At 62.5% G+C, this 230,686-nt stretch carries 185 protein-coding genes and 5 pseudogenes (1 of these 190 only partly in view); 80 read left to right on the plus strand and 110 right to left on the minus strand.

Annotated elements, in window-relative coordinates; genetic code table 11:
* Positions 1-186 precede the first annotated feature (186 nt).
* Positions 187-1,200 carry a universal stress protein gene (locus CIT37_RS30765; protein ID WP_063711751.1) on the plus strand — a complete coding sequence of 338 codons (1,014 nt, stop codon included), beginning with the start codon at positions 187-189 and terminating at the stop codon, positions 1,198-1,200.
* A gap of 269 nt (positions 1,201-1,469) precedes the next feature.
* On the opposite strand, the gene CIT37_RS30770 is transcribed toward CIT37_RS30765, so the two are convergent.
* Genes CIT37_RS30770 through CIT37_RS30790 form a run of 5 tightly spaced genes read right to left on the minus strand, consistent with a single transcriptional unit; the run spans position 1,470 to position 5,055 of the window.
* A complete protein-coding gene (locus tag CIT37_RS30770) occupies positions 1,470-2,240 on the minus strand; it encodes a sulfite exporter TauE/SafE family protein (protein WP_028141713.1) in 771 nt (256 codons plus the stop codon).
* Positions 2,237-3,505: a CCA tRNA nucleotidyltransferase gene (locus tag CIT37_RS30775; RefSeq protein WP_038948318.1), complete on the minus strand. Its 1,269-nt coding sequence runs from the start codon at positions 3,503-3,505 to the stop codon at positions 2,237-2,239. The genes CIT37_RS30770 and CIT37_RS30775 overlap by 4 nt, the downstream gene beginning before the upstream one ends.
* A 10-nt stretch (positions 3,506-3,515) precedes the next feature.
* Positions 3,516-3,779: a DUF6111 family protein gene (locus CIT37_RS30780; protein WP_028141715.1), complete on the minus strand. Its 264-nt coding sequence runs from the start codon at positions 3,777-3,779 to the stop codon at positions 3,516-3,518.
* A complete protein-coding gene (locus CIT37_RS30785) occupies positions 3,776-4,447 on the minus strand; it encodes a CoA pyrophosphatase (RefSeq protein ID WP_028141716.1) in 672 nt (223 codons plus the stop codon). Before CIT37_RS30785 ends, CIT37_RS30780 begins: the two co-directional genes overlap by 4 nt.
* Positions 4,444-5,055: a DUF1285 domain-containing protein gene (locus CIT37_RS30790; RefSeq protein WP_095426906.1), complete on the minus strand. Its 612-nt coding sequence runs from the start codon at positions 5,053-5,055 to the stop codon at positions 4,444-4,446. The genes CIT37_RS30785 and CIT37_RS30790 overlap by 4 nt, the downstream gene beginning before the upstream one ends.
* Positions 5,056-5,352: 297 nt before the next feature.
* On the opposite strand from CIT37_RS30790, the gene CIT37_RS30795 reads away from it, so the two are divergent.
* The 6 genes from CIT37_RS30795 (at position 5,353) to CIT37_RS30820 (ending at position 15,323) form a co-directional block, all read left to right on the plus strand.
* Positions 5,353-6,351 carry an AAA family ATPase gene (locus CIT37_RS30795; protein ID WP_018323293.1) on the plus strand — a complete coding sequence of 333 codons (999 nt, stop codon included), beginning with the start codon at positions 5,353-5,355 and terminating at the stop codon, positions 6,349-6,351.
* On the plus strand, positions 6,351-7,295 hold the full coding sequence (locus CIT37_RS30800) for a DUF58 domain-containing protein (RefSeq protein ID WP_028141718.1): 945 nt from the start codon (positions 6,351-6,353) through the stop codon (positions 7,293-7,295). The genes CIT37_RS30795 and CIT37_RS30800 overlap by 1 nt, the downstream gene beginning before the upstream one ends.
* Positions 7,292-10,096 carry a DUF4159 domain-containing protein gene (locus tag CIT37_RS30805; RefSeq protein WP_038948322.1) on the plus strand — a complete coding sequence of 935 codons (2,805 nt, stop codon included), beginning with the start codon at positions 7,292-7,294 and terminating at the stop codon, positions 10,094-10,096. The genes CIT37_RS30800 and CIT37_RS30805 overlap by 4 nt, the downstream gene beginning before the upstream one ends.
* Positions 10,097-10,103: 7 nt before the next feature.
* Positions 10,104-12,167 carry a membrane protein gene (locus CIT37_RS30810; protein WP_028141720.1) on the plus strand — a complete coding sequence of 688 codons (2,064 nt, stop codon included), beginning with the start codon at positions 10,104-10,106 and terminating at the stop codon, positions 12,165-12,167.
* Positions 12,168-12,400: 233 nt separating this feature from the next.
* Positions 12,401-12,805, plus strand: a complete 405-nt coding sequence (locus tag CIT37_RS30815) for a DUF2946 family protein (protein ID WP_095426905.1) — start codon at positions 12,401-12,403, stop codon at positions 12,803-12,805.
* A 148-nt stretch (positions 12,806-12,953) separates the two neighbouring features.
* On the plus strand, positions 12,954-15,323 hold the full coding sequence (locus tag CIT37_RS30820; protein ID WP_038948325.1) for a TonB-dependent receptor: 2,370 nt from the start codon (positions 12,954-12,956) through the stop codon (positions 15,321-15,323).
* A 101-nt stretch (positions 15,324-15,424) separates the two neighbouring features.
* Here the strand turns inward: CIT37_RS30820 and CIT37_RS30825 are convergent, their stop codons facing one another.
* Both CIT37_RS30825 and CIT37_RS30830 read right to left on the minus strand, forming a co-directional pair.
* Positions 15,425-15,940, minus strand: coding sequence for a GNAT family N-acetyltransferase (locus CIT37_RS30825; protein WP_095426926.1), 516 nt, complete (start codon positions 15,938-15,940; stop codon positions 15,425-15,427).
* 149 nt (positions 15,941-16,089) lie between these two features.
* Entirely contained in the window at positions 16,090-16,581 is a 492-nt protein-coding gene (locus CIT37_RS30830) for an NUDIX domain-containing protein (protein ID WP_028141724.1), read from the minus strand.
* 107 nt (positions 16,582-16,688) lie between these two features.
* Here CIT37_RS30830 and CIT37_RS30835 point away from each other — a divergent pair, with 107 nt between their 5' ends.
* Both CIT37_RS30835 and CIT37_RS30840 read left to right on the plus strand, forming a co-directional pair.
* Complete coding sequence (locus tag CIT37_RS30835; RefSeq protein ID WP_095426925.1) at positions 16,689-17,570, plus strand: metallophosphoesterase family protein; 882 nt, start codon at positions 16,689-16,691, stop codon at positions 17,568-17,570.
* A gap of 62 nt (positions 17,571-17,632) precedes the next feature.
* A protein-coding gene (locus tag CIT37_RS30840; RefSeq protein ID WP_110115998.1) for an IS5 family transposase occupies positions 17,633-18,393 on the plus strand; the annotation gives its coding sequence in 2 pieces (ribosomal slippage) (positions 17,633-17,972 and positions 17,972-18,393; 762 coding nt in all).
* Positions 18,394-18,528: 135 nt separating this feature from the next.
* Here CIT37_RS30840 and CIT37_RS30845 read toward each other — a convergent pair.
* From CIT37_RS30845 to CIT37_RS30855, 3 genes are all read right to left on the minus strand, one after another.
* On the minus strand, positions 18,529-19,083 hold the full coding sequence (locus tag CIT37_RS30845; RefSeq protein ID WP_095424587.1) for a hypothetical protein: 555 nt from the start codon (positions 19,081-19,083) through the stop codon (positions 18,529-18,531).
* A gap of 196 nt (positions 19,084-19,279) precedes the next feature.
* Positions 19,280-19,489, minus strand: coding sequence for a DUF4170 domain-containing protein (locus CIT37_RS30850; protein ID WP_018323282.1), 210 nt, complete (start codon positions 19,487-19,489; stop codon positions 19,280-19,282).
* Between the two features lie 30 nt (positions 19,490-19,519).
* A complete protein-coding gene (locus CIT37_RS30855) occupies positions 19,520-21,154 on the minus strand; it encodes an isocitrate lyase (protein WP_095424586.1) in 1,635 nt (544 codons plus the stop codon).
* Positions 21,155-21,385: 231 nt separating this feature from the next.
* Here CIT37_RS30855 and CIT37_RS30860 point away from each other — a divergent pair, with 231 nt between their 5' ends.
* Entirely contained in the window at positions 21,386-22,831 is a 1,446-nt protein-coding gene (locus tag CIT37_RS30860; protein WP_028141728.1) for a helix-turn-helix domain-containing protein, read from the plus strand.
* Positions 22,832-22,976: 145 nt separating this feature from the next.
* Here the strand turns inward: CIT37_RS30860 and CIT37_RS30865 are convergent, their stop codons facing one another.
* Complete coding sequence (locus CIT37_RS30865) at positions 22,977-23,270, minus strand: antibiotic biosynthesis monooxygenase (protein WP_014497428.1); 294 nt, start codon at positions 23,268-23,270, stop codon at positions 22,977-22,979.
* 228 nt (positions 23,271-23,498) lie between these two features.
* Between CIT37_RS30865 and CIT37_RS30870 the strand changes: the two genes are divergently transcribed.
* Both CIT37_RS30870 and CIT37_RS30875 read left to right on the plus strand, forming a co-directional pair.
* The gene (locus tag CIT37_RS30870; protein WP_161966237.1) at positions 23,499-24,299 is read left to right on the plus strand and encodes a hypothetical protein; all 801 of its coding nucleotides are present in this window, start codon (positions 23,499-23,501) and stop codon (positions 24,297-24,299) included.
* Positions 24,300-24,475: 176 nt separating this feature from the next.
* Complete coding sequence (locus CIT37_RS30875; protein ID WP_095424584.1) at positions 24,476-24,832, plus strand: hypothetical protein; 357 nt, start codon at positions 24,476-24,478, stop codon at positions 24,830-24,832.
* Positions 24,833-24,987: 155 nt separating this feature from the next.
* On the opposite strand, the gene CIT37_RS30880 is transcribed toward CIT37_RS30875, so the two are convergent.
* Together CIT37_RS30880 and htpX are read right to left on the minus strand one after the other, a co-directional pair.
* Positions 24,988-25,629 (minus strand): tetratricopeptide repeat protein, encoded by a 642-nt coding sequence (locus CIT37_RS30880; protein WP_028141730.1) that lies wholly within the window; start codon positions 25,627-25,629, stop codon positions 24,988-24,990.
* A gap of 137 nt (positions 25,630-25,766) precedes the next feature.
* Positions 25,767-26,714 (minus strand): zinc metalloprotease HtpX, encoded by a 948-nt coding sequence (gene htpX / locus CIT37_RS30885; RefSeq protein WP_028141731.1) that lies wholly within the window; start codon positions 26,712-26,714, stop codon positions 25,767-25,769.
* A 282-nt stretch (positions 26,715-26,996) separates the two neighbouring features.
* Here htpX and CIT37_RS30890 point away from each other — a divergent pair, with 282 nt between their 5' ends.
* The 5 genes from CIT37_RS30890 (at position 26,997) to CIT37_RS30910 (ending at position 33,627) form a co-directional block, all read left to right on the plus strand.
* Positions 26,997-28,379 (plus strand): HlyD family secretion protein, encoded by a 1,383-nt coding sequence (locus CIT37_RS30890; protein WP_038972172.1) that lies wholly within the window; start codon positions 26,997-26,999, stop codon positions 28,377-28,379.
* On the plus strand, positions 28,376-30,316 hold the full coding sequence (locus CIT37_RS30895; RefSeq protein WP_028141733.1) for a glycosyltransferase: 1,941 nt from the start codon (positions 28,376-28,378) through the stop codon (positions 30,314-30,316). The genes CIT37_RS30890 and CIT37_RS30895 overlap by 4 nt, the downstream gene beginning before the upstream one ends.
* A gap of 116 nt (positions 30,317-30,432) precedes the next feature.
* The gene (locus CIT37_RS30900; protein ID WP_028141734.1) at positions 30,433-31,734 is read left to right on the plus strand and encodes a lytic murein transglycosylase; all 1,302 of its coding nucleotides are present in this window, start codon (positions 30,433-30,435) and stop codon (positions 31,732-31,734) included.
* Positions 31,735-31,843: 109 nt separating this feature from the next.
* Positions 31,844-32,347 (plus strand): DUF1993 domain-containing protein, encoded by a 504-nt coding sequence (locus tag CIT37_RS30905; RefSeq protein WP_028141735.1) that lies wholly within the window; start codon positions 31,844-31,846, stop codon positions 32,345-32,347.
* 179 nt (positions 32,348-32,526) lie between these two features.
* Positions 32,527-33,627 carry an alkene reductase gene (locus CIT37_RS30910; RefSeq protein WP_028141736.1) on the plus strand — a complete coding sequence of 367 codons (1,101 nt, stop codon included), beginning with the start codon at positions 32,527-32,529 and terminating at the stop codon, positions 33,625-33,627.
* A gap of 235 nt (positions 33,628-33,862) precedes the next feature.
* On the opposite strand, the gene CIT37_RS30915 is transcribed toward CIT37_RS30910, so the two are convergent.
* The 7 genes from CIT37_RS30915 to glpD all read right to left on the minus strand — a co-directional run bounded on the left by CIT37_RS30915 (position 33,863) and on the right by glpD (position 41,578).
* On the minus strand, positions 33,863-35,605 hold the full coding sequence (locus CIT37_RS30915; RefSeq protein ID WP_026202903.1) for an ABC transporter substrate-binding protein: 1,743 nt from the start codon (positions 35,603-35,605) through the stop codon (positions 33,863-33,865).
* 130 nt (positions 35,606-35,735) lie between these two features.
* Entirely contained in the window at positions 35,736-36,065 is a 330-nt protein-coding gene (locus tag CIT37_RS30920; RefSeq protein ID WP_018323269.1) for a DUF2160 domain-containing protein, read from the minus strand.
* Between the two features lie 10 nt (positions 36,066-36,075).
* Complete coding sequence (locus CIT37_RS30925; protein WP_018323268.1) at positions 36,076-36,882, minus strand: carbohydrate ABC transporter permease; 807 nt, start codon at positions 36,880-36,882, stop codon at positions 36,076-36,078.
* On the minus strand, positions 36,882-37,856 hold the full coding sequence (locus tag CIT37_RS30930; protein WP_028141737.1) for a carbohydrate ABC transporter permease: 975 nt from the start codon (positions 37,854-37,856) through the stop codon (positions 36,882-36,884). Before CIT37_RS30930 ends, CIT37_RS30925 begins: the two co-directional genes overlap by 1 nt.
* A complete protein-coding gene (locus CIT37_RS30935; protein WP_095424583.1) occupies positions 37,856-38,941 on the minus strand; it encodes an ABC transporter ATP-binding protein in 1,086 nt (361 codons plus the stop codon). The genes CIT37_RS30930 and CIT37_RS30935 overlap by 1 nt, the downstream gene beginning before the upstream one ends.
* 13 nt (positions 38,942-38,954) lie before the next feature.
* Positions 38,955-40,031, minus strand: coding sequence for an ABC transporter ATP-binding protein (locus tag CIT37_RS30940; protein ID WP_028141739.1), 1,077 nt, complete (start codon positions 40,029-40,031; stop codon positions 38,955-38,957).
* The gene (gene glpD / locus CIT37_RS30945) at positions 40,028-41,578 is read right to left on the minus strand and encodes a glycerol-3-phosphate dehydrogenase (RefSeq protein ID WP_028141740.1); all 1,551 of its coding nucleotides are present in this window, start codon (positions 41,576-41,578) and stop codon (positions 40,028-40,030) included. Before glpD ends, CIT37_RS30940 begins: the two co-directional genes overlap by 4 nt.
* A gap of 262 nt (positions 41,579-41,840) precedes the next feature.
* On the opposite strand from glpD, the gene CIT37_RS30950 reads away from it, so the two are divergent.
* Positions 41,841-42,092, plus strand: a complete 252-nt coding sequence (locus CIT37_RS30950) for a type II toxin-antitoxin system Phd/YefM family antitoxin (protein WP_028141741.1) — start codon at positions 41,841-41,843, stop codon at positions 42,090-42,092.
* Positions 42,092-42,508, plus strand: a complete 417-nt coding sequence (locus CIT37_RS30955; RefSeq protein ID WP_028141742.1) for a type II toxin-antitoxin system VapC family toxin — start codon at positions 42,092-42,094, stop codon at positions 42,506-42,508. Before CIT37_RS30950 ends, CIT37_RS30955 begins: the two co-directional genes overlap by 1 nt.
* A 3-nt stretch (positions 42,509-42,511) precedes the next feature.
* Here CIT37_RS30955 and CIT37_RS30960 read toward each other — a convergent pair whose 3' ends face one another.
* Positions 42,512-43,357: a DeoR/GlpR family DNA-binding transcription regulator gene (locus CIT37_RS30960; RefSeq protein WP_028141743.1), complete on the minus strand. Its 846-nt coding sequence runs from the start codon at positions 43,355-43,357 to the stop codon at positions 42,512-42,514.
* Positions 43,358-43,463: 106 nt separating this feature from the next.
* The gene (locus tag CIT37_RS30965) at positions 43,464-44,150 is read right to left on the minus strand and encodes an HAD family hydrolase (RefSeq protein ID WP_028141744.1); all 687 of its coding nucleotides are present in this window, start codon (positions 44,148-44,150) and stop codon (positions 43,464-43,466) included.
* Between the two features lie 154 nt (positions 44,151-44,304).
* Here CIT37_RS30965 and CIT37_RS30970 point away from each other — a divergent pair, with 154 nt between their 5' ends.
* Complete coding sequence (locus tag CIT37_RS30970) at positions 44,305-44,772, plus strand: nuclear transport factor 2 family protein (RefSeq protein WP_028141745.1); 468 nt, start codon at positions 44,305-44,307, stop codon at positions 44,770-44,772.
* A 249-nt stretch (positions 44,773-45,021) separates the two neighbouring features.
* On the opposite strand, the gene CIT37_RS30975 is transcribed toward CIT37_RS30970, so the two are convergent.
* The 11 genes and pseudogenes from CIT37_RS30975 to CIT37_RS31025 all read right to left on the minus strand — a co-directional run bounded on the left by CIT37_RS30975 (position 45,022) and on the right by CIT37_RS31025 (position 60,248).
* Positions 45,022-45,213, minus strand: coding sequence for a hypothetical protein (locus tag CIT37_RS30975; RefSeq protein WP_018645288.1), 192 nt, complete (start codon positions 45,211-45,213; stop codon positions 45,022-45,024).
* A 234-nt stretch (positions 45,214-45,447) separates the two neighbouring features.
* Entirely contained in the window at positions 45,448-45,879 is a 432-nt protein-coding gene (locus CIT37_RS30980; RefSeq protein ID WP_028141746.1) for an acyl-CoA thioesterase, read from the minus strand.
* A gap of 209 nt (positions 45,880-46,088) precedes the next feature.
* Positions 46,089-46,877, minus strand: a pseudogene (locus CIT37_RS30985) (fatty acid desaturase CarF family protein); the annotation flags it as partial.
* Positions 46,771-48,867 carry a 3-hydroxyacyl-CoA dehydrogenase NAD-binding domain-containing protein gene (locus CIT37_RS30990; RefSeq protein ID WP_161966238.1) on the minus strand — a complete coding sequence of 699 codons (2,097 nt, stop codon included), beginning with the start codon at positions 48,865-48,867 and terminating at the stop codon, positions 46,771-46,773. The pseudogene CIT37_RS30985 and the gene CIT37_RS30990, both read right to left, overlap by 107 nt.
* A 2-nt stretch (positions 48,868-48,869) precedes the next feature.
* A complete protein-coding gene (locus CIT37_RS30995; RefSeq protein WP_095424581.1) occupies positions 48,870-50,153 on the minus strand; it encodes an acetyl-CoA C-acetyltransferase in 1,284 nt (427 codons plus the stop codon).
* A complete protein-coding gene (locus tag CIT37_RS31000) occupies positions 50,153-52,420 on the minus strand; it encodes an acyl-CoA dehydrogenase (protein WP_161966239.1) in 2,268 nt (755 codons plus the stop codon). Before CIT37_RS31000 ends, CIT37_RS30995 begins: the two co-directional genes overlap by 1 nt.
* Positions 52,421-52,693: 273 nt before the next feature.
* A complete protein-coding gene (locus CIT37_RS31005; protein ID WP_095424579.1) occupies positions 52,694-53,317 on the minus strand; it encodes a flavin reductase family protein in 624 nt (207 codons plus the stop codon).
* A 136-nt stretch (positions 53,318-53,453) separates the two neighbouring features.
* Positions 53,454-54,053, minus strand: coding sequence for a TetR/AcrR family transcriptional regulator (locus CIT37_RS31010; RefSeq protein WP_028141752.1), 600 nt, complete (start codon positions 54,051-54,053; stop codon positions 53,454-53,456).
* Between the two features lie 34 nt (positions 54,054-54,087).
* Positions 54,088-57,225, minus strand: coding sequence for an efflux RND transporter permease subunit (locus CIT37_RS31015; protein ID WP_095424578.1), 3,138 nt, complete (start codon positions 57,223-57,225; stop codon positions 54,088-54,090).
* Between the two features lie 280 nt (positions 57,226-57,505).
* On the minus strand, positions 57,506-58,612 hold the full coding sequence (locus CIT37_RS31020) for an efflux RND transporter periplasmic adaptor subunit (RefSeq protein WP_095424577.1): 1,107 nt from the start codon (positions 58,610-58,612) through the stop codon (positions 57,506-57,508).
* A 292-nt stretch (positions 58,613-58,904) separates the two neighbouring features.
* Positions 58,905-60,248, minus strand: a complete 1,344-nt coding sequence (locus tag CIT37_RS31025) for an MFS transporter (protein ID WP_095424576.1) — start codon at positions 60,246-60,248, stop codon at positions 58,905-58,907.
* Positions 60,249-60,326: 78 nt separating this feature from the next.
* Between CIT37_RS31025 and CIT37_RS31030 the strand changes: the two genes are divergently transcribed.
* The gene (locus CIT37_RS31030) at positions 60,327-60,755 is read left to right on the plus strand and encodes a ribosomal maturation YjgA family protein (protein WP_161966240.1); all 429 of its coding nucleotides are present in this window, start codon (positions 60,327-60,329) and stop codon (positions 60,753-60,755) included.
* Positions 60,756-60,827: 72 nt separating this feature from the next.
* Here the strand turns inward: CIT37_RS31030 and CIT37_RS31035 are convergent, their stop codons facing one another.
* The 4 genes from CIT37_RS31035 to CIT37_RS31050 form a co-directional block, all read right to left on the minus strand.
* Positions 60,828-62,174 carry an IS5-like element ISBj5_B family transposase gene (locus CIT37_RS31035; protein ID WP_011084757.1) on the minus strand — a complete coding sequence of 449 codons (1,347 nt, stop codon included), beginning with the start codon at positions 62,172-62,174 and terminating at the stop codon, positions 60,828-60,830.
* 212 nt (positions 62,175-62,386) lie between these two features.
* Positions 62,387-63,553 carry a winged helix-turn-helix domain-containing protein gene (locus CIT37_RS31040; protein WP_095424458.1) on the minus strand — a complete coding sequence of 389 codons (1,167 nt, stop codon included), beginning with the start codon at positions 63,551-63,553 and terminating at the stop codon, positions 62,387-62,389.
* 128 nt (positions 63,554-63,681) lie between these two features.
* Positions 63,682-63,936 carry a hypothetical protein gene (locus tag CIT37_RS31045; RefSeq protein ID WP_028141758.1) on the minus strand — a complete coding sequence of 85 codons (255 nt, stop codon included), beginning with the start codon at positions 63,934-63,936 and terminating at the stop codon, positions 63,682-63,684.
* Positions 63,937-64,056: 120 nt separating this feature from the next.
* Positions 64,057-64,302, minus strand: a complete 246-nt coding sequence (locus CIT37_RS31050) for a hypothetical protein (protein WP_095424457.1) — start codon at positions 64,300-64,302, stop codon at positions 64,057-64,059.
* A 553-nt stretch (positions 64,303-64,855) separates the two neighbouring features.
* On the opposite strand from CIT37_RS31050, the gene CIT37_RS31055 reads away from it, so the two are divergent.
* Positions 64,856-65,497 (plus strand): OmpA family protein, encoded by a 642-nt coding sequence (locus tag CIT37_RS31055; RefSeq protein ID WP_095424456.1) that lies wholly within the window; start codon positions 64,856-64,858, stop codon positions 65,495-65,497.
* 56 nt (positions 65,498-65,553) lie between these two features.
* Here CIT37_RS31055 and CIT37_RS31060 read toward each other — a convergent pair whose 3' ends face one another.
* Positions 65,554-66,984, minus strand: coding sequence for a phospholipid carrier-dependent glycosyltransferase (locus CIT37_RS31060; RefSeq protein ID WP_095424455.1), 1,431 nt, complete (start codon positions 66,982-66,984; stop codon positions 65,554-65,556).
* A 51-nt stretch (positions 66,985-67,035) separates the two neighbouring features.
* Here CIT37_RS31060 and CIT37_RS31065 point away from each other — a divergent pair, with 51 nt between their 5' ends.
* Both CIT37_RS31065 and CIT37_RS31070 read left to right on the plus strand, forming a co-directional pair.
* Complete coding sequence (locus CIT37_RS31065; protein ID WP_161966241.1) at positions 67,036-67,737, plus strand: FecR family protein; 702 nt, start codon at positions 67,036-67,038, stop codon at positions 67,735-67,737.
* Positions 67,738-67,739: 2 nt separating this feature from the next.
* Positions 67,740-68,894, plus strand: coding sequence for a hypothetical protein (locus CIT37_RS31070; protein ID WP_161966242.1), 1,155 nt, complete (start codon positions 67,740-67,742; stop codon positions 68,892-68,894).
* A 114-nt stretch (positions 68,895-69,008) separates the two neighbouring features.
* Here the strand turns inward: CIT37_RS31070 and CIT37_RS31075 are convergent, their stop codons facing one another.
* From CIT37_RS31075 to CIT37_RS31085, 3 genes are all read right to left on the minus strand, one after another.
* Positions 69,009-69,497, minus strand: a complete 489-nt coding sequence (locus CIT37_RS31075; RefSeq protein ID WP_095424452.1) for a VOC family protein — start codon at positions 69,495-69,497, stop codon at positions 69,009-69,011.
* Positions 69,498-69,538: 41 nt separating this feature from the next.
* A complete protein-coding gene (locus CIT37_RS31080) occupies positions 69,539-69,967 on the minus strand; it encodes a VOC family protein (protein ID WP_091956138.1) in 429 nt (142 codons plus the stop codon).
* Between the two features lie 116 nt (positions 69,968-70,083).
* On the minus strand, positions 70,084-70,596 hold the full coding sequence (locus tag CIT37_RS31085) for a cupin domain-containing protein (protein WP_007606929.1): 513 nt from the start codon (positions 70,594-70,596) through the stop codon (positions 70,084-70,086).
* A gap of 127 nt (positions 70,597-70,723) precedes the next feature.
* Between CIT37_RS31085 and CIT37_RS31090 the strand changes: the two genes are divergently transcribed.
* Positions 70,724-70,942, plus strand: a complete 219-nt coding sequence (locus tag CIT37_RS31090; RefSeq protein ID WP_026202894.1) for a CsbD family protein — start codon at positions 70,724-70,726, stop codon at positions 70,940-70,942.
* 143 nt (positions 70,943-71,085) lie between these two features.
* Here the strand turns inward: CIT37_RS31090 and CIT37_RS31095 are convergent, their stop codons facing one another.
* The 5 genes from CIT37_RS31095 to ggt all read right to left on the minus strand — a co-directional run bounded on the left by CIT37_RS31095 (position 71,086) and on the right by ggt (position 77,299).
* Positions 71,086-71,550, minus strand: a complete 465-nt coding sequence (locus CIT37_RS31095) for an FKBP-type peptidyl-prolyl cis-trans isomerase (RefSeq protein WP_028141767.1) — start codon at positions 71,548-71,550, stop codon at positions 71,086-71,088.
* Positions 71,551-71,610: 60 nt separating this feature from the next.
* Positions 71,611-73,902, minus strand: coding sequence for a xanthine dehydrogenase family protein molybdopterin-binding subunit (locus tag CIT37_RS31100; RefSeq protein ID WP_095424451.1), 2,292 nt, complete (start codon positions 73,900-73,902; stop codon positions 71,611-71,613).
* 2 nt (positions 73,903-73,904) lie between these two features.
* On the minus strand, positions 73,905-74,924 hold the full coding sequence (locus tag CIT37_RS31105; RefSeq protein ID WP_038972588.1) for an FAD binding domain-containing protein: 1,020 nt from the start codon (positions 74,922-74,924) through the stop codon (positions 73,905-73,907).
* A 4-nt stretch (positions 74,925-74,928) separates the two neighbouring features.
* The gene (locus CIT37_RS31110) at positions 74,929-75,543 is read right to left on the minus strand and encodes a (2Fe-2S)-binding protein (protein WP_028141770.1); all 615 of its coding nucleotides are present in this window, start codon (positions 75,541-75,543) and stop codon (positions 74,929-74,931) included.
* A gap of 169 nt (positions 75,544-75,712) precedes the next feature.
* Positions 75,713-77,299 (minus strand): gamma-glutamyltransferase, encoded by a 1,587-nt coding sequence (ggt, locus tag CIT37_RS31115; RefSeq protein ID WP_028141771.1) that lies wholly within the window; start codon positions 77,297-77,299, stop codon positions 75,713-75,715.
* A gap of 199 nt (positions 77,300-77,498) precedes the next feature.
* Here ggt and trhO point away from each other — a divergent pair, with 199 nt between their 5' ends.
* The gene (gene trhO / locus CIT37_RS31120; protein WP_095424450.1) at positions 77,499-78,293 is read left to right on the plus strand and encodes an oxygen-dependent tRNA uridine(34) hydroxylase TrhO; all 795 of its coding nucleotides are present in this window, start codon (positions 77,499-77,501) and stop codon (positions 78,291-78,293) included.
* Positions 78,283-78,501 carry a SlyX family protein gene (locus CIT37_RS31125; RefSeq protein ID WP_028141773.1) on the plus strand — a complete coding sequence of 73 codons (219 nt, stop codon included), beginning with the start codon at positions 78,283-78,285 and terminating at the stop codon, positions 78,499-78,501. The genes trhO and CIT37_RS31125 overlap by 11 nt, the downstream gene beginning before the upstream one ends.
* Before the next feature lie 6 nt (positions 78,502-78,507).
* Here the strand turns inward: CIT37_RS31125 and CIT37_RS31130 are convergent, their stop codons facing one another.
* Both CIT37_RS31130 and CIT37_RS31135 read right to left on the minus strand, forming a co-directional pair.
* Positions 78,508-80,412 (minus strand): sensor domain-containing diguanylate cyclase, encoded by a 1,905-nt coding sequence (locus CIT37_RS31130; RefSeq protein WP_095424449.1) that lies wholly within the window; start codon positions 80,410-80,412, stop codon positions 78,508-78,510.
* 167 nt (positions 80,413-80,579) lie between these two features.
* Complete coding sequence (locus CIT37_RS31135) at positions 80,580-80,795, minus strand: hypothetical protein (protein WP_028141775.1); 216 nt, start codon at positions 80,793-80,795, stop codon at positions 80,580-80,582.
* A 107-nt stretch (positions 80,796-80,902) separates the two neighbouring features.
* On the opposite strand from CIT37_RS31135, the gene hemE reads away from it, so the two are divergent.
* The gene (gene hemE / locus CIT37_RS31140; protein ID WP_095424448.1) at positions 80,903-81,937 is read left to right on the plus strand and encodes a uroporphyrinogen decarboxylase; all 1,035 of its coding nucleotides are present in this window, start codon (positions 80,903-80,905) and stop codon (positions 81,935-81,937) included.
* Positions 81,938-82,106: 169 nt separating this feature from the next.
* On the opposite strand, the gene hemC is transcribed toward hemE, so the two are convergent.
* The 3 genes from hemC to CIT37_RS31155 are packed head-to-tail and all read right to left on the minus strand — an operon-like array spanning position 82,107 to position 85,379.
* Entirely contained in the window at positions 82,107-83,087 is a 981-nt protein-coding gene (gene hemC / locus CIT37_RS31145; protein ID WP_095424447.1) for a hydroxymethylbilane synthase, read from the minus strand.
* Between the two features lie 26 nt (positions 83,088-83,113).
* Positions 83,114-84,739, minus strand: a complete 1,626-nt coding sequence (locus tag CIT37_RS31150) for a GMC family oxidoreductase (RefSeq protein ID WP_095424446.1) — start codon at positions 84,737-84,739, stop codon at positions 83,114-83,116.
* A 49-nt stretch (positions 84,740-84,788) separates the two neighbouring features.
* Positions 84,789-85,379, minus strand: a complete 591-nt coding sequence (locus tag CIT37_RS31155) for a TetR/AcrR family transcriptional regulator (protein WP_095424445.1) — start codon at positions 85,377-85,379, stop codon at positions 84,789-84,791.
* 100 nt (positions 85,380-85,479) lie between these two features.
* Here CIT37_RS31155 and CIT37_RS31160 point away from each other — a divergent pair, with 100 nt between their 5' ends.
* Complete coding sequence (locus CIT37_RS31160; RefSeq protein WP_028141780.1) at positions 85,480-85,845, plus strand: nuclear transport factor 2 family protein; 366 nt, start codon at positions 85,480-85,482, stop codon at positions 85,843-85,845.
* 24 nt (positions 85,846-85,869) lie between these two features.
* Here the strand turns inward: CIT37_RS31160 and CIT37_RS31165 are convergent, their stop codons facing one another.
* Positions 85,870-86,349, minus strand: coding sequence for a MarR family winged helix-turn-helix transcriptional regulator (locus CIT37_RS31165; RefSeq protein ID WP_095424444.1), 480 nt, complete (start codon positions 86,347-86,349; stop codon positions 85,870-85,872).
* 61 nt (positions 86,350-86,410) lie between these two features.
* Here CIT37_RS31165 and CIT37_RS31170 point away from each other — a divergent pair, with 61 nt between their 5' ends.
* Both CIT37_RS31170 and CIT37_RS31175 read left to right on the plus strand, forming a co-directional pair.
* Positions 86,411-87,901, plus strand: coding sequence for an FAD-dependent oxidoreductase (locus CIT37_RS31170; RefSeq protein WP_095424443.1), 1,491 nt, complete (start codon positions 86,411-86,413; stop codon positions 87,899-87,901).
* Positions 87,902-88,068: 167 nt separating this feature from the next.
* Positions 88,069-90,030 (plus strand): putative bifunctional diguanylate cyclase/phosphodiesterase, encoded by a 1,962-nt coding sequence (locus CIT37_RS31175; RefSeq protein WP_095424442.1) that lies wholly within the window; start codon positions 88,069-88,071, stop codon positions 90,028-90,030.
* A 219-nt stretch (positions 90,031-90,249) separates the two neighbouring features.
* Here CIT37_RS31175 and CIT37_RS31180 read toward each other — a convergent pair whose 3' ends face one another.
* The 4 genes from CIT37_RS31180 to pgm form a co-directional block, all read right to left on the minus strand.
* Positions 90,250-91,230, minus strand: a complete 981-nt coding sequence (locus CIT37_RS31180; RefSeq protein WP_038948369.1) for a PDR/VanB family oxidoreductase — start codon at positions 91,228-91,230, stop codon at positions 90,250-90,252.
* A gap of 10 nt (positions 91,231-91,240) precedes the next feature.
* Positions 91,241-92,005, minus strand: a complete 765-nt coding sequence (locus CIT37_RS31185) for a GntR family transcriptional regulator (RefSeq protein WP_038948370.1) — start codon at positions 92,003-92,005, stop codon at positions 91,241-91,243.
* A gap of 5 nt (positions 92,006-92,010) precedes the next feature.
* Positions 92,011-93,060 carry an aromatic ring-hydroxylating dioxygenase subunit alpha gene (locus CIT37_RS31190; RefSeq protein WP_038948371.1) on the minus strand — a complete coding sequence of 350 codons (1,050 nt, stop codon included), beginning with the start codon at positions 93,058-93,060 and terminating at the stop codon, positions 92,011-92,013.
* 297 nt (positions 93,061-93,357) lie between these two features.
* The gene (gene pgm / locus CIT37_RS31195; protein WP_095424441.1) at positions 93,358-95,052 is read right to left on the minus strand and encodes a phosphoglucomutase (alpha-D-glucose-1,6-bisphosphate-dependent); all 1,695 of its coding nucleotides are present in this window, start codon (positions 95,050-95,052) and stop codon (positions 93,358-93,360) included.
* A 950-nt stretch (positions 95,053-96,002) separates the two neighbouring features.
* On the opposite strand from pgm, the gene CIT37_RS31200 reads away from it, so the two are divergent.
* Positions 96,003-97,139, plus strand: coding sequence for an alpha/beta hydrolase family protein (locus tag CIT37_RS31200; protein ID WP_095424440.1), 1,137 nt, complete (start codon positions 96,003-96,005; stop codon positions 97,137-97,139).
* Positions 97,140-97,237: 98 nt separating this feature from the next.
* Positions 97,238-97,990 carry a transglycosylase SLT domain-containing protein gene (locus CIT37_RS31205; protein WP_095424439.1) on the plus strand — a complete coding sequence of 251 codons (753 nt, stop codon included), beginning with the start codon at positions 97,238-97,240 and terminating at the stop codon, positions 97,988-97,990.
* A 10-nt stretch (positions 97,991-98,000) separates the two neighbouring features.
* On the opposite strand, the gene CIT37_RS31210 is transcribed toward CIT37_RS31205, so the two are convergent.
* A complete protein-coding gene (locus tag CIT37_RS31210; RefSeq protein ID WP_038972568.1) occupies positions 98,001-98,816 on the minus strand; it encodes a response regulator transcription factor in 816 nt (271 codons plus the stop codon).
* Between the two features lie 294 nt (positions 98,817-99,110).
* Here CIT37_RS31210 and CIT37_RS31215 point away from each other — a divergent pair, with 294 nt between their 5' ends.
* Both CIT37_RS31215 and CIT37_RS31220 read left to right on the plus strand, forming a co-directional pair.
* Positions 99,111-100,268, plus strand: coding sequence for an acyltransferase family protein (locus CIT37_RS31215; protein WP_038972567.1), 1,158 nt, complete (start codon positions 99,111-99,113; stop codon positions 100,266-100,268).
* Positions 100,269-100,361: 93 nt separating this feature from the next.
* The gene (locus tag CIT37_RS31220) at positions 100,362-101,210 is read left to right on the plus strand and encodes an MBL fold metallo-hydrolase (RefSeq protein ID WP_095424438.1); all 849 of its coding nucleotides are present in this window, start codon (positions 100,362-100,364) and stop codon (positions 101,208-101,210) included.
* Positions 101,211-101,238: 28 nt separating this feature from the next.
* On the opposite strand, the gene CIT37_RS31225 is transcribed toward CIT37_RS31220, so the two are convergent.
* Complete coding sequence (locus tag CIT37_RS31225) at positions 101,239-102,114, minus strand: aldose 1-epimerase family protein (protein WP_095424459.1); 876 nt, start codon at positions 102,112-102,114, stop codon at positions 101,239-101,241.
* Positions 102,115-102,297: 183 nt separating this feature from the next.
* On the opposite strand from CIT37_RS31225, the gene CIT37_RS31230 reads away from it, so the two are divergent.
* The 5 genes from CIT37_RS31230 to CIT37_RS31250 all read left to right on the plus strand — a co-directional run bounded on the left by CIT37_RS31230 (position 102,298) and on the right by CIT37_RS31250 (position 108,936).
* Positions 102,298-103,401 carry a glycosyltransferase family 4 protein gene (locus tag CIT37_RS31230; protein WP_038951063.1) on the plus strand — a complete coding sequence of 368 codons (1,104 nt, stop codon included), beginning with the start codon at positions 102,298-102,300 and terminating at the stop codon, positions 103,399-103,401.
* Between the two features lie 258 nt (positions 103,402-103,659).
* Positions 103,660-104,799, plus strand: a complete 1,140-nt coding sequence (locus tag CIT37_RS31235) for a glycosyltransferase (RefSeq protein ID WP_095424437.1) — start codon at positions 103,660-103,662, stop codon at positions 104,797-104,799.
* Positions 104,800-104,959: 160 nt separating this feature from the next.
* Complete coding sequence (locus tag CIT37_RS31240) at positions 104,960-106,240, plus strand: hypothetical protein (RefSeq protein WP_244611295.1); 1,281 nt, start codon at positions 104,960-104,962, stop codon at positions 106,238-106,240.
* Between the two features lie 30 nt (positions 106,241-106,270).
* Positions 106,271-107,548, plus strand: a complete 1,278-nt coding sequence (locus CIT37_RS31245) for a glycosyltransferase family 4 protein (protein ID WP_028141796.1) — start codon at positions 106,271-106,273, stop codon at positions 107,546-107,548.
* A complete protein-coding gene (locus tag CIT37_RS31250; protein ID WP_028141797.1) occupies positions 107,545-108,936 on the plus strand; it encodes a hypothetical protein in 1,392 nt (463 codons plus the stop codon). Before CIT37_RS31245 ends, CIT37_RS31250 begins: the two co-directional genes overlap by 4 nt.
* A gap of 98 nt (positions 108,937-109,034) precedes the next feature.
* Here the strand turns inward: CIT37_RS31250 and CIT37_RS31255 are convergent, their stop codons facing one another.
* Positions 109,035-109,370, minus strand: coding sequence for a hypothetical protein (locus CIT37_RS31255; protein WP_152036281.1), 336 nt, complete (start codon positions 109,368-109,370; stop codon positions 109,035-109,037).
* A gap of 121 nt (positions 109,371-109,491) precedes the next feature.
* On the opposite strand from CIT37_RS31255, the gene CIT37_RS31260 reads away from it, so the two are divergent.
* Entirely contained in the window at positions 109,492-113,400 is a 3,909-nt protein-coding gene (locus tag CIT37_RS31260) for an RHS repeat domain-containing protein (RefSeq protein WP_095424435.1), read from the plus strand.
* Positions 113,401-113,660: 260 nt separating this feature from the next.
* Positions 113,661-114,782, plus strand: coding sequence for an acyltransferase family protein (locus CIT37_RS31265; protein WP_028141799.1), 1,122 nt, complete (start codon positions 113,661-113,663; stop codon positions 114,780-114,782).
* Between the two features lie 24 nt (positions 114,783-114,806).
* Here CIT37_RS31265 and CIT37_RS31270 read toward each other — a convergent pair whose 3' ends face one another.
* Both CIT37_RS31270 and CIT37_RS31275 read right to left on the minus strand, forming a co-directional pair.
* Complete coding sequence (locus CIT37_RS31270) at positions 114,807-116,168, minus strand: polysaccharide pyruvyl transferase family protein (protein ID WP_244611296.1); 1,362 nt, start codon at positions 116,166-116,168, stop codon at positions 114,807-114,809.
* A gap of 19 nt (positions 116,169-116,187) precedes the next feature.
* Complete coding sequence (locus CIT37_RS31275; RefSeq protein WP_038972558.1) at positions 116,188-117,645, minus strand: lipopolysaccharide biosynthesis protein; 1,458 nt, start codon at positions 117,643-117,645, stop codon at positions 116,188-116,190.
* 268 nt (positions 117,646-117,913) lie between these two features.
* Here CIT37_RS31275 and CIT37_RS31280 point away from each other — a divergent pair, with 268 nt between their 5' ends.
* Complete coding sequence (locus tag CIT37_RS31280) at positions 117,914-119,011, plus strand: glycosyltransferase family 4 protein (RefSeq protein ID WP_244611298.1); 1,098 nt, start codon at positions 117,914-117,916, stop codon at positions 119,009-119,011.
* Between the two features lie 21 nt (positions 119,012-119,032).
* On the opposite strand, the gene CIT37_RS31285 is transcribed toward CIT37_RS31280, so the two are convergent.
* The 4 genes from CIT37_RS31285 to CIT37_RS31300 are packed head-to-tail and all read right to left on the minus strand — an operon-like array spanning position 119,033 to position 123,784.
* Complete coding sequence (locus CIT37_RS31285; RefSeq protein ID WP_095424432.1) at positions 119,033-120,124, minus strand: acyltransferase family protein; 1,092 nt, start codon at positions 120,122-120,124, stop codon at positions 119,033-119,035.
* Positions 120,121-121,227 carry an acyltransferase family protein gene (locus CIT37_RS31290; protein WP_095424431.1) on the minus strand — a complete coding sequence of 369 codons (1,107 nt, stop codon included), beginning with the start codon at positions 121,225-121,227 and terminating at the stop codon, positions 120,121-120,123. Before CIT37_RS31290 ends, CIT37_RS31285 begins: the two co-directional genes overlap by 4 nt.
* Before the next feature lie 9 nt (positions 121,228-121,236).
* Positions 121,237-122,574: a hypothetical protein gene (locus CIT37_RS31295; protein WP_028141805.1), complete on the minus strand. Its 1,338-nt coding sequence runs from the start codon at positions 122,572-122,574 to the stop codon at positions 121,237-121,239.
* Positions 122,575-122,581: 7 nt separating this feature from the next.
* On the minus strand, positions 122,582-123,784 hold the full coding sequence (locus CIT37_RS31300; RefSeq protein WP_028141806.1) for an acyltransferase family protein: 1,203 nt from the start codon (positions 123,782-123,784) through the stop codon (positions 122,582-122,584).
* Positions 123,785-124,483: 699 nt separating this feature from the next.
* Here CIT37_RS31300 and CIT37_RS31305 point away from each other — a divergent pair.
* The 3 genes from CIT37_RS31305 (at position 124,484) to CIT37_RS31315 (ending at position 127,932) form a co-directional block, all read left to right on the plus strand.
* Complete coding sequence (locus CIT37_RS31305) at positions 124,484-124,978, plus strand: hypothetical protein (RefSeq protein ID WP_038951073.1); 495 nt, start codon at positions 124,484-124,486, stop codon at positions 124,976-124,978.
* Positions 124,979-125,010: 32 nt separating this feature from the next.
* On the plus strand, positions 125,011-127,242 hold the full coding sequence (locus CIT37_RS31310) for a succinoglycan biosynthesis protein ExoP (RefSeq protein ID WP_028141808.1): 2,232 nt from the start codon (positions 125,011-125,013) through the stop codon (positions 127,240-127,242).
* Positions 127,243-127,644: 402 nt separating this feature from the next.
* On the plus strand, positions 127,645-127,932 hold the full coding sequence (locus CIT37_RS31315) for a hypothetical protein (RefSeq protein WP_028141809.1): 288 nt from the start codon (positions 127,645-127,647) through the stop codon (positions 127,930-127,932).
* A gap of 43 nt (positions 127,933-127,975) precedes the next feature.
* Here CIT37_RS31315 and CIT37_RS31320 read toward each other — a convergent pair whose 3' ends face one another.
* A complete protein-coding gene (locus tag CIT37_RS31320) occupies positions 127,976-129,406 on the minus strand; it encodes an undecaprenyl-phosphate glucose phosphotransferase (protein ID WP_038951074.1) in 1,431 nt (476 codons plus the stop codon).
* A 613-nt stretch (positions 129,407-130,019) separates the two neighbouring features.
* Between CIT37_RS31320 and CIT37_RS31325 the strand changes: the two genes are divergently transcribed.
* Entirely contained in the window at positions 130,020-130,757 is a 738-nt protein-coding gene (locus tag CIT37_RS31325; protein ID WP_050995698.1) for a metallophosphoesterase family protein, read from the plus strand.
* A 61-nt stretch (positions 130,758-130,818) separates the two neighbouring features.
* Here the strand turns inward: CIT37_RS31325 and CIT37_RS31330 are convergent, their stop codons facing one another.
* Entirely contained in the window at positions 130,819-131,097 is a 279-nt protein-coding gene (locus CIT37_RS31330) for a hypothetical protein (RefSeq protein ID WP_038972575.1), read from the minus strand.
* A gap of 574 nt (positions 131,098-131,671) precedes the next feature.
* Here CIT37_RS31330 and CIT37_RS31335 point away from each other — a divergent pair.
* A complete protein-coding gene (locus CIT37_RS31335) occupies positions 131,672-131,938 on the plus strand; it encodes a hypothetical protein (RefSeq protein WP_028141813.1) in 267 nt (88 codons plus the stop codon).
* Between the two features lie 244 nt (positions 131,939-132,182).
* Here the strand turns inward: CIT37_RS31335 and CIT37_RS31340 are convergent, their stop codons facing one another.
* Positions 132,183-145,601, minus strand: a complete 13,419-nt coding sequence (locus tag CIT37_RS31340) for a beta strand repeat-containing protein (RefSeq protein WP_161966244.1) — start codon at positions 145,599-145,601, stop codon at positions 132,183-132,185.
* Between the two features lie 881 nt (positions 145,602-146,482).
* Here CIT37_RS31340 and CIT37_RS31345 point away from each other — a divergent pair.
* Positions 146,483-147,817 (plus strand): helix-turn-helix transcriptional regulator, encoded by a 1,335-nt coding sequence (locus tag CIT37_RS31345; protein ID WP_095425244.1) that lies wholly within the window; start codon positions 146,483-146,485, stop codon positions 147,815-147,817.
* Between the two features lie 278 nt (positions 147,818-148,095).
* On the opposite strand, the gene CIT37_RS31350 is transcribed toward CIT37_RS31345, so the two are convergent.
* Positions 148,096-149,523 (minus strand): OpgC domain-containing protein, encoded by a 1,428-nt coding sequence (locus CIT37_RS31350; RefSeq protein WP_095425246.1) that lies wholly within the window; start codon positions 149,521-149,523, stop codon positions 148,096-148,098.
* A 500-nt stretch (positions 149,524-150,023) separates the two neighbouring features.
* On the opposite strand from CIT37_RS31350, the gene CIT37_RS31355 reads away from it, so the two are divergent.
* The gene (locus CIT37_RS31355) at positions 150,024-150,683 is read left to right on the plus strand and encodes a response regulator (protein WP_028144290.1); all 660 of its coding nucleotides are present in this window, start codon (positions 150,024-150,026) and stop codon (positions 150,681-150,683) included.
* On the opposite strand, the gene CIT37_RS31360 is transcribed toward CIT37_RS31355, so the two are convergent.
* The gene (locus CIT37_RS31360; RefSeq protein ID WP_162832245.1) at positions 150,678-152,798 is read right to left on the minus strand and encodes an MASE1 domain-containing protein; all 2,121 of its coding nucleotides are present in this window, start codon (positions 152,796-152,798) and stop codon (positions 150,678-150,680) included. The genes CIT37_RS31355 and CIT37_RS31360 overlap by 6 nt on opposite strands.
* A 1,205-nt stretch (positions 152,799-154,003) precedes the next feature.
* Positions 154,004-154,399, minus strand: a complete 396-nt coding sequence (locus CIT37_RS31365; protein WP_038972552.1) for a DNA ligase-like domain-containing protein — start codon at positions 154,397-154,399, stop codon at positions 154,004-154,006.
* 82 nt (positions 154,400-154,481) lie between these two features.
* Here CIT37_RS31365 and terL point away from each other — a divergent pair, with 82 nt between their 5' ends.
* A complete protein-coding gene (gene terL / locus CIT37_RS31370) occupies positions 154,482-155,216 on the plus strand; it encodes a phage terminase large subunit (RefSeq protein ID WP_049806749.1) in 735 nt (244 codons plus the stop codon).
* Positions 155,217-155,557: 341 nt separating this feature from the next.
* Here terL and CIT37_RS31375 read toward each other — a convergent pair whose 3' ends face one another.
* The gene (locus CIT37_RS31375; protein ID WP_240536459.1) at positions 155,558-156,037 is read right to left on the minus strand and encodes a hypothetical protein; all 480 of its coding nucleotides are present in this window, start codon (positions 156,035-156,037) and stop codon (positions 155,558-155,560) included.
* A 164-nt stretch (positions 156,038-156,201) separates the two neighbouring features.
* Between CIT37_RS31375 and CIT37_RS31380 the strand changes: the two genes are divergently transcribed.
* Genes CIT37_RS31380 through CIT37_RS31390 form a run of 3 tightly spaced genes read left to right on the plus strand, consistent with a single transcriptional unit; the run spans position 156,202 to position 158,745 of the window.
* The gene (locus tag CIT37_RS31380) at positions 156,202-157,053 is read left to right on the plus strand and encodes a YqaJ viral recombinase family protein (RefSeq protein ID WP_404517142.1); all 852 of its coding nucleotides are present in this window, start codon (positions 156,202-156,204) and stop codon (positions 157,051-157,053) included.
* On the plus strand, positions 157,037-158,173 hold the full coding sequence (locus CIT37_RS31385; protein ID WP_095425242.1) for an ERF family protein: 1,137 nt from the start codon (positions 157,037-157,039) through the stop codon (positions 158,171-158,173). Before CIT37_RS31380 ends, CIT37_RS31385 begins: the two co-directional genes overlap by 17 nt.
* Entirely contained in the window at positions 158,170-158,745 is a 576-nt protein-coding gene (locus CIT37_RS31390; protein WP_095425241.1) for a hypothetical protein, read from the plus strand. The genes CIT37_RS31385 and CIT37_RS31390 overlap by 4 nt, the downstream gene beginning before the upstream one ends.
* Positions 158,746-158,955: 210 nt before the next feature.
* Here CIT37_RS31390 and CIT37_RS31395 read toward each other — a convergent pair whose 3' ends face one another.
* From CIT37_RS31395 to CIT37_RS31420, 6 genes are all read right to left on the minus strand, one after another.
* A complete protein-coding gene (locus CIT37_RS31395) occupies positions 158,956-159,156 on the minus strand; it encodes a hypothetical protein (protein ID WP_095425240.1) in 201 nt (66 codons plus the stop codon).
* Positions 159,157-160,163: 1,007 nt separating this feature from the next.
* Positions 160,164-160,547, minus strand: a complete 384-nt coding sequence (locus CIT37_RS31400) for a hypothetical protein (RefSeq protein ID WP_095425239.1) — start codon at positions 160,545-160,547, stop codon at positions 160,164-160,166.
* A 414-nt stretch (positions 160,548-160,961) separates the two neighbouring features.
* Positions 160,962-162,551: a hypothetical protein gene (locus CIT37_RS31405; RefSeq protein WP_152036283.1), complete on the minus strand. Its 1,590-nt coding sequence runs from the start codon at positions 162,549-162,551 to the stop codon at positions 160,962-160,964.
* A 416-nt stretch (positions 162,552-162,967) separates the two neighbouring features.
* The gene (locus CIT37_RS31410) at positions 162,968-163,870 is read right to left on the minus strand and encodes an SMP-30/gluconolactonase/LRE family protein (RefSeq protein ID WP_095425237.1); all 903 of its coding nucleotides are present in this window, start codon (positions 163,868-163,870) and stop codon (positions 162,968-162,970) included.
* The gene (locus tag CIT37_RS31415; protein ID WP_028142368.1) at positions 163,867-165,039 is read right to left on the minus strand and encodes a M24 family metallopeptidase; all 1,173 of its coding nucleotides are present in this window, start codon (positions 165,037-165,039) and stop codon (positions 163,867-163,869) included. Before CIT37_RS31415 ends, CIT37_RS31410 begins: the two co-directional genes overlap by 4 nt.
* Before the next feature lie 48 nt (positions 165,040-165,087).
* Entirely contained in the window at positions 165,088-165,747 is a 660-nt protein-coding gene (locus tag CIT37_RS31420) for a GntR family transcriptional regulator (RefSeq protein ID WP_028142367.1), read from the minus strand.
* A 227-nt stretch (positions 165,748-165,974) separates the two neighbouring features.
* Between CIT37_RS31420 and CIT37_RS31425 the strand changes: the two genes are divergently transcribed.
* From CIT37_RS31425 to CIT37_RS31455, 7 genes are all read left to right on the plus strand, one after another.
* Positions 165,975-166,994, plus strand: coding sequence for a TRAP transporter substrate-binding protein (locus CIT37_RS31425; protein WP_095425236.1), 1,020 nt, complete (start codon positions 165,975-165,977; stop codon positions 166,992-166,994).
* 71 nt (positions 166,995-167,065) lie between these two features.
* On the plus strand, positions 167,066-167,575 hold the full coding sequence (locus tag CIT37_RS31430) for a TRAP transporter small permease (protein ID WP_028142365.1): 510 nt from the start codon (positions 167,066-167,068) through the stop codon (positions 167,573-167,575).
* 58 nt (positions 167,576-167,633) lie between these two features.
* Positions 167,634-168,914, plus strand: coding sequence for a TRAP transporter large permease (locus tag CIT37_RS31435; protein ID WP_028142364.1), 1,281 nt, complete (start codon positions 167,634-167,636; stop codon positions 168,912-168,914).
* Positions 168,915-168,945: 31 nt separating this feature from the next.
* Complete coding sequence (locus CIT37_RS31440) at positions 168,946-169,440, plus strand: type II 3-dehydroquinate dehydratase (protein WP_038973344.1); 495 nt, start codon at positions 168,946-168,948, stop codon at positions 169,438-169,440.
* Positions 169,441-169,442: 2 nt separating this feature from the next.
* Positions 169,443-170,111, plus strand: coding sequence for a hypothetical protein (locus tag CIT37_RS31445; protein WP_240536517.1), 669 nt, complete (start codon positions 169,443-169,445; stop codon positions 170,109-170,111).
* Positions 170,111-170,926 carry a sugar phosphate isomerase/epimerase family protein gene (locus tag CIT37_RS31450; protein ID WP_038973319.1) on the plus strand — a complete coding sequence of 272 codons (816 nt, stop codon included), beginning with the start codon at positions 170,111-170,113 and terminating at the stop codon, positions 170,924-170,926. The genes CIT37_RS31445 and CIT37_RS31450 overlap by 1 nt, the downstream gene beginning before the upstream one ends.
* 16 nt (positions 170,927-170,942) lie before the next feature.
* Positions 170,943-172,652, plus strand: coding sequence for an FAD-dependent oxidoreductase (locus CIT37_RS31455; protein WP_095425235.1), 1,710 nt, complete (start codon positions 170,943-170,945; stop codon positions 172,650-172,652).
* Positions 172,653-172,934: 282 nt separating this feature from the next.
* Here CIT37_RS31455 and CIT37_RS31460 read toward each other — a convergent pair.
* The 12 genes and pseudogenes from CIT37_RS31460 to CIT37_RS31515 all read right to left on the minus strand — a co-directional run.
* Positions 172,935-173,952: pseudogene (locus CIT37_RS31460) on the minus strand (Gfo/Idh/MocA family protein); the annotation flags it as partial.
* Positions 173,953-173,958: 6 nt separating this feature from the next.
* Positions 173,959-174,408 carry a type II 3-dehydroquinate dehydratase gene (aroQ, locus tag CIT37_RS31465; protein ID WP_038973321.1) on the minus strand — a complete coding sequence of 150 codons (450 nt, stop codon included), beginning with the start codon at positions 174,406-174,408 and terminating at the stop codon, positions 173,959-173,961.
* 13 nt (positions 174,409-174,421) lie between these two features.
* Positions 174,422-175,293, minus strand: a pseudogene (locus CIT37_RS31470) (amino acid ABC transporter ATP-binding protein).
* Positions 175,227-176,054, minus strand: a complete 828-nt coding sequence (locus CIT37_RS31475) for a transporter substrate-binding domain-containing protein (RefSeq protein ID WP_095425234.1) — start codon at positions 176,052-176,054, stop codon at positions 175,227-175,229. The pseudogene CIT37_RS31470 and the gene CIT37_RS31475 overlap by 67 nt, the downstream one beginning before the upstream one ends.
* 51 nt (positions 176,055-176,105) lie before the next feature.
* On the minus strand, positions 176,106-176,762 hold the full coding sequence (locus CIT37_RS31480) for an amino acid ABC transporter permease (protein ID WP_028142356.1): 657 nt from the start codon (positions 176,760-176,762) through the stop codon (positions 176,106-176,108).
* Between the two features lie 12 nt (positions 176,763-176,774).
* Positions 176,775-177,443, minus strand: a complete 669-nt coding sequence (locus tag CIT37_RS31485) for an amino acid ABC transporter permease (RefSeq protein ID WP_038973324.1) — start codon at positions 177,441-177,443, stop codon at positions 176,775-176,777.
* Between the two features lie 51 nt (positions 177,444-177,494).
* Positions 177,495-178,358, minus strand: coding sequence for a shikimate dehydrogenase (locus CIT37_RS31490; protein WP_174719439.1), 864 nt, complete (start codon positions 178,356-178,358; stop codon positions 177,495-177,497).
* 6 nt (positions 178,359-178,364) lie between these two features.
* Positions 178,365-179,192, minus strand: coding sequence for a shikimate dehydrogenase (gene aroE / locus CIT37_RS31495; RefSeq protein WP_095425233.1), 828 nt, complete (start codon positions 179,190-179,192; stop codon positions 178,365-178,367).
* A 3-nt stretch (positions 179,193-179,195) separates the two neighbouring features.
* Positions 179,196-180,422: a CaiB/BaiF CoA transferase family protein gene (locus CIT37_RS31500; RefSeq protein WP_038949614.1), complete on the minus strand. Its 1,227-nt coding sequence runs from the start codon at positions 180,420-180,422 to the stop codon at positions 179,196-179,198.
* Positions 180,419-180,889 carry a MaoC family dehydratase gene (locus CIT37_RS31505; RefSeq protein WP_028142351.1) on the minus strand — a complete coding sequence of 157 codons (471 nt, stop codon included), beginning with the start codon at positions 180,887-180,889 and terminating at the stop codon, positions 180,419-180,421. The genes CIT37_RS31500 and CIT37_RS31505 overlap by 4 nt, the downstream gene beginning before the upstream one ends.
* Positions 180,890-180,901: 12 nt before the next feature.
* A complete protein-coding gene (locus CIT37_RS31510; protein WP_095425232.1) occupies positions 180,902-181,288 on the minus strand; it encodes a VOC family protein in 387 nt (128 codons plus the stop codon).
* Between the two features lie 4 nt (positions 181,289-181,292).
* On the minus strand, positions 181,293-182,237 hold the full coding sequence (locus CIT37_RS31515; RefSeq protein ID WP_028142349.1) for a ketopantoate reductase family protein: 945 nt from the start codon (positions 182,235-182,237) through the stop codon (positions 181,293-181,295).
* Positions 182,238-182,339: 102 nt separating this feature from the next.
* Between CIT37_RS31515 and CIT37_RS31520 the strand changes: the two genes are divergently transcribed.
* From CIT37_RS31520 to CIT37_RS31530, 3 genes and pseudogenes are all read left to right on the plus strand, one after another.
* Complete coding sequence (locus CIT37_RS31520) at positions 182,340-183,320, plus strand: LysR family transcriptional regulator (protein WP_095425231.1); 981 nt, start codon at positions 182,340-182,342, stop codon at positions 183,318-183,320.
* 185 nt (positions 183,321-183,505) lie between these two features.
* Positions 183,506-183,813 (plus strand): annotated as a pseudogene (locus tag CIT37_RS31525) (DUF968 domain-containing protein); the annotation flags it as partial.
* A complete protein-coding gene (locus CIT37_RS31530; protein ID WP_244611300.1) occupies positions 183,810-184,358 on the plus strand; it encodes a hypothetical protein in 549 nt (182 codons plus the stop codon). The pseudogene CIT37_RS31525 and the gene CIT37_RS31530, both read left to right, overlap by 4 nt.
* 1,387 nt (positions 184,359-185,745) lie before the next feature.
* Here CIT37_RS31530 and CIT37_RS31535 read toward each other — a convergent pair.
* A complete protein-coding gene (locus tag CIT37_RS31535; RefSeq protein ID WP_011084703.1) occupies positions 185,746-187,257 on the minus strand; it encodes an ISNCY-like element ISBj12 family transposase in 1,512 nt (503 codons plus the stop codon).
* Between the two features lie 263 nt (positions 187,258-187,520).
* On the opposite strand from CIT37_RS31535, the gene istA reads away from it, so the two are divergent.
* Together istA and istB are read left to right on the plus strand one after the other, a co-directional pair.
* On the plus strand, positions 187,521-189,035 hold the full coding sequence (gene istA / locus CIT37_RS31540; protein ID WP_039228609.1) for an IS21-like element ISBj11 family transposase: 1,515 nt from the start codon (positions 187,521-187,523) through the stop codon (positions 189,033-189,035).
* Entirely contained in the window at positions 189,032-189,841 is an 810-nt protein-coding gene (gene istB / locus CIT37_RS31545) for an IS21-like element ISBj11 family helper ATPase IstB (RefSeq protein WP_018270204.1), read from the plus strand. Before istA ends, istB begins: the two co-directional genes overlap by 4 nt.
* Positions 189,842-190,777: 936 nt before the next feature.
* Here istB and CIT37_RS31550 read toward each other — a convergent pair.
* Both CIT37_RS31550 and CIT37_RS31555 read right to left on the minus strand, forming a co-directional pair.
* Positions 190,778-191,017, minus strand: coding sequence for a PilZ domain-containing protein (locus CIT37_RS31550; protein WP_095424354.1), 240 nt, complete (start codon positions 191,015-191,017; stop codon positions 190,778-190,780).
* A gap of 22 nt (positions 191,018-191,039) precedes the next feature.
* Complete coding sequence (locus CIT37_RS31555; RefSeq protein ID WP_095424355.1) at positions 191,040-191,261, minus strand: hypothetical protein; 222 nt, start codon at positions 191,259-191,261, stop codon at positions 191,040-191,042.
* 560 nt (positions 191,262-191,821) lie between these two features.
* Between CIT37_RS31555 and CIT37_RS31560 the strand changes: the two genes are divergently transcribed.
* Entirely contained in the window at positions 191,822-192,043 is a 222-nt protein-coding gene (locus CIT37_RS31560) for a hypothetical protein (protein ID WP_152036285.1), read from the plus strand.
* Positions 192,044-193,150: 1,107 nt separating this feature from the next.
* On the opposite strand, the gene CIT37_RS31565 is transcribed toward CIT37_RS31560, so the two are convergent.
* Positions 193,151-193,393 (minus strand): PilZ domain-containing protein, encoded by a 243-nt coding sequence (locus CIT37_RS31565; RefSeq protein ID WP_167456580.1) that lies wholly within the window; start codon positions 193,391-193,393, stop codon positions 193,151-193,153.
* Between the two features lie 1,580 nt (positions 193,394-194,973).
* Between CIT37_RS31565 and CIT37_RS31570 the strand changes: the two are divergent.
* Positions 194,974-195,114, plus strand: a pseudogene (locus CIT37_RS31570) (GDP-mannose 4,6-dehydratase); the annotation flags it as partial.
* A 1,088-nt stretch (positions 195,115-196,202) separates the two neighbouring features.
* Here the strand turns inward: CIT37_RS31570 and CIT37_RS31575 are convergent.
* Positions 196,203-200,411 carry a cadherin-like domain-containing protein gene (locus CIT37_RS31575; protein WP_095424359.1) on the minus strand — a complete coding sequence of 1,403 codons (4,209 nt, stop codon included), beginning with the start codon at positions 200,409-200,411 and terminating at the stop codon, positions 196,203-196,205.
* A 527-nt stretch (positions 200,412-200,938) separates the two neighbouring features.
* Here CIT37_RS31575 and gmd point away from each other — a divergent pair.
* Positions 200,939-202,030 carry a GDP-mannose 4,6-dehydratase gene (gmd, locus tag CIT37_RS31580; protein ID WP_095424360.1) on the plus strand — a complete coding sequence of 364 codons (1,092 nt, stop codon included), beginning with the start codon at positions 200,939-200,941 and terminating at the stop codon, positions 202,028-202,030.
* An 89-nt stretch (positions 202,031-202,119) separates the two neighbouring features.
* On the opposite strand, the gene CIT37_RS31585 is transcribed toward gmd, so the two are convergent.
* The 3 genes from CIT37_RS31585 to CIT37_RS31595 form a co-directional block, all read right to left on the minus strand.
* Positions 202,120-203,424, minus strand: a complete 1,305-nt coding sequence (locus CIT37_RS31585; protein ID WP_095424361.1) for a WcaI family glycosyltransferase — start codon at positions 203,422-203,424, stop codon at positions 202,120-202,122.
* Positions 203,425-203,481: 57 nt separating this feature from the next.
* Complete coding sequence (locus tag CIT37_RS31590; RefSeq protein WP_095424362.1) at positions 203,482-204,456, minus strand: GDP-L-fucose synthase family protein; 975 nt, start codon at positions 204,454-204,456, stop codon at positions 203,482-203,484.
* Positions 204,457-205,220: 764 nt separating this feature from the next.
* Positions 205,221-206,150, minus strand: coding sequence for an ABC transporter substrate-binding protein (locus CIT37_RS31595; protein ID WP_244611301.1), 930 nt, complete (start codon positions 206,148-206,150; stop codon positions 205,221-205,223).
* A 460-nt stretch (positions 206,151-206,610) separates the two neighbouring features.
* On the opposite strand from CIT37_RS31595, the gene CIT37_RS31600 reads away from it, so the two are divergent.
* From CIT37_RS31600 to CIT37_RS31610, 3 genes are all read left to right on the plus strand, one after another.
* Positions 206,611-207,975: an undecaprenyl-phosphate glucose phosphotransferase gene (locus CIT37_RS31600; protein WP_095424364.1), complete on the plus strand. Its 1,365-nt coding sequence runs from the start codon at positions 206,611-206,613 to the stop codon at positions 207,973-207,975.
* A 123-nt stretch (positions 207,976-208,098) separates the two neighbouring features.
* On the plus strand, positions 208,099-209,574 hold the full coding sequence (locus CIT37_RS31605) for a lipopolysaccharide biosynthesis protein (RefSeq protein ID WP_095424365.1): 1,476 nt from the start codon (positions 208,099-208,101) through the stop codon (positions 209,572-209,574).
* Between the two features lie 12 nt (positions 209,575-209,586).
* The gene (locus CIT37_RS31610; protein WP_095424366.1) at positions 209,587-210,666 is read left to right on the plus strand and encodes a glycosyltransferase family A protein; all 1,080 of its coding nucleotides are present in this window, start codon (positions 209,587-209,589) and stop codon (positions 210,664-210,666) included.
* Positions 210,667-210,683: 17 nt separating this feature from the next.
* Here CIT37_RS31610 and CIT37_RS31615 read toward each other — a convergent pair whose 3' ends face one another.
* From CIT37_RS31615 to CIT37_RS31625, 3 genes are all read right to left on the minus strand, one after another.
* Positions 210,684-211,976, minus strand: coding sequence for a hypothetical protein (locus CIT37_RS31615; RefSeq protein WP_152036286.1), 1,293 nt, complete (start codon positions 211,974-211,976; stop codon positions 210,684-210,686).
* 67 nt (positions 211,977-212,043) lie between these two features.
* Positions 212,044-212,742: a glycosyltransferase gene (locus tag CIT37_RS31620; RefSeq protein WP_152036287.1), complete on the minus strand. Its 699-nt coding sequence runs from the start codon at positions 212,740-212,742 to the stop codon at positions 212,044-212,046.
* Positions 212,743-213,299: 557 nt separating this feature from the next.
* Positions 213,300-214,355, minus strand: coding sequence for a glycosyltransferase family 2 protein (locus tag CIT37_RS31625; protein WP_095424369.1), 1,056 nt, complete (start codon positions 214,353-214,355; stop codon positions 213,300-213,302).
* 45 nt (positions 214,356-214,400) lie between these two features.
* Here CIT37_RS31625 and CIT37_RS31630 point away from each other — a divergent pair, with 45 nt between their 5' ends.
* On the plus strand, positions 214,401-215,747 hold the full coding sequence (locus CIT37_RS31630) for a glycoside hydrolase family 16 protein (protein ID WP_095424370.1): 1,347 nt from the start codon (positions 214,401-214,403) through the stop codon (positions 215,745-215,747).
* 395 nt (positions 215,748-216,142) lie between these two features.
* Here the strand turns inward: CIT37_RS31630 and CIT37_RS31635 are convergent, their stop codons facing one another.
* The 6 genes from CIT37_RS31635 to CIT37_RS31660 all read right to left on the minus strand — a co-directional run bounded on the left by CIT37_RS31635 (position 216,143) and on the right by CIT37_RS31660 (position 223,719).
* Positions 216,143-216,868, minus strand: coding sequence for a hypothetical protein (locus CIT37_RS31635; RefSeq protein ID WP_152036288.1), 726 nt, complete (start codon positions 216,866-216,868; stop codon positions 216,143-216,145).
* Positions 216,869-216,964: 96 nt separating this feature from the next.
* Positions 216,965-219,220 (minus strand): succinoglycan biosynthesis protein ExoP, encoded by a 2,256-nt coding sequence (locus tag CIT37_RS31640; protein WP_095424372.1) that lies wholly within the window; start codon positions 219,218-219,220, stop codon positions 216,965-216,967.
* A 262-nt stretch (positions 219,221-219,482) separates the two neighbouring features.
* Entirely contained in the window at positions 219,483-220,097 is a 615-nt protein-coding gene (locus CIT37_RS31645) for a hypothetical protein (RefSeq protein ID WP_095424373.1), read from the minus strand.
* A 100-nt stretch (positions 220,098-220,197) separates the two neighbouring features.
* The gene (locus CIT37_RS31650) at positions 220,198-221,739 is read right to left on the minus strand and encodes an O-antigen ligase family protein (protein ID WP_095424374.1); all 1,542 of its coding nucleotides are present in this window, start codon (positions 221,737-221,739) and stop codon (positions 220,198-220,200) included.
* A gap of 31 nt (positions 221,740-221,770) precedes the next feature.
* Entirely contained in the window at positions 221,771-222,202 is a 432-nt protein-coding gene (locus CIT37_RS31655) for a hypothetical protein (protein WP_244611302.1), read from the minus strand.
* A gap of 314 nt (positions 222,203-222,516) precedes the next feature.
* Positions 222,517-223,719 carry a polysaccharide biosynthesis/export family protein gene (locus CIT37_RS31660; protein WP_095424375.1) on the minus strand — a complete coding sequence of 401 codons (1,203 nt, stop codon included), beginning with the start codon at positions 223,717-223,719 and terminating at the stop codon, positions 222,517-222,519.
* 405 nt (positions 223,720-224,124) lie between these two features.
* Here CIT37_RS31660 and CIT37_RS31665 point away from each other — a divergent pair, with 405 nt between their 5' ends.
* The 3 genes from CIT37_RS31665 to CIT37_RS31675 all read left to right on the plus strand — a co-directional run bounded on the left by CIT37_RS31665 (position 224,125) and on the right by CIT37_RS31675 (position 226,348).
* On the plus strand, positions 224,125-224,568 hold the full coding sequence (locus CIT37_RS31665) for a hypothetical protein (RefSeq protein WP_244611303.1): 444 nt from the start codon (positions 224,125-224,127) through the stop codon (positions 224,566-224,568).
* Between the two features lie 76 nt (positions 224,569-224,644).
* Positions 224,645-224,920, plus strand: coding sequence for a hypothetical protein (locus CIT37_RS31670; protein WP_038949593.1), 276 nt, complete (start codon positions 224,645-224,647; stop codon positions 224,918-224,920).
* 156 nt (positions 224,921-225,076) lie between these two features.
* Positions 225,077-226,348, plus strand: a complete 1,272-nt coding sequence (locus tag CIT37_RS31675; protein WP_038949592.1) for a hypothetical protein — start codon at positions 225,077-225,079, stop codon at positions 226,346-226,348.
* A gap of 11 nt (positions 226,349-226,359) precedes the next feature.
* Here CIT37_RS31675 and CIT37_RS31680 read toward each other — a convergent pair whose 3' ends face one another.
* Positions 226,360-226,986 carry a transglutaminase-like cysteine peptidase gene (locus CIT37_RS31680; RefSeq protein ID WP_038949591.1) on the minus strand — a complete coding sequence of 209 codons (627 nt, stop codon included), beginning with the start codon at positions 226,984-226,986 and terminating at the stop codon, positions 226,360-226,362.
* A gap of 193 nt (positions 226,987-227,179) precedes the next feature.
* On the opposite strand from CIT37_RS31680, the gene CIT37_RS31685 reads away from it, so the two are divergent.
* Positions 227,180-227,917, plus strand: a complete 738-nt coding sequence (locus CIT37_RS31685; RefSeq protein WP_095424377.1) for a metallophosphoesterase family protein — start codon at positions 227,180-227,182, stop codon at positions 227,915-227,917.
* Between the two features lie 62 nt (positions 227,918-227,979).
* A complete protein-coding gene (locus CIT37_RS31690) occupies positions 227,980-228,642 on the plus strand; it encodes a hypothetical protein (RefSeq protein WP_038949587.1) in 663 nt (220 codons plus the stop codon).
* Between the two features lie 3 nt (positions 228,643-228,645).
* Here the strand turns inward: CIT37_RS31690 and CIT37_RS31695 are convergent, their stop codons facing one another.
* Positions 228,646-229,092, minus strand: a complete 447-nt coding sequence (locus CIT37_RS31695) for a hypothetical protein (protein WP_244429162.1) — start codon at positions 229,090-229,092, stop codon at positions 228,646-228,648.
* A gap of 405 nt (positions 229,093-229,497) precedes the next feature.
* Between CIT37_RS31695 and CIT37_RS31700 the strand changes: the two genes are divergently transcribed.
* The gene (locus CIT37_RS31700; protein WP_244625840.1) at positions 229,498-229,824 is read left to right on the plus strand and encodes an Ig-like domain-containing protein; all 327 of its coding nucleotides are present in this window, start codon (positions 229,498-229,500) and stop codon (positions 229,822-229,824) included.
* 342 nt (positions 229,825-230,166) lie between these two features.
* Here the strand turns inward: CIT37_RS31700 and CIT37_RS31705 are convergent, their stop codons facing one another.
* Entirely contained in the window at positions 230,167-230,412 is a 246-nt protein-coding gene (locus CIT37_RS31705) for a hypothetical protein (protein WP_028142317.1), read from the minus strand.
* Between the two features lie 186 nt (positions 230,413-230,598).
* On the opposite strand from CIT37_RS31705, the gene CIT37_RS31710 reads away from it, so the two are divergent.
* Positions 230,599-230,686, plus strand: partial view of a hypothetical protein gene (locus CIT37_RS31710; protein ID WP_028142316.1) — the 5' portion only. The gene runs 1,112 nt beyond the window's last position; 88 of the gene's 1,200 nt are visible here — the first part of the coding sequence; the start codon lies at positions 230,599-230,601; its stop codon lies beyond the right edge, outside the window.

A 230,686-nucleotide genomic window follows, 5' to 3' on the forward strand; every position in this document is an offset into this window, starting at 1 on the left:
TTGGAGGGTGCTTTGTCACCCCCTGCCGCCGTGTACACCATTTGCTTTTGACCGCGACGCGTTACCGCGCTCCGCCTCTCGCGGCGCGTCGCGCGTTCGCGGGCATGAGCCGCTTCCAAGCCAATCGAATTTCCACCGCTGGCACGAAATCGACTTGCCATCGTTGGCCAATATGAGGGTCCTGACATGATCATCGTCGCTGCGACGGATTTCTCTACGCGCTCCCATCGCGCGCTCCGGCAAGCTGGCCTTCTGGCTCGCTCCCGCCGTGCCGAGCTGCACCTTGTTCACGTCGTTGATGAAGACCAGCCGGCCGATCTGGTCCGCATGGAAGAACGGGAGGCACAGCGGGTGCTGGTGGAGCAGATCGGGTCCATGCCCGAGCTGCATGACGCTCGCTGCTATCCGACCGTCGTCAAGGGCCATCCCTTCGACGGGATATTGCGCGCGGCCGCAGCAGTCGGCGCAGATCTCATCGTGATGGGCGGCCATCGCAAGCAATTTTTGCGCGATATTTTTACAGGGACCACCATCGAACGTGTCATTCGCGGTGGAAAATATCCCGTGCTGATGGTGAACAACGAGGCCCAGCGGCGCTATGAACGGGTTCTGGTGCCGGTCGACATGTCAGAAACATCGGCTGAAGCAATCCGCATCGGCCTGTCCACCGGACTTCTGGAAGAAGACGGAGCGACGCTTCTTCACGCCTTCTCGCCGATGGCCAAGACGCGATTGATCAGCTCTGGGGCTAGCTCGGCCGTCATCACCGGATATGTCGAGAGCGAACGTCACAGGGCAATGGAGGAACTGACCAGTTTTCTGGTGACCAACGAGTTTGGCACGCGACGATGGTCTCTTCGCGTCGGCGAAGGCGGACCCATGCAGATCATCACCCGTGCCGTCGAGGAGAAGCGGCCCGACATGCTCGTGATGGGTACGCACGGCCGATCCGGATTGCTTCGGGCCTTGATCGGGAGCGTAACGGAGGAAGTCCTGCGCTCGCTGAACGTGGACGTCCTGGTCGTCCCCCCCCGCCAGCCCCAAGCTCGGGATGGCGAAGGAGGCAGTCGCGCCCGAACCGAAGGCGTGAGGCGTGCCGTGGCTCTTCCCCGCGCCGTTTACAGGGCCGAGAGGGGCGCCGAACCTAGCGGCGTCGTCGTTCGGCGTCGCGGGCAGCCAACCTTGGTGCGGTTCGTCTGATCGGACTCCGCGTGATTTTCGGCGGATCACTGGCTGGAAACGTCTGCTGCAATTGTCGATCGAGTTCCTCGTCGAGTTCACGCTTCTCCCGCTGCTCCGGCGTCTCGTACTGCTTGGGCATAGCCTGATCTCCACGTCTGGCACTTGGCACCAACCGGTCTGCCACCAGGATTGTGACGCCAAAGTCCAGAGTCAACGCAATGAAGCGAAAGGTGTTGCGTTCAAGCTTCAACGATATTCAGACGAGTCCTCGGCAATGAAGGAAGCAGCTACCCGATCAGTTGCCTCGCCGCCGCCGAGATCATCACCAGCCCGCCGGTGATCACGGCGACATCGAGGATCACGGTGTGGATGTGCACCGGCATCCGCTCCACGAAGGCCTTTGCCAGGAACGCGCCGGGGATCGCGATCGCTCCGATCAGCAGTGCGAAGGCGAGCACCTGCGCGGTCACGGCACCGGCGAGGCCGAACACCGAGATCTTGATGAGGCCGGTGCCGAGCGAGATCATCGCGTCTGTTGCGATCACGGCGGCGCCTTCGAGGCCTGCGGCCATCAGCAGCGACAGCAGGATCACGCCTGAGCCCGAGGTGCCGCCGACCAGCACGCCGTAGCCGACCGACCCGGCGGCAAGGCCGCTGTCGCCGATCTTGACCTTTCGGCGGCGGAGGACGCGGCGCAGCGGCACGCTCAGGATCAGCATGGTGCCGATCACGAGCGCCGCGCCGGCATTGGTGAGACGCGTATAGCCGTAGGCGCCGAGTGCGGTCGTCAGCGCGGCGCAGGCGAGCACGATCAGCGCGCGGCGGCGGTCGGCGTAGCGCAAGTAAGCAACGGCTCGGCTGGAATTGGTGAAGATGGCGGAGATCGCGATGATCGGCACCACCGGCTCGGCGCCGACCAGCGGCACCAGCACCAGCGGCATCAGGGCGCCGGTGCCGTAGCCGGCGAGACCACCGATGATCGAAGCAAACAACGCCATCAACGCCACCAGCAGGAGCTGAAAGATCGAGATGTCGGCGAAGCCTGAGACGATGGTCACGTTCTCTCGTCGCGGCTGATGCGTGCCGCAGCTTGATCGGCGATGGAAGCAAGTGCGGCTTCCTCTAAGGGAAAATCCGCCGCAAGCCAAGCGTCCTCGGCGAGCGTCAACACATGTCCGAGCGCTGGTCCTTCGGCCAGACCGCGCGCGATGAAGTCGGCGGCCTTCAGCGGAAATTTCGGCGCAGTCCAGCGCTGCGGCAGCTCGGCGAGAGCGCGCCAGCGCATCGAGGTGACGTCGCCACCGGCGCGCGCCCAGCCGAGCAACACACGATCGTGATAGCGCTCGGGGCCGAGCCGATAGAGCAGCCGCCGTGCATTGGCCTCATCCTTGGCGGCGAAGCGCCACCAGCGGTGGCCCATCGAATCCAGTGCCTTGGTCTCGGCATTGGAGAGCCGCAGACGCGCGGCGACGCGCTTGGCATCCTCGGTCACGGCGACGGTCAGCGCGGCGAGGCGCCGCGTGCTGCTGGCGATGAGGCCGAGTTCGCGCTCGATCGCGATCATCGCCGACAGCGGCCCGGTATAGGCAACGCCGCCGATCAGCGCTTGCAGCAATCCGCCCTCGGCCATGGCCAGCACGGCCGCGGATGCGCCGCCGGCCACCAGCAGCTTCAGCATCTCCATGCGCACCCGCTCGGCCGAGAGGCTGGCAAGACCCGCACGCCCCCGAATGCAGGCGAGATAGCCGTCGCGGTCGGGATCGCCGGCACCAAAGGCGGCGTGGATGCGGAAGAAGCGCAGGATGCGCAAATAATCTTCAGTGATGCGCTGGTCGGGATCGCCGATGAAGCGCACGCGGCGCGCTTTGGCATCCGCGATGCCGCCGACATGGTCGTAGACGACGCCGCGCGCATCGACCGACAGGCCGTTCATGGTGAAGTCGCGCCGCTCGGCGTCCTTGACCCAGTCGCGGCCGAACGCGACCTTGGCCTTGCGGCCGAAGGTTTCGGTGTCCTCGCGCAGGGTCGTGACTTCATAGGGGTGGCTGTCGATCACCAGCGTGACGGTGCCGTGGTCGATGCCGGTCGGCACGCTCTTGATGCCGGCGGCCTTGGCGCGCCGGATCACCTCCTCCGGCCGCGCGGTGGTCGCGATGTCGATGTCGCCGGGCTGAAGACCGAGCAGCGCGTTGCGTACGGCGCCGCCGACCACGCGCGCTTCCTCGCCGTCGACGTTGAGCAATTGCAGGACGCGCGCGGTCCCGCCTGCGGTCAGCCAGGGCGCATCGGCAAGAATCGGGGCAAGGATCGGCTCCGCGCTCATCGTGCGGCCCCTATTTTTCCACGCCCGGCACCAGCCGGCCGTTCTCGATATGGGCGGGAACGTAAGTCGAATCCGGAGCGGCGCCGGAGAAGTGCGCAAGTCCGATCAGGCCCGCAATGACCAGCACGATCGCCGCCAGCGCAAGACGCGCGACGACCGCGACCGGCCAGGAGGAACGCGCGAACAGGCCGGACCGCGTCGCGGCCAGGAACAACGCGTAGACGGCAAAGGGAATGAGGAAGATTCCGATCTCGGTCAGAACCGGCCGGATCATGATGAATAGATCCGCTCATACAGCACACGCAGCATGCCGGCCGTCGCACCCCAGATGTAGCGTTCCGCGAACGGCATCGCGTAGTAGAACCGCTCCATGCCGCGGAATTCCTTGCTGTGCACCTGGTGGTTCACCGGGTTCATCAGGAAGGATAGCGGCACCTCGAACGCATCATCAACCTCGGAATGGTTGATGGTGAGCTCGAAGCCGGGCCTGACCCTGGCGACCGTCGGCAGGATGCGGAAGCCGAAGGCGGTGCCGTAGAGATCGAGATAACCGATCGGCTCGACGAAGTCTCTGGACAGCCCGACCTCCTCCTCGGCCTCGCGCAGCGCCGCATCCAGCGGCGAGGCGTCGGTGGCGTCGATCTTGCCGCCGGGGAAAGCGATCTGGCCGGCATGGTCGTTGAGATGCGCCGAGCGCTGCGTCAGCAAGATGGTCGGCTCGGGATGATCGACCACCGCGATCAGGACCGCCGCGGGGCGCACCGGCTGCTCGCGCGCGACGATCTCGAGCATCTTGTCGGTGCCGGGATCGCCCGAGGCGGGAATGATGTTCGGATCGTAGAGGCCGAGCGGAACGTCGAAGCCGAGCTTCGCCCTGGAGCGGGCGAAGAAATCCGCCGCGCCGGCGGCGACAGGATCGCTCTTCAAGATAGGCTTGTTCAAAGCGCGGCCCTCACCTGCTCCGCATCGGCCATGGCGAAGAATTCGCCAGCCGATTCGACGCCGAACATCGGCTGGCCATCGACCATCCGCTCCTCGCCCATGTCAACCAGATCGTAATAGAGCGCCCTTGTGACCTTGGCCCAGAGCTCGGCGCGAACGTGCAGATACGGCGTCAGCCCGCCGTCCCTGGCCTGCTCGAAACGCAACCGGTGCGCGGCATCGCAGGTGACCCAGTCGTCGACATTGGTGCGGAAGCGCAGCACGCGATGGTTGCCCTCGCCGTCCTTCTGCATCTCGACCGCCATGAAGGGCGCGTCGTCGACGCGGATGCCGACCTTCTCCACCGGCGTGACCAGGAAATGCCTGTCGCCCTCGCGCTTGAGGATGGTCGAGAACAGCCGCACCAGAGCGGGGCGCCCGATTGGCGTCCCCAAGTAGAACCAAGTACCATCGGAGGCGATTCGGATGTCGAGATCGCCGCAAAACGGCGGATTCCACAGATGCACCGGAGGCAGCCCCCTCTTGGCGCCTTCGGCATTGGCAGCACTTTTGGCGGCGGCAGTCAGCCCCTCAAGACCGCGATCGGCGCTCTGCCCTTGGTTCGCCATGGTTTGCCCTGACTTTGTCCTTTGGCACGATTGGTGCAAGTCTGACTTGTACGTCTACGTTGTAATCGGGTGCACGGTTCCACCCCGGATTAGTCCGGTGGGGGAGGTCGCCACTTCGTGATGCCGTACATAACCCGAAGCCGATAAGGTGGGGATAGGTTAATTCAACGAATACATGGCCTTCCTGCAAGTCTAGCATAGGCCCATGAGTTGACGTGATGATCTGACGTGATGATCCGTGACGTGGTGACGTGACGGCGCAAGCAAGCCGCGTGGCAGGCTGAAGGAGCTAAACGGATGGCGGAGAGTGTCGAGAAACTCGAGGACGGGATCGTTCGTTCGGCCGAGCAGGTGTCGAGCCAGATTCGCGCGGCGAAGGATGCGATCGCGTCCGTCATCTTCGGCCAGGATCGCGTGATCGAGAACACGCTGGTCACCATCCTCTCCGGCGGCCATGCGCTGCTGATCGGCGTGCCCGGCCTTGCCAAAACCAAGCTGGTCGAGACGCTCGGCGTGACGCTCGGTCTCGATGCCAAGCGCATCCAGTTCACGCCCGATCTGATGCCGTCGGACATTCTCGGCGCCGAGGTGCTGGATGAGAGCACCGCGGGGAGGCGCGCCTTCCGCTTCATCGCAGGTCCGGTGTTCGCGCAGCTCTTGATGGCGGACGAGATCAACCGCGCCAGCCCGCGCACGCAATCGGCGCTGCTGCAGGCGATGCAGGAGCAGCACATCACCGTGGCCGGCGCGCGCCACGATCTGCCGAAGCCTTTCCACGTGCTCGCGACGCAAAACCCGCTGGAGCAGGAAGGCACCTATCCGCTGCCCGAAGCGCAGCTCGACCGTTTCCTGATGGAGATCGACGTCGACTATCCCGATCGCGACGCCGAACGCCGCATCCTGTTCGAGACCACCGGCGCCGAGGAGACGCTGGCGAGGGGTTCGATGACCGCGGACGCGCTGATCACGGCGCAGCGGCTGATCCGGCGCCTGCCGGTCGGCGATTCCGTCGTCGAGGCGATCCTGTCGCTGGTGCGCTCGGCCCGTCCCGGTCCGGACGCCGGCGAAGCCGGCAAGTTCATCGCCTGGGGCCCCGGCCCGCGCGCCAGCCAATCCTTGATGCTGGCCGTGCGCGCGCGCGCGCTGATCGACGGACGCCTGGCGCCGTCGGTCGACGACGTGCTCGACCTCGCCGAGCCCGTGCTGAAGCACCGCATGGCGCTGACGTTCCAGGCGCGCGCCGAGGGCCGCACGATTCCGGACGTGATCCGGCAATTGAAGACACGGATCGGTTGATGGTAGCGGAGAACGGGCACACAGCGAAGGAGATCATCGCGATCCGACGTGCCGATGGCGAAAGCCGCACGCTCGCAGCTTCCTTGCCGCGCCTGGTGCTCGAGGCCCGCCGTATAGCCGCCAACGTCATCCACGGCCTGCACGGCCGCCGCCGCGCCGGCTCCGGCGAGAATTTCTGGCAATACCGACGCTTCGTCTCCGGCGAGCCGGCGCAGAACGTCGACTGGCGCCGCTCGGCGCGCGACGACCATCTCTATGTCCGCGAGCTCGAATGGGAAGCCTCGCACACGGTATGGATCTGGCCGGACCGCTCGCCGTCGATGGCGTTCGCCTCGAAGACCGCGCGCGAGTCCAAGCTCGAGCGCACGCTGATCGTCGCCTTCGCGCTGGCCGAACTGCTGGTGTCCGGCGGCGAGCGCGTCGGCATTCCCGGCCTGATGGCGCCGACCGCGAGCCGCAGCGTGATCGACAAGATGGCGCAGGCGATGCTGCATGACGATGCCGACCGCCTCAGCCTGCCGCCGTCCTTTGTGCCGGCGGCGCTGGCCGAGATCATCGTGCTGTCGGATTTCTGGTCGCCGATCGCGGAGATCAAGACGACGCTCACGGGCCTCTCCGGCTCCGGCGCGCATGGCGCCATGGTGCAAATCGTCGATCCCGCCGAAGAATCGTTCCCCTATTCCGGCCGCGTCGAGTTCGTCGAGCCGGAAGGCTTCGGCGTGATCACCGCCGGCCGCGCCGAGAGCTGGGCGCAGGATTACACCGCGCGGCTCGCGCTGCACCGCGACCAGATCCGCGCCGAGACCAATAAGCTGGACTGGCTGTTCACCACGCACGCCACCGACCGCTCCGCCGCCGAACTGCTGCTGTTCCTGCATGCCGGCATGCAGGTGAGCAAGTCGGGCGCCCGCACCACGACGATCAAGGTGGGGCCGGCCGCATGATGGGACTGCCGCTCGCCTTCACCGAACCGCTGCTCCTGATCGGCCTCGTCAGCCTGCCCGTGCTGTGGTGGCTCTTACGCGTGATGCCGCCGCGGCCGCGCCGCATCGAGTTTCCGCCGACGCGCCTGCTGTTCGACATCGCGCCGCGGGAGGAGACGCCCTCGCGGACGCCGTGGTGGCTGACCGCGTTGCGTCTCCTCGCTGCGGCTCTCGTCATTTTCGCGGCCGCCGGCCCGATCTGGAATCCGCAAACAGGCGCAGCCGACAGCAAGGCGCCGCTGATGATCATGCTCGACGACGGCTGGAGCGCCGCGTCGCACTGGGACGTCAGGATCAGGGCCGCCGACGAGCTGATCGCCAATGCCGAAAACGACCGCCGCGCCATCGCGCTGGTGCCGCTATCCGAGCCGAACCGCGACATCACCCTGATGCCGGCGGGCGCGGCGCGCGTCGCGCTGCGGCAGCTCGCGCCAAAGCCCTATTCGATCGACCGCGTCGAGACGCTGGCCGCGGTCGACCGCTTCCTGAAAGCCACCGGCGACTGCGAGATCGCCTGGCTGTCCGACGGCGTCGACACCGGCCGCGGCGAGGACTTCGTCGCTGGCCTCGGCAAGACCATCGGCGATCGCAGCCTGATCGTGTTCGAAGGCGGCACCTCCTCGCCGCTGGCGCTGGTCGCGGCCGAGAACGCCGCGGCGAAGATGACGGTGAAGGTGCTGCGCACCGACAGCGGCATCGCCATGGGCACCGTGCGCGCGCTGGACCAGAAGGCCTCGCCGATCGGAGAGGCCCGCTATACGTTCGGTCCGCAGGACAAGGAGACCGACGCGGCGTTCGATCTGCCGGTCGAGCTGCGCAACGACATCACGCGGCTCGAGATCTCGGGCGAGCGCTCCGCCGGCGCGGTGCAGCTGCTCGACAAGCGCTGGCGCCGCCGCGCCATCGGCATCGTCTCGGGTGCGACCAGCGAGACCGCGCAGCCGCTGCTGGCGCCGACCTTCTATCTCACCCGCGCGCTGGCGCCGTTCGCCGACGTCAGGCTCGCCGACAAGGGCTCGCCACAGCAGGGCATCACACAATTCTTGGACCAGAAACTGCCGATGATCATCCTCGCCGATGTCGGCACCATCGCGCCGGAGCTGCGCGAGCGCCTCAATGCCTGGGTCGACCAGGGCGGCGTGCTGGTGCGCTTCGCCGGCCCCCGGCTGGCGCAGGCCGAGGACGATCTCGTGCCGGTCAAGCTGCGCAAGGGCGGCCGCACGCTCGGCGGCAGCCTGACCTGGGAGAAGCCGCAGCATCTTGCGACCTTCGCGGCCGACGGCCCGTTTGCCGGCGTCGCTGTCCCCAAGGATGTCACCGTGAGCCGCCAGGTGCTGGCCGAGCCCGATGCCGTGCTCGCCACCAAGAGCTGGGCCTCGCTGGAAGACGGCACGCCGCTGGTCACCGGCGAGCATCGCGGCAAGGGCCTCGTCAGCCTGTTCCACGTCAGCGCCGACATGCGCTGGTCGGATCTGCCGATGTCGGGCACCTTCGTCGAAATGCTCCGGCGGGTCGTCGATATGTCGGGCTACACGTCAAAGCCAGGCCCAGGCGTTGCCAGCGAAGCGACCATCGAGACGGTGGCGCCGCTGCACATTCTCGACGGTTTTGGCGCGTTCGGCCCGCCGCCGGCGACCGCAAAGCCGCTGCCCGCGGATTACCGCGACCGCGCCACGTCAGATCATCCTCCGGGCTTCTATGGCCCGGCCGAAGGACCGCTTGCCGTGAACACACTTGCCAGCGCCGACCGCATCGCCGCGCTCAACACCGCGAGCCTGCGCGCCCGGCACGCCACCTACACCAATGCCGAGCCGCGGGACCTGCGCGGCTGGCTGCTGTCGACGGCGCTCGCGCTGTTCCTGATCGACGCCATCATCGTCGCGGTGCTCGGCGGCGGGATCGCCGCGCTGCTGCGCCGCCGCGCAGCGCCCGCAATGATCGTGCTTGGCCTGCTGTTCGCCTCGCTCTCGCCCGCGCCGTCACGCGCCGACAGCGCCGCGGACGATTTCGCGATGAAGGCGACGTCGCAGACCCGCCTCGCCTATGTCGTCACAGGCAATGCCGACGTCGATTCCATCGTCAGGGCCGGCATGTCCGGACTGACGCTGTTCCTGGCGCAGCGCACCGCGCTCGAGGCCGGCGATCCCGTCGGCATCGACCCCGCGCGCGACGAACTCGCCTTCTTCCCGCTGATCTACTGGCCGATCGTGCCGGGCGCGCCCAAGCCGCCGCAGGACGCCATCAACAAGATCGACGCCTACATGAAGCAGGGCGGCACCGTGCTGTTCGACACCCGCGACGCGATCGAAGCGCCGCCGGGCGCCAACGGCGCCGCGCAGACCCCGGGCATGCAAACGCTGCGCGAGATCCTGTCGTCGCTCGACGTGCCCGAGCTCGAGCCGGTGCCGCGCGAGCACGTGCTGACCAAGACCTTCTACCTGCTGCGCGACTTCCCCGGTCGCTTCGTCACCGGCCAGACCTGGGTCGAGACCCTGCCGCGCGACGAGGACGAGGACAGCGCGCAGCGGCCGGCGCGCGGTGGCGACGGCGTCTCGCCGATCATCATCACCTCGAACGATCTTGCCGGCGCCTGGGCGGTGCGGCCCGACGGCCAGGCCATGCTGCCGGTGACCGGCGGCGACACTCGCCAGCGCGAATTCGCCTACCGCGCCGGCGCCAACATCGTGATGTACACGCTGACCGGCAATTACAAGGCCGACCAGGTGCACGCACCGGCCCTGATCGAACGGCTGGGGCAATAGGATTGAGATGAATTACGGCATCGCATTCACGCCGCTTGTCCCCGCGATCGTGCTGTGGATCGCGCTCGCCGCGATCGTCGTCATCGCGATCGTGCTGCTGGTCGCGCGCGCGCGCGGCGCCGCCGTGCGCGTGGCCGCGCTGGCGCTGTTCCTGCTCGCGCTCGCCAATCCCTCCTTCACCCGCGAGGACCGTGATCCCCTCACCTCGGTCGCGGCTGTCGTCGTCGACAAGAGCCCGAGCCAGAATTTCGGCAACCGCAATCGGGAGGCTGCGCAAGCGCAGGAAGCGCTGGTCGACAGCCTGAAGAAGGTCAAGGGGCTCGAAGTCCGTGTCGTCGAGGCCGGACAGGCCGACGGCGAGACCGACGGCACCAAGCTGTTCGGCGCCCTCGCCTCGGTCTTGTCGGACGTGCCGGTCGACCGGGTCGCCGGCGCGTTCCTGATCACCGACGGCCGCGTCCACGACATTCCGGCCAGCGCCACGGCGCTCGGCTTCCAGGCGCCGGTGCATGCGCTGATCACCGGCCAGAAGGACGAGCGCGACCGCCGCATCGCGATCACCGCGGCGCCGCGCTTTGGCATCGTCGGCCAGACCCAGACCATCAGCTACCGCCTCGACGACCAGGGCGTCACGGGCGAGCGCGCCAAGGTCACGATCCGCAGGGACGGCGAGGTCATCAACGAGCGCACGCTCTCGAGCGGCCAGGCCGCGAGCGTCGACGTCGACATCAAGCATGCCGGCCCGAACATCGTCGAGATCGAGGCCTCGCCGCTCGAGAGAGAGCTGACGCCGGTGAACAACCGCGCCGTCGTCGCCATCGACGGCGTGCGCGACAAGCTGCGCGTGCTGCTGGTCTCGGGCGAGCCGCATTCGGGCGAGCGGACCTGGCGCAATCTGCTCAAGTCCGACGCCAGCGTCGACCTCGTGCATTTCACCATTCTGCGTCCGCCGGAGAAGCAGGACGGCACGCCGATCAACGAATTGTCGCTGATCGCGTTTCCGACCCGCGAGCTGTTCCAGCAGAAGATCAACGAATTCCAGCTGATCATCTTCGATCGCTACGCCCGCCAGGGCGTGCTGCCGATCGCCTATTTCGACAACATCGCGCGCTATGTGCGCGGCGGCGGCGCGGTGCTGGTCTCGGCCGGCCCCGACTACGCCTCCAACACCAGCATCTGGCGCACGCCGCTGGATTCGGTGCTGCCGGCCGAGCCGGTCGGCGTGACGGAAAAACCGTTCTATGCGCATCTGTCCGACATCGGCAAACGCCACCCCGTCACGCGCGCCCTGGAGGGCTCCGCCAGCGAGCCGCCGCGCTGGAGCCGTTTCTTCCGCACCGTCGACACCCGCAATTCCGTCAACCCGCCGGTGATGACGGGGGCCGACGGCAAGCCGCTTCTGTTCCTGTCGCGCTTCGGCGAGGGCCGCGTCGCGCTTCTGCTTTCCGACCACATCTGGCTGTGGGCGCGCGGCTATGAGGGCGGCGGCCCGCATCTGGACCTGCTCAGGCGGATGTCGCACTGGCTGATGAAGCAGCCGGACCTCGACGAGGAGGCGCTGCGTCTGCAGGTGCAGGGCAAGAACCTCGTCGTGGTGCGTCAGACCATGGCCGACAGCGTCCAGCCGGTGAGCGTAACCTCGCCGTCCGGCGCGTCGCAGGATCTGACGCTGAGCCCCGGCGATCCCGGCGAATGGCGCGCCAGCCTTCCCGCGAGCGAGCTCGGCCTGTGGCAGGCTACCGACGGCACGCTGAAGGCGTTGATCAATGTCGGCCCGACCAATCCGAAGGAGTTTTCGGAAGTCACCTCCACCGTCGATACATTGAGGCCGCTGACGCAGGCGACCGGCGGCAACGCCGTGCGCGTGGCGAGCGGCGCCGACGTCGAGCTGCCGCGCATCCTGCCGGTGCGCTCGGCCAGCGTCTTTGCCGGCGACGGCTGGATGGGGGTGCGGATGCGCGACGCCAGCGTCGTCAAGGGCGTCGGCGTGCTGCCGATCTTCGCCGGCCTGATCGGCCTGCTGCTGCTGCTCGGCGCGTTTGCGGCGACCTGGGTCCGCGAGGGGCGTTGATCCAATCGGCTACGGTTCACCTCCCCCCGACGGGGAGAGGTGTTTCGAGTTCTGGGTGCGCACCATTCAACCAAAGCTCATCCCACTCTAGTTGCCCGAACGACACATCGCGCGGCCACCCGCGCGAGATCGCCCGACCGCCGTTGACATAAGCTGACCGTTCCTGCGATGTTACATTATAACATCGCGACGTCAGGGATTGGCGCCTCGCGACGTGGGGGTGGCGTTTCCGGATGAAGTGGTTTCGGTCGAATATCAGGCACGGCGCCCGGCTCGCGTTGTTCGCGATGCTGGTGCAGTTCGCGCTGACGTTCGGGCACAGCCACTGGTTCGCGCAGGCCGCGCCGCTCACCCAATCCTCGCTCCAGCAGACCGACGGCGCCAACGGCGTTGCTGCGGTCGACCGCGCCGCGGTCCAGAAGCAATCGCCCGCCGCTCCCGACCGCGAGCATCAAGGCGAGGACAATTGCGCGATCTGCGCCGTCGTCGCGATGGCGGGCACCGTCATATCGGCGACGCCGCCGGTGCTGCTGCTGCCGCAGGCGATCGAGCTGCTCCACCGCACCACTGATGCCGAATTTCTCCATCTGAAATCGGCCGGCACGGCGTTCCAACCGCGCGCCCCTCCCGCGTCCTGACTCTCAACATCGCTTGATCACGCCCGGGCTCGCCGCGCATCGGCAAATGCCCGGGAGACGTTGAAGTCGAATTCCGTCGCGCCGCGACGGCAGGCCGCCTCCGATCAGCACACAATCATGCGGACGGCGCCTGACTGGAATCAGGACCATGCCATTCAAATTGCGACGCGCGCAGCGTCTTGGCGGAGCGAGCCTGCTCCTGCTCGGCGCCGCCGCCACGCCCGCTTTCGCCCAAACGCCTGCGCAAGACAAATCGTCGACCGAGATCCCCGCCGTCACCGTGACGGCGCCGAGCCCTATCGTGCGCAGAGCGGTGGTGCCGTCGCGCAACCCCGGCCGCGGCACGCGGACCGCGCGGGTGCGCAGCCGCCAACAAGCGGCGGAAGCAGAGCCGGCAGCCGCCGTGCCCGCCGCGCCTCAGCAGGGCGTGCTGCCTATTGTGACCAACCAGTTCGCGACGGTCACGGTGGTGCCGAACGAGGAGATCCGCCGCGAGGGCGGCGGCCAGCTCGGCGATCTGCTGTTCTCCAAGCCGGGCATCACCGGCTCGAGCTTCGCGCCCGGCGCCTCCAGCCGGCCGATCATCCGGGGTCTCGACGTCAACCGCGTCGGCATCGTCGAGAACGGCACCAATTCGAGCGGTGCGTCCGATCTCGGCGAGGATCATTTCGTCCCGATCGATCCGCTGGCGACCAACCAGATCGAAGTGGTGCGCGGGCCTGCCGCGTTGCGCTACGGCTCCACCTCGATCGGCGGCGTCGTCAGCGCCACCAACAACCGGATTCCGGATGCGGTGCCGAACTGCGCGCCGTCATTCCAGGCTTACGGCCTGCCGACCAAGGCGCCGCTAGCGAGCGCAGCGACATCGCCTTGCGTCACCGCCGAGACCCGTACCGCGTTCTCTTCGGTCGACCGTGGCGTGGAAAGCGGCGTACTGCTCGACACCGGCGGCGGCAATTTTGCGTTCCACGCCGACGCCTATGGCCGCACGACCTCGGACTATTCGATTCCGGGCTATCCCTATCTGAACGATCAATCGCGCCCCGTGAACGGCCGTCAGCCCAACTCGGCGACGCGCTCGGACGGCGCCTCGATCGGCGGCTCCTACTTCTTCCAGGGCGGCTATATCGGCGCATCGATCACGCAAAACGATTCGCTCTACCACATCCCCGGCATCGACGGCGCCGACCACCGCACGCGGATCGACGGCCACCAGACCAAGATCAACGTCAAGGGCGAGTACCATCCCGACGCCGTCGCGATCGACGCCGTCCGCTTCTGGGCCGGCGCGACCGACTACCGCCACAACGAGATCGGCCTTGCCGATCCCGCCGACCTCAACAGCGACGGCATCAGGCAGACCTTCACCAACAAGGAGCAGGAAATCCGCACCGAGGTGCAGCTGATGCCGTTCAATGCGCGCTTCGCCGAAGTGACGACGGCGCTGGGCTTCCAGGTCGGGCATCAGGAATTGAGCGCGCCGAGCCCGGACAATCCCGGCACGCTGTTCAACGGCCTGTGGGACCCTAACAACAGCACGCGCGTCGCCGGCTACGCCTTCAACGAGTTCAAGTTCACGGAGGCGACGCGGGCGCAGATCGCCGGCCGCATCGAGCATGTCGAGCTGCACGGCACGACGCCGGACTTCCCGGCCGATTATTTGCCCGACGGCACGCCGCAGGCGGCGATCGCGCGCAATCCGTCCTTCACGCCCAAGAGCGGCAGCATCGGCCTGCTGCAGGATCTGCCGGGCGGCATGGTCGGCAGCATCACCGCGCAATATGTCGAGCGCGCGCCGAAGGCGGCCGAGCTGTTCTCGCGCGGCGGCCATGACGCGACCGCGACCTTCGACATCGGCAATCCCAACCTCACCATCGAGACCGCGAAATCGGTCGAGCTCGGCGTGCGCAGGGCGACGGGGCCGTTCCGCTTCGAGGCAACCGTTTACTACACGCATTTCGACAATTTCATCTATCGCCGCCTCACCGGCGTGTCCTGCGATGACGACTTTGCCTCCTGCGGCACGCCGGGCGCCGAGCTGAACCAGGCGGTCTACTCGCAGCGCAATGCCAATTTCCGCGGCGGCGAATTCCAGTCGCAGCTCGACGTCGGCGCGTTCCAGGGTGGCATCTGGGGTATCGAGAATCAGCTCGACTTCGTCCGCGCCACCTTCAGCGACGGCACCAACGTGCCGCGCATTCCCCCCATGCGAATGGGCGGCGGCGTATTTTGGCGCGACGACAACTGGCTGATGCGCGTCAACCTGTTACACGCCTTCGCGCAGAACAACGTCGCATTGATCGCGGAGACGCCGACGGCGGGCTACAATCTGTTGAAGGCCGAGGTCAGCTACAAGACCAAGCTCGACCGCAACTGGTTCGGCGCGCGCGAGATGATGGCCGGCATCGTCGGCAACAATCTCCTCAACGAGAACATCCGCAACTCGGTGTCCTATACCAAGGACGAGGTGCTGATGCCCGGCATCGGCGTGCGCGCATTCGCGAACTTCAAGTTCTGATCTTGGGTGCGTCGGGGCCAGGGGGCCCCGGCACACCGGCTTTCTCACCCCGTCATTGCGGAGCCGCTGTCGTCTCGTGGTGCACAGAGTGGTAGCCCGAACTACTTCCGCGCCTTGCTCCAGTCCGGGCCGACCGGGCCCGACACCCCTTCGAAGGCGCCGTCGACGAGCTCGAACACCAGGATGCGGGCGGCGTCGACCGGGCCGGGCATGGTGACGCGGCCCTTCGGGACCGGCTTGAATCCGACGCGGCTGTAATAGGGCTCGTCGCCGACCAGCAGCACGAGGCGGTGACCTTTCGCCTTCGCATCCTTTAGCGCGCGCTCCATCAGCAGACGGCCGACACCGCGGCCGCGGAATGGCGGCTCGACCGTCAGCGGGCCGAGCAGCAGCGCCGGCGTCTCGCCGACCAGCACCGGCAATTGCCTGACCGAGCCGACCAGCAGCGTGCCGATGCGCGCGGTGAAGGACAATTCGAGCAGATGGTCGACGTGCTCGCGGATCCTGTAGGCGCTGAGCACGAAGCGGCCGGGACCGAAGGTGCGTTCGTGCAGCCGCTCGATCGATTGGGCATCGCCAGCGGCCTCGGGGAGGATGGTCAGTGAGAGATCGGTCATGTCAATCGCGGGATAGCACCTGAACGCAGCGCGGTCCATCGGGCAACAAGGCGCTCAGCTCCTTTTCAAGGTCGACGGGAGAGGTGTTCTGAAACCCTCGGCTTGCATTCGTTCAACTCCAACTCCTGACGCACTCGCACAGGCCGTCCTCAGCGCCACGTCGCAACCATTGGCCGGCCGTCCAGCACTTCGGCGATCCGCAGCCGCGTCCCTCGCGTGGTGCCGTCGGGCAGCGCCGTGACCGCGAAGAACCCGCATTCGACGATCTCGCGGTTGGCCTCGGGCAGGCGGTCCTGCCTGAACTGCCTGACGACGTAGACCGCGACGTGGTCGCGGCGGGAAACGTGGCTGTTGAGGAAGATGCCATGCAGCACGGCCTCGCCAGTGAGGTCGATATCGCCCTCCTCCTTGAGCTCGCGCCGCATCGCCTGCTCCATGGTCTCGCCGTGGTCGACGCCGCCGCCGGGCAGGTACCAGCCGCTGACGTAGCTGTGCCTGACCAGAAACACCCGATTCTCGGCATCCAGCACCACGGCGCGGACGCCGAGCGTCATGCCGCGAACGATAAGGAAATAGGCGTGGAAGACTCGCCGCAGCAGCGGCTCGAATTTTCGTCGAATACGGTCCAGACCATCTCCCATCAGGCTTCCTTGAGGCCGCTGTCCCGGCCCCGCTTGCACAGTCCCCGCGACCTTGCCATTACAACGGAGCAATAGCGAGGCAATCGCACGCCATGACTCCCAACACGCTGGCCCCCTTCACGCTCGCCCATCTGTCCGATCCGCATCTAGCGCCCTTGCCGAAACCGCGGCTGATCGAGCTCGCCGGCAAGCGCGTGCTCGGCTACGTCAACTGGACGCGCAACCGCCACAAGTACCAGCGTCGCGAGGTGCTCGATGCGCTGGTCGCCGACATGAAGGCGCAGGCGCCCGACCACATCGCGGTGACGGGCGATCTCGTCAACCTCGCGCTGGAAGCCGAGTTCGCCCCTGCCCGCGCCTGGCTCGAGGGCGTCGGCCCGCCCGACCGCGTCACCGCGATTCCCGGCAATCACGACGCCTATGTCCGCGCCACCTCGCATCGTTTCGGCGAGACGTTTGCGCCCTATCTCGCCGGCGACGACGGCGGCATCGGCTTTCCATCCGTGCGCCGGCGCGGGCCGCTCGCGCTGATCAGCCTGTCCACGGCGGTGCCGACCCTGCCGCTGATGGCGACGGGCACGCTCGGGCGCGATCAACTCGACTCTCTTGCAGCAATGCTCGAACGGCTCGCGGCCGAGGACGTCTTCCGCGTGCTCCTGGTGCACCATCCCTTGAAGTCCGATGCACGGCAGAAGCGGATGACAGATTCGGCCGCGCTGCTGGCGCTGCTCAAGCGCCACGGCGTCGAACTGATCCTGCACGGGCACGACCACATTCATTCGACGATGTGGTTCGAGGGTCCCAACGGCAACATTCCCGCGCTCGGCGTGCCCTCGGCCTCCGCGCTCGCGCACGGGCGCTACCCGGCGGCGGCCTATAATCTTTTCAGAATCGAGAAGGACAATGCCGGCTGGCGCTGCGAGCAAATGGTGCGGAGCCTCGGGGCGGGATTTCAGATGGGGCAGATCAAGCATGTGAGGCTGATCTAGGGTCTGTACCTAAATAGCGCCACGTGATTCTCTTGCCTACGTGTTGATTCGGGGGCGAGAGAATGCGCGCTGGTTTGTTTTGGCTGAACGACAGGCAATGGGCGCGTATCGAACCGCATCTGCCGAGGGGACTGACGGGGCCGGATCGGGACGACGACCGACGCATCGTCAGCGGCATCATTCACATGCTGCAATCGGGTGCACGATGGCGTGATTGTCCACGTGAATACGGCCCTTACACGACGATCTACAATCGCTTCAATCGCTGGGCCAAGCGAGGACGATGGTGCGCAATCTTCGAAGCGCTGGCCAAGCCTGGCGAAGACGGCGTCGTACTGTCGCTCGACTCGACCTCGATTAAAGCTCACCGGTGTGCCTCCGGCGGAAAAGGGGGGAGCACAATCAAGCAATCGGCCGCTCGCGCGGAGGCCGCACGACAAAAATCCATGCGCTGAGCGATCCGCTCTGCCGGCCGGTCGTCCTGCATCTGACTCCAGGCCAGGATGCCGATATCGCTGCGGCTCCCGATGTCCTGGCGCTCGCGCCACCCATGAGCGTGCTCCTCGCCGACAAAGGGTATGATGGCGACAAGCTTCGCGGCGAAATCATTCGTCGTGGCGCCAAGCCCGTAATCCCCAATAAATCTAACCGTGTCGTCATCCATCGCTTCAACAAACGCGCCTACAAAGGACGAAATGTCATCGAACGCTGCTTTTGCAGGCTCAAGGACTTCCGGCGCATCGCCACGCGATATGACAAGCTCGCCCGTAATTTTTTGGCCGCTGTTCATCTCGCCGCTCTCGTCGCATATTGGCTCAATTGAGTCTGGACCCTAGTTCGATGTCATTCCGGGGCGCGCGATGCGCGAGCCCGGAATCCATCGGGCCGCAGAATTGGTGGATGAATGGATTCCGGGCTCGCGCCTTTGGCGCGCCCCGGAATGACGGCGGAGAATACCTCACCAGCTCCGCAAGGCCGCCAGCACGGCGAGGCCGAACAAGGCGGCGGCGCCGAGCACGAAGCCGAAGACGAACGGCCACAGGCGCGAGCGGCGCGGCGGAGGCGCGACCGCGGACTTCGGTTCGGGCGGGACCACCATCGCATGCTCGCGCTCGACCATGCGGCGCGCGACATAGTCGGTGACGGCCTCGACGATCACAGTGGTGTCGTGCGATTCGGCGAGCACGATGCGGCCAAAGCGTGTGTCCTGAACGAAGCGGTACATCCGCTTGTCGCGCCCCATCACGATGTGGGCGACGACGTCGATCCAGAGTCTGGGCGTATCGCCCTGGCTGATGCCGCGGTCGAACAGATCGATCCTGTCAGGCACCTGCGCGAACAGGGGATCGAGCGCGTCGTTGAGGATCTCGAGCCGCGCCACCTCGGCGTCCCGGAGATCGACGACGACGCCCGTTCGGTCGGCGGCCTCGATCCGCGCGCGCAGCAGCGCATCGCGCAGCCGCACCGGGCGCGGCTGGCCGGGATGGGTCCCGCTGGTCTCGGGCTCTGACATGGTCGGCCTCGTCCTCGACTTTCCTCCATTAACCTATCAGCAACCTTGAGGCCCGCAAAGGGTCCATAATTCCAGATACTTACGGCGCCCACAGGCGATTGACCTGTGCCAAAAACAGACGATCCCACCCAGGCAGAGCCTGGATGGGACCATCCGTCCTTGGACGTCTTCTTAATTCAGGTCGGCAGCCAAGCCCTTAGGCCGAGACGCGCGACGGCTCTTCCACGATGGAGAAGCGGACGCCGGCCTTGTGGCGGTTCTCTTCCGAGACCGTGCGCCAGGCGTCCTCGGCCTCCTTGCGGGTCTTGAACGGACCCTGCACCTGGGCCGAGCCTTCCACGAGCTTGTGGAAGTTCATCGAACCGAACTCGCCGCCGATCACCCAGAAATTGCTGCCTTTGGTCATTGTCAGTCTCCTGTCCAATAGCGTGCTGCGTTAGCCGAACTGGTTCATCGTGTTGTGGACGCCGCCCGCCTTCAGGGCAGCCTCGCCGGCGAAGTATTCCTTGTGGTCGTCGCCGATGTCGGAGCCGGCCATGTTCTGATGCTTGGCGCAGGCGATGCCCTGACGGATCTCCTGGCGCTGGACGTTCTTGACGTAGCCGAGCATGCCCTGGTCGCCGAAATATTCCTTCGCCAGATTGTCGGTCGAGAGCGCCGCCGTGTGATAGGTCGGCAACGTGATCAGGTGATGGAAGATGCCGGCGCGCTTGGCCGAATCCGCCTGGAAGGTACGGATGCGCTCGTCGGCTTCCTGCGCCAGCGGCGTATCGTCGTATTCCGGCTTCATCAGCTCGGCACGGTTGTACTTGCTGACGTCCTTGCCGGCTTCCTTCATCGCGTCGTAGACCTGCCAACGGAAGTTCAGCGTCCAGTTGAAGGACGGCGAGTTGTTGTAGGCCAGCTTCGCGTTCGGAATGACCTTGCGGATCCGATCGACCATCTTGGCGATCTGCTCGATATGCGGCTTCTCGGTCTCGATCCAGAGCAGGTCCGCGCCGTTCTGCAGCGAGGTGATGCTGTCGAGCACGCAGCGGTCTTCGCCGGTACCCGGGCGGAACTGATACAGATTGGAGGGCAGCCGCTTCGGACGCATCATCTTGCCGTTGCGGTTGATGATGACGTCGCCATTGCGGGCGTTCTCCGCGGTGATTTCCTCGCAATCGAGGAAGCTGTTGTACTGGTCGCCGATGTCACCGGGCTTGTGGCTGACGGCGATCTGCTGCGTCAGGCCGGCGCCGAGCGAGTCGGTGCGGGTCACGATGACACCGTCTTCGACGCCGAGCTCGAGGAAGGCATGGCGGCAGGCGCGGATCTTCGCGATGAACACTTCGTGCGGCACGGTGACCTTGCCGTCCTGGTGGCCGCACTGCTTCTCGTCCGAGACCTGGTTCTCGATCTGCAGCGCGCAGGCGCCCGCTTCGATCATCTTCTTGGCGAGCAGATAGGTCGCCTCGGCGTTGCCGAAGCCGGCGTCGATGTCGGCGATGACGGGCACGACGTGGGTCTGGAAGCCGTCGATCTTCGCGATCAGCTCCTTCTCGCGGGTCTTGTCGCCTTCCTTGCGCGCCTTGTCGAGGAGGCGGAAGATGTCGTTGAGCTCACGCGAGTCCGCTTGGCGCAGGAAGGTGTAGAGCTCTTCGATCAGCGCCGGCACCGAGGTCTTCTCGTGCATGGACTGGTCGGGCAGCGGGCCGAACTCGGAGCGCAGCGCCGCGATCATCCACCCCGAGAGGTACAGATAGGTGCGATCGGTCTTGCCGCCGAAATGCTTCTTGACCGAGATCAGCTTCTGCTGGGCGATGAAGCCGTGCCAGCAGCCCAGCGACTGGGTGTACTTGGTGGGGTCGTTGTCATAGGCGGCCATGTCGGCCCGCATCAGCGCCGCGGTGTAGCGGGCGACGTCGAGGCCGGTCCTGAAGCGGTTTTGCAGGCGCATGCGTGCGACGGCCTCGGCCGACACCCCGTTCCAGGTCGGCTGGGTCTCGAGGAGCGCCTGGGCCGCCTTGATCTCGTCTTGATACGAGGCCGGGCGCTGAAGCGCGTTGATGCCGCGGGGCTGGTAATTCATGTGCCTATCCTTTCGCTGACGATGACCGATGGCCGGCCATCGACATTCTTGACAATGCATTGCGAGATGCGTGTCAGGAGCTAAACGCGAAAACAGAAACTTCGTATAGATGGCTTGTTTTTTATTGGTGATGTCATGTAACATCAGAACATGTAACAGATGTTATTTTGTAAAGTTTGTAAAAAATATAGGTCAGCCAAGCTGTCCTTCATATGCACGGAGATCTGAGACATGGCCGCCGAATCCGGCAAGAAACTTTTCGTCGGCCCGCGCTTCCGAAGGATTCGGCAGCAATTGGGGCTGTCCCAGACCCAAATCGCCGAAGGCCTCGGGATCTCGCCGAGCTACGTCAACCTGATCGAGCGGAACCAGCGCCCGGTGACCGCCCAGATCCTGCTGCGGCTGGCCGAGACATACGACCTCGATTTGCGCGACCTTGCGACCGCCGACGAGGACCGATTCTTCGCCGAGCTGAACGAGATCTTCTCCGACCCCCTGTTTCGCCAGATCGACGTCCCCAAGCAGGAGCTGCGCGACCTCGCCGAACTCTGCCCCGGCGTCACCCATGCGCTGCAGCGGCTCTACGCGGCCTATACCGAGGCGCGCCAGGGCGAGACGCTGGCTGCGGCCCAGATGGCCGACCGCGACGTCGGCACGCGTTACGAGACCAATCCGGTCGAGCGCGTGCGCGAGCTGATCGAGGCCAACCGCAACTATTTTCCGGAGCTCGAGCAGGCCGCCGAAGCCTTGCGCGACGAGCTGAACGTGCCGGCCGAAGGGCTCTATGCGGCGCTGGCCGCGCGCTTGCGCGAAAAGCATTCGGTCCAGACCCGCATCATGCCTGTCGACGTGATGCGCGAGACGCTCCGGCGCTTCGACCGCCACCGCCGCCAGCTCCTGATCTCGGAGCTGGTCGACCCGCCCGGCCGCGCCTTCCAGCTGGCCTTCCAGCTGGGCCTCGGCGAATGCGCGCAGCAGTTGGAGACCATCATCGGCCGCGCCGGCCCGCTCGAGGACGCCCCGCGCCGGCTGTTCCGCATCACGCTCGGCAACTACTTCGCCGCCGCTGTCATGATGCCCTATCCGGCATTCCTCGCTGCTGCCGAGGCGCTCAACTACGACATCCACGTGCTGGCGCAGCGCTTCAATTCCGGCTTCGAGCAGGTCTGCCACCGGCTCACCACTTTGCAGCGGCCGAACGCGCGCGGCATCCCGTTCTTCCTGCTCCGCGTCGACAATGCCGGCAACGTGTCGAAGCGCTTCTCCTCCGGCACCTTCCCGTTCTCGAAATTCGGCGGCACCTGTCCGCTGTGGAACGTGCACTCGACCTTCGATACGCCCGATCGCCTGCTCAAGCAGGTGATCGAGCTGTCCGACGGCACGCGCTATTTCTCGATCGCGCAGATGGTGCGCCGCCCCGTCGCGCCGCACCCGCTGCCGCAACCGCGCTTCGCCATCGGGCTCGGCTGCGAGATCCGTCACGCCGCGCGCCTGACCTACGCCGCCGGCGTCGACCTGGAGAAAACCGAAGGCACGCCGATCGGCGTCAACTGCCGCCTGTGCGAGCGCGAAAACTGCGCCCAGCGCGCCGAGCCGCCGATCACACGCACGCTCATCCTGGACGAGACGACGCGGCGGGTGTCGAGCTTCGCGTTCTCGAATGCGCGGGAGTTGTGAGGGGCACTCTCTCCTCCGTCATGGCCGGGCTTGACCCAGCCATCCACGCGCTTCAGCGTGCGAGGAAAGACGTGGATGCCCGGGACAAGCCCGGGCATGACGACCGAATATGCGGCCGCTGCTCGCCACTATCGCAAACAAGGCCCTACGCCAGCGTATGCACGATCACCGGCCCCGCAGCCGCGCTCGCATGGCCCGCAAGCAACGGCCCGAGATCCTTCTCGATCCAGGCGATCGCGCGCCGGTTCGCCTCCTCCGCCTGCTCGAACTTGTCGAAGATCGAGATCGCGGTCACCGTGTCGTCGCCGGCATAGACGACGTAATAGGCGCGGAAACCGTCGACGTCGCTGATGATCGGAACGGCGCCGTCCTTGATGCGGCGCGCCAGCTCTTCCGCGCTCCCGCTCTTTGCCTTGGCCTGACGGATGGCGGCATACATAACTTCCTCCTCCCGGCTATTGATGTGGGCTTTGTGCCCGAACCGGATGTTACGCCGAAGCGCCGGGCCCGGATACCCTCCTTGGTTAACCCCGCACTAATCTGCCGCAGCGATCTGCAACCACCGATTAAGCACGCCTCAACATCGGTGCCTTAGTCTTGCCCCACTCACTTTTCGCAAACAACGGTGGCCTATTCTGCCGGGCGAAGTGACATCAGGGGGTTCATCATGCGCATTGCGTTGCTGCTGACCGCAACCATTGTCGGCGCGCTCTTCGCCAATCCATCCCAAGCCGGATCGCTCGATGCCGATGCAGCGCAGTCGCTGCCGCCGGGCTTCCAGAGCTATCGCGGCTACATGTTCGACCTGTCGGAGAACTCCGATCGTAAGGATGTCGATAAGCTCACCGACAATCTGAAGGGCCAGATCGACGCGGTCGAGGCGGCCGGGCTGTCGCCGCGCGTGCTGCGCTTCTTCCGCACCGTGCCGATCATCGCCAGCGAGCTCGCCTGCCTCGACGAAGGCGCCGCCACCGCCTGCTACGGCCGCATCGCCCCCAACGTCGAACGCCGCGTACCGCGGACGCTGACGGTCTGGGACCACGACAAGCAGCGCTGGACCAATCCGAACGCCGTCGACCTCGCGGTCGATTCGGGCCTCGGCGTGATCATGCTGCGGCCGGACATGATGCGCTACGAAAAGGAGGCGGTGCTGCTGCACGAGCTCCTGCACGCCTATCACGCGCGGCTGTTGCCGGACGGCTACGCCAACAAGGGCGTGATCGCCTACTTCGCCCTTGCCAAGTCCAAGGACTTGCTCCCCAAGGAATCCTATGCGTTGAAGAATCCCATGGAATTCTTCGCCGTGACCGCCAGCATCTTCCTGGCCGGAAAGAGCGAATTCCACGATCCGAAGTCGCGCGAGACGCTCAAGGAGAAGATGCCGGACTATTACAAGTACCTGGTCGGCGTGTTCGGCTTCGACCCGGAGCCGGCGACGGCAAACGGCCCGGTCGCCTCGCTGAAGTGAAGCGAACGTAGAGCTGCCTTAGCCAAATCAGCCAAAGAGCCGCGCGAAATGCGCGGCTTTTTTGTTTCGCAGGCCGGAAGCTGCGGATGACGCCCAGGCGGGAATTGCCAAGGCGGGGCCCGATCTGCATAGTCCCGCCCGCATCGAGACCCATTTTTCGAAGAGGATAGAACAACATGGCGGACGCCGACCTGGATGTCGTGATCCGGCAACTGGCCAGACAACTGCATACGGGCCTGATGACCCGCGCCAAGGAGCGGCGGGATCGCTTCAACGGCCTGGCGGCCAAGGCCAAGGGCAAGGAGACCGGCGACCGCTTCAAGATGATGGCCAAGGCCACCATGGAGCAGGCCACCGCCGCCGCCAAGCGCCTGCAGATGTCCGCCGACAACGTCGCCGACAGCTACGCGCGGTCAATGCGGCTTGCCGCCAGCACCCCCGTGGCGGCGAAGGTCGAGAAGAAGGCGAACGGAGAGAAGCCGGCGAAGAAGGCCGCGAAGGCGAAGAAGGCCAAAGCCAAGAAGGCGAAGTAGGCGGATGAGGAGTATCCCTCCGCACAATCGGCGCGGTAGGGTGGGCAAAGCGAAGCGTGCCCACGCGTCTGTTGCCGTATTGTAGAGATCGTGGGCACGGCGCAAGGGCGCCTTTGCCCACCCTACGATTCCAGGATTCGGTGGATAGAGCCCCCTCACCGCCTCGGCACTGACACCTGCGTCGGCTCGGCGCTGGCGAGTTCGGCGAGCCTGGCGCGCGCGGCTTCTCGGGTGCGGCCGTCCTTGCCGGCGGGCAGCGCCAGCGCCGCCTCGAAATCGGCGCGCGCATCGTCGGCCTGGCCGCGGGCGAGGAACGCAAGGCCACGGTCGAGGCGGGCCTGCGCATCCGAGGGGTCGAGGCGGACCGCCGTGTTGTAGCTCAGAATCGCGCGGTCGAGATCGCCCGTGGCGGCGAGCGCGAGACCGCGCTGGTGATAGGGCGCAGCGCGCTTGGGATCATGCGCGATCGCCTCGTCATAGTCGGCGATGGCGAGTTCAAGATCGCCGTTCTGACGGCGCGCGAGCGCGCGGTCGCGATAGAGCGAGGCGCGATTGGGATTGAGGTGAATGGCCTCGTCGAAATCGGCGACTGCCCGCCTGAAGTCGCCATGGCGCAGCGCGATCCGTCCGCGCCCCTCATAGGCAAAGGCGATCAGCGAGCCGCGCAGCGGCGAGAAGCCGATCACGGCCGAGCAGATATCGGGATCGTCCTCGTCGCCGCAATTGACGACCATGTGCGTGGACAGGCCGACGAGCACGCACAGGACGATCAGCAATGGTACGGCAGCTCTGGTCATCTTCGACGGTGGCCGGCAGCGAGCCGGTCACGCATCCCCTTTCGAAGGAAGTGTCTCGCCGGGGTCTTAACACCGGCTCCGACGATCCTGTGTGCGCCAGGTCACAAAGCCGACCGCAAATTGCCGCAGGTTCCGTATCAGCCCCAGGGGCCGCGTGAAGGACCACGCGAGGACGAGCGCCCCCATGGGCTGCGCGGGGGATAGTTCTCGTTGGCGCCAACCGACGGCGCCGGCCGCGTGCCGAGCTCGGCCGCGAGCTGCTGAAGCGCCGCGATGCGGTTCTGCGTCGAGGGATGGGTGGCGAACAGATTGTCCACGCCATGGCCCGACAGCGGATTGATGATGAACATGTGCGCGGTCGCGGGGTTTCGCTCGGCCTCATAGTTCGGCACCTGATGCGCGGCGCCCTCGATCTTCACCAGCGCGGAAGCCAGCCACATCGGCTGCCCCGCGATGCGCGCACCGAGATTGTCCGCGGCATATTCGCGGGTGCGGCTGATCGCCATCTGCACCAGCATGGCGCCGAGGGGGGCGAGGATCATCATCAGGATCGAGCCGACGATGCCGAGACCATTGTTGTTCTCGCGGTTGCCGCCGAAGAACATGCCGAACTGCGCCAGCATGGAGATCGCGCCCGCAATGGTCGCAGTGATCGTCATCAGCAGCGTGTCGTGATTCTTGATATGGGCGAGCTCGTGCGCGATGACGCCGGCGAGCTCCTCGCGGCTGAGCTGGCGCATCAGGCCTGTGGTGACGGCGACGGCGGCGTTTTGCGGGTTGCGGCCGGTCGCGAACGCGTTGGGCTGCACCTCATCCATCAGGAACACGCGCGGCATCGGCAAGCCTGCCCGGCCCGCAAGTTCCGCGACCAACCCGACCAGCTCCGGCGCGGTCGAACGATCGACCTCATGGGCACCGTACATCGAGAGCACCATGCGGTCGGAGTTCCAGTAGGTGAAGAGATTCGTTGCCGCGGCGATGACCAGCGCGATCATGGCGCCGGAGGCACCCCCGATCAGATAGCCCACGCCCATGAACAGGGCGGTGAGGCCTGCGAGCAGCATAGCGGTACGAAAATAGTTCATGGCCGTCTCCCAAGGCGGCCGCGGGCGAACCTCTGGCCGGCACCCCGGAGGTATGAATGCTGCCTGCCACCGCAAGGTTCGTGCGTCGCCCGGCCGCACATCCATTGCAGCGTCAGCCTTTCCCGTGCCGCTAAAGCTTGAGCGGGATTTGCGCAAAAACACCCGCATACGTTTAGCAACCCGGAAAGCGCAATCGCGGCTTAATTCGTGGTAACCGGGCACGCCGCGCGGTCGCGGCGCATTGACCGGTTCCGTTGGCACCCCGTCAGCAAGGTGACCGTCATGATGGACCGCTCGAGCGCCGCTTCCGTCGATCCCGCATCTGCTCCCTCCCCTCACGACGCCAAGACTGACGCCAAGATCGACGCCAAGATCGACGCGAGGACTGACGCGAAGGGTTTGCAGGAGGCGTTGTACGAGCAGATGTTCGCCAATGACGAGCCCGGCCCCGCGCCCGATGCGCAGACACAGCCGGAATCGCAGCGGCGCTGGCCACGTCTGAGGCGCGGCGCGAAGATCGCGATCGGACTTGCCCTCATCGCCATTTTCGGCTGGCTGCCGCTGCGCGCGGTTTGGGAGTATTCAAGCGTCGAGGCCGTGTTGAATTCCCGCCTCGTCACCCTGCGCACCCCGATCGGAGGCCGTGTGGCAGCCGCACAGCGCTTGACCGATCAGGCCAGGCTCGACGCCGGGACCGTGGTCCTGCGCGTGGTCAACCCGCGCGGCGATCGAACCCGGCTCGACGATCTCCGGCGGCAGAAATCGCGCCTGGAGAACGAGCGGCCGAGCCTTGCCGCCAAGCTTGCCTCGGCCCAGGCAGCGCAAAAGGACCTGGCGCGGCAGGCGACGCAATTCCGCGACGGGCGCGTGCTCCAGCTCGAGGCCCGGATCGCCGAGATCCAGACCTCGATCGAGGCCGCGGCAGCGCGGCGGGAGGAAGCCAGTGCCGCAGTCGAGCGCGCATCCTCGCTGGCGAAATCCGGCAACGTCTCGACCGTCGAGCTGGCACGGCTGACGCGCGAGCTTTCCGTATCGCAGCAGACCGAGCTCGGTGCGCGAAAGCGGCTGGACGCGGCCAAGGTCGAGCTTGCCGCGGCACGGAACGGCTCCTTCCTCGGCGACAGCTACAACGACCGGCCGAGCTCGGTGCAGCGCGAGGAAGAGATGCGCCAGCGTGCCGGCGACCTCGACGCTGACCTCGCACGCACCGACACCGAGATCGCCTGGCTCGCCAGCGAGATCATCACCGAAGAGATTCGCTTCGCCGATCTGTCCGAAGCCAACATCACGACACCCGTCACAGGGCGCGTCTGGGAGATGATGACCTCGCCGGGCGAGGACGTGCAACCCGGCCAACCGCTGCTCAAGGTGCTCGATTGCAGCGGCGCCGTCATCACCGCGAACGTCACCGAGAGCGTCTACAACCGTTTGCAGCTCGGCGACCACGCGACCTTCGAGCCGAACGACGGCGGCGCAGCGATTTCCGGCACCGTGGTCAACCTGACCGGCGCCGCCGGCGCGCCCGCCAATCTCGCCATCAATCCCGACGCGCTGAGCAAGGAGCCCTATCGCGTGACCGTTGCGCTCGGTGATGGCGCTGCCCACGCCTGCACGGTGGGACGCACCGGCCGCGTGGTGTTTGCAAGGCAAGAGACCGCGCCGTGACGACGGCGCTGACGCCCGGCCTGATTGCGCTCGGCGCCTTCATGGCGATCGTACCGCTGCTCAGGCGCGACAGCACGATGGCACGCTCGTTCCTGGCCATCGTGTCAGTCGTTTTCCTGCTCCGCTATCTCCATTGGCGCGTCACAGCGACTCTCCCGCCGCCGCATCTGACCGCGGATGCCGTGATCGGCTATCCCTTCATGCTGCTGGAAGCGGCCTCGCTCGTCGCGGTCACCTTGTCTCTGCTGTTCCTGAGCCGAACAATCGATCGTTCCAGATCAGCCAGGATCGATAGCCGCGCCTTCAATCCCGGCGCGCCGCTGATCGACGTCTTCATCTGCACCTACAACGAGGAACGATCGATCCTCGAGCGCACGATCATCGGCGCGACCGGCATGACGTATGGCAACTACCGCGTCTGGGTGCTCGACGACGGCCGACGGCCCTGGCTGCGGCGACTCGCGGGTGAACTCGGCTGCCATTATCTCACGCGGCCCGACAACCATCACGCCAAGGCCGGCAATATCAATCACGCGCTCCGACATGTCGGTGCGATGCCGAAGCCGCCGCAATTCGTGGCCATCCTCGATGCGGACTTCGTGCCGCGGCCCGACTTCCTGGCGCGGACCATCTCGCTCATGGACGATGCTTCGGTCGGGGTGGTGCAGACGCCGCAGCACTTCATCAATCCCGACCCGATCCAGAGCAACCTTGCTGCAACCGACGTTTGGCCGGACGAGCAACGCTTCTTCTTCGACATCCTGCTGCCGGCGAAGGACGCCTGGGGCGTCGCATTCTGCTGCGGCACCTCCTCACTCATTCGCTACGACGGACTGGTGCGGATCGGCGGATTTCCGACCGATTCCGTCACGGAAGACTATCTCGTCACCCTTCGCCTGAAGGAACGCGGCCTCAACACGATCTATCTCAACGAGCGGCTGACGATCGGGCTCGCGCCGGAAGGGTTGAAGGAATACATCACCCAGCGCGCCCGCTGGTGCCTCGGCTTGATGCAAATCGTGCGCGGCCGCAGCGGACCGCTGTCGAGGGAGTCGAAGCTCTCCTTCATCGACCGACTCTCGCTGGTCGATGCTTTCATGAGCTGGTCCGCGGTCTACACGTCGAAGGTGGCGGGCCTCGTGGTGCCCTGGCTGTTCCTGCTCTTCGGCATCAAGGCGGTCCGGGCCGACCTGACCGAGTTGCTCCGGTTCTTTCTGCCGTTCTATGTCTGGCACAGCCTCAGCATGGCCTGGCTGTCGCACGGCCGCTCGCTGGCCATGATGACGGACGTGTCGCAACTCATCGCCGCGCCCGCAGTGCTGAGGGCGGTGGCAACCGGTCTACTGAGGCCGAAAGGACACAAGTTCAAGGTCACGGCGAAAGGCGGGGACCGGGACAGGAGATTTGTCGAATGGCCGCTGCTGCGGCTCTATGGCACCGCGCTTCTCGTCACGCTCGCAGCCATCGCCTATGCCTTCATCCTGCACCTGCGCGGCGAGAACATCGCCTACGGCGGGCTGGCTCTGACCTGGAGCCTCTACAACGCGTTCATCCTCACAGTGGTCTGCTTCGTCTGCATCGAGCAACCGCGAAAGCGCAAGGCGGAGCGTTTTGATCGCAATGAGACGGTGCTGCTGCGCCAGCAAGGCAAGTCGCATCTCGCGCGGCTCGCCGACATCTCGATCACCGGCGCCCGCCTGATCGATCCCGATCCGCCGCACCCCGGCAGCGCGATCGAATGCCGGATCTATGGCCGCCCGATCGCCGCGGTCGTGGTGCGGCGGACCGCGGATGGATTCGCGGTGCGTTTCGAGGAAGGCATGGATACACGCGTGCATGCGATCAGGGCGTTCTATGCTGGCGAGTATGTTCGCGCCTATCAGGGCGTCAGGGCGCTCCCGGTCGGGAAAGCGCTGCTGATGCGGCTGTTCGGCTAGGCCGGCATCCACTCGCATTCCGTATGCTGGCATGGGACGGAAAGGATGGCCTGAGGCCATCACTTCACCTAAACTTCGGGCGAATCCACGCCTGCCCCTTCCCCGCCGGAACCCCAATGGTCCAGACCCGATTTCTGATCGCGGCCGTCGCGCTCCTCGCATGCTCCGCCACCGCCTCCGCCCAGTTCGCGCCGCCGCCCGCCAAACCCGTGGCGCCCAGGACCACCGCAGCCTCGCCGCGTGCGGCGTCGTGCCATAACGGTGCGAACTTCGATCGCTTTCTCGCCGACGTGAAGCAACAGGCTGTGGCCGCCGGCGTATCGCAGCGGACGATCGCGGAGGCTTCGCCGTACCTCGTCTACGACCAGGGCATCGTCAACCGCGACCGCGGCCAGCGCGTGTTCGGCCAGCTCTTCACCGAATTCGCCGGACGCATGGCGGCGCCCTATCGCATGCAGAACGGGCAGCAGCACATCAAGCAATACGCCGCCGCGTTCGCACGCGCCGAAAAGGAATATGGCGTGCCGCCCGCGGTGATCGCCGCGTTCTGGGGGCTGGAGAGCGACTTCGGCGCCAACATGGGAAATCTGCCGACGCTGAAATCGCTGGTGTCGCTGGCCTATGACTGCCGGCGCTCGGAAATGTTCGTGGGCGAGACCATCGCCGCGCTGAAGATCATCGACCGCGGCGATCTGCATCCCGACGAGATGATCGGCTCGTGGGCCGGCGAGCTCGGGCAGACCCAGTTCCTGCCTGTGCATTACGTCAACTACGCCGTCGATTATGACGGCGACGGACGGCGCGATCTGTTGCGGTCGCCAGCCGACGTGATCGGCTCGACCGCGAACTACATTGCCAACGGCCTGAAGTGGCGGCGCGGCGAGCCGTGGCTGGAAGAGATCAAGGTGCCGCAAAACCTGCCGTGGGAGCAGACCGACCTCACGGTGCGAGAGCCGCGCTCGAAATGGGCGCAGCTTGGCGTCACCTATCCCGACGGCCGGCCGCTGCCGAATGACAATCTCGCAGCCTCCGTGCTGCTGCCAATGGGACGCAATGGTCCGGCCTTCATGGCGTACCCGAATTTCGCGGCCTACACCGAGTGGAATAACTCGCTGATCTATTCGACCACCGCAGGCTATCTCGCCTCGCGCATTGCAGGTGCCGCGCCGATGCGCAAGCTGATGGCGCCGGTGGCGCAGCTGCCGTTCAACGAGCTCAAGGAATTGCAGCAACTGCTCGTGCGTGCCGGCTTCAATGTCGGCAAGGTCGACGGCGTGCTGGGCCAGCAGAGCCGCGCGGCCGTCAAGGCGATGCAGATCAAGCACGGCCTGCCGGCCGATTCCTGGCCGACCGCCGACCTGCTGGCGCGCATGCGCGGCGCCACGGCGCAGGCGCAGCCGGCGGGGATGGTGAGGTAGAATTTTCGCACTGCACAAGCGGCTTCCCGCGATTGTATTTTTCCGTGAGCCTCCCATGTGAGTAGCTCAGGTTTTCTCCTGAGATTTCCCATTCACAAGCGAGCATCACATGTCCCTCTACGACGCGGCCGTCCCCGCCTATTTGCAAATGCTGAACAGCCTCACCGGCCTGCTCACCAAAGCCGAGGCGCATTGCGCGGCCAGGAAGATCGATCCCAGCGTCCTGCTCGGCTCGCGGCTCTTCCCGGACATGCTGCCGCTGTCGAAGCAGGTCCAGCTCGTCAGCGATTTCGCCGCCAAGGGCTGCGCCCGGCTGACCCATAGCGAGGTGCCCTCGACACCCGACACCGAGACCAGCTTTGCGGAATTGAAGCAGCGGCTGGCCAAGACCATCGACTATGTGAAGTCGTTCAAGCCCGAGCAGTTCGAAGGTGCCGAGACCAAGGACGTCACCTTCCCCGCCGGCCCCGACAAATCCATCACCATGAAGGGCCAGCAATTCCTCAGCGCGTTCTCGCTGCCGAACTTCTATTTCCACGCCACGACCGCCCACGGCATTTTGCGCCACAACGGCGTCGAGATCGGCAAGCGGGATTTCATGGGCGCGAACTGATTTGCGAAATTGCACGGCCGTGGCGGTCGTAATCCACTGTCACGGCCAAAATCGCACATGAATTATGCTACGCGGGCCCCGTCGCGTAGCTCGCCTGCACTTTCCGTATGGCTTCTCCCTTGCGCCCGATGTCGCGATGCACAAGTGTTCGGGACCTCACACCCCTGGAAGCATTCCCCATGAGCCGTTCGACCAAATTGTTTGAGACCTATAAGCTCGGCCCGATCACGCTGGCCAACCGCCTGGTGATGGCGCCGCTGACGCGCAACCGAGCCGTGCCCGGCACATTCGTGCCTGGTGCGCTCGCCGCCGATTATTATGGCCAGCGCGCCTCCGCAGGGCTCCTGATCACCGAAGCGAGCCAGATCTCGCAGCAGGGCCAGGGCTACCAGGACACGCCCGGCATCTATTCCAAGGACCAGGTTGCCGGCTGGCGCAAGGTCACCGACAAGGTGCACGCGCGCGGCGGCAAGATCTTCATCCAGCTCTGGCATGTCGGCCGCATCTCGCATGTCGATCTGCAGGCGGGTGGCGCAGCCCCTGTGGCACCGAGCGCGATCCGCGCCAAGGGCAAGACCTTCGTGAACGGCGGCTTCGCCGACGTCTCCGAACCGCGCGCGCTCGAGCTCGCCGAAATCCCCGGCATTATCGACGATTTCAAGCGCGCCACGAAGAACGCGCTGGAGGCCGGCTTCGACGGCGTCGAGATTCACGGCGCCAACGGTTATTTACTTGAGCAGTTTGCCAAGGACGGCGCCAACAAGCGCACCGACGCCTATGGTGGCTCGATCGAGAACCGCGCGCGGCTGATGCTGGAGGTGTCCAAGGCCGTGGTGGCCGAGGCCGGTGCCGACCGTACCGGCATCCGCATCTCGCCGGTGACGCCGGCCAACGATATCTCGGATTCCAACCCGCAAGCCCTGTACGACCATATCGTCGACGGCCTCAGCGCGCTGAAGCTGGTCTATCTCCATGTCGTCGAAGGCGCCACCGGCGGCCCGCGCGACATCGCGCCGTTTGATTATGCATCCTTGCGCAAGCGCTTTGCCGGCGCCTATGTCGCCAATAACGGCTACGATTTCGGTCTCGCCACCAAGGTGCTGGACACCAATGCGGCCGACCTCATCGCCTTCGGCAAGCCCTTCATCTCCAACCCCGACCTCGTCGAGCGGCTGAAGCAGGGCGCAGCACTGAACGACTGGGACAAGAACACGTTCTACGGCGGCGGCGCGAAGGGTTACACGGATTACCCGACGCTGGCGGCCGAGCCGGCGGAGTAAGGCTTCGCGCTCTCCGCCGTCATTGCGAGGAGCCGGCGACAAAATTGCGAAGCAATTTTGCGCTGGCGACGAAGCAATCCAGACTGCCTCCGCCGGAAGATTCTGGATTGCTTCGCTGCGCTCGCAATGACGGTGTGGTGAACAGAGTGGCTCACAACAAAAAGGCCGGGATCGCTCCCGGCCTTTCGATCTTGATGGATGGCCGGGTCCAGCCCGGCCATGACGTCTCACGACGTCACTTCGCTTCCGCGCGCTTGGGCGGGGTGGCCGGCCACGACTTGATCAGGGTGTCGTAGTCGACGGTCTCGCCCTTCGGCTTCTCGTTGGCGAGCTTGCGCTGCGGAGCAATCGTGCCGTCCTTCTGGGCCTTGGCGAACCAGTATTCGGCCGTCTCCTTCTTGTGCAGCTTGGGACCGCAGGCGCCCTGCACGCCGGACTTCTCCAGGCGCTCCATGACGGAGTCCTGAGCGGCGGCCAGCGCGTCCATCGCCTGCTGCGGGGTCTTCGCACCGGACGACGCATCGCCGATGTTCTGCCACCACAGCTGCGCGAGCTTCGGGTAGTCGGGCACGTTGTTGCCGGTCGGGGTCCACTGCACGCGCGCGGGCGAGCGGTAGAACTCGATCAGGCCGCCGAGCTTCGGCGCACGCTCGGTGAACGACTTGTCCCAGATGTCGGATTCACGGATGAAGGTGAGACCGACATGGCTTTTCTTCAAGCTCACCGACTTCGAGATGATGAACTGGAGATAGAGCCAGGCCGCCTTGCGGCGATCCGCCGGGGTCGACTTCAGCAGCGTCACGGAGCCGGCGTCCTGGTAGCCGAGCTTCATGCCTTCCTTCCAGTACGAACCGTGCGGCGAGGGAGCCATACGCCATTTCGGCGTACCGTCCGCGTTCATCACGGCGATGCCCGGCTTCACCATGTCGGCGGTGAAAGCGGTGTACCAGAACATCTGCTGGGCGATGTTGCCCTGCGCCGGCACCGGGCCTGCTTCGGAGAACGTCATGCCCTGCGCCTGCGGCGGCGCGTACTTCTTCAGCCACTCGAGGTACTTGGTGATCGAGTAGACCGCGGCGGGACCGTTGGTGTCGCCACCACGCTCCACCGAGGAGCCGACCGGACGGCAGCCTTCCATGCGGATGCCCCATTCGTCGACAGGCAGGCCGTTCGGAATGCCTTTGTCACCGTTGCCGGCCATCGACAGCCAGGCGTCGGTGAAGCGCCATCCGAGCGAGGGGTCCTTCTTGCCATAGTCCATATGGCCGTAGACCTTGACGCCGTTGATCTCCTTGATGTCGTTGGTGAAGAACTCGGCGATGTCCTCATAGGCGGACCAGTTCACGGGCACGCCGAGCTCGTAGCCATACTTGGCCTTGAACTTGGCCTTGTAGTCGGCGTTGGTGAACCAGTCGTAGCGGAACCAATAGAGGTTGGCGAACTGCTGGTCGGGCAGCTGATAGAGCTTGCCGTCCGGCCCCGTGGTGAACGACTTGCCGATGAAGTCGTTGACGTCGAGCATGGGATCGGTGACGTCCTTGCCCTCGCCGGTCATGTAGTCCGAGAGCACGACGGTCTGGCCGTAGCGGAAATGCGTGCCGATCAGGTCGGAATCGTTGATCCAGCCGTCATAGACGTTCTTGCCGGACTGCATCTGGGTCTGCAGCTTCTCGACGACGTCACCTTCCTGGATGAGGTCGTGCTTGAGCTTGATGCCGGTGAGCTCGGAGAACGCCTTGGCCAGCGTCTGCGACTCGTATTCGTGGGTCGTGATGGTCTCGGAGACGACGTTGATCTCCATGCCCTTGAAGGGCTCGGCGGCCTTGGCGAACCACTCCAGCTCCTTCTTCTGGTCTTCCTTCGACAGCGTCGAGGGAGTGAATTCCGCGATCCACTTCTGGATCACGGCGTCGTCGGCGGCGCGGACCGGCGCCGAGACGGCGAACGACACCGCAATGATGGCGGCGGCGCTGGACATGGTCAGAAAGCTATTCTTGGCCAATGGACCTTTCCTTCTCCTAAACTGTCGCATGTTGTTCCTCCGTTGCAGCGACAAACTTTTATACAGACCCGGATTGCCCCCGGATCTGGCCGTCCCTTCGCGAGCTTCAGACCGTGCGAAAAATGAGCACGGCCGTGACCAGCGAAATTCCACTTGCGAGCCACAGGCGCGAGATTTCAACGCCCTCCTCGCCGATCGGCAGCGTTGCGATCGCATCGGTGCCGAAGAAGCCGATCCAGAGAAGGTGGATGACCGCCGCCGATATCAGCGAGATGAACAGGCGGTCGCCGCGCGTGGTTGGAATTCGGAGCACGCCGACGCGCTCGGCTTCGGGATAGACCGCCGCAAGCCACGTCATCACGGCGAGCGTGCAGGCGAGCGCGGCGAAGAAGATCGCCGTCGGCAGCGTCCAGGCCATCCATGCGATGGATTCCATTGATGCCTCCTTACACGCGACCGAGCGCAAAACCGCTCGCGATGTAGTTGCGGACGAACCAGATCACGAGCGCGCCCGGGATGATGGTGAGCACGCCGGCCGCTGCCAAGAGGCCCCAATCCATGCCCGATGCCGATACCGTGCGGGTCATGATCGCCGCGATCGGCTTGGCCGACACTGAGGTCAGCGTGCGCGCAAGCAGAAGCTCGACCCAGGAGAACATGAAGCAGAAGAAGGCGGCGACACCGATGCCGCTCGCGATCAACGGCACCAGGATCTTGATGAAGAAGCGCGGGAAGGAATAGCCGTCGAGGAAGGCGGTCTCGTCAATCTCGCGCGGCACGCCGGAGACGAAGCCCTCGAGGATCCACACCGCCAGCGGCACGTTGAAGATGCAATGCGCGAGCGCGACCGCCCACGGCGTATCGAACAGGCCGATCGCCGAATAAAGGTTGAAGAACGGCAGCGCGTAGACCGCGGCCGGCGCCATGCGGTTCGACAAGAGCCAGAAGAACAGATGCTTGTCGCCGAGGAAGCGGTAGCGCGAGAAGGCGTAGGCCGCAGGCAAGGCCACCGAGATCGAGATGATGGTGTTGAGAACGACATATTCCAGCGAGTTGATGTAGCCGGAATACCAGCTCTCGTCGGTGAAGATGCGCTTGTAGTGCTGCAGCGTCGGGGTATGCGGCCACAGCGTCATCGTCGAGACGATCTCGCTGTTGGTCTTGAAGCTCATGTTGACGAGCCAGTAGATCGGCAGCAGCAGGAAGATCAGGAACAGCCCCATGATGAGGCGGCGGCCGGGAATCGAATGCATCAGGCCACTCCTTCCTTTGGCTTGAGCGCGGTCACGGGCTTGAGCGCGGCCGCAGGCTTCGGCTCCGCCGCCGGCTCACTTTCGGCCTGAACCTTCCGCTCGGCGCCGGCATTGGTCATGACGGTATAGAAGATCCAGCAGACGATCAGGATGATCAGATTGTAGACCAGCGACAGCGCCGCGGCCTTGCCGAGGTCGAACTGGCCGAGCGCGATCTTGACGAGCTCGATCGACACGAAGGTGGTGGAGTTGCCGGGCCCGCCGCCGGTGACCACGAACGGCTCGGTGTAGATCATGAAGCTGTCCATGAAGCGGAGCAGCACGGCGATCAACAGCACCCGGTTCATCTTCGGCAGCTGGATCGCCTTGAACACGGCCCAGCGCGAGGCACCGTCGATCTGGGCGGCCTGGTAATAGGCTTCGGGAATCGATTTCAGGCCGGCATAGCAGAGCAGCGCGACGAGGCTGGTCCAGTGCCAGACGTCCATCACGATGACGGTGACCCAGGCGTCGATGTCGTTGGAGACGTAATTGTAGTCGATGCCCGCGGCATTGAGGACGTAGCCGAGCAGCCCGATGTCGGGACGCCCGAAGATCTGCCAGATCGTGCCGACCACGTTCCACGGAATCAGCAGCGGCAGTGCGAGGATCACGAGGCAGGCCGCCACCGTCCAGCCCTCGCGCGGCATCGACAACGCGACGACGATGCCGAGCGGCACCTCGATCGCGAGGATCACCAGCGAGAAGAACAGATTGCGTCCGAGCGAGGCAAGGAAGCGGCCGCCGAGATCGGTCGACGGATCGAGCAATTCCTTGAACCAGCCGACGCCGTTCCAGAAGAACTGGTTGTTGCCGAAGGTGTCCTGCATCGAATAGTTCACCACCGTCATCAGCGGCAGCACCGCCGAGAAGGCGACGACCAGGAACACCGGCAGCACCAGGAACCAGGCTTTTTGGTTGACGGTCTTGTCCATCAGGCGGCCCCCTCCACCAGAAGGCTGTCGGCATAGACGTGGACGTGCGACGGATCGAATTTCAGTCCGGCCATGCCATCCGAGCTGGTGAATCCCGCGGGCGCGCGCGCCGCGAGCTTTGCATCACCCAAGCGAGCGCGCGCAAAACGGATGCGGCCGAGATCGTCGAGGCGCTCGATCTTCGCGGTGAGCAGGCCGGGCGCGGGGGCCACGACCTCCACGAATTCGGGACGGACGCCGATCTCGATCTTCGCGCCGACAGGCAGATTGTCGTAGGCACGGTTCAGCGCGATGACGTGACCGCCGATGCGCGCCTCGCGCCCCCTCACCTCGGCCGGCAGGATGTTCATGCCCGGCGAGCCGATGAAATAGCCGACGAAGGTGTGCGCCGGCTTGTCAAACAGCTCGGCAGGCGTACCGCTCTGCACCACGCGGCCGTCATGCATGACGACGACGGTGTCGGCGAAGGTCAGCGCCTCAGTCTGGTCGTGGGTGACGTAGATCATTGTGAGGTCGAGCTCACGGTGCAGCGCTTTCAGCTTGGAGCGGAGCTGCCATTTCAATTCGGGATCGATCACCGTCAGCGGCTCGTCGAACAGCACGGCGGCGACGTCGGAGCGGACGAGGCCACGGCCGAGCGAGATCTTCTGCTTGGCGTCAGCGGTCAGCCGCATCGCCTTGCGGTTTAGATAGGGTTCGAGATCGAGCAGGCGGCCGATCTCGGCGACGCGCTTGTCGATTTCGGCCTTCGGCACGCCGCGGTTCTTCAGCGGAAACGCCAAATTCTGTCCGACCGTCATGGTGTCGTAGATCACCGGAAACTGGAACACCTGCGCGATATTGCGCTTCTGGGTTGACAGAGGTGTGATGTCCTTGCCGTCGAACAGGATTTGCCCTCGCGACGGCGTGATGATGCCGGAGATGACGTTGAGCAGCGTGGTCTTGCCGCAGCCGGACGGACCAAGCAGCGCATACGCGCCGCCCTGCCGCCAGGTCATGGTCACCGGCTTCAGCGCAAAACTGTCCTGCGGCGCATCATTGCCGCCGTAGGAATGGGCGAGATCGACGAGGTCAATGCGGGCCATGGCGCATCCCCTCCTACGATCCAGGTGCTGCGACCAGCCGGTCGGCAGCGTCGAACACGAAGACATCATTCGGATCGAGCACGGCATCGAGCATCTGGCCGGGCTCGAACTCGTGAACGCCGTGCAGCACCGCCACCCAGTTCGATCCTTCGCGGGTCAGATGCACGAAACTCTCCGAACCGGTGATCTCGGTCACCGTGACAGTGGCATGGAAGGCATGACGATCAGCCTCGCCATTGGCGAGCGCGAGCTGATGCGCGCGAAAACCGACGCGATAGGCGCCGTCGGCAAGGCCTGAATAAAGGCCGGAGGCAGGCGAAGCGGTGCCGCCGGCATATTGAACGGAGCCGCTCTTCTTCTCGATACCGACGAGATTGAGCGGCGGATCGGAAAACACCTGAGCAACGCGCAGCGTCTGCGGCCGGCGGTAGACATTGGCGGTCTCGCCGATCTGGAGCGCCTGGCCTTCCCACATGCACACCGTGTTGCCGCCGAGCAAAAGCGCCTCGGTCGGCTCGGTGGTGGCATAGACGAAGATCGCGCCCGAGGCCTCGAAGATGCGCGGCAGCTCGGCGCGCAGCTCCTCGCGCAGCTTGTAGTCGAGATTGGCGAGCGGCTCGTCGAGCAGCACGAGATCGGCGCCCTTGACCAGCGCGCGCGCGATCGCGGTGCGCTGCTGCTGGCCGCCGGAGAGCTGGAGCGGCGTGCGCTTCAGAAACGGCTCGAGCCGCAGCAGTTTTGCGGCCTCCGCCACCCGCGTCTCGATCTCGTCGCGTGGCTTGCCCTGCACGCGCAGGGGCGAGGCGATGTTCTCGTAGACGGTGAGCGAGGGGTAGTTGATGAACTGCTGGTAGACCATCGCGACCGAACGCTGGCGCACGTCGGCGCCGGTAACGTCCTTGCCGTTGACCAGCACCTTGCCCGAGGTCGGCTTGTCGAGGCCGGCGAGCAGCCGCATGATCGAGGTCTTGCCCGACAGCGTCGGCCCGAGCAGCACGTTCAGCGTTCCGCTCTCGAGCGTCAGCGAGACGTCGCGGATATGCTGGACCCCCTCGACGGTTCGGGTCACGTGATCGAGCGTCACGGTCATGAGCGTCCTCCCGCTTCCAGCAGAGGACTTTGCGGCACGGCGTGGGTCCTGATCCAGTCGTCAAGCGCAGCAATCTCATCGGCAGATAGTCGCAGGCCGAGCTTGGAACGGCGCCAGACGACGTCCTCGGCGGTCACGGCCCATTCGTTGGCCATGAGGTAGCGGACCTCGCGCTCGGTCAGCGTCGCGCCAAAGCTCTGGCCGAGATCGGCCGATGATTTGGCGTCGCCGAGCAGCTTGATGGCCTTGGTGCCATAGGCGCGCGCGAGCCGCCTGGCGTGCTCGTGGCTGAGGAAGGGATAACCGCGCTGCAGCTCGGCGATCAGGCCGTCGATGTCGGACACATTCATGTCGCCGCCGGGCAGCGGCCATTTGCCGGTCCACCCTTCCCGCGCTTTTGCGCTGCGAAGATAGGGCGCGAGCCGCTCCAGCGCTTCCTCGGCGAGGCGGCGATAGGTGGTGATCTTGCCGCCATAGATCGACAGCAGCGGCACGCCGCCGGGCGTGTCGAGCTCGAACACGTAGTCGCGCGTCGCGGCCTTGGCTTCGCTGGCGCCGTCGTCATAGAGCGGCCGCACGCCGGAATAGGTCCAGACCACGTCGTCCGGGGTCACGGGCTTTGCCAGATATTCGCTCGCCGCGGTGCAGAGATACTGGATCTCCTCCGCCGTCGCCTTCACCTTGGCGGGATCGCCGTCATAGTCGCGATCCGTGGTGCCGATCAGCGTAAAATCGTCCTGGTACGGAATCACGAAGATGATGCGGCCGTCCGCGTTCTGGAACATGTAGGCGCGGTCGTGGTCGTAGAGCTTCCTGACCACGATGTGCGAGCCCTGCACCAGGCGCACCTTGGCTTTCGCGTTGACACCGGCGCCGCGGCCGAGCACGTCCTCGACCCAGGGGCCGCCGGCGTTGACCAGAGCCTTTGCCTGGACCTGCGAGCGCTCACCGGTCAGCGTGTTGACCATGCTCACGGTCCAGAGGCCGTCGGACTGCTTGATATCCGTTGCGCGGGTGCGGGTGCGGATCTCGGCGCCCTTGTCGGCGGCATCGCGTGCATTGAGCACGACGAGGCGGGCGTCATCGACGAAACAGTCGGAGTATTCAAAGGCGCGACTGTAGCGATTCGGGATCAGCGGCTTGCCGACCTCGTCACGCCGCAGATCGACCGAGCGGGTCGCCGGCAACAGATGACGGCCGCCGATGTGATCATAAAGGAAGAGGCCGAGCCGCAGCAGCCAGGCGGGGCGCAGACCGGCGTGATGCGGCAATACGAAACGCAAGGGGCGGATGATGTGGGGCCCGATGCCCCAGAGGATCTCGCGCTCGATCAGCGCCTCGCGAACGAGGCGAAACTCGTAATATTCGAGATAGCGCAGGCCGCCATGCACCAGCTTGGTCGACCAGGACGACGTCCCGCTCGCCAAATCGTTCATTTCGCACAGGAAAACCGTGTTGCCGCGGCCCACCGCGTCGCGCGCGATGCCGCAGCCATTAACACCGCCTCCAATGATGGCGAGGTCGAAAATACGCTCCAACAGACGCATCCCCCGGGCGACCGCTCGTTCCGTCGAGCGGCTACTTTCGTTTTTGATTAGATCACACCGAAAAACGAAAGCAAGACGAAAGAGAGGAGGAAAGGAAGTGAAAGCGAAACTTTTTCAGCGCCAATACGGCGGAGAAATCGCGGAGAACGGACAAGTTTTGAGGCACGGGGGGTGCACCGCACCGCTTCAGCTGATCGAAAACTTGAATGTAGCAACATACCTACATATAATTTAACCCATCGCAGGCGAGGAGGCGCGAACGATGGTCACCACCCTGACCAGCCGAGAGTTCAATCAGGATACGAGCGGCGCCAAGAAAGCAGCATCAAAGGGGCCCGTCTTCATCACCGACCGCGGCCGTCCAGCCCATGTCCTGCTGAGCATCGAAGATTATCTGCGCCTGAGCGGTGGGCACATGAGCCTTGCCGAAGCTTTGGCACAGGCGAACGCGGACTTCGATTTCGATCCGCCTCGCATCACCGGCGGAATCTCCAGGCCAGCCGATCTCGACTGATGTTTCTGCTGGACACCAACGTCATTTCCGAACTGAGGCGGCCGGATAAGGCTGATCGCAACGCGCTTGCTTGGGCCAATACAGCGCCCGCGGCGAATTTCTTCATGTCCGCCATCTCGATTCTCGAAATTGAACTTGGCGCGCGCCTGATCGAGCGCAAAGACGCGGTGCAAGGTGCTGTCCTGCGCGCCTGGATCGACGATCACATTCTGGCCCGCTTCGAAGGGCGGATCCTGGCTATCGATACGGCCGTGGCGCAGCGCTGTGCCCAACTTCACGTTCCCAATCCGCGGGCCGAACGCGACGCCCTTATTGCAGCCACCGCGCTTGTCCACGGCCTGACCGTCGTTACGCGTAATGTGGGGGACTTTGAACCTACGGGCGTCCCGCTGCTCAATCCGTGGGACGACGTCTAAGCCCTATCTCAGCCGCACCACCGGCGCGGCTTCCGGTGCGGCTTCCTGGGCATCGGCCGGCACATCGTCGATGTCCGCGCCCTTGGGCATCGCCGCCATCACCTCGATGCCCTTGCTGTGGCAGATCGTGGCGAGGCGCTCGGGAAGCTCCTGGTCGGTGACGAAGGTCTGGATCTGGGTCATGTGGGCGATGCGCACCGGCGCGCTGCGGCGGAGCTTGGTGGAATCGGCAACCAGCATCACGCTGCGGGCATTGGCGATGATGGCCTGCGCCACCTGCACCTCGCGATAGTCGAAGTCGAGCAGCGCGCCCTCCTCGTCGATCGCGGACGCGCCGATGATGGCGTAGTCGACCTTGAACTGGCCGATCAGCTGCGTCGCGGTGGAGCCGACCACAGCGCCGTCGGCCCGCCGGACCGTGCCGCCGGCGACCACCACCTCGATGCGGGGATGACGGTAGAGCAGCATCGCGACGTTGAGATTGTTGGTGATGACGAGGAGATCCTCGTGCGAAGTCAGCGCGCTCGCGACCTCCTCCGTCGTGGTGCCGATATTGATGAAGAGCGAGCATCCGTTCGGGATCAGCGAGGCGGCCGCGGCTCCGATCGCCTTCTTTTCGTCGGCGGCGACGAAGCGCCTTGCCTCATAAGCGAGGTTTTCGACGCCGGAGGCGATGATGGCGCCGCCATGGATGCGGGTCAGCGATCTCCGCTCGCAGAGGTCGTTGAGATCCTTGCGGATGGTCTGCGCCGAGACTTCGAAGCGGCGCGCGAGCTCCTCGACCATGACACGGCCCGAGGCCCGCGCGATGTTGAGGATTTCGGCTTGGCGATGGGTCAATCCGGTCACGGCAAAGGCCTCAAATCAGGAGAATGCATGGTGCTGCGGTTCGCGCCTTCGGTCAATGCGCGCGCCGATCACGGTTAACTTATGCGGCCGGTCACCACGCCATTTCTTACCAGGTCATGGCGCTCGCGAGACGCGCGAGCAGCTGCGGATCGTCGAAGGCGCTGGCGGACGCGACTGCGCCGGCTGCAACCAGGTCAGCATGGCTGAGGCTGGTCCGGACGCCGATGGTCGGAATGCCGGCCGCCGTGGCCGATTGCACGCCGGTACGGGAGTCCTCGAATGCGATCGAGGCCTCTGCGCTCGCGCCGACGAAACGCAGCCCTTCCTGATAGGGCAGCGGATGCGGCTTGCCGTGCGGCAGCTCGGCGCCGATCACGAGCGCCTTGAAACGATGAGAGATGCCGAGGCCGGAGAGCAGCAGCTCGGCATTGAGACGCGGCGCGTTGGTCACGGCGACCATGGGAATGCCGGCAGCGTCAGCCCGGTCGAGCAGCGCCATCAGGCCCGGCAGCGGCTCGATCTGCCCGGCCACGAGCGTCCGGAAGACCTCCTCCTTCTCATCGAGGATCGAGGCGCGCCGTTCCGGCGCCTCGTCAGGCAGGAATCGCTCACCGATCGCGACATTGGCGAAACCTTGCAGCTCTCTGGAGAAGCGCGCGTGATCGAAGACGTGGCCGCGAGGGCCGAGCACCTGGTTGAACGCCTTCAAGTGCAGCGGGTCGGTGTCGGCCAGCGTGCCGTCGATGTCGAACAGCAAAGCCCTGCCCATCGCATCCGTTTTGGCTTCGATCATTTCCGTACTTTCCCAAATCCACGGCGCATTGATGCGCGAGACGTATCAATATGGCTTCGACCGCGCAATGACGCATGGAGATGACGACGACGTGACACTCGACAAAGCCGCGCGCGGCTGCAACACTCGCCGCAAGATCAAAAAGGAGGAAACGATGACGATGAACCGACGCGATCTGGCTCTCTCGACTCTGGCCGTCTCAGCTCTTGCCGTCTCCGCGCTTGCGCTCACGACACCGGCGCTCGCCGCTTCGGCGGACGAGGACGCCGTGGCGAAGAAGGTCGAGGCCTTCCGCCTCGCCCAGATCGCGGCCGATCCGAAGGCGCTCGGCGCACTGTGCTGGGACGACCTCAGCTACAGCCATTCCAGCGGCAAGGTCGAGGACAAGGCGACGTTCATCGCCAACGCCACCGACGGCAAGTCGAAATTCCTGTCGATCGACTACAAGGACCCCACCATCAAGGTCGTCGGTCCTGCAGCGATCGTGCGCTTCCACTGGCTGGGCGAACAGGAGATGGCAGCCGACGGGAAGAAAGTATCGACCAACCTTCACATCCTGATGAACTGGCAGAAGCAGGGCGACGAGTGGAAGCTCCTGTCGCGGGCAGCAACGAAGTTGTGATCAACGACGTCATTTTGGCTCGCGCCGAAAGGCGCGGGCCAAGGTGCGCAATTGCGCATCTGAGAATCCATTCATCGGCATTCTCTGTGGCAGATGGATTCCGGGCTCGCGCTTCGCGCGCCCCGGAATGACGCGTACGGCTCTTCGCGCCACCTTCTCCCGCAAGGGGAGAAGGAAGAAACCAGCAGTATCAAGGGCTGCAAAAAATTCCGACCACGCATTGCGTGTCAGAAATCACCAGCAGGCGCTTTACGCCGCTTCCTTCACATCACCGTTCACCAGCTTGCGCGCGGCGCGTTCGGCTTCGCGGGCGTTGCGGAAGAGCTGGCCTTCGAGACGGTTGAATCGATGGGACGAGGCAAAGAAGCAATAGCCTCCCGAAGAACGAACGACGATACCTGCGGTCTGCGAATCGACTTCGATGATGTAGCTGTCCGGCATGGTCCGTGGCTTCCTCAGTGCGGGCAAATAACGGCACTCATGCCCAAAGGTTCCCAGGCATTTTGAGGCCGTTTCCACCCCGAATCGACACGCAATTGAGTACGCCGAGACCTCATCCGTTTTATGACTGGTTCTTGACTGGTTCTTGGCGAAGCCGCCACGAGAATGACTCGCGCGCGCGACGTTAAGCAGCGCGGCACGGGTTCGCCAGATGAGGCAGAGCGTCGCGCGCGATTACGTCGCGATCGTCGTGTCGGTCGAGCGAACGGCTTGCGGGCGGCCGTGCTCGTCGATCGAGACGTAGGTGAAGTTGCCGTCGGTGACGAGGAAGGGATGCTCCTCCCCGCGGCGCAGCGCCCACGCTTCCAGATGCACGGTGAGCGAGGTGCGGCCCACGCGTACGAGATTGGCGTAGACCGACACGAGATCGCCGACGTAGACCGCCTTGCGAAAGTTCATTGCCTCGATCGCAACCGTCACGGTGCGCGACTTCGCCGCCTTTGACGCAAACACGCCGCCGCCGACATCCATCTGGCTCAGCAGCCAGCCGCCGAAGATGTCGCCATTCGCATTGGTGTCGGCGGGCATCGCCAGCGTGCGGATGCAGAGATCGCCGCTCGGCCCGGTGTCGGAGTTGATAGGGGCGTGGACGTGCGTGTCGGTCATATGGTTGATCTCCCGCGGCTCTCGGCTCTGGATACAAAGCCGCGGCGCCTTGCGCAACATCGACACGAGGCAAGCTCGCGCTATCCAATCGGCCGCGGCGACCCGACGAAGATTCCGGTATCGTTCAGTTTGCGTTGCCACTCCGCATCGTCGGCCCGCGGCGCGCGTCCGGTCGTTGCCGTTACCAACAGTTCCAGCCTGGTCCATAGCCGCAGACGGTCGCACGGATAGTTGGCCCATCCATTGATGACACAATAGCGGATGGTGTGGTCACGGTGATGACACCAATGATGCTCGGGTGAGCAGACCAGATGCAGCCGTTGCGCCATGCGCAGGAGCAGCGGGCGGACCGGCCGGTGCGCGAGATTGTGAAAGCTCATGCCAAACAGCATGCAGGTCGCGATCACGAACCAGACGATCATCAGCGCATAGGTGAGCGCGGAAACCGGAAACAACGCCGTGAGGGTGGCCGCGACTCCGACCACTGCCGCGCTCGGCGCCGCACCGAGAGACGCCTGGTCGAGGAATCCGTAGAGCAAAACGTGGCCGGGGTGGGTGTGATGCTCCCGCGTGATCGCGATGCCGCGGCCGAGCATCCCCTCGTCGAGCCAGGTGTCGACCACCCAATGCACCAGCCCTGAAAACAGGTCAGCGAGAAAATACCCGGCCAGGAGCGCCCCGATCAACCACGGCCAGCGCAATTCCACCGCGGGATAACGTCCGACGAGATAGCCTACGCAACAAAGGATCACGACGATATCGGCCCCGCAGCACAGCCGCGTGATGATGATCTCGCGCAGGGTCGCGTGCTTGAAGAACGGGATCGTCGGCATCGGCGATACTCCCCACGGGCTCCGCCACCCATGATAGCATCTTTTTACCGACGGCCCCCTATTGCAAACTGTCCCAGCCCGCATCCGGCGCGAAACGTCCGCCGAATCGCTCGGCGAGCCCGCGCAAGGTGGACACCACATTCTCCACGCCGCGCGTACGGGCATAGTTCAAAGGACCGCCGCGGAACGGTGCATAGCCGGTCCCGAAGATCATGGCGCCGTCGACCGCATCGGCGTCGTCGACGATGCCCTCGCGAAGGGCAGCAACGCAGACATTGGACATCGGCAGCACCAGGCGGTCGATCATCTGGTCGGTGACGCGTGGGCCGGTCTCGAGGAGCGGTGCCTTCTCGGCCTTGCCGTCCTTCCAGGTGTAGAAACCCTTGCCGGTCTTGCGGCCGAGCTCGCCCTTGGCGACCTTGTCGCGCAGCCACGCTGGCGTCGGCGGCAGGAAATCGCCGAACTTGGTGCGCAGCATGTCACCGACGTCGAGGCAGATGTCGAGCCCGACCTGATCGGCCAGCTCGATCGGCCCCATCGGCATGCCGAACTGCTCCGCCGCGGCGTCGATCAGCCGCTGGTCGATCTTCTCGTCCAGCATCACCATGGCTTCGAGCATGTAGGGCGTCAGCGCGCGGTTGACGAGGAAGCCCGGCGAGCTCTTCACGGGCAGCGGCAGCCGGTCGATCGCGCCGACGAAAGCGAGCGCGTCCTTCAGCACCTGCGGGTCGCTGCCGTCGTGACTGACGACCTCGACCAATTGCAGCCGAGACACCGGATTGAAGAAATGCAGGCCGACCAGCCGCTCTGGTCGCGCCAGCGTGGTGCGCAGATCCTGAAGCGGGATGCTCGACGTGTTGGTGGCAAGGATCGCGCCCGGCTTCATGCGCGGCTCGAGGCTGGCATAGACTTTCTGCTTGAGCTCGAGCTTCTCCGGCACGGCCTCGATGATCAGATCGGCGTTACGAACACCCTCCCCGTCCATGTCAGGGATGAGACGATCGAGCGCGTCGCGCACCTCGGTCGGCTTGCGGATGATCTTGCCGTAGAGTTCGGCGGCGCGCTTCACCGCGCCGGCGATCGGCTCGGCTTTCATGTCGGCCAGCGAGACGCGCAGCCCCTGCCCTGCTACCCACGCCGCGATGTCGCCGCCCATGGCGCCGGCGCCGATGACATGGACGTGTTTGATGGTGTTGCCGCTGCCGGCTGCCTTCTTCATCTGCTCGCGCAGGAAGAAGACTCGGATCAGGTTCTGGGCGGTCGGCGTCACCATCAGCTTGGCGAAGGATGCCTGCTCCGCCTTCAGCATCGCGGCCCTGCTGCCGCCATGGGTCTCCCAGAGGTCGATCAGCGCGTAAGGCGCGGGATAGTGCTCGCGGGACGCGGCCTTCGCCGCCTCCGTGCGCATGCGCCTGGCCAGGAGACCGCGCACGAAGCCGAAATTGGCCGCACGCGTGAGCAGGCCAGGCTTGACTCGTTTCAGCCGGCCGAACAGTGCATCCTTCACCGCGCCGCGGACATGGCGCTCCTGCGTCACGGTGTCGACGAGGCCGAGCGATCTGGCGCGGCGCGCGTCAATGGTGCGGCCGGTCAGCATCAGCGCCATCGACTGGGCGGGATAGACCAGCGCGGTGAAGCGCGCGGTGCCGCCGAGGCCGGGATGCAGACCGAGCATCACCTCCGGGAAGCCGAAGCGCGCGCCGTCGATGGCGATGCGCGATTGGCAGGCCAGCGCAACCTCGAGCCCACCGCCGAGGCAGAAGCCGTGGATGACAGCGACCGTCGGCAGCTTCAATGCCTCCAGATGGTCGATCACCGCATGCGCGGCGCGGATGCGCGTCTCCACCATGTCGGGATCGCTGGCACCGCGGAATTCGTTGACGTCGGCGCCCGCGATGAAGCCCGACGGCTTGGCGGAGCGGATCACGAGGCCGGCCGGGCGTTCGGTCTCGATCACCGCGAGGACGGCGTCGAACTCCTCCATCACGTCAGAGGACAGTGTGTTGGCGCTGGCATTAGCGCGGTCGAACAAAAGCCAGGCGACGCCGTCTTCGTCGCGCGTCAGCTTGAAGTTTTTGTACGGACTGTCCGTCGCTGGCCTGGGCCCGAGCGCCAGGACGCGATCACCGAGCACGGTCATGATCTTCGAGTCCATGGTCACACCGCCTCGATCAGCATGGCGCCGCCGAGCCCGCCGCCGATGCACTCGGTAGCCACACCGCGCCGCGTCCCGAGCCGCTTCATCGCGTTGACCAGATGCAGCACGATGCGATTGCCGGAGGTGCCGACGGGATGGCCGAGCGAGATCGCACCGCCGTCGACGTTGAGCTTGTCGCGGTCGATCTCGCCGGCCGCGCCGTCGAGCCCGAGGATCTCGCGGCAGAACTTGTCGTCGTTCCATGCCGCAAGACAACCGAGCACCTGGGTGGCAAAAGCCTCGTTCAGCTCCCAGGTCTCCACGTCCTTGATGGTGAGGCCGTTGCGCTGAAGCAGAGGCGTCGCTGACATCACCGGGCCGAGGCCCATGATGCTGGGATCGAGCGCGGCCCAGTTACTGTCGACGATCGCAGCCTTCGGCGTCAGCCTGTGCTTTGCGACAGCCGCGTCGGAAGCCAAAATCACCCAGGAAGCGCCGTCGGTGATCTGCGAGGAATTACCGGCAGTGACCTGGCCCCAGGGGCGCTCGAACACCGGCCGGAGCTTTGCCAGCGTCTCGGCCGTGGAGTCCGGACGCACGCCATCGTCGTGGTCGAAGAACTTGCCGTCGCGAGAGAATGCGGTCTCGACCTCGCCCTTCAGATGACCCGTGCCTTGCGCATGCGCCAGCCGGCGATGGCTCTCGGCGGCATAGGCATCGGCCTCGGCGCGCGTAATGCCGAAGAGATGGCCGACGACCTCGGCGGTCTGGCCCATGTTCAGATCGGTGACGGGATCGGTCAGCCCACGCTCGAGGCCGATGATCGGCTTGAGATCGCGCGGCCGCAGCTTGAAAGCGGCGGCGAGCTTGGCGGCCACGCCCTTGGCGGTGGCAAGGCCGGCGAACCAGCGCACGCCGGAATTCGGCCAAACCAGCGGCGCATGACTGAGCGCTTCGGTGCCCCCGGCGAGGATCATGTCGGCATGGCCTTCGCGGATGTAGCGGTAGGCGGTGTCGATCGATTGCATGCCGGAGCCGCAATTGATCTGCACGGTGAAGGCGACCATGTCCTCGCCCATGCCGAGCCGCAGCGCGGCAACGCGGGCCGGGTTCATCTCGTCGGCGATCACGTTGACGCAGCCGAGGATGACCTGGTCGAAATCCGTGGGCGCAAACGGCTGGCGCGCCAAGAGCGGCCGTCCGCATTGCACGGCGAGATCGACCGGCGTAAACGGCCCCGGCCCCGAACGCGCCTTCAGGAACGGCGTCCGGCTGCCGTCGACGATGAATACCGGTCGTGCCATCAGCTCGCCGCCCTCTGTTCACCGAGTTCCTGGAAGAACTGATGCACGTCGCCGGATTTCTTGTAAATCGGCGACAGCGCTTCCGGCGCAAAATCGTCGACCTCGATCACCTTTGTGACGGCTTCGTGGGCCGCGGCCAGCTGCTCGCCTTCGACCTGTGTGATCACGCCCTTTGTAACAGCCTCTTTCCAGTCGCGGATATGCGCGGCGCGCATGCGCTTGGCGATGGCATCGGTGCTTGCGACCAGCAGGAACGCGCGCTCCAGCCGGGCAAAGCCGCCGTCGTCGTCGACATGGGCAAGATCCGGCGTGAGGCGCTCGCGCGCCGCCGACGGCTCCAGCACGATGGCAGCGCATTGGTGTACGACCCGGTCGGAGGGGCCGAGCACGCGGGCGCCGAACGGCTGGACCACGAACTTGAGGAAGCCGGCAACAAAGCGGTTGGGCAGATTGGCGAGGATTTCGGCCAGCCGGTTCTCGATCGTCTTGAAGCCCGTCGCCATGCACCATTCGAGCGCGGCAAAGTCTTCCTTTTGCCGGCCCTCATCCTGCCAGCGCTTCAGTGCGGCCGAGAGCAGATACAGCTCGGAGAGGATATCGCCGAAGCGCGCCGACAGCATCTCCCTGCGCTTGAGCGCGCCGCCGAGCGTGAGCAGCGCCATGTCGGCGCAGAGCGCGAAGGCCGCGGAGTAGCGCGAGAGCTGGCGGTAGAACGGCGTGGCATCGCCGGCGTCCGGCGCCATTGCGAAAGCGCCAAAGGTCCAGCTGCGGCCGAAGGCACGGAACAGGGTCCGGACGCTGTGGCCGACATGCTTCCAGAACGCTTTGTCGAACGCGGTGAGCCCACGCTCGCGATCGATATCGGCCAGCGCATTCATCTCGTCGAGCAGATAGGGATGCGCCCGGATGGCGCCCTGCCCGAACACGATGAGATTGCGGGTCAGGATGTTGGCGCCCTCGACCGTGATCCCGACCGGCACGGCGCGGTGGAGATTACCGAGATAGTTTTGCGGACCGTCGATCACGGCCTTGCCGCCATGGATGTCCATGGCGTCGTCGATCGCGGTGCGCATGCGATCGGTGGCGTGCAGCTTCATGATGCCTGAGATCACGGCGGGATGAACCCCGGCATTCAGCGCCGCGCAGGTCAGCCGCCGCGCCGCATCGAGCTGGTAGGCGGTCGCGACGATGCGCGCGAGCGGCTCCTCGACGCCTTCGAACTTGGAGATGGAGATGCCGAACTGCTCGCGGATACGGGCATAGGCACCGGTGGTGCGCGCGGCATAGGCGGCCCCCGCAGCAGAGAGCGATGGCAGCGAGATGCCGCGGCCGGCAGCGAGCGCGGTCATCAGCATCTTCCAGCCTTGCCCCAGCCGCTCCTTGCCGCCGATGACGTAGTCGAGCGGAATGAAGACGTCGCGGCCACGGTTCGGGCCGTTCTGAAACACCTGCATCGACGGCAGATGGCGATGACCGATCTCGACGCCGGGCAGATGGGTCGGGATCAGTGCCACGGTGATGCCGAGCTCCTCCTGGTCGCCCACGAGGTGGTCGGGATCATAGGCCTTGAAGGCGAGGCCCAGCAGCGTCGCGACAGGGCCGAGCGTGATGTAGCGCTTGTGCCAATTGAGCCTGAGGCCGACGACCTCGCGGTCCTCGAATGTGCCCTTGCAGATGATGCCGGTGTCGACCATCGAAGCCGCGTCGGAGCCGGCTTCCGGGCTGGTGAGGCCGAAGCAGGGAATATCGCGTCCGTCGGCGAGGCGCGGCAGCCAGCGCGCCTGCTGCTCCTTCGTGCCAAACCGCATCAGGAGCTCGCCTGGCCCGAGCGAGTTCGGCACCATGACTGTGACGGCAGCGGCGATCGAGCGGGTCGAGATCTTGCGCACCACTTCCGAATGGGCATAAGGCGAGAAGCCGAGGCCGCCGAACTCCTTCGGAATGATCATGCCGAAGAATTTTTCGTGCTTGACGAAGTGCCAGACATCCGGCGGCAGGTCGCGCCATTCCCAGAAGATCTTCCATTCGTCGAGCATGGCGCAGAGCTCGTCGACGGGGCCATCGAGGAAGGCCCGCTCCTCGTCGGTCAGCGCGGCCTGCGGAACCTTGAGCAGCTTCGACCAATCCGGGTCTCCGGTGAACAGATCGGCATCCCACCAGACATCGCCCGCCTCCAGCGCCTCGCGTTCGGTATCGGACATCGCCGGCAGCACGCCGCGCGCCCAGGAGAAGATCGGCTTTGTGATTTTGTCGCGGCGGAAGCTCATGGCGGACCTCATGCATCGGCGCGGTTGTCGGGCATTTTAGCGGAAAGCGGCCGGCGGCGGTGAAGACTTCGCCTGCGACATTGACGCGGCCAAGCGCCCCCGGACCATAACGGCCAGGGTGCGGCGGCAGTTCCGGGAGGGGAAAATGGGGCAGTCATTCCGGGGCGCGCCTCTTGGCGCGAGCCCGGAATCCATACTCCCGATGGTGGTTATGGATTCCGGGCTCGACGCTACGCGTCGCCCCGGAATGACGGCGGAGAGAGGAGGTTCGGCCTAATCCGGCCGCACCATCTCGAACATGTTTTCCGGCTTGATCTCGAAATAATCGCCGCGGCGGCCGGCGCGGACGATCGGGCGGGCGGCGGCGGTCTGGTAGACGCCGTCCTTGATCATGGCCTTGTCGATATGGACGGCGACGACCTCGCCCAGCGTCAGCCAGGCGTCGGCCTCCTTGCCGTCGGCGCCCTTGAGACGGACGATGTCGGATACCTTGCATTCGAAGGCGACCGGGCTCTCGCCGACGCGTGGCACGTTGACGAGCTTGCCGGGTACGGCGGTGAGGCCGGCGATCTCGAATTCGTCGACCTCAGGGGCAACATGCGCGGCGGTCGCGTTCATGTGTTTGGCGAGGTCCATGGTCGCGAGATTCCAGACGAACTCGCCGGTCTGCTGGATGTTCTCGACCGAGTCCTTCCAGTTGGTGGAGGAGAAGCCGATGATCGGCGGCACGTAACAGAACGCATTGAAGAAGCTGTAGGGCGCGAGATTGACGTGACCCTTGGTATCGCGCGAGGAGATCCAGCCGATCGGCCGCGGCGCGATGATGGCGTTGAAGGGATCATGCTTGAGGCCGTGGCCCTTGGAGGGCTCGTAGAAGTACAGGTCTTTGTCGGTCACGCGCTGCTTCTCCGCTATCCGTCATTCCGGGGCGATGCAAAGCATCGAACCCGGAATCTCGAGATTCCGGGTTCGGTTCTGCAGACCGCCCCGGAATGACGGCAATCGTGCTTATAGGAAGAAACCCGCCGCCCCGTTAGTGGCGCGGCGACAGACCCGCGATGACGAAATCGATCATCTGGTCGATGGTCGGGCCCGGCTTGGTGGCGCACTGGGCGATCATCTGGGGGTGGAAGAAGCGTATCATCGCGGTGCAGGCGCACAGCGAGGCCAGCTGGAGGTCCGGCGCCTCGAACTCGCCAGAGGCAACGCCTTGCGCGATCATCTGGCCGATCACCCCGGCAATGCACTCCATATGGGCGACGCAGACGTCCCAGTCCTCCTCCATCGCGATCGCGACCATCTCGTGCAGCTTGTTGTCGCCGACATAGCGCTCGGTGTTCATGCGATGGATGGTGGTGAGCAGCTCCCGGAAACGCTCCTTGACCGGACCGGGCCTCGCCACGATCCGCTGCGCCTCCAGCTCGACCTCGCCCATCAGCGAACGGGCCACCGCCTGATGGATCGCCTTCTTCGATTCGAAGAAGCGATAGACGTTGGCGGGGCTCATCCTGAGCTCCTTGGCGATGTCCCCGACCGTGGTCTTCTGGTAGCCGATCTGGCGGAACAGCCGCTCGGCCACCTCGAGAATACGATCCCGGGTGTCGCCTTCGATATGTTCCGCAATCAGTGTCATCTGTCAGGACTCGTCAATCAGCACTTCATCTCACTTATTCAGCCGCTTCAGCAAGCGGAATTGCGTGCGGGTCATTGCTCCCATGCTGCGGCGCGGCAGGCTGCTCGGGGGTACCCGCCTCGTCCAGGCTCTTCCTGAACCACAGCGCGTAGAGGCCCGGCAGGTACAGCAGCGTCAGGAAGGTCGCGACGAACAGACCGCCCATGATCGTGATCGCCATCGGGCCCCAGAAGGCCGAGCGCGACAGCGGGATCATGGCGAGGATGGCGGCGAGCGCCGTCAGCACCACCGGACGGGCGCGGCGGACGGTGGCCTCCACGATCGCCTCGCGCCGGGTCAGGCCGTGGGAGACGTCAGTCTCGATCTGGTCGACCAGGATGACCGTGTTGCGCATGATCATGCCGGCGAGCGCGATCAGGCCGAGCAGCGCCACGAAGCCGAACGGCGCGTTGGCGACGTTGAGTCCGAAGGAGGCGCCGACGATGCCGAGCGGCGCGGTCAGGAACACCAGGATCAGGCGTGAGAAGCTCTGCAGCTGGATCATCAGCAGCGTCAGCATCACCATGACCATCAGCGGGAAGAGGACGAAGATCGAGGCGTTGCCCTTGGCGGATTCCTCGAACGCGCCGCCCGGCTCGATGCGGTAGGCCGGCTCGAGGTGGTCCTTGATCGCCTTCAGCTTCGGCGTGATCTGGCCCGTGACGTCGGGCGCCTGCACACCGTCGACGACGTCGGAGCGCACGGTGATGGCCATGTCGCGGTTGCGCCGCCACATGATCGGCTCCTCATGGGCATACTCGAACTTGGCAATCTGCTGCAGCGGCACGGCGACGCCGTTGCGCGAGGTGATGGTGAGATCGCCGACGCCGCCGAGGTCGAGGCGCTCGGACGGGATCGCACGGGCGACCACGCCGACCTTCTCGATGCCGTCACGCACGGTCGTGACCTGCGAGCCCGAGATCAGCATCGCGAGCGCCTGCGATACGTCCTGCGGGGTCAGGCCCATGGCGCGGGCGCGGTCCTGATCGACGACGAGCTTGAGGTAGGGCGACTGCTCGTTCCAGTCGAGCTGGACATCCTTGACGCTCTTGTTTTGCCGCATGACGTCGCGGACCTGGTAGGCGATCTCGCGCACCTTGTTGGCGTCGGGGCCGATCACGCGGAACTGCACGGGGAAACCGACCGGCGGGCCGAAGTTGAAGCGGTCGACGCGGACGCGCGCCTCGGACAGCATGCCGTCCGCAACCGCGTTCTCGATCTTGGCCTTGACGCGCTCGCGCCCCTCAACGCCCTTGGCGACGATGACGATCTCGGCAAAGGCCTCGTTGGGCAGCTGCGGATTGAGGCCGAGCCAGAAGCGCGGCGAGCCCTGGCCGACATAGGACGTATAGGTCTCGATGTCCTTGTCGTCCTTGAGCAGCGTCTCGGCCTTCTTCACCGCCTTTTCGGTGACGTTGAAGGCGGTGCCCTCGGGCAAGCGCAGCTGGAAGAACAGCTCGGGCCGCTCCGACAGCGGGAAGAACTGCTGCTGGACATGGCCGAAGCCGACGACCGAGGCGATGAAGACGCCGACGGTCGCGACCACCACGGTGATGCGGTGATTGACGCACCATTGCACGATGGCGCGCAGGCCCCGGTACATGCGGGTCTCGTAGACCGCGTGCGGATCGTGGTTGTGATGGGCCTTCATCTCCGGCAGCAGCTTGACGCCGATATAGGGCGTGAAGATCACCGCCACGAACCAGGAGGCGACCAGCGCGATCGCCACGATCCAGAAGATGCTGCCGGCATATTCGCCGACCGCGGAATTGGCAAAGCCGATGGGGAGGAAGCCAGCGGCCGTGACCAGCGTTCCCGTGAGCATCGGAAACGCGGTAGATTCCCAGGCAAAAGACGCCGCGCGCATGCGGTCCCAGCCCTGCTCCATCTTCACCACCATCATCTCGACCGCGATGATGGCGTCGTCGACGAGCAGGCCGAGCGCGATGATCAGCGCTCCCAGCGTGATGCGGTGCAGGTCGAGCGACATCATGTTCATGACGACGAAGACGATGCCGAGCACCAACGGCACCGACAACGCGACCACGATGCCGGTGCGCCAGCCGAGGGCCAGGAACGACACGAACAGCACGATGACGAGGGCTTCCATGAAGGAGTGCACGAACTCGCCGACGGCGTGCTCGACCACCTTGGGCTGGTCGGCAATCAGCTTGACGTCGACGCCCTGCGGCACCGCCTTCATGAACTCGGCGGTCGCCTTCTCGACCTCCTTGCCGAGCTCGAGGATGTTGGCACCCTTGGCGGTGACGACACCGATGCCGATCGCAGCCTTGCCTTCCTGACGGACGACGAAGCTGGGCGGATCGACATAGCCATGGGTTACGGTGGCGATGTCGCCGAGGCGGAACACGCGGCCGTTGCTCTCGACCGGTGTCTCGGCGACGGCCTTGGCACCGTCGAGCGCGCCGGTGACGCGCAGCGGCACGCGTTGCGAGGAGGTTTCGACCGTACCGGCCGGCGTGACGTTGTTCTGCTTGGCGAGCGAATCGAACAGCGCCTGCGGGGTGATGCCGAGGGTGGCGAGCTTGGCGTGGGAGAACTCGACGAAGATGCGCTCATCCTGGTTGCCGTAGACGTCGACCTTGGTCACGCCGGGCACCTTCAGGAGGCGCTGGCGGAATCCTTCTGAGACCTTCTTGAGCTGGGCATAGTCGGCGCCGTCGCCGGTCATCATGTAGAGGATGGAATCGACGTCGGAGAACTCGTCGTTGACGACGGGACCGAGGATGCCGGAGGGCAGCTGGCCCTGCACGTCGACCAGCTTCTTGCGCAGAAGATAGAACAGGTAAGGCACGTCCTTCGGCGGGGTAGAGTCGCGGAAGGTGACCTGGAGCGCGGTGAAGGCGGGCTTGGAATAAGTTTGCACCTTCTCGAAATAGGGCAGTTCCTGGATCTTCTTCTCGATGGGATCAGCGACCTGGGTCTGCATCTCCTGCGCGGTCGCGCCGGGCCAGATCACGGAGACGTTGACCACCTTCACCGTGAAGAACGGATCCTCGGCGCGGCCGAGCTTCTCATAGGAGAAGAAGCCGGCGACACCGAGCACGAGCATCAGGAAGAGAACCAGCGTCGGATGGCTGACGGCCCAGGCCGAAAGGTTGAAGCGCTTCATCGCTCTCTCCGAAAAGACGATCCAGTTGCCAAAAAACGACAGCCACTCTGTTCAGGCCGTCATCGCGAGGCAGCGAAGCAATCCAGGGGGCTGGGCAGATTCTGGATCGCTTCGCCGCTTCAGCCTCTGCTTAGGGACAAAGGCCGAAACTCACCTCACACGACGTAACTCGACTTCTCCTGTCATTCCGGGGTGCCCGCAGGGCGAACCCGGAATCTCGAGATTCCCGGTGCGCAATTGCGCACCTGCGGTCTGGTCCTTCGGACCATCCCGGAATGAACTAGAAAGACAGCGACGAGACGACCCGCACCCGCTGGGCCGGATCGAGCTTCTGCACACCGAGGGCGACGATCTTGGCGCCCTCTTCCACACCGCCGGTGATGACGACGTCGTTGCTCTCGTAGGACTTCACCGCCACCGGCTTCAGCGTGAGCGCACCGTTGTCGTCGACGACGTAGAAGGAGGGCTTGTTGCCTTCGTTGAACAAGGCCGACAGCGGCAGCCGCGCGACGCGCTCGGTCGCGGCGTCCGACAGCGTCAGCGTCGCGGTCATGCCGAGCGCAACCTTGTCGTCGGCCTCCGGCAGCGAGAACTTTGCCAGATAAGTGCGCGTGGCCGGATCGGCCGTCGGCGCGATCTCGCGTAGCTTGGCCGTATACTTCTTGTCCGGCTCCGACCAAAGAGTGACGCTGGCGACGCCCGACTTGGCGCGTCCGACCAGCGTCTCAGGGATCGCGACGACCGCTTCCTTTTCGGCAAAGCGGGCGACACGGATCGAAGCCTGGCCCGCGGAGACCACCTGGCCGGGCTCGATCAGCGTTGCGGTGACGACGCCTCGGGCGTCGGCAACGAGCGTCGCGTAGGAAAGGGAATTCTTGGTCAGCTCGACCGAGCGGACCGCACGATCGAGGCGCGCGCGGGCCTCATCGGCCGATGCCCGGTTCGAATCCAGCTGCGCGTCGGTGGTCCAGCCCTTGGCCTTCAGATCCTTGGCGCGCTGCTCGGCAGCGGCGGCCTGGGCCAGCACGCCGGTCGCGGCGGTCTGCTCGGCGACGGATTGCTCGGCCTGGAGCTTCAGATCGACCTCATCGAGAGTCGCGAGCGGCTGGCCGATTTCGACGGTCTGGCCGACCTCGACGAGGCGCTTGGCGACCTTGCCGGCGACGCGGAAGCCGAGATCGCTCTCGATCCGGGGCCTGACCGTGCCGACGAAGCTGCGCTCGGGGGTTTCGGCACCATAATGCGCGGTTGCGACCAGAACCGGCCGCGGCGGCTCGGCTTTCTCGGCGACGGTGTCATTGCACCCGGCAAGGCCAGCCGCCATCAGGGCCAACGACACGCCTGCCAACAGCCTGGAATAGCTCGACAAAACCGACCTGACGAACATCGAAGGACACTCCTGCATCTTCAATGAGAGGAATGTCGACTAATCACTGATAAAAGTCAATAATCGTCAGTCATCAGGAATGCGTGATCGTTAAGGGGTGGTGAGGTTTGAGAGGGGTTGTCAGGAAGGTGAAATTTTAGGGCGGGCTGAGGCTCACAGCCCGGGTCCGGCGCCTCAGGCTAGGCACCGTGGGGTGGGCAAAGGCGCGCTAGCGCCGTGCCCACGACCTGTTTGGGTCGGAGAGAGGTGGTGGGCACGCTTCCGCTTTGCCCGCCCTACGGAACCGTTTGCTCTATTCCTTCTGCTCGGCGAACTCGTGCTTGCTGTCGTGGCCACCGACGAACACCAGGATGCCGGCGATCAGGGGCAGCACAGCGAGCACCAGCAAGCCGGTCGAGGTCTGGCCGGTGGCTTCCTTGACCCAGCCGATCAGGTATGGCCCGCCGAAGCCGGCGAGGTTGCCGATCGAGTTGATCAGGGCGATGGCGCCGGCGGCAGCAGTGCCGGAGAGCCAGGCGGTCGGCAGGGTCCAGAACACACCAAAGCAGCAGAACACGCCGATCGCGGCGACCGTCAGCACCACCATCGTCATGGTGGGATCGGTGAGGTAGCTGGAGACGGCGAGCGCGACGGCAGTGAGCAGCAGCGGCGCGCCGACATGCTTCACGCGCTCGCGCGTCGCATCGGAGTGACGCGCCCACAGGATCATGGCGATGGTGCCGAACAGATACGGGATCGCGGTGACGAAGCCGGTCTGCGCGTTGGTCAGCCCGAACGCCTTGACGATCTGCGGCAGCCAGAACTGCATGCCGTAGAGCGCACCGACGAAGCCGAAATAGATCAGGCTGAGCGCGATCACCTTGGGCGAAGACAGCGCCTCTCCGAGCGAGAAATGCTTCACCGCCTGCTTAGCGGCGATTTCCGAATCGAGCTTCGCCTTCAGCCACGCCTTCTGCTCGGCCGACAGCCAATCCGCCTTCTCCGGCTTGTCGGTGAGATAGAACCAGGTGACGATGCCGAGCAGCACCGAGGGAATGCCCTCGATGATGAAGAGCCACTGCCAGCCCTTCAGGCCCATCGCACCGTCGAGCCCGAGCAGCAGGCCCGAGATCGGCGCACCGATCACGGTCGACACCGGCACGGCGATGGCGAAGGCCGCAAGGAAGCGGGCGCGATATTCGGCCGGATACCAGTAGGTGAGATAGAGGATGATGCCGGGGAAGAAGCCGGCCTCGGCGACGCCGAGCAGGAAGCGCAGGACGTAGAAGCTCGTGACGCCGCTGACGAGCGCCATCAGGGCGGAGATGATGCCCCAGGTCACCATGATGCGGGCGATCCAGCGGCTGGCGCCGAACTTCTCCAGCGCGAGATTGCTCGGGACCTCGAAGATGAAATAGCCGAAGAAGAAGATGCCGGCGCCCCAGGAGAAGATCAGCGGCGTGAACTTCAGCTCGGCGTTCATGGTCAGCGCGGCGAAACCGAGATTGACGCGGTCGAGATAGGAGAAGAAGTAGGCCAGCACCAGGAACGGGATCAGGCGCCAGGAGATGGCGCGGATCGTCGAGGTCTCGATTTCCGCCTTGTTAAAGTTCTTGGCCGCGCCGGCGGAACCGGCATAGGTCGTGGTCTGGCTCATGGCTTCCCCCAGGGTTGTTGCTTTTATGGGCTGGTTGCGGTTTTCAGCATCGCGGGCGAAGAGTCAATGGAGCGAGCAATGCACGGGACGCAGCCGGATAAACCTGTTGCGCTGTTAGAGACATCGCTGACCCGCGCCGCCCTCGCGCTCGCGGTGATCGTCTGCGGGCTGTCGCTGCGCTGGTACGGCTTTCCGCTCGGCCTGCCTGCCTTCGTCGTGAAATACGGCGGCTCGCTGCTGTGGGCGACGATGGTGTTTCTGCTGGTCGGGGTTCTGCTGCCGCGGCTCACCCCGACGCAGATTGCGGCCATCGCAGCGGTGATCGCGGTCGTCGTGGAATTCTCCCGGGTGGTGCATGCGCCCTGGCTCGATGCGTTCCGGCTGACGACAGCCGGCGCACTGCTGCTCGGCCGCATCTTCTCGCTGTGGAATTTGGTGGCGTACGCGGTTGGGATTGAGTTCGGCGTCTGGATCGATCGGCTGGTTCAGCTGCGTAGGGTGGGTTAGCCGAAGGCGTAACCCACCACTGTTTGTATCCGCGGAAACTGAAATGGTGGATTACGCTTCGCTAGTCGTCCGTTAAGAAGCCGGATTGATCGAGGCTGGCCGGGCGAGCGTGCGCCATAGCTGGGCCAGGAACAGGCACAAGAGATATCTCAGCCAGGCGAGGATGCGGCGGAAGTTGTGTCCGACGGCTGAGAGGACGACGTTGGCGGCATCGCCGGCGCGGCCTTTGAGGTAGCAGCGCCCGAGGTGGCCTTCCGCCTTCAGGTGTCCGATGATGGGCTCGATGGCGGAGCGGCGGCGCAGCTCGCGCTTGATGACACCGAAAACGCCGCGCTTCTGGCCGGAGATGAAGACGCGACGGGGATTTTGTGCGTCGTGGCCGCGGTATCCCTTGTCGACATAGGCCCGCTCGATCGGACAGCCGGTGAGTGTCTCGGTGCGGTCAATGACGTCCCGCAAGGTGTGACCGTCGTAGGGGTTGTCGGGCAGTGCGCTGGCGTGCAGCACGAACAGGCCACCGGGAGCCCGGCGGTTGTTGGTGACGATGGAGGCCTTCACGCCGAACTCGTAAGGCGCGCTGGCCTTGCCCTTGCCGATGCACTCCACTTCCGGGGCATGGAAGGAATAGAGCTTCCAGCCGCGCTGGCGCTGCTGCTGCGAGCGGATCTGCGTGGCCCGGCCGAGCGGGAGGGCGAACGCCTGCTCCAGTGCTGGCTGGCCTTCGATCTTGCGGCGGATGTCGCGGATGATCCGGCCCAGCCGGCTACGCAGGATACGCAACTGCCGCTGATGCCGCCTGAACTGTTTGGCATGGGCGTAGCGGCCGGCCATCATCGCGGCGGCCTTGGCGATGCGAGCATAGGATTGCCGCAGCCTGACGCCGTGCCTGATCGCCAGGCGGTTGAGCCCCTTGATGGCCGCATGCAGCAGCTTGGCATCGGTCGGAAAGGTGATGGCCTTCGGCTGCACCGTGGTGTCGACCGTAACCCGCTTGAGGTCCTGGCTGCGTAATGCACCGGCCTCGTGCGCTACCCGCAAGCTCTCGGCCAGCAGCAACTCCAGCTTGTCGCCAAGCCGCTTGCGCCAATGGCTCAGGTCCGAGCGCTCGTGCGGGAACGTGTGCTGAAAGAACTCTTCCCCGGTGAAGAACTGGAAGTATGGGTCATGGACCCAGCGCTCGCACACCTCCTCATCGGACAGCCCGTAAATGTGCTTGAGCAACAGCAGACCGATCATGAAGCGCGTCTCGATCCCGGGCCTGCCGTTCTCGCTGTAGAGCGGCGCGATCTCGCCGTCGATCCAGTCCCAATCGACCTTGCCGGCGAGCAGAACCAGCTCGTGCTTCATATTGATGATCTGGTCGAGCCGAGCCCGGAACAGATCGTTCGATCCCGTCGTCTTGTGCTTCTTCGGCCGCATCGTTCCCTCCGATGCAGACAAGGAATCATGCTTCCCGCTTCGAGGGAATCCACGAAAACCAAATCGCAAGGTTCTGACGCCCAAAGCATCAAAACCTTGCAATCTGGAAATGCCCCTTAGCCCAAATCGAGATTCCCGATCAGTGGCTTAGTCCTTCTTCACGGACGACTCGCTAATCCACCCTACGAGACCGGCGCCGCGCCGATCAGCGTTCACTCCGCCAATTGAAACCGCTCGAAGCGATCGAGCTCGTCCTCGATCTTTTGCTTGAGCTCCTTGCGCCCCGCCGTCTTCTTGCCCTGCCCGACCCAGGTCCATTTCTGCATCAGCAGCTTCTTTGCCTGCCGGTCGGTCTTCAGATCGAGCGCGGCGACGATCTCGTCGCCGACCAGCACCGGCAGCGCAAAATAGCCGAGCTTGCGTTTGGCCTTCGGCACATAGGCCTCGAACAGGTGGTTGTAGCCGAAGATGAGACTGGTGCGCTTGCGCTGGATGATCAGCGGGTCGAACGGCGAGAGGATGTGGACGAGATCAGGCGAGACTACCTCACCGTTCGCCTCGAGCGTGGTCGGCACCGCCCAATGCTCCTGCTTGCCGGCGCCGTCGATCACAACAGGCACGAGCTCGCCGCGGCGGACGCGGGCGGCGATCAGGCCGGCCACCGCCTTCTTGCGCGGCGCGTCGAGGTGGCAGATCGAATCCAGACTCACCACGCCCTGCGACCGCAGCGCGCGGTCGAGCAGATAGGTCGTAATCTCCCTGGCTGAGGCTGGCCTGGGCAGTGTGTCCCAGCCGAAATGCCGCGTCATCAGCTCGTAGGTCTTGAGCATGCCCTGCCGCTCGCTGATGGTCACGGCGCCGGTATAGAAGGCGAGCTGCAACGCCCGCTTCGAAGGCTTGCGGCTCTGCCACAGATGCTCCTTCTCGGTGAGCACGTCGTCCTCGATGTCGCGGATCGTCAGCGGCCCGGCGCGCACCAGCCGCATCACCTTGCGCGTGTCGGCCGGCTTCACCGAGGCGAACCATTTGTGTCCTTCGCGGCGGTGCTCGCGCATCGCCGGCAGGAAGAAGCGGAAGTCGCCGGCGGGTACGTAGGAAAGCGCGTGCGTCCAATACTCGAACACGCTTCTGTCGACGCTCTGGGCGTGGCGCAAATCGGCGCGCCGGTAGGACGGGATACGGCTGAACAGGATGTGGTGATGGCAGCGCTCGATGACGTTGATGGTGTCGATCTGCACATAGCCGAGATGAGCGACCGCGTCCGCGACGGCCTGAGCTCCGTCGCCGAACGGTGCGCGCTCATCCAGCCGCTGCGCATGCAGCCAGATCTGCCGGGCCTGTGTCGTGGTGAGGTGGAGCGGTTTTGGCGCGCGTGACATTGCGGGGAGGAATGTAGCGGGATTCGCGCCAAGAAAAAGAAGAAGAAAAAGAAGACCTCGAGGCAGCAGTCAAAAAAACCGCGCTGCCATCTGCTGACAGCGCGGCCGGATGGTGGCGCGCCTCGCGCCTACTTCATCGTCATCGCCTTCTGCGACTTCATGTAGTGCATGCAGGCGCTCTTCATCTTGCCGTTGCTCATGTCCGTGTTGGCCATGGCCATTTCCTTGTTCGCCGCCATCTTGGCCGGCGTGTCGGGCGTGCCGCCCATCATGGCTGCGGATTTCATCATGTTGTCCTTGGTGCACGCCATCATCGCGGCAGATGCGGGGGACAGCGAAAGGGTAAACGCGACAAAGGCTGCAGACGTGAGCAAGATCTTCATCGAAAAGTCTCCTCCGTAAAACAAAACCGGCGTCATGCCGGCCTTCGCAATTACGTATTCTCTCGCGCCGACGTTTCGCGGAGAAGACAATTTTCTTGCTGCAGTGCGAAGGCGGAGGGCCTAGCGGCCATCCTTCGGCACCTTGGGCCGGTCACCGAGGCTGCCGGTGGCGACATCCGGCTCGCACAGGGCCTTGCCGCGCCCCTCCGCCTGGCAGCGATAGACGCTGCCGGTGAGGCGGTCGACCAGCCACACGTTCTCGTCGGTCGGCGCTTCGAGTCCGACATAGCGGGAGGTCAGCCCCGTGATCAGCGTCGACAGCAGGATGGCCACCGCGATCATGGCCGCACCGATATAGATCGGCATTGAGCTCAGGGACACTGTCCGATCCGGCGGGCCGCTGCGATTGAAGTAGTCACGCTGATAGTCACTTGGCCTCGGCACTGGACGGAACTCGGCTCCTTCATTCGGAGATTGGCGGGGACAACGTCCTGCTAGGCGCGCATCTGGCCGATTTCTTGTTCACGGCCGGGCCGTGCGGCGACGGCTTTGCGACGATCGGTGTGCACCGCCGCCGAGTCTGCCGGCCCTCGCCAGCGCCGGAACCCTTGGTCAGCCACCTCCCACGGTACGGAGGGGAATGAGCATGCGCTCGCAAGGTGATTTCAATCACACCGGGGATTGCCGCTGCTTGAACCCACGCCGCGGCGCGTGCGACGACTGCTATTGGTCCGATCGGCCCTTGTCCCCGGGGCCATCGCGAAACGTGCCGGTCCGATGCCCGAAACACCCGGGAATGCGCTAGGATGGGCCCGGAACCGGCTGTAGCCACCGTGACCAAGATCACATCAGGACCTTTGAACCTGCCTTATGCTCGCAGCATCAAATCGCTATCAGGCGTAACAGCGAGGATACGACAATGACCCGTTTTGATAAGTTCTTTGGACTGAAGGCGATAACTCTTTCCGCCGCGCTGTCGATGACGGCGGGCCTGGCTGTAGCCGGTGACAATAATGTCTCCACAGGCCAGATTCTGGATGCACTGAAGCCGAAGCCGGCGACCCGTGGCCTGTCCGCCGGTCCGCAGGCCGATCCGGCGGCGCAGGCCAAGGAATCGACATTCCTCAACACCGTGCGCAACCGCTCGACCCGTTCGCTCTCGACGGGTGAGCGCGAACAGATTGCCGAACTCGCCGCGACCAAGCCGAAGATCGATCTGGAAATCCAGTTCGACTACAACTCGGCCGACATCGCCAAGACCTCGGTGCCCTCGGTGCAGGCGCTCGGCAAGGCGCTGTCCGATCCGGCGCTGAAGGGCTCGACCTTCGTGGTCGCCGGCCACACCGACGCGGTCGGTGGTGAAGAGTACAATCAAGGCCTCTCCGAGCGCCGCGCCGACACCATCAAGAAGTACCTGGTGCAGAACTACGGCCTGAACGGCACCGATCTCGTCACCGTCGGCTACGGCAAGACCAAGCTGAAGGATGCCGCCCACGGCGCCGACCCGGTCAACCGCCGCGTCCAGGTCGTGAACATGGACACCAAGACCGCGTCGAAATGATCTCGATTTGATCGCGACAGAAGGCTCGCCGCCTGCCGCCCCGGCAGGCGGCGATGTCATATCCAGCTCTGGAACAGCATCAGCCGGCCAAAACTCCGCATCGACGTGCCGATGAAGGCCGCAGAGATGGGCAGCATGACCGCAAAGCCGATCGCGGCGACACCGACATAGGCCCACAGCAGCCAGCGCGGCAGGCCGTCCCGGCGCAGCACATAGACCAGCGCGAGCGACGCCGCGGTGGCGGCCGGCAGATAGTAGTAGATGAACCCGAGCGTGCGCGGCAGCAATGCCCAGGCGAGCCAGGGACCGAAATAGAACGCCGCGATCAGGAACGCATCCCAGCGGCGCAGCACGATGAAATCGCGCAGCACGAGCGCGAGTGCGAGCAGAGCCGGCCACAACACCAGCGGATTGCCGAGGAAGACGATTGCGGAGACGTTGTCCTCCGCGCTCTTGTCGAACAGGAACCACACCGGGCGCGCGAGCAGCGGCCAGGATGGCCACGCGCTCATATAAGTGTGTCCGGCGATCGCGGTCGTGGTGTTGTCGGCGAAGATCCGGCGCTGCGCCTCGATCAGATCCGGCAACGACACGCCGTAGAGCGGAACGAAAGCCGCAAGATACGTCATCGCCGGGAGGATGGCGAAGCAGAGCGCGACATGATGCAGCCTCAGGCCGGGCCAGAGGTCCGGCCGGTACCAGTCGTCCGGCTTCGCGTCGGCGAACAGCGTGCGCCAGCCCTGCATCAGGCGGATCACCGCGACGATGACGATGCAGACGCCGAGTGGAAACAGGCCACTCCATTTGCAGGAAGCGGCCAGGCCGAACAGGCTGCCGGCGAGCGCGAACAGCGCCTGCGGCCGCTCCCGTCGAAAACCATGCATGAAGGCGGCGGTCGCGAGCAGACCGAAGCCGAGCGCAAAGATGTCGAGCATGGCGATGCGCGCCTGCACGTAGAGCATCTGGTTCACGGCGGCGATCAGCGCCGCGGCGATCGCCGGCCCTTGCGCGGAGAACAGCGCGAGCCCACACAGATAGATCGCGACGATCGCCAATGCGCCGAACAATGTCGCGGGATAACGCCAGCCGAACGCGTTGTCGCCGAAGGCCGCGATCGACGCCGCGATCAGCTCCTTGGCGAGCGGCGGATGCATCGGATTGAGCATCGGCTGCGACATCGCCGGGGCCAGCATCTGCCGCGCCGCCGGCACATAGTGCACCTCGTCAAAGACGAACTTCTCCGGCGTCGCGAGGCCGATCAGCAGCGCGAGATGGGCAGCTAGGAAAATAGCGACAGCTACCACTGCGCTTCGCGACAATCTCGGGACTGCGGACCGTTCAAGCAGCTGCTGTGGGGATGTTTTGCGTGGCAAATTTGCGTCACCGCGGACAAAAATAAGGATCGCGGTTTTCATTGAACGCATTCCGCCGCGGCTGTCACTAAGCATAACGCACGTACCGCTCCGCTTGTGATAATTTCGCCACATCAGAAGCGCGCGCGATCCGGTACGATCAGGGACACATCGATCGGTTGCGAAATGAATTTCCGTTTCTGGCTTTTCCCTATCCTGTCGTCGGCCGCATTGTGCGCGGCGCCTGCTGCGCAGGCGCAGACGCGCGTCGGCGAAGCGGTGGTGATCCAGAACGAAGTGGTGCGCGTGGCCGCGGCCACCACGCCGATCAGTGTCGGCGACAGCATGCTGCGCGACGAGACCGTGCGCACCGGCTCCGACAGTGCCGCGCGCTTCGTGATGGCCGACAGCACCAATTTGTCGCTCGGCCCCGGCGCCACGCTCAAGCTCGACCGCACCGTCTTCAACGACGAGCACAGCTATCGCGACGTCGCGATCCGCATGACCACCGGCGCATTCCGTTTCGTCACCGGCCATTCCGAGAAGACCGCCTACAAGATCACGACGCCGCTTGCGACCATCGGTGTGCGCGGCACCACGCTCGACATCCTCTCGCAGCGCGGTCGCTCCGTCGTGGTGCTTCAGGACGGCGCGGCCAGCGTCTGCACGACGAGCTCACAATGCGTGCAGCTCACCCAGCCGGGCGACACCGCCATCATCACATCGACCGGCGGCAAGGTCTCGATCACCAAGACCAACACGCCGCCCTGGACCTTCGCCGCCAACTGCGCCGCAAGTGCCGGCCTGTGCGCGGTGAACCAATATGCCGGCGCCTCGCCGACCATCACGCCGGCCGTCCAGGACGACGGCATGCTGTGCGGGCGCTGACGATGGCGAAATTCAACTTTCGGCTCTTCGCCCTCACCGGCCTGCTGACCGCGGCCGCTGCGCTGGCGTTTGTCGCGCTCGACATTCGTCCCGCCGCAGCTCAAGCGACCTGCGAAATCGGATGCGGCGAGCCGACGCCCTACCCGACCTATTCACCGTCTCCGACGCCGACATATTCTCCGTCGCCCTCACCCTCCCCTTCGCCGAGCCCCTATCCTTCCCCGTCGCCGAGTCCATATCCGTCGCCGAGCCCGACACCGACCGGGGCCGATTCCAGCGGCAATTCGATCGGCGGCCTCGCGGGCCAGCGCTTCAACCAGATGATCACCAACCGGGTGCTCGGCACGGTCCTGCTCGGCGTCAACGAGCAGGTCAATTGCAGCGACTGCATCAGCGCGTTCGGCTCGGCCGGCTCGTTCTCGGCCGGTATCCACGGCCGCAAGGAGCTCACCAACAATCTGTCGCTGCTCGCCGGCATCGCCTACACGCACTACAACGAGGGCGGCTACAAGATCACCGGCGCGCCGATCGGCGCCTTTGCCCTCCGCTACGACTTCACCGACTGGGGATCGTCACGTCCGTTCTTCGACGTCGGAACGATCCTGACGCCGTGGGAGAAGGCGCGCTACACCCGCAGCTACAATACCAGCCTCGGTCCTGTGAGCGTGACGAGCTCGACCAACGCTTCGAACTACGCGGTCTACGGCCGCGCCGGCTGGATGAGCCGCGTCTCGCCGCGCGACGAGGTCGCAGCTTCGATCGAAGTCTGGCAGCTCTGGCAGCGCGTGTCCGGCTACAGCGACAATGCCGTGGCCTTCAACCCGTTCGACGCCACCATCGCGACCGGCACCGACCGTACCAGCCTGGTCAAGATCGGCGGCCAGTGGACGCATCTGTTCGGCAGCAACGTCGAGACCAACATCAACGGCGGCTGGGTGCAGTCGTTTGCGAGCCACAGCGGCATCGTCGCCACCGTGACCGGCGACGGCGTGGTGGTGCCGACCATGGGCAACCAGGGCTCGTTCGAATATGGCGGGCGGCTCGGCTTCCGCGTGCAGAAGGGCTGGGTCGTGGATCTCTTCGCCAACGGCACGCTCGGCCCGCAGCCCGTCGGCAACACCATCCACGGCGGCGTGGGCTTACGGATAAATTACTGAGGCAGCTTCGTAGGGTGGGCAAAGCGAACGCGTGCCCACCACTTCTCTCCACCGGAGTCGGATCGTGGGCACGGCGCAAGAGCACCTTTGCCCCCTACGGCACCCGTGTCGTCGTCACGCCGCCGACTTGCCCTCGAACGCGCGGCGCAGCACGTCGACATCCAGCTTCACCATCTTCATCATCGCCTGCATCGCGCGCGCGGCCGCTGCCCTGTCCGGGCTCGACAGGAATTCGAACATCACCTTCGGCACCACCTGCCAGGCCACGCCCCAGCGATCCCGGAGCCAGCCGCATTGCTCTTCCTTGCCGCCATGGGCGAGGAACGCATTCCAGACGCTGTCGACCTGGGCCTGATCATCACAATGGATCATCAGCGAAATGGCATGGGTATATTCCATCTTCATCCCGCCGTTGAGCGCGACCAGCGGCTGACCGGCGACCGTGAACTCGACGACGAGCACGGAGCCTTCCTTGCCGGAGGGGCCGTCCGAAACATTGCGCTGAACGTGCGTGATCGCCGAGTTCGGCACGAGCGAGACATAGAACTTCGCGGCTTCCTCGGCATCGCCGTTGAACCACATGCAGGGTACGACCTTGGACATCGTGAATGCTCCTCGTTGGTTTAGCGTTCGACGGACTGGGATCAGGCATTCGCCATAGCGGGCTGCGGAGGGACAGCCGCCATGTCCAGCCAGTTCACACCCCACATGTGGCCATCCGGATCCTCGAAGCTGCGGCCGTACATGAAGCTGTATTCGTCCTTCGGGCTGGGATCGGCCACCCCGCCTGCCGCCTCTGCCTTGCCGACAATCGCGTCGACCTCGTTGCGGGTGTCGGCGGACAGGCAGAACAGCGCCTGATTCGAGGTCCTGGCATCTGCGATCGGCTTCGGCGTGAACTGGCGGAATTTGTCGTGGGTCGCCAGCATCACGTAGATGGCCTCGGAAAAGACCATGCAGCTCGCCGTGTCGTCGCTGAATTGCGGGTTCCGGGTCGCGCCGACCGCCTCATAGAAGGCGGTCGCACGTTTGAGGTCGGTCACGGGAAGATTGAGGAAAATCATCCTGGGCATCGGAAGCTCCTTGGGCGGGTTCTGCCCAAGGACGGATCGCCAGGGGGCCACCCGACACGGTTTCCGAATATTTTTTCACCCCCGGAGACGATCGCGCCTCCCACCGCGGGGCGGTCTTACTTCTTCTCGTTCGGATCCCGGTGGATGGGGTCGACCCACAGCACTGTCTCGGGCTTCTCGACCGGCTCGATGTCGAGGTTGATCGCCACTGCCTCGCCGTCGCTGCGCACCAGCACGCATTCCAGCACCTCGTCGGGGCTGGCGTTGATCTCCTGGTGCGGCACGTAAGGCGGGACGAAGATGAAATCGCCGGGGCCGGCCTCTGCGGTGAATTGCAGGCTCTCGCCCCAGCGCATCCGCGCCTTGCCCTTCACCACGTAGATGACGCTTTCGAGATGGCCGTGATGGTGTGCGCCGGTCTTGGCATCCGGCTTGATGCTGACGGTGCCGGCCCACAATTTCTGGGCGCCGACGCGCGCGAAATTGATCGCGGCCGCGCGGTCCATGCCCGCCGTCGACGGCACGTTGGTATCGAGCTGGTTGCCGGGAATGACGCGCACGCCGTCATGTTTCCAGCGATCGTCGTGATCGTGGTCATGGTGGGAATGCGAATGGTCATGGCCGGTCATGGACTTGCTTTCTGTTGGTTCCGTGCGCGGCAAACTAACCCGAAGCCGCACCCGCGAGCCATACCAAAATCGGAACCCTCGTAGCTGCGGGACGTTGCCTTTGCGAGCAAAATGGAAGGAGAGTCTCATGGGTAGCACGACCGACAAGATCAAGGGTAACGCCAACGAGGCGATCGGCAAGGCCAAGCAGGGCATCGGTGAAGCCACCGGTTCCGAACGCATGAAGGGCGAAGGCGTGGTCCAGGAAGTGAAGGGCAAGGGCCAGCAGGCCATGGGCGATGCCAAGGACGCCGCAAAGGACGCGATCGATCGCGCAGCGGCAGGAGCAAAGCGCGCGACGGAATGACGCGCGGCATCCAAAAGCGAAAAGACCGGCCGAAAGGCCGGTCTTTTTCTTGCCGTCATTCCGGGGCGGCGCGTAGCACCGAGCCCGGAATCTCGAGATTCCGGGTCTGGTCCTTTCGGACCATCCCGGAATGACGCGATGCGTCACTTCACCGCGAGCAATTCCACGTCGAACATCAGCGTCGCGTTCGGCGGGATCACGCCGCCGGCGCCGCGGGCACCGTAGCCGAGCTGCGGCGGGATGATCAGCGTGCGCTTGCCGCCGACCTTCATCGAGGCGACGCCCTCGTCCCAGCCGCCGATGACACGGCCCTTGCCGATCGGGAATTCGAACGGCTCCTTGCGATCGACGGAGCTATCGAATTTCTTGCCCTTCTGGCCGTTCTCATAGAGCCAGCCGGTATAGTGCATCACGCAGATCTGGCCGGGCTGCGGCGAGGCACCGGTGCCGACGGTGGAGTCGATGATCTGCAAGCCTGAAGCTGTGGTCATGGTCTTTCCTGCGGTCTGGGCCGAGGCCGTGGTGGAAACGAAATGCGACACGCCTGCGATCACCGTGATCGCGAGTGCCGACATCAGGGTGAGGAGCGCGCGCTGGAAACGCTGCATAAGGCACCTTCCGTTTGAGGCGGAAGGTGTCTAGCGCAACGCGGGTGCGGTTTCCACCCCTCACACCTCGATATTTTCCAGTCGGACCGGGAGCTTGCGGATGCGCTGGCCGGTGGCGTGGTGGATCGCGTTGCAGATCGCGGCATTGGTACCGACATTGGCGAGCTCGCCGAGGCCCTTCACGCCGACGGGATTGATGCGGTCATCCTGCTCGGAGAGCAAAATGACCTCGACTCCGGCGACGTCCGCATTCACGGGCACGAGGTAGTCGGCAAGATTGTCGTTGACGTAGCGCGCATTGCGCTCGTCGATTTCCGTGGCCTCCAGCAGTGCCGACGACATGCCCCAGATCAGTCCGCCCATCAGCTGGCTGCGCGCCGTGCGCGGATTCATGATCCTGCCCGCCGCAAACGCACCGACGAGGCGAGGACAGCGGATTTCGTGGGTGAAGCGATTGACACGGACCTCGACGAACTCGGCGCCGAATGCGTAGGCGATCTGGTCTTTCATGGCATGACCGCCGACGAGCCGCACCTGCCCGTTGTGCATGGCGCGGAAGGAATCCAGCGGCGCGCCTTCCGGCTTCCACTCGCCATATTCCTCGACGACGCCGACACCGAGCGCATCGAAGGCCTTCTCGATGTCGAGTGGACGATCGCCCTTCGCGGCCTGCGTGGCCGGTGTCTGGCCGAGACCCACGGTCTCCTTGGCCCGGTCGGTCAGGCTTTGAGCCGGCATCGCGGCCTTGAACAGGCGCTGGCGAATCTGGTCGCACACCATCATCACCGCCGAGCAGGTGCTCGCGGTCGAGTTCGAGCCGCCGGCAACCGGCGCCGGTGGCAGATCGCTGTCACCCATGAAGACCGCAACTTTCTCGAGGGGCACGCCGAGGCGCTCGGCCGCGGTCTGGGCGATGACCGTATAGGCACCGGTGCCGATCTCGTGGCCGGCGATCTCGACCCGGGTCCGGCCGTCGCGCTGCAGGCGCACGCGCGCGGCCGACGGCCCCATCTGCGTCGGATAGCAGGTCGCGGCACAGCCATAGCCGATCAGCCAGTCGCCGTCCGACATCGATTTCGGCTGCGGCGAGCGCTGCGCCCAGCCGAAGGCCTTGGCGGCCTCGTCGAAGCACGCCATCAGCGAGCGCGAGGTGTAGGGCTTGCCACCGATCGGCTCGTTGGTAGTGTCGTTGATGCGCCGAAGCTCGACCGGATCCATGTTCAGCTTAACCGCGAGCTCGTCCATCGCGCTCTCCAGCGCAAACAGATAGGGCACCTCCGGCGGCGAGCGCATGAAGCCCGGCGTGTTGCGGTCGGCACGCACGATCGACACCAGGCTGTCGACGTTCGGGCAGGCATAGAGCCGCGTCGTCGTCTTGGTGCCGCCGACGCAATAGGCATCGGCGCGCGAGGAGACCTCGGCGCCCACATGCCTCAAAGCCAGCAGCTTGCCGTCCCGGTTTGCGCCAAGCTTGATCTCCTGGCGCGTCTCGGCACGGTGGGTCGTAATGGTGAAACCCTGATCGCGGGTCGGGACCAGCTTGATCGGGCGGCCCAGGCGCTTGGCAATGCCGGCGATGATGGCGGTCCGCGGCGTCATCGAACCGCGCGAACCAAAGCCGCCGCCGACATAGGGATTGACCACGCGCACCTTGTCGGCGTCGATGCCGAGCTGCTCGGCGACGCCGTGCTTCAAGCCATAGACGAACTGACTGCCTTCGTAGATGACGAGATTGTCGCCCATCCAGGCGCAGCTCGTCGAAAACAGCTCCATCGGATTGTGATGCTGCGTCGGCGTGTCGTAGGCGGCGGTGAGCTTGATCTCGGCCGCATCGAATGCCTTGGCGAAATCGCCGACCGCGGGGTCTTCCTTGAACTGCGCGTTCTGGCCCTTTGCGGCAGCCGTGGTTGTTCCCGGCGAATCGAAGCTCGCGCTGGGCGCGGTGGCGGTGTAGCTGACCTTGACACGATTGGCGGCCTCGCGCGCGGCCTCGTAACTCTCCGCGACAACGACAGCGATAATCTGGCCGTCATGGGCGATCTCGGCCGACTTCAGCGGCTGGATCGTCGTTCCGGCATAGCCGCCATTGCTGAAAAGCTTCGACTCCCTCAGCTTCGGGGCGTTCTCGTGGGTGACGATCTCGATTACGCCGCGGACACCCTTGGCCTCATCGAGATCGAAACGGTCGATGCGGCCCTTGGCAATCGCACTGGTGACCAGGAATGCATAGGCCGGATTATCCAGCGGCATGTCGGAGGCGTAGGTCGCCCGCCCCGTGACCTTTGCAGCCGCATCATAGCGCGGCACGGGCTGGCCCATATTCGCCTTGGGCGAGGGAGCTGCAGCGGTCATGATCAGATCTCCATCGTTACGGCCTGCTGGAGCGCGCGCGCCACCACGCGCTTGCCGAGCGCGATCTTGAAGCTGTTGTGCCGGCGGCCGCGGGCGTCTGCAAAAGCAGCATCAGCGACGCGTTGCGCCAGAGCTTCGTCGAACTTTTGTCCCTTCAGCAGCGCCTCCGCCTCGCGCGCCCGCCAGGGCATGGTGGCGACGCCGCCGAGCCCGACGCGCGCATCCCGGATCGTGCCCTCTTGCACGTCGAGCGCGATCGCAGCCGAGGACAGTGCGAACTCGTAGGATTGCCGGTCGCGCGCCTTGAGATACACCGAGCGAGGCCAGCGGCCCCGGATCGAAAAGGCCGAAATCAGCTCGCCGGGCTGAAGCGTTGTCTCGATGTCGGGGGAGTTCCCCGGCGCCTTGTGCAGCTCTGCGAACGGCATCGTGCGCGTGCCGGCCCTGCCCGTGATCTCGACCACGGCATCGAGGGCGATCAACGCCTGCGCGAAATCGCCGGGATAGGTCGCAATGCACTGATCTGACGTGCCGAGGACGGCATGCATGCGGTTGACGCCGTCCATGGCGGCACAGCCGGAACCGGGATTGCGCTTGTTGCAATTCTCGTAGGAGACGTCGCGGAAATAACTGCAGCGCGTCCGCTGCATCACGTTGCCGCCGAGCGTTGCCATGTTGCGCAACTGGGCGCTGGCTGCGAGCTTCAGGGAACTCGCGATCACCGGATAATTGCGTTGGATCTCGGCATGGGCGGCCACATCGGACATCTTTGCGAGCGCGCCGAGCCGCAAGCTGTCGCTGCCGGGCTCGATCGCCGACCAGGCGTGCGCGAGCGGATTGATATCGACGATCGCGGCGGGCCGCATCACGTCGAGCTTCATCAAATCGATCAGCGTGGTGCCGCCCGCAAGCGGCTGGGCTGTCGCCTGGGTCAACGGATTGCTGGCTGCCGCCGCGGCAGCGCTCAGCGCCTGCACGGCCATGTCGGGGTCTGTTGCCCGTTGATACGAAAAAGGTCGCATGCGCCTAGCCTTTCATGATCTCGGGCGCGGCCTGCTTCACGGCCGCGACGATGTTGGGATAGGCCGCGCAACGGCAGATGTTGCCGCTCATGTATTCGCGGATGTCGGCTTCGCTCCCGGCATGTCCCTCCTTGACGCAAGCCACGGCGGACATGATCTGGCCAGGCGTGCAATAGCCGCACTGGAACGCATCGTTGTCGACGAAAGCCTGTTGCATCGGGTGCAGGCGATCGTCGGTCGCCAGCCCCTCGATCGTCGTGATCTCCTGCCCTTCCGCCGCGAGCGCGAGCGTCAGGCACGACACCACCCGCCGATCGTCGATCAGCACCGTGCAGGCGCCGCACTGGCCGTGGTCGCAGCCTTTCTTGCTGCCGGTGAGCTTGAGGTGGTCGCGCAGCGCATCGAGCACCGTGGTGCGCGCGTCGATGCGCAGGCGCTTGTCCTTGCCGTTGACCCGCAGCGTGACGTCGACGGGAAGTGAGGGGTCCTGTGCAGCTGGGGCTTTGGCTTCCTCTGTGGCCGCGCGCGCGGTGATCGGGACGAGCGCACTGCCAGCCGCGCCGGCCATGAAGGCGCGCCGATCGAATGCTGATTGTTTGGAACTTGATGTGTCGGACATCGACGCCTCCGCCGCTTATCTGCAAAGCAGCGCACGCCTGCACCGCCCATCGCCCCTTAACCGGAAGCAATGAACTCTGTTCCGAACGAGAAAGGGCGACGCAGCAAATGCCGCGCCGCCCTTCGTCAACTTTTCCTGATCTTGCGCGCGGAACCCCGCGCGGCAGCACTCAATAGCCGAGCGCGCAGCCGTCCTTGCGCGGATCGGAGCCGCCGGTGAGCGTGCCCTTCTCCCAGTCGATCCAGATCGCCTGCGCACCACCGAGCGGGCCGACCACACTGGTGGTCTTGTGGCCGAGCTTCTTCAGGCCCTCGACGATGTCAGTCGGCACGCTGTCCTCGAGCTGATACTGGCCCTCGTAGTGCAGGCCGCGCGGCATGTCGATCGCCTCCTGCACATCGCAGCCATAGTCGAGGATGTTGGTCACGACGCGGGTCTGGCCGACCGGCTGGTACTGCCCGCCCATCACCGCGAACGGCATCACGGAGCGGCCGCCCTTGGTGAGCAGGCTCGGCATGATCGTGTGCAGCGGCCGCTTGCCGCCGGCGATGCAGTTGGGATGGCCGGGCTGGATGCGGAAGCCGCCGGCGCGGTTCTGGAACAGGACGCCGGTCTTGTTCGAGACGATCGCCGAGCCGAAGGAATGCGCGATCGAATTGATGAACGAGCAGACGTTGCGGTCCTTGTCCACGACGGTGATGTAGATCGTCGACGGATTCATCGGCGGTGCGACGTTCGGCAGGTCGAGCATGCCGTCCATGCGGATCTTGGCGATGTGCTCGTCGCAGAATTCCTTGGCGAGGATCCTGGCGACCTCGACCTGCATGTGGTCGGGATCGGCAACGTGCAGCTCGCGGTGCATGTACGCGATGCGCGCGGCCTCAGCTTCGAGATGGAAACGCTCGATGCTGAGCGGCGCGTATTTCGTCAGGTCGAACCGCGACAGGATGTTCAGCATCAGCAGCATGGTGAGGCCGGGTCCGTTCGGCGGGCACTGCCAGACGTCGTAGCCCTTGTACACGGTGCCGATCGGCGTCGTCGTCTCGGTGGTGTGCGCGGCGAAATCGTCGAGCGTGTGCAAGCCGCCGATGCCCCTGAGGGTCTCGACCATGTCTTCGGCAATCGGGCCCTTGTAGAAGGCGTCGCGGCCGTCCTTGGCGATCGCGCGCAGGGTCTTGCCGAGCTCGGCCTGGCGGATGACGTCGCCGGCCACCGGCGGCTTACCGCCCGGCAACAGGTAACGCACTGTGTTGGTACCGCCCTTCAGCTTCTCGAACTGGTTCTTCCAGTCGAAGGCGATGCGGGGTGCGACGACGTAGCCTTCCTCGGCCGCCTTGATCGCGGGCTGGAGCAGCCGGTCGAAGCCGAACTTGCCATGGTCGCGCAAGACGGTCGCGAAGGCATCGACCACGCCGGGGATCGAGACCGCATGCGCCGAGGTCAGCGGCACCGAATTGATCTTGCGCTCCAGGTACCAGTCGACGTTCGCCGCCTTCGGGGCACGGCCGGAGCCGTTATAGGCGATGATCTTGCCCTCGCCGCGCGGCTGGATCAGCGCAAAGCAGTCGCCGCCGATGCCGGTCGATTGCGGCTCGATCACGCCAAGCAGGGCCGAACCCGCTACCGCCGCGTCCACCGCGGTGCCCCCTTCGCGCAACACCTCGATCGCGGCGAGCGAGGCCTGCGGATGCGAGGTCGCCACCATCGCGTTGGTGGCGTGGACCGTGGACCTGCCTGGGAAATGAAAGTTTCTCATCGAATTCTTGCTCTCTTGGGCCCGTGGCGCGGATGGCGCGCCATCTCGGAAAAAACCGGGGTTACATGACACATTCCGGCCCGCCGGGGCAATGCTGGCATACCAGGGAAATGGCTGCCATCCGCTGAGCGAATAGACCTTTCGAGGCCGGCGGCCATGCGGGTTTTCCGGACGGCGGCCGCCTGCTAAACGAGCCGCCATGTCTGATCCGGATTCGATCAAGGTCGCCGCCTTCTACCAATTCGCCGCACTCCCGGATTACCGCGAGCTGCGCGAACCCCTGCGCGCGTTCTGCGCCGGCCTTAAGCTGAAGGGCAGCGTGCTGCTGGCGCATGAGGGCATCAACGGCACGCTCGCCGGTGCGCCGGAGGCAATCGACGTCCTTGCCCACGAGCTCGCTCACGGCGACATGTTCGGCGGCAGGCTGAACAATCTCGAATTGAAATTCTCGGCCGCCGAAGCGATGCCGTTCGGGCGGCTCAAGGTGCGGCTGAAGAAGGAGATCGTCACGCTTGGCGATGAGGCTGCCGATCCGACCCGCCAGGTCGGCACCTATGTCGATGCGAGCGAATGGAACGCGCTGATCTCCGCGCCCGACACGCTGCTGCTCGACACCCGCAACGCCTTCGAGGTGGCGATGGGAACGTTCGAAGGCGCCGTCGATCCCGGCATCAGGAGCTTCGGCCAGTTCAAGGACTTTGCCGCCGTCGGGCTCGATCCGGCAAAGCACCGCAGGATCGCGATGTTCTGCACCGGCGGCATCCGCTGCGAAAAGGCGAGCGCGCATCTGCTCGCGCGCGGCTTTGCCGAGGTCTATCACCTCAAGGGCGGCATTCTCAAATATCTGGAAGAGGTGCCGGAGGCGCAGAGCCGCTGGCGCGGCGAATGCTTCGTGTTCGATGAGCGCGTCGCGCTCGGCCATGGCTTGCAAGAATCCGGCTTGCAAGAATCCGGTTTGCGCGAACGGGACAAGGGACACGGCCGTGACGAATGAGATCAAGACGCTGAGCGAGCGCATCGACACACTGGAAACGCGCCTCGCCTACCAGGACGACACGATCGAGACGTTGAACCAGACCATCACCGCGCAGTGGAAGCAGATCGATCTGCTGACGCGGAAGATCGCAGAACTCGGCGAGCGGCTGCAGGAAGCCGAGGCCAATGCGCCTGGACCAGCCAACGAACCTCCGCCGCATTATTGAGCCGTCTTACTGGCCGGAGGCCTTGGGCATCAAATTCATGAGCTCGCCGGACATCACCAGGCGGTCGCGGCCTGCGTCCTTGGCAGCGTAGAGCGCCCGGTCGGCAGCCTCAACCAGCGAGGCCACGCCCGCCGTGCGTTCCAGCGCCGGCCGACAGGTCGCACCGCCGACCGAGGCGGTGACGCATCCGGATTCCAGATTGGTGGCATGAACGAGGCCGGCCTCGTGGATGGCGCTGCGGATCCGTTCGCCGAAAAGAGCGCAGCCGGCGGCATCGGTGTTCGGCAGCAGCATGGCGAATTCCTCGCCGCCATAGCGCGCCGCCAGATCGCCGGCGCGCTGCGTCTCGGCCGCGATGATCTTTGCGACCAGACGCAGGCAGGCATCGCCCGCGGGATGGCCGTATTCGTCGTTATAGGCCTTGAAGTGGTCCACATCGATCATCAGCAAAGCAAGGCTCGAGCGGTCGCGATAGGCGCGCGCCCATTCCTCTTTCAGCCGCTCGTCGAAGCGGCGGCGATTGGCAAGGCCGGTGAGGCTGTCCTCGATCGCAAGCGTCTCGAGCCTGGTTTCCAGCTTCTTGTGCTCGGTGATGTCGCGGGAGATCGCGACCACGCCGTCGACGCGGCCATTGTCCTTGCGCGTCACCCGCATGGTCGATTCCAGCCAGACTTCGCCGTTCTGCCGGTGCGAGTTGCGATAAGTGAGGCGCGCCTCCTCCCGCTCGCCACGCTTCATGGCGTCGACGATCGCCTGGACCTCCGGCAGATCCTCCGGATTGATGCCCGCGAGCGCCGGCGTGCCGATCAATTGATTGGCACGCCAGCCGACGACGCGCGCGGACGAGGGCGAGACATAGCGCAGCCGCTCGTCGAGCCCGATGCGCGTCACCATGTCGCTGGAGCCTTCCGCGAGCAGGCGGAAATGCGCCTCTTTCTCGACCAGGGCCGCGGCCATGCGCTGGCCGCGCTGCAACTGTCGCACCAGCACGGCGCCGATGACCGCAATCAGCATCACCAGCGCGACGACGTAGAGCATGCGGGAGATTGCCGCAGCGCGCCAGGGCGCGAGCAACTCGTCCTTGTCGACTGTGGCAAGCAAAAGGAGCGGGAAACGGCTGCTGCGCTTGAAGAAGCTGACGCGCTCGGCGCCGTCCAGGGGGGACTTGAAATAGTAGGCCCCACTCGGCCGTTGCAGGCTCGCGTCGCGGAATAACGGCTTGTCGGAAACGCTGCGTCCGACGAATGTCTCGTTGCTGGGGTTGCGCGCGATGATCAGGCCATCGCCATGCGTGAGCGACACCGAGCTATTGCGGCCGATCTCGAACTGCTCGTAGAAATGCGAAAGATATTTTGAGCTGATGGTCGCGAGCACGACCCCGCCGAAGGTGCCGTCGGGCTTGTTGAAGCGGCGCGACAGGGTGACGACCCATTCGCCGTCCAGGAGGCTCTTTACGGGACGGCCGACATAGGGCTCTCGTTTCGGGGAGAGCTGATGATAGCGGAAAAACGCGTCGTCGCTGAGCGTTGAGCCGATCGTGCCGGGCGAGGTCAGCCAGTTGCCCTGGTCGTCGATGATGGCGAGGCTGTGAACGCGCTCGATGGCCTTCTTGCGTACTTCCAGCAGGGTGCGCAGTTTGGCGATCGTGGCCGGTGCAGTGCCGTCCATCTCGAGCCGGCTGACGACGCCGACGACGCCGGAATCCAGCAGATCGAGGCTGTCCTCGGCATGCTGGGTCAGCGAGCGGGCAACGTTCGCCATCTCGGTCTCGGCGCCCCTGAGCACCGCGTCGCGCGCAGCCCATTCCCGCCAGCCGCTGACGCCGAGGATGGTGGCGCAGGTCAGCACAACGAACGCCGCCGCGCGCAGCGGCAGACGGCTCCATCCAGCTCGTTGGGTCGCAAGGCTCATGCGGCAGAATTCTCCGATCGTCGGAAACTCTGCCGCTTCTATTATTGAACTCTGAAATCACTACTGGAATACGTAGCCAACTACCCGGTTTCCAGTAGTCCTACGGACGCCGCGATAAGCACATCGCTAACAAGGTATTAGCAAGCCGATCCCGGCGTCGCCTCCCTCTAGCTGAAGATCGCCTTCACCTTGTCCCAGAGCGAGGGACTGTCGGCTTCCGCATCGGCCTTCGAGGGCGTCGGCTGGGTGGCGCTTACGGGATCAGATGCTGGGAAGCTGTCCCTGAGCCCGGCGTCGAGCTTGGATTGCCGGTCGGCGACGAGCGCCTCACGCAGATCGTCGGCGTGCTTGTCATGCGGCGCAGGATTGAATGTCTCAGCCATGATGTCCTCCATCGGCTGGTCAACGCGGCCCGATTGCGCTGGTTCCCCTGTTCCGCTGAGGGCCGGAGCGGTGTATCAGAGGCCATAACCTTTCTCAGGACCATTTCGTGCCCCAATCTGCGACGAAACCTTTCATCGACGTGCTCTCCGGCCAGCGCCAGAGCATCCCGCCCATGTGGATGATGCGGCAGGCCGGCCGCTATCTGCCGGAATATCGCGAGGTCCGCGCCAAGGCCGGCGGCTTCCTCGATCTGTGCTTCAACCCGGAGCTTGCGGCCGAGGTGACGCTGCAACCGATCCGCAGATTCGGCTTCGATGCGGCGATCATCTTCTCCGACATCCTGGTGATCCCCTATGCGCTCGGGCGCTCGGTGCGGTTCGAGGTCGGCGAGGGCCCGCGGCTGGATCCGCTGGATGATCCGGCGAAGGTCGCAACGCTCGCCGCGCGCGCCGACTTCGGCATGCTCGAGGCGGTGTTCGAGGCGCTCAAGCTCGTCCGCGGCGCGCTCGATCCAAAGACCGCGCTGATCGGCTTCTGCGGCGCGCCGTGGACGGTTGCGACCTACATGGTCGCCGGCCAGGGCACGCCGGATCAGGCGCCGGCGCGGATGATGGCCTACCGGCATCCGGAGGCGTTCTCGAAAATCATCGACGTGCTGGTCGAGAACTCGATTCAATATCTGCTGTTGCAGCTCGCCGCCGGCGCCAATGCCTTGCAGATCTTCGACACCTGGGCGGGCGTGCTGCCGCCGGCCGAATTCGCACGCTGGTCGGTCGAGCCGACCCGCCGCATCGTCGAGGGCGTGCGGGCCAAGGTGCCGGATGCGAAGATCATCGGCTTCCCCCGCGGTGCCGGTGCGCAATTGCCTGGCTATGTCGAGGCGACCGGTGTCAATGCGGTCAGCATCGACTGGACCGCGGAGCCGGGCTTCATTCGCGAACGCGTGCAAAGCAAGGTCGCCGTGCAGGGCAATCTCGATCCGCTGGTGTTGATCACGGGCGGCGCGGCGCTCGACCGCGCGGTCGACAACGTGCTGGCCAATTTTGCTCAAGGCCGCTTCATCTTCAATCTCGGCCACGGCATCCAGCCGGAAACGCCGATCGCCCATGTCGAGCAGATGATCAGGCGGGTGCGGGGGTAATTCGCCCGCCCTAACGGGCGCGGAAACAAAACGCGAAAACAACCTCATGCACAGTAGACAAGTCATTGAAAACTCTGGGCCGGCACGCGCGGCTCACAGGCGCGTTTGACACGTCGGGCAAATCAGGCGCGGAATCATAAGATGGCCGGTTGCGCTTTCGCGGGAAGGCTTAGCGCGGCCGGCTGCGCTCGATGATCTCGGCGGCGCCCTTTGTCAGCAGATCCAGACCCACGGCACGGCCGAGCTCACGCGGCCGATTGGCGGGGCCTTCGCGCGAGGCTTCGATGATGGTGTTGCCGGAGAGGTCGAGCACGGAGGCCGTCAGCGACATCTGATCGCCGGCAATGGTCGAGAAACCCGCCACCGGCGAATTGCAGTGGCCGTTAAGCACCCACAAGACCTCGCGCTCGGCGTCCGCGCTGGCATGCGCGGCGGGATCGTCGATTGACGACAGGATCTGCCGCGTCTGCCAGTCCTGCGCCGCGCATTCGACTGCGACGATGCCCTGCCCCGCCGCGGGCAGCATCTCCGCCGCGGTGAATTCGTACGCGATGCGGCCGGCGAGGCCGACGCGGTCGAGGCCCGAACGCGCCATGATCAGCGCATCGGCCGGGCCTACGGTGCCGCCGTCCGGCAGGCGCTGCTTCTCGCCATTGTCGAGCTTTCGGACGCGCGTGTCGGCGGCACCGCGGAAGTGGATCACCTCTACATCCGGCAACAGGCGTCGCGCGTAAGCGGCCCGGCGGACCGCGTTGGTGCCGATCTTAAAACCCTTGCCGCGGGACTGGCGCAGCGCCTCCAGCGTCACCCCGTCGCGCAGCACCAGTGCGTCGTTGGGCGGATCGCGCGACAAGGTGGCGCCGATGACGAGACCAGGCGTGTCCTCATTGCCCGGCATGTCCTTCAGCGAATGCATCGCCGCCTGCAATTCGCCCGACAGCACCGCGGCGCGGATCTGCGCCACGAAGGCGCCGCCCTTGCCGCCATGCGACAGCAGCTTGCTGGTCTGGTCGAGATCGCCCGTGGTGTCGAACTTGACGATCTCGACGTCGAGACCGGGCACGGCGGCGGTCAGGCGGCGCGCGATCTCTTCCGTCTGTGCCAGCGCCATCGCGCTCTTGCGTGTGCCGATCTTCAGTCGCGTAGCCAAACTGTCTGCTCCCTCTCGCGCGGGTTTTACCGCGCATCCTCCAATATCATGTCGGAGGCCTTTTCGGCGATCATGATGATCGGCGCGTTGGTGTTCCCCGACACGAGGTCCGGCATGACCGAGCCGTCGACGACGCGCAGGCCTTCGAGCCCCCTCACCTTCAGCCGCTGGTCGACCACCGCGAGCGCATCATTGCCCATACGACAGGTCGAGGTCGGATGGTAGATGGTGCTGCCGCGCTCACGGCAATAATCCAGCAGCTCGGCATCCGTGGATACCTTCGCCCCGGGATCGTACTCATTGACCACGAACGGTTTCAGCGCCGGCGCATTCAAGATCTTGCGCAGGATCTTCAGACCTTCGACATTGGTGGTGCGGTCGGTCTCGGTCGACATGTAGTTGATGCGGATTTCCGGCGGCACCGTCGGATCGGCGCTCTTGATGCGCAGGGAGCCGCGGCTCTCAGGACGGAGCTGGCACACAGAGGCGGTAAAGCCGGAGAAATCATGCAGCTTCTCGCCCATCTTGTCGGTCGAGAACGGCAGGAAGTGAACCTGGATGTCGGGCGAGGCCAGCCGCGGGCTGGTCTTGAAGAACGCGCCCGCCGTGCCCGCCGCAATCGTCAGCCACCCCTTGCGGAACAGCGCATAGCGCGCGCCGGCCATGGTGCGGCGGAGCGGATGATTGACGGTGTCGTTCAGCGTGATCTTCTGCGAGCAGCGCATCACGATGCGGACCTGCATGTGGTCCTGGAGGTCGTGACCAACGCCCGGCGCGTCCAGCACGACATCGATGCCATGCTTGCGCAGGAGGTCGCCGGGTCCGACGCCGGAGAGCTGCAGCAGCTGCGGCGAGTTGTAGGCGCCGCTCGACAGCACGATCTCCTTGCGCGCGCGGGCACGTCGGATTTGCGAGCCTTGCCGATATTCGACGCCGACGGCGCGGCGGCCCTCGAACAGCACGCGCTGGCCGAGCGCGGAGGTTTCGACCTTGAGATTGCCGCGGGCCTTCGCCGGCCCGAGATAGGCCACCGAGGTCGAGGCGCGCCGGCCGTTGCGCGTCGTGGTCTGGAACAGGCCGACGCCTTCCTGCGTGGCGCCGTTGAAATCGGGGTTGTAGGGCAGACCGGTCTCGACCGCGGCGTCGATGAAGGCCTTTGACAGCGGATCGGTCACGACCATGTTGGAAACCGGCAGCGGGCCGCCGCTGCCGTGATACTGGTCGGCGCCGCGCGACTGGTTCTCGGCCTTCTTGAAGTAGGGCAGCACGTCGTCATAGCCCCAGCCGGTGTTGCCGAGCTGACGCCAGCGGTCGTAGTCCTCGTGCTGGCCGCGGACATAGAGCAGACCGTTGATCGAGCTCGATCCGCCCAGCGTCTTGCCGCGCGGCTGGAACACCTGACGTCCCTTCAGCTCAGGCTCCGGCTCGGTCTGGTACATCCAGTTGACCGTCTTCTCCTTGAACAGTTTGCCGTAGCCGAGCGGCACGTGGATCCAGATGTTGGAATCCTTCGGGCCGGCCTCGAGCAGCAGCACGCTGTACTTGCCGTTCGCCGACAGCCTGTTGGCGAGCACGCAGCCGGCGGAGCCGGCGCCGACGATGATGTAGTCGAATTCGGGATCGGTGGATGCGAGAGAGGAATTTGCGTTCATGCGCTAGTCTTCTTGTTGTGTGGGCGTTTCTGGTTCGTCACTAGCACAATCATGCGCGATGGCGCAGCGCCTCGACCAGCGACTTGAACGCACGGGCATATTCCGCACCCGCCCTTGCGATATCGGCGCGCCCGGCGCAGGCGACCGCGGCCTCCGTCACCGCGCCGAGCAGCAGCCGCGCCAGCGGCTCGACCGGCTGCTTTGCGATGAGGCCGGTCTCCATCGCCACCGAGAGCGCACGTGGCAGCTTGCCGCCGAAATGCCGTGCGTCGATCTCGCGCCACCTCTCCCAGCCGAGCACGGCCGGCCCGTCCCGCAGGATGATCTGGCCGGTCGGGCCCTTGGCGGTCGCCGCGAAATAATGCTGCGTGCCGGCGACCATCGCCGCGAGCACATCCTTCTCGGCGCGGGCGGCGCTGTCGATCTCGACGACGAGATCCCGCGAGACCTGGTCGAACACGGCTTCGAACACTGCCTCCTTGGTCTTGAAGTGATGATAGACCGCACCCTTGGCGACAGAGGCCGCCGCCGCGATCTCGTCCATGGTGGTGGCGGCAAAGCCTTGCGTCCCGAACAGACGGCGCGCCGCCGTCAGGATCGCCTCCGATGTCGCCGCCCGCCGCTCCGCCTGTTTTGCCATGGGTCTCGTCTAATCGAATTCGGCAGAAGCAGCCAGTTGACTTTTCGACCACCGGTCGGTATTTACCGACTATCAGTCGGTTTTAATTGCGGGGTTTGATATGCCGAGCCGTGACGTCGTCGAAGCTTTTGCGCAGCGGCTGGAGGCCGGGGATTTCATCGGCGCGATCGAGCAGTTCTGCACGCCCGACGCCGCGACCTATGAGAACAACGGCGCTCCGACGATCGGCCGTGACAAGCTCGTCGCCAAGGAGCGTGCCGTGCTGGCGGCCTCGAAAGAGGTCAGGGCCGTCCGCATCGGACCGAGCCTGATCGACGGCGACCATGTCGCGACGCGCTGGACGTTCAGCTTCACCAACGCAGAGGGTGTCGCACGAACGCTGGACGAGATCGCGTGGCAAACCTGGCGCGGCGACAAGCTGATCGAGGAGCGGTTCTATTACGACCCCAAGCAGCTCGGGCGGTGACAAGCCGCCCTTTCGCAATCGATTTCAAGCTGACTCGCCCGGCGACATCATCGCGTCGGCGAGCTTGCGCATCAGGCGCACCAGATCCTCGACATCCTGATCGTCCCAGGTCGCAAACATCCCCCCGACAATCCGTTCGCGTGCCCTGTCCACCGCGTCCGTCATGGCCTTGCCGCTGGGCGTGATGGTGGCTTCACTGACGCGGCGATCCGCTTCGCTGGCGTGGCGCTTGATCAAGCCGAGATTTTCCAGTTTCGCGACCTGCCGGCTGACCGTGGTGTAGTCCCGCCCCATGCGATCCGCGAGGTCGACGACTCCGATCGGGCCGCGCCGCTCGATGCCGACGAGCAGCGGAAACAGCGCACGATCCAGCGAGATGCCCGCCTCGCGGATCATCATGTCGTCGCCCTGCCGGCGGTTCATGACACTGACGATGTCGATCAACGCTTCGTGAAGCGAGCGCACCTGCTTTTTAATATGTGTATTTTGCACCCTTCTTGACATCCCGATGACCCTCTGCCTAATGTGTGCATATTACACATATTGAGGATGCCATGACAAAGCAATTCACGGCGGCGTTCTGATCTGCGGAGCAGGTGCGGCCGGCCTTACGCTCGCCATCGACCTCGCGCGGCGAGGCGTGTCTTTTCGGCTGATCGAGAAGCAAGCCGGCCCGTTCCATGGGTCTCGCGGCAAGGGAATCCAGCCTCGAACCCTCGAGATCTTCGAGGATCTCGGCATCATCGACCGCATCGTTGCCGCCGGAGGTCTCTACCCGCCGCAGCGCAAATACCGCGATGACGGCAGCTTCATCGAGTCAGGGATCGCAGAGCTCGCCGTCCCCACCCCCGCCGAGCCCTACAACATGGCGCTGATGATCCCGCAATTCCTGACCGAGGGCGTGATGCGCGAACGGCTGCTCGAACTCGGCGGGCGGGTGGAATTTGGCTGCGAATTGGTCGGCCTGGAACAGGATGAGGACGGTGTGACTGCGCGCCTTTCAGGCCGGGACGGCGAAGAGACGGTGCGCGTGCGTTACCTCGTCGGTGCCGACGGCGGCCGCAGCTTCGTGCGTCACGCACTCGGCATTGGTTTTCAAGGCAAGACGCTCGGCGTACGAGCCGTGGTGGCCGACGTCGTGCTGACGGGCCTGGACCGCCTGGCGTGGCACCGCTTCCACGATGGCGCGATGGACCGTCAGGTTTCGCTGTGCCCACTGGCCGGAACGGAGCTGTTTCAGTTGCAGGCACCCGTTCCGCTCGAAGGCGAGGTCGATCTGTCCGCCGAAGGGCTTTCGGCCATGGTCGCCGGGCGCACGGGACGCAACGATATCCGCATCCAGTCCGTGCCTTGGGCGTCGGCCTATCAGATGAATGCGAGACTCGCCGATCGCTACCGGGATCGCCGTGCATTTCTGATCGGCGATGCGGCTCACATCCATCCCCCGACGGGTGGACAAGGTCTCAATACCAGCGTGCAGGATGCCTACAATCTGGGCTGGAAGCTGGCGGCCGTTATCGGCGGTGCGTCCGCAACTCTGCTCGACAGTTACGAGGCAGAACGACGCCCCGTCGCTGCAGATGTGCTCGGCCTTTCCACCGACTTGCTGGAAGCGGCCAAGCGCGGCGACGTGAGGCGCGGCCGCGAGGTGCAGCAACTCGACATCGGCTATCCGGGATCGCCCTTGGCACTGGAAAAGCCAGGGCGCATGGCAGGCCCGTCCGCGGGAGCCCGCGCACCGGATGCGCCGCTACGCGGAGCCGCCGGACAACCCATACGCTTGTTCGCGTTGCTCAAGGGGCCTCATTGGACGCTGCTTGGCTATCAGGTGAAACGCGAGACTGTATCGGCGTGCACTGGACTGCATATCCATCGTATCGGCCCGGATGCCGAGCTCGTCGACGACAGCGAGCACTTTCGCGACGCATACGCCGTGTCGCCCGGGGATTGGGTGCTGGTGCGTCCTGACGGTTACATAGGCGCATTCGTGGGCTCGCGGCAGGTCGATGGGCTCACGCATTTCCTGGCCGAACAGGGCCTCCAGCCGCCTCCGTAAGTGTCGAAGTCTGCATTTGTATCGATTTGTTATCGATATCGCGTCACGAACACGCAGAAGTGGTCGCGGCGAAGGCCGCAGTCAGGGATAATTCATAGTTCGTCAAAGGTTTGCGGCGAATTCTCCCTGAAGGAGCCGACCAACGGCCCGTCCTGCTAGGCTCTGAAATGCGGACTCAAACGACCAGCTATGTCGCGCGGCTGTTCGCGGGCGATTTGTCGGCCTTTGGCGGTCCCGCAACCGACGAAGCCGTGGCCGGCCATATCCGCGCCGAACAGATGTCGCTGGTGCTCGGCTATTCGGTCGGCATCATGCTCGCCAATGCCTGCAACGCCATCGTGCTCGCCATCGCACTGTGGCAATCGCCGGACAGGATTCTTGCGTTGATCTGGGCAGGCGCTGTCGCAAGCGGCGCGATCATGTTCGGTCTGCAATCCCGCGCCGCGCGCCGCATCACCAAGCCGCAGTTCGTCTCGCGCCGCGCCATGCACCGGCTGGTGCAAAATGCCTTCGTCCTCGGCACCGCCTGGGGCATCGTCCCCGTCGCCTTCTTCAATAATGCTTCGACCGGCGGCCAGCTCGTCATCACCTGCCTGTGCTCGGGCATGCTGGCCGGCGGCGCGCTCGCCTTCGCCACCATCCCGATCGCAGCGATCGCCTTCACGGCCCCGATCTTCGTCGGGATCGCGATCTGCCTCGGCAGCAACGGCGATCTGGCCTTTCTGCTGATCGCCTTCCTCGTCGTGGTCTACGGCAGCGTGCTGCTGCGCGGCGTGTTCGTCAATTCGTTCTCGTTCGCGCGGCGCGTGATGCGGCAGATCGAGGCGGAGCGCACCGTGCGGCTCGATCCTCTGACCCACCTGCCCAACCGCGTCGCCTTCAACGAGACGCTCGAGGCCGCGCTCAAGCGGCTCGCATTGTCAGGCGAGGAGTTTGCGGTGCTCCTGCTCGATCTCGATCGCTTCAAGGAGGTCAACGACAAGTTCGGCCATCCCGCCGGCGACGAATTCCTGGTCCAGGTTGCAAGCCGCCTGCGACGCTGCACGCGCGCCGCCGAGCATGTCGCACGCATCGGCGGCGACGAATTCGCGCTGGTGATGGCCAATCTGGCGCGTCCCGAGGATGCACTCGAGATCGCCGAACGCTTCGTCGCCGCCTTCACTGAACCGTTCCGCATCGAGGGCCGCCAGATCGTGGGCGCGACCAGCGTCGGCATCGTGCTGGCGCCGCGCGACGGCACCACGCCGCTCGACGTCATGAAGAATGCCGATGCCGCCCTCTACCGCGCCAAGAAGGCGGGCCCCGGCACGATCCGCTTCTTCGAGACCAGCGACGACAGGGTGTCACGCGATCGCAAGGCGCTGCAATCCGACCTCGAGGGCGCGATCGCGCGAAACGAGCTGTTCCTCGTGTTCCAGCCGTTCCTCGATCTCGACCAAAGCCGGATCACTGGTTTCGAAGCGCTGCTGCGCTGGCAACATCCTGAGCGCGGACTGGTGCCGCCGAGCGAATTCATTCCGATCGCGGAAGAGACCGGGATGATCCACGAGATCGGCGAATGGGTCGTCCGCCGCGCCTGCGCGACGGTTGCCGAGTGGCCGGACGACATCAGGGTCGCCGTGAACTTCTCGGCCGCGCAGTTTCACAACGCCGGCATCCTCCAGATCATCGTACAGGCGCTCGCGGAGGCGAAGATCGCCCCGCACCGGCTCGAGATCGAGATCACGGAATCGATGCTGCTGTCGAAATACGGCTCGGCCGAGCCGGTTCTGAACGCGCTGCTGCAGCTCGGCGTCACCGTGGCGCTGGACGATTTCGGGACCGGCTTCTCCTCCCTCACCTATTTGCGCAAGCTGCCGTTCAGCCGCATCAAGATCGACCAGTCCTTCATCCGCGACATGCTGGTGCAGCCCGACTGTGCCGCCATCGTCAAATCGGTGATCTCGCTCGCGCGCGACCTGCGCATCGCCGTCGTCGCCGAGGGCGTCGAGACCGCCGACCAGCTCGACTATCTCAGGCAGATCAGTTGCGACGAGGTGCAGGGCTATCTGATCAGCCGGCCGGTGTCGGTGGACGGCGTGCTGGCGTTGCTGGATACGAAGAAGCTTCGGGCGACGTTTGCGGCGTAGGTGGAAGCTTAGATTTGACCTAGTGACGACCACGACGGCGGTAAGCCCCCTCGCCCGCTTGCGGGAGAGGGTTGGGGAGAGGGTGTCTCCGCAACGGGACACTCCCTCACAGGAGAGAGCCCTCACCCGGCGCTTCGGCGCGCCCTCTCCCGCAAGCGGGAGAGGTCGAGCCCGCGGGGCCGTCCATTCCTTCTTAATGGAGTCCAGCTCAAGGCTCGCTCAAACCGCGTCCGCGCGCAGCAGCGTGTCCACCGTGATGGTGCCACGGGCCCGCGAGACGCAGGCGCAGATCTTCTGGTTGCTTTGCTTCTGATGGTCACTGAAGAAGACGTCGCGGTGGTCGATCTCGCCGTCGACCTCGACCACGTCGATGGCGCAGAGGCCGCATTCGCCGCGCTTGCAATCGTACATCACGTCGTGACCGCTGGCGTTGAGCACGTCCAGCATCGAGCGCTCGCGCGGGATTTCGAGCTCGACATCAGAGCCCTTCAGGCGCACGCGAAACGTCTCGGTCGGCAGCGTGCCGCTGGAGCCGAAGGTCTCGTAGCGGAGGTCGGGCAGCGGATGGCCTGCGCCGATCCAGGCGTGGCGCGCGGCATCCAGCATCCGCATCGGGCCGCAGAACAGCGACAACGCGCCTTGCGGCAATGATGCGAACACCGCATCGAGGTCGAGTCGTCTGCCTTCATCGCTGGCATGAACGACCAGGCGATCGCCGAGCATCGCGGCGAGATCGTCGAGATAGGCGGCCTCGGCGCGCGAGCGCACCGCATAGTGCAGCGTGACATCCACGCCGCGCCGCGCCAGCGCCTGCGCGGCACCGAGGATCGGCGTGATGCCGATGCCGCCGGCGATCAGACAATAGCTTTCGCGAGCCCAGTCGACCGCGAGTAGCGAAGCGGGCTGGGTGATGTCGAGCCGCGCGCCCGGCGCGAGCTGCCACATGTAGCGGGAGCCGCCGCGGGAATCCTCGGCACGGCGCACCGCGATCTTGAGGCCGGCCGAGGTGGCTTCGCCGACCAGCGAATAGGACCGCGTCTCCGGCAGGCCGTCGATGGTCACGCTGATATTGATGTGGCTGCCGACCGGATAGGCGGCGGCGTCGAACCGATCAGGCCGGATCAGGAATTCACGGATGCCGGGAGCGAGATCGCGCGTCGAGACGAGCGTTGCCGGAATCCAGGTTTCGATGAAGCGCATGGCACTGCCCTCAATCGGCTGCGGTCTTGATCAGCGCCAGCGCCGGCAAGAGGTCGAGATGGGTCCGGTTGCGCAGCGCGAGCCTCAAGTTTCGTACCGCGAGCCGCGCATGCTCGCGCATGACGGCTTCGGCGCGCGCGCCTTCGCGGTTCTCGATGGCGTCGATCACGACGCGGTGGTGCTCCTGCCCGATGATCAGGATCTGCTGCGCCTCGGGCAATGCGGATTGCGCCATCACGAAGCCGCTCGGGGATGCGAACGGCAGCGCCGAGGCGCGGTCGATCTGGCGGACCAAGGGTGGGCTGCGCGACAATTCCGTGAGCAGGGCGTGGAAGCGCGCGTTCAGCGTGACATAGGACGAGAACGCTTCGATCGAGATCGGCACCTGGCGCAGCAATTCGTCGATCGCGGCAAGGCACTCCTTGAGCGGCTCGAGCTCGCGCGCGGAGACACCGCGCTCGGCAGCGAAGCGCGCGGCGAGCCCTTCCAGCGTGCCGCGCAGCTCGATGGAATCGGAGATGTCGCGTTCCGAAAACGCCTTCACCATGAAGCCGCCGGACGGGATCGCCTCCAGCAGGCCCTCCTCCTCCAGCCGCACCAGTGCCATGCGCACCGGGGTGCGCGAGGCGCCGGTGGTCTCCACCGCCTGGAGCTCGGAGATGCGCTCGCCCGGCCGCAGAGAGCCGGACAGGATCTGGTCGCGCAGCGCAAGCTGCGCCTTCACGGTCTGCGAGACGGAGCGGTCGACCTCACGTTCGGGGGCTGCTGCTTTCACCTGGCCTACTCCGCCGCCTGAAGGTGCTGCGGCCCGTTTTCCTTCGCTACCATCCGGTCGATCAGCTTGCGCGTCCACATCGCGCCGGCGTCGATGTTGAGGTTGTAGAAGATGCGATCGGGGTTTTCGTCCATCGCGCGCTGCTGCGCTTCCAGGATCAGCTCGTCCTCGTGGAAGATGCCGGAGACGCCCTCGCGGATCTCGGTGGTGATGCGCTGCTCGCCGAGCTGGTAGTTGCGCACGAAGGCCCAGAAATAATGGCAGGTCTTCTCGGTCTCGGGCGTGATGGTGTTGAGCACGAAGCCGTTGACGCCCTGCGAGCGATCACCTTCCGGCGCACCGGTGCCTGTCGGCGCCACGCCGACGTCGATGGCGATGGTGCATGGCGCCTCAAAGCGGATGATCTGCCAGCGATCGACCAGGCCGGTCTTGCCGAGCTGTTTCGCCCAGAACGGCGGTGGCTCGATGTTCCGCATCCAGCGCGTTACCGTGACAGTCTTCTCGCCATGAGTGACGTCGAACGGCGCCTCCGCCACCGCGTCGTTGCCGATGGAGGAGCCGTGCACGAAGGTCTCATGGGTGAGGTCCATGAGATTGTCGAGCACGAGGCGGTAGTCGCAATTGACGTGGATGGTCTTGCCGTCGCCGGCCCAGGCCGGATCGTGATTCCAGTGCATGTCCGGCACGAGCGCGGGATCGGCCAGCGCGGGATCGCCCATCCAGAGCCAGATGTAGCGATGGCGCTCGACCACGGGATAGGCGCGGACGCAGGCCGACGGGTTGATGGTCTCCTGCGAGGGCATGAAGGTGCAGCGCCCCTGCGCGTTGTATTTCAGGCCGTGATAGCCGCAGACGACGGTGTCGCCTTCGAGCCGGCCCTTGGACAGCGGCACCAGACGGTGCCAGCAGGCATCCTCCAGCGCGGCGACCGCACCGTCGGCCTTCCGGTACATCACGACATGCTTGCCGCAGATGGTTCGCGGCAGCAGCGCAGCTTTCACGTCCGCGTCCCAGGCCGCGGCGTACCAGGCATTCATGGGGAAGGGCTTTGTCATTGGTCTCACTCCCACGGCTTATGTATGCGTTATGTATACAATAGCTGAGGGATGAAATTATTCAAGGCCGAAATCGGCGCATTCAGATACCTTTAACTTCATGAATGTATACATACCAGCAGAAGTATTTCGGAGCCGGGGAATCCAGGACTCCGCAGCGGACATTGGTTCAGACAATTTCTGCCCGGATCGCCCGCCCCTGTGCGCAATTGCGCACCAGGCGGGCGATGACACCGTGTGATGCGGCGAGGCCTACCCTTGGTCGAAGAAGGCGATACGGCGATTTGGTCCGGCGCTTTACGCCCCGAACACTTTCGCCAGTCCTGCCTTGGCCTCCTCCTGAATCCGCGTCAGGTGCTCGGTGCTGCGGAAGCTCTCGGCGTAGATCTTGTAGACGTCCTCGGTCCCTGACGGCCGCGCGGCGAACCAGCCGAAATCGGTCTCGACCTTGATTCCGCCGAACGGCTGGCCGTTACCGGGCGCCTTGCTGAGCGTTGCGCGGACGGGGTCGCCGGCGAGATCCTTCAGACCGAGCTGCTCAGGCGTGACGGATTTGAGGATGTTCTTTTGCGGTCCGGTCGCGGCGACGTCGATGCGCGCGTAATGCGGCACGCCGAACTCGGCGGTCAGATCATTGAACAGCTGGCTGGGGTCGCGGCCGGTCTTGGCCATGATCTCGGCGGCGAGCAGGCCAAGGATGACGCCGTCCTTGTCGGTCGTCCACACCGTGCCGTCACGGCGCAGGAACGAGGCGCCCGCACTCTCCTCGCCGCCGAAGCCGAAGCCGCCCGTGAGGAGACCGTCGACGAACCATTTGAAGCCGACCGGCGTCTCGACCAGCTTGCGCCCGAGCTTCTTGGCGACGCGGTCGATGATCGAGCTCGACACCACGGTCTTGCCGATCGCGGCGTCCCTGCCCCAGTTCGGACGATGCGCGAACAGATAGGAGATCGCAGTCGCCAGATAATGGTTCGGATTCATCAGGCCGCCGGAGCGCGTGACGATGCCGTGGCGATCGGCATCGGTGTCGTTGGCAAAGGCGACGTCGAAGCGGTCGCGCATCGCGATCAGGCTCGCCATCGCGTAGGGCGAGGAGCAGTCCATGCGGATCTTGCCGTCCCAGTCCACCGTCATGAAACGGAAGGTCGGGTCGATCGCCTCGTTCACCACGGTGGCCTTCAGGCCGTAGCGCTCGATGATCGGATGCCAGTAGTGTACGGCGGCGCCGCCGAGCGGATCGATGCCGATCTTGATGCCGGCGGATTTGACGAGGTCGAGATCGACGACATTGCCGAGATCGGCGACGTAGGGCGTGACGAAGTCGGTGGCATGGACGTTCGAAGACTTCAGCGCCTTGGCATAGTCGATGCGCTTCACGCCCTTGAGGCCGTCGGCGAGATAGGCGTTGGCGCGCTTCTCGACGACGCCCGTAACGTCCGTGTCGGCCGGGCCGCCATGCGGCGGATTGTATTTGTAGCCGCCATCCTCCGGCGGATTGTGCGAGGGCGTGATGACGACGCCGTCGGCGAGACCCGATGTGCGGCCCTTGTTGTAGGTGAGGATCGCGTGCGAGATCACCGGCGTCGGCGTGTAGCCGCCGTCCTTGTCGATCATGATGTCGACGCCGTTGGCGGCGAACACCTCGACGGCGCTGACCAGTGCCGGCTCGGCCAGCGCGTGAGTGTCGATGCCGATGAACAGCGGTCCGGTCAGCCCCTTTTCCCGTCTGTGGTCGCAAATGGCCTGCGTCGTCGCGAGGATATGGCCTTCGTTGAAAGTGTTCTTGAGCGAGGTGCCGCGATGGCCGGAGGTGCCGAACGCCACGCGCTGCGCGGGATCCGCGACGTCGGGCTTGCCGGCGAAATAGGCCGTCACCAGCCGCGGAATATTGGTGAGCGCGTCCGGCGAAGCCTGCTTGCCCGCCCCGGGATGAACATCAGCCACTGAAATATCCTCGTCCTGTCGTACTGAGATAGCGCGACACCATAGCATCGGCCGGGTCCCCGCCAAGGGGCACAACACCCGCGGTGGGGAAGGCGTTCCCTGGGTAGGTGGCTGCAGCGAAAGTCCGCGCCCCCCCCAGAGAACCGTCATACCCGCGCAACCGCGAAGCGGAGGCTCGCCTTGCGACGGTCATGAATCTGAGCCTGCATCATCGATGTTGAGATCTTCAATGAGGACATGCCTTCGCGGCCTCGCGGCTTGATTCGCCCGAGCTTTGCTTCGTCGCTCCACCCTCTAATCCAAGAGGGCGCAGGGAAGGCCGGGTGCTGGCTCGCACCCGCGGTCCGCTGCGCGAAATGCACACGCAGAAAGAACCGCACAGCAGCATACAGGTGTGGCCAATCACTCGGCCTTCCCTGCGCAGTGGTTGGACGGCTTATGCCGTGATCTCCCGGGAGCCGACCATTCCTTCTGGCCTCCCTCGCCCCGCGAATTGATGATGCAGTCTGCCTGGTTGGGCTCGCTCGCATCTCCGCGAAAGGCTTGACCGTAGCAACGACGGCCAGGACCACACGGTTTTGCCGTACGCACGGCCCGCCATTTCGCCGCAGTTTTTCCAGCCCTGTCGACGAAGCCGGAAACTTACAGACGAGACGAAGCCTAGCAGCGCCGCTCATCCGCACGAAGCCTCGGGCTCACAGGGACTACCCGCCCTGCCCGCGCCTCTCGTGCCGACGCTGCCGCGTCCACCGCAAACCCGGCTCGCGATGCGTGACGACACATGATCGCCCCTCTTGGGTGAGCCGGGATGTGCGATAGATACGACAAAACCGAATTTCGGCAAAGTGGAATATTTTTGTGGGGATGGGTTGACAGAGGGCGACACAGGCCGGCGCCCGTCCCGTCATCCTGAGGACGACGGCGATAGCTGCGAGGTCACGGTTCAAGCAAGGAGATCATGCTATGCTTCCGGCCATCGAGGCCCTCCGAATCGCCCAATGGCTCTTTCACGCAAGCTGCTTCTGCTGATCGCCGGCCTCGTCGTGGCCGGTGCGCCGGCGCGTGCTGCGGAGTTCTACACCGAGGATCTCCGTATCCCCATGGCGGAGGCCGGGCCACAGGGGCTGGAGGCCTTCCTGGTGCGCCCGGCCGGGACGAAGCGCTATCCGCTGGCGCTGCTCAGCCACGGCTCGCCGCGCAGCTTCGACGACCGCGCGACGATGTCCGCGCATAAATATTACGGCATTGCGCTCGAATACGCCCGGCGCGGCTTTGCCGCGCTGATCGTGATGCGGCGCGGCTACGGCACCTCGCCTGGCGGTCGCGTCGACAGCGTCGGCGGCTGCGCGAAAGCCGCTTACCTGCCTGCAGCCGCGGTCGCGGTTGCCGACTTGCGCGCCGCGATCGATGCGATGGCGCGCCGGACCGACATCACAACAACAGGCATGATCGCGGCCGGTCATTCCGCCGGCGGGCTCGCCACCGTCGCACTGACCGCGCAGGCACCGGCCGGTCTCGTCGCCGCGATCAACTTCGCGGGCGGCCGCGGCTCGCGCGACGACGACGACGTCTGCAATCCCGATGGGCTGGTGCAGGCCTTCGCCACCTTCGGCAAGACCTCGCGCGCGCCGATGCTGTGGGTCTATGCGACCAACGATTCATATTTCGGCCCCGACCTCGCGCGCCGCCTCCATGACGGATTTCGCACCAGTGGTGGCAACGCAAAATTCATCGCGGCGCCGCCGTTCGGTGACGACGGCCACTACCTCTATGCGGTGGCGAGCGGTGCGCAATGGACGCCCTATGTCGACGCCTTCCTGCGCGAGCGCGGCCTCCTCAGTCGCGATATCCTGAGCCCGCCCGACCCGCTGCCGCCGCCGCGCCAGCTCAACGAGGCCGCGCGGGCCGAGTTCGCGCGCTATCTCGCCAGCATGCTGCCGCACAAGGCTTTCGCGGTGTCGCCGAACGGCGGCTACGGCTGGCGTTCGGGACACATCACGGCCGACGACGCCCGGCGCGATTCGCTAGCGGCCTGCATGAAATGGTCGCCCACCTGCACGCTCTATGCGATCGACGACCGGCTGGCTGAACCTGCGCAAGCGACGTCCACCGATCAGAGCGCCCGCGCGCGCTAGTCGCCGCAGCGGAGGCCGGTTTGTTAACTCCGGGGCTCTATGACGGACCGATGCTGTGGGATCGGGCATACTCCAATCTCGGCGCGACGTGGAGACACGTGGCGGTCGTCCTGCTGTTGTCGGCCCCGATCTGCGCACAGGCTGGAGACGGCGATCTGGGCCGGCCGGACACGACGTCGGCGATCTCCAGGACGGAGCTCGGTGCCGGCGAAACGCCGTCATCCCGGTCCATGATCCGGAAGATCATCGAGCGAGAAACCGCAAACACCAATTTGCCGGCCGATATCGCCGAAGCGGTCGTCTTCGTCGAAAGCGGCTACAATTCGGCCGTCGTCGGCAGCGTCGGCGAGATCGGCCTGATGCAGGTGCGGCCCGAGACGGCCGCGATGCTGGGCTTCAAGGGCAGCGAGGCGGAACTCGCCGAACCCGACATCAACATCCATTATGGGGTGCTCTATCTCAGCCAGGCGTGGCGGCTGGCTGGCGGGGACATGTGCCGCGCGCTCATGAAGTATCGAGCAGGCCATGGCGAGGAAGCGATGACCGCGCGGTCGCAGGTCTATTGCAACCGCGCCCGTAACCGTCTTTCCGCCATGAATTCGAAGGCTCTTGAGACCGACGTTGCGGCCGCTCCGGATCCGGCGCCCCGGCCCACTTCCGCAGCACCTGCAGCAGCTCCGGCAAAACCGGCGAGCCGCCCGAAGATGGCGGCGCAGCCCAAAGCCGTCTATGCCCGCTATCGCCAAGGCACCGCAGCCGCCAGCCGCGCCTATTGGGCCGCGCACGAGGCCAGGGTCAGCCAGATCAAGGCTCGTATCGCAGCGCGATGGAAGCGCGTCGCATCGCGCTGACAACAAGTGCCTATAGCCGCTCGCTAAGCGCGAGCTTGTAGCCGACGCCGGTGACGGTCGCGATCACGGGCGTACCGCTGCCGACGAGCTTGCGGCGCAGTCGCGCTACCAGCGCGTCGACCGTGCGGATGTCGACCTCGGCCTGGCGGTTGCTGACGACCTCGATCAGATAGTCACGGCTGAGCGGCCGTCCGTCGGCGCCGACGAGCGCCGCGAGCAGGTCGAATTCGGCGCGCGTCAGCGCCACAGGCTTGCCGTCGCTGCCGAGCAATTCACGCCGGGTGAGGTCGATGATCCAGTCGCCGAAGGCGATCGAATTGTGGTTGCGCGCCGCCTTGCGGTCGAGCGAGCGTCGCCGCAGCACGCTGCGTGCTCGCGCCAGCAGGTCGCGCAGATTGATCGGCTTGGTGACGTAGTGGTCGCCGGCGATCTCGAGGCCGAGGATGCGATCGACGTCGGTGTCGCGGCGCGTCACGAAGATGATGCCCGCGTTGCTGGTCGCCTGGATCTCCTTGGCGAGCTCGAAGCCGTCGCCATCGGGCAGTTGCACGTCCAGGAAGATGAGATCGGTTCGGGCGCGCAACGCCTGGCGGCACTCAGCGCAGGAACTGGCGCCGACCACGTCGAAATTGTTCTCGCTGAAATAGCCGACCAGCATGGTCCGCGTCACCGGATCGTCCTCGACGACGATCAGCCGCTCGCGGCCGGCGGGACGCAACTCCTTAAGTGCGGAATCAACCACGGTCTTGGGTGTCCTGTGTGCCTGGGACCCGACCTGGAAATTCAAGTCACCGCGCAATGCGCTGTCATGTGAACGGACATTCACGACTTGTTCGAGCCCCCGAAATTGCCTGCCGGAATATTAGGCGCGTTGCGACGCGCAAACAATATTGCTCATGGTCTCTAGGGATTAAGTATGAATTGGCCCACAATTCTCATTCCGCGCATCATAGCGCAGGGCGGCCCCCGCAGGGGCCTTGCGCCGGCCCGTGCCGCCGATCCCTCACATTCGGCTTCGGACTCAACCGCCGGTTAACGTAAAAATGGCCTTCGGCTTCGGAAGGCCCACCTGCGCCTCTATTGTCCCGCCCGCACAATGTGGAACCACGGAGCAGACGTGATGCAGGGGCAGGCCCGGTTGGCTGCCGGTCGAACCGAGCAAGGCACGGCGCCGTTCGGCCGTTCGCACACGCTCGATGTCCTGCGCGGCCTCGCCATCGCCGGCGTGATGGCCATCCACGTCTCGCAGTCGTTTCCATCAAATATCCACGCCGTCGACTACGCCTTCATGTGTGGCTGGACCGGCGTCAACGTGTTCTACTTCGTCAGCGCCATGACGATGTGCCTGATGTGGACGCAGCGTGTCGAAACCAGTCCGACGCGGAAGTTCTATATCCGCCGCTTCCTGCGCATCGCGCCACTGTTCTGGCTCGCGATCCCGATCTACCTCGTCATCAACGGCACCGGGCCGAGCGACAACGCGCCTGGCGGCATCGGGCCAGCTCAAGTGATCCTCACCGCGACGTTCCTGCACGGCTTCTGGCCGGACAGCGTCAACAGCGTCGTGCCCGGCGACTGGTCGATCGCGGCCGAGATGACCTTCTATCTTGTCTTCCCGCTTCTGATCACCGCGTTCGGCTCGCGCCGCCATCTCTATCTCGCGCTGGCGATCGTGCTGCATCTCGTCAATGTCTGCCTGTTCAAGCCGTGGGCCTTCGCCCTGTTCTCCGCCTATTACGGTCCCGGTCACGAAGCGTTCGTCTGGACCACGCTGCACATCAGCTTCCTGAACCAGCTTCCGGTCTTCCTGGTCGGATGCGCGCTGTTCTTCGCGCTACGCGACGGGTTTGCCCGGTCGGACGCAGCGATCTACGCGGTCTTCATCGCGCTGTCCTTCGTCGCCAACCGCATAACCGGCTCGCACGAATTCAACTATCTCATGATCAACCTCGTGCTCGGCGCACTGGTTGCCGGCTGCATCAAGCTTGCGATCCGCTTCCAGCCGCTCGAGGCGGTCGGCCGCAATTCCTATTCGATGTACCTGTCGCACTTCGCGGTGATCTACGGCCTGCATCAGCTCTGGCCGTTCGCCGATGGACTGGTCTCGCTGCTCATCGCCTATGTCGTCACCGCCGCGCTGAGCTATCTCGTCGCGCGCGCGACCTGGCATCTGGTCGAACGGCGCGCGCAGGATTTGGCGCACCGTCTGACATCGGCGGGATCGGACCGATCAATCCTCCCGCCGACCATCGCCGCCACTGCGGCCGGCACGCGCTGAACGCCCCCGCTCCGTCCCTGCCGGCCCGATGCGGCTTGCTTCATTGCCGCCTTAAACTCTACTGTGGAGACACTTCACGCTGGAGTAGGCACCATGCAGGTCATACTGCTCGGCACCGGCGGCCCGCGGCCGGACCCGCGCCGCATGGCGACGACCACCCTGATCAGGCTCGGCGACGAGAATATCCTGTTCGACGCAGGCCGCGGCGTTGTGGTGCAGCTCAGCAAGGCCGGCGTTCCGCTCGGCGCGATCAACACGGTTTTTCTCACGCATCATCACTTCGACCACATCGGCGACCTCTACGATGTGATGCTGAATTCATGGATGCACGGACGCAAGGACGAGCTGCGCGTCTATGGACCGCCGGATACCGAGCGGCTCGTCGACACGCTGATCACGCAGGTCTACGACAAGGACATCACCTGGCGCGATAAGGGCGAGCCGGCCTTCGGCGGCTGGAAACCCGTGGTCGCGACGGACATCATACCAGGGCCCGTTCTCGACACCGGGCGCTGGAAGATCAGCGCCGAGCTGGTGTCGCATGGCGACGGCCTCGACATGCCGCCGGCCTTTCTCGCGCGATGGATGTGTCTCGGCTACCGCTTCGAAGCGGAGGGCAAGGTCATTGCAATTTCGGGCGACACGGTCCCCTGCCCCGGGCTCGAGCGGCTGGCTGAGGGAGCCGATTTGCTCGTCCAGTGCTGTTTTCTCGCAACGCCGGAGATCAACAACGAGCACCTCCGCCGCCTTGCGAAATTCACGATCGCCTGCGGCGACACCGTCGGCAAGGTTGCGGCCAAGGCCGGCGTCAAGAAGCTCGCGCTGACCCATCACCGGCCGCGCGCCGACGATGTCATGCTGAACGCGCTGCTTGCGGATGTCCGGCGGGATTATGTGGGGCCGGTCGTGCTCGGCGAGGATCTCACGCGCATCGAGGTCTGAGGGCCGACGATCGGTTCGCCCTTCGGCCTCAAGACGTTCCGACCTCGATCCGGAACGACAAGCGCTCTTCCGCACCCGGCGCGATATGCATCAGGCCCGGCTTGTCCGTGAATTCGCCGTCAAAGCCGGCGGGACTGGCATAGCCGCGCCAGGGCTCGATACAGAGGAACGGCGCGCCCGACGGTTTCGACCAGACGCCGAGCTCGCGAAAGCCGCGCCAGGACATTTTCAGCCAGGGGCTGGAGGACGCAGCATAGCGGACCGCGTTGCTGTCGATCCGGTCGAAGATGATGGCGTCATCGACGAACAGGGATTCGGACAAGGCGAGCTGATTACCCTTGACGGGACCAGGCTCCTCGGCCGCGCGCAGCAGCCCGCCATCAAGACGGCGGACGGGAGACGATTCCACCTTCGCAAAGGTCAGCGCGTAGTCCTCTTTCGCGCTCTCGGGCCGGAGGGGCCAATTGAAGGCGGGATGGCCGCCGATCGAAGCCGGCAATGTCTCCTTGCCGGTGTTGGCGATCGAAAGTGTCAGATCGAGGCCGGCGGCGTCGAGCGCATAGATTGCGGTCAGACGGAACGCGAACGGATAGAGCGCGCGGGTCGTCTCGCTGTCTTCGAGCACCAGCGTGCAGCGGCTTTCGCCGCGCTCCGCCCACGCAAAGCGGCTGTCGCGCGCAAAGCCATGCTGGGTCATCCGGTATGTCTTGCCCCGGTGCCGCAATTCGTCCCCGGCAAGGCGCCCCACGATCGGAAACAGCAGCGGCGCATGGCGCGGCCATTCCGGCCCGGCCTGCCAGACGAACTCGGTGACATCGTCCTTCAACGAGCACAACTCGGCGCCGTGCGCCTTGACGGTCGCGGTCAACCCTCCGCTGCGGAGGGAGTGGGTATCGTCACTCATGGCGGACATCTACACCGCGACCTCGCACGCAGCAAGGCAGCGCCAGCCATGCAGGCAGAGCGCCTCCACTGTGCGAGGCTGCGTCATATTTCTGTACCTAACGGTTGCTCCTTTGCGGCTCGTCCTCCGCATTGCTTCGCCGCAAGGTCGGCCCGGACTCCGATCAACCAATGTGGTAGCCAATTGAAATTCTTCATCAACGGCCGCTTTCTGTCGCAAAAGCTCACCGGCGTTCAGCGCTATGCCGCCGAGATCGTCAAGGCGATCGACGTGCTTCTGGCGTCGGAGCAAACTCCCGCCGCGCTGCGGAACGCAGACTGGCAGTTGCTGACGCCCGTGGATGCAAGCGAGCAGCTCCAACTGGAGCGAATCAAGATTCGCGCCGTCGGCCGGTTGCGCGGGCACGCCTGGGACCAAATCGACCTGGCGCGCGCCGCTGCGGGAGGCCGCTTGATCAGTCTCGCCAATTCCGGCCCCGTGTTCCATCGCGACCACATTGTGGTGATCCACGACGCACAGGTCTTTCGCCGGCCCGACTTCTTCAACTGGCGCTATCTTGCAGTTCACCGAACCATGGGCCGGCTGCTCGCTCGGCACGCAAGCATCGCAACCGTATCGGCCTTTTCGCGCAAAGAGCTTGCCGAGGTGCTGAATCTGTCAGCAACGGCGATCCCGGTTTTCCCCAATAGCGCCGAACACTTCGCCAGGACGAACCCTGATCCCGACATCATTGCCCGGCTCGGCGTTCGGCCGCAGAAGTTCTTTCTTTATGTGGGCTCCAGAACCAAGAACAAGAATCTTTCGGTCGCGATCCGTGCCATCCAGCTGCTCGACCGGACTGACGTTCCTCTGGTCATCGTCGGCGGCGACAACAGCAAGGTCTTTCAGGACAATTCGGGCGAGGGCGCTGCCGGCCTGCTGCTCGCCGGGCGTCTGACGGACAGCGAGATCGCAGCGCTCTACGCGCATGCATCGGCATTTGTGTTTCCCTCGCTGTACGAGGGCTTCGGCGTGCCGCCGCTCGAAGCGATGATCTTCGGTTGCCCGGTCATCGCCTCGACGGCCGATGCCGTCGTGGAGACGTGTGCCGACGCCGCTGCGTATTTTGACGCCAATGATGCCGAATCGTTGAAGCAACTGATGCTCGAAAGATTGGCAATCGGCGCCATCTCCGATCAGGAGCGCCGGCGGCAGCAGGAACGCGTTGCGTTCTTTTCGTGGCAAAAGTCGGCGAAGTCGTTGCTCGATCATCTCACACCATCGGCAAACGTTGCCAGCGCTGCTTGAAGTTCGATGCACTTCGCTTATCGCGCGCATCGGTTTTCGCACAAACAATTTGCAACTGGCTGCAACTCGCGCACGTGCGCTTGGTTCCACGAGAATTTTTCGTTTCTTCCATCGTGCGCACAAAGAGCTTGGCGCAACATCACCACATCGCTGCCCCAATATCGCTACGTATTCGAGGAACTGTCTCTCGCACTAGCGAACTCAGAACAGGGATACAGGATGTCCGCCTCTCCAACGCGGCCCTACGGAAGGCAAACGATGAAAGTGCTGCACATCGCCGAGACGATCCGGGGCGGGATTGCCAGCTACCTGAACGAGTTGCACCCACAGCAACAGGCGAGCTTCGGCGCCGGGAACGTGCACTACGTCGTGCCGTCGGATCATCGCCGCGATCTTCCGGCGATCGATGACAACCAGATTACGACGTTCGAACGATCCGGCCGCGGCATCGCCGGGCTATTCCAGATGTTGCGCGCAAGCATGCAAGCGCTGGATGCCTTTCGTCCTGATGTCGTCCACCTGCACTCCTCGTTTGCGGGCCTCGTGCTGCGCCCGGCGCTGGCGGCCCGCTCCGACGGTCCGCGCGTCGTCTATTGCCCGCACGGCTGGGCGTTTTCGCGCGAGACCGGCCGCCTCAGTCATCTCGTGACGAAAGCGGCGGAGAACCTCCTTGCACGCACGTCGGACCGAATCATCTGCATCTCGAGCGACGAGTTCAACGAAGCCGTCCGCGCCGGAATTCCCGCCGAGCGCCTCACCCTCGTCCATAACGGCATCTCGAAGAGCCGCACACCGCAGCCTGTCGCGGCGGACTGGACCTCCAAAAAGGTCAAGGTGCTGTTCATCGGACGGCTGGACCGCCAGAAGGGCTTTGATCTCCTGATCGAGGCGGCACGCTCGCTCGAGGATGTGCTGGAGATCCGCATGATCGGCGCCTCCGTCGTCAACAAGTACGAAGGCCCTAGCGTCCCGTCCAACGTGTCCCTGCTGGGCTGGCTCGATCGCCCGACCATCGAGACCCAGCTCGAGGCCGCCGACCTCGTCGTGATCCCGTCACGATGGGAGGCCTTCGGCCTCGTTGCCCTGGAAGCGATGCGCGCGGCCAAACCCATCCTGGCGTTCCGCAGCGGAGCATTGCCCGAGATCGTCGTCGATGGCGTGACCGGCGTGCTTTGCGAGCCCGTCGCGGTCCAGCCGCTCGTCGACGGTTTCCGGCGAGCACTCGATCTCGACCTCAAGGTGCTGGGACAACGCGGCTACGACCGGTTCAAGCAGTTTTATGACGTTCAGAAGACGCATGGGCAATTGCAGCAGGTCTATGCCGAGCTGCTCCACGACGACCGGACACCGATCGACGCGAAGGCGGGGCTGCGGTCGGACCTCTCCAAGAATTTCTGATGGCTCGACGTTCACACTTGCCGTCGCAGATACAGGAGATCGCGATGGCGATGTCATGGACCGGACTGGGTGTCAGCGCGAACGCCGTCTCGCGAGCATGATCTAGCCGATGATATTCTCACGCACCTTGGCTCGCGGCAGCTTCCGCCTCGCGGGCCTCATGGCATCGATTTTTCTGCCGGTCTCTGTCTGCGCACAGCAGGCGCAACCGCTCGATGCTCGATTCCTGCTGGGCGTCGGCACGCATCAGGGGCTGGGTGGCCCGGTGAGCGCGCGCGGATACGTTCCTTCGGAAAACGTCGCACAGATCAAGCAACTCGGCCTCAACGCCTTCCGCGATGATTTTCCCTGGTCCGATTTCGAGGTGGGGGGACGCCGGATGGGCTTCACGCCCAGGCTCGGCAGGCTCGAAGCGCAGGTCAGGTCCGGCGTCGCGCGCCCTCTCCTGATCCTCGCCTTCGGCCATCATCTGGTTCCGAATTCCTCGCCACCGACCACCGATGAGGCCCGGCAGCGGTTCGCCGATTATGCCGCGGCGGCGGCGCAATCGGTCGTGGCGCAGCATCCGGTCTTCGAGCTCTGGAACGAATGGAATCTGGCGGCAAAGAAGGATCCGGCGTTCTCGCCGGAGAACTATCTGGCGCTCGCGCAAGTCGCGCGGCCGGCGGTGAAGCGCGTAGCACCGCATGCGCCTTTCCTGATCGGAGCTCTTGGCGACGATCCGGGCTGGACATGGACGGAGAAGATGCTGCGAACCGGCATTCTTCAGCATGCGGACGGTGCTTCGATCCATCTCTACAATTTCTGCATGGGCCCGAGCAAACGCACGTCGGCCGAGATCATCGACCGGCTCACGGCGTTTCACCGCATGGTCGGCCAGGCCAGCGGAAATCCTGACTTCCCGATCTATGTCACCGAGACGGGCTGGACCACGGCCACCAACAAATGCGGCGTCAGCGAGCAGGCCCAGGCCGACAATACCGCGCAGCTGATCCTGTGGGCGTCGACCGCGACACGCTGGCTCAAGGGCATGTGGCTCTACGAGCTCAAGGACAGTGGAAAGAACCCGTCGGAGCTGGAGGATAATTTCGGACTCTATCGTTTCGATAATTCGCCAAAGCCGGTTGCCTGCGCGGCCCAGGGGGCCTGGGCCTTCATTCGCCCCAGCCTGAGTGCCGAGCGCCGCGAGCTCGCCAGCGGCGTCGTGTCGATCAATGCATCGACGACTTCCGGCGGCAGAGTTGCGGTCTGGTCCGAGGCCCCGGACCGACGTTACGAGATCCGGCTCAAGGGCGATCAACAGGGCGCAAGCTTTGCGATGCCGTGCGACCAGGCGGCAAGGCCTGCGTCCGGGGTCTGGATCCCCGTTTCGAGCACACCGGTTCTGATTGCAGCCAATGACAGTGCCGTTCCCGCCCTGGAGATCAGGCCGGCGCGGTAGACGCGATTTTGCAGACATGAGGTTGACGCGATGAAAGTTCTTTTGACGTCCACGCTTTATCCAACGCCTCAGGCCCCAAAGATCGTCGGCGGCGCGGAGATCTTCGCCCGGCGCTTCGCCGAAGGCCTGGTGCAACGCGGTGACGAGGTGGAAGTGATCCGGGCCGCATCTACGCCTCATCAGGCTCCGGAAACCTGCGACGGCATTAACGTCTATTCCGCGCCGGTGCGAAACGTGTATCTGCCCTTCACGGAGCAGAAGAACGTCGCATTGCGCAGCATCTGGCACGCGATCGACGACTGGCAGATGCAGGCCCCCCTGATCGCGGAACGCATCCGGGCCTTCAAGCCGGACGTGCTGCACTCCAACAATCTGTCGGGACTCACCACCGCGGTCTGGCGCGTTGCCGCCCAGCTCGGGGTCCCCGTGCTCCATACGCTTCATGACTATTATCTGACCTGCCCGCGCTGCTCCCGCTTCGAGAACGGACGGTCCTGCGAGCACACCTGCACGAGCTGCGGAATTCTGAGCTTTCATCGCAAGCGCGCCACGCATTGGCTCAGCGCCGTGGTCGGCGTGAGCGAGCGCGTCCTGTCCATTCATACCGACATGGGCATGTTCTCGGAGACGCCGATCCGCACAGTGATCCGCAACGCCTCGACCGAGCCGCCGCGCGAGCCCTACCCTCGGCCGGTCTGCACCACGGAAGTGACGTTCGGGTTTATCGGCCGCCTCACCGAGGAAAAGGGCATCGACAATTTGATGCAGGCCCTTGCTCAGCTGCCCCGTGATCGGATTCGCATGATGATCGCCGGACGGGTCAGCGAGGAGGAGCAACGGCGCCTCAGGGCGCTCGCGCCTGATGCGCGGATCGAGTTCATGGGCTTCGTGGTGCCGGACGATTTCTACAAGCAGGTCGACGTCGTAATCGCGCCCTCCATCTGGCACGACCCCGGTCCGCTCGTCGTCGCAGATGCCAAGGCTGCCGGCAGGCCGCTGCTCGGAACGCGCTTCGGCGGCATGCCCGAGGTCATCGAGCACGGGGTGACCGGCTGGCTGACCGAAGCCGATCCACAATCCCTGGCCAGGAGCATGCTCGCGGTCGCAGCCGATCCGCACAAGATCGACGAGATCAGCCGGCGCCTGATCGCGGATACCAACAAATGGATATTCTCTGACGTGCTGTCTTCATACAAGAACCTGTATGAACAATTGCGCGAGCAGCGGATGTCGCACGTGCGCGCAGCAACGGCCGAAGCGTCGCAGGGGCCGTCGATCGTCGGCAAGGAGCGCCTCATTCCGCGATGACACGCCTCCTCGCGATGGCGGGCTATGTCTACCAGAGCGCCGCGGCGATCATCCTGATCTTCGCGATCAGCCATCTGTTGCCCGCCGCCGACTACACCAACTTTTCCCTCGCGCTGGCCTCGAGCCAATTGCTCTGCGTCCTGATGTTCGAGTGGCTGCAGCTGGCCGGGTTGCGGTTTCTGGCGGCAGCCAAAGAAAACGAGGCGGCGCGGCTGAGGTGGTCGCTGTTTGCAGCAGGCCTGTCGAGCGCAGCCGCGCTCGTCGTGGTCGGGAGTTGCGCGTCTCTGGCCAGCGTGCTCCCGACGCGGATCGTCGCCTTGGGTCTCGGCATATCCGTGCTACAGGGCTTGACGGATCTCTACTTCCTGTCGGTCCGCCTGTCCGACCGGCTGGGCATCGCATCCTTTCTGCTTGCGTTGCGTGCCACCGCCCTCCTGATCGGAGCCGCCGCGGGGGCAATGATCTCGGGAACGGCGGAAGCGGCGCTGCTCGGTATTGCCTCGGGTCACGCCCTCGGCCTGCTCGCCGGCCTTGTCGCCTATCGCACGCCGATGGAGCCCGTCCCGCTGCAGACGATGCTGGCCGACTGGAAGGATTTCTCCCGCTACGGCATGCTTGCGGCAGGCGCGTCGGTTATCCATCTGTCGGTGCCGGTGCTGCTCCGTGTCATCGTCGTCGGCCAGCTGGGTGCGACCGGAGCCGGGGCGGGCTTTTCGATTGCGCTTGACCTCCTGCAGCGTCCCTTCTGGGTCCTCAATGCAGCGATCCACACCGTGAGCTATCCGGAAGTGGTCAACGACTTCGAACACGGAGGCAGCGCAAAATCGGTGCAGTCGGCGCGGCGGATGTTCGAATTCATGATCTGCACGACCCTCGTGCTGCTCGGTGGTCTGATTGGATTTATTCCAGATGCAGCCCGTATCCTGGTGCCGCAGGCCAGCCTGGATGGCTTTCTGGAGACGGCCCCAACGGTCGCCGCCTTTTATTTCCTGCACACCCATCTGCAGGCGACGATCGCGGTCGTTCCCCACCTCGAGAAGCTGGCGACCAGGCTCGTCGTCGTCGCGGCCGGCCAGCTCGCCCTCGTCGTGTCCTTCGCCGCGGTCGCGGTATCGGCCGGCCTGTCGCCGCGAGCGGCAGTCAGCTGTGCTTCGCTCGCCACGCTCGCGACCATACTGGTCGCACTCGGCCCCACGCTGCGGTTTGAGGCGCTCCCGCGCTGGCCGTTGGTCATGCAGGCGGGGGTGGCCGCAATCCTGATCGGATCGCTCGGTTCGATACCGACGGAGCCCGCGGCATGGCTGGCCGGCAAGATCGCGATCGCCGCGATTGCAACGGCGGTCATCGGATGGCGCGGAGATTTTCTAATGCTGGCCCGCCGCGGCTGATTGGCCGCACCAGCGTTATGCGAAGCGAATCTGGTTCCGATACGGAACCGGGTCTTCATCAGCAGTTTCCGCGGCGAACGCTGCACCATCCCTGAGCATCACAACCATTGCGAGCAAATTGATTGGTTTGACCGCCCATGGAAGCGGCATCTGCGAACTTCCCGTGCAGGAAAGCGCGAGCTGCGAAGGAATGAGACGAAGATACTTCGATTGACGGCCAGCGAGAAAATGTCTTGCTGCTCCTTGCCGATCTCGCGCGCCGCGAGCGCGCCGACCGCTCGCTCAGATCTGTCATATAAAATCCAATTCGCGCGGCCTGCGCATACATTCAGCAGCGCAAATCGCGAAAATCTTGAAAGCGCCTTCCTCACGCCATGCTGCCCGGGCATCGCATCAATATTCTGCTGCAACACAGAGCAAGTCTGTTCCTGCACAAGGAACCTCGTTTCGCTCGCGATTTGTAGCTTCCATTTTTATCTGAAATTCACACTCGACAGAGAAGCTTGAACGCAATCCCTGCGAGCAATTTCGTTCGCGCTGAAACTCGAGTGTGCAATGTCCGATCAAACCATCCTGTCCGCCAGCGGCTTCATCGACTCCATCGGCGTCAACACGCACGCCGGCTTCGGCTGGACCGGCTACAACAATCTCGCGCTGATGGTCGATGACCTCGAGTATCTCGGCGTCACCCATCTCCGCGACGCGATGGGGACCAGCCCGGCCGCGCAACCCGTTGTCGAGGGTCTGGCCGCTGCCGGCTACAAGTTCGACTTCCTGGTGTCATCGGCGCTGCCCCAGACGGGCACAACCGGGCTGCAGAACTACATCGCCTCGCTCCAGAAGTTCGCGGCAAGCCACCCGGGCAGCATCAGCGCGATCGAAGGGCTCAACGAGGCCAATCACCAGCCCTTCAGCTACAACGGCAGTTCGAGCCTTACCGCCGCAGCTCAGTTCCAGAGCGCGCTCTATCAGGCCGTCAACGCCAACGCCGCGCTCGGCAGCATCCCGGTCTACAATCTGTCACTGGCCTACAACGATCCGCAAGGCTACAGCCAGCTCGGCGACATGTCGGGCTCGGTCGACTACGCCAACGCCCACGCCTATGTCAGCACCAGCCTGACGACCGGCAGCTCGATTTCGGCAACGCTGAGCGCAGTGATGGCCGCGGCCCCGGGAAAGCCGGTCGTCATCACCGAGACCGGCTACACCACGCAAGCCAACACCCAATATCTCGGTGTCAACGAGACGGTGCAGGCCAAATCGATCCTGAACACCCTGGTCGATGCCTACAAGGCCGGCGTCAGCGAGACTTATCTCTACGAGCTGTTCGACCGCGACTCCTCCGCCGGCAATACCAATCCCGAAGCCAATTTCGGACTGTTCAATTCCGACGGGACGCCGAAGCTCGCCGCCACCGCCATTCACAACCTGACGACCATTCTGGCCGACGACGGCAAGGGCGGCCTGCAGCCGACTGATCCGTTGAACTACACCCTGAGCAACATGCCAGCCACAGGCAACAGCATGGTGCTCGGCAAGAGCAACGGCGCCTACGAGCTCGTCGTGTGGGCGGAGCCGAAGCTCTGGAAGGATGCCAACGACACCGAGATTTCCAATCCGACCGAGACCGTCACGGTGAATCTCGGCGGCGTGCATCATTCGGTGAAGGTGTACGACACGCTGACGGGGACCACGGCGATCGCCAGCTACACCGACGTCAGCACGATCACCATCCCGGTCAGCGATCACCCGCTGATCATCGAGATCGACGCGCCTCCAACGACCACGACTCCGCCGGATACAAGGACCACTGTCAGCGGCACGGCCGCCGAGATCGTGCCGCAACTGTCCGACCTCAGCGACTCCACGGCCCTGCAGACCATCACGCTGACCGACTCGCACGTCCTTCCGGTCGCCTCGAAGGCGACCATGGACTACATGATCGCCCATTACGGCAGCGCCCTCTCCAAGATCCAGGGCGGCTACTCGTTCTCGGTGACGAACTCGGCTGCGACCTGGAGCAGCACGAAGACCTATAATTCCAGCGGATCGCTTGTGTCGAAGTCGGACACCGGCCTGAACTCAAGCGGACAGCCGACCTCGACCACCGTCGCCTACACCGATGGTTCCAAGGACCTGATCAGCTACACCGGCGGCGTGAAGACGAAATTCGTTCATGTCGACACCGACGCAACCAGGACCACCGACACCTACAACACGGCCGGAACCCTTCTGAGCGAAGTCGTCCAGAAGTCCGACGGCTATTACTCCACCACGCTCTACACGAGCGGTGTGAAGACGGCCGCCTACGTCAAGAATGCCGATGGCTCGCAAGACAATTACACCTACGGCATCACGGGCAAGAGCTTCACCACCCAGGTGCAGCATCTCGATGCATCCGGAAAGGTCACCTCGGTGACCCGCAGCCATGCCGACGGCTCGCTGGACTCGACGCAGGTCTACAACGCCGACGGCAGCAGCGTGATCACCACCTATAGCGCCACCGGCGTCAAGCTGGTCGAGACCGCCTATCATGCCGACCACAGCAAGGATGTCTGGACCTACAACATCACGGGCCAGAACTACACGACCGAGCACGATGTCTACAATTCGACTGGCTTTCTCACCAGCCTGACGCGGCTGCACACCGACGGCAGCCTCGCCTTCAAGCTCACTCAGACGACCGACGGCACCAAGACGACCGATTGGTACAATGCCGCCGGCAGCCTCACCAGCGAGGTGATCCAGAAGGCCGACGGCTTCTCCTCGACCACGCTCTACAGCAACGGGGTCAAGACCAACGCCTACGTGAAGAATGCCGACGGCAGCCAGGACAATTATGCCTACGGCATCACCGGCCAGAGCTACACCACGCTGATCCAGCACGTCGATCCCACGGGCAAGGTCACCGCCGTCACCCGAAAGCATGCCGACGGCACGCTCGACTATACCCAGGTGATCAACGGCGACGGCAGCAGCGTCGTCACCAATTATGATGCCGCGGGAACGCGGACCAAGGAAACCGACTATCACGCCGACGGCAGCAAGGACGTTTTCCTCTTCAACATCACCGGCCAGACCTACACGACTGAACACGACATCTACGATGCGACCGGCCTCCTCACCACGCTGATTCGCAAGCACGCCGACGGCAGCATGGCGTTCAAGCTGGTGCAGAGCGCCGATGGGGCCAAGACCACGGACTGGTACGATGCCAGCGGCGTGCTGACCAGCGAGGTGGTCCAGAAGCCGAGCGGTTACAGCTCGACCACGGTGTACACCAATGGCGTGAAGACCGCGGCATACATCACCAACGCGGACATGAGTCACGACAATTACAGCTACAACATCACCGGGCAGAGCTATACCACGCAGTACCAGCACCTCGATCCATCCGGCCAGACCACCGAGGTGACCCGCTGGCATGCCGACAACTCGCTCGACTATACCCAGGTCGTCAACAGCGACGGCAGCAGCGTGGTGACCAACTACGATGCATCAGGGGTCAAGAAGACGGAAACCGACTACCACGCCGACGGGTCGAAGGACGTCTTCCAGTTCAACGTCGTCGGCCAGAACTACACGAACGAGCACGACAGTTACGATTCCACCGGCTTCCTCACCGATATTGTTCGCACCCACGCGGACAACAGCCTGGCCTTCACGCTGGAGCAGAGCGCCGACGGCACCAAGACCTCCGACTGGTACGATGCCAACGGCGTCATCACCAGTGAGGTAACGACCAAGAGCGACGGTTACAGCTCCACGACCGTCTATGCCGGCGGCGTGAAGAGCGCTGCCTACATCAAGAACGCCGACGGCACATCCGACAACTGGAACTACAACATCACCGGGCAGTCCTATACGACCCAGCATCAGCACCTCGATGCCTCGGGCAAGATGGTCGAGCTCACCCGGACGCACGCCGACGGCACCCTGGACTATACCCAGGTCATCCATGACGACGGCAGCAAGCTGACCGACATCTACAACAGCGCTGGCACCAAGACCCAGGAGATCGCCAACAACACCGACGGCTCGAAGGACGTCTTCCTGTTCAACTTCAACGGACAGACCGGGACGACGCAGCACGAGAATTACAACTCCGCCAGCGCGCTGCAATTCTTCGACCAGACCAAGGCCGACGGCACCCACAATGTCACAGCCGTCGCCGGCGGCGTGACGATCCAGGGCGGGGCGGGCAATGACGTGTTCTCGGCCGCGCCAAACTCGACAACGGTTGCCTACGATCACGGCCAGGACCAGATCCTCAACTTCCAGGCCGGTGACGGCACAACCCACGACGTGGTCCAGATCTCGAAGCTCCTGGCCGCTGACTACAGTCACCTGCAGATCACGCAGTCCGGCACGAATGCGCTGATCACGTTCTCGGCCAATGATTCGATCCTGCTGAAGAACGTCTATGTCAGCAGCCTGACGAGCCACGATTTCTTGTTCGTCTGAGCACGGCGCACTGACGACAGGACGCATAAATGTTGACACGGGCCGGGACCAGCCAACGTCCCGGCCCGCTCATTAGGCGCCTGCCTCATCAAGAGGCAGAATTGGGACGATGAAGTCGTTCCCTTCCCGGACAAGATGGTCTCGAGGAACTCAAGGCCGACCGATCCGCGATCACGCCACCTTCCCCGCTCCATCCAGCGAACTTGCGTCACAATTCGTCTCTAGAAGCGAGACGAACCGCGCAAGGACTCCGAGGCCCGATGGAAGCAAGTGAAGCAAGACGTTTTGTCGTTCTCGACTTCTACCGCTTCGTCGCTGCGCTCGGGGTCTTCATCTTCCACCTGAAGCTGATCGACACGGGCATTTCGCCGGCCTGGAACGGGTCCTACGGCCTGTTCGTGGACATGTTCTTCATCCTGTCCGGCTTCGTGATCTCCTATTCCTACCCGTCCGATGCACGTGGCGTGGCGGCCTATTCCCGCTTCATGATCCGGCGTATTGCACGGATCTATCCGCTGCATCTGCTGAGCTTGCTCATCTTCGTGGTGCTCATCGGCGTCGGCCTGGAGCGCACGGCCCGCTCGACCCCGCTGGACTTCCTGTACAACCTTCTGCTGCTCCAGGCGTGGGGCGTCACCGACCATCTCAGCTTTAACTCGCCGTCCTGGTCGATCAGCGCGGAGTTCTTCTGCTATCTGATCTTTCCACTGCTGATGCTGCTTGCACGCAAGATGCAACCGATCGTGCTCGGCGCGATCGTGGCCGCGCTCTATCTGGTCCTTGCCCACGGCCATTTGCCGATCTGGCAGGAACGGTCGCAAATGTATGGCGCCAATTTCGATTACGGGATGCTCCGCGCACTGCCGAGCTTTCTGAACGGTATCCTGCTCGCCATTCTATTCCGGATGTCGCATCCCTACCGGCACAAGCGGATGATCTTCGCCGGCATCGGCACGTTCGGCCTCTCCGTGCTCGTCCTCAACGTCTTCGCCAAGCCGGACCTCGCCATCCTGCTGTTCTCCTGCGCCATCCTGCTCACTGCGGTCGGCGAAAGCGCCTTCAAGGAGTTTCCGGGCGCCCGCCTGCTCGGACGGCTCGGCAACACCTCATATGCGATCTACATGCTGCACGATGCCATCCTCATTGCCGTGTTCAAGCCGTTGTGGATCTGGCTCGGACTGCGTCCCGATCAGTTCGGCCTCTTCGCCCTGGCGTGCTGTGCGGTCCTGACCATCGCCGCGGACCGCACCTACGCCTATTTCGAGAATCCGGCGCGGCGCTTCATCAACCGCTGGGCCGACATTGGTGCCACGTCCTCGCGCAAGCGGGCCGCAGCCGACACCCCCGTGCGCTTTGAAAACACCGAGCGGGCGGTCAACTGACGTCTGCCGGCGACATAAGGGCGTTCAGGCGACCTTGCCGCCGGCCTCCTGCACCGTGCGCATCGCGCTCTCGCCCAGTAGCGGTGCGATGTTGGCGCGGGACAGCTCCATGACATCCGGCAGCATCTGACGTACCTTCTCACCGACGGCTTCGTGCGCGCCAAGGAACTGCAGCACAAACTTCTCAAAACTGTCGTCGACCAGGAATTGGGCCGGCGACAGCAACAGCGATTCGCTGACGCCAAAGTGCGCAAACAGGCCCTGGAACTTGTCCTGATAGGTAATCGCTGCGACGGGCGTTCCCTGCCCCAGCGCCGCAATCGCCAGATGCATGCGGCCGGTGATCACGCCGTCGACCAGACCGACAACGGCCTTGATCTCGCCCGCCGACAGCGCCTGATCGACATGATGCACGTGATCGCCGAGCGTGGGCTTCAGGCGGTCAGCCAGCGGCCGTAGGCAATTGTCGTCGGCGATCTCGGGGCGGTAGTCGTGAGCGAGCAACAACCAGCTTGCATTGTGCTCGCGAGACAGCCGCTCCATGGCGCCCGCGGCGAGCTCTATCATTTGCCGCAGCTTGGCCGGCTCCGGCTTCCTGAACAACATCGGATGAATGTTGAAGACGAAGACCTTGCGACCCTGCTCGCGCTGTCGCGCGATCGTGGCCGCGATCTGCTTCACCGCGGTCGTATCCGCCCGCGGCGTCAGCATGAACGCCGCATCGGCAACCAGACGGGCGCGTTTCCGGGCGAAATCGTCGAAACGCTGAAGAGATATTGTATCGCGCAGATTCAGGACCACGCCCGGGTCCAGCAGCCGGAATACCTCGCGCAGCGCCTTCGCCGGGCGGGAGTTGAAACTGAAGCCGAGCACGCTGACCTTGGCGCCGAACGCAGCCATCAAGTCGGCAACGAGCAGCATGCGCGCGGCATCCACCGGCGAATAATAGCCGTCGAGCACGTCGGCCCCCAGAACCAATCCGAAATCCGGCCTGGTGAGCGACAGCTCCTGCGCCACGGTCTCGTATGAGAACGGCTGTCGCCAGAGTTCGAGCGGCTTGAAACCCATCGCGCGCACGTCCGCACTGGCCGTTGGCGTCGCGGTGACGATGTAGATCTCGAGGTTCGGATAGGTCCGCTTCACCTCCCCGGTGGCCGCTTCGATCATCGCCTCATCGCCCCGCGACTGACGAACGCTCCAGGGATCGGAAGGCAGCACGACGAGCCGGCGCGGATCGTTGCGCGGCGCGACGTTGACGCCGACGTCTCTCCGGGCGATCTGCCACCTGCGCAGTTCGAGCAGATCGAGAGCCAACGGCGTATTCTTCGCGCTGTTGAGCCAGCCTCGGAGCTGCCTGCGTACGGGCACCGGGATCAATTGCTTCACGACGTCCTCCTCGTCTTCATCAGGCGGTCGCACCGCGCTTCACGACGAAATCAATCAGGGAAAGGAGCTGCTTCCGCCAGAACAGCAGAATGCCCGTCAAATAGGTCGCGCCAAAACAGGACGCCAGCAGTCCAATCCGCAAATAGGGATTCATGCCCGGCGTCGCCTCCCGGCACAGCACGACCGCGCCGTAAGCCAGAACGATGGCGCAAAGGCATCCCGCAATGGGGCGCAGAAACTGGCTCCAGCTCAAGCCCAGCAGCCGGAGCGCCAGCGCAAACGTAACGGGGGTCACCACGAGCTGCGAGAATGCGAAGATCGTGGCCAGTTGACCAATGTCGCGTGAGGGCAGCAGGAACATTGCCGGCACGACCGTACAGAATTTGAGGATATTGAGCAGAAAGACGTAGTTCGGTTTGCCCAGAGCGCCAAAATAGGCGCTGTTGACGAACTGCACCGTCTGGACCGCGCCAATCAGCATCAGCGGCCGCATCACCGCCTCGCTGCCACCCCACTTCGCACCGAACAGCAGCAGGGAGAACTCCGGCGCGATCGCCGCGAGCAGCACGAAGACCGGAGATCCGATCAGTGCGCCGAGACTGACGCTGCGCAAATAGGCGCCCGCGATGCGGTCCCGCTCGTGCGCGATCTTGGACAAGGCGCTCAGCGCCACGTCCATGACCGCCTGGGTGAGCAACTGCATCAGGATGATGTAGACCCTCGCGCCGACCGTGTAGATGCCGAGGGCGGCGACGCCATAGAGCGACAGGATGATCATGTCGATCGTCCGAACGATGGCGAAGTCCAGCAGCCTGTTCAGCATGACGTGGATGCTGTAGCCGGAGAGCTCGCGAAAGCTCTTCAGATCGTAGCCGCGCATCGGCAACCATCGCGGCTGGCTCCAGAGCCACAAGCCGCTGATCGCGCTCTGAACGACCACCTGGATCACGAGGCTGAGGGCGCCAAACCCTGCATAGGCACAGGCGATTCCCACGACGCCGGAGATGGCTGTCGCCACCATGGTCCTGACTGCGAGCACCCGAAAATCCATCTGGCGCTTGTAGAGCGCCTCCTGGAACAGGGTCGCGGTGCCGATCGGAAGCGAGAGACTGGCGGCCGTCAGCAGCGGCGCGAGCCCCTTCACGTCGAACCAATGCTCGATATGCGTCGCGAGCAATGCGATCAGAACGGCCAGGAGCACTGAGGCTGCAAACGAGCAGAAGAACGGCAGCGTCACATCGGCGGGCTCGAGCGTCCGCCGCTGGATCAATGCATCACCGAAGCCGAATTCCGCGATGGAGCTCAAAAGCAGCAGGATGAAGGCGACTAGCGCCGCAAGTCCGAAATCCGCGGGATCGAGCAGCCGCGCCAATACCAGGAACAGCACGAACGACAATGCGCGGCCGCCCCAATTCTGCGCGAGCGACCAAAACAGCGCCACCACGACCTGATGTTGCCTGCCTCGAGTGACGTTCATCAACAATTCGACCCAATTCCGATCCAGACGACGCGGCAATGATGATGACACGCCACCGCTTGTCGCCGCTCACAACGGCGACTGATTGCTCGCTACAATACGACGGAGTGATGGCAATCAGATGAGCGCCATCACGATTCCGATTTAGAGTGGAAGTGAGTTCAAATCGTGGACTACACTCCAATCGCTCTCTGCGATGTGATGCAAAATGGATGCCTTGATGAATTCGCCGGCCCCGCGTTCTCTCCGTAGCTCCAAACGCTTGCGCGTGGCGATTTACGCCCCGCATTTTGCGGAATATTCCTATCGGCTCGCTTCGGGATTGGCTCACCATTGCGACGTCAGGCTCGTGCTCAACCGCAAGGACGCCAACCAGCAATGGGAACTGGCCGACATCGCCGTGGCGGCTCCCTTCGAGACCCGGGTTCGCGATTTGAGCCTGCGCCGCGGCGGCGTGATCGGCATCCCGGCTTCTTTCCTCGACATAATTTCGTTTCGTCCGGACGTCGTTCATTGTCACGAAGTTCCGGAGATCTATACGTCCAAGCTGATTCAGTTCCTTCGCCCCCTCGGCATTCCCCTGGTGCTGACAGTTCACGATGCTATCCCGCATTCGGAAGGCGGCTCCGGCACCTCGCCGCGCGAGGACGCCTGGCGCGGGCACATGCGTGCCGCCGCGTCGATCGTCACGACGCATGGCGAGAGCTGTATTGCGGATTTTCGTCGCGCCTCGCCCGACTTCAAGGGCGGAACGGTCTCAAGCATGCACGGCGTGCTCATGGTTCCACCGGCCCGAGATGCGGTCACCGCGCCCGAAGCCGCTCGCATCCTGTTTTTTGGACGAATGTGGGCCTACAAGGGCCTCGACGTCTTCATCGACGCGATCGACATGTTGGCCAAGCGCGGTGTGGCGCATGAGGCAATCGTCGCCGGCCGCGGCCCCGAAATGACACGGCTCGGCGCGCGGATGGAAGCGATGCCGACGGTCAAGACCATCAACGCCTACATTTCGCCCGCGGACACCGGACAGCTGTTTCAATCCGCCACGGTGGTCGCCTTGCCCTACAAGGATGCGACACAGAGCGGTGTGCTTGCCTCCGCTTACGGAAATTCTCGTCCCGTCGTTGCCAGCGCCACCGGCGGCATTCCCGACGTCGTCGCCGACGGAGTCAACGGGCTGCTGGTTCCTCCAGGGGATGCCGCTGCATTGGCCGATGCACTCGAGCGCGTGCTGACCTCCAAGCCGCTTGCCGCGACATTGACGGATGGCGCACGGCAAACCGCGGCCGGCATCCTGAACTGGGACCACATCGCCGAACAGCTGCTGGGGTCCTATCACAAGCTCGCAGGCCGTACCGTGAGCTGACCGCGACGGGCACGCGGTCGCTCAAACCGATTGCCCGACCTTCAGCGGTCGAAAGAACATGCCGCGGATCGCGCCGTCCAGCAGGCGCCTCAACCTGACCTCGATCAGCTCATAACTGATCGCGCTTGCAACCAATGACATTACCAGCCCAAGCACGATGAAGGCGGCCCACAGCAGCCAGCGATCGACGCCGGCGGCGACCAGCTTCAGGCCGATCACCTGCAAGGGAAAGAGCACGAAGGGATGCACGAGATAGAGGCTGTAGCTGATCTTGCCGACATATTGCAGTGCCGGGGCACTCAGAGCCCTGCCCAGGCCCGACTCCGGAGCAAGCACCATGCCGAACAGCAGGAATCCGGGAAGGAGTCCCACGAACGGGTGAAACAGCACCAAGCTCGCATACAGGGCGGCTGCGCAGGCGAGGCCCGCGAGCAGGCCGACCCGTCCAGGAATGGAGATGCGAAACCCGGTGGCGCTGAACAGCATGCCGATGCAGAAGAACGCCGTGATCGGCCAGTGCATCAGGCAAGCCAGACCCAGCAGGATCAGGGGCGCCGCCAGTAGCTTGCCCCCGCCGCGCCACATCGAGAATGTCAGCGCAAACCAGATGTAGAACGCCCACTCATAGGTCAGTGTCCAGGCATTCTGCTGGGCAATGGGCAAGCCAAGCGCGTCCTGCACGAAGAACAGATTGGCCGCGAAAATCCCGAGATAGCCGGTCAGATCGATGCCACGGAAGAACTTGTAGCCGACGATCGGACCTATCGCGAACAGCGCAAGATGCAGGACCACGAACACCGGCATGATGCGCAGGACGCGGTCGAAGAAGAACCGCGGCAGCGAGCCGTGCCGCACCAGGCTCGCCGGGATCAGGAAGCCGCTGATCATGAAGAACAGCTCGACGCCGTGCCCGCCGACATTGATCGCCGATTGCAGCCAGAGCCAGAGCGGCGGCAGGAAGCCGGGATCCGGGATGTCGTACATGCCTCCCTTCGGCATGTCGTAGAAATGATCCATCAGCACGCTCAGCGCGGCAATCCCCCGAAGCCCCTGGACCGAGGGAACGAACGATCCGTCGTAGGCGGCGCCCGGCTGGTGCAGCGCGTTACTCACTCTGCAGCACCCTGGGTACTGAGGACGGGCTCAAGAACGACCTTTTTTCGCCGTGCTGATCGGAACCTTTGTCCGAAGGCGATGCTGGGCTTCTCGACGAATGTAAACGTCATCCAGCTGACGAGGATCGACAACGCCAGGATCAGGGTCATGAAGATCGACCATCCGAGCGGCCCGTCGCCGAACCAGACGAGGCGATGGATGAAGACGAGCACGAACGGCGACATCAGGTAGACCGAATAGCTGATCACGCCGACGAATGCCATCGGCCGCCACGCCATTCTCTCACCGAACACGGCAAAGCCGATGAAGACGAGCGCCGCACAGACATAGGCCGATGCGATCGAATAGCTGTAGAAGAAATTCTCGTGATATACGCCTCCGAACCGCCGGTCGGCCAGGGTGATGGCGAAGATCGCATACAGGAGCGTGCAGACCGCCACGTGGGACCATCGCAGCTTTCCGCCGATGACGGTGTCGCGGATGATCTTGCCCAGGAACATCGCCGACAGATTCAGCCCGACCTCCATCACCGAGGAAACCGCCCTGTTCTCCACCAGGAGCGCAGCGGTGGTTCCGACCAGCGCGGCCGCAACGACGATCGTCACCGCCGTGAAGCGCCGGTTCAGCAGCCCCATCGCAAACAGAATGGTGCATCCGGCATAGAAGAGCAGCTCGATCGCCAGCGTCCAATAGAACACCCAGAGGTTCGGGACGTTCACGAAGGTCTGCAACATCGTCACGTTCGCGGCGATCTGCCCGAGCGGATAGATCTTCGAATCCATCAGCTGCATCGTCACGAGCCCGACCACGAGCGAGGTCCAGTAGGCCGGGTAGAGCCGGAAGAAGCGGCTGATCGAAAAATCCCGCACGGGCGTGGCGCTGTCCGGGAAGCTGAACGGAATGACGAAGCCGCTGACGAAGAAGAACAACACCACGCCGAACCGGCCAAAGTTCATGTAGTAGCCGAACAAATCGTGGATGGGCCAGTAATAGGCGCCCGTCGGGTGCTTCTCGACGATCACCTCGAACACATGCTGGACCAGGACCGACAACACGGCAATGCCGCGCAGCGTGTCGATAAATGCGAGCCGTTTATGCATCGTTCGTTCTCACCTGCTTCCGCTCGCCGCCGGTATGTCCGGGCGGAAGCCTTCCAAAGACGGCATCGGCGGCCGCATGACGATCGGCACGGCGTCGCCCGCCCGTGCGGAGGCCGCGCGGCGCGAAAACACGTCGCTGAAGCTCAATGCGATGATCAGGAGGCCGGACGCCGGGCCGTAGTTCAACACCGTGATCGTGAACAGGTTGACGACGAAGATCAGCGTCAGCTTGTACACGTCGGTCGCGCCGAATGTCGCCCTGAACACCATCACCATGAACGCGACGAACGGCAGACCGAACATCAGGTAGGTCCCGATGTAGAAATTGTCGACGGGCACCCAGAAATGCGCGAGCGGCGAGAACAGCTTCTGCGGATAGTTGAAGCAGCCCGCGCCGCAGCCCGTCACCAGACCGATCGGCATGAGCTGGTTCATGTAGACGAACGGCAACTGCCAGCTGTTGTTGATGCGATCGACGATACTGAACAGGGTCGAGTGCGGGACGGCGGCGGTGCCGGAAGCGATCACGATCATGAAGAACGGAACGAAGATCGCGGCAAAGGACCATTGCGCGATGCCCCTGATTGCGGGAAAGCGCGACTTCTCCGGCAGCATACGCACGAACACGAGCAGGATCAGATAGAGCACGAGGACGATCATCGTCGTCTTGCTCGTGGTCAGCTTGATGACATAGACCGCGAGCGAGCCGAACAGAAGGCACCACGTCGTGCTCTTGCGAATCGAGGTGATCGCGAACGACACGAGAATGAAGAAGGCGGCCATGGTGTTGTCGGCCGCAAAACCCATGAGCCGCTGGTCGTCGCCGCCATAGGCCCACCACAGCCGGCCCGCCTCCCGAACCGCGCCAAAGGACTCATATTTATACCCGACCCAGGGCATGAGGTAGAACTTCGTCAGCAACACCCCGATGACCGAGAGGTAGAAGGTCACGGCGATGACCGACAGCAGCTTCTTGTACGAGCCGAGACTCGCATCACAGAAGCAGAAGCCGACGAACACCGGCAGCATCATCTTGAAGGACGAGATCGCCGCGTTTGCCGTTCCCATCATGAAATAGCCAAGCACGAGCGACAGCATGATCTGGACCAACACCAACAGGGCCAGTGTGCTGCGATTGCGCAGGATACAATGCACGATGAACTGGATCAGACACGCAAGCGCGACCGCATCGGGCAGATACCAGAGCGCATCCATGTGATAGATGCTGGTGTAATAGCGGATCACGCCGCCAAAGGCGTCGCGGACCAGGTAGACCCCGAGCGCGATCGCCTCGATGCTGAGGCTGATCAGGATCAGTCGCGGCCGTTGCAGTGCGAGGATGCTCATGACCGACTCAGTTCGTCAGCCGCGCCGACGGCGCGGGGGATCGCGCGAAATCCCGACGGCTTCCGAGCACATTTCGCATGAACCTGCCGCCGGGAATTTCGATGTAGAGATAGGTGAAGTGCGAGACCGCTAGCACGGCAGCCAGTGAGACGACGAGATTCAGCGTGGCCGGCAGGCCTGCCCAGACCGAATCCAGCGCGGCGATCCGCCCCGCCCCCACTGCCCGCACGAAATATTCAGCGAGCAGCACCACGAGCGCGTGCACCATATAGATGGAGTAGGAACGTTTCCCGAGCCAGACCAGCGGCCCGGCCACCAGCATCCGCGGCACCAGCAGCGCATCCGGAAAGGCCAGCAAGCTGCCGAGGAAGATCGCGAACGTCACCGGCGCGAGGAAGGTCGCGGCAGGATTGGTCTCCGCCACGGACACCAGAGCGATGCTGGCGATCATGGCGGCGAACTGCAGCACGCCCTGCACGGCAGGGCCCGGCTTGGCCGGCAGGCGATCGACGATCCTCACCGTCAGCACGCCCAGGAAGAAGCTCACGAAGCAGCGCAGGATGCCGAAGTCGGTCTGAAGCCCGAGGCTCCTCTTGTCGAGCACGAAGATGATGAAGACCAGACTGCTAATCGCAAGGGCTCCACAGAGGACGTAGAACCAGAGCAGGGAACGCATGCGCTGGGCCAGCAGCACGATCAGGCCAAACACCAGATATGTGTAGAACTCGACGCTGATGCTCCAGCTCGGCGCATTCCAGCTGAGATAATCGATGAACCCCATCGAATGCAGCAGCAGCACGTTGAGACCGAAGGAATAGGCATTGTTCACTTCGAACGCCGCCGGCGCGGCCACCACGACACCGGCCATGACCAGACCGATCCGCAGGAGGCGAAACAGAAGATTTGCCATCAGCATGACGATATGCAGCGGATAGACCCGCGCCAGGCGCCGCGCCATGAACTCACGCAGCGAGAAGCGCCCGAAGTCGCTCTCGACGTAGCTGAGCGACATGACGATCCCGCTGAGAACAAAGAACAAGTCGACCAGCAGCCAGGAGCTTCTGAAGAACGAGCAATTGATCCACGCATTGTGCGGGAACGCCGCGAGGAAAGTCGGCATCAGCAGGAGATGGTGAATCACCACCGACGTCGCGGCGATCCCCCGAATGCTATCGAGCGGCAGGACATGCGCCTTCTCACGATGAACCATCTCCGTCACATCAACATTCCGTAGCTATTGCACCGCAGCAGTGTGTATCAGGTCTTGCGCGTGTTCAATCTCTGCGATCGCGGACTCGCATTCGACGCATGAGGGTCGACGATAATTTCAACCCTCGCAGATCATTCGGACATGCGAGCGCCAAGTTCACGCCACTTTTTGCCTGAGATCGACATGCGTCGGCGCGCAAATCAATTCGGTCGTGATGATTGCGAGTATTTGCGTGCAAAGTGTGCGCGAAATTCGGCGCTGTTGCGATCAAGCCGACCGCGAAAGACGTTGATCTCTCCGCAAGCACGATGCCACATATCGCACCGATAATTTTTCGCAAGCGGGGAACAATGAGTCGCGTGACGACTTGTGTCGGTTTTGCGACGCATGCTCGCGGCCCTTCGACTTTCAACGCCTCTTATGTTTTCAGTTTGCAACATTCCTAGGCGCCAGCGTGCCGATCTCGCAGGCATTGCAGATCTTCATTTTTGCAACCGACCGAAACAGGCAATGCACGCGTTGTCTCACCGAGCACGCGCACGCAGCTTTTGCGTCGCACAAAAATTGACACAGTTGCCTGCCAAGTTTCACGTGTTCTCCTATTGCAACAGGGAGCAAGGGACACAGATGGGTTGCGGACTAACACGTCGTCTTGCGAGATCGCGATGGCTACCGATCATCTTGGCAGCTTCTGCCTTGATGGTGGCGAGCATCGATGCTTGCCGCGCCCAGTGCGTCGAATTTACGGATCGTGCCTCGCAGCTCCAACTCGACACGTTCGTAAAATCGCCCTCCTCGCTTCTGGAACAGCTGCGCAATGACAAGGAGAAGCTGAGATATCGGCTCGCCACCTTTATCGCCACGAACCCCTCGGTGTTGCCGTCCGTGCAGACCCTCATCTCGGCGTCGAGTTCAACCGACCGTTCAGCCATTGGCGCCGCGTTGAGGATCGCCGAAGGGCGGTGCACGTCGACGAAGCCGGACGCTGCGCGCAAGATCAGGGATTTCACGCAGCGGATCGGCGATCTCAACGTGCAAGCAGGCTATGCCGCCGCCGGCGAGGACGCCTCCGGCGCCCAGACCCAATCCCAAGACAAGGGCCGTGCGCAACCGCCCCGAGGCGGGGCGCTGCTCGACGGCGAGTGGAAGACCAAGCTGGCCAACCCGTTCAAGCCCGTCCCCCTTCCGAATTGATCAGCGATCGTCAAAAGGCAGCGAATTAACAAATGTATCAGCCTAGAGAACATTTTCCGTCGGGTCACAGATTCGGCATCGAATTCGGCGGAGCAGTCCTCAGCTTCGAACGCGTGGCCGATGTCCTGCGCCGGCAATGGCCGATCATCGCGGTGTGCACCGGCGCTTCGCTGGCGCTGGTGATCGTCTATCTGATCATGGCGCAACCCATGTACACGGCGAATGCCCGCATCATGATGGATACCCGTCAGGCGCAGGTGCTGGACAAGGACAGCAACGCCAACAGCGCCCTCATCGATACCGGATACGTCGACAGCCAGGTCGAGGTCATCAACTCGGACGACCTGATCCTCTCGGTGGTCCGTCGCCTGAAGCTGACGGACGATCCGGAGTTCAATGGCTCCAATCCGGGTTTACTTTCCATCGTCCTCGGCAAGTTCATGTCGTTGTTCGGCACCGGAGAACCGGCGTCGCAGGAGCGACTCGAGCATGCCGTGGTCGAGCAGGTTCAGAAGAACCTGAGGACGGAACGTGTCCTGACGACCTATGTCTTGTCGCTGAACTATCGCTCGCGAAGCCCTGACAAGGCCGCCAAGATCGTCAACGCCGTCGCCAGCGCCTACCTTGTCGGCGCCCTGGAAGCCAAATATCAGTCGACCAAGCGGGCGACCGAATGGCTTCAGCAGCGCAGCATCGAGCTGAGCGAGCAGGCAACCGCCAGCGACCGTGCCGTGCAGACCTTCAAGGCCGAAAACAACATCGTCGGAACCAGCCGCGGCCTGATGTCCGAACAGCAATTGTCGGACCTCAACACCCAGCTGGTTCAAGCGCGGGCGTCGACGGCCGAAGCCAAGGCCCGGCTCGACCGGATCACCGCGATTTCGGACCAGGACGTCGCACAATCGACGGTGACCGATGCTCTCAACAACTCGGTCATCACCCGCCTGCGCGCGCAATATCTGGACCTCCAGGCCCAGTATGCCGACTGGTCCCGGCGCTATGGCAAGCAACATCTTGCTGCGGTCAATCTGGCCAACAAGATGGAGGAGCTGCGCAAGAACATCGCCGACGAGCTGCATCGGATCGGCGACGCCTATCGCAGCGACTATGAGATCGCAAAGAGCCGAGAAGCCTCGCTCGAGAAGAACGTAAAGGAACTCGTCGCCCAGGCCGGCGATACCGGCCAGGCTGCAGTCAAGTTGCGCGATCTCGAAAGCGCCGCGGACACCTACCGCAACCTCTACAACAACTTCCTCGAGAAGCTGCAGAGCGCCACGCAGAACCAGAGCTTCCCGCTCAGCGAGGCGCGCCTCATCAGCACCGCCGCCAAGCCGGATCGCAAGAGCTCGCCGCGCACGGTGCTGGCGCTGGTGGGCGGCCTGGTGGGCGGCCTCTGCCTCGGCTTCGGCGCCGCCTTTGCCCGCGAACTGCTCAGCGACGTGTTGCGGACCCCTGGCGAGGTCGAGGACGAGCTCGGCGTGAAGTGCCTCGGGGTCCTGCCCGACATTCGTCCGCCGACGAAGACCGGCGCGTTGCTATCCACGTCCGGGAAGACCGGTCCACCCGATCTGTCCCGCTACGTCGTCGACCATCCATTCTCGCGATTTGCCGAGACGTTGCGCAATATCAAGGTGTCGATCGACGTTGCGCGCCTGACCCGCGAGATCAAGGTGATTGGCATCGTCTCGTCCCTTCCCAAGGAAGGAAAGACGACGGTGGCGGCCAACTTCGCCCAGTTGATCGCCCTCACCGGGCATCGCACGGTCCTGATCGACGGCGATCTGCACACGCGCTCGCTCACGCGGGAGCTCGCGCCGAACGCCAAGAGCGGACTGGTAGAGGCGCTCAGCGATCCGGCCAGCCTCGGCTACCATGTGCAGCGAAGCAAGGAAACAGGCCTGGATTTCCTGCCGTCCGTCGTGGCCTCCCGCATGGTCAATTCGGCAGACGTCATTGGATCGAAGGCGATGGCCGATCTGCTCAAGGTGCTGAAAGAGCACTATGAGTACATCGTGATCGATCTTGCCCCGGTGATGCCGGTGGCGGATTCAAAGGCCGTCAGCTTCCTGATCGATGCCATGGTCTATGTGATCGAGTGGGGGCAAACGACACGAAGCGCCCTTCAGGAGTCGGTTTCCGGGTCGGAAGTCCTGCAGAAGAAATTGCTCGGCGCCGTGCTCAACCGCGCCAACCCGAAGATGCTCAAGCGCATCGAGGCGTACAAGGGCAAGCACCACAACAGCTACTACGTCGAGCATGCCTAGGCGGAGGCGCGTCAGGCCGCGCCCAGCCGATTTCTAAAGACGACGGGCCCGCTGCCATTTGGCAGCGGGCCAATTTTTTTGCGTTCTTCGAAACTGTCGCCTGAAGAGCAGCGAGTGCGCCTTCGCACACGAACGGAGGATTGCGCCGAGCCCACCTCGGACTGCCGAGGCCTCCGTATTCGCCCGGAATCCACAACTTGCAGTTATTGCTCTAGCCAAAAGCAAGGATTGACGAAGGCTGCGATGGCTAGGACAGTGCGCCAATTGGCAACCATTCATCGGCAAGACGAGACAATCCGGTCCTCGATGCTTTAAAATGCTGAAACTTTGGGCATCTTTCTTTCTGGGTTCCCTGAGGCTAACCTCGGCTGATATTTGTCGTTCATTTCCGGCGGGCTCGGAATGCTGATCGTCCTGACGATTTTGACTATTTGGGTTCTGCTCAACATCCTGTTCGTGTTGATCGTGGTTCCTCCACGCAAGCCGCGTCCGCAGCCAATGGCGACGACGCTCTCACCCGCGCCCATCGACCCGAGTCAAAGGGAAATCGAGCAGGACGAACCCTTCTCGATCCGCCATGTCATCGTTTCCGTTGCGATGGGGGCTTTCTTCGTGCTGGTGCCGCCGTTGCTTGCCTTGCGCGACGCGATCATGCGGCTCTTCAGCAGGTCGTCGAGAGACGGAACCTGATCCCTTAAGCTGGCAGGTTCCGGACAGTGAAGAAATCAAACGACTAGTAAGCTTCCTGGAACATCACTGCGGACGCCGTCCGGGCCATAATCTTCAGGTCGAGCCAGATACTCCAGTTGCTGACGTACCAGACGTCATATTCGACCCGCTTCTCCATCAGATCGATCGTCGGCGTTTCCCCCCTGAAGCCGTTCACCTGGGCCCAGCCGGTCAGGCCCGGCTTCATGTGATGGCGGTAGACGTACTTGCTGATGATCTCGTCATAGTAATTGTCATGGGCCAGCGCGTGCGGACGCGGTCCAACCAGCGACATGTCCCCGCGCAGCACGTTCCAGAGCTGCGGCAGTTCGTCGATGCTCGTCATACGAAGGAAGCGCCCGATCTTGGTGACCCGAGCATCCCGCTTGGTCGCCTGGGCAATCGTTTCGCCGTTCTCGCAGACGGTCATGCTCCGGAACTTCCAGATCTCGAACGGCCTGCCATTGAAGCCGCGGCGCGACTGGCGGAATATGACGGCTCCCGGGGAATCCAGCTTGATCAGCACGGCAACGGTGAGCAGCAGCGGCGTCAAGATTACGAGCGCGAACAGGGCCACGCCGACGTCGAGACAGCGCTTTTGCAGCCGTTCGAGAATGGTGAGAGGCGGCCGCTGGATTTCGACCGCTACGGTTCCACTGACCGGCAGGAAGGGACGAGCCACCAGATCGGCGACCGGATCGTCCGGCAGCAGGCGTATCGGCTGGGGGACGGCGCGCAGATATGGCCCGAGCTTACGGAGCATCGGCAATTCGTTCCAGTCGATCGCAAGCAGGTATTCATCGACGTCGGCCGAGCGCGACTGACGGATCACGTCGCGAATCTGCCGCTCCCAATGGCCATCATCCCGGTCGTCGCCGAGCACGAAATGGCGCGTGACGTCGAAGCCATTCCGCCGCAGGTCCTTGAAGCGGCTGGAGGTGAAGTCGAGCGGCTTGAGGCTGAGCAGGATCACCTTGCGATCGACCAACCGGCTTCGCGCAAAGCTCGTGCCGAACACCGCCTGCCAGACGAAGCGCAGGCTGACCAAACCAAGTCCGCCGATCACGGCGAACACGATGACGGTGCCGCGGGACAGATTGTCGGTCGATTTCAGCAGGAACGCCGCAACAGCAAGGATCGTCAGCGACGTCAGCCAGATTAACACCGCCTTTCGAAGCTGCCAGACGATGTTGAGCAGCCGGTGCGTGGCATAGACGTCCCGGAAATAGGCGACTGCGACGAACACCACGCCGACAAACAACCCCGCTCCCACCGAAGCGCCGTCGGTGGGCGAAGCGACGGCGGCGCCGTACAGCGAAGCCCCGGCGGCATAGCTCAACAAGATCAGCAGAAAGTCAGCCGCCATGACGACGATCTGAAATGGCCTCTGAAGAGCGCCACCCCGCGTCGACGACAGCGCGTGAGCGTTTTCAGAACCATAAGTTGCAACAGCCATTCGAACCTCTGCCTATCGAGAGTGTGCCTGACGCTCATCGTGATGCTGAAGACTCGTCACTGCCCCGCACGGAAAGTGTTGAGTGATCGCAGCGACATTGTGGCGTTGCACGCAAAACTTTTGCGGCGCACGGATCATGCGTCGTGTTGAAATGCGCAGCGAAATTCGACGCGCTGAAAATGTCGTCACAGTGATGACATACGAGCGAACGCGTTGCCCTATTTTGAATCAAGTTCCACGTCCATCGCGATGCTTGGCCATCGCGCGAGCACCTCTTCGCTCATCTTTCAGGCGATGCGATCCTTCGACGAAGCACAATGAGTCATTTGCGAGAATTTCGATGATTTTCTATCTGGGCGTGCGATGCGAAATTGCGCCCAGGCATGCATCTTTGCTGCACGCTCGCCTTCAGCGATGCAATTCCCGCGGGCCGCGCCATTCGCGCTGTCGATTGCCGAACAAGGTCGGCAAAAAATGCCGCCCTTCTTTTGGCGTGATCGAGCCGGAGAACAAGGACGCTCCTTCACCGAATTCACGTCGTTCGTGTTAGATGGAAGCTCTCCGGTGCCGGCGACTTGGGGAAATTTTTCAACCACCCGATCGATTGAGCGCCATGATATCTCTCGCCCGACCACGCCCGCCTATTCCCAAACCGCAATTGCCGGAGGGAGTCCGCATCTATGCGATCTCGGACATTCACGGCTGTGCACATTTGCTCCAGCCGATGTTGCGGGTGATCGACGCCGACGTCGCCTGCAGCCGGCCGCGCTACGCGGTCGAGGTCTTCATGGGCGATTACATCGATCGCGGCCCGGATACGCGCTCCACCCTCGACGTCCTGATCGAACGGAGCCGCCGGGGCAACGCAGTCTTCCTCAAAGGGAATCACGAGGCATTTCTGGTGAGGGTGTTCGAAGATCCCTCATTATTCGAGGATTGGATTGCCGTCGGCGGGACCCAGACACTGATGTCCTACGGGCTTGCGCCGCCGGACCTGAAGCGCGACGAGCCGGCATCGATCATGCGCGATCTGATTCGGGCGATGCCCACCGAGCATCTGGAATTCCTCGACAATCTGCGGCTGAGCTTCAGTTGCGGGGACTTCTTCTTCGTTCACGCCGGCGTTCGCCCAGGCGTTCCGCTGGCCGAGCAGACGGAGCGCGATCTGCTCTGGATTCGCGAAGAGTTCCTGCGCAGCGAGGAGCAATTCGGCAAGTATATCGTGCATGGCCATACGCCGGTCCGTAGTGCCGAATTCATGGCGAACCGCGTCAACATCGACACCGGTGCCTATGCGACCGGTAACCTCACCCTGATGAGCATCCAGGGCAGCCGCATGCTCGCGGTATGACGTGGAGCCTTGGTTCGCGACGGCTCGCCTATCGGACCATGGGCATCGACCTCGAGCGGATCTAGTTGAGCAAGCGGGGCTTTTCCAGCCGCGCACGTGTTTCAGCCATCCAATCGTTCCAGGCTCGCTCGTGCTTGACGTAAAGCTCCAGCCAGCGCTCCCCATGTCTGTCCTGGCGGACACGGCGCGCCTCGACAAGCAAATCGGCGCCGGGGCGGGAGCTCGGATTATCCAGCGCTTCGAACTCGACCGTCTCCGAGATCGTCAGCCCGACAAGCACGCGTTGTCCGGCGCCATCGACGATGTAACGCCGCGGCGCATCCTTCTTGGGTTCGCTCATCTCGTCATGCCCCATTCGTACCAGTGAGATCCCGCCAGCGAATCGGACGTTGCCTAAAAGGCTCGTCGGGCGTGGCCGAACGTCGAGGTGGGAGTCGGTCCGGTCATTCGGCGCGAGGCGCCGCGGGATGAGCTCGCAGGGCTTCGTTGCACGCGCCAAGCGCGTAGCGCGTATCCCAAGGTGAGGCCAGCGCCGAAGATGAAAGCGGAGAGGAATGCAGAAGTCATAGGAGTCGCCCTAGATAGTCCGGGACTCATCAAGAGCGAGCAGTGTGTCGACATCATGGTTCTTGCCGACTTCGGGCGCCGAAAGATTGTTCATGCCTGACCTCTTACGTGCATGCGGCATAACTCGTGCATCAAACTCTGCGATCAAGATCGCTCTATTAGAGTCACTCTATATAGAGAGATGCCTTCGCGATCCTGTTCTGTCCAAAGGCTGCTGCCGTCGAACGGGACCTGGCACGCCTTCCCACGAACAGGAAATTTCGGGCCAACCGACCAATCCATGCCCTTGCAACCATTCGGGACCCGTCGCATTATTTCGCATCTCATATTACGAGGGATTCAATCCAATGACCGTCCGCGCTCTTATTCCATCCATTGCCCTGTCCGCTCTCGGCCTCGTTTTGACAGCATCCGTAGCGCCGGCCGCCGAGCTCGCGCTTGCGCCGGCACATCAGCGGGCGGCCTACGCCCAAACCGGGGTCGTGCTGTGGGATGACGTCTATCCGCCCGCGATCTACGGCCCGCAGCTTCGCTCCGTCGAGGAAGTCGCCGCCATGAAGGCGCAGGCGCGTCCAGTGTCCCAACGCTGGTGGGGCTATTGGTACGTTCGGTGAGCGCGGGAACGCTTGGCTAAGAGCCTCCTGAGAGGCCAGCCACCTTCGACCCAGCGACCTTCGACTATAGACCGCCGATCCACCGGATAGCCGGTGGCGGCGGTTTTTGCTTGGGCTCGCGCGGCGATTGCTTCGACGGTTTCACTCGGGTTGGAGCTCGTAAATCCCGGCGGCGACTGCCGGGACGACGGTTCCGGAGACAGACGGCGGGACCGGCGACGCCTGCTCCAAAGCGGGCTTGCTCTCAAGCCAACAGGAAGTTGCCGTTGTGCAGCGTGCCCGTGACATTTTGCAGGCTCACGTCCATATCGCTCGTTCCGTCGCCGTCGATATCGATCTGAAGATAGTCGTTACCCGGCCCGGAATTCTGCAGGTGAGCCGAAGCCTGGTTGGCACCGAGCAGCGCCGCATTCTCCACGTACTCGATGTGACCGCCAGCGACGCTAATGCCCGAGAACGTAAAGCTGTCATTATCGGCGTCGAAATTGTGAATGGTATCGGCAGCGCCGGCGGCGGAATCCGCGGTGCTGACGAAGCGGAAGTTGTCATGGCCCGCGCTGGCGAAGATCTCATCCGCACCCGCGCCGGCAGTGATCGTCGTGTTACCTGACGCATTGCCGATCGTGATCCTGTCGAAATTCGCGGCGGCATTGACGGTTTCGACGTTGGTCACCGTGATGTCGTAGACATTCGCGCTGAAGTTCAGAGTGTCGTTGCCGCCGCCGAGATTGATCACGTTCGCCGGGCTGCCCTGCAACGTCAGAATGTCGTCCGACGAGCTCCCGTTGAGCAGATTCACGTTCCACAGATTGTCGAACGAATTGCTGCCTGCGGCGAGATTCAGGACGTTGGTCCCTTCGCCGAGATTGACCGACACCCCGGACACTGTATTCAGAAGCGTGACCGTATCGTCCGACGGGTTGAGATTGCCGGTGAAATCACTGCCGTTGAGGTTTTCGACGCCACTGATGCTGACCGAATTCACTCCATTGGCGAGCGACACCAGATCGTTTCCACCGCCCATGTCGATGACGATGCCATCGACATTGTTCGTCAAGCTGAGTGAATTGTCGCCCGAATTTCCGTTGATGTGCTCGACGCCGGTCGCGGCGAATGCAGCGAAGTTTCCGTTGAGGGCGATCGTATCCTCGCCGCCGCCAAGGTCGATCGCGACGCCGTTGACCGCTGCGATCGCACCGGTGACAGTCAAGGTGTCGTCGCTCGCGGTTCCGTTCACGTGATTGACGTCGTAGATGTTCACGAACGAGTTCGCGCCGGCAGCGAGGTTCATCGTATTGTCGCCGTTGCCGAGGCTGATGTTCAGGCCCGTCACCGTCGTCGACAAGGTGAGTACGTCGTTGACGCCGGGCGTCGCACCGAAATCGGATCCGCCGACCCCCTCGACGCCGATCAGGCTAAGCGTGTTGGCGCCGCCCGCGAGATTGAGCTGATCATTGCCACCCCCGAGGTCGACGACCAGTCCGTTGGCGGTCGTCGTGAGGTTGACGAACTCGTCGTTGCCGCTGCCGACCAGGTTTTCGACACCCGAGAGATTGAGCGTGTAGCCGTTACCGAAGGTGCCGTTGAGCAGGACGGTATCCCCCGTCCCGGCTCCCAGATTGATCCCGTGTCCGAAGATATTGGCTCCGACGCGAAGATAATCATCGCCAGCCGTTCCGCTCACGGGTGCCGTGTTAGAGAACTGTTGCGTCGAGAGATCGATCGGACTCGCCAACGAGCCCGATGACAGCAACACGATGGCGTCGCTGAACTGCAGCGCTTCGACGTTGGTCAGACCGTCGGTGCCGTCACGGTTCACGACATTGTCCTGAACCTGGATCGTTCCAGCCGTCGTGACGGTGTATTGCGATTGCGTACCCGAGAAGATCACCATGTCGGTGCCGGCGTCGCCGTCGATCGTATCGTTGCCGCCCTGGCCGGTGATGCCGTCGTTGCCGCCACCTGCGTTGATCGTGTCGCCACTGCCGCCGCCGAAGAAGAACTCGTTATTCGAGCTGCCGACCAGCGTGTCGGCCTGGTTCGAACCCTGGACGCTGTTGACGCCTCCCGTGATGAAGTCGGCGCCGGCCGCACCGCTCACAAGTCCCGTCGAAAGGTCGACGGAAACTCCGCCCCCGCTCGCCTGGGAATACGAGACCCGCGTATTGCCGTTACCGGTGATGGTATCGTTGCCGAGCAGGCCTTCGAACAGGTTGAAGGTACCGAACGATCCTGCCGAGGTGACGCCGGTGAAGCCTGTGGCATTGTAGGTGTCGTTCAGGTTGCTGCCGGTCGCACTGTTGACGCCTACATAGGTGTCAGTGCCGATTGAGCCGCCGCCGGTCGCAGTCCCCGCCTGCAGGTTGATGGTCACGGCATCGGTGGCGCTGGAATAGATGATCCGGGTGTTACCGTTGCCGGTGATCGTGTCGTTGCCGGCCAGGCCTTCGAACTGGTTGAAGTTGCCGTTGTTGCCGACGTTGTTGGTTGCACCGTTCTGGAAACCGACGGCGCAAAAATTCGTGGCCGTGAAGACGTCGTTGAAAGTGGTGCCCTGGGCGCCCTCGATCCCGCGGAACGTATCATTGCCGATCGAGCCGTCGCCGGTCGCGGTGCCCGCCGTGAAGTTGATCGTCACCGCGCCGGTGGAGAAGTAGATGTTGTTGTAGCTGATGATGTCGAAGCCGCCGCGGCCGTCGATGAAGTCGTCGCCGGCAAGGCCGGTGAACGTTTCCGTCGCCGTGGTGGTGTTGCTACCGCTGATGGTGTCGTTGAACATCGAGGCCATCACGGCGTTGACGCCGCTGAACGTATCGTTGCCCGTGGACAAGTCACCGCTTGCGGTACCTGCCAGCAGATCGACCGTCACCGCGCCGGTGGCGTTGGTGAATGCAACGCGCGTGTTGCCGTTACCGGTGATGCTGTCGTTGCCACCCATGCCGATGAATTCGTTGAACGTCCCGTTGGAACCGGCATTCTGGCTGCTTCCGGTGAAACCAGCGGCGTTGAAGACGTCCGCAGCGTTCGAGCCGCGCACGGACTCGACCGATCGCAGCGTGTCGGTGCCGACCGTCGCGGCGTCGCCCGTCACGGTTCCCGAGGCCAGTTGAACGTTGATCCCGCCCACCGCGGCCGGATCGAGCGCGTAGTCCGCCCGGTCGAAACCAGCCCGGCCGTCGATGAAGTCATCGCCGGCGCGGCCTTCGAACGTTTCCACGGTTCCTGGGCCATTGGCACTGCCGAGCAGTTGGTCGCCAGATCCAGAGCCGACGACACCCGCAAAGCCCGAACCCACCAAGGTATCGGTACCGACCGAGGCATCTCCCGCCGCCGAGTGGGCCGTCAGATCGACGGTCACGCTGCCCGTTGCATTGGCATACGAGATGCGCGTCAGGAGCGCACCCAGGCTGTTCATCGCTCCCGTGATGCTGTCGTCCCCGCCGCGGCCTTCGAACTCGTTGAAGCCCACATTGGTGCCGGCAATGCCGGTATCGCCCGCAAAGCCGGTCGCGTTGAACGTGTCGGCATAGTCGCTGCCCACGATCCCCTCGACGTTCGCCAGCGTGTCCGTGCCGACCCCTGGACCTGTCACGGAGCCTGCCGCGAGATTTGCGGTAATGCCGCCCGTTGCCGCGACATAGTCGGCGCGGTCGAAGCCGAGGCCGCCGTCGAGCAGATCATTGCCGTCGAGGCCCTTGAGGCGATCGTTGCCCGCAAGGCCACTCAGATTGTCGGCGTAGGCGGTGCCGATAAGCGTATTTGCACCGGCGTCGCCGGTGAGGTGCACGCCCTGCCCCAGGATGAAGTCGGCAGCCGTGAGGTTCGACAGCGTCACGTTCAGCAGCGTGAGGGTGTCGCCATTGCCGAAGTTGATGACCGTGTTCGGCCCCTGTTGAGTGGCAAGCGCCTGAACGTCGGCAAGGGTCGAGACTCCAGGGATCCCCGTGAGGTCGATCTTGTCGGCGTCCGCCTGCAGGAAGTCGCCGGTGGTGTCCGCGCCGCCGCCGGCAGCGTAGACAAAGGTGTCTGCACCGATGCCGCCGTTCAGGCCGTCGTTGCCGGCACCACCGCTGAGCAGATCGTTGCCGCCGTTGCCGAACAGCTGGTCGTTGCCACCAGAACCGGTAACCGTGTCGTTGAAGTTCGAGCCCGCAACGTTGGTCACCCCTCCCAAAATGGTGTCATGACCTACCGAACTATCGCCGTCCACAGTACCGTTTGCGAGGTTAACGGTCACGCCGCCGGTCGCGTTGGCGAACAGCAGCTGCGTGCTGCCGTTGCCGGTGATGAGGTCGTTGCCGGCAAGACCCTGGAAGGAATTGAAACCGATGAAGCCTGACGCGTCGTAAGTGTCGGCGAAATTGCCGCCATAAACGCTGTTGACGCCCGTGAAGGTGTCGTGCCCGACCGATACGTCACCCGTGATCGAGCCGGCGTTCAGGTTGACGGTGACGCCGCCGGTGGCATTCGTGTAGAGCAGCCGTGTGTTGCCGTTGCCGGTGATGGCATCATCGCCGCCGAGGCCCTCGAACTGGTTGAAGGTGCCGTTGTTGCCGATATTGAGCGCACCGGGCTGGCCATAGCCCGTCGCCACATAGGTGTCGGCGTAGCCCGTGCCCTGAATGCCCTCGATCGAACGCAGCGTATCGGTCCCGATCGACCCGTCGCCGGTCGCCGTGCCTGCCGCCATGTCGATCGCGACGCCGCCCGTGACCGTGCTGAGGCTGTTGTAGATGGCAACGTCGAAGCCGCCGCGGCCGTCGATGTAGTCGTCGCCGCCAAGACCGGTGAAGTTGTTGTTGAAGCTGCTTCCGAGCAGCGTGTCGGCGAAGGTCGAGCCCTGCACCGCGTTGACGCCGGTGAAGGTGTCGGTGCCCTCGGTCGCCCCTGTCGCGCTGCCGGCAACCGTGACGGCATTCGTGGTCCCGACGACGCTGGTCTCGAGGTCAACGCTGACGCTCGAGGCCGCGATCTGGTAGTTCAGGCGGGTGGAGCCGTTGCCGATGATGGTGTCGTTGCCGCCGGCGCCGGCGAAGTCGTTGAAGGTCCCGGAGGAACCGACATTGGTCGCCCCGACCTGGCCGAAGCCGGTCGCGTCGAACGTGTCGTCGAAATTGGTGCCGCGCGCGGCCTCGACGCTGCGCAGCGTGTCGGTGCCGACCGTGGCGTCGCCGTTCACGGTGCCTGCGGCGAGGTGAACATAGATGCCGGACGTGGTCGTCGTGTCCGAATTGTAGGTGACCTGGTCGTAGCCGCCGCGGCCGTCGATATAGTCGTCGCCGCCGCGACCTTCATAGGTCTCGTAGGTGAAGGCCGCATTGTCGCTGCCGTAGATCGTGTCGTTGGAGGCCGAACCCCAGATCGTCGAGACGTTGGAGAAGGTGTCGTGGCCCACCGAGGCATCGCCATCCGCGGTCCCGGCCCCGATGTCGACGATGACCGCGCTGGTGGCGCTCAGATAGGACACTCGCGTCACTGCCTGTCCCAGGGCGTTGAGATCGCCGACGACGCTATCGTCGCCGCCGCGCCCTTCAAACTCGCTCTGGCCGGCGGCTACGCCGGGCAGACCGGTCGATCCGGTGAACCCGGCCGCATTGAACGTGTCGGCATAATTGCTGCCGAGGATCCCCTCGACATTCGCCAGCGTATCTGTGCCGACGCCCGGGCCGGTCACGGAGCCGGCCGCAAGATTGGCGGTGATGGCTCCCGTTGCATCGCCGTAATCGGCGCGGTCGAAGCCCTGGCCGCCATCGAACTGGTCGTTGCCGCCGAGACCTTGCAGGACGTCGTTGCCGCCGAGGCCGCTCAAATTGTCGGCATAGACTGTGCCGACCAGCGTGTTCGGATTGGCGTCGCCGATCAGGTGAACGCCCGGCGCGAAGATGAAATCCGCAGCAGTCAGGTTCGATAGGGTCACGTTCTGCAGCGTCAGGCTGTCGCCATTGCCGAAATTGATGAACGTGTTCGGTCCCTGCTGCGAGGCGATCGCCTGCACGTCAGCGAGGTTGTAGATACCTGCGCCCGAAAGGTCGATTTTGTCGGCTTGCGCATGCGAGAAGTCGCCGATGAAATCGGCACCACCGCCGCTCACATACACGAAGGTGTCGGCGCCGCCGTTGCCGAGCAGATTGTCGGCGCCGCTGCCCCCCTTCAGCGTATCGTTGAAGCCCGATCCGGACACGCCGTTGACGCCACCGGTGATGGTGTCATGCCCGACCGAGGCATCCCCATTGACGGTGCCGCTGGCGAGATCGACAACAACGCCGCCGGTCGCGTTGGCGAACAGCAGCTGCGTGCTGCCGTTGCCGGTGATGAGGTCGTTGCCGGCAAGACCCTGGAAGGAATTGAAACCGATGAAGCCTGACGCGTCGTAAGTGTCGGCGAAATTGCCGCCATAAACGCTGTTGACGCCCGTGAAGGTGTCGTGCCCGACCGACACATCACCCGTGACCGAGCCGGCGTTCAGGTTGACGGTGACGCCGCCGGTGGCATTCGTGTAGAGCAGCCGTGTGTTGCCGTTGCCGGTGATGGCATCATCGCCGCCGAGGCCCTCGAACTGGTTGAAGGTGCCGTTGTTGCCGATATTGAGCGCACCGGGCTGGCCATAGCCCGTCGCCACATAGGTGTCGGCGTAGCCCGTGCCCTGAATGCCCTCGATCGAACGCAGCGTATCGGTCCCGATCGACCCGTCGCCGGTCGCCGTGCCTGCCGCCATGTCGATCGCGACGCCGCCCGTGACCGTGCTGAGGCTGTTGTAGATGGCAACGTCGAAGCCGCCGCGGCCGTCGATGTAGTCGTCGCCGCCAAGACCGGTGAAGTTGTTGTTGAAGCTGCTTCCGAGCAGCGTGTCGGCGAAGGTCGAGCCCTGCACCGCGTTGACGCCGGTGAAGGTGTCGGTGCCCTCGGTCGCCCCTGTCGCGCTGCCGGCAACCGTGACGGCATTCGTGGTCCCGACGACGCTGGTCTCGAGGTCAACGCTGACGCTCGAGGCCGCGATCTGGTAGTTCAGGCGGGTGGAGCCGTTGCCGATGATGGTGTCGTTGCCGCCGGCGCCGGCGAAGTCGTTGAAGGTCCCGGAGGAACCGACATTGGTCGCCCCGACCTGGCCGAAGCCGGTCGCGTCGAACGTGTCGTCGAAATTGGTGCCGCGCGCGGCCTCGACGCTGCGCAGCGTGTCGGTGCCGACCGTGGCGTCGCCGTTCACGGTGCCTGCGGCGAGGTGAACATAGATGCCGGACGTGGTCGTCGTGTCCGAATTGTAGGTGACCTGGTCGTAGCCGCCGCGGCCGTCGATATAGTCGTCGCCGCCGCGACCTTCATAGGTCTCGTAGGTGAAGGCCGCATTGTCGCTGCCGTAGATCGTGTCGTTGGAGGCCGAACCCCAGATCGTCGAGACGTTGGAGAAGGTGTCGTGGCCCACCGAGGCATCGCCATCCGCGGTCCCGGCCCCGATGTCGACGATGACCGCGCTGGTGGCGCTCAGATAGGACACTCGCGTCACTGCCTGCCCCAGGGCGTTGAGATCGCCGACGACGCTATCGTCGCCGCCGCGCCCTTCAAACTCGCTCTGGCCGGCGGCCACGCCGGGCAGACCGGTCGAGCCGGTAAACCCGGCCGCATTGAACGTATCGGCATAATCGCTGCCGACCACACCCTCGATGCCGATGAGCGTGTCTGTCCCGACGCCAGCTCCCGAGGCCGTCCCGGCCGCGAGGTTGACGGCGATGCCGCCGCTCGCATCGGTATAGATGGCGCGATCGAAGCCCGCACCGCCATCCAGAAGGTCGCTGCCGCCGAGGCCCTGGAGGCGGTCGTTGCCACCGAGACCGCTGATGGATTCGGCATCGGCGGTGCCGACGAGGTCGTTCGCGTTTCCGTCGCCGACGATCGGCGCGGCCGGCGCGCCGAACAGGAAATCGCTCGCCGTCAAGCTGCTCAGATTGACATTCTGAAGCGTGAGGCCGTCACCCGAGCTGAAGGTAATGACCGTGTTGGGGCCGCTCTGCACCGCATGCGCTTGCAGGTCAGAGAGGCTGAAGATGCCGTAGACCCCGGTCAGATCGAGCTTGTCCTGGCCATGGACGAAGTCCTGGATGAAGTCGAAGCCGCCGCCGCTCGCATAGACAAAGGTGTCCACGCCGGCGCCGCCACTGAGGAAGTCGTTGCCGGCACGACCATCCAGGATGTCGTTGCCGACGTTGCCGGAGAGACTGTCGTTGCTGGCGCTGCCGATGATGGTGTCGTTGAAATTGGACCCCAGGACATTGAACACGCCGCCCGTGATGGTGTCGTGGCCGACCGAGCCGTCGCCGTCGGCGGTGCCCGCAGTGAGGTTGACGGTCACGCCGGCAGTGGCGTTGTTGTACTGAATCTGCGTCGCGCCGTTGCCGGTGATCTGGTCGTTGCCGCCCTGCCCCTGGAACGAGGTCCCGCTCGGACCAGAGAATCCCGTTGCGTCGAAGATGTCGGCAAAGTTGCTGCCCAGGGCGCTGTTGACGCCGGTGAACGTGTCGTGACCGGTCGAGCCGTCGCCGGTGGCGGTGCCGCCCGCGAGATTGATGGTCACCCCGCCGGTCGCGTTGGCGAAGATCAGGCGCGTGTTGCCGTTACCGGTGATGACGTCGTCACCGCTCAGCCCTTCGAACTGGTTGAAGGTCCCGTTGTTGCCGACATTCGCGCCGGCCACCCCGTAACCGGTCGCATCGTAGGTATCGTCGAAGTTGGTGCCCTGAACGCCCTCGATCGAACGAAGCGTATCCGTGCCGTTCGAGGCGTCTCCGGTGACGATGCCGGCCGCCATATTGACGGTGATGCTTCCCGTGATGAAGAAGATGTTGTTGTAGGACGAGACGTCGAAGCCGCCGCGGCCGTCGATATAGTCGTTGCCGGCGAGGCCGGTGAAGTTGTCGTTGGTCGCCCCGCCCAGCAGCGTGTCATCGAACATCGAGGCCTGGACGGCGTTGACGCCGGTGAAATGATCGGTGCCGACGGATGAATCGCCGGTGGCGGTGCCGGTGACGAAGTCGACCTGGACTCCGGCCGTCGCGTTGTTGAAACCGAGCCGCGTGAAGCCGTTGCCGGTGATGGTGTCGTCACCGCCATTGCCGGTGAACTCGTTGAACGTCCCGTTCGAGCCGGCGTTGACGCTGCCCGAGCCGAAACCGGTGGCATTGTAGGTATCGGCGAAGTTGGTGCCGCGGATCGCCTCGATCCCGCGCAACGTATCCGTGCCGACGGTCGAATCGCCGGTGACGGATCCGGCGGCGAGATTGACCGTAATTCCCGTCGTGGTGTTCGGATCGACGTTGTAGTCCACACGGTCGTAGCCACCGCGGCCGTCGATGTAGTCGTTGCCCGCAAAGCCCGAATACACCTCTGCGGTGAACATCGGATTGTTGCTGCCCAGAATCGTGTCGTTATGCGCGGAGCCCCAGACGCCGTTGAAGCCGGACCCGACGAGGGTGTCGTGGCCCACCGATGCATCGCCTTGGGCATAGCCGGCGACGAGATCCACCGTCACCGCGCCGGTGGCGCTGACATAGGAGACGCGCGTCAGCTCGGCGCCCTGGCTGTTGGTGTTGCTGATGATGGTGTCGTCGCCGCCTCTGCCTTCGAACTCGTTGTAGCCGACAGGGCTACCCGGGACATGGGCGTCGCCGGTGAAGCCCGCCGCGTTGAATGTATCGGCAAAGTCGCTGCCGACGGCAGCTTCGATGTTGACGAGGGTGTCCGTCCCCACGCCGGCGCCGGACGCCGTTCCGGCCGCCAGATCGATGGTGACGCCGCCGGTTGCATCGGTATAGAGGGCGCGGTCAAAGCCCGGGCCACCGTCGAGGATATCGTCACCCGAACCGCCGCCGAGATAGTCCTTGCCAGCACCGCCAAAGAGGATGTCGTTTCCGTCGCCACCGCTGATGCGATCGTTGCCGTCCTGGCCATCGATCAGATCGTTGCCTGTTCCGCCCGAAAGCAGGTCATCGCCGAGCGAGCCGAACAGGGCATTCCCGACCGGGGTCAGCACGGCATTCGAAACCTCCGTGTCCAGATTTTCGACAAAGCGGTCTGTGAGCTGATCAATCGATTGTTGATCCGAAAAATTCGTCGCAGCCAGCTGGTCGGCGGCCGCACCTTGAGCGACCTGACCGGCCTGCGCCAGCTCGGTGACGTTCGTGGCCCCCTGAATGCTGTCGTTCGCGGCAGCAACGACCTCGATAACCGTCGCGGCGGCCGCCGCGTCGACGCCGGAGGACGTGACGACGCTCTGAACCGTTTCCGAAGACGCCAGATCGAAGACGGGCGCGCCGGGGCCGCTCAGAGACGCCGTAATAGCGCTTGCAATGGCTGTAATGACCGCGCCCGTCTCCACGCCGACGGCCGACACCTGGGCGACCGTGCTTTGGACCTGGATAGCCGCCGCAAGCACCGCCGTTGCCGTCGGATCGCCATTCACCGCAGCGGGCACCGGATCGTACGACAGCAGGTCAATGGGGTTGGCAGGATCAGAGGCGAGATCGACGTTGAACGCGGCCGCAATGGCGTTGATGGCTTGGTCCACCGTCAGCGGATGCTCGTCGTTTGCCGTGCTGTCGACCAGTGCGGCGATCAGCGTCGTCAGCGGAGTGATGACGGTGGAGCCCTCCGGCGCCCTCAGCACGCCGGCGACCTGCAATCCCGTCGAGATATCGACGCCGCCGATACTCACGAGCGGACCGGAGCCGCCCGCCAACGTAAAACTGCCGTCAGCCCGTGTCGTCGTGTGCGCCTCGCCTGCGTCGAGTATTCCGTTGTTGTTGGCGTCAGCAAATACGGTTGCGCCGCCGATATAGCCGTCGATATCCAGCGCGTTGATCTCGTTGGCACCGGACGTCACGGTCAGCGCGAGCTCGGCCGAGCTCACCGCCTGATGAACGCCGTCGTCGGAGATGGCGGTGACCTGCAGGGTGAACGGATCCGCGCTGCCGACGGCATGGTTCGGGATCAGGACGACGTTCTGGATTGAGTCGCCCGTCACGAGCCAGGCGCCGTCCCCGATCGCTGCGCCGTTCTGGACCGTAAAGCTCGACGGCACCCCCTCGATCTTCACCGACAAGGTGCTGCCCAGATCGACCTTGTCGGCCGCTATGTGAAGCGTGATGTTTCCGTCGGCGGCGCCCGACGAGTCCTGTACGCTCAGATTCGGTGCGTCCTGCGCGCCATGGATATCGAAGCTGATATTCTTGGTCGTGCCGTCGACGGACGTGACCGTGAAAGTCTCCGTCTTGGTGTCATTGGCGCCGAGATACTGAATAGCGGCGTTGTCGACCGAATAGGTGTAGTGGCCGTCGGCCAGCAGCGTCACCGTGCCGAGGTTGCCTTGTGCCGTGATCTCGCTGGCCTGGAACGCGGCCTGGTTCTGGTCGGCATCGACGATGGACAGCTGCCCGGACGCTGTCAGTTGGCCGTCCTCGGTGACCTCGTGATCCCCGACATTGCCAATGGTCGCGCCGTCATTCTCGCCGTGGATCGTGAACGTGACGTCCTTGGAGGTGCCATCCTGAGAGGTGACCCGGAACGTATCGATCTTGGTTTCGCCGGCTCCGAGATATTGCGCGGCGTTGTTGGCGACAGCGTAGGTGTAGCCGCCGTTGGCCGAGAGGTTCAGCGTGCCGAGATTGCCCGGCCCTGTGAGCACGCCGGCCTGGAATGACGACTGGCCCGCATCCGGGTCGCTGACCGAGATGCTGCCCACCGCGGTCAGATTCCCGGCGTTGTTCGCCGCAAGGTCTTCCGTCACGTCCGCAATGGTGGGATCGCCGATCGTCGCCGCGTGATTGCCGCCGGCCGGGCCATGAACGGTGAAGCTGACCTGCTTGGTGGTGCCATCGACAGCGGTCACGGTGAAGGTGTCGACCTTGACGGCGCCGGCCGCCAGATTGTGCGCAGCACTTTCGGCCACGACGTAGACATAGCTGCCGTCGCCCGACAGCAGCAGGAAGCCCAGATTGCCGGCAGCGGAGCCAACGGCCGGCTTGAACGCCGCCTCGCCCTGATCAACATCCGTGATGCCGATGCTGCCGGACGCGGTGAGCACGAGCGCCGACGGATTGTCGTAGACGTCGTGAACCGTGGGTGTGCCGATCACCGCTGCGTCATTGACGCCCTTGATGACGAAAGAGACCTGCTTGGCCGTGCCGTCGAACGACTTGACGGTGAAGGTTTCGACCTTGGTGTCCCCCGCACCGAGATATTGCACGGCGCTGTTGGCGACCGAATAGCTGTAGGTGCCGTTGGCATTCAGCGTCAGTGCGCCCAGATTGCCCTGCCCCGTGATCACGCCGGCCTGGAACGTGGACTGGTTCTGGTCGGCATCCGAGATCGAGATCGTGCCTGACACCGACAGCGTCGGCGCGCTGGCGTCTTCGGTGACGGTGGTGAAGGCGGGCGCACCGATCACGGCGGCGTCGTTGGTGCCGTGAACCGTGAAGGAGACCTGCTTGGCCGTGCCGTCCAGCGCGCTGACCGTAAACGTCTCGACCCTGGTCTCGCCAGCGCCGAGATATTGAACGGCACTGTTGGCGATCGAATAGGTGTAGCTGCCGTCGGCCTTCAGGGACAGGGTGCCGAAATTGCCCAAGGCGGATACCGCGGTGGTCTTGAACGGCGATTCGCCCTGATCGACATCGGAGATCGCGATCGTCCCAGTGAGCTTCAGGGTCGGATTGCGGGAATCCTCGGTGACATCGGCAGCCGAGGGTGTGCCGATGATTGCGGCATCGTTGGCGCCCTGGATCGTGACGGTCGCCGTCGCCGTCGATGTCAGGCCGGCGCTGTTGGTTACGGTATAGGTGAAGGTCTCGGTCGCGGACTGGCCGGCGCGCAGCGACTGGAACGCAGAACCCGGGGTATAGGCGATGTTGTGGCCGTCGGCGGCGATGCTGACCGTCCCCAAAATTCCCTGTGTATTGACGGAGGTGACGCGCAGCGTCCCGCCCGCGGGGTTGGTGTCATTGGCGAGCACGTTGATCGCGGTGACGCCGGCATCCTCGCCGATCGTGACCGCATCGGCATTGGCGACCGGTTTTTGCACGAGCGAAACCTGGAAGACGGCGTCGTTGTAGTCGGCGTCGCCCGGCGCGGTGTAGCTGCCGTTGGACCTGCGCGTCGCGGCGGTATCCTCCCAGGCGATGGTGCCGGTCGCGCCGTCGGCAGTGTCGCCGGCGAGCTTGGCTGCCGTCTGCTGGCTGCCCGTGACCGACGAGGCATAATCGACGCCGCCCGCGTTCTTGGAGGTCTCGGTAAACAACGCATTGGTGCCGGCGCCCGTGAGCAGATCGGGCTTGCCGGCAACGTAGATGACGTTGCCGTTGGCATCGACATCAGCGACCGCCCAGGTGCCGTCCGAAAGCTTGATGACCTTGATGGCGCCGGTGAGATCGTCGGCATCGTTGCGGCCCTGCGCCGCACCATCCGGAATGAGGAAGAACTGGATCTTGCCGAGATCGGCGGTGTTCACCGCGAAGTCGACATGGGAGACACCGGGGGTGAGGGCGCCAGCCCCTTGCGAATCCGCATTTGCAAACAGGACTCCGCCGAGCCCCGTTGAGCTGTTGTACCAACCAAAGGTGTTGCGAAAGGCCGCGGACTCCGAGACAAAACTGGCGCGCAAAATCGTCTGGTCGCTCATGGCGAGCCCCCCCTTTAACATTCTGATGCTCAAAGTTCGCCGTCAGCCCAACGGCGCGAGTTGGAAATGAAATGGTCTTGTTATGGTTGTATTGGGTATCGATTCGACGAGGCGTCGTTGCCTGACGGCGAACGGCGAAGTCCTGTCACGGAGCGAAGGACTTCTGATAATTGCAAATTGTTTCCATTGTTGCGTGACTGCGTCAAGGCAGCACAGCTGCTAACCTTAAGCGCGGCGTGAATTGAACAGCGCAGCCGAGAGAGCGTGTGTCCCGGCTTTGCGATTGCGCCCGAGTTCGGCAGACCATGGGGTCGAAGCTTTGCCGAACTGCAGCACAATACGGGATGGAATGAAGCGATCGCCTTGCCTCCCCGGCTGGCCTTGACCAGATCGCTTAAGCTGCCGACAAAATGGATTGCGACCGTTGATAGCGCGGCTGAACAATTCGCGCCGCGCCTGGGGACACGAACTGCGACATTCTGACGCGCCCAGAGATCCCTGCTGCAGCTCGATATCGGGAGCCGAAAGCCGACGCCGAAATCCGACTGACTCAAGCAAAGCAATGTCATCTCAATTCCTGGTGCAGCAAATATTCCTCGTCCATGGAATAGCGCCGGCACATCTGGACGCATGACCCGAATGGGTCATTCCGGTCCGGGCGCCGCCGCCTTCCGCAGCCATCCGCTAGACTTTCGTCAAGTGCGTTTTTTTCAGGAAAAACAGGCAAGGGGGCTTGCTTCGAGCCGCCTCCTCACGAAGCATCGCCGGTCGGGGAAACGCGTTGGAGGGCCTCAGATGTCGGGGACTTTCTGCCCGGCATGCAGCAAGAATGCATGCCGGGCTGCAACGAAATGCGCGGGGCTGGGCGAAGGGGACCGCGCTTGAAAGCCGACAAAATCGACGGTGCAGGACTGTCGAGGGTCCTCAATCGACTTGGCGAGGCCGCCGTGAATCCGGAAGCATGGCGCGACATCATGGATGACATCTGCAGGGCGGTGGGCGCGTCGGCGGCCATACTCCTTCAAAGTGACGTCAGGACTCCCGACGTTCCACGCACGGCATCGATCGCCGAGGCCACCGATCTCTACTTCAGGAACAACTGGCACTTAAGAGACCCGCGCGCCAAGGCTTTTCCGCGCATGATGGCGGGCGAGGTCGTGACCGACCTCGATATGATGACCCCGGAGCAGATTCGCGCCGATCCCATGTACAACGAGGTGCTGTTCCCGTTCGGATACCGGTGGTTCGCCGGCATCGGCTTCTGGGCCGACAGCGCAGCGTGGGCATTGACGATCCAGCGAACCGGCCACGAAGGCGCATTCGAGGCACCCGACAAGCAACTGCTTGCCCAATTGGCGCCGCGCCTGACCGAGACCGCCACGCTCGCGACGGTGATGGGAAGGGTCGCGCTCTCCTCGATGACCGATGTGCTCGACCGGGTCCAACAGCCCGCATTGATCCTCAATCGGGAAGGAATGGTCCTGCGCACCAACACGGCAGCCGAAACTGGATTCGACAACGAGATCCGCATCAGGGAGCGGCGCCTCGTTGTTCACGACAAGCAGGCGATGACAAGGCTCGATCAGCTGATCAGCATGATCCGATCGACGCCGGATGCCGCGGCCATGCCCGCCTCTCCAATCCTTGTCCGCCGGACGGCAAAGCCACCGGTCGTGTTGCGGATCCTGCCGGTGGACGGCGCGGCGCGCTCCGTCTTCCTCGGCGCTCGCGCCATGCTGATCCTGTCCAACCTCATCCCGCGCGCGGCGCCGGACCCGGCGCTGATCGGCCAGGCCTTCGATCTCACGCCGGCGGAATCTCGACTGGCCGCGCTGCTTGCAACCGGCGCATCGCTCGCCAGCGCTTCCGAGCACCTGCGCATCTCGCGCGAAACCGCCCGCAACCACCTCAAGTCGATCTTCTCGAAGACGGGCGCGCACCGCCAGTCGGAGCCGAACCGGGCGCTGACCATACGAACGGGTCATTCCCTGCGAACAGGGAAATTTACAGGGAAAACGCCCACCGCAGGACCCGCCTTGGCAACGAGAGTTGGCGGGAACCACTTGAAAATCCGCAGAAATCCCGAGCGTCGCGGTCGCATCGGAACAGGGAATTTTTCGCTGGCAAACAGGGACTCTCCTGGCCGTGAGCACGGAAAAATATCCGGCGGACTTCAGTGGCGCGCCTGTCGGACACTGGCAACGCGGCTACAGTGACAAGGTGACCCCGATCATCGACCGGTTTTGCACGGTGCATGCCAAAGCTGACTTTCGGCTCCTGGCCTATGCTCAATCTGCCCGCTGCGGCTGCGTGCTGTGACCTTCGAAATGGCTCCGTACATCAGCAACACGGCGGAACGCCAGATGGCGACTGAACCGTACGATTCCCGTTGCTGAGACATTCGGCCTCTCGCTGCGAAGAAACGCGATCCTTCACCTCCTAGTGATCTCTCAGAGCGGCTCGAGGTCTGCCGGAACTTTTCCGTGCCGATGCGTCAAAAGCCATATTCCGCCGATGGAATGGTCGCTGTTGCATTCCTGGCTGCAGGCTTCGGCGACGCCGCGATGACATCCGCCTTCGGCCGTACTAATCCGTCTGCGAGGCCAAACACCTGGTACACTCGGTGGGATTGCCTATCCACGAACCAGCAATTGATGACGGGATTCCGGCCGCCGGCCCATCCGAGCTCGCGCAGTCCTCGGCGGAACGCCTCCAAGGGGCGCCAGCCAACGGTGCCCCAGGCAGCCGGCGGGACGCGCACGCCTGCAGCCAGAGCAACAGTCGGCTGCAGCCGGGGCGTGATCTTGACCAAGTTCAGCAGCGTCGCTGCCACGATCATCATGAGGACTCCACCAACGCTGAGCGTGATCTGCATCGCAAGCCCTTCCGATATGTCGAGCAGCGCCAGGAGGCTAGCGAGCGTCAGCAGGACGCCGAGGCAGAAGATTGGCAACGAGTGCTTGCCACAGAGGATGGCGCCGCGCATCACCGCACTCGTCAATGCTTGCCGATTGGGCGGCGCGAACCATACCGCCACAACCGCTAGAGCCAAGAAATGCAATAGACGCAACGGATCGAGATTGGATTTGTCTAGCGGGTAAGCCAGTTTGGTCAGCCCCTGCGGGATCAACGCTTCCAACGGCTTGATTCTCCAGCTCAATGCGATGACGAGGCTGAAGATCAGATAGAGAGCGGCGGGCACGAGCACCGTGCGAGACGTTAGCCAGGGGCGCACTCTTTCGCCCTCGATTATCATCCACGCACCAAGAACCGCCAATAGCTGCCAGGCCAGTGGATTGAAAGCCCAATGGCCGCTCGGCCACGCCGGCATGGACCAGCCGAACATTTGCACCAGCGCATAAAGCGCCAGCGAGGCGCCAAGCGTCACGTTCGGCATTCGGAGCAGCAACCACAGCAACGGCGCGAAAAAGAGGTGGAGAAGCACGAAGATCGGCAATACGTCGGTATTGACCGGACGGTATTGCAGAATCGCTGCGTGGGCGAGCGCCGAGCCCGGCTGATCCAACAGAATGCGCGTATTGCTCTCATCAGCAAGACGGTCCCCGCCTGCGAGGTGAACCAAGATGGCGCAGGCGAGCGTCAGCAGCAGAAATGCGACATAGATGTCCCAACTTCGCCGCAGGGTCCGGCGGATCACGCTGGTCCACCCCTCGCAACTCCGTACTTTGCCGTAGGCTAGCGCGCAGGTGACTCCCGAGACGAACATGAACACTTCCGCGGCATCGCTGAAGCCGTAGTTCCGTAGCGTCAGCCAACTTCCAATGTTATTGGGGACATGATCAAGAAAGATGCACCAGAGCGCGATGCCGCGGCAGGCATCAATGCGAGGGTCGCGGCTGTTGACTTTGAGCTCCGGCGGAGCGCCCGCAAATAGCTTCGGGGATGCGGTCCGATCCTGCATTGGCTTGCCTCGTCCAGGGTACGCGCAGGCTTCGAGAGGAACGATCGAGAGGAACTGAATGTAACAAAAAGCACGCTGCGGGATTCTGACAGCGACGCAGTCCAGAATTGCTTCACACCGACCCGGCCACAACAGCAACTGCGACAATGACGATATGGCCGGGCTGCGCAAAACCCTCTGGTGGAATGGCTGACTGTCGTCATCATCGTGCAAGCGCCGCAGCCTGTAAATCGGCCGGAGGTCGGTACAGAGAGGTGCCTAGGTCCTATGACCAAGGTACCGTCCGTCCTGCCGTCCGTTTGACCTTGGTCAGACATATGATGAGCAATTCATCGCTCGCATTAGAAGGGGCCCGCGAGCTGCGCGCTTCACGTAGTCCGCTCCCTTCTTACCTGACGGCGAACCGCCGGCCGGAGCCGAGATAGAAGATGGACGATTTCGAAGGTGGGTATATGATTTCCTATTGATCTCCGGGCGGCCAGAAGACGGAGACCTTTTCTATGAAGGTGCTTGTTGTTGACGATCACACATTGATTCGGGCCGCGCTGCACGCTGTCCTGAAGCAACTAAAGCGAGAAGCCGTTATATTCGAAGCTTCGAGCGGCCGAGAGGCCATGCACATCGTCGAGGAGCATCCCGACATCAGCCTCATTCTGCTTGATATCAATTTGCCTGATCGCGACGGCTTCTCCGTCCTTTGCGAACTGCGCGATCGCTATGCGAGGACTGCCGTCGTCATTCTCTCGTCCTCCGATGATCAAGACACAGTCAGGCGCGCCTTCAAATTCGGCGCGCTGGGTTTCATTCCGAAAACCACGGAACGCGAGGTGATGCTCAAGGCTATTGAATTGGTGTTCTCCGGCGGAGTTTACATCCCGTTGGAGATACTGGAGAAGACAGCGGGCCCACGGCATGCAAACAAGCCAATGGCGCCCGACTCGCTCAAGGGGCTCGGGTTGACCGATCGGCAAATTGAAGTACTTGCGCTCCTGATGAAGGGGAAGAGCAATAAGGTCATTGCCAGGATGCTCAATATGGCAGTGCCTACGGTGAAGAATCACATCACGGTCGTTCTCAAGGCGCTCGGCGTAGCGACGCGCACCGAGGCCATCATAAAGGTCGGAAAAATGGGCTGGGAGTGGCCGAAATCTGGATCATGAAACTGCCCCAGCGTCTCTCCCACCATCGTGATCCCTAAACAGCTTGTGCATGACAGCGCGGAGCTGCATTGGGTCGACAGGCTTATGCAGCAAAACGTATCCTCTATCCTTGGCGTCCCGCAGTGGCTCAGCTGCCGTATCGCCGCTGATGAGAATGGCAGGAATTGACGAGCCAAACGCCGCATTGATTTGTTCAATTGCCCTGATTCCGGTCTTCCCGCGTGCGAGATGATAGTCCGAGATTATGAGGTCGGGGCGTTGTTCGCGCTCAGCAAGTCGAACCAGTGCGGCTTCGTCGGATCCGGCGGCAAGAACCGAACATCCCCATTTGCTGAGCAATCCGCCCGTTCCCTCCTGCACGATGGGAGTATCGGCAATAACAAGAATTGCCTTGCCGTCGACTGCAAAAGCGCCGGGGTGTGGTAAGTCGGCGGGCGCTGCGGCTCTGACGCATTCGTCGACCTTCGGAACCAGAATCGTGAATCGCGAACCGCGACCCACAGTCGAAGCGAGCTCAATGGGATGGTTGAGAAGCAAGCGAAGCCTGTCGACAATGGCAAGGCCGAGCCCCAGGCCGCCGGACCGGTTCTGCTCCGGAGCAGGAACTTGAAAAAACTCGCCAAAGATATTCTGCTTTTGATCCTCGGGAATGCCGGGACCGGTATCGTATACTTCGATGCGCAGCATTTCACCGCGCCGACGGCATCCGACCAGGATCCCGCCCTTTAACGTATAGCGCACAGCATTGGATACCAGATTCAGCAATATGCGTTCGAGCAGCATGGCGTCGCTCCGTACCCAGGCGTCACTTGGCCTGACCCGTAAGCGCACGCCTTTTTCTCGCGTCGCCTGATCAAACGCCGTCTCGCTTTTTTGCAACAGGCGTCCGATCGGGAATTCGGTAATGTAAGGGATGAGCATCCCGGCATCGAGTCTCGAAATGTCCAGCAGCGAATTGAACATTTCATCCATTTCCTTGCGCGTTGCGTCGACCCGCTCGATCGTCTTTGCCCTCTCCCCTGGTTCGAGCGGCGTGCGCAGCTGGGCAACAAACAGCCCTAATGCATGTAACGGTTGCCGCAAATCATGGCTTGCCATGGCAAAAAAGCGTGACTTTGCGGCACTGGCGAGCTCCAGCTCTTGCGTTCGCTCTGCGACCTTCTGCTCGAGTTCGACGCGCGCGCGGCGCAGACGCTCCTCCGCTTTCTTGCGCACCTCGACATCAGCGCTCAGCAACAAGCTTGGAACGGTAATGCTGATCAAGAACATCAACACCAGCAGGAACGATGCGTTAAGGTCCGTAGTTGCGAACGGGCCGCCGCCCGTGAGCGTGCCCCAGATCGTGATGCCCGCAAGCATCAGGGCGACCGTCGCGGTATCGCGTGGACCGCGGCGCAGCGCCGCCCACAACATCGGCAAGATCGCCAGAAAACCCAGTGGATCTCGGCCGGGCGTTTGCTCGATCAAAGGGCTGAAAGCAATGAGTCCAACAACCGCCGCTGTCGTGAGGACGCCAACCGTCTCCTGAAGCGCATGGCGTTCGAAGTCATGATAGCGGCTTGATGCCCAAAGCACGATAACGGGAGTAATGACCAGTGCGCCTGTCACGTCTCCCAGCCACCAGGTGATCCACGCGTCCGCGAAACTTTTCTGTTCGATGTACCCGAAGATTGTCAGACTGGTCAGTCCAATGCTGGCGCTGATCGGCGTCGCGATGACGACGCAGATCACCGCAAACTTTGCGACAGAATCGGGGGTTGAAAACGTGTTACATCCGCTCGACCACCGATTAATGAGGTAAGCGCCTACAATCGCTTCAAGAGCGTTGCCGGCCGCAATCGCGATTGCGGTAGCAACCGAGCCCGCCGTCGTCGCATTTGCAATCAACGCTGCCGCAAAAATTGCTGGCCAGGTCCGATATCCCCCCAACAGCACCGCCGCCAGCGCGACACCTGTCGGCGGCCAAATTGGCGTTGAACTGGGATGAATGGACGCGAGAGCAAGCCCACCTTTGGCCAAGACGAGATAGATGGCGCCGATTGCGACCAGACAACCGACGTAGCTGACAACTCGGCTAGAATTTGTCTCGGGAGCTAATGATCGAGGATTGGACATCGTCCACGTCCTGGACTAGGCAAATGCTTCGTCTATCGAAACTGACTTTTGATCTCTGGATCTAACATCGCTAGATGGATACTGGCAGATGCACTCAGGTCCAATTGATCACAGCAGTTTGCTGGCGGACTAAGAGACGGCACGTGATCGAGCTGGCCGACTTGCTGTTCAATCCCCGCCGATTGCGTTAGAACCAGTGGGACGAACAGGGCACCGTTGCACCCCGAGGAATTCGCGCCATCTCGTGTTCACCCCGAGCTTTTGGGGGATGCATCGTACGACGAAGATAGGCGCTCCGAAAGCCGGATCTGGACCTGGACCAGGTCGCTGTGCGCGACAAAGGCCTATCTCTCGTTGGAGTCTCGGGACTGAACCACTTGCACGATAGCTTGCTGCGACGTGACGAGGAAGCGGAAGCTTCGCAGAAGCATCTCCATGACCGATGAGGCGACGAGTCCGTTGCGTGGGCCGTGGCGTTTGCGATGGGCGGTGCAAATCGGCCTTGATCGAACAACCGTAAAGAAGCCTGTGATCGAGTGACATCGTTCGACGACTTGCAGGGCGGTCATCAAGTTTTAAGCGCTGCGTCCTTTGTTCGCTATCGCTGACAAAACGGCGCACTCACTTCACCGCATTCAAGCATCGTTGAAAAAGCAGCACTGGCGTGCTCACGCCGCCAGCGGGCGGCAATTGATCACTTGCGTGGGCATCCGAAGACGAATGCGCCGTACTACACGGCCTTCGTCCGGATTGATCAAAGCGAATTGGCGGGCATACCGAAGATTCGCCGGTGTCCCGGCATGCCGGCGATCGTCTTGCTCGCGACCGCTCACCGGGCCGCGTTCGAGTCCACCGTCGGGCCGCTCGCATGTCATTCGATCAATCATTCCGACACAAGTGACGTGTGAAACGCTTGATAGCCTCTTGCTCTTAAGCGCCAGCCGCACGTTTCGGCGCGCAGTGAGATTACGCCGCTGAAATAGCGACATACCGGCTCGGTCAAGGGATGGCGTGAGAAATCGGATTACTCCTGAGAATATGAAGTCTCGAGATTTCATCGATTTTGGCGTAGGCCGCTCTACAGCCCAAAGCCTCGGCCAATCTCCCGCATCAGCCTGAGCGCGGCGTCAGTATGGCGGCCATAGAACAGCGCGCGATCAAGCTGCGAAAAGATGCCCATTCCAAATAGCGCGATAGCAACGCCTCTAAGCATGGTTGGGGAAAGCCGGCCAATAGAACGCAGTTGATGGTTCGCCACCGTTGAAGGCCATTGCTGCACATGAGGAGGAATTCCGCTCGATGGGGCCCGATATCGCCGAGCAAGAAAAGAAGCAATGATGTAACGTCTCGACTGGCCCAAAGGCGACGATCGCGATGGCGTCCCGCCGATCAGCAGCCAAGGCCACACCGGAGCTGGTGGCCCACGCGGACGGATCCACGCGAATGACCCATAGGTAGCCGCCACGCGTGATCAGGCGCACGCGGTCGCCATCGCGCTCCAGTCGGAGCCGATAACCGTCGTATTTTACTTCGTGGAGCCAATCGGGGCCGACCGGGACCGCAATGCCCTTCGTCGGCAGGCAAAACTCAAATGAACGCATGCGGGAAGAATAGGCATTCTCGGCTGATTTGCGAGAGGCGGCCCGAGGGCAAGTTCGCAATCAAGTTCATGGCTTGGGCGGCATGGGAGCGATGTCGGTACCACCGCTGTCGGCAATAACTTGCTCCACTGCCGATGCGAGCACATCAAGGTTAGGAGAGGCGCTGCATCCGGTCCATGAATCGATCAAGACGCTGCGCAAGCTGCGCCAGACGCTCGGGCCGGACGTGTTTGCGGCGCAGTACCAGCAGGCGCCGGTGCCGGCCGGCGGCGCCATGATCAAGCGCGATTGGCTGCGATATTACGACGAAGCCCCCTCAAGAGATGTGCTGGGCTGCCGCGTCATCCAGAGTTGGGATACGGCCGCCAAAAATGGCGCGCAGAACGACTGGTCTGTCTGTACGACGTGGCTGGTCATTGACGGGAATTACTACCTGCTCGACCTTGTGCGCGGTCGGTTCGAATATCCCGCCCTCCGCGACACCGCACTCCAGCTCGCCAAGCGCTTCAAGCCGCACGAGATCCTGGTCGAAGAGGCCTCGACCGGAATTGCCCTGGCGCAGGAACTCCGAGACCAGGGCGACTGCTTCGTCAACCCTATCAAAATCAATCATGATAAGGTTGGTCGGCTCTACGTCCAGCAGAGCAAATTTGCCGCCGGACGCGTGCTGTTTCCGAGAAATGCGTCGTTCCTGGCCGAGCTCGAGATGGAGCTACTGACCTTTCCGCAGGGCCGCCACGACGACCAGGTCGACAGCATCAGCCAGGCGCTGGCCTACGAGGACAACGGCTACGATTACACGCTGAGTTGGGTCTGATGAGGCCGCGAGCTTCTCCATCACCCTCATGCAGCCCGAGCCGCAGGTGGTCGAGCCGAGTTCGCGACGGGTCCAGACGTGAACATCAAAACGATCGTCGGGGGCGCTCAGCGCCCCCTTCGGCGAAGGGCGTCGACGTGGTGGCATTTGTCGCGGTCGCCAGGCGCTCGGCGGTGAAGCCGTGAAGCTGTTAGTGGAATAGTTATGGGTACCAGGGCGCAGTTCGGGCCCCAAGCAGCCCCACGCGCTAAGCTCCGCCAGACTTACGTGGCCCTGAGGAGCTTCGCCGCAGCTGTGGACCAATGCAGTCAATTTCCCGAACGAAGCCAAGTGCTCGCGCGTCAACCTTCCGTGGTGCCTAGCGAGCGAAGCGCCCGCCGCTGTTGCGCCAAAGCGTACCGCTCATAGCGCTCAAGCGCTTTGAGGCGTTTGAGGCCTGCCGGAATGGGGTCGGCCAAAAGCCCGGCCAACATGTCCTGCCGCAAACGGCGGAGCCGCAGCAGCGCGAGCTTGGACCGCGCCAGCGCCAGCGCCGAGGCCGGGGTGACCCCATGCCCGAGCCCAGAAGCAATCGCGACTGCAAAATTCGCGGTCTCCGCCGGATCGCCGATCGCGCTCCGCGCCAAGCCATGGCGCAGCGCATTTTGGCTGGACCTTGTCTTTCCACCCGCCGATTTCGGTCCGGTGCTGCGTGTGGCATTGCGGCGATTGGCTTCGATTTGTCGAACTGACGCCATGTCCCAGGTCCTCGGTTTTGGCTGATCATAGCCATTGGAAAGATCGCTCCAACGCATTGAAAAATATAGGGTTTTCAGGCCCAAAGAACAGCAAATTCGCTGCAGAAAGGACTGGCATTCCCGCGCAAAAGGAGCGTTAATCACTAACCGGCCGGCGGGCCCTTGGCCCCGGTCTCTCCCCTCGCAGTGGCGGGGCTTTTGGTGGTGCGGCGGCAAGCCGCGTAACCCAGGAGAGACCGGTGACCACGATTGCATCCGACGGCGCCGCGGCGCCCCGTTCCGTCATCACATTCAACCGCCACGACCGCCGCGCCTTCATCGGTGGCTCGGACGCCCGCATCATCATGGGCGACGACCAGGACGGGTTGTTGCGGCTGTGGCAGGAAAAACGCGGCGAGATCGCACCGCAAGATTTGTCCCGCAACCTCATCGTTCAGCTTGGCAGTGCCACCGAAGACCTCAACCGCAGCTGGTACCAGGACGCCACGGGTCACACGATCACCGACGTCCAGAAGCGGGTGCGGCACCCCGTCCATGCCTGGATGGCGGCCACGCTGGACGGCATCGTCGCGCCGACCGGCGCGGTGTTCGAGGCCAAGTTCATGCTGCCCTGGGCTTTTACCGAGGAGGCGGCGGCCGACAAGCACATGGCGCAGCTGCAACACAACATGTGGGTGGTCGCGGCGCGCGCGGCCGTGCTCTCGATCATCACCGGCGGCGGCAAATGGGTCGAGATCACCGTCCATGCCGACCCGCTCTACCAGCATCTGCTGCTGACCGCGGAAAAGAAGTTCTGGCGCTGCGTGCAGAGCGGCGAGCCGCCGCTGTTGTTCGGCATCGAGACCCCACGGCCGCGGCTCGCCGCCGTCAAGGTGGTCGACATGACCGCCTCCAATCTATGGGCCGCATGCGCGGCGACCTATCTGCGCACCCGCGAGGCCCATGGCGAGCATGAGCTGGCCAAGACCGAGCTCAAGAAGCTGCTGCCGGAGGATGCCAAGGAGGCGTTTGGCCACGGCGTTCGCGCCAAGCGCTCCAAAGCCGGCGCCGTCAGCTTTGATCCGGTGGAGATGGAGGCCGTCCATGCACCAGGCCAGTGAGCATATCGGGGCGATCGCGGCGGCGCTGGCCCGCGCGCAAGCCGAACTAACCAATCCGGAAAAGACTCTGACCGCTCAGATCCGCTCCCCGTTCCTGCGCGATGACGACCGCACCTTTCGCTACGCCTCGCTGGCGAGCGGCCTCGACATCGTACGCAAGACGCTGAGCCAGCAGGAGATCGCCACCATCCAGACCACCCGGGTTGAGCCAACCACCGGCCACATCCACCTCACCACCCTGCTCGCCCATTCCTCCGGCGAGTGGATCTCCTCGGACTGGCCGGTCTGCGCCGCACGGGACATCGAGGCGCCGCATCGGATGGGCGCGGCGCTCACCTATGCCCGACGCTACGCCCTGTTCGCGCTGGTCGGGATTGCCGGCGAGGACGATCTGGACGCTCCGGATACGGCCGCCGGTTCCCCCGCACCACCTAACCTCAAGGCCTCGCCCGGCAAGGGCGCTCTCAACCGTGCCCCGGTGCTGCGGCCGGGGGAGTCCGCCGCACTCCGGGAGCAGCTGTTGCGCCAGCTCGAAGCGCTGCCCGCCAGCACCGATCTGCTCAGCTGGGCCATGGCGAGCCTCCCGCTCAAGAACAGCCTGCAGGAGCCGGATGCCCGGCACGTCGAGGCAGCTTATCAGGCCAAGCTTGAGGACGCTGGCCGTGCTCAGGCCGAGCAGACCGCCGACTTCAATGGCATGCCAAACCTGCCCGCAGCGCCTGCTGCTGACGCCGAGGCCGCGCTGCAACCCGCGCTCCCCGAGGCCGGGCTCGCCTATCCCAAGGAGCCGCCGCGCAGACGCAGCAAGGCGCACCTGTTGTTTGTTAGGGGGCAGCCCTGCCTGGTGTGCCGGCAAACCCCGTGCGATGCGCATCATCTGAAATTCGCTCAAGCCCGGGCGCTCGGCCGTAAGGTCAGCGATGAGTTCACTGTCCCCCTGTGCCGCGCGCATCACCAGGAGCTGCATCAGCACGGCAACGAACGGGCGTGGTGGGCGAACCTGCAGATCGCGCCGGTGCCGGTGGCACAGGAGCTGTGGGCGGCGAGCCCCGTCCACGATCCTGCCAACGTCGCCGCCGCGCCTGTGCCTATCAGCTTTGGGTCGGAGGCCGCCCGATGAACGGCCTGTTCCCAACCGGGCGCGCGCTAGCCATAACGGCGTTGCCGGCCGAGTTTGAGTCCTTGGCGCCCCCGCCCCTGCTGCTGCCGGGCGAACAGCTCGAACACTACCAGGCGCTCCGGCAGGCGATCTTTGCCGACCTCGCGCCGCGGTCTGCCATCGAGTGGCTGCTCGCCATTGACGTCGCCGAGCTGTCCTGGGACATCCAGCGCTACCGCATGTTGCGGCATAAATTGCTCGAGGCCTATCGCCACAAGGCGGTTGAGGCGGCGCTGCGGCGCATCGACATGGTTGGAATTGATCCCGAGTTCGAAGCGGAGGCCGAGACCTACACGCTGGAAAATGCCCTGAGCTGGCGGATGGATCCCATCGCTGCGTCCGAGATCGAGGCGCGGCTCGCGACCTATGGCTTCGACCAACGCGCCATCACCACCGAAGTCTACCTTCAGGCGCGCGAGGTCCTGGTCTTGTTCGAGGGGCTGCTCAACGCGGCACAAACCAAGCGCATGCTGCTCCTTCGCGAAATCAGGAATCAGCGCCTCCTGAGCACACCGATGCGCCGGCCGCGCTGAACGTTGCGCTCCCGAGCTCTCGGTTCCGGCTTGCGCTCAAGGACAAACTCGTTGACCGGTCCGGAGCACAGCTTGCGAGGCAATACCGCAGGCGCAGCATTGCACCCGCACCTTCGGGCCGTCTCCCAGTGAGGTGCCGGCATTTTCAGCCAATGCGCTGCGTCCTGGGCCTGGTCCGATGCAGGTCGCTCCCCCAGGCCAGCACGCGACCTAGATCATTCGATTTTTGATCGTCCTCAGATTGCGGAGGTAATAGCCTTCTGCCTGAACGGCTGACTTGATTGCATCGCTGACCTTGAGAACTCTCTTTCTGCTCCTGCGCCACTTATGTGCAGAGTAAAGCACGGGTACAGCAGAGCCTGTGCTTAGAACGAGCAGGTCACGCTTCCCATTGCGGTAGACATCAAACACTTTTTGACCCCGCTGATCGTATAGAACTAAACAGGAAATATGTTTCGATCGTCTCTCACCTAGCTTAGTGTCTGGAACGGTTTTGCGGGTTGTAAATCTGCAACGTCCGGGATTTCTTCAGTGTGTTCCGGAATAGGAACGAACTGGCGCAAAGCGCGGCCATGGGTTTGATCAAACTCTCGCGTGCGGTCAAGCTGAAGAGCTTACCGAATTCCGCTACAGCTATATGAGCAATTGTCTAGATGACGCTGTCGGATCGCGTGAAGTCGATTATGCAAGTCGTGTTGGAAGAGACGTGCCGGGAGCTTCCGAACGGGGTGACCATGAGAGCCGGAAGGTCATTGCCGAACAGCTTCTTGCAGCTGCCGAAGCCGGGCACACCACCTTGGATGAACTGCGGGCTGCTGCGCTGCGTGCATTCCCGAGCGCAGCAAAGACGACACGGCAATAAAGAGGCGTTGGGCACAGCTTGTGGCTTCGGTGCTGATCGAAGAAATCGCTTTGACTATCTGCCAAGGTAGGACTGCCGAGCGCCCATTGCGCCGACTGCGTTTTGCTTACGAAGCTGCTGGCCTCACTTGAGAGCAAGAACGAGGACACCCGGCGGGTGCGTGCGAGCTGGACAGATCCCAACTAGGAGGGGCCCTCAGTAAGGACGCCTGAAGCGATGGCAGCCTTAGTTTTGAGGTTGTCTTCACCGTCTACGCACCCACAAGAGACTAAGCGAGCCGAAGTCGGCTTTGGGTCACGAGCGGCTGTGGAGGCCAGCAGCCCGCTCGTCCGGTCTCCTCTCAACAGCAGACGCCGGCTATCACGCAAGAGGGCAGCTAGGGACCACAAGGCGACATTCGAAAGGATGAGGGTCTCTAGCTGATGCGGCGTTACTCGTCGAAAGCTACGCCGATCTGACCGTCCTTTCGCCAAACAATATGGCAGCGCCTAGCTGCCGCGCCGAGCTGACCTTCGACAGACGCGACGCAACTTCGCAGATGCGCCCGCAGCTATCGTCAGCTACCTGACTTTACTTCTGCAATCGCTTCAAGCAATCGCTCCGCGATGCTCTCCAGCTGCGCCGCCGCCCGGAGATAAGTGCGAGCGATGATGGTCAGTGTTTGGCGACGGGCCGCCGTCACCGCGAGTTCAGCCAGTTGTTCTGCCTCGGCAGCGTTGTCGCGGTATCGCTTTGCTTCAGCAATGCATTGATCCAATCGTCCTGCCGAAGCAAGTTCGCCGGTTATTAGGCATACACGACCCCAGCCTTCGGTGGTGGTAATTGCGCTGCTAGTAAGTGAGGTCGAAAGCAAGGCTGTGATCTTCGGAGGTGTTACGGAGGCGAACCTGCCGCAGGATCTTAAAAACTCGCGCCGATCGTCTTCTTCTGGAGAGGACATTGCGGCTTCCTGTGATTTGTTTGAAATATTTACTAGTCGATTAGAGAGTTAAGCAGCTCAATTATGAAATGTAACTATATCCCATGTCGTATCGGAGACCCGCCGCCGCGGGCATTGAAATTTTGACGAGGTCCGGTGCGGGTCAAAATGCGAAGACCTCGAACTGAGCAAATCTGGTCCTGCCTCAACGAGCGGACTTCCGACCGCCGAGGCGCAACTTCGCAGATGGGCCACAACCGGACCCATGTATTGCCGCAACTTTCAGGCTTGGTGGACCACGTTGAAAAAACATGCATCACGACGAGACGGTCCGAGCGCAAGGAACGAGGTTTGGAACGCATGTGCGGTGTGCGGGCAGTGTTAGTATCGGCTCAGGTCAACAGATCGTACTGAGAAGGCGCGAAAATGAAATCTTCAGGCCTGAGCGTTTGCTCGCTGAGCACAACCACGTCGTTGCCCGGACTGAACGTGACCGTGCTCTCGTGCGTGACAGGATCGAACGGTCATGCTCAGATTGCTGAAGTTCTCGATACCGAGCGCAGAGACGTCGATGTGATCGGCGCCCCGATTCGAGAGTCCCTGTCCGAAGTCCTCGACTTTATCGTGCCCGTTATCGAAATCGAACACGAACGTGTCGTTCCCTCCTTGGGCAAAGCCGAGCATCATCTGGGCATCGCCCCAGATGTTATCGTTTCCCGTGCCGCTAACCAGCTTGTCGCCGCCGCCGCGCGCGTAGGCGGACATGGATTGGGCGTCGCCGACGAGAATGGTCTCGTAGCTGTCCGCGGCATGCGGATACGGATCATTGCCGCCGACCAAGGTGTCATTGCCGCCAAGCGCGCGGCCCGACATAGTCGACGCATCGCCATATGCTTGATTGATAAGCTGGGAAAATACGTTGCCGCCGAGATAGGTGTCGTCGCCGCCAACGGCCTGTTCGCCCATATTGCCGCCAGCATCGCCGTAGAAGAGATTCTGGTTTTGCGTGCCTGAGGCCTGGAATGTGTCGTTGCCGCCGTAGGAACGACCAGACATGTCGCCCGCGGCGTCGCCATAGAACGTACTTCCCCCTAAGCCGGTCTTGTTGAACGTGTCGTCCCCTCCGTGGGCAGAGCCGGACAGGTTTCCGCCAGCATCGCCGGAAAAGACATTTCGGTCGGCGAGTGTTGCATCGCTAGAGTCGTCGAACCTGTCGTTTCCGCCGGCGGCAGAAGCGGACATATTTGCACCGGCATCGCCAAAGACGAAATTGAACGGATTAATCCCGCTCACAGCGAAACCATCGTTGCCGCCGGCCGCATGACCGGCCATGTCGCCTCCGGCGTCACCATAGAGATAGTTGTTGTACTCGGATCCGCTCGCAGTGAAGCTGTCATTGCCGCCGCGGGTATGCCCGAGCAAGCCTCCGCCAGCGTCGCCATAGAACACAAAACTGCCATCCGGTCCGATGCGACCAACGAATGTGTCATTACCGCCGACCGCGCAGTTGATCAGGTTTCCACCCGCATCTCCATACACGGTAATTGTTTGATGTCCGCCAGCGGTGACACCGAAGTTGTCGTCACCACCCTTGGACTGACCGGACAATATCTCGCCAGCGTCGCCATAGGCATTCACCCTCACTCCGGGCGTAAAGGCCAGGGGCAACTCGAGATTGAACATGTCATTGCCCGCAATGGCCCAGTCCGAGATATTGCCTCCAGCGTCACCGTACATATCCAGGCTGAAAGTCTCGCCAGGAATTATAGCGGACGCCGGTAATTGAGCTGACAACGTGTCGCTGCCACCCCGGGCATGATGAGAAATGTTTCCGCCCGCATCACCGAATAGGCTTCCAGAGCCGGACGTCAGCAACGTGTCGTTGCCGCCGATCGCGCGGCCGAGCAAGTCCACGCCAGCATCCCCGAACAGTGTGTTTGTCGGATCGGAACCAACCAGTGTTTGCGCTGCGCCATGCTGTCGTCCCGTGAGTGATCCACTTGTGTCGCCAAAGAGAACAGCCATGTGACCCTCCCTTGTGGTTTGCAGGTTGCCGCGGAGATGCGTCCCCAATGACTTACAATGTTTCGTTGTTAAAATTAAATCACATTTTCAAACTAATTAAATCACATATTTAAATAGATTCCGGGTGGGTAAGCTGCGATGGTTTCGCAACTGAGCCGCTCCTATCCAGCCTTACATTGGCAATCATGACTACCCGCCAGGACCCACGGGCTTCCGCTCCAGGTCAAATGCTGCCATCGCGCACCATGCCGCGATTGGTCAGCTGAGGGCCACAACCGGACTCATGTATTGCCGCAACTTTCAGGCTTGATGTTGACCACGTTGAAAAACATGCATCACGACTCCGAGCGCAAGGAACGAGGTTTGGAACGCACGCGACGCCGAAGTCAGCCATGGGCAGTAGCGAACATGCAATTTCAGCGGGAGCTGGACACGAAACGATGTTCAAAAAGCCCCTCGGCAATGCCGTGGACCGCAAGAAGATGTCCCGCCCGAGGTTCAGCCCACAATTGATGCGGATCTAGAAACTTCCTCGCCGATGTGATGAACAGCGTTTTGAGATCGCTGCCTCCAAAACACACGCAGGTCGGATTCGTCACCGGTAAGTCAATGACCGTGTCAATCTCGCCGTTCGGCCTATAACGCGCCACCCGTCCGCCCGAAAAGAACGCCGTCCAAATCCCTCCGTCGACATCTACGCACGCACCATCTGGCCGCTGCTGCGAGGAACTGTAATCCGCAAACAGGCGCCGGTTGCGGATTACGCCGTCGTCGAGATCGAAGTCGAACATCCAAGTGCGGTAGCGCCGCGTGTCTGTGAAATAAAGCGTGCGATTGTCAGGCGAGAATGCGATCCCGTTGGTCACGATCACGTCGCCGAAAGACCGCGTCACCTCGCCGTTTCCCGTCACACAGTAGAGCGAGCCGTTCGGACGTTGTAGCTGATTGTCCATGGTGCCGATCCACAATCGGCCACGCGCGTCAACGCGGCCGTCATTGAGCCTGTTGTCAAGCCCGCCTTCGACTTCGCACACTTGAGCTATCGGCGCGCCGTCGGCACCTTGGCGAAACAGACGCAGATCCTGCGCAAGCAGGTGCGCGCCGTCCGCCGTCAAAGCCTGGCTGCCCAGACATTGGCAATCGTAGGAGGATGTCTGGTAGGCACCCGTCGACGCATCGAACGATTGGTGCAGCCTTCTATCGATGTCGATCCACCACAGCTTGCGGGAACGATCGCACCACAGGGGCGTCTCGCCAAGGATGTCTGCGCTGGCAACGGCAGTCTCGACTCTGGACGCCGGAATCAAATTGGCGCTCATGCCGAGATCCGATACCAGTCGCGCGCGTCATCCCCGAAGGCCTGAAAGCCGGTCGCGGTCACGGCGATGGTATCTTCGAGCTTGATGAAGCCACGCCGCGAATGCGGCAGCGTGGTCTCGATCGAAATGACCATCCCAGCTTCGAGAGGTACATGGGCGTCGTCGGCGGGATAGGGAATGGGGCCGGTCGCCATAAGCCGTGGCGCTTCGTGGCTGACGATGCCCATGCCATGGGCCACGAACTGCAGCTGCTTGCCGTGAGGCGACCGCGCCAGCGCTTCCGTGGCGGCGGCGTAAATCTCGCTACCCATCAGGCCCGCGCGAATTGGGGCGCGCGCGGCCTGTTGGATCAGGTCGATTTCAGCGAGCAGATCGACAAGCTCGCTGTCCGGCGTCCCGTGCACCGCCATTCGGCAAAGATCGCCGATGTAACCTCGGTAGTTGCCGCCCGAATCCAGCGAGATGATATCGCCGGGCTTGAGACGTTGGTGCGAGGGAGCCCGATTGAGGCTCGTTCCCATCGTCACCAGGGCGTATTCGAAGGTCATGTCACGGGACAATTCGGCTTGCCGCAGACGATCTATGATCTCGCGCTTGCTCTGCCCGAGGCCGGTTTGACTGGCTGCCTCCATCATGGAGGCGACCACCCGCTCGGACGCTTCGCGGAGGATCTCCAGCTCGCCCGCGGTTTTGATCGATCGTAGTTTCTCCAGCGGCCGCATGGCCTCGACGAGCTGACAATGCGGGAGCTCCGTGCGCAGCACGTCGGCTGCGTCCAGCGGTAGGAACGACGCCTCAACGCCGATACGAAGCGCAGGCGTCGCCATCGTCTTGATGTGTTTGAGCGCGAGCGTCATAGCCTCGACCGAGGTTGACGATCCAAACACGACCGCCGGCAACCAGCATCCGTCGATCGTCCTGTTCTGGATGCTGTCCCCCTCGTTCCGATTGGCGATGTAGACCGACTTGTCGAGCGCGCCCTTCACGTAGACGAAGATGGGGAGATATCGGCTGATGCCGATCGCCTCCATGTAATCGAATTGGAAGTGATAGTACCCGCCGAGAAGGTACTGGATGTTGTGCTTTGAGGTGACAATCAAGATGTCGATGTTGAAGTCGTCGAGCAGGCCATCCAGCTTGACCGTGGAGAACGGGATTGTCGCGCTCATTGATCGTTCTTCTGCATCGACGATTTGATCCCGGGGCAGACCCAAAAGTCAGCTGTCCTTCCAGGAGGACAGCGCATGCGCGACACAGCCATTGATGTGCTCGCTGAGGACGGCCTTAGCGCTCTTGATGTCCCGCTTCAGGGCGCATTCAAGCAGCGCCTTGTGCTGGTTGATCGTCTCCCTGCCGCGATAGCGCAGCGCATAGCGGAAATATTTGTCGAACACGATCGCGTGAGTATGCATAAGCTCGCGCGACCCGCAGCTGGAGATCAGCGCTTGATGGAATTCGCCGTCGTAGCGCTTGCGCAACTCGGGATCGTCGCCGTCCTTAAGGACAGTGCGCTCGGTGGCTGACAGCTTGTGATGCGCTGACACCACGCGGCCCTCCCACTCGACGTCCCCGGCCCGAAACGACTCCGCCATAGCGTGATGCTCAAGCAGGATCCGCAGATCGGCAAGCTCGCGCAGGTTCTGGATCGAGATAGGCGCCACCTCAAAGCCACGCTGGCCTTCGGCGACCACAAAACCTTCCGACGCTAGGCGATTGAGAATCTCACGCAGCGTCGAGATGCTGACGCCGTAGTCCTCCTTGACCGCATCGAGCTTGAGACGGCCCGCGGGCCTGAGCACGCCGAAAATGATGTCGGACCGAATGCGCTGATAGCCGCTGTCGCCCGCTGATAAGGGCCGTTCCTCAAGTGCCGTCATTGCCTCTGATCTCGCTTGACCGATCATGCTCCACCGGGAGGCGAGCCGAACCATCTTTACCGCAAGGATTATAGGACCGCAATCACCTCTGACGTTCTAAGCTATCTCATATGAACCTTGATCTATCATTTGACATCCAAATCGATGTATGATGTCTAAAAACAGCTAAAGGCACGAAACGAGCGCCGAAGTCGCCGGTCGCGCCCGGTCAAACCAGGGAGGAAACGATGAGCTTGTTGGTACGGGCGCTGTCTGCGACGGCGATCTGCGTAGCGCTGACGGTCGGGGCGTCCGCCGCCGACGACATCCAGGATCGGACGATCAGGTGGGGGCACCTCAACAACACCGATCATCCCGTCAGCTTTGGCGTGCAAAAGTTCGCTGAGATCCTGCTGGCCAAAAGCGGGGGCAAGATGAAGGTGCGCGAGTTCGCCGCTTCGCAGCTCGGCAACGAATTGCAACAGCAATCGGCGCTACGGGGCGGCACGCAGGAGATGCTGTCGGCCTCGACGACGTCGCTCGCGACCGTCATTCCAGAGTTCGGCCTGATCGATTTCCCGTTCCTGTTCAACACGACCGAGCAGGCCGACGCTCTCGCGACCGGCAAATTCGGCAAGGCGATGATGGATGCGCTGCCGTCGAAGGGGCTGATTGGCCTCGGATATTGGGGCCTGGGCTTCCGCAACATCACGAACAGCACTCGCCCGATCACCAAGCTTGAGGACTTCAGCGGCCTCAAGCTTCGTGTGATTCCGAATCCGGTCTATCTCGAAAGCTTCAGTGCCTTTAAAGCAAATCCGGTCCCGATGGCTTTCGGTGAGCTGTATTCGGCGCTCGAGACCCGCACAGTCGACGGCCAGGAGAATCCATACACGGTCATTCTCTCGAACAAATTCTACGAAGTGCAGAAATACGTTTCCGCCACAAATCACACCTTTACTCTGAACATCATCCTGGTGAGTAAGATCTTCTGGGACAAGCTGTCGCCGACCGAGCAGGGCCTGATGCGTGAAGCTTATGAAGAAAGCCGCGGCTATCAGAAGGAGCAGACCCGCCTTCAGACCGACAAGGCTCTGGCGGAGCTGCAGGCCAAGGGCATGCAGTACAACGCGATCGCTCCCGAAGAAACGGAGCGCATGCGGAAGGCGGCGCAGCCGGTCGCGGACAAGACGTCGGCCAACCTTCGTCCCGAGACGGTGAAGCTCTTCAACGAAGAAGTCGAGCGCATCCGCAAGGACGTGAAGTAGTCGACTTCTTTTATAACGCAGGCCGAGCCGGCCAGTGGCCGGCTCCGCCCTCAGATGCCCGGACGTCACGCATGGCGCGAGTTCTCGACCTCTATTGCACGTTCCTGAAGGCCGTCATTGCCGCGTGCCTCGCGGTCATGGTGGTCCTGGTCTTCGGCAATGTCGTTCTGCGTTACGGCTTCAACTCCGGAATCACGATTTCCGAAGAGTTGTCGCGCTGGTTGCTGGTCTGGTTGACCTTCCTCGGCGCAATCGTCGCGCTTCGCGAACACGCTCATCTTGGCGTCGATAGCCTCGTCCGGATGCTGCCGGCTTCTGGCAAGCGCATATGCTTCGTCATCAACTATTGCCTGATGCTGTTCGCCGACTGGCTGTTGCTGTCGGGAAGCTGGCGCCAGACCATCATTAACATCGACGATCGCGCGCCGGCGACTGGTCTCTCGATGGCGATCTTTTACGGGGTTGGCGTGATCTTCGGCGTGTCGGCCGCAGTCATCCTTCTCTACGACCTCCTCCGCGTGCTTACGGGACAGGCGAGCGAATCCGACATGGTGGCCGTCAAGGAATCGGAAGAGCACTGATGTCTCATCGAACCGCGCCAGGCAGCATCCACCTCCAGCAGTCCACCGGGATCGAGTCATGACGATCGCCGTCTTCACCTTCTCGCTGCTGGGCGCCATGGCTCTGGGCATGCCGATCGCCTTCGCGCTCATCGTCTGCGGCGTGGCCCTGATGAGCACGATCGGCATGTTCGATGCCCAGATCGTGGCGCAGAACGTCATCAACGGGGCCGACAGCTTTCCGCTGATGGCGATTCCCTTCTTCATGCTCGCAGGCGAGATCATGAACAAGGGAGGGCTGGCCAAGCGTATCGTCAACGTCGCGCTGGTCGCGGTGGGGCATTTCCGTGGCGGGCTCGGCTATGTCACGATCCTTGCGTCCTGCATCCTCGCGTCGCTGTCTGGCTCGGCGGCTGCCGATGCAGCGGCGCTCGCGGCCCTTCTGGTGCCCATGATGGTGGCGGCGGGGCACAAGAAGTCCTATGCGGCGGGCCTCGTGGCGGCGGGCGGCATCATTGCTCCCGTCATCCCTCCCAGCATCGGCTTCGTCATCTTCGGCGTCGCCGCGGGCGTATCTATCTCGAAACTGTTTCTGGCTGGCATCGTGCCGGGGCTGCTGCTCGGCGCAGGGCTTTGTCTGGCCTGGGCGTGGGTGGTGCGGAAAGAGAACCTTTCGCCGCCGCCACGGGCCTCGTGGTCGGAGATCGTCAAGGCCGTCGTCGACGGCTTCTGGGCGCTGATGCTGCCGGTCATCATCGTGGTCGGCCTGCGTTTCGGCATCTTCACGCCCACGGAAGCCGCGGTGGTCGTCGCCGTCTACTCCCTGTTCGTGGCGACCTGCGTCTACCGCGAGCTGAAACTGTCGCAGCTCTACGCGATCTTCGTCTCCTCTGCCGTGACGACGAGCATCGTCATGTTCCTGGTTGCTGCGGCGCTGGTATCGTCCTGGCTCATCACCGTGTCGGAGATATCCGCACAGGTCGTGACCCTGTTGAAGCCCTTCATGGGCGACAAGACGCTGCTGATGCTCGCGATCATGGTCGTGGTTGTCATCGTGGGGACGGCGCTCGACATGACGCCGACGATCCTCATTCTCACACCGATCCTGATGCCGATCGTCAAGGCGGCGGGCATCGACCCCGTCTATTTCGGCGTGCTCTTCATCATCAACAATGCCATCGGCTTGATCACGCCCCCGGTGGGCATCGTGCTCAATGTCGTCTGCGGCGTCTCCAGGATCAGCATGGAGGATATCATCAAGGGTGTCTGGCCCTTCATGATCGCGCAACTCATCGTCCTGTTCGCGATGGTGCTGTTCCCGGGGTTGGTGACGATCCCGGCAAAATGGTTTGGCGGCTAGTCGCGCGTTGGCAAAGGACAAGAGGGACAAAATGGCCGCTCAAATCATGATTCTCAATGGACCCAATCTCAATTTCCTCGGCATCCGCGAGCCTCACATCTACGGCTCGACGACGCTTGAGCAGATCGAGGCGAGCTGCCAGGCGCTGGCCGATCAGCTCGGAGTTTCGATGTCGTTCCATCAATCGAACATAGAGGGCGAACTCGTCAGCCTGATCCAGTCCGCCCATGGCAACGCGGATGCCATCATCATGAATCCCGCGGCCTATTCATTTACCTCGATCGCGCTGATCGATGCGCTGAAGATCTTCGAGGGCGTGAAGATCGAGGTGCATATCTCGAACATTCACGCGCGGGACGAGCTGCACCGCCACTCCATCACCTCGAGTGCCTGCACGGCGGTCATTTGCGGCCTGGGTCCTTATGGCTATCTTGCTGCGATCCTGGCCGCCGTGCAGCGGCTGGGGCAATTGCCTGGTACCATTCCGTCGGCTCTGCACGGGCTTGCGGCCGGCAGCAGAGCGTAGGCATGGAGGGCGGGATGCGCGGCAGAGGATTTCTCGCCATCTGGAGCGACGTCGAGGCACACGACCTGACCAATTACCGGCACTGGTTGACGCGTGAGCACACGACCGAGCGCGTGACAACGAGGGGATTCCTGGCATCGCGTGTGTTCCGGGCGGCAAGGGACGACATCAACCGCTTCTTCATTTTGTATGAGCTGGAAGCACCCGAAGTGCTCGACGGCGAGGCCTATCTGGCGCGCCTCAACGCACCGACGCCGTGGTCACAGCGCATCATGCCGAAGCTCGGCAATTTCATGCGCGGCGGCGGCGTTATGGTGGCGCGCGCAGGACGGGGCGAGGGAGCCACGATCACGGCGCAGCGGATCGAAAAGCTGCCAGCCAGCCCGCAAAACCTCGCCGATGCGCTTGTAGCCTGCGATGGGGTCGCCGCCGTCCAGATCGGCGCGACCGACCAGGCGCGGACATCGGTGCAGACAATTGAAAAGGGCATGCGGAAGGATGAGGGCTTTTTCTCGGGTCTTCTGGTGATCGAGGCGCTCGACGCTACCTCCTTGCGGGCTGCTTTGCAGCAGGCGCGGACGGTAGCTCCTGACGTCATGGGCCGGGCCAGCGAGCCGGAAGTCTATTTGGGAATGTTTGCGCTCGAGGCCCGCATTGCGGATTTCGGCTAATGGCCATGTTCTCTCTCGCTGCGCTGACCGTGCTCGAGCTGGCACCTCCCGAGATGATTGAACTCGCGGCCCGTTGCGGCTACGACAAAGTAGGACTGAGGCTGTTACCCGCAACGCCTGGCGGAGTTGCATATCGCCTGATGGACGATGCACCGCTGCTACGGGCAACTTTGCAACGGTTGCAGTCGACGGGAATAACCGTCGCCGATCTCGAGGTCGTTGCGTTCAGACCGGACACCGACATTGCCTTTTTCGCCCCCTTCTTCGAGGCCGGGGCCCGCCTCGGGGCCAAGCACATCCTTGTCGCATCCTATGATCCAGATCTGGCAAGGTTCGAGGACCGCTACCGGCAGTTTTGCGAAGCTGGAGCGGAGTATGGCCTCACGTCCGACCTCGAGTTCATGCCATGGACTAGCGTTCCAGATCTGCGGACAGCGCTGCGGCTCGTCAGCGACCTCGCTCATCCCGCGGCCGGCATTCTAGTCGACGCGCTGCATTTTGATCGATCGCGAAGCTCGCTTGCGGACCTTCGCTCCATCCCCACCGATCGTCTTCATTATTGGCAGATCTGCGACGGCCCGGCCGAGCGCCCGCTGAACACGGAACAGCTCATCCATGCCGCGCGCGAGGAGCGCATGTTTCCGGGCGAGGGTGGCATCGATCTGGTCAGCTTGACTAAGGCGATGCCGGACAGTCTGACGATCAGTGTCGAGGTTCCGACCGTTCGATTGGCAAAGACCATAGACGCCGAAGCGCGGGCGCGCCGAGCGCTGGCAGCGGCCAAGGTCATTGTCGAGAGGGCGCGCGCGACGTGAAAGAAGGCGGCTTGAGATGGTGCAAGCCAATCACTCCTGGGACGGTGAGACCGATCTCCTAGTCATCGGCGCCGGTGCGGCGGGCATGACGGCCGCACTTGTGGCCGCCCTCGAAGGGCTTCAGGTTATCCTCTGCGAGAAGTCGGACATGGTGGGCGGCACGACCGCAACCTCCGCCGGCACCGTCTGGATCCCGGGTAGTCGGCAAGGACGGCTCACCGGAAAGCCTGATACGCCCGAGGGCGCCCGCACCTATCTTGCTGCAATGCTCGGTGACCACGCGACCGACCAACGCCTGGACATGTATCTCAAGGCGGGTCCGATCGTGCTCGACTATCTCGAACAGAAAACGAGCGTCCGGTTCGCGGCGCCCCCAGTCCATCCCGACTACAAAGACCTTCCGGGCGCCGCGATCGCCGGCCGCGCACTCGGAGCAGCTCCGTTTGACGGACGCGAGCTCGGAGACGACTTCGCCCGGATCAGACCGCCACGCCGCGAATTCATGGTTCTCGGCGGGATGATGGTTGGGAAGGCGGACATTCCGCCGCTATTGGCGCCTTTCCGCGACTGGTCCAGTTTTCGGCATGCCGCAGGTCTGCTCACCCGGTATGCGCTGGATCGTGTCAACTACAGGCGCGGCACACGCCTGATTATGGGCAATGCGCTTGTGGCTCGACTTTTTGACAGCATTCGGCGCGCCAATGTCACTCTTCGCTTTGAGACGGGGTTGAGCGAGTTGATCAGCGACCGCGGTGCGATCGTAGGGGCTGTCCTCTCATCACCAAACGGACAGCTGGCCATACGCGCCCACAAGGGCGTGGTGCTCGCAACCGGAGGGATTGGCTGGAGCCGAGAGCTCCGCGAACGGCTGTTTCCGCACGCGGCGCGCCGCTACTCGCTCGCGCCATCGAGCAATACTGGCGATGGCATCCTGGCCGGGGAGCGCATCGGCGCCGGCCTGGAGCGCGGCCTCGATAGTCCGGCCCTGTGGATGCCGAGTTCTGTCATGAGGCAGACGGACGGCCGCCTTTCAGTCTTCCCCCATATCCTGCTCGATCGTGCCAAGCCGGGACTACTCGCCGTCAACAGGTCAGGGCGACGCTTCGTCAACGAGGCTAATTCCTACCACGACTTCGTCGCCGCGATGCTGGCGTCGAATGCTGCGGCGACGCCGGCCTTCCTGATCTGCGACAGAACCTTCATCAGGGATTTTGGAATCGGGCTGGTTCACCCAGGAACCAGAAGCCTGACCTCTTACCTGCAAGCCGGTTATCTGCTTGAAGGTCAGACGATCGAAGAGTTGGCTCAACAGATCGGCACTGACGCCGACCAGCTTGCTTCGACCGTGAAGCTATACAACCGCTACGCCGAAGCGGGGATCGATGAGGAGTTTGGCCGAGGTACCAGCGAATTGAATAAGTTCAATGGCGATCCCGACAACAAGCCGAACCCTTGTCTCCGGCGGATCGGCCCAGGTCCGTATTATGCCGTTGCCGTATGGCCATCAGATCTCGCCAGCAGCGCCGGCTTGCGAACGGACGCTCGCGCTCGGGTGATGTCTCACGACGATAGAATCATACCAGGGCTGTATGCCGTTGGTAACGATTCATCTTCCATTTTCCGCGGCATGTACCCAGGACCCGGTACAATGATCGGCCCGGCCGTGGTATTCGCCTGGTGCGCTGCAATCGATTCTGCAGGAACTTTCACCGAATACTTAAAGTAATCACCTGCAAGCGACTGGGCAGGCAAGTGACAGACCGCGTCATGCCTCGGGAGACGCAGGGTTGCCGATCTACCTCGATCATCAGTGACTTTGTCGCTTCCTGCCCGAATCGGGGCATTCGCGTCGATTCACGCGCGTCTCTGCGATGTCTGGTCTGGCCTCGACTGCCGACGTCCGGGACACCATGCCGATCTTCGCCTTCGGGCCACAAGCGGTCGTCAGGCAGCAACCGCAAGATTTCGGCTGGTGGTCATCAGGCTCAGAAAAAGATGCGGACGTTCCATCTCCGGTTTCCGCCGCGCGTTTGACCACGTCGATCACTGTGAGGGTTTTCAGCCCTTCGCGCCCGCTCACCACAGGCTCGGCCGTACCGCGGATGACTCCGCAGAAATTGGCGATCTGCAGAGCAAGCGGGTCTTCGTTCTCGTAGCTCAGCCGCTCGCGCTCAATCGGCGCCCACCAGCTGGCCTTGCTAGGATGATGCCATAGATCGAGTTGCGGAATAGCCAGCGATGCCCTCGTGCCGCCGATCTGGTAGCAACTCTCCTGCGTATGACTGTAGGCCGAGTTCTCACCGGCGGTGAATTCCCAGCTCCAGGGCGACTGGATGGTATCGGAGACATTGACCGTTCCCAATGCGCCGGAGGCGAAGTGAGAGGATCACCGCCGTCTCTTCAACCTCATTTCCACGCAGCCGATTGGATTGGGCCGCTTGTACCGCCACGATATCCCCACAGAGGTACCGTAGCAGGTCGACATCGTGGATGAGATTCAGGAAAACGGGACCCGCCCCTCTCTCGCGACGCCAGGCCACATCGAAATAGTCGCCCGGCTTGATCAGCCAGAACATGCCATGCACCGACACGATCTGGCCCAGCCGGCCCCTTTCGATCTCCGCCCTAGCGCGCTGAATCATCGGGTTGTGGCGGCGATGATGGCCGGTAAGCAGCGGCACGCCCGCCCGCTCGGAGGCTTCGACCAGTGCATGTGCAGCGACGACGTCATCCGCTAACGGCTTCTCGATGAGCGCCGGGATGCGAGCTGCGATACAATCCATGCCGTTGGCTACATGCATCTGATTAGGGGTGGCGACAACCACCCCCTCCGGCCGATTTTCGGACAGCATGTCCTGAAAGGACGGAAACCAGTCCACCTTCGGCGACGCCGCCAACTCTCGGGCCGCCGGCATCGGATCGACGATCGAAAACAGTACCGCCTCCGGCCGCGCGAGAATGTGCTCGACGTGTCGCTTGCCGATGAGACCCGCTCCCATCAGCGACAGGCGGACGGGTGCACTCATACGATGCTATCCCTTGCTCTCATCAAGCAGCTTGGCCACGCGACGCAAGCCGAGCAGATAGCCCTGGGTGCCGAAGCCTGCGATGACCCCATCAGCCCGTTTGGAGACAAACGAATGGTGACGGAATTCCTCGCGCTTGTGCACGTTGGAAATGTGCACCTCGATCACTGTCCCCTCGAACGTGTTCAGCGCATCCAGGATGGCGACTGACGTATGGGTGAAAGCCGCGGGATTCATCACGATCCCGGCAGCCGTCTCGCGCGCCTCGTGGATCCAGTCGATCAGCTCGTATTCCCTGTTCGACTGGTGAAAGCGAATCTCCAGGCCGAGCTCCTCGGCCAGCGCACGGCAATCTCGCTCCACATCCGCGAGCGTCTCGTGGCCATAGATGTGGGGCTGGCGCTTGCCGAGCAAATTGAGATTTGGTCCGTTGAGGACGTAGACAAGACGACTCACGAAAGACCTCCATTCAGTGATGGGCAAGGATCTCGCCAAGAAACTGCCTGGTGCGGGCATGCTCTGGATTGCGGAAGAACGCCTCGGGCGCGCCTTCTTCGATGATCTGGCCTTCAGCCATGAAGATCACACGATCCGCAACCTGGCGGGCAAAGCCCATCTCGTGCGTGACGCAAATCATGGTCATTCCGTCGTTGGCGAGGCCTATCATCGTATCGAGCACCTCCTTGACCATCTCAGGATCGAGAGCCGAGGTCGGCTCGTCAAATAGCATCACCTTGGGCTGCATGCATAGCGCGCGCGCAATTGCGACGCGCTGTTGCTGACCACCCGAAAGCTGAGCTGGATACTTCTCGGCCTGTTCACCAATGCGCACGCGCTCGAGGTATTTTCGCGCGGTCGCCTCTGCCTCGGCCTTGCCGATGCGGCGCGCGCGAATGGGGGCGAGCATGCAGTTCTGCAACACCGTCATATGCGGAAAAAGGTTGAAGCTCTGAAAAACCATCCGACGTCCTGACGTACGACATCGATGGCCTTGATGCTGTCGTCCAGCCGATGACCGTTCACCACGATACTGCCCTGCTGGATCGCCTCCAGGCGGTTGATACAGCGGATTAGCGTCGACTTTCCCGAACCGGACGGACCGCAGAGCACGATCTTCTCGCCCTTGCGCACGGTGAGATCGACATCGCGGAGAGCTTGGTACCCGCCGTACCACTTCTGCACACGCTTCATTTCGATCAGAATCTGGTCCTGCATGCTGGCCTCCGCTGTCGGGCGGCGGCCAACGCGGATCGCGCGTCGGCCGCTCGCAGGGACTACTGAACGGCGAAAGGAACGCCGGGGACCGTGTCGGGGAAAACCGGGACCGGCACCTTCATCCATTTGGCGTAGAAGGCGGCCAGCTTGCCGTTCGACTTGATCTGGTCGATGAACTTGTTGACCGTCTCGTTCCACTCCTTGTCTCCCAGGCGCGTGCATGCGCCGTTGTATAGAGCGGAGAAATGAAGCTTCGGTTCGAACCCGAACTCCGGTTTCGCGGCATTCAGACGCTGCGGGTAAAACAAGTTCGCACCGACGGCCTGGACCTGGCCAGAGAGCAGCGCCTGTATCGTGGCCGCGTCATCGTCGAATCTGCGGATTTCGGTCCCGGACGGGGCGTTGTTGGTGACCTGCGTATCTTGCGTCGAGGAGCGCGGGACACCGATGACATATTTGCCCATATCAGCATTGCTGTTGATCGGCGTCGCCTGGGCCGCGACAAGCGTAATCTCATTGGCGACATACGGCTTGGAATACTGCACTGCCTTCGCACGCTCCGGCAGCATGGCCATGGTCGCGAACAGGATGTCCACACGGCCTGTGGTCAGTGCCGGGATACGATTGGCAACGGCCAGAGGTGCGAACTCGGCCCTCACGCCAAGGAATTCAGCGAAGGCACGCCCCATGTCGGCATCGATGCCCTCCTGCTTTCCCGAGCTGTCGACAAAGCCCCAAGGCGCATTATCGCCCTGAATGCCGATGACGACGACGCCCTTCTTCTTCACGTCTTCCAGAGTGCCCGCCTGCGAGCCGCCTGCGACAACGATGGCCGACAGAGTCAGCAGCGCAATGCCGACCTGGCGGCGATTGAGTGAAAACAACATGAGTATCTCCTCCTGGTGATGGCTGTATTTGATTGGGCAGGTGCGCCGTTCCTACCTTTGATTGGCCAGGGCGAGCCTGGCCTCCATCCGGCTGCCCCACCATGAGAGTGGCCAGCAGAGGATGAAATACATCGCGCCAACCACGCCGAAGACCAGCAACGGCTGGTAGGTCTGGTTCGATACGATTTGACCGGCGCGGGCGAGTTCGATGAAGCCGACAATGGCGGCGAGCGAGGTGCCCTTGATGAGTTGCACGAGATAGCCGATGGTCGCCGGCAGCGAGATGCGAATAGCTTGCGGCAGCACGATGTCGCGCATGCGCCAGGAATAATGTAGACCGAGCGCCATTGCGGCCTCGGTCTGACCGCGAGGCACGGCCTGGATTGCGCCGCGCCAGATCTCGCCGAGAAAAGCCGAGGCGTTGACGGTGAACCCGATCGCCACCGCAACGAATGCTGACAGCTTCAATCCGAGGAGCGCCAAGCCGTAGTACACCACAAACAGTTGCAGCAGCAGCGGTGTGCCCTGGAAGATAACGATATAGATCCGGACCATCCATTCCACAGTCGTGCGACCGCAGGTGCGCAACAGTGCGACGATCAGGCCGGCGGTACAGCCACCGACGAATGCAACCAGCGTCAGCAGCACCGTCCACTGCAGACCACGCAGGAGGAAGCCGAACTCGGGAAGACCGAAATGCGGTGTCATGATCTGCCCTTCTCAGCGCGTCGGATATGAGAAGAAACGGTGGGAGATGATCGCGAAGCCCGACATCAGCAGCCAGGAGATCGCGAGGTAGAGGAAGGTGACGAAGAAATAGACCTCGAAGCTGCGGAATGTGTCGCTTTCGATGCGCTGCGCAACCGACGTCAACTCATCGGCGGAGACGGCCGAACAGATCGACGAGGTCAGCGTCAGCATGATGAACTGCCCCGTGAGCGACGGGTAGATCGCGCGAAGCGCGGGCTTGAGTACAATGAAACGAAACACCTGTCCTTTGTGCAATCCGAGCGCGTAGCCGGCCTCAACCTGTCCTTGGTGAACAGACTGCACGCCGCCACGGATGATCTCGATGGCGTACGCGCCTCCATTCACGCCGAGTGCGATAATGGCGGTGGCGGTCGGATTGAGCTTCAATCCGATGAGCGGCAGTGCAAAGAACAGAAAGAAGATCTGCACCAGGAAAGGCGTATTGCGCACGATCTCGACGAAGCCGATCACGATGGCACGTAACCAAGCCGCCTTCGAATCGCGTGCCGCGACGCCGGCGACGCCGATGATCATCGCCAGTGTCATGCCGGCAAGCGCCAGACCTAACGTGCCCACGCACCCCCACAGCAGCGCGGGCATGGCATGCCAAACCACCGAGAAATCGAGCGTATAGCCCATCTTGCGTTTCCTCTCGGGCGTTGTGCGTGCCGCTCGCCCATCGGCCGGGTGTCACCCTCCCAGGGATGCGAAAGTTGAGAAGAAGACGTCTGGATCGGGTGAAACGCCCGTGAACAGGCGGAAAGCTTCGGTGCCCTGGAAGATCGCCATGCCGCCACCGTCGACGGTGCGGCAACCGAGGGTACGGGCCGCGCGCAGCAGTGCGGTTTCCAGCGGGAAATAGACGATCTCGGCGACCCATAGATCGGGACGCAGCAAGGCCGTCGGCAGCGGTGTGCCCGGATACTTGTCCATGCCGATCGGAGTCGCGTTGACAATTCCGTCTGCGGCAGCCACGGCCGCTGCAACATCCTGGCCGGCCTTCAAGCGCCCCTCTGCAAATCGGGGGGACAAGCCGTCGACCACACTCTGCGCCTTGGCCAGGTCCAAGTCTACAATGATCAACTCCTGCACGCCGAGTTTCATCAGCGCAAAAGCGACTGCCGCGCCTGCGCCGCCGGCGCCGAATTGGACGACACGACCGAGCGACGCGCCTTGCATGTTGCGGCGAAAGTTCTCGGCGAAGCCGAACCAGTCGGTGTTGTGGCCGATCATTCGACCGTTCCTGATAACCACGGTGTTCACGGCACCAAGCGCCTGCGCGTCAGGCGAAAGCTCGTCCAACAGCGGAATGATCGCCTGCTTGCAGGGATGGGTCACGTTCAGCCCATCAAAGCCCATCCGCCTCGCGGCCGTGAGCAGTTCCGGCAATGCCTCCGCACCGAGCTTCAACTTGGCCAGATCGATCTTCCTGTAGAGATAGCGGATGCCAGCGGCGTCAGCGGCCGCTTCGTGCATGGGCGGCGTGCGGGACGCAGCAATGCCGCTGCCGATCAGGCCGACGAGGAAGCTGGGTTTGGGTTGAATGCTCGGCATAGCCCGTCAGCGCAATGGTAGGGTCAACTCGGCGATAACCTGAGCCGTGCTCGGTCGAACGCCGCGCCACCAGGCAAAAGCTTCTGCCGCCTGCTCCACCAGCATGCCGACGCCGTCGGCGAGCTTGGCTACGCCTTCGGCGCGGGCCGCTTGCAGAAAGGGAGTGAGCCCCTTGCCGTAGGCAAGTTCGTACGCCAGCTTCGCACCGCGGAAGACATTGCCGGGAAGTGGCGGCATCTCACCTCGCAGGCTGGCCGATGTCGCGTTAACCACGACGTCATAACCCTCGGCAAGATCGGCCAGTTCAGCATAGCCGCTGACGATCAGGGGACCACAACCGGCAAACTCCTCGGCCAATGCCACAGCCTTCGATAAGGTACGATTGACGAGAACCAGCTCGGACGGCTCCTGGCGCAGGAACGGCAGCAGCGCGCCACGCGCCGCGCCCCCGGCACCGAGCATCAGGACTCGCTGGCCGGCCATTTTGACGCCGAGATTGATGGTGATGTCGCGCACAAGGCCGATCCCGTCAAAATTCTCGCCAATAATCCGATGGCCGTCGAACTTCAGGCAGTTTACGGCGCCAGCTCGGTCGGCGTTCTCTGAAAGCTCGTTTGCGTAGGCGAAGGCATCGAGCTTGAACGGGGCAGTGATGTTCAGTCCCTTGGCGCCCTCGGTCCGGAATTGATCAACCCGCCCGCTGAAGCCATCGAGGGGACCCTCGATCGCCTCATAGACAAGGTCCTGTCCTGTCATTCTGGCGAAAGTGCCATGGATGTGAGGTGATTTGCTGAAGCCGATCGGGTTGCCGATCACCGCATAACGGTCGCTCATCGCTCACTCCTGCACTGCGAGTTCGTTGTAGAGGACCCCGTCACGCACCATCGCCTCGACGAGCTCGGCCGAAAGTCCCAGCGACTCTGCAATACGGCGATTGTCCTGGCCGAGCAGCGGCGCCGGAATTCGCACCGTGGTGTCGCAGTTGGAGAAGCGGAAGGGCAGGTTCGGTAACGTCACCTTGCCGAGCACAGGATGCTCCTGCTCGACCAGCATGCCGCGCGCGTGGATCTGCGGATCCTTCACAACCTCTTCGATGGTCTGCACGGGAGCGGACGGCACGCCTGCTTCGTCGAGTGCCGCAAGACAGGCGTCCCGAGAGGGCTGCGACAGCGTCCAGGTGCGCACAATCTCCATAGCTTCAGTATAGTGGGCGTTGCGCGCAGCAGGCGTGGTGAAGCGTTCGTCGGATGCCAGCGCGTCTCCTCCGATCAGGCTCGCCAATCGTCGCCACGCATCATCAACTTGCGCGGCGATGACAAGATTGCCGTCCCTTGCCGGAAAGACGCCGTAGACGGTCGAGTCTGGCTGTCCGCTTCCAGTCTGCTTCGGCAGATCGGTACCGCCGGAGAGGAAGTAGCGCTGCACTGCATAGTCGTGCATCGAGACCATGCAGTCGTACAGCGCCAGATCGATGTGTTGACCGCGCCCGGACGACGCGCGGCCGACCAGCGCGGCATTGATGGCAGCCACACCGTGAATGCCGGTATACATGTCGGCGAGTGGCATCCGCAGCAGCGGCGGCGCTTCGCCGGGGCAGCCCAGCTGCGCCAAAGCGCCCGACATCGCCTCTGCGATCAGGCCGAAGCCCGGACGGTCGGCATAGGGACCGGTGTGGCCATAGGCGGAGACCGAGCAGTAGATCAGCCCGGGATTGCGCGCCGACAGCGCCTTGTAGCCGAGCCCGAGTCGATCGAGCGCGCCGGGGCGGTAGTTCTCGATGAAGACGTCGGCCGTGTCGACCAGCTTCATCATCATGTCAAGACCGCGCTTATCGCGCAGGTCGATGCACACTCCCTGCTTGCCCATGTTCTGCTGCAGGAAGTAGCCGGACTGTCCGTCCTTGAAATAGCCATGGGCGCGGCCCGCATCGCCTGCCGTCGGACGCTCCACCTTGATGACCTCAGCGCCCATCGCGGCAAGGCAACGGCCCATGAACGGGCCTGCCAGGAAATGGCTGTAGTCGATGACGCGAATGCCCTTGAGCGGCAGATCCTGCGCGGTCATGCCCGCTCTCCCGCGACGCTAGTCTTCGATCGCATGGGAATCATCAGCCGGTGCTCGCCTAGCTGCACCACTTCGCCGCGCTGGTTGATCAGCTCCGAGGGCAGCACCACGATGCCCCACCCTTCCCGCTTCGTGGCGCGCATTGATCCAACGCGGAACTTCACATGCACGGTATCGCCGAGCTTGATCGGCAGCTTGAAATCCCACGTCCAGCCCAGCGACATTCCGGGAAGGAAGCGGTAGTCGGCACGGGTCTTCAAACCGTCGGCCAGCGACAGACCAAACAGCCCGTGCGCGACGCGCGTACCGAATGGTGTGGTCTTGGCGTATTCCTCGTCGACATGAACAGGCGTGAAGTCGCCGGTTAGTTCTGCGTAGGCATTCACCATCGTTTCGGTAACCGTCACTGAGGGAGTGACGCATTCGTCGCCGACCTTGGCATCGTCCCAGTAGCGCTCATCGGTCATGTCGCGTGTTCCTTAGGCCCGTGGATTGATCGCCAGGGCCGCTTCCACAGCGCCTGCACTGGCTTGCAAGATTTCGACGTTCAGCCCGCCCGGGAGTTCGAGCCAGTTCGGTCCCGTAGGCAGCGCCTTGGCGCCCCAGGCGGCGGCACGGGCGAGCACACCTTCGTAGTCGTCGACCATGATCCCGAGATGGGCGAGGCGCCCCTCCGGTCCGACGAAGTTCGGATCCTCGATGAGTTGCACGCTTCCGAGCACCCATACCTGACGCGGGCGGGCACCATCGGCGGGTTGCTCGTCGCGAATGGGAAGACCAAGCACCTCACGAAAGAAACCAACGTGACGATCAACGTCCGGCACACGGATGGCGACGTGTTCGACGTAGGCACGGGGCAGCGACATCGTCTTAGGACCTTCCAGGATAGTCGCTGCGGGCGTATTCGATGCCCTTGACCAGCGCGACAAGGGTGGAATTGACGGGGGTCGGGACGTTGAGCCTGGCGCCCCAGCGCACGACGGACCCGTGGATGTAGTCGATCTCAGTCAAGTTGCCGGACTGCAAACTTTGCAACATCGACGTCTTGAACTCGGGCGGTAGACCAGCGGATGCCATCGTCCAAGCGCGCCGCGGGTCGGTGATCGAGATCTTCACGCCAGCCGCCCGCGCGACCGCGATGCCCTCTGAGATCGCGGCCAGCGCGCAATCTTCCAGGATCGGCAGCGAATAGAGACCGCCATAGGTCAGGCCGGTAATGGCAGTAATTCCTCCTCCGGCAACGTTGATGAACAGCTTGTCCCACATCGTGCCCAGGATGTTGTCGCTGAGCAGTGTGAGGATGCCGGCGCGGTTGAACGTCTCGGAAATTCGCCGTGCGCGTTCCGTCAAGCGTCCATCAAGCTCGCCGATGATGGTTTCCTTGCCGATGACCCCGGAGCGAACGTGACCGGGGCCGAGCAGCACGCCACCAACGTAGGTCTTGCCCGCCATGACCCGGTCACGACCAACTTCCTCCGACAGGATGTCCTCGTGGCCAAGACCATTTTGAAGCGACATCACGACCGTGTGCGGCCCGATGATCTGCGCGGCCGCCCGGATGGCCTCACTCGTGTGGTAGGATTTGACGAGGACGATGACGAGGTCAGCCTTGACGCCGACCTGGGCCGCGGACGTGCAGGCGGTGACCGTCACGACGGTCTCGGCGCTACCTTCGCGCATGCGAAGCCCGCGGGCGTTGATTGTGTCAACATGGGCCTGGAACGGATCAATTAGCCAGACCTCGGCTCCCCCACGCGCCAGCGTGCCGCCGATGGTCGAGCCTAAGGCCCCCGCTCCGATAAAGCAGATCCTCATCGAACGCTTCCCCCAGCGCCATTCTCGGCGTTGGTCGCGTGGTAGCAGGCTGGTTGACATTAAGATATGCTATGATTCTTATATGCATTATTGTCATTTGCAATGAAACCTCAGGATCACCCCGAGACGAAACTGCTGGAGCCTCGCCTGCTCAGGCTCTTCGATGCATTGTTCACCACGGGCAGTGTCACCAAGGCAGCCGAGAAACTCGGTCAGAGTCAGCCGACCGTTTCGATCTGGCTGGCACGCCTGCGAAAGGAACTGGACGATCCACTCTTCATCCGCTCAGCACAGGGAATGTTGCCGACTCCGCGCGCCGAGGCTCTCATCGGCGCGGCCAGACAAGCGTTGGAGATGCTGCGTCGTCTGGCGGAGCTTCGCTCCGACTTTGATCCGGCGACTGCCAAGCGCCGCTTCGTCATCTGCATGACGGATGCGAGCCACATCACGCTGCTTCCGGCCATCCTCGCTCACGTTCGTCGCGTTGCGCCGGGCATCCGCATTGAGGCGGCGCAGATCGGCGGCGATACCCCACGAATGCTGCAGTCTGGCGAGGCCGATCTGGCGCTCGGCTACATCTCGGACCTCGACGCGGGGCACTTCCAACAGGCACTCTTTCCGCAGGATTGGGTCTGCCTGGCAAACGCAAGACATGCCCGGATCCGCAAGCGCATCACCGCAAAGGATTTCAGGCGGGAGGCACACGTCCTCATTCGCTCCGGCACCGGACATCAGTTGCTCGCGGACGCGCTACGGGAGCAGCGGATAGTCCTTGATGTCGTGCTTGAGCTACCCGGCTTTTTGGGGCTACCCGCGATCATCGGTACGACTGACCTGATCGCTACCCTCCCAAGGCACATTGGCGAAACGTTGGCTCATTATTACGGACTGAGCGTGCTTGATTGCCCGCTGGCGATCGCCGGCTTTACGGTGAAGCAATATTGGCACGCCCGCTTCCATCACGACCCGGCAAGCCAATGGTTGCGTGACGTATGCGGGGAGCTTTTTCAACAGCAGAAAGTGCGGGGTCTTTATCGTTCCGGTCCGCCAAGGAAACGAAGACCACGCGATTTGCAGTCGTAATGGTCCCCGGTAGCGGGGCAACGACCGCCCCCCGAGGCCGCCGGCTGGGCCGACTGCAGCACGGCTGCAATTCCGCACATGCGCATCTCGACCGGTTGTCCGCTTCGTTCGCCATAGCACCCTATTCTACGATGAGGGCAAAACAGACCTGCCCGAGCAGCTTCCGCGGTATATGTTGGGATGGCCTGGTGTTTGTCCGCGAGCAGCCCTGCCTGGTTTGCCGGCAAACCCCATGCGATGCCCATCATCTGAAATGCGCTCAAGCCCGGGCGCTCGGCCGCAAGGTCAGCGATGAGTTCACTGTCCCCCTGTGCCGCGTCACCAGGAGCTGCATCGGCACGGCAATGAACGGGCGTGGTGGGCCAACCTGCAGATCTCGCCGCTGCCGGTGGCGCAGGAGCTGTGGGCGGCGAGCCCCGTCCACGATCCCGCCAACGTCGCCGTCGGCGCCGCGTCGCCTGCGGCAAACCTGGATTCGGAGGCCGCCGGATGAACGGTCTATTCCAAACCGCGCGCGCGCTAGCCATAACGGCGCTCCCGGTCGAGTTTGAGTCCTTGGCGCCCCCGCCCCTGCTGCTGCCCGGCGAACAACTCGAACACTACCAGGCGCTCCGGCAGGCGGTCTTCACAGATCTTGCGCCACGGTCCGCCATCGAGTGGCTGCTTGCGATCGATGTCGCCGAGCGGTCCTGGGACATCCAGCGCTACCGCATGTTGCGGCATAAATTGCTCGAGAGCTATCGCCAAAAGGCGGTTGAGGCGGCGCTGCGGCGCATCGATATAATCGGGATCGATCCCAACTTCGAAGATCAAGCCGAATACTACACCCAGCAAAATGCCTTGAGTTGGCGCATTGATCCGGTCGCCGCGACCGAGATCGACGCCCGCCTTGCTGCCTATGGCTTCGATCAAGACGCGATCACTACCGAAGTCTACGTTCAGGCGCGTGAGGTCTTGGCTCTGTTCGAGGGCCTGCTCAATGCTGCTCAGACCAAACGAATGTTGCTGCTTCGTGAGATCAGGATCAGCGCTTCTTAAGTGGACCGATGCGCCGGCTGCGCTGAACGATTCATCAGCCTAAGGGGCCCGCCGTCGGTCGGCATCCGCCTGGCAGGTGTTCGACAGCGGCTATGTCGTCATTGGCGTGGCATACGGACAGCATAAAAACAGAACGCGTTTGCCGCTTAGCAGCACTGACGTTTCCCGATATCAACAAGTCAGGCAGGTTCCCAGCCGACCTTGTGTCCGCAACGCCGGCGGGAGAAAACGTTGCCCAACATTACAAAGCTACCACCCGATTAGGATTTCAGCCACTAAACTAGAGCGGCTGTCACAAAACAATTTTTGCTCTGATCAATATGAACTGCGGGGGTGAGACATGTTTGATGTCTATTGCAACGGTAAGCGGGACTTTCTCGTCATAAGCAATGGCTCCCCAATGCCCCAGCCCTACTCTTCCAAAAAATGGCGTAGGAGCAGAAGCAGAGTTCACAAGGTCAGCGACGAAATCAAGAAGGCCGTTCAGAGGCAGGGCTATTATCTTCGCAGCTTGCGAAAGACTGAGAAGACTCGGGCGAATACGCATCGCTAGTCTGGAGCTCCTCTAGAATAGTGCGCCTCCGCAAGTCGTGCGCAGCAGCCGTCAGATGAGATCCCACCATCAGCCCGAGCCACTTTAACTTCAAGAGAACGATCGGATCACAAAGCTCGATAGAAAGTCCGGCCCCCAGTATCGCAATGGCGCGGCGCTCCTCCGCGTCGAGATCAGCCCAGGAAATGCCTTCCATCACGCGACCTCAGAAGTTTTGTCAGCTAGAAGCAATGAGTGCATGATTTGCCACAGCATATCCGCGGGGACGTCAATGTACCGACCGCTGGTTAGGTATCGATCCAATTGCGCTGTGCTACTCAGCGCCATAAGGCCACTGTGAGACCCCTAAACATTGGCCTCTCTTCAACGAGAACCGCCAACCGGGCGTGTCGAAAATCTCTAACCTGCTCAGAACTCGCTGCCGCATACGCGACCTAAAACGTGCAAATGGTCACATTGACGGGTAACGAGTTCCTTAACAGGCGCGATATCTGGATGCTGCGCCGTGGGACGAGGCGAATGCGTTGCGGGGCCCGTTACCGGATGATCTTTGAAGCACTCCATGACTTGGTCGAGTCAAGCAATTATGGAAAAGCCATTCCTGTGACTTTGGACAGAGCGCACGGTCCCGTCCTAGGCACTCGTGAATTTGTGCTGACTTTGGGTGCCGCGCGGCGAACAGGATGGAAGTGCGTATTGCCTCACATATCGATGCTCCCGGGCGCGATCAGTTGCCTCATTTATTTTGCTCCTGGCCTGAGTTGAGGAGGAGGCCGGGTGCGGAGATGGCCGGGGTTTCGGAGCGCCCGGCCTCCTCCGCTGGCACCTCGCACGTCATTGGGGTGTTGTGACCTCATGCCCTGGCGGCATTTTTTCTGAAGCAAACAGCAGCGCATTCGCTTGCTCGCTGCGCCAGGATTTCAACCGACGTTGAAGGGTTCGAAGAAGCTTGTTCGGATAGTCTCCAGGATATTCCACCTGCAGGCGCGAGAGCAGTTCGCTGCCGGTCCGCCAAGGCTCGGCTTCAAACCATTTTCTCAAATCTGACGTTGCCCGGATAAGCGGATCGGGACGACGCCGGCCCCTTTTAGCCTTCACGATTGGCCGATCCGTCGGGCGCGTGGCGCCGTCCTTCCAGGCCGTTCGCAGGCTTGCCAGGAAGCGATCAATCGATTGTGATGCCGCAGCAGGATGGGCGGATGGTTGGATATCCGCGAGCGCCGCGAGGCGCTCCTGCACGTCGCGGATGTCGCGCAACAACGTGACCGGATCGAGAGCGGTATAGATTTCCTGGAGATGGTGGCGGACCGCATCAGGCGTGCGGGCGTCCGCTGACAGGCGCTGGTGGGGTGTTGCCGGCGCGCTGTATGTCTTACGTACACGAGCACCGTCGCGCTGCTTGGCTAACAGTTTGAACGAAGGTTGGAAGAAGTTTACGAACAGCCGCGCTGACCGATAGAGTTCCGCCAGTAGCTTGGCCGCCTCCAGGCCTTCGAACCTACGATAGCCGACCATCCTGCGCACGACGGCGCCGTTCTTTTGCTCGACGAACGCCTGGTCATTCTTCCGGTAGGGACGGCAACGCGTGAAGACAATGTTGGCCGCCTCGCAGTAGGCCTTCAACGTCTCATTCATGAACACGGTGTCATTGTCCGTGTCGAAGCCGAGCAGCGCAAAAGGCAATTGCTTGCGCAATTCCGTCAGCACCGTGCTCACCAGCGTCTGTTCGCGCACGATCAGAGGTGCGCACTCTGTCCAGCCGGTAGCAATGTCGGTGAGCACGAGGGTCTGGATGAAGCTGCCGCGCGCAGATGGACCGCTATGCGCTACAAGGTCGGCCTCGACGAATCCCGGCGCCGGATCATTCCAATCTGCCGAAGTCCGTATTGGAATACTGCGACGCAGGGAATGCCCCGCGTGCCGCCGGCGCTTGCGACCCAATTTTTCTCGAACCCGCACCAAGGCGCGGTCGATCGTCGCAGCGCTCATCGCCAAAAGTTTGGTGCGAATCTCAGGGGCAAGGTCGAGGTGCCCGTACCGTTCCATCGCCTCAATCAGCGCGGGCATTAATGCTTTCAGTCGCTTCCCGCAGATGCGGTCTGACGCCTCCCAAAGCAGCACGAGTGCGGTGTGTTCTGCTTCATTATATATCCGACGTCGCGCCCGTCGGCCCGGATGTACGCCTTCCTGGTTTCGAAGTAGACGCATCGCATGCTTCCGATGGAATCCGGTGATGTCGACGAACTCGTCCAATATCCGCGCCTTCTTCGCGCGATCCGACCGCCGATAGCGCACGCCTGCCGCCGCCGTCAGTTCCTTCCGCGTTGCCATGCTTAGCCACCCCATCTCCGCCCCTCGCTCGTTCCCGGTCCAGGGGAGCAATTTACGTGAGGCAACGGCTTAGGATCCGGTAACAATTAAGGCGAGGCAATGCGAAGTGGAGCGTCGACCATGATGAGAGGGCTACGCCGGGCTCGTGACGCAGGGAGGGCGTAGCCCGACCGGAGTTACGAGCCCGGCGTCGGCGCGATCCACAGCGGACCGCGCCGACTGGTGATCGCGGCCGGCTGGTTATGCAAGTGGTTCTTCCGCCAAGAGGAATCACTCGCGTGCCAGGCCGACACATTACCGATCACCAAATGAGGCTCTACATGAAGTACCGTCAGACCGATAGCCCACCCGTGGCCGCCGCCAAGGCTTCGTTCAGCACCTCGACCGCTTACCGGATCGAGAAGGATCGACGCCTTCCGTCGCAGAAGAAGGCTCCCCGCGGCCGTCGCCGGCCAGATCCCTTGGCCCGCGTATTTGAGACAGATATCGCGCCGATGCTGAAGGCCGCCCCCGGTGTGCGGCCGGTCACGATCTTCGAGGAGTTGCTCCGACGCCATCCCGAGCTCGGCGCCGGCATCCGTCGCACGCTGGAGCGCCGGATCCGGGCCTGGCGGGCGATCCACGGCGAGGAGCAGGAGGTCATCTTCCGCCAGACCCACGAACCCGGTCAGCGCGGCCTGTCCGACTTCACCGACATGGGCGAATTGGGTGTCACGATCGCGGGCGTACCGCTCGACCATCGTCTCTATCACTTCCGGCTGGCCTATTCCGGGTTTGAGCACGCCCATGTCGTGCTCGGCGGTGAGAGCTTCGTCGCTCTGGCCGAAGGCCTGCAGAATGCCTTGTGGTCACTCGGTGGGGCGCCACGGGAGCATCGCACCGACAGCCTGTCGGCCGCCTTTTGCAATCTCGACCGCGACGCCAAAGACGATCTGACGCGGCGATACGAAGACCTCTGTGCCCATTACGGCATGCGGCCTTCCCGCAACAATCGTGGCATCGCCCACGAGAACGGGGCGATCGAGAGTTCGCATGGTCATCTCAAGCGAGCGATCGGCGACGCGCTGTTGCTGCGTGGCACCGCCGACTTCGACGATCTAGCTGCCTATCGTGGCTTCATCGATGAGATCGCCAGCCGCCGCAATGCCCGCAACGCCAAGCGGATCGACAGTGAACGTAGCGCACTTCAGGATCTGCCGGACCGCCGCACGTCGGACTATGAAGAGGTGATCGTCCACGTGACGTCGTCCGGCGGCTTCACCTTGCGCAAGGTGTTCTACACGGTGCCGTCGCGCTTGATCGGCCATCGGCTGCGGGTGCGCCTGTATGACGATCACCTCGACGTGTTTGTCGGCGGCACGCATCTCCTCACCTTGCCGCGCGGGCGGCCGCATCCCAATGGCAAGCACGATCAGGTCGTCGATTATCGGCACGTGATCCATTCCTTGCGGCGCAAGCCGATGGCGCTCCTCAACCTGGTCTACCGCGACCAGCTGTTCCCCCGGGAAGCTTACCGCCGAGCCTTCGACGTCTTGCGCAAACGCTTACCGGACAAGAAGGCCTGCCGGATCATGGTCGATCTCCTCGCACTCGCCCATGAGCGCGGTTGCGAGGCCGAACTCGCCAATCAGCTCACGGCTGACCTGAACGACGGCCGGCTGCCCGACCTCAACCGGCTACGTACTCACTTCGCCCCGGATCCCGCCCAGGTGCCGAACGTCGTGGTACGCCTCGCACCGCTCGCCACCTATGAATGCCTCATCGGTACCGCCGAGATCGGAGGCGCCGCATGAGCACAACCAACGTAGTCGACACCGCGCGCCTCAATCTGTTGCTCAACGAGCTGCGGCTGCCCGCCATCAAGGCGCTGTGGCCGCAATTTGCCGAGCAATCCGATAAAGAAGGCTGGCCGGCGGCGCGCTTCCTCGCCACCATTGCCGAGCACGAGATCGCTGAGCGCGGCCGCCGCCGCATCGAGCGCCATCTCGTCGAGGCGCGGCTGCCTACCGGAAAGACCTTTGACAGCTTCGACTTCGAGGCCGTGCCGATGATCTCCAAGGCGCAAATGACCGCACTCGCCGCCGGCGACGGCTGGCTCGGCAAGGGCGCCAATCTGCTGCTGTTTGGTCCGCCCGGTGGAGGCAAGAGCCACTTGGCGGCAGCAATCGGCTTGGCCCTCATCGAGAACGGATGGCGCGTCCTGTTCACCCGCACCACCGATCTCGTGCAGAAGCTCCAGGTGGCTCGCCGCGAGCTCAACCTCGAGGGCGCCATCAACCGCCTCGATCGCTTCGATCTCGTCATCTTGGACGATCTTGCCTATGTCACCAAGGACCAGGCCGAGACCAGTGTGCTGTTCGAGCTCATCAGCGCACGCTACGAGCGACGCTCTTTGCTGATCACCGCCAATCAGCCCTTTGGAGAATGGAACAAGGTCTTTCCGGACCCAGCTATGACCCTCGCGGCGATCGATCGCCTTGTTCACCACGCCACCATCGTCGAGATGAACGTCGAGAGCTATCGCAGGCGGACTGCCCTCGAGCGAAAGCGTGGTCCAGGGCGGCCACCGGAGCACGCGACACAAAAAACGCTCGCTTGATTGACGCTCCGCGACAATCAAAGCAAACAAAACTCTTGCGCGCGACAATCATCGCGGCGATCATCATCGCGCCGCGACACTGACTCGCCATCCTGATCGCCGCGCTCTTCCGACCCAGATCGTCGCGCTATACTTTGGGCATTGCCGATCAGACGAATGTCGCGGACCGTCGTGATACTGTTGAAGAAGAGCTGCCGCGGAGTATGCGCTAGCCCCACGAACGTAGGGCGCCGTTCTACAGCCCAAATCCGCGACCAATCTCTCGAGCAAGCCTGAACGCCGCGTCGGTATTGCTGCCACAGAAAAACGCTCGATCGAGCTGCGAAAAAATGCCCATTCCAAATAGCGCGGTGGCAATGCCTTTAAGCATGGCTGTGGACCGGGTTGAACGATACAGAAAAAAGTTCAAAACGGCCCCAGCCGCAGGTTGGGAGAACAGCCGGGGCCGACATTCCCATTCCATATGCCGTAATCAGCGGTAATCGGCACTCTGCCAGTTAGTCACATGAAAGCTAATGAATTCTTTCGCTCATCACTGTTCAAGCCCCGAGCCGTTGGCTCCAGCTAAGGCGCGGCGATGGATCGCGTCCACCATACCAGACAGCCCCTCCATCGAGGCATGGTGCGACGCGGGCAAGAGTTAGATCGCCATGAAATTAGCTAATCGGCCCATTGCGGGAACAAACGTCCGCTAGTGCGGCTTACTCGGCCTCGCTGCTTGTGGAAGCGCAGCAATCGACCGTAGACCGCCAAGCGAGTGCGTCCCAATTCCTGCCCAACCTCGCTCGCGGTCATGCCACTTTCGATGAGCCTCAGAAGGTGCGCTTCTTCTTCGGGTGACCACGGGCGTGTTTCAACTCTATTGTTGGACATCGTCGATCCCATGCCGGGGATAGCACCGTGAAAATCCATTTCTGATCAGGGTTATCGTCAAGACTATTCGAACGATACCCCAATGCGATTGTCATTCGACCAGATTAGTCGGCAACTATATACGGTGCGATCTTTCTCAAGCATCAATTTGAATGTGGAATTCACGAAACGCTTCGACGGAAGTTCGATTGCCGCGCCATGTTCGGACATGTTGAGAACGCGGCAGCGTGAACTGGCGCCGTCGCCAAACATATAGGCGACCTCGTCCACATCAATGCGCTCAAGCTTCCGACGTTCTGTCATGTATGTTGCCTGCCAATGGGGCTCAATCTCCTGATGTACAGCTTTTCTCTAGCAACTGAAATTGTCGAGCGAATTGCGTTGCCAAGGCTGATCGCTCTCTGGCAAGGACCCTTCTTTGCTCATTCATGTCGTGTCCGTCACGTTCAAGCACCTCAATCAAGATCGCTTGGTTTTCAACGCTTAGTTGTTTCGCCGCAATTTCTCTTGAAATAACTGCTAATTCATCGTTGCAATCTGAGGTCATGGTAATCCCAGGACTGATCTGTCGGTAAAGTAAAGCTACATCCTACCTGACTAACCCTGCTAGAATGTTACTTTGACTTTACAAGGCGCAGCTACTGGCTCTATCCAGGATGCATCCTGTTACCTTCGTCTCGAACCAGCGACCGTGCCGTCCGTGTTCATAGCCAGAGTTCAGCGACTTAGGCGTGAGAACTGGCAAGTGGCCGGATGAGGCTCAGCAGCAGCCGCCGAAAATGTGCCCATGCGGCTAGCCGGCTTCCCGCTTGCCCGGCTCTGCTCTAAGCTGGCTTGCGCCTCGCGAAGATCGGCACTACCGTCAGCGGGTTTGATTTCACAACAGCGCCGTCATGCCGGCCGTATCACTACTGAAGGCAGAGGCCCGCTGGTTCACCCCCGCGGGCCATCGCGCTACAATCCACAAGCGACAGGCAATGCTGAGCACTGCGTTTGAGAGCAGTGCTAAGGGGTTTGCAAGTCATCATTGCTGACACAGGCGTGAAACATCCCGGTCAAAGCGGGGCTCATGCCATTCCTCTCCTGGTAAGACATGGGAGACTGGGAATGATCAGGTCTATTGTATTAGCTTCCGTGGCTTTGGCTTTGGCGGCCGGCGCTGTACAGGCTCAGCAGGGCATGTCTCGAAAAGCCTTTGTCCGAGGTCTCGACAGCTGCAGGCAACTCGCTAGCGAACGTGGTTTTTCGAGCGCCGGGGGAATTATGAAAGGGCAAGGTCGCGCAAAGCGAGAGTTTGTCATCAACTGCATGCGCGGCAAGCAAACCTGAGGAGCGATCTTGTGCTCGTCGGTTCAGAGTTGCGGGCCTCTAGGCGCGCGGCTCGCCCTCCTGCTCATTGCGTTTGGGGACTGCATAAGCAGGTGTGATGGTCGTCGACTCAGCTGGCGGGCCTACGTGCTAGCATCGCCGATCGTGCGGAACGTCGCGGCACCGGCCGCAGGAGCTGCTTCAGAGCGGCACCTTGCGTAGTAGGCCGCCCGCCATGCTCGAGTCCAGACTGAGTAAGGACGTCCTCGGCTGATTAGCTTTACTTAGTTTCTTGAGCCGCTAACGAGCATTACATGCCGCGCATAAGTTCGCCGCCTCTGCAGCCCCCATGACAATTCGACATGTGCTCACAATGTAGCGGCCGACTGAGCCGGGTGGAAGGCTAACACCCGCATCGACCAAGCCGGTTCGCATTTTCAAGCGCGCCGACTGCAGAAGCTCACTTGGGACGATTAAGACCGTTCCAGCTGGCAGACCCCGGTTCATGTCTCATTGGTCCCAAAACACAACGCTGCCGGGCTCGAAATACAGGTCCCGGCAGCGTTTCAGTCTCAAACTGAGCGCTGAAATCCCAGTTGGTTACGACAGTGCAATGGCCATGCCACAACCTTGTGACACGACCGCCTGTTCACGCTGGCGCCGAGGATTAATATCCACGCTTCAGTCCTAGGAACGACCCCGGCCGTCGCGGGGGGCTGGCTGCGGACGCACCGGGGCCGCCCGACGCGCCACTCAGCGTGACACGCCCTTTGATAGCATCTCACCCAGATCGCGCAGATTAATTCTAGGAGGCATAACCCGTCCGACCGCCGGCTACCTCCGGTTCTTTACCTTGATCCAGTGATTCTGCCGGCCACCGCGGTACGCCGGCGCGATGTTTCGAGACTAGCCCCTCAAGCCCCATGCGGCACGCTGCCCGGAATAGATCCGCGATGTCGCCTCGCTCGAAGGGGGTACGCTGATCCCATCCGGCCGGCGTGCCAAGAGCTGTTGCAAGCTTGCTTTCCGCACGTGGAGCGGCAGCAACCGCACATCGTCGCCGCCCATCGCCAGCACATAAGGCGTATACTTCCCCTCATGATCCAGACTGAACTTTACGACAACGTCTCAAGCTGATACAAAAGCGATCCCAATCCGCCTGTCGGAGCGCCACACCGCTCGGCACGGCCGGTGCGACTCTGCCGTCGGAATCCTCAGCATGAACTCATGCGGAATTCCAATCTGACTCGGTACCTCCAAATGTGCGCCGCTCTCCGACAGGTCACGTGCGACGCAGCTGAACGCGCCCCCGGGAAATTCGATCATAGCGGCTTTGAAGACGCGCCGCCGGCGTACCTTACGCTTTTCCATGACCGCGAGACTGCGGGACACATATGAGAAATTGTTGAAAATCGTCGCAGAAAGTCCCACTCGAATCCTAAGGCGCAATTAAGGATGCGCTAATCGCCGGGTTAGACCCCTCCATCTCCCGTTTGGTGGGAGTGGAAAGGGTATTGACAGACCGGCGGTCCCCGGCGAACGTTCGTCACCTCACGTCATGCCGCTTCGTCGTTAGGCAGTCCCTCCCACTTGGAGTTAAGGCTCGGGTCCTTTACGTCCGTGCCCGACCTTAGCGCAGAGCGTCACTCTGCTTCATGTAGGTCGCTCGAATAGAGCAGTCCAAGGCAGCCCCTAAGCAGATTCCGGCTGAGCGCCATTGCGGGGTCCCCGTGGCTCGTAATGCGCGAGGTTCGCAGCCGACCGCGACAACGGTAGACACCCGCGGGACGCCTGCTTTTGCAGTGAACGTCAGGAGTTGGCGGGCTCTGGGCTAAGTTGATTTTTTGAACTGACAAAGCTTAGATATTTGCCTAACTCTTACCCATAAACACCTCGGGGGGCCACGGTGGAGCTATTTAGAGCCGAAAAGATTGGCGAAATCGAAAGCCGGCCAAATAGAGTGTGTAGATTGTGCGGAAGAACGCTCCGCTTACTGAAGGCAGTGCATTTCCCAGATCGGGAAAAGACCGTGCGCTCATTTGAGTGCGAGTGCGGCGACCGCACTTGGGACGATTAACTTTGGGCTTAGCGTTCGGCTTCGGGGAAATGGAGCAGCTGCGATATTTCGCGCCTGTTATATAGCGAGCATCCGGCTGTCGCTTCATAGGCCAAGGCGGCTGCGCAGAATGTCGCGTTCTTCGCGCAGTTCTCGGAGCCGCTGAGCATTATCAAATTGTAACGCCTGCCACTCGACCCGATCCTCTGCAGTCCACAAGTAAGACTCGCGATTGAATCGATCTTTCTCTTCTTCATCGAACTCGACGTACGTTCTTATTTCGTGTTCCACTTGGTCCAGTTGTTCTCGTAGAGTTCCCGGCATTAGCCGTTCCTTCGGCTCTGCCTCCAGCCTGCCCTGATCTTCGACGAATGGGCGCGCTGATCAATGGATATTGGCCGAGCGGCTGATACGATCATCCTGCCTAAGATCACTATCGCCATTTCCCCGCCTGGGCACGAAATATCATCCGACACCCGGCGGTTCAATTTACTCGACTCCCTTAGATGTGCAGCAAACCGGAGTCCCCTAGTCGCATAGGGGCGCGAAGCGGTTCCTATTTCGGGATTTGAGCACGGTAGTGGCGTCTCTGATCATGTGCCGGAGGGCACATCTTCATGCAAGGGGGCGTTCGAATCCAAAAGCGCATAGGGGCCTTTACGCGATCACTTATTACGCCAAGCCTGGAGCTCTTATCATATCCAATCTGCTCTGTCCGCGAGGTTAGGATGAACGCGGTCGAAGATGGTTACACCTACGCACACGTCTGTCGGAAGTCTTTGCTCAACCATTACAGCCAAACGCCGTTATCTCAGCTCGATTCCTTTCGTTTTCACCAATCCCTAGCGAAGCAGATTTCGTGCAAGCACAAATTTTCTTTTTAGGGACTGATACGATAGAAAAACGTGCACTTGCTACCGGCGTCACCGGACAGGAAGGCGCCTATTCGGCTGAACTTCTTCTGCAGAAGGAATACGAGGTCCACGGCATCAAGCGCCAGACCTCCCTCTTCAATACGGATCGCTTTGAGCAATTGCGGCGATTATGCTGTTACCAAACGCCATCTGTTGCTCCGGGCCGGTTGGCCCAGCTAAGCTTTGCTCCTAGGGGAAGTCGTCATCCGATCGACCGCAGAGCAGCACCTCGTACTCCTGGTGCCGAGGCAAGAGCTGTCCTCGTCCTGGATAACGTGAGCCCAGTCGTCATGTGACTGTCTCACGCCTTAGACTGATACACTCTCCTGCGTGCCCAGGCTGGAGCAGATTTGCAGCGCTGGACGCGGAACGTTGCGGACTTCTAAAAAGGCGTGTCGCCACGAACGAATCGAAGTCAGCAAAGCTTCGAACGACATCAAGCCGGACCGACCATGGCACAGCCGCGATCCTCCGGATGTTCTCCTGTTAAAGGCTTGGCTAGAAGGGCGTTCAATGCTGACACCCCATAGACGGCAGGACCAAGGAGATACATCAGATGGCAGCCGGAAACAGAATTGTGCTGGTCACCGGTTGATTTAACCATCCATCAACCAATTTCGCTCAAGTTCCCCCTGCGGAACCGGGTGCCTTGTGCCGCTTGCATTAGGGCCCGCATGTCTCGGCGACTTCTCATGACAGCCATTAGTGCCGCCTGTTTGCTCACAGGCTGCGCAACTGCGCCATTAGCGCCAAGCAGTGCGATCGCCTGGGATGGATTGGGCCGCAATCCCAATCTGTCTTCCACGGCGAGGCGCGGGACTAGTTCTCCTCTTGTCTACGAACACAACAAGGAACGAGAGAGAGTATTACTCGCCCTTCGTCCCTATTCAGAGACGTGGTGGGCCGTGCACGACGAGATTGAAGCGGAAAACGATCGGCAGCTCAGCAAGAGGCTGGTGATCTGTCATGGCTGTCTTACTCATCCGCCATCCGAATATTCAACTGGATCCATTTCGAAACAACAATCGACCAAGTGAGGCGGCGCCTACCGGTTCGGCCTGCTCGAGCGAGCTCACGCAGGGGCCGCCCAACCGAAGAACGATGTTACGACAAAGCCCTGACGTGTAACGCGCCTAGTCGTCGAGCGTGCGCCCCGCCGCTAACCTTCAGACATCTTCCTAGTTAAGCCCAATTGAGAGGTCGATCAATGCTATGCAACAAATGAATAATCCAGGGCACCAAGATGTGTCACACCCACGATCGTAAGCTTATCGACTCCGCCAGCAAAGTGGACGGACCACTCGTCTCCCTCGACGGTCAGATACGCGCTTGCGTCATAACCCTTGAAAAGCAGCTTGTCATGCTCAGCTGTTGAGGTTGTATACACATGGAAGTCAGCGATCGTATCGTGTCCGCTCCCCTTTCCATAGACAAAGGTGTCGTTTCCTTCACCTCCAAACAGCCAATCGTCGCCTCCTGCCCCATTAAGAATGTCATTGCCACTTGACCCTACCATTCGATTTGCGAGATCGTTTCCGGTTCCTGTCAAGCCCCCCTGCATCAGGGTTAGATTCTCGACATTTGACGGGAGCGTATACGAAACGCCCCACACCTGAACCGTGTCGACACCTTCGCCCGGGTTCTCGATGATCGTCGTATTTGCAGCACCGACGACATAGGTGTCGTCACCGGCGCCGCCGATAAGGGTGTTACCCGTCCCGCCCGCCTTGAGATTGTCGTTCATGGCGGTGCCATAGACGTACTGATCAGTAGCGGTGCCACTCCAATAACTGAGAGCGGTGCCGCTGGTCGGCAGAGCTCCTGGAAGCTGAAAGTTATCACTCACGAAATCGGAGATCGTTGTCCCGCGGAAGACCAGTGTCTCATAGGGCGTCAACGTCAGGTAGACGTCGAATCCGACCTGATCCATTTCTGCCTTGATTTCGCCAAACGAAGTGAAGCTAAAGCCATCCAGCTTGACTACGTCATGATCAATGACACTTCCTGAATGGAAATCGGTGATGATATCCGAGCCATCCCCGAGCTTGATGACAAAGGTGTCGCTCCCCCCGCCCCCGGTAAGGATATCGTTGCCCTGTCCTCCTGTGATGACGTTATTAGCTGAAGTGCCGATGATGATGTTAGCTTGGCTATTCGCGGTGCCATTGATAGCAGCGCCCCCGGTCAAGATGAGGTTCTCAACGTAGTTGGAAAGGGTGTACGAGGTCGATGCCCGCACTGTATCCACTCCGCCCCCGGCGACCTCCACGATTTGAGCGTTAGCATCCGTGACGATGTAGGTATCGTCACCAAGGCCGCCGATCATGATGTCGGCACCGCCATTACCTCCGATCAGATCGTTGCCGACCGTTCCCGTGAGGGTTTCGGCACTGCTTGTTCCAGCGATCGTGACGGTGTGAGCACCGCTCGACAGAAGGGTGTAATTGGCCAGCGTGTATTCGGGTAGTTGGTAGGCCTCGATCGAATCGATGATCAGGGTTGCGTTGGATCCAGCGGCTGCGGCTCCAGCCCAGCCACCCATCGCGAGATTGGCAATCATGTACATCGCCGTATTCATATCTGCGGGCGTGGGAGCCTTGGCAATCTCAGCGCCATCGACAAAGAACGTCAGATCATAGGGTGTCCATTCGACCGCAAATGTATGCATGCCCGAAGTGAGATCAGCCGTATTTGCCCAAGCACCCGGGGCGGCCGTCGATCCGGTCGACGAATGGACCTGCCAATGAGCCTGATCCGGGCTCTGCCCGAATGCCTCGAGAACGTCGAGTTCAGCGCTGTACTGCCCGTTGATCGGCAGCAACCAGAAGGCAGGCCAAGCCCCCGTTGTGCTTGGTAACGTGGCCGTCATCTCGAAGTATCCGTAAGTCTGAACGAAGCTGTTTTCGCTCGAGATCATACCGGTGTAGAATTGAGCTCCTCCGACATACGGACTGATGGACGAGGAAACCGGCTGAGCAGTGATGACCAATTCGCCATTCTTGATGGAGAACGGGTTGAGGCCGAGCGAACTCGATGCCTGCGTCCCCGGCAGGCCGGTGAAGCTGCTATCGACGTAAACGCCCTGCTCCCCGCTCCCGCTCAGCAGATAGCTGGCTGAACCGCTCCATGCGTAGCTTGTCCGCCAAGTCAGACTAGGATCCTGACCGGCCGACAGCGAATTGAAATCATCGCCAAACGTCTTGATGAGACCCGACTGGGGCGTCACGATGTTGACGTTGGCTGCTACGAAGCTTTGAAGATTGGTGTGCTCAAGGGTAATCCTCTCGCCGTTTCCGAGGGCAAGGTATACATCCGTGCCTGCTTGCGTCATTGCAGCCTTGACATCGGCAAACGTCTTGAAATTCGTGCCGCTAATCTGAAGGATGTCCCCAGCCGCTCCAGCGGTAAAATCGATGATGACATCATTTCCATTTCCGGCCTTGATGACGAATGTGTCTATGCCGCCGCCTCCCAGGAGTACGTCGTTGCCGAGCCCTCCATCGATCATGTTGTTGCCGGCGTTACCGGTGATGATGTTGTTAAGCGCGTTGCCGGTGGCCGGCGCCCAGGCACTCCCGGTCAGCGTCAGATTCTCGACATTTGGCGCATTGACGAGGCTATAGCCGTCGTAGTTTCCAACCAGGATCGTATCGACGCCTTGGCCGGCCTGTTCGACGACCTTTGTCGTGCGATCGTAGATGACATAGGTGTCGTCGGCGGCGCCTCCAACGAGAGTCACCGCCGCGCCGCTGGCCTGCAGCTTGTCGTTTCCCAAAGTCCCGTACAACGTGCCGGTCCCAGCAGCGGCTGGCGCAAAGCTCGCGGTTGCGCTTGCGGGCAAAGGATTGTCGAGCTGGACATTGGCGGCAGCCAGCGACGTGAGCGTCGCGTTTTTCAATGTTACAGTCTCGGCGCTAGACAGCACTATGACCGTATCAGAGCCAACCTGCTTGGCAGCCGCCAGGAGATTCGCAAAAGTTGCGAATCCGTAGTTCTGGACTCGCAGCACATCACCGCCAGCGCCGGCTTGGAAATCACTGACGACATCCGAGCCGTAGCCTTTGGAAACCACGAATAAGTCGCTGGCTCCGCTTCCGGTCAACACATCGTTGCCGGAGCTTCCGAATACGATACGACCTGCCGCGACCGGAGCCGGCGGTTCTGTTGCTGCAATAGTCAGGCTAGCAGTGGATAGTGCGGTCAGCGATCCGTCGGACGCCGTGTAGTTGAAGCTCACCTGTCCGTAGTAATCCGCTGCCGGCGTATACGTCCAGGTGCCATTGCCGTTGTTGACGATACTGCCACCACCGCTCGCCACACTGACCGAGGAGATCGAGAGCGACGAGCTGTCGACGTCCGTAACTCCAGCAAGCAAGGCCGCCGCACTGATCGTATAGGAGACATCCTCCGTACCTGCAGCAAGCGTTACCGGCTTGGCCACCGGCGCGTCGTTGACTGCCGCGAGCATCAAACTGGCGGTCGATGTTGCAGTCAGCGATCCATCGGACGCAGTGTAGTTGAAGCTGACCTGTCCGTAGTAACCCGCTGCCGGCGTGTACGTCCAGGTGCCATTGCCGATGTTGACAATGCTGCCACCACCGCTCGCCACGCTGACCGAGGTGATCGAGAGCGAAGAGCTGTCGACGTCCGTGACTCCAGCAAGCAAGGTCGCCGCACTGATCGTATAGGAGACATCCTCCGTACCTGCAGCAAGCGTTACCGGCTTGGCCACCGGCGCGTCGTTGACTGCCGCGAGCATCAAGCTGGCAGCCGATGTTGCAGTCAGCGATCCATCGGACGCGATGTAGTTGAAGCTGACCTGTCCGTGGTAATCCGCTGCCGGCGTGTACGTCCAGGTGCCATTGCCGTTGTTGACGATGCTGCCACCACCGCCCGCCACGCTGACCGAGGTGATCGAGACCGAAGAGCTGTCGGCGTCCGTGACTCCACCAAGCAAGGTCGCCGCACTGATCGTGTAGACAGTGTCCTCGATACCTGCGGCCAAGGCTATAGGGCTCGCCACTGGCGCATGATTGACAGCCTCATTGACGAGGAGGACATTCTCGGCTGTCAGCGAATTCAGCTTTATGTTGCTTAGAGTTAGAGATTCGCTATCTGAGAGATTAATGACGACATCAGATCCGACTTGCTTCGCTGCAGCCTTGAAGGCCGCGAAACTCGTAAAGCCATAATTCTCGATGCGCAGTATGTCTCCACCTGCGCCACTAGTAAAATCCCTAATCGTGTCGGAGCCAAATCCCTTGGAGATTACAAACGTGTCGCTTCCGGCTCCCCCCGTCAGCAAATCGTTACCTGCGCCCCCAGAAAGCACGTCGTTCCCGGAAGTACCGATTACAATGCTCGCATAATCGACCTTCTGGGTCTTCGTTGAGGTCGTCGAAATTGTTGATTTTGCCATGACCGTTCCGCCGTTAATGCGGCAACGATCCAAGCTTCGCCTCAAAATCAACTTACCGGGATCCAGACAAATTGAACGAGAGCTGGTCCAGGTCTTCGCTGGCTTAATGTTCGCTGAAAAATGCGAACTTCATAGATAGTTCACTTATTGCCCACGGTCAGCATTGCTGGAGGAATGTAGGCCGATCCAGGGGATTTGTTGATGCGTGTATTCATCGTCGGGATGATCCGCCGCAAATCCACTTGAGCATGGGCCAGTGGGCCTGAATGCTGAAGCTATGGTTAGGGCTGACGCGGCGTTTCGGCACGACATGGTCGCGGCAAGCATGAGCACGACCACTGGTTTGCCCCTCCTTGCCCGAGGTCCGCACTGGGGCGATAATCATGAATTCAAGTTACGTTAGGACGACATCTCCGGCTCAACTGGAGGTCCCAAGAGCCGTTAATCTAAGCTTGATTTTTTGGACAGACGTCTCCCCATTGGCCTCGTTTTGGAGTACGAACGACGGATCAAAACAAGAGATTGCTATGGCAAAAAAACGTGCACTGATTACCGGTGTGACTGGTCAAGATGGCGCCTATCTAGCTGAATTGCTTTTGGAGAAGGGGTATGAAGTCCACGGCATCAAACGCCGGACTTCGCTATTCAATACTGATCGCATCGATCACCTCTACCTAGATCCTCATGAGACCAATCCAGCATTCGTCCTGCATTACGGGGACCTAACGGACTCTTCGAGCCTCATACGCATTGTTGGTCAGATTCAGCCGCACGAGATCTACAATCTCGCCGCGCAAAGCCACGTGGCCGTTTCGTTCGAGGAGCCAGAATACACCGCGAACTCCGACGCCCTTGGTACGCTCCGAATTCTCGAAGCGATGCGGATCGTCGGACTCGAAAAGACCGCTCGGTTCTACCAAGCGTCAACGTCCGAACTTTACGGCATGGTCCAGGAGATCCCGCAAAAGGAGACCACTCCCTTTTACCCACGTTCGCCATATGCTGTCGCCAAGCTCTATGCCTATTGGATCACGGTCAATTACCGTGAGGCCTACGGAATGTACGCATGCAACGGCATCCTTTTTAACCATGAATCTCCGGTCCGCGGCGAAACCTTTGTCACCCGCAAAATCACTCGCGCGCTCGCGCGCATTCATTTGGGCCTGCAGGAACGGTTGTATCTCGGCAATCTGGACGCCCTGCGCGATTGGGGACACGCGCGTGACTATGTCGAGATGCAATGGCTGATGCTGCAACAGGAAAAGCCAGAGGATTTCGTGATCGCTACCGGCGTGCAGCACTCCGTCAGGGACTTCGTCAACGTCGCCGCGAGCGAGGTAGGCATGACAATTGGTTGGGAGGGAAGCGGCGCCGAAGAAAAAGGATACGATGCCGCCACAGGAAAGTGCGTTGTTTCGATCGATCCTCGCTATTTCCGTCCCACCGAGGTCGCCACGCTTCTTGGTGACCCGTCAAAGGCGAAGGAGAAACTCGGCTGGGAGCCCAAGACATCGTTTGAAAGTCTGGTTCGAGAAATGGTGAAGGAAGATCTCGAATCCGCAAAGCGCGACGAACTGATCAAGCAGCACGGCTTCAGATATTATCCGCGCCATGAGTGAGCGGTGGCAAATGTAAAACGGAAGGGCGGGGAGCTTAAAATCGCTCCCGCCCTTTTTGATTCAAGACTTGGTATGCCGACCCGTTTTCATCAAGGCAGAGGAACGCCATCCTTCACCGGAATTGGGACATCCATAGCTCCAAGAGTGGGCTTTGGCGCTCGAGCAAATGGAGCCTTCATGGTTGCCATCTCCTCGATCCAGCGCCGGACGATTGTGCGACGATCCCAACGCTCGATGGAACGTCTTCGCCCCTCAGCGCCCAACTCTTCGCAAAGCGCGCGTTCGTCGCTCAGCTTCACAATTGCGGCGGCAAGCGCTCGTGAGTCGCCCGGAGGAATGACCAGCCCAGCGCCATCAACTTCCGCAGCGAGCCCAGTTCCTCGACTTGCCATTGCAATGACCGGCCTTCCGGATGCCAGGATTGCGCCGAGCTTTGAAGGCAGGACTAGGTCGGCCGCCTCAGCCTTCTGAGGAATGAGATGAAAGTCAGCGGTCGCCATCAACTCATTGAAGCTCTCATTGGGCTGCAAATCCAAAAAGTGAACACTTGAATGACCCTCCGCCATTTCGACCAACTTAGCCTTGTGAGGTCCCTCACCAGCGAGAATGAGATGAATATTGGCACGACTATCTTCCAAAGCTGCAGCCGCACTGATTGCAAGATCTAGACCCTGCTTGTTCGACATCGTGCCTGAGTAGAGCCCAACAGTCGCCGTGTCGGGAATGCCCAGTTGTCGACGATAGCTTGTCTGCCTGGATGCGGGAAAGATAGCACTCGTATCGATCCAATTCCTGACCTCGCTTGTGCGTCCCATCTCCAAACCCTTGCCATGCAGACGAGCAACCATCTGCAGAGAGATCGATGAAACCCTGTCAAACGAGCGGATGATGGTGGCTTCCGCCTTGAGCATCCCCCTACGCAGATTCTCATTCTGAAGCAATCCCAGATCGAAGGCCGCGTCGACCTCGAAATCCTGCACATGCAGCCAAGACTTGGCGCGAATCCGGCGAGCCATGAAGGAGACGAATGCAGCTGACATCAATGAGGGCGCCACCGAGAGCATGATGTCAGGGCGCCAGCTAAATGCCTCTTTCGCAACGGGCAGCACACTGCTCAATGCGAAGGATGCATGATGAATCAAACGCTTCCCGCCCGATGGCTGCGCAGGGACGTAAATCGGCGTGCGCGTGACGCGGACACCGTTGATGTCCGTTGCCCTGAAATATGACGCACTAAAGTTCGTCGGGATGTGCCAGGTGGGATAATAGGGTGGCGCGGTGATCACCCTAACTTCGTGACCTTCGTCGACGAGGGCTTCGCACAACTCCGTATTATACTTCGCCACCCCAATTAGGTCGGGCGCGTAATTGATACCGACTAGCAGAATACGCATTGATACAATCCAATGAAAAACGGTTCAAAAAACTTAGCAATCGAAGTATTGGGCTGCTCAACTCGCCCGGCTGACTTCCAGGTGACGGCCATGACCCTGAAGGAAATCTTCAAAGGCCAAAGCAATTCCCGCCCGAAGCGAAGTGGTGGCGCGCCACCCGAGGGCGTGGATCCGTGAGCTATCCAGGAGCTTGCGGGGGGCACCATCAGGCTTGGAAGTATCGAAAATCAACCTGCCCTCGTAACCGACGACCTCGGCTACAGCCATCGCGAATTCGGCGATCGATAGCTCGTCGCCGCTACCGACGTTAATTGGCAGGTCGCTTGAATAGTTCTTCAAAAGGAAGACGCAGGCGTCTGCAAAGTCGTCCACGTTGAGAAATTCTCGGAGCGGCGTGCCGGTACCCCACACGGAGACGCTGGGCGCATTGGCCATCTTGGCTTCATGGAAGCGCCGGATCAATGCTGCAGGGACATGGCTATGATCCGGGTGGTAGTTGTCTCCGCGGCCGTAGAGATTGGTCGGCATCACCGAGATGAAGTCATCGCCATATTGCCGACGATAAGCCTGGCACATCTTTAGGCCGGCAATTTTGGCGATCGCATACCACTCGTTGGTCGGCTCGAGGGGCCCCGTCAACAATTCACTTTCGGCGATCGGCTGCTTGGCGTGCTTGGGATAAATACAGGATGAGCCCAGAAACAGCAGGCGCTGCACGCCAACCGTATGGCTTGCGCGGATGACGTTCAATTCCAGTGCAAGATTGTCGCAAAGAAAATCGACCGGGAAATTGTTGTTGGCCGCGATACCGCCGACCTTGGCAGCGGCGTGAACCAAGACGTCGGGACGATTGGCTTCGAGCCATCTCAGCGTGGGCTCCTCTTTCGTGAGGTCCAACTCACGTCGATCGGCAACCAGCAGGGTGCAATTCTCTGATGCAAGCCTTCGGACGACAGCTGATCCGACCATGCCGCGGTGACCCGCGACAAAGACGCGCTTGCCCGCGAGATCGTAGGCTGAGACCCCTGTCATCGTATCCTCTATCGACGTCCGGCTTGCCGAATCACCACTCCGAGGAGATCCGGTCACCGCCGCCTTACGCAATCACGCTGCCGATGCAGCCCCGTCAGTCTGGTAACACAATCTTCACCATGGGACAGCCTATCCAGATCCGACAAAGATATTCATGGTGAACTCGTGCTGGATGCACAAGAAAGCAGCACTCAGTGAAACAAAATAAGAAAGGCAGCCGCATGCTAGGTATGCGGCTGCCTTTGAAGAGATCCTTCGAAGAACGGCGGGGCCGCTCGAATAGCTCAACCTCAGTACGCCCGACGCAGGACAGGACCGACAGACGCGCAAACGCGGTCCATATACCAGCCATAAGGTGTCTCGACCCGCACGAGGGGGCAACGACGCCACGGCACATACCGATATGGGTACGGCTGAGCCCAGAACGTAACGGGAGTGACCTGGCTCTCGCCCGTGAGCAGGGCCGCCGGTGCTGGCATTTGCATTGCCGCATTTGCTCCCCTCGCGGCGCCGAGGGAAACGATCGCAGCCAGAAAACCTGCTCGCATCAACGTCTTGAACATTCCAAAAAGCTCCTGGCCCCTGCTTGAAGCCCGACTTGCATCGTCAGACCCTGGCGTGCCGACGGCACAGTCCGGAAACCGCCCCTCGCGCTAATCTAACGATAAGTCCAAGTTTACCAAGGACGCCGGCAGAAAAGCAACCGATGCCGCGGCGGCTAAAGGGCCTTTGTGTCGATATGGCATAAGTGTGGCTTCTCGGTCCTATTTTTCCGCGCTCCAGGCTCCCGGGGCAGCCAGATCCGGTGAACGGCGGTACAGATCCCGAAGGAACTGGTAGTTGACCGTTTGAGCCAGCGGCACACCCTCCTCGCCGAGTTTGGCGAACAAGAGGATATCTCGAAGCGTCCGCCAGCGGCTCTCGTCGTAATCTGCGATACGGCTGCCGGTAGGCAAGACCAAGCTGCGCTGCTGCTGAAGCTCGAATATCAGACGCCCGGATTTCAATCTTGAAGGGTCAAAGCTGGAAAGAACAGCCTCGCTACGTGCATAGTCGGCATACACGAACTGCCAGCCCCGGATGATGCCCTGGAGCACGTCGGCAACGATGGACGGCTGGTGACGTATGAGCTCATTGCTGGAGAAATAGACCAGCCCTGGAACGTGAATGCCGTAGTCCTGCGGCTTGATAACGTTGAGTCGTACATAACCGACGGCGGATGGATCGGGCTGTTGGTCGATCGGAGCGATGATGGCATCGACCTCGCGAGTGTAGAGAAATTCGAAGCTGTAGCGATCGGGCACCTTCGTGATCTGGCTGCGGGGCAGTCCGAGTTGGGCAATCATGGCGTCGAAGACCACCTCGCCCTCACTGCCCTTGCGGTAGCCAACTTGCCTGCCAACCAAATCCTGGGGTCGGCGCAGGCCGGAGCTTTCCAAGGTGAATATCGCAAGCGAAGTATCGAGGAAACTTGCGGCGAAAGCTGTCACAGGGATGCCGCGCCAGGCCGCCAACAGGAATTTCTGGCCGCTCGTCACGCCAATAGCATGGTCCCGTGCGACGGTCTCGACAAAGCTGGGGTCGTCCGGGTTGGGGCGAAGCGTGATCGGGGTCGCGAAAAAGCCCTGCTTCGCAGCTGCCAACTCGCCGGCGAATCGCGCGTCATATCGTCCGTCAATATAGAGATTTGCCATGGCCGCATAGCTTGATGGCTGCTGCGGCGGCGCCCGATCCGAACGAAGCGCAAGGGCCGCCAAGCCGAGCAGAGCTACTGCGGCAAGGCCGATCGATACAAACCGGCGAAGTAGCCCTCTGCGCCGGCGTCCGGATTGGCTTCGAAGCACCTCGAGCATCCTAACGAACTAGAAAATTGACATATCCTCAAAGATACATTGTAAGCTACAATTCTCCCTAGGAGGGTAAGGTTACTTTTCCCTTCTTCTTGTTTTAATTACAGTTTCGCCTGATAGCTCGGCACGTTCGGATAGCTAAGTTATTTTTGATTGAGTTGTGGATACGATGACGATTTTATGGACTGAACGGACGTCCTCTCGTGATTCGTCGGCGGACACTCGCAATCCAGAACAAGCCCCTCCTTCGCCCTTTGGTTCAGGGTATAGCTGGCTTCGTCCTTCGGTTGTCGAACGGTTGGTGATGCTGACCGACGCAGCCCTGGTGATAATCGCCGGGATCGGCTGCGCAGTAGTTTACCACCTTCACGTGCACGCTGAAGTTGCCAAGATCAATCAATATGCCGCCGGGAGCCTCTTGGTCGCGCTCAATTTCGTCCTCCTTACCACCGTCCAGCACGGCTACCGCATCAAGACAATCACCAATTTGTTGCGTAGCTTCCGCCTGACGGTGTCAACTTGGACGGGCTTGTTCGGCGCTCTGCTCGCCATCGCCTTCACTATGAAGGTGAGCGAGGAATTTTCCCGCGCGACCACGATCTCGTTCTATTTGCTGGGCCTTGCCATGCTCTTGGCTTGGAAAACCGTCGCCGCGCGGGCGATCGCACGTGGCTTGCGCAGCGGCGCTTTCGCCAACAGTCCCGCCGTGATGATTGCTGAATTCGGCCTACCGGCCTCGTCCAACGCAATCCAGGACCTCGCCCAGCATGGCTATCGTCTGAGGCGCATCATGGAGATTCGCTCCAACGAGCTTGCATCGCCCCTTCTGCTTTCGGCGATCGCGCCCCGGCTCGACGAACTGGTCGGTTTTGCGCGGGAGAACCGGATCGAGCACGTCTTCCTGCTGATGAGCTGGAACCGTCAGCACGCGATCGACAGCATTCTAGACGCACTAAAAATCCTGCCCGTTCCCGTGCATCTGGTGCCAGACGCACATGCTGCGCGCTTCTTACGCCATCCGCTGCAAAGTACCGGCAACACCTGGACGGCCGAACTGCGCCGCGCACCGCTATCCTGGAAGGAACGAACGGTTAAGCGCACGCTAGACCTCCTGGGTGCCGGCCTTGCCCTGATCGTCTTCACCCCCGTGATGCTGATGACCGCCCTCCTCATCAAACTGACATCGAGAGGCCCGGTGTTCTTTCGCCAGACTCGCAATGGCTTCAACGGACGCGCCTTCAAGATCATCAAATTCCGCACCATGCGCGTCCTGGAGGACGGCCCGACCGTTCGCCAGGCGGAGAAGGACGATCCGCGCGTAACCCGCATCGGGAGGTGGCTGCGAAAGACGTCGATCGATGAGTTGCCACAGCTGTTCAACGTACTGAATGGCGACATGTCGCTGGTCGGTCCCCGTCCCCACGCTACCGCTCACAACACCAAATATGAGCAGATCATCGGCAATTACGCCTTCCGCCATCATGTGAAGCCCGGTATCACCGGCTGGGCGCAAGTTAATGGTTACCGTGGAGAAACCCGCGCCATCGAGCTGATGGAGAAGCGCGTGGAGCACGATTTGTGGTACGTCAACAATTGGAGCTTAAGGTTGGATGTTTGGATTCTGGCACGGACAGCCATCCTCACTCTGTTCAAGCCGAGTGCCTACTAAAGGTTCACGGAATCCCGTTCACTGAGTGAAAACCTTACACGCTGGATTTGCTATGCGATGGATGCTAGATTTGAGGGCGGCAGCGCTAGCACTGACCGGTGCCCATCCTAGCCTGATAGACACTTGAGTGCTCCAGCTTTGTCGCTCGCACGCACCGCAATTGGTTCTATCTGGTGGAGCATAGTGGAAAACGGCAGCTTGACTGCAGTTTCCTTTGTGACCCTTATCATCTTTGCCAAACTTCTCGAACCCAATGACTTCGGCTCTTACGCAGTAGCAGTGTCGGTAATCGAGGTCGCTGGCATCTTCACCAACATGCTGTTCCATGACGCCCTGGTGCGAGAGCCCAAGGCAAGCGACTCACACTTCAACGCGGCATTCACAGTATCGCTTCTCGTCAGCATTGTAGTCTTTGTCATCTTGCTGACCATATTCCCGCTTCTGGCGACCCTTGTGGGTGATTCGAGAATTGGCGACATCGGCCGCGTGCTCGGAGTTGGACTACTAATCGAAGCTCCAACGAGCATCTTGAACGCACGTCTGAGGAAAGAGTTCGGATTTCGACTTCTCGCAATTCGTACGCTGATTGGCCGAACTGCTGGAGCAGCAATCGGAATACTGGTAGCCTTGCAAGGATTTGGTATCTGGTCTTTGGTTATCCAATCGCTTTCGATGACGATCTTGGGCTGTGCCACCTTGGTTGTGTTGTCTGCGTGGCGCCCTCGTATGACAAGAGAACTGCGACCTCTGGCCGATGTGCTCAACTACAGCGTTGGAGCAGTCACGTCACTCGCAACCAACTTTGCTACCAAACGCGCTTTCATCTTCTTTGCGGGAGTATTTCTCGGGGTCGAAACAGTCGGTTTCCTTAACATCGCTTTTCGACTTGTCGATACGGTCTGGGCGATCTCTGCAACTGCCATTTCACAAGTAATGCTCCCTTTGATGGCTCGATTGCAAGACGAGCGGGAGCGACTTCTTAATTCATACAAAATCGTTCTCGGGATAGGGTGCAGTCTCATATATCCGCTCTTCGTAGGGATCGGCTGCGAAGCACGTGAACTGATCAGCGTAATCTTTGGAAATAAATGGCTGCCCGCGGCTGAGCCGGCGCTCTGGTTAAGTCTGCTGGTTTTTGTTCAAGCTCCTCGCCTATTCATGACATCGCTGTTGAGCGCCATCGGCGAGATCAAAGGTATCCGCTCTGCGAACCTCATAGCCCTTGCGTTTATGGCCGTAGCTATTGCCGTTACACGCCTAGCCGATACGAACTATGCACTATCAGTCTGGTCAAGCTGTGAATGCTTGGCGCTCGCAATGTTGATCATGCTTGTTTATCGCAAGTGCGGCCTCTCTCCGCACGAACATCTTCGGATCGTTATCCCCCCCGCGATCGCGTCGTGTCTGATGGCTGTCGCAATCAGCCTCACGCGACACCTCTTGCCAGATACACAGGCCGGCTTGAATATTCTACTTCTCTCGGTTGTCGGTTTCTTGGCTTACGCAGGACTGTCATTGCTCCACGCCAAGGATTCTCTGATGCTCGCAGTTGGGCTTTGGCGTACACATAAATATCGCCCGCCTACAACGGATTCATAAGGGCGTCGCGCCATGGCAACTCTCAGCAGCGCTCACCTTCAGGTGGCACCAGATCCCTCGGAACTGGCTTCCGTGATAATCTGTAACTACAACTATGAGAAATTTGTCGGAGAAGCCATTTCGAGTGCTCTCAACCTCGATTGGCCTCGCGTGGAAGTGATCGTCGTCGATGACGGCTCAACGGATCGGTCTCGAACCGTCATTGAATCATTTGCATCTCGCGGCATCAAAATGATTTTCCGAGCTAATCGAGGCCAAGCGAGCGCTGCTGAAGAAGGCTATCGCAATAGCCAAGGCAAGTGGATTCTTTTTCTCGATGCGGACGATACGGTCCATCCATCCCTGATCCGCGAAGCTCAGGCTGTGATGAGACCCGGCTGGTCGATGATCCAGTTTCAGATGAAACTGATGGACGAGACCGGCCGATTTCTCGGAAGCGTCTTCCCAAAGTACAATAAGCACACCACACCTGAGAAGATCAGGAGGTCGTTGGCCACCACGGCCAGCTATCCGACCCCCCCCGCGTCGGGAAACCTGCTTTCAAGACAGTTCCTCGACAAGATTATGCCGTTGCAACAAGATATGGATAGATTCATCGATAGCTATTTTTTGGCAACAGCCCCCTTACTGGGCGATGTAATAACGGTCCGCAAACCGTTGATTTCATACCGAATGCACGGCAAAAACGATGGAGCTCAACTGACTCTGGATGTCGCCCGCATAACACGCGATTTGCGAAAACACATCACGCGCACTGGTTACGGAGCCGAGCTCGCGCGCAACTTTGGCATCGAAGTCGCCCCCGACCGATGGCGTTACGGATTCTATAATCTTGCAATGCGTATCGCGTCTCTGCGGCTCGCCCGTGAAAACCATCCGGTTCAAAACGATACAATCTTGAGATGCCTGAGAGATGGTGTAGTTGCTACCTGCAGTCTGCAGGGGCTCACCCCGTCGAGACATGTGGCAATGTCACTTTGGCTCGTATGTGTTGCCTTGGCGCCGAAAAGGATTGCCACCGTTCTCGTTTCTTGGCGCTTCGCCCCCATGTCTCGTCCCCGATTTGTGCAGCGAACGGTTCAGTCGGCCTGAGCAATCAGAGGCTGAATTCAGCACCTCTGTCTGGGTTGATCGCGCAAATTTGCGGGAACCAACGACCGTCGGTCCTTATGCACTAGGCTCAACATCCAAACCAACAGCACGAAGTCAGGTTTCAAGATATTTCCAGCACTGATCCAAGCATATAGAACAGCGTTGCAAATCTCGGGGCGAAGCCGACTTGAATACAGCCGGCCGGCAAAGAGCGCTACGACGACGCAAAAGCCGGCCACACCATACTCGTAGATCAGCTTTGCCCAAGTTGGATCGTTGATTTCATACTTCAGTTGAAGAGCGGCAACCGTACGAAGGTAACTTCCGCTCCCGTTTCCAAGCCAGATCGCAGCGCTGCCCTTCTCAACGCTCCGCTCCAGCATCTGAAGCGGAGCCACAAATCGCGCATAGCCGCTTGAGCCCCGGCTGTCGAGTTCTGATAAACGATCAAGCCACAAGCTCAATCCAGGAATCTCGGACCCGTACGCGAGCAACGCAAAAAGAACCACGAGTGCGGCTACGAAAAGCGGCGCTTTTCTGAGAGAGGTCGGCACGAGAAAGGCCACTATGACAATCAGGATACCCGAGCCGGAGATCGACGATAGCAGACCCCCGAGCAGGAGAACGATCAGAAACAACCTTCGCCTGGAATGATATTCAAGCAAGAAGCCAATTGCGGTCAGAATCGAAAGCGTCGCCGATTCTCTTAGGAAGAAGCCATTGGCCTTGACGATGCCGCCGCTCTCTCTGAAAAATGAGTAAGTGCCAGCTCCACGGATTTCGTCGGGCAAGATGAAAGCAATATTGGTCAAGCCCGAGGCCTTGAATATATTCACTGCCAGCAGCTGAAGAACGGCTATTGCGGCTATGACCGCTACTAGAAGAATGAATGTGGATTGAACGTATTCGCTGACACGCTCCATTTTCTCGCGGTGAGCTAGTCTGACAGAAAACGGAGCATAGAGGCAAAGGAGCAAAAAGAGCGAACTCCACGAGGTCGGCTCCGCCGAATAGACTATACGACTTGAGCCGACCGTCGCGATAGCCAGCCAAAGTACAGCAATCGAAACTTCCAGCGCCGCAAAGCCAGAACCCAGAAGATAGACACTTAACGCTAGATAGCAAAATAGATCGGTCGAGGCGGGAAAGTCGCCAATATTGATGGCAATCTGTGAGAGGAATAGCAGCGAAGCAACGGAGCACCAGATTGCGAACTTCGCGAGCCGGGTCAGTTCCGTCCCGGCTCGACCTTGCACGGATTGATATTGGCTCTCCCAAGATGTCGAAGAGGCCTGAACTCTTGCTATCATTTCACGGCGCCAAGTTCGACAAGCAGTGGCCTAGTGTACTGAAAACCTGCCAGCGGTCTCAACTCCATTACCTCAAAAAGACGCGGCTCATCCGCTCTGTTCCCGCGGCCAACCCAAACCGTTGCGCCGCCAAGCTTTGAAGTTCAATTTGACTAGCGTTGAGAGCTTCCAGATCATCGATGTTGCGCACTATGAGGTCGCCAATCTCACTGAGATTCTCGGCCTCAAACATCGCTGAGCGCTCCTCTGGCGCCATGCCCGTCAGAGCGGGTCGCAAGCCAAAGATTGGCAAGCCGGCAAAGGCATAGTCGAGAATCTTCAATTTGAAACCTCCTCCCAAAACCTCGGCGACCAACCCGCCCCTACACTTGTCAAGGAGCGGCCGCACATCGGGCATGCGGCCATGGAAAGTCACAAAAGGATCCCCCTCATGCCTCGCTCGAATGGCTTCCGGCACCGCACCAACAACTTGAAGGCTGATTGTATTCCGCCGGAGAGTTGGGACAAGCCCGTCCAGTATCTGTTGCAAGTTTCGCTGCTTTGCAGCCCATTCGAAAGATCCCAGCAGCACCAGAGCTCGCGGACAGGTCTCAACAATAGTGCGGCGAGGGTTCACCGGACCGAGATGGACGGGGGGAATGACATGGATATTGCGGGAGAACCGATCAAAGTACGAAGCATCGTCGCTCGTAATACAAATCACTGCATCGGCAAGCTCTACAATCTTCCGCTCTAGCCGCCGATACTTCTCAGCATCCAGTCTCATGACGACTCGTCGAGCGAGGCCCTCGAACTCTTGCGCGACCAGCGGGCGAACCAAGCCCTCCGCGTTGTGCGCTATATAGCAGATCGGTACACGGCAATCCTCCAACATATCTAGAACGCCGGCCGAATTTGCGTGATCGATGACGATCCAGTCCCAAGTCCTGCCCAAGAGATTGCCTAGATCTTTCCGAACTTGCGCAGAGGCAAGCTGGTATGCGTCTCTGGGCAGTGAAGAGATGAGGCTTCCGAGACCCAACCCGGGTGTAGGTCGGACCATACTGCACGTTACCCCGGGCAGGCCAAACAGCTTATCGTCGCTTCTGTGACCATCTCGTTGGGTGCCGAAGACATGAACAGCCGCTTGTCGGGAAGTGACAAGAGCCTCAAGTAGCCCGGCCGAATAGAGCGCGTCGCCACTGTAGAGTGGCGATGGGACACGTCCAGAAATCCAGAGAATTTGCTTCAAGAACAGCCCCTCACGAATGTGACCCCGCCCGGCCGCCTACTCCCGCAGCGAAACACGCTGTGATTGCTCCTGAAGCAGACAAGTTCATTCAACTACGAAATGCCCCCCCCGAGACGGCTCCGAACATTCGACCACCATTGCGTCCTCGAGAAACGTATTTCGATTAATCTCCGCACCAACCAAGCAGGCAGTAGCGTTATACTGCATATCCAGGTCGCGTGTTTGAGGGCGACGCTCGGTCGAAAGTGACCACGACCTATCGCGATTATGCCCTTGGCCCACAGGTCGAAGAGAGATCTGTTTCGATCACTCTCATCCTCGCGCGATAACTTACGCGCCATGATCCGATAGTTCACAAACACCAATTCGTTGTCGAGCAAGTCCCCGGTCGGCAGTTGATGTCCAAGACGATCTGCATGCTCCCGCAAAATGTCGAACTCCTGCTTGCGATACCTGATTCTAGATGCAAAATCCGGAATGAAAGCAACCTTGCCGCTGCTATTCTTTCGACTGTTATTGCGTTGATGCACGCGGTACTGCCCTTGCGGATCTGAGATAGTGACAATCCTTCCGTAGAGCGGAGCGATGGTGTTGAGAACCCCATCCAAGGAGACCGGCGGGCTGACCGGCATCACTTGTTTCAGAAAATCGCGGGAGTATGCGTTTCCCGAAGTCACTGGCCAACGATACGTACCCGTTTCATTGAACTCGCGAGCCAGCTCTACCTCTGTTATGGCCCTGCGGGAAAAGTCTGGCATACGCCTACCGAGGCGACGACCGCGCTCATCGACAACATCCAGGTCGAATTGAACCTTTACAACGCCAGAACGTAAGGCCTTTTCCACGCGCTCCACGGCCATTGGATAAAACGTATCGTCGGCGTCCAGGTACATAACAATTTGGCCGGTGGAGCTGGCATAACCGCTATTCGTGACGCTCCTTATACCTTGGTTGGATTGAAACACCGACTGAACGCGCTCTCCGTAGGAGCGAATGATGTCACGGGATGAATCGGTGGACCCGTCATCGATCACGATAATTTCGTCCGGCAGACGGGTCTGTGACAGCACGCTTTCGATGGCGTGCCCGACGTATTCCTCGTAATTATAGTTCGTTATGATAACGCTGATTGTTGGTCGAAGAGTCATTCGAATCCCTGGTCTCGCTGACAGCGCCGGAAGGAAAATCAGGAAATGGCCTCTGAGAGCTACCGTTCTATTGCTTCATTCAAAACCGCGGTCAGAATTCTGACGTCAATCTTAATTCTCATTTCGCTCGCGACGGGGTCGGCTACCGCAGGCGGCTGGAAGCTGGTATTTGCGGATGAGTTCAGCACCGACACCCTGGACAGGGACAAATGGGCCACTCGTTATATTTACGAAAATGAAACGTTGGATCACTTCAAGGACGAGGTTCAGCGCTATCGAGATAGTCACCTTCTCTCGGATGGCGTTCTGAGCTTGATCGCCAAGAAGGGAAGTTCGAGCCGCTTCGATTCTGGTATGATCCGGACATATCAAACCTTTTACTATGGATATTTCGAAGCCCGCGTTTTCCTGCCCAAAGGAAAGGGGATCTGGCCAGCCTTTTGGCTGCTAGGCGACTATGATCGGGACGGACAAACCTGGCACCCACCGGAAATCGATATCTTTGAATACGTCATAAACGAGCACGACGACAAAGATACGATGTTGCACTCAGGAGCTCAAGATAAGGCTCCAGCGAGCGTGTACACGTACGTTGACTCCTCCTTCGATGCCCGCCGCAATCAGATGCGTGTGGACGCTCCTCTGAACGCAGGATGGCACACCGCGGGCTTGGTTTGGGCCCCCGAGAGGATTTCGTTCTTTTGGGACGGACGACTGATTTATTCTCGCCCCTACCGTTGGCTACGTCCTGACGGCGTACTAGGTCCGCCAGCCCAGGTAATCTTGAATTTTGCAATAGGTGGTGCCGGATGGGCCGGCCGGCACGGGATCGACGAGTCCGCGTTCCCCCAGGCGTTCAAAATAGACTACGTTCACGTTTGCCAATTCACTGCCTCAAACGAAGGCTCCCGACTTTGTGGTGGAAGCGAAGCCACTCCTGATCCAGTTCAGTTTTCGTACGAAACTGAGCATAGCGATATGCCAAAGCCAACGTTTTTGCCTCCTCGAGCCACTCTTGCACGCTATTCGTTGGGGGCTACTCTCTTGTCTGACGAGGGCCCCACCGAGCTCGAAGTCCCCATTAGACTGCCGGACGATACATGGCGAGATGAGACGATTAACATCTTTCTGCTTGATGAGACCACCAATGCTCGTAGTACATTGTATGCGAAACAAGCGAGGCATCTTGGACAGCGTGGCGCGGATGGTACCAACACAATTCGCTTGTCACTTCCGACACTTCCTCAACGGGGGGATTTCGCACTGTTGGCGGAAATATCGTCGAGCGGAAAGGAAACGCAAGGTTGGCACGTTCCGCTGGCCTGTGACACCGGGATTAAGCAACCGCTCAAGTTCAAGACCTGTCGCCTACTAAGCCTGCGGCGGCGATAACAAGCGCTATCGTTGCCTCATTGAATACTTAAACAGCTTTACGCCTGTCATCGTCCCTAGGATCACGTCGGACCTGGCATAGCTGGCAAGGGTTGTGTCCATACATCTATCAGAACTCGCGTAGCATACAGTCACCTTCACCAGCCGAGGGCAGTTGTTTTTAATACTGACGACGTGATCAAAGACACTGGGTTGGGTTACATGCGCCCTTGCCGCTGCTTCAACATCCAAACAGGGTCTACCAAGCGCATCCCGTATTACTGTCGATCCTGATTGCTCAGCAGGTCCTTGAAAAGTCAATCTCGGCGGATTGTGTGAGGGCGTTTGCGCATACCCAACAGACGGAAACGACAGCAGCAGACCGACTGCAGCCGCCATCCATGATATGTCCATCGTCATTGACGCCATGTCCTCTCATCGATTTCAACCCCCGGAACACGGACCTTCAGTCCCTCTTTGGCTAACCGTCTTGCAAAAGACTCGCGTGGAACGACGTTTACAATTGCAATGCTGGCTAGCAGGCGCTCCCTTTGCATCCAACCCACGCCCATCAGGTTCAGTGCGGCGGCATCCGTAAATTCGCTATCCACCATGCCAGTAAACTCCGAGACCACTCTTTGTTGCATGGTCCCGGTCAAATTCGAAAAGGTGGCGAGAGCCAGCGTGTTTCGTCGAAGCGCGATCCAGCCCTCGATGGGACCAGTGGCGTAAGATTGGGAGAGATATTCAAGGGTCTTCTCATCAAAACCGCGATGAGCGGTATCCATGGAGTACAGCATCAGCCAAAGAAAGGAATCGGCTGGGTTGAACTCGAGTGAAGACCTAATCTTTGTATCTGCCACGGCTGCTTCGTGGTCGGCCTCCTCCGCGCTCATTCGCCCTGTTGCTTCTTCAGCAATCCGCAGCCGGATCAGTGCTTCCGCGCGTGCGACATCATTGCGCGCGATCGTTGGCCTAGCTTGAGCTTGCAGCAAGGCCCCCATCCCATTCACCGCACCCGGCTTGAAGCGGTCACCAGCAAGTATGCGCGCTATTGGCTCCTTGGCTGGTACCGCCGCCCAAAACGCGGGCAGCGCTTCGAGGGGCCAGATGACCCCAATAATACCCAACAACAACAGCAAGGACCTCAGACACGCAAAAAAAGGCATTCTCGCACGACGTCTATCGAGGCAATAACGCAGCCCTTAGACCAGAGCAGCACGACCGCACCGGGCTCGCTATTCCACATACCCATAACGGGCATAATATTTTTGATAGTAATAGCGCCCATGATAGGACTCATAGCGTGATAGGAGCTTGGTATCGGCCTTGTTCAGCACTACGCCCAAAAGCTTGTCCTGGATCTCCGGCGCTCCACGCAAATTGTGCCGTACGACGTCGATCTTGGTCTTGCCCCACTCCACGACGAAAATGTACGAATCGACGAAGTGGGTAGTGACACGCACGTCCACCACGGGCGCCATCGGCGGCATGTCGAGTACCACGTAATCATACTTCGTACGCAGCGCCGCGACGAGATCGCGCATCGGCTTGGAGGCTAGAATCTCGTTGGTATGCAGGAGCCTCGAAGTTGCGCCGGCGGGTAAGATCGCGAGCTGGGTTTGAGGATCGACGGCGACGACATCCTCGAGTCGAGCCTTGTTCGCAACCACGTCGACTAGACCGGCCTGCGCGTCCGGGATCAAGGCGCGGGACAGCGAGGGGTTGCGCAGATCTGCATCGATCAGAATCACCCTCGCTCCACCATGGGCAATGAGCTGCGCAAGGTTGGTCGAAAGGGTGCTCTTGCCCTCGTTAGGCAGGGTCGAGGTCACCGCCAGCACGCGGTTGTCGCGCACGATGGAGTTTAAGTCTATGGCAACTTTCAGCGATCGCACCGCCTCCGAGAAGCGTGATAAAGGATTGTCGACGACAAAGCGCAGGAAGTCCGGCTGCGGATTGCTATTCCTCCGGCTGAGCTTGCCGCCTAATACTGGCGTCGACACGGCACTGCCGAGCGCCGGAACGATCGCCACGCAGTTGGCTCCCAGCTGCTCCTCGACTTGCGCGGTCGTACGGAACACGCTGTCAGCGTACTCGCGAGCCACGGCGACCCCGAAGCTCAGCATCAAGCCGGCAAGCAAGCTTGCCGCGAGAATGACCAGTGTCTTTGGAGCGCTTTTGACCAGCGGTGTAGTCGCCGCACTAATCACACGGGCCTCGGTGATCGGAAACGACTGCTGTTGTACGCTCTCCATGTAACGCTGGAGGAAATTATCATACATCGCCTGGTAGCTCTGCGCGCTGCTCTCGAGTTCGCGGAGTTGCACCTGTGCTTGGTTGGTAAGCTGCGACTCCGACACGACATTGGCGAGGCTGGACTTGATCGCCTCTTCGCGGGTCATCGCGATGTCGTAATCGCTCTTGTACGATTCCTGGATGCGCTTCAGCTCGTCGATGACATTCTTCTTGATCTCGGCCATCTGCCGACGCAGGTTGACCGCGGCAAGGTGCTCGGAGCCGTACTTCATTGACCAGATCGACTCTTTGGAGGCCATGTCGACATATTGCCCGCGCAGCTTGACGATGGTGTCGTTCTTCAGTGCATCGGCGACGTTGGCGTCCGGGATCTCCTGCTTGAGGATGTCGTTGATGCGGTCAAGCCGGGCCTTGGCCTCAGCAGTGGAGGCATGCGCCAGCACCAGCTGGCTGTTGACCTCCGCGAGTTGCTGTTCATTCATCAGCCGCCCGCCGGTGTCGACGATATTGTTCGCAGTCTTGAAGTCCACCACCGCCCTCTGCGCGGCTGAGGCTTGTGTGCGCAACTCCTTGATGCGGTCCTGTAGCCAGACGCTTGCGCGGCGAGTCGCTTGATACTTAGCCTCGAGCTGGTCGACAATGTACGCGTCCGCGATCGCATTCGTAATCCGAGCGGCCTTTTGCGGATCGCGCGAGGTGAAGCCGATTTCCATCACATAGGTAACACCGATGCGCTTGATGTATCGGTTGCTCTCGAAACGCTGAAGGGCTTTACGCGTGAGCTCGAACTCAGAAGGGGCGAGGCCCGAGGAGAACAGGCTGGTCACCGAGCCGAGGATAACGCCGAGCAGGCCCGCACCGCTGCCCGCGAATTCGGGATCCTCCGTGAGATGAAGATCCCGGATCACACTCAGGCTGATGTTTTCGGATTTCAGGATTTCGACCTGGGTTTCCACCGTAGCCGAGTCGATGGCCACGTCGCCTAGCACCGACTGCTGCTGAAAGAGCTGGACCTTGCGGGTGTCAATCACCATCGAGGCGCTTGAGGTGAACAACGGCGCGGCGGTGAAGAGATAAAGCAGCGCCAGGATCACGCAGGCCGACACGATCGCAAGCATCGTCGGAAATTGACGGCGAACAATGTCGAGATATGAGGTCAGCGTGTGGGAAGAGTACCCGCTCAACTCGGCGAAATCGCGGTTGATCTCCGAGCCCGGCCTATTTACCTGCAGCATCAAGCAAATTCCTGAAGAAAAATCGATGGTTCTCAAGGGCCGGAAAGTCTGCCAACTACACCGGAGGGGGCGGAACGAACCAGATCCTAAAGCCAACAAGTAGAGACTATCACATTGTCGATTGCAGTTGAACGTGGTTGATATCGCGCGAAGCGCGACCGACGCAGCATCTGTCGTGAACCTTAACAGCGCAAAAGCAAAGCGGCGCCCAATGGCGCCGCTGCCGTCAAGTCTCAAAGGGCCGGCCGCAGAACCAGACCGGTCAGCGCGGGCTCACACTGTTCGTGGAGCTGCCGACGCCGCCATTGCCGGGGTTGGGTGCGTTGTTAGCGGTCGTGTTACTGCCGAACGTCGTGCCGCCCCCGCCGTTGCCACCGCTGGCCAAGCCGCTAGTGCCGGTTGGGCCGCCGGCGCCGGTGCCGCCGCCGCCCGCGCCGCCGGTCGCAGCGATCGCAACGTCGCCGGTCGCGGCCTGATAGGCAGCGATCACGTCGGGATTACCAGTGCCGGCGATAGCGGCCTGAATCTCGTTGCCATAGGCCTGGTCCTGCTGCGCCGCCATACGGGCGACCAGTGCGAGGCCTCCAACGATCGCGCGCATCTGATCCTTGGTGGTCGCGGGGTCCTTCAGCAGTGCGATCAGGCCCGGCAGCGTAGTCGGATCGGAGGCGCCGAGGTCGCGTACGCGCGAGATAAGCTGCGGGCCGCCGGTCGCATATTGCTGCAACAGGCTAGTGGGGGATGCCTTGAAGTCGGAAATGACGGTGGCCGGCAGCTGGCGCTGCGGCGGGTAAATGGCGGCGCTGGCGGCCGACGAAATCGTCGCGGCGAGGGCCGCAGCGGCAGCCACGCGAAGCGCAATCCTGATAACGCTCATAAATCAACCTCCAAAAAATCAGCTGCCCCGATTTGCTTCCTCGCCCGGGCAAATGGCCATGCAGTGCAGGAACCTATCCGAAGTGAAAAGGGCTGTCCATTTATTCTAAAGACTTCGTAAACGACGCGACTGCTTCAAATCTAGACACTTTTGTGAAGCTGGCGCACCCGAGCCGGGGCAGCGTCAGCGGTTGTCGGACGGCCCTCGCCTCGCCGCCTGGTAGCGCCCGCCTCCGCCATCGCCCGACCCTCCTGGTGCGGAAGGACTGCGCCAGGCCCGCGCCAAAAAGCGCAAAGAATGGAATGCTGTAGCCCGGCACCTGCAGCGTGAAGTCGAGGCACGAATGCAGCAGCGACAGCGTCGCGGTCGCCACCGCCGCCAGCGGGATGATGGCATCGCGCCGGCGTCCGAACACGCCCCTGGCCAGGACGAGCAGCATGATGGCCCAGCCGAGCGCCACCAGCAGCGCCATCGGAATGCCCACCTCGGAGGCAAGCTCCAGCGGCGTCGAATGCGCGGCGTCCCAAACGCCGCGAATCGAGATGTTGGGGCTGCGATACGGCGGAAAGGCCCATTGGAAGGTGCCCATGCCGGTGCCGAACCAGGGATTGTCGCCGATGATCCGCAGCGTCGATTTCCAGGCCTCGATGCGGCCTTCGTCGACCAGGCCCTGGCTGTCGAAGCGGCTGGAGACGCGGCCGCCGAGCAGCTGCAAGAGGCCGAGCGCGACGGTGAGGCCCGAGCCCAGCGAGATCCAGATGCCGGTGCGCGGCGGCAGGTCTTTCCTCAGGAACAGCGTGAACGCGACGATCATCGCGAGCAGCGACAGCCCGACGCCGGCGCGCGAGGTCGTCATGAACATCGCCATCAGGCAGATGAGCAGGCAGCCAAGCTGCGGCAGGATCTCTTTTGGCAGGATCGTGCGCACATCGAGCGACAGGCGTTTCCATTCGATGTGCCGCTCAGGGAGGCGGCGCCGAACATCCTCCAGGATCAGCAGCATCCAGATCACCGCGCAGGAGCCGAAATAGGCCGCCGCCGTGTTACGGTTGATGAAGGTGCCGGTGACGCTGCCGAGATAGGCCGTCTTGTCCCGCCACAGGATCATGGTGGGCTCGATCAGGAACGAGAGCACGCCGTAGAGGGCGTAGGCCGCACCCGAGATCGCGATCACCCACAGCATGCGGCGTGCGCGGTCGCGGTTCGCTCCGACAGTGATGCCGAGAACGACGGCGAGGATGTTGGCGAGCGGCGCACCGAGCGCAAAGAACGCCTCGTTCTTCACGATGGAAGCAGACGGGGCGATCGGCAGGCCCAGCAGCTCCGCGGCCTGTTTCCAGATCGGCTGGAATGTCGCGACCCAGGGATGGTCGGAGAGCTGCTCATGCAGCACGAAGGCGTAAGCGGCGACGATCACGCCGATGCCGGCGAGCAGCCACAGATGCGGTGCCCGCAGATCGCGCGTCGGCGCGAAGATCACCGCGATCCCGAGGCACAGGCACCAGAACGCGATCGACAGATCATTGGTCGAGCCGAACGGAAACGGCGCGCCGGCCACCACAGAGAACAGGATGAAGGTCGCGGGCAGGCTCCATGACCAACGAATCCTGAACCAGTCTATGTTGGGAGGCCAAAGGCGCATCGTGCTGTCTTAAGGCGGGCCTTGCTTGAGCTTAGAGGAAGCAATCGATCGGATAGATCTTCAGATCCACGTTGAGGCGGCTGTTCCGGGTCTGCGCCCGGAATGCCAAGAATACCCCAAAGCTATCACTGCCCGGATCGAGTTTTATTCCAGGGGTTAATTCGTCGGGCGGGACCAGGACGCCGATGTGCCGGTTGATGGCCAAAATCTCGATCCGCCCCTCCCCCTCGCCGAAATGCCCGCCGAGCTGCGTCACCGTGACTTTGGGCAGGCCGCGGCGCTGATGACAGACCTCCTCCTCCCATAGCTTGGTCTGCTGGACCAGCGGCTTTCCCGCACCATCGGGGACAACGATATCCGGGAAGGACGGGCGCAGCATTCCGAAGAACTTGCTCTCCTTGGAGTTCGCCGACAGCCGGACCGTGAACGACAGCTCGCCCTTGGCTCCCTTGAGGCGCGACAAGACAGGAGCGTCAGGCTCCGCGGAGACCATCACGTCGATGCGGTGGCGGACGCCCAGCTCTGCAGCGGCGCCGAGAGCCTGCCCGAGCGGTGCAAGCCCGAAGCCGACGGGGACGAGAGCCAAAAGACGGCAAAGTGTCCGAAAGCGCATGAAGCCCCTTGCAACAGTGCGGGGTGCCCGATGACCGGCGCCTGCCCAGTGGCGCCTTGATCTTTCCCGAACTCGTAGCCGCAGCAGAACCGCTTCGATCTAAACGAAAATGGCACCGGGACAAAGCCCCGGTGCCATCGGTTTCGCTGGATCAAGTCGGCGTCTTACGGCGCCAGCTTGACGTTGTTGCGGAAGATCAGGGCGTCGTTGGAGAGATTCACCGCATCCGAGCCGGTGGCCATGATCACGCGCAGGAACTGCAGGAATTTCGTAACTTCGACGTTGCGGGAGTTCGAGACGTAGATCACGTCGCCGTTCTTCATCATGACCTTGGTGGTAAGGAAGAAGCCACCGGGATCGCGGAGGTTCACGTTGAAGATGACCGGAACGGTTTCGGAAGTGTACTTGCTGACGTCAATGCCGAGCTGGGCCGCAACCTCGCGCGGCTCGCGGCGATAGAGATAGACGGCGGCCGGATCGGCCTGACCATCCAGAAGACCACCGGCCTTGCCGACGGCTTCGCCGAGATTGATGCGCCAGGCATCGAAGTTGAACTCGCCGCTCTGGCCGCTGGCGCCGAACGCCAGGAACTTCTGCTGCTCGCGATAGACGTAGATGCTGTCGTCGGGGCGAACATAAACGTTGTTCTCGGGCGCCATCACGAGATTTTCGAACGGCACGGTGGCCCGCCGTCCGCCACGCTCCAGCATGACCCAGGTCTCGAAGCCCTGGCCCTTGATGCCGCCGGCGCGGGTGATCGCATCGAGCACGCGATCCTTCGCACCCGCCGCGCTGGCGGGATAACGCGCCGGCGAATTGACTTCGCCGAGCACGCTGATGAGCTGGGTGCGCTGCGAGGACATCGCCACGACCGCCTGCGGCTCGATCGCGCGGTTGCCGATCTTGTCGACGATCGCGCGCTGAATTTGGACCGCCGTAAGCCCCGCAGCCTTGATCTGGCCGGCATAGGGCACGGTGATGAAGCCGTCATTGTCGACCGACTGATCGGGGATCGTCACATAGTTACCCGGACGGACGCCGGCTTCCGCCGGGATAAACAGACCGCCTGCTGCGGCTTCGAAGATGGTGACGCTGACGACGTCGCCGATGCCGAACACGATGCTGGCGGGCGGACGGCGGTCGGTGAACACACCGGCGAGGCCCTTGGGCTCATGGGTGTGCAGGATCTTCACGGTGGCCGGATTGAGCGGCACCAGCTCGTAGGCCGGAGCGTTTTCAGTCTGAATCTTGTTGTTGACGTCGTCCGTCAGCGGACCCGAGCCGGGATTGGTCGAGCACGCTCCGAGCGCCAAAGCGGCGGCCAGCAACGCTGGCTTCAACACATAGGTCTTAGCAATAAATGACATGAATCGCGCCCGAGGGTCCCCAAGTGACGTAGATTGGTACGGCCTAGGGGGTGGTGCGACAAGGGTTCCCGGTGGTTAATGGAGCAATCGGTCGGCTACTGTTGCGTGCGGGCCACTCTTTGGGGCTTGGTTTAACCCTTTGTGACTATTTGTTGTATTTCGTGTGCCCGGTCGGCGAGCAAACGGCCCAACTCAAGGGCTCCGTGTGTCGAGCGCGAGGCTTCTTGACCTCTCTCCGCTCTGCTAAGTCTGGGCCGTTAAGGATAGGAACTCCCATTGTCTGGCCTCCTTCTTGTCCCGCTGTTGGCAGGCTCCCTCCTTGGCGCGGCTGATCGCCCCTGGGGCTCTGCTACCTCCTGCGCTGGCAGCGCGCGGTCCTCGTGCCAGGGCGCACCCATTGTCGAGGTGGCCGCCCCCGCCCCCTCCTCCGTCTGGAAGTTCAGCCGCACGCAAGGGGGCAAGGATGGCGAAAGCTTCGCGGCCATCACGAAGACCGCGGATACCACTCAATCCGACCCGGACTTTGCCGGCCTCATCGTCCGCTGTGCGCCAAAGGGCAAGATCGACGTGCTGGTGGCCCTGATCCGGCCCTTCCCGCCGCGGAGCCGCCCCAAGGTCACCATCGCCGCGAGCGGCGGCGGTACCCTGACCTTTGACGCCAGCATGGCGGCCGCAGGCGCCGCGGTGCTGCTGCCCGACGAGGTTTCGGCCTTTGCCGCCGGCAAGTGGCAGACGACGGCCTCGCTGTCGGTGGTGGTCAGGGAAAGCGACAGCGAGATCAAGGGCGTGGTGGCCCTGAACGGCTTGCGGGAGGCCTATCATTCGCTGCTGGCAAATTGCAGCCAATAGGCCAAATTTAGCCATACAGCTTAAGGGTCTTTTTAGGGTGGGGAACCTAGGGTCCGAAGCACGGAGAGTGTTTCGGATGACCGCGCTTTTGATTTTCAGCTTTCTCGTAGGTGCCGTACTGGGCCAACGCTTTCGCGTCTTGGTCCTGCTGCCGTTGACCTTCGTCATGGTGCTCACCGCCGTCCCGGTCGGCTTGATGCTCGATCTCACGTTGCTCGAGAGCCTCAAAGGCGTGGCACTCGCGGCCATCGCCCTTCAGGGCGGCTATCTCTTCGGCTCGGCGGCGCGCTTTGGCCTTGCCGCCGCACGTGCCGCCCGCGTCTTCGGCCGTCCGATCAAGGCCACCCGCTGATCTCGCCGATCAACGCCGCGACGAGCCCGCGCGCAAATGGCCCAAGGTTCACGGTTTAAGGTTTAAGCGTTGGACCGAGGCAGGCCTCTGTTTGAAAACCACCCGCTCGCTTGTATGGTGACCTGACCGTTTCAGGATTCCCTTCGAGCGCGCCGTTTGTCCCTCGCTTATTTTGCCCTCATCGTTTCCATCGTCTCCGCTTCCGCTCTCGAAATCGCCGGCGCCAAGTTCGGTGCGTATCTCGGGACGATGGCCGCCGCGCTAAGCTTGTTGGCGGCCACCACGAGCGCGCGAAAAGCCGATTACGACCACTATGTCCGCGCGACCTCCTGGGGCCGCTGGATCCCGATCGCCATTCCGCTGTCCATCGCGGCCCAACTCGCCCCTCTTCCACTGAGCTTTGCCCATCCGATCTGGGCCAGCACGCACGATGCCGTAGGTGGCCTGCCGTTCGGACCGATCACGGCCGATATCGGCCTGACCGTCAGCGCGCTGCTGCTGGCGCTTGCGGCGATCTCGTTGCTCGGCGTCACCATCCTGGTGGTCCGCAACCGCAGCCGTGCCGAGCTGGTTCTCTTTGTGCTGAGCGGCGTAACCGCGGTCTCCGCCTTGATGTTGGACCTGCATCGGCTGTCGCCGGCGCTTGCGGCGACCGTTCCCGCTGATCTCACGGCAACCATGGCCGGCCTCGGTCTCATGCTCAATCTGGCGGTGATGCAGCTCGCTGCCGAACGGGCCGAGACGCATCACTCGGTCCTTCGCTCGGTGGCGATCGGCCTTTGCGGGCTTATGGGCACACTGGCAAGCGCGCTTGCGGTGTTCGGCCTGTCGGGCACGAACAGCGCGATCGCAGCAAGCTTTGGCATTGTGCTGATCCTGCTGATCCTCGTCATTCGCAGGCTCGATCTATCACCGCTCGCAGCGGGCGCCTTGTCGGCCGCCGCCTTGATCGGGGCTGCGATCGTCCTGTCATTCCTGTTCGAAAAGGGCTCCGGACCGGTCCTCTTGCGGCTCGTCCCGGATGTGGGGGCTGAAACGCGGGCCGCGCTGGAGCGGATGTTGACCGACACGCGCTGGTTCGGCGCGGGCGCCGGGACCTTTGCTGCGGTGGGCCGGATCTACCAGAGCGATGTCGGAGCCGCTTTGACCGCGCCGTCGACAGCCACGGCGGTCTTTGCTGGCACGGGATGGATCGGCCTGGCGGCCGCTCTGGCGGTGAGCTCGATCGCGCTGTTGCGCCTGTTCTTCGGCGCCTTGCAGCGCGGACGCGACTCGTTCTTCCCTGCGGCCGCCGCAGCCTGTGTTTTGTTTGCGCTGGTTCAGAGCTTCGCAGGGCCCGGATTGCTGCGGCCCGCAGCAATCCTGTGCCTTGCAGTGATCGTGGGACTGGGGCTGTCGCAGAGCGTCAGCCAATCCGGATCACGATAGAGCGCGGGTGATCAGACCGCGCGATCGCCGAGTGAGGCCCAATAGTTCGGGTTCTTGGGCGACTGAATGCGGACCCAGCGATAGGGCTTCTTCGACCACGGCAGAATGTGGCCGGAGAGATTGTCCAGCACGAGATCGCCGGCGAAGGTGCGAACCACGACCACGAGATGATGCTCGCCCCAGGTGGTCACGACCTCGCTGAGCAGCACCGAGCGCGCCGGAAAGCCCTTGGCGATCAGTTCGTGGCGTTTTGTCACAGCGTAATCGTTGCAGTCGCCGCTGGTCGGATGCAGCAGCCACTTCTCGCCGCGCAGCCCTTCCAGATTGGCCTCGGGACGGATGGCGGTATTGACCTTCTGGTTGACCTCTTGCATCTGCGCCAGCCGCTCCGCCGTAAGCTTCAGGCGCCCGCCCCTGAACACGATGTGCTGCGGCCGCGGCTTGCACTCGTCCTTGTACTTCAGGCAAAACAGCGTGAACGCCATTGGCGCCAGCGTCGGCTGGTCGAACTTGATGTACTGGATGGCCCCGCGCAGCCCCAAAGGCGCACCGACGAATGCGGCTTCAGCGCGCTGCTGCACCCCCGCAGCAACGACGATGGCGGCCACGGCCGCCAGGAACTTTACAACTTTGCGCATGTCGCGCTCCCCGTTCTTGTTGGGGAGACGCTACGCGGGACGTCTTGAAATACGGCTCAAAAGCCGCGCGATCCTTTAATCAAAATGCGGGCGCCTTGGTCGGAAACAATTAAGAATACCGATGTGTGACTTGTTCTGCTAAGAGCCATCGCGACGTTCCGCTCGTGACGCTGGAAGCGATTCGACCGACCTGATGGGCCTTTCCTCACGCTTTCGAAAGAAGACCAAGCCTCGGCTTCCCGACGGCGTTCGCGTCTATGCCATCGGCGACGTGCACGGCCGCGCCGATCTGCTTCAATCGCTGTTAACCGTCATCGACGTCGATCTGGCCCGCTCGGCCCCCGAACGGGCCATCCAGGTCTTTCTCGGCGACTACGTCGACCGCGGCCCGGACTCGCGCGCCGTTCTTGATCTGTTGATCGAACGCTCGAAAACACACGAGACGGTTTGCCTCAAGGGCAACCACGAAATCTTCCTGCTCGAGGTCCTCAAGGATCCGGCCCGCCTGCAGGAGTGGCGCCACTATGGCGGCCTGCTGACGCTGGTCTCCTACGGCATCACGCCGACCATGAATCCGTCCGCGGAGCAGCAGGTCGAGCTGATCGAAGGACTGAGGCGCGCACTACCGCCCGAGCACCTGGCGTTCCTGCAGCAATTGCCTTCGTCCTTTACCTGCGGCGACTTCTTCTTCGTCCATGCCGGCGTCAAGCCTGGCGTGCCGCTCGAACGCCAGAAGGATGAAGATATGCTCTGGATCCGCGAGGAATTCCTGGCGTCCGAGGAGCGCTTCGGCAAATATATCGTCCACGGTCACACGCCGGTCAGCGTGCCCGATATTCGCCCGAACCGCATCAACATCGACACCGGCGCCTATGCGACCGGAAACTTGACGCTGCTGACGATCCAAGGTGATAGTCTGCTCGCAATTTAAGAGCCCTGCTCTCGTTTCAATCCCGTGCTCGCTTCGCCCTCACAGGCCTCGTCGATTTCATCATGAACCGCATGTTCCTGCTTCGCGTCATCGGCATCTGCACCGCGATCGTGCTGGCGCTTCATGCCGGCATGGAATTCTACGGCGATCTCGTCCGACCGAACTTTCGCGCGAGTGATTTGTTCTCGGGCGAGATTCCGCCCGAGAAGGCCAAGCTGGCCGCCGGCGGTGTCTTGGCATCGGTTTCGCTGGATGGGGACCTGCTCGCGAACTACGCGGCGGCACTGGCCGCTGACGTTCTGCACCGTCCTTCAACCGATGCGGCCGGGCGGGCCAGCGAGAACAAGGCCGCCCAAGGCGCCGTCGTCGCTGCCTTGAAAGTATCACCAATCAGGCCCGCGCTCTGGCTCACGCTCGGCACGCTGCAGGCGCAGGCTGGCGAAGCGGCGACGCCGGCTGTGAAGATGTCCTACTTGACCGGATCGGTGCCGATCGACGTCGCCTTCGCTCGCGTCCGGACCGTGACCTCGGGCGCGGCTGCAACGGACGAGGAGATCAAGCTGCTGGCGCAATCCGACATCCGCGCGGCGCTAGCCAATCGCTCGCGTTACGAGCCGCTGCTGATCGCGGCCTATGTGCAGGCAACTCCGCAAGGCAAGGCGCTGCTGCTCGACACCACGAAAGTGACCGATCCCAAGTTCAACGAGATCTTGCGGCGGTACTGAATTTCAGCGCACCGATTTCGGGTTGACCGGCACGAAGTCCTGATCGCGGCGCGGTTGGTCGGATCGCCCCTGATAGACGAACATGCCCTTCTTGGTCGTGACGATATCGCCTCGCTGCAGGCTATCGTCGCGGAGAAGGCGTTCGGTCGCGACAAGGTCCGGATCTTCCGGAATCGGCTTGTAGAGTTCGGGATGCTCCCGCCGCTCGCGCGAAGCTTCCTTGGCTCGGCGCCGTGCGTCCTCGATCCGCTGCCGCCATTCGTCGCGCGTCACTTCCGGCTCGCTTGGTGGAAGATAGTCGTTGATGGATGGCTCCGGCTCAGTCTGAGCACGACATGAGAGCGGGTAGGCAGAGAGGGCGAATCCGACAGCGGCGGCCACGGCCGCCTGAACCGGCGCGCGCCCGGATATCCAGCGATCCGATGTGGACTTGCCGCGAATGTATCGCACTCCGATGACTCCCAAACGGGCCGAGCAGCATCCAGCGGCCCCCTCAACTTCAGCTCATGCGGCTGCCAATTGCAAGATTTTAGGAACGCTGCGCCGTCCCATCAAAAGTCGAAAACAACCCCATGCACAGTAGCCGGCGCCAACCATTTCAATCAGTTACGCCTTTCCCGAAATCCGATTTGATCCGTCGGGCAAAACAGAGGTAGGATGGCAGGATCTGGAGAGAGCCGACCGGATGATCGCGCTTTCCGAGATCCACGTGTGATGAGCGGCTCAAAGGCAAACAGCTGCGTTCCAAGACCACGTTAAATCGTCGCCGTTAGATTTCGGCATAAGCTGGCGGAGTTGCCGAGAATGCGTACAGGACCGGTATTGCTGTCAGGTGTTGTCCTCGCGGCGTCCGCCATGTCTGGCCTCGCGGCGCAGGCGAGCCCCATCTGCATCAAGGAACGGACGCCGTTCGCGTTGTCGCACGATACGGTGAAATGGACGATGTCGATCGCGCCTGGCGCGGAGTGCATCCAGGGCCTGCGCTGGTCGTACATGCAGATCTTCAAGGTATCGGTCGTGAGCGGGCCATCACGGGGACAATTGGCGGTGGTTGGGTCCGGCTTCCGCTATTCGGCAGAAGCCGGGGCGCCCGGCAGCGACAAGTTCACGCTGCTGATCTCGGGCAAGAACCGTCAGGTTGCGGGGACATCGACACTGGAGGTCGAGGTCAATCCGCAATAGCCGGCCCTGCGTCTTGGCGGTGTTCAGCGCGACTAACGGCGGCTAGAGCCACTGCCCCGGGTTCTATTCCCGTGATAGGGTCGGGCGTATCCGCCGCCCCTCGTCACGGGGGGCTCGATCCGGCTCGGGATGTTACGCGTCGCGTTGGGCGGCGCGGGCTGCGACGGATTGACAATGGTCACGTTGCGGTTGGGCGTCGAAGGATCGTTGACGCCCTGGGCCCAGGCAGCGGCGGGCACAAGCAACGCAATGGCGATCAGAACTGGTCGTTTCATACGATATCTCCCGAGCATGAACGTCAGGGAGGCGATCACCGTTCCTTCACGGTTCGTTGGGTGAACCTTAGCGGGGGACGGCAACCAGCTTGCCGTCCCGCCAGACACCCTGGGCCGACTTTCCAGCAGGCAGCCTGCCTGAAAGGTTCCGAACGGCGGTCGGCCGCGAGGCAGCCTGATTGGTCTGCGCCTTTTTCGTGGGGGTCGTGATGATGCTCGAGCTCGTGGTGTTGGCCTGATCCTTGGTCCCTTGCGCAACGGCAGGCGAAACCACGAAGGTCAAAACCGTGAGGACTGCTAGAACGCCGCGCATGGTCGAGCACCAGAAAGAGAAGAGCTTGGCGAAATGTCACAGGTTCTCGCCCAAAAGCAAGCACCTTCGAACACCGCGCGAGGCCTTTGCGGACCCGCCAATCGAAGCCAAACCGGCTCAACTCGAGACGTTTGAAGCGGAAAGACCTAGCGAAATAGCCCTATCCGGGCTACTTGATCGGCCTTGATGACCGACTCCGGTGAAACTGCAGCCAACGCTCCCTCGGCGCAACAGATCAAAGCCGGGTTTATCCGTCTCCTGTCGAGCCGCATCC

Origin of the sequence: Bradyrhizobium ottawaense (assembly GCF_002278135.3) — a bacterium.
In the GTDB taxonomy this organism is placed as follows: domain Bacteria; phylum Pseudomonadota; class Alphaproteobacteria; order Rhizobiales; family Xanthobacteraceae; genus Bradyrhizobium; species Bradyrhizobium ottawaense.

Excerpts from the sequence above, each read along its gene's own strand:
- CIT37_RS30765 (WP_063711751.1), top strand. The coding sequence starts at position 187 with ATGATCATCGTCGCTGCGACGGATTTCTCTACGCGCTCCCATCGCGCG.
- CIT37_RS30775 (WP_038948318.1), bottom strand. The coding sequence starts at position 3,505 with ATGAGCGCGGAGCCGATCCTTGCCCCGATTCTTGCCGATGCGCCCTGG.
- CIT37_RS30780 (WP_028141715.1), bottom strand. The coding sequence starts at position 3,779 with ATGATCCGGCCGGTTCTGACCGAGATCGGAATCTTCCTCATTCCCTTT.
- CIT37_RS30790 (WP_095426906.1), bottom strand. The coding sequence starts at position 5,055 with ATGGCGAACCAAGGGCAGAGCGCCGATCGCGGTCTTGAGGGGCTGACT.
- CIT37_RS30795 (WP_018323293.1), top strand. The coding sequence starts at position 5,353 with ATGGCGGAGAGTGTCGAGAAACTCGAGGACGGGATCGTTCGTTCGGCC.
- CIT37_RS30800 (WP_028141718.1), top strand. The coding sequence starts at position 6,351 with ATGGTAGCGGAGAACGGGCACACAGCGAAGGAGATCATCGCGATCCGA.
- CIT37_RS30805 (WP_038948322.1), top strand. The coding sequence starts at position 7,292 with ATGATGGGACTGCCGCTCGCCTTCACCGAACCGCTGCTCCTGATCGGC.
- CIT37_RS30810 (WP_028141720.1), top strand. The coding sequence starts at position 10,104 with ATGAATTACGGCATCGCATTCACGCCGCTTGTCCCCGCGATCGTGCTG.
- CIT37_RS30815 (WP_095426905.1), top strand. The coding sequence starts at position 12,401 with ATGAAGTGGTTTCGGTCGAATATCAGGCACGGCGCCCGGCTCGCGTTG.
- CIT37_RS30820 (WP_038948325.1), top strand. The coding sequence starts at position 12,954 with ATGCCATTCAAATTGCGACGCGCGCAGCGTCTTGGCGGAGCGAGCCTG.
- CIT37_RS30825 (WP_095426926.1), bottom strand. The coding sequence starts at position 15,940 with ATGACCGATCTCTCACTGACCATCCTCCCCGAGGCCGCTGGCGATGCC.
- CIT37_RS30830 (WP_028141724.1), bottom strand. The coding sequence starts at position 16,581 with ATGGGAGATGGTCTGGACCGTATTCGACGAAAATTCGAGCCGCTGCTG.
- CIT37_RS30845 (WP_095424587.1), bottom strand. The coding sequence starts at position 19,083 with ATGTCAGAGCCCGAGACCAGCGGGACCCATCCCGGCCAGCCGCGCCCG.
- CIT37_RS30850 (WP_018323282.1), bottom strand. The coding sequence starts at position 19,489 with ATGACCAAAGGCAGCAATTTCTGGGTGATCGGCGGCGAGTTCGGTTCG.
- CIT37_RS30855 (WP_095424586.1), bottom strand. The coding sequence starts at position 21,154 with ATGAATTACCAGCCCCGCGGCATCAACGCGCTTCAGCGCCCGGCCTCG.
- CIT37_RS30860 (WP_028141728.1), top strand. The coding sequence starts at position 21,386 with ATGGCCGCCGAATCCGGCAAGAAACTTTTCGTCGGCCCGCGCTTCCGA.
- CIT37_RS30865 (WP_014497428.1), bottom strand. The coding sequence starts at position 23,270 with ATGTATGCCGCCATCCGTCAGGCCAAGGCAAAGAGCGGGAGCGCGGAA.
- CIT37_RS30870 (WP_161966237.1), top strand. The coding sequence starts at position 23,499 with ATGCGCATTGCGTTGCTGCTGACCGCAACCATTGTCGGCGCGCTCTTC.
- CIT37_RS30875 (WP_095424584.1), top strand. The coding sequence starts at position 24,476 with ATGGCGGACGCCGACCTGGATGTCGTGATCCGGCAACTGGCCAGACAA.
- CIT37_RS30880 (WP_028141730.1), bottom strand. The coding sequence starts at position 25,629 with ATGACCAGAGCTGCCGTACCATTGCTGATCGTCCTGTGCGTGCTCGTC.
- htpX (WP_028141731.1), bottom strand. The coding sequence starts at position 26,714 with ATGAACTATTTTCGTACCGCTATGCTGCTCGCAGGCCTCACCGCCCTG.
- CIT37_RS30890 (WP_038972172.1), top strand. The coding sequence starts at position 26,997 with ATGATGGACCGCTCGAGCGCCGCTTCCGTCGATCCCGCATCTGCTCCC.
- CIT37_RS30900 (WP_028141734.1), top strand. The coding sequence starts at position 30,433 with ATGGTCCAGACCCGATTTCTGATCGCGGCCGTCGCGCTCCTCGCATGC.
- CIT37_RS30905 (WP_028141735.1), top strand. The coding sequence starts at position 31,844 with ATGTCCCTCTACGACGCGGCCGTCCCCGCCTATTTGCAAATGCTGAAC.
- CIT37_RS30910 (WP_028141736.1), top strand. The coding sequence starts at position 32,527 with ATGAGCCGTTCGACCAAATTGTTTGAGACCTATAAGCTCGGCCCGATC.
- CIT37_RS30915 (WP_026202903.1), bottom strand. The coding sequence starts at position 35,605 with ATGTCCAGCGCCGCCGCCATCATTGCGGTGTCGTTCGCCGTCTCGGCG.
- CIT37_RS30920 (WP_018323269.1), bottom strand. The coding sequence starts at position 36,065 with ATGGAATCCATCGCATGGATGGCCTGGACGCTGCCGACGGCGATCTTC.
- CIT37_RS30925 (WP_018323268.1), bottom strand. The coding sequence starts at position 36,882 with ATGCATTCGATTCCCGGCCGCCGCCTCATCATGGGGCTGTTCCTGATC.
- CIT37_RS30930 (WP_028141737.1), bottom strand. The coding sequence starts at position 37,856 with ATGGACAAGACCGTCAACCAAAAAGCCTGGTTCCTGGTGCTGCCGGTG.
- CIT37_RS30935 (WP_095424583.1), bottom strand. The coding sequence starts at position 38,941 with ATGGCCCGCATTGACCTCGTCGATCTCGCCCATTCCTACGGCGGCAAT.
- CIT37_RS30940 (WP_028141739.1), bottom strand. The coding sequence starts at position 40,031 with ATGACCGTGACGCTCGATCACGTGACCCGAACCGTCGAGGGGGTCCAG.
- glpD (WP_028141740.1), bottom strand. The coding sequence starts at position 41,578 with ATGCGTCTGTTGGAGCGTATTTTCGACCTCGCCATCATTGGAGGCGGT.
- CIT37_RS30950 (WP_028141741.1), top strand. The coding sequence starts at position 41,841 with ATGGTCACCACCCTGACCAGCCGAGAGTTCAATCAGGATACGAGCGGC.
- CIT37_RS30955 (WP_028141742.1), top strand. The coding sequence starts at position 42,092 with ATGTTTCTGCTGGACACCAACGTCATTTCCGAACTGAGGCGGCCGGAT.
- CIT37_RS30965 (WP_028141744.1), bottom strand. The coding sequence starts at position 44,150 with ATGATCGAAGCCAAAACGGATGCGATGGGCAGGGCTTTGCTGTTCGAC.
- CIT37_RS30970 (WP_028141745.1), top strand. The coding sequence starts at position 44,305 with ATGACGATGAACCGACGCGATCTGGCTCTCTCGACTCTGGCCGTCTCA.
- CIT37_RS30975 (WP_018645288.1), bottom strand. The coding sequence starts at position 45,213 with ATGCCGGACAGCTACATCATCGAAGTCGATTCGCAGACCGCAGGTATC.
- CIT37_RS30980 (WP_028141746.1), bottom strand. The coding sequence starts at position 45,879 with ATGACCGACACGCACGTCCACGCCCCTATCAACTCCGACACCGGGCCG.
- CIT37_RS30990 (WP_161966238.1), bottom strand. The coding sequence starts at position 48,867 with ATGGACTCGAAGATCATGACCGTGCTCGGTGATCGCGTCCTGGCGCTC.
- CIT37_RS30995 (WP_095424581.1), bottom strand. The coding sequence starts at position 50,153 with ATGGCACGACCGGTATTCATCGTCGACGGCAGCCGGACGCCGTTCCTG.
- CIT37_RS31000 (WP_161966239.1), bottom strand. The coding sequence starts at position 52,420 with ATGAGCTTCCGCCGCGACAAAATCACAAAGCCGATCTTCTCCTGGGCG.
- CIT37_RS31010 (WP_028141752.1), bottom strand. The coding sequence starts at position 54,053 with ATGACACTGATTGCGGAACATATCGAAGGCGACACCCGGGATCGTATT.
- CIT37_RS31015 (WP_095424578.1), bottom strand. The coding sequence starts at position 57,225 with ATGAAGCGCTTCAACCTTTCGGCCTGGGCCGTCAGCCATCCGACGCTG.
- CIT37_RS31020 (WP_095424577.1), bottom strand. The coding sequence starts at position 58,612 with ATGTTCGTCAGGTCGGTTTTGTCGAGCTATTCCAGGCTGTTGGCAGGC.
- CIT37_RS31025 (WP_095424576.1), bottom strand. The coding sequence starts at position 60,248 with ATGAGCCAGACCACGACCTATGCCGGTTCCGCCGGCGCGGCCAAGAAC.
- CIT37_RS31030 (WP_161966240.1), top strand. The coding sequence starts at position 60,327 with ATGCACGGGACGCAGCCGGATAAACCTGTTGCGCTGTTAGAGACATCG.
- CIT37_RS31035 (WP_011084757.1), bottom strand. The coding sequence starts at position 62,174 with ATGCGGCCGAAGAAGCACAAGACGACGGGATCGAACGATCTGTTCCGG.
- CIT37_RS31040 (WP_095424458.1), bottom strand. The coding sequence starts at position 63,553 with ATGTCACGCGCGCCAAAACCGCTCCACCTCACCACGACACAGGCCCGG.
- CIT37_RS31045 (WP_028141758.1), bottom strand. The coding sequence starts at position 63,936 with ATGAAGATCTTGCTCACGTCTGCAGCCTTTGTCGCGTTTACCCTTTCG.
- CIT37_RS31050 (WP_095424457.1), bottom strand. The coding sequence starts at position 64,302 with ATGCCGATCTATATCGGTGCGGCCATGATCGCGGTGGCCATCCTGCTG.
- CIT37_RS31055 (WP_095424456.1), top strand. The coding sequence starts at position 64,856 with ATGACCCGTTTTGATAAGTTCTTTGGACTGAAGGCGATAACTCTTTCC.
- CIT37_RS31060 (WP_095424455.1), bottom strand. The coding sequence starts at position 66,984 with ATGTGGCGAAATTATCACAAGCGGAGCGGTACGTGCGTTATGCTTAGT.
- CIT37_RS31065 (WP_161966241.1), top strand. The coding sequence starts at position 67,036 with ATGAATTTCCGTTTCTGGCTTTTCCCTATCCTGTCGTCGGCCGCATTG.
- CIT37_RS31070 (WP_161966242.1), top strand. The coding sequence starts at position 67,740 with ATGGCGAAATTCAACTTTCGGCTCTTCGCCCTCACCGGCCTGCTGACC.
- CIT37_RS31075 (WP_095424452.1), bottom strand. The coding sequence starts at position 69,497 with ATGTCCAAGGTCGTACCCTGCATGTGGTTCAACGGCGATGCCGAGGAA.
- CIT37_RS31080 (WP_091956138.1), bottom strand. The coding sequence starts at position 69,967 with ATGCCCAGGATGATTTTCCTCAATCTTCCCGTGACCGACCTCAAACGT.
- CIT37_RS31085 (WP_007606929.1), bottom strand. The coding sequence starts at position 70,596 with ATGACCGGCCATGACCATTCGCATTCCCACCATGACCACGATCACGAC.
- CIT37_RS31090 (WP_026202894.1), top strand. The coding sequence starts at position 70,724 with ATGGGTAGCACGACCGACAAGATCAAGGGTAACGCCAACGAGGCGATC.
- CIT37_RS31095 (WP_028141767.1), bottom strand. The coding sequence starts at position 71,550 with ATGCAGCGTTTCCAGCGCGCGCTCCTCACCCTGATGTCGGCACTCGCG.
- CIT37_RS31100 (WP_095424451.1), bottom strand. The coding sequence starts at position 73,902 with ATGACCGCTGCAGCTCCCTCGCCCAAGGCGAATATGGGCCAGCCCGTG.
- CIT37_RS31105 (WP_038972588.1), bottom strand. The coding sequence starts at position 74,924 with ATGCGACCTTTTTCGTATCAACGGGCAACAGACCCCGACATGGCCGTG.
- CIT37_RS31110 (WP_028141770.1), bottom strand. The coding sequence starts at position 75,543 with ATGTCCGACACATCAAGTTCCAAACAATCAGCATTCGATCGGCGCGCC.
- ggt (WP_028141771.1), bottom strand. The coding sequence starts at position 77,299 with ATGAGAAACTTTCATTTCCCAGGCAGGTCCACGGTCCACGCCACCAAC.
- trhO (WP_095424450.1), top strand. The coding sequence starts at position 77,499 with ATGTCTGATCCGGATTCGATCAAGGTCGCCGCCTTCTACCAATTCGCC.
- CIT37_RS31130 (WP_095424449.1), bottom strand. The coding sequence starts at position 80,412 with ATGAGCCTTGCGACCCAACGAGCTGGATGGAGCCGTCTGCCGCTGCGC.
- CIT37_RS31135 (WP_028141775.1), bottom strand. The coding sequence starts at position 80,795 with ATGGCTGAGACATTCAATCCTGCGCCGCATGACAAGCACGCCGACGAT.
- CIT37_RS31150 (WP_095424446.1), bottom strand. The coding sequence starts at position 84,739 with ATGAACGCAAATTCCTCTCTCGCATCCACCGATCCCGAATTCGACTAC.
- CIT37_RS31155 (WP_095424445.1), bottom strand. The coding sequence starts at position 85,379 with ATGGCAAAACAGGCGGAGCGGCGGGCGGCGACATCGGAGGCGATCCTG.
- CIT37_RS31160 (WP_028141780.1), top strand. The coding sequence starts at position 85,480 with ATGCCGAGCCGTGACGTCGTCGAAGCTTTTGCGCAGCGGCTGGAGGCC.
- CIT37_RS31165 (WP_095424444.1), bottom strand. The coding sequence starts at position 86,349 with ATGTCAAGAAGGGTGCAAAATACACATATTAAAAAGCAGGTGCGCTCG.
- CIT37_RS31175 (WP_095424442.1), top strand. The coding sequence starts at position 88,069 with ATGCGGACTCAAACGACCAGCTATGTCGCGCGGCTGTTCGCGGGCGAT.
- CIT37_RS31180 (WP_038948369.1), bottom strand. The coding sequence starts at position 91,230 with ATGCGCTTCATCGAAACCTGGATTCCGGCAACGCTCGTCTCGACGCGC.
- CIT37_RS31190 (WP_038948371.1), bottom strand. The coding sequence starts at position 93,060 with ATGACAAAGCCCTTCCCCATGAATGCCTGGTACGCCGCGGCCTGGGAC.
- pgm (WP_095424441.1), bottom strand. The coding sequence starts at position 95,052 with ATGCTATGGTGTCGCGCTATCTCAGTACGACAGGACGAGGATATTTCA.
- CIT37_RS31200 (WP_095424440.1), top strand. The coding sequence starts at position 96,003 with ATGGCTCTTTCACGCAAGCTGCTTCTGCTGATCGCCGGCCTCGTCGTG.
- CIT37_RS31215 (WP_038972567.1), top strand. The coding sequence starts at position 99,111 with ATGCAGGGGCAGGCCCGGTTGGCTGCCGGTCGAACCGAGCAAGGCACG.
- CIT37_RS31220 (WP_095424438.1), top strand. The coding sequence starts at position 100,362 with ATGCAGGTCATACTGCTCGGCACCGGCGGCCCGCGGCCGGACCCGCGC.
- CIT37_RS31225 (WP_095424459.1), bottom strand. The coding sequence starts at position 102,114 with ATGAGTGACGATACCCACTCCCTCCGCAGCGGAGGGTTGACCGCGACC.
- CIT37_RS31235 (WP_095424437.1), top strand. The coding sequence starts at position 103,660 with ATGAAAGTGCTGCACATCGCCGAGACGATCCGGGGCGGGATTGCCAGC.
- CIT37_RS31240 (WP_244611295.1), top strand. The coding sequence starts at position 104,960 with ATGGCATCGATTTTTCTGCCGGTCTCTGTCTGCGCACAGCAGGCGCAA.
- CIT37_RS31245 (WP_028141796.1), top strand. The coding sequence starts at position 106,271 with ATGAAAGTTCTTTTGACGTCCACGCTTTATCCAACGCCTCAGGCCCCA.
- CIT37_RS31250 (WP_028141797.1), top strand. The coding sequence starts at position 107,545 with ATGACACGCCTCCTCGCGATGGCGGGCTATGTCTACCAGAGCGCCGCG.
- CIT37_RS31260 (WP_095424435.1), top strand. The coding sequence starts at position 109,492 with ATGTCCGATCAAACCATCCTGTCCGCCAGCGGCTTCATCGACTCCATC.
- CIT37_RS31265 (WP_028141799.1), top strand. The coding sequence starts at position 113,661 with ATGGAAGCAAGTGAAGCAAGACGTTTTGTCGTTCTCGACTTCTACCGC.
- CIT37_RS31275 (WP_038972558.1), bottom strand. The coding sequence starts at position 117,645 with ATGAACGTCACTCGAGGCAGGCAACATCAGGTCGTGGTGGCGCTGTTT.
- CIT37_RS31290 (WP_095424431.1), bottom strand. The coding sequence starts at position 121,227 with ATGCATAAACGGCTCGCATTTATCGACACGCTGCGCGGCATTGCCGTG.
- CIT37_RS31295 (WP_028141805.1), bottom strand. The coding sequence starts at position 122,574 with ATGAGCATCCTCGCACTGCAACGGCCGCGACTGATCCTGATCAGCCTC.
- CIT37_RS31300 (WP_028141806.1), bottom strand. The coding sequence starts at position 123,784 with ATGGTTCATCGTGAGAAGGCGCATGTCCTGCCGCTCGATAGCATTCGG.
- CIT37_RS31305 (WP_038951073.1), top strand. The coding sequence starts at position 124,484 with ATGGTGGCGAGCATCGATGCTTGCCGCGCCCAGTGCGTCGAATTTACG.
- CIT37_RS31310 (WP_028141808.1), top strand. The coding sequence starts at position 125,011 with ATGTATCAGCCTAGAGAACATTTTCCGTCGGGTCACAGATTCGGCATC.
- CIT37_RS31315 (WP_028141809.1), top strand. The coding sequence starts at position 127,645 with ATGCTGATCGTCCTGACGATTTTGACTATTTGGGTTCTGCTCAACATC.
- CIT37_RS31320 (WP_038951074.1), bottom strand. The coding sequence starts at position 129,406 with ATGGCTGTTGCAACTTATGGTTCTGAAAACGCTCACGCGCTGTCGTCG.
- CIT37_RS31325 (WP_050995698.1), top strand. The coding sequence starts at position 130,020 with ATGATATCTCTCGCCCGACCACGCCCGCCTATTCCCAAACCGCAATTG.
- CIT37_RS31330 (WP_038972575.1), bottom strand. The coding sequence starts at position 131,097 with ATGAGCGAACCCAAGAAGGATGCGCCGCGGCGTTACATCGTCGATGGC.
- CIT37_RS31335 (WP_028141813.1), top strand. The coding sequence starts at position 131,672 with ATGACCGTCCGCGCTCTTATTCCATCCATTGCCCTGTCCGCTCTCGGC.
- CIT37_RS31340 (WP_161966244.1), bottom strand. The coding sequence starts at position 145,601 with ATGAGCGACCAGACGATTTTGCGCGCCAGTTTTGTCTCGGAGTCCGCG.
- CIT37_RS31350 (WP_095425246.1), bottom strand. The coding sequence starts at position 149,523 with ATGCAGGATCGGACCGCATCCCCGAAGCTATTTGCGGGCGCTCCGCCG.
- CIT37_RS31355 (WP_028144290.1), top strand. The coding sequence starts at position 150,024 with ATGAAGGTGCTTGTTGTTGACGATCACACATTGATTCGGGCCGCGCTG.
- CIT37_RS31360 (WP_162832245.1), bottom strand. The coding sequence starts at position 152,798 with ATGTCCAATCCTCGATCATTAGCTCCCGAGACAAATTCTAGCCGAGTT.
- CIT37_RS31365 (WP_038972552.1), bottom strand. The coding sequence starts at position 154,399 with ATGCGTTCATTTGAGTTTTGCCTGCCGACGAAGGGCATTGCGGTCCCG.
- terL (WP_049806749.1), top strand. The coding sequence starts at position 154,482 with ATGGGAGCGATGTCGGTACCACCGCTGTCGGCAATAACTTGCTCCACT.
- CIT37_RS31385 (WP_095425242.1), top strand. The coding sequence starts at position 157,037 with ATGCACCAGGCCAGTGAGCATATCGGGGCGATCGCGGCGGCGCTGGCC.
- CIT37_RS31390 (WP_095425241.1), top strand. The coding sequence starts at position 158,170 with ATGAACGGCCTGTTCCCAACCGGGCGCGCGCTAGCCATAACGGCGTTG.
- CIT37_RS31400 (WP_095425239.1), bottom strand. The coding sequence starts at position 160,547 with ATGTCCTCTCCAGAAGAAGACGATCGGCGCGAGTTTTTAAGATCCTGC.
- CIT37_RS31405 (WP_152036283.1), bottom strand. The coding sequence starts at position 162,551 with ATGGCTGTTCTCTTTGGCGACACAAGTGGATCACTCACGGGACGACAG.
- CIT37_RS31410 (WP_095425237.1), bottom strand. The coding sequence starts at position 163,870 with ATGAGCGCCAATTTGATTCCGGCGTCCAGAGTCGAGACTGCCGTTGCC.
- CIT37_RS31415 (WP_028142368.1), bottom strand. The coding sequence starts at position 165,039 with ATGAGCGCGACAATCCCGTTCTCCACGGTCAAGCTGGATGGCCTGCTC.
- CIT37_RS31420 (WP_028142367.1), bottom strand. The coding sequence starts at position 165,747 with ATGACGGCACTTGAGGAACGGCCCTTATCAGCGGGCGACAGCGGCTAT.
- CIT37_RS31425 (WP_095425236.1), top strand. The coding sequence starts at position 165,975 with ATGAGCTTGTTGGTACGGGCGCTGTCTGCGACGGCGATCTGCGTAGCG.
- CIT37_RS31430 (WP_028142365.1), top strand. The coding sequence starts at position 167,066 with ATGGCGCGAGTTCTCGACCTCTATTGCACGTTCCTGAAGGCCGTCATT.
- CIT37_RS31435 (WP_028142364.1), top strand. The coding sequence starts at position 167,634 with ATGACGATCGCCGTCTTCACCTTCTCGCTGCTGGGCGCCATGGCTCTG.
- CIT37_RS31440 (WP_038973344.1), top strand. The coding sequence starts at position 168,946 with ATGGCCGCTCAAATCATGATTCTCAATGGACCCAATCTCAATTTCCTC.
- CIT37_RS31445 (WP_240536517.1), top strand. The coding sequence starts at position 169,443 with ATGGAGGGCGGGATGCGCGGCAGAGGATTTCTCGCCATCTGGAGCGAC.
- CIT37_RS31450 (WP_038973319.1), top strand. The coding sequence starts at position 170,111 with ATGGCCATGTTCTCTCTCGCTGCGCTGACCGTGCTCGAGCTGGCACCT.
- CIT37_RS31455 (WP_095425235.1), top strand. The coding sequence starts at position 170,943 with ATGGTGCAAGCCAATCACTCCTGGGACGGTGAGACCGATCTCCTAGTC.
- CIT37_RS31475 (WP_095425234.1), bottom strand. The coding sequence starts at position 176,054 with ATGTTGTTTTCACTCAATCGCCGCCAGGTCGGCATTGCGCTGCTGACT.
- CIT37_RS31480 (WP_028142356.1), bottom strand. The coding sequence starts at position 176,762 with ATGACACCGCATTTCGGTCTTCCCGAGTTCGGCTTCCTCCTGCGTGGT.
- CIT37_RS31485 (WP_038973324.1), bottom strand. The coding sequence starts at position 177,443 with ATGGGCTATACGCTCGATTTCTCGGTGGTTTGGCATGCCATGCCCGCG.
- CIT37_RS31490 (WP_174719439.1), bottom strand. The coding sequence starts at position 178,358 with ATGCCGAGCATTCAACCCAAACCCAGCTTCCTCGTCGGCCTGATCGGC.
- aroE (WP_095425233.1), bottom strand. The coding sequence starts at position 179,192 with ATGAGCGACCGTTATGCGGTGATCGGCAACCCGATCGGCTTCAGCAAA.
- CIT37_RS31500 (WP_038949614.1), bottom strand. The coding sequence starts at position 180,422 with ATGACCGCGCAGGATCTGCCGCTCAAGGGCATTCGCGTCATCGACTAC.
- CIT37_RS31505 (WP_028142351.1), bottom strand. The coding sequence starts at position 180,889 with ATGACCGATGAGCGCTACTGGGACGATGCCAAGGTCGGCGACGAATGC.
- CIT37_RS31510 (WP_095425232.1), bottom strand. The coding sequence starts at position 181,288 with ATGTCGCTGCCCCGTGCCTACGTCGAACACGTCGCCATCCGTGTGCCG.
- CIT37_RS31515 (WP_028142349.1), bottom strand. The coding sequence starts at position 182,237 with ATGAGGATCTGCTTTATCGGAGCGGGGGCCTTAGGCTCGACCATCGGC.
- CIT37_RS31520 (WP_095425231.1), top strand. The coding sequence starts at position 182,340 with ATGAAACCTCAGGATCACCCCGAGACGAAACTGCTGGAGCCTCGCCTG.
- CIT37_RS31530 (WP_244611300.1), top strand. The coding sequence starts at position 183,810 with ATGAACGGTCTATTCCAAACCGCGCGCGCGCTAGCCATAACGGCGCTC.
- CIT37_RS31535 (WP_011084703.1), bottom strand. The coding sequence starts at position 187,257 with ATGGGGTGGCTAAGCATGGCAACGCGGAAGGAACTGACGGCGGCGGCA.
- istB (WP_018270204.1), top strand. The coding sequence starts at position 189,032 with ATGAGCACAACCAACGTAGTCGACACCGCGCGCCTCAATCTGTTGCTC.
- CIT37_RS31550 (WP_095424354.1), bottom strand. The coding sequence starts at position 191,017 with ATGACAGAACGTCGGAAGCTTGAGCGCATTGATGTGGACGAGGTCGCC.
- CIT37_RS31555 (WP_095424355.1), bottom strand. The coding sequence starts at position 191,261 with ATGACCTCAGATTGCAACGATGAATTAGCAGTTATTTCAAGAGAAATT.
- CIT37_RS31560 (WP_152036285.1), top strand. The coding sequence starts at position 191,822 with ATGATCAGGTCTATTGTATTAGCTTCCGTGGCTTTGGCTTTGGCGGCC.
- CIT37_RS31565 (WP_167456580.1), bottom strand. The coding sequence starts at position 193,393 with ATGGAAAAGCGTAAGGTACGCCGGCGGCGCGTCTTCAAAGCCGCTATG.
- CIT37_RS31575 (WP_095424359.1), bottom strand. The coding sequence starts at position 200,411 with ATGGCAAAATCAACAATTTCGACGACCTCAACGAAGACCCAGAAGGTC.
- gmd (WP_095424360.1), top strand. The coding sequence starts at position 200,939 with ATGGCAAAAAAACGTGCACTGATTACCGGTGTGACTGGTCAAGATGGC.
- CIT37_RS31585 (WP_095424361.1), bottom strand. The coding sequence starts at position 203,424 with ATGCGTATTCTGCTAGTCGGTATCAATTACGCGCCCGACCTAATTGGG.
- CIT37_RS31590 (WP_095424362.1), bottom strand. The coding sequence starts at position 204,456 with ATGACAGGGGTCTCAGCCTACGATCTCGCGGGCAAGCGCGTCTTTGTC.
- CIT37_RS31595 (WP_244611301.1), bottom strand. The coding sequence starts at position 206,150 with ATGGCAAATCTCTATATTGACGGACGATATGACGCGCGATTCGCCGGC.
- CIT37_RS31600 (WP_095424364.1), top strand. The coding sequence starts at position 206,611 with ATGCTGACCGACGCAGCCCTGGTGATAATCGCCGGGATCGGCTGCGCA.
- CIT37_RS31610 (WP_095424366.1), top strand. The coding sequence starts at position 209,587 with ATGGCAACTCTCAGCAGCGCTCACCTTCAGGTGGCACCAGATCCCTCG.
- CIT37_RS31615 (WP_152036286.1), bottom strand. The coding sequence starts at position 211,976 with ATGATAGCAAGAGTTCAGGCCTCTTCGACATCTTGGGAGAGCCAATAT.
- CIT37_RS31620 (WP_152036287.1), bottom strand. The coding sequence starts at position 212,742 with ATGAGACTGGATGCTGAGAAGTATCGGCGGCTAGAGCGGAAGATTGTA.
- CIT37_RS31625 (WP_095424369.1), bottom strand. The coding sequence starts at position 214,355 with ATGACTCTTCGACCAACAATCAGCGTTATCATAACGAACTATAATTAC.
- CIT37_RS31630 (WP_095424370.1), top strand. The coding sequence starts at position 214,401 with ATGGCCTCTGAGAGCTACCGTTCTATTGCTTCATTCAAAACCGCGGTC.
- CIT37_RS31640 (WP_095424372.1), bottom strand. The coding sequence starts at position 219,220 with ATGCTGCAGGTAAATAGGCCGGGCTCGGAGATCAACCGCGATTTCGCC.
- CIT37_RS31645 (WP_095424373.1), bottom strand. The coding sequence starts at position 220,097 with ATGAGCGTTATCAGGATTGCGCTTCGCGTGGCTGCCGCTGCGGCCCTC.
- CIT37_RS31650 (WP_095424374.1), bottom strand. The coding sequence starts at position 221,739 with ATGCGCCTTTGGCCTCCCAACATAGACTGGTTCAGGATTCGTTGGTCA.
- CIT37_RS31660 (WP_095424375.1), bottom strand. The coding sequence starts at position 223,719 with ATGTCATTTATTGCTAAGACCTATGTGTTGAAGCCAGCGTTGCTGGCC.
- CIT37_RS31670 (WP_038949593.1), top strand. The coding sequence starts at position 224,645 with ATGACCGCGCTTTTGATTTTCAGCTTTCTCGTAGGTGCCGTACTGGGC.
- CIT37_RS31680 (WP_038949591.1), bottom strand. The coding sequence starts at position 226,986 with ATGCGCAAAGTTGTAAAGTTCCTGGCGGCCGTGGCCGCCATCGTCGTT.
- CIT37_RS31685 (WP_095424377.1), top strand. The coding sequence starts at position 227,180 with ATGGGCCTTTCCTCACGCTTTCGAAAGAAGACCAAGCCTCGGCTTCCC.
- CIT37_RS31690 (WP_038949587.1), top strand. The coding sequence starts at position 227,980 with ATGAACCGCATGTTCCTGCTTCGCGTCATCGGCATCTGCACCGCGATC.
- CIT37_RS31700 (WP_244625840.1), top strand. The coding sequence starts at position 229,498 with ATGTCTGGCCTCGCGGCGCAGGCGAGCCCCATCTGCATCAAGGAACGG.
- CIT37_RS31705 (WP_028142317.1), bottom strand. The coding sequence starts at position 230,412 with ATGCGCGGCGTTCTAGCAGTCCTCACGGTTTTGACCTTCGTGGTTTCG.